This is a genomic window from uncultured Aquimarina sp. (genome assembly GCF_947492405.1).
Classification (GTDB): Bacteria; Bacteroidota; Bacteroidia; order Flavobacteriales; family Flavobacteriaceae; genus Aquimarina.
This window is the reverse complement of record NZ_CANLMP010000005.1, coordinates 115344-346029: the sequence shown is the minus strand read 5'-3', so window position 1 is coordinate 346029 and position 230686 is coordinate 115344. Positions and strand designations below refer to the sequence as shown.

Annotated in this window: 132 protein-coding genes (2 of these 132 only partly in view); 90 read left to right on the top strand and 42 right to left on the bottom strand. The window is 33.6% G+C overall.

Annotated features, from left to right (window positions below; genetic code table 11):
* Both Q0829_RS18830 and Q0829_RS18825 read right to left on the bottom strand, forming a co-directional pair.
* Nucleotides 1–1729 carry the 5' portion of a TonB-dependent receptor gene (locus tag Q0829_RS18830; protein WP_298546009.1) on the bottom strand. 1415 nt of this gene lie to the left of the window's left edge, so 1729 of the gene's 3144 nt are visible here — the first part of the coding sequence; its start codon is at nucleotides 1727–1729; its stop codon lies off the left edge, out of view.
* Nucleotides 1730–2058: 329 nt separating this feature from the next.
* On the bottom strand, nucleotides 2059–2772 hold the full coding sequence (locus Q0829_RS18825; RefSeq protein ID WP_298546008.1) for a FadR/GntR family transcriptional regulator: 714 nt from the start codon (nucleotides 2770–2772) through the stop codon (nucleotides 2059–2061).
* Between the two features lie 858 nt (nucleotides 2773–3630).
* Between Q0829_RS18825 and Q0829_RS18820 the strand changes: the two genes are divergently transcribed.
* The 12 genes from Q0829_RS18820 to Q0829_RS18765 all read left to right on the top strand — a co-directional run bounded on the left by Q0829_RS18820 (nucleotide 3631) and on the right by Q0829_RS18765 (nucleotide 15932).
* On the top strand, nucleotides 3631–4272 hold the full coding sequence (locus tag Q0829_RS18820; protein ID WP_298546007.1) for a GNAT family N-acetyltransferase: 642 nt from the start codon (nucleotides 3631–3633) through the stop codon (nucleotides 4270–4272).
* Complete coding sequence (locus Q0829_RS18815; protein WP_298546006.1) at nucleotides 4260–5450, top strand: argininosuccinate synthase domain-containing protein; 1191 nt, start codon at nucleotides 4260–4262, stop codon at nucleotides 5448–5450. Before Q0829_RS18820 ends, Q0829_RS18815 begins: the two co-directional genes overlap by 13 nt.
* Nucleotides 5447–6424 carry an N-acetyl-gamma-glutamyl-phosphate reductase gene (gene argC / locus Q0829_RS18810; RefSeq protein WP_298546005.1) on the top strand — a complete coding sequence of 326 codons (978 nt, stop codon included), beginning with the start codon at nucleotides 5447–5449 and terminating at the stop codon, nucleotides 6422–6424. The genes Q0829_RS18815 and argC overlap by 4 nt, the downstream gene beginning before the upstream one ends.
* Nucleotides 6425–6519: 95 nt before the next feature.
* The gene (proC, locus tag Q0829_RS18805) at nucleotides 6520–7314 is read left to right on the top strand and encodes a pyrroline-5-carboxylate reductase (RefSeq protein ID WP_298546003.1); all 795 of its coding nucleotides are present in this window, start codon (nucleotides 6520–6522) and stop codon (nucleotides 7312–7314) included.
* An 81-nt stretch (nucleotides 7315–7395) separates the two neighbouring features.
* The gene (locus Q0829_RS18800) at nucleotides 7396–8535 is read left to right on the top strand and encodes an aminotransferase class III-fold pyridoxal phosphate-dependent enzyme (RefSeq protein ID WP_298546001.1); all 1140 of its coding nucleotides are present in this window, start codon (nucleotides 7396–7398) and stop codon (nucleotides 8533–8535) included.
* A 2-nt stretch (nucleotides 8536–8537) separates the two neighbouring features.
* Nucleotides 8538–9734: a glutamate-5-semialdehyde dehydrogenase gene (locus tag Q0829_RS18795; RefSeq protein WP_298546000.1), complete on the top strand. Its 1197-nt coding sequence runs from the start codon at nucleotides 8538–8540 to the stop codon at nucleotides 9732–9734.
* Nucleotides 9712–10506, top strand: a complete 795-nt coding sequence (proB, locus tag Q0829_RS18790; protein WP_298545998.1) for a glutamate 5-kinase — start codon at nucleotides 9712–9714, stop codon at nucleotides 10504–10506. Before Q0829_RS18795 ends, proB begins: the two co-directional genes overlap by 23 nt.
* Complete coding sequence (locus Q0829_RS18785; RefSeq protein WP_298545996.1) at nucleotides 10499–11443, top strand: N-acetylornithine carbamoyltransferase; 945 nt, start codon at nucleotides 10499–10501, stop codon at nucleotides 11441–11443. The genes proB and Q0829_RS18785 overlap by 8 nt, the downstream gene beginning before the upstream one ends.
* A gap of 3 nt (nucleotides 11444–11446) precedes the next feature.
* Nucleotides 11447–12232 carry an acetylglutamate kinase gene (gene argB, locus Q0829_RS18780; RefSeq protein ID WP_298545994.1) on the top strand — a complete coding sequence of 262 codons (786 nt, stop codon included), beginning with the start codon at nucleotides 11447–11449 and terminating at the stop codon, nucleotides 12230–12232.
* A 2-nt stretch (nucleotides 12233–12234) separates the two neighbouring features.
* Nucleotides 12235–13299: a M20 family metallo-hydrolase gene (locus tag Q0829_RS18775; RefSeq protein WP_298545993.1), complete on the top strand. Its 1065-nt coding sequence runs from the start codon at nucleotides 12235–12237 to the stop codon at nucleotides 13297–13299.
* Between the two features lie 92 nt (nucleotides 13300–13391).
* On the top strand, nucleotides 13392–14669 hold the full coding sequence (argH, locus tag Q0829_RS18770) for an argininosuccinate lyase (protein WP_298545992.1): 1278 nt from the start codon (nucleotides 13392–13394) through the stop codon (nucleotides 14667–14669).
* A 381-nt stretch (nucleotides 14670–15050) separates the two neighbouring features.
* Nucleotides 15051–15932 (top strand): carbohydrate kinase, encoded by an 882-nt coding sequence (locus Q0829_RS18765; protein ID WP_298545990.1) that lies wholly within the window; start codon nucleotides 15051–15053, stop codon nucleotides 15930–15932.
* On the opposite strand, the gene Q0829_RS18760 is transcribed toward Q0829_RS18765, so the two are convergent.
* Complete coding sequence (locus tag Q0829_RS18760; RefSeq protein ID WP_298545989.1) at nucleotides 15933–16727, bottom strand: DUF1080 domain-containing protein; 795 nt, start codon at nucleotides 16725–16727, stop codon at nucleotides 15933–15935. It lies immediately after the preceding gene.
* A gap of 562 nt (nucleotides 16728–17289) precedes the next feature.
* Here Q0829_RS18760 and Q0829_RS18755 point away from each other — a divergent pair.
* The 4 genes from Q0829_RS18755 (at nucleotide 17290) to Q0829_RS18740 (ending at nucleotide 28126) form a co-directional block, all read left to right on the top strand.
* Nucleotides 17290–18192 (top strand): phage tail protein, encoded by a 903-nt coding sequence (locus Q0829_RS18755; RefSeq protein WP_298545988.1) that lies wholly within the window; start codon nucleotides 17290–17292, stop codon nucleotides 18190–18192.
* A gap of 12 nt (nucleotides 18193–18204) precedes the next feature.
* The gene (locus Q0829_RS18750) at nucleotides 18205–26748 is read left to right on the top strand and encodes a LamG-like jellyroll fold domain-containing protein (RefSeq protein WP_298545987.1); all 8544 of its coding nucleotides are present in this window, start codon (nucleotides 18205–18207) and stop codon (nucleotides 26746–26748) included.
* Between the two features lie 68 nt (nucleotides 26749–26816).
* A complete protein-coding gene (locus Q0829_RS18745) occupies nucleotides 26817–27731 on the top strand; it encodes a hypothetical protein (RefSeq protein WP_298545985.1) in 915 nt (304 codons plus the stop codon).
* Between the two features lie 2 nt (nucleotides 27732–27733).
* Nucleotides 27734–28126, top strand: a complete 393-nt coding sequence (locus Q0829_RS18740) for a hypothetical protein (protein WP_298545984.1) — start codon at nucleotides 27734–27736, stop codon at nucleotides 28124–28126.
* Nucleotides 28127–28252: 126 nt separating this feature from the next.
* Here the strand turns inward: Q0829_RS18740 and Q0829_RS18735 are convergent, their stop codons facing one another.
* From Q0829_RS18735 to Q0829_RS18705, 7 genes are all read right to left on the bottom strand, one after another.
* On the bottom strand, nucleotides 28253–28954 hold the full coding sequence (locus Q0829_RS18735) for a hypothetical protein (protein ID WP_298545982.1): 702 nt from the start codon (nucleotides 28952–28954) through the stop codon (nucleotides 28253–28255).
* A gap of 85 nt (nucleotides 28955–29039) precedes the next feature.
* Nucleotides 29040–30101: a sugar phosphate isomerase/epimerase gene (locus Q0829_RS18730; protein WP_298545981.1), complete on the bottom strand. Its 1062-nt coding sequence runs from the start codon at nucleotides 30099–30101 to the stop codon at nucleotides 29040–29042.
* Between the two features lie 97 nt (nucleotides 30102–30198).
* Nucleotides 30199–31344: a Gfo/Idh/MocA family oxidoreductase gene (locus tag Q0829_RS18725; protein ID WP_298545980.1), complete on the bottom strand. Its 1146-nt coding sequence runs from the start codon at nucleotides 31342–31344 to the stop codon at nucleotides 30199–30201.
* Between the two features lies 1 nt (nucleotide 31345).
* Nucleotides 31346–32578, bottom strand: a complete 1233-nt coding sequence (locus tag Q0829_RS18720) for a nucleoside permease (protein WP_298545979.1) — start codon at nucleotides 32576–32578, stop codon at nucleotides 31346–31348.
* A 13-nt stretch (nucleotides 32579–32591) separates the two neighbouring features.
* The gene (locus tag Q0829_RS18715) at nucleotides 32592–33581 is read right to left on the bottom strand and encodes a sugar phosphate isomerase/epimerase family protein (protein ID WP_298545978.1); all 990 of its coding nucleotides are present in this window, start codon (nucleotides 33579–33581) and stop codon (nucleotides 32592–32594) included.
* A gap of 25 nt (nucleotides 33582–33606) precedes the next feature.
* Nucleotides 33607–34245: a gluconate 2-dehydrogenase subunit 3 family protein gene (locus Q0829_RS18710; protein ID WP_298545976.1), complete on the bottom strand. Its 639-nt coding sequence runs from the start codon at nucleotides 34243–34245 to the stop codon at nucleotides 33607–33609.
* A 10-nt stretch (nucleotides 34246–34255) separates the two neighbouring features.
* On the bottom strand, nucleotides 34256–35947 hold the full coding sequence (locus Q0829_RS18705; protein ID WP_298545974.1) for a GMC family oxidoreductase: 1692 nt from the start codon (nucleotides 35945–35947) through the stop codon (nucleotides 34256–34258).
* 315 nt (nucleotides 35948–36262) lie between these two features.
* On the opposite strand from Q0829_RS18705, the gene Q0829_RS18700 reads away from it, so the two are divergent.
* Nucleotides 36263–37153 carry a TIM barrel protein gene (locus Q0829_RS18700; RefSeq protein WP_298545972.1) on the top strand — a complete coding sequence of 297 codons (891 nt, stop codon included), beginning with the start codon at nucleotides 36263–36265 and terminating at the stop codon, nucleotides 37151–37153.
* 87 nt (nucleotides 37154–37240) lie between these two features.
* Here the strand turns inward: Q0829_RS18700 and Q0829_RS18695 are convergent, their stop codons facing one another.
* Nucleotides 37241–37597 (bottom strand): hypothetical protein, encoded by a 357-nt coding sequence (locus tag Q0829_RS18695; RefSeq protein WP_298545970.1) that lies wholly within the window; start codon nucleotides 37595–37597, stop codon nucleotides 37241–37243.
* Nucleotides 37598–37926: 329 nt separating this feature from the next.
* Here Q0829_RS18695 and Q0829_RS18690 point away from each other — a divergent pair, with 329 nt between their 5' ends.
* Nucleotides 37927–38097: a hypothetical protein gene (locus Q0829_RS18690; protein ID WP_298545968.1), complete on the top strand. Its 171-nt coding sequence runs from the start codon at nucleotides 37927–37929 to the stop codon at nucleotides 38095–38097.
* A gap of 240 nt (nucleotides 38098–38337) precedes the next feature.
* Here Q0829_RS18690 and Q0829_RS18685 read toward each other — a convergent pair whose 3' ends face one another.
* Genes Q0829_RS18685 through Q0829_RS18675 form a run of 3 tightly spaced genes read right to left on the bottom strand, consistent with a single transcriptional unit; the run spans nucleotide 38338 to nucleotide 41861 of the window.
* Nucleotides 38338–39879, bottom strand: a complete 1542-nt coding sequence (locus tag Q0829_RS18685) for an acyl-CoA carboxylase subunit beta (protein WP_298311480.1) — start codon at nucleotides 39877–39879, stop codon at nucleotides 38338–38340.
* 3 nt (nucleotides 39880–39882) lie between these two features.
* Nucleotides 39883–41325: an acetyl-CoA carboxylase biotin carboxylase subunit gene (gene accC, locus Q0829_RS18680; RefSeq protein ID WP_298545966.1), complete on the bottom strand. Its 1443-nt coding sequence runs from the start codon at nucleotides 41323–41325 to the stop codon at nucleotides 39883–39885.
* A gap of 50 nt (nucleotides 41326–41375) precedes the next feature.
* The gene (locus tag Q0829_RS18675) at nucleotides 41376–41861 is read right to left on the bottom strand and encodes an acetyl-CoA carboxylase biotin carboxyl carrier protein subunit (protein WP_298545964.1); all 486 of its coding nucleotides are present in this window, start codon (nucleotides 41859–41861) and stop codon (nucleotides 41376–41378) included.
* A gap of 291 nt (nucleotides 41862–42152) precedes the next feature.
* Here Q0829_RS18675 and Q0829_RS18670 point away from each other — a divergent pair, with 291 nt between their 5' ends.
* The 8 genes from Q0829_RS18670 to Q0829_RS18635 all read left to right on the top strand — a co-directional run bounded on the left by Q0829_RS18670 (nucleotide 42153) and on the right by Q0829_RS18635 (nucleotide 74937).
* Nucleotides 42153–45431: a T9SS type A sorting domain-containing protein gene (locus Q0829_RS18670; RefSeq protein WP_298545963.1), complete on the top strand. Its 3279-nt coding sequence runs from the start codon at nucleotides 42153–42155 to the stop codon at nucleotides 45429–45431.
* Nucleotides 45432–45721: 290 nt separating this feature from the next.
* On the top strand, nucleotides 45722–47362 hold the full coding sequence (locus tag Q0829_RS18665; RefSeq protein ID WP_298545961.1) for a tetratricopeptide repeat protein: 1641 nt from the start codon (nucleotides 45722–45724) through the stop codon (nucleotides 47360–47362).
* Nucleotides 47363–47709: 347 nt separating this feature from the next.
* On the top strand, nucleotides 47710–53793 hold the full coding sequence (locus tag Q0829_RS18660; RefSeq protein ID WP_298545959.1) for a BspA family leucine-rich repeat surface protein: 6084 nt from the start codon (nucleotides 47710–47712) through the stop codon (nucleotides 53791–53793).
* A 159-nt stretch (nucleotides 53794–53952) separates the two neighbouring features.
* A complete protein-coding gene (locus Q0829_RS18655; protein ID WP_298545957.1) occupies nucleotides 53953–62352 on the top strand; it encodes a BspA family leucine-rich repeat surface protein in 8400 nt (2799 codons plus the stop codon).
* Between the two features lie 426 nt (nucleotides 62353–62778).
* Entirely contained in the window at nucleotides 62779–64449 is a 1671-nt protein-coding gene (locus Q0829_RS18650; protein ID WP_298545955.1) for a tetratricopeptide repeat protein, read from the top strand.
* Between the two features lie 145 nt (nucleotides 64450–64594).
* Nucleotides 64595–66325, top strand: a complete 1731-nt coding sequence (locus Q0829_RS18645; protein ID WP_298545953.1) for a hypothetical protein — start codon at nucleotides 64595–64597, stop codon at nucleotides 66323–66325.
* 668 nt (nucleotides 66326–66993) lie between these two features.
* A complete protein-coding gene (locus Q0829_RS18640) occupies nucleotides 66994–67248 on the top strand; it encodes a hypothetical protein (RefSeq protein ID WP_298545951.1) in 255 nt (84 codons plus the stop codon).
* Between the two features lie 93 nt (nucleotides 67249–67341).
* Nucleotides 67342–74937, top strand: a complete 7596-nt coding sequence (locus tag Q0829_RS18635) for an immunoglobulin-like domain-containing protein (protein WP_298545949.1) — start codon at nucleotides 67342–67344, stop codon at nucleotides 74935–74937.
* A gap of 125 nt (nucleotides 74938–75062) precedes the next feature.
* On the opposite strand, the gene Q0829_RS18630 is transcribed toward Q0829_RS18635, so the two are convergent.
* Nucleotides 75063–76724 carry a tetratricopeptide repeat protein gene (locus Q0829_RS18630; RefSeq protein ID WP_298545948.1) on the bottom strand — a complete coding sequence of 554 codons (1662 nt, stop codon included), beginning with the start codon at nucleotides 76722–76724 and terminating at the stop codon, nucleotides 75063–75065.
* 208 nt (nucleotides 76725–76932) lie between these two features.
* On the opposite strand from Q0829_RS18630, the gene Q0829_RS18625 reads away from it, so the two are divergent.
* From Q0829_RS18625 to Q0829_RS18590, 8 genes are all read left to right on the top strand, one after another.
* Nucleotides 76933–84402: a LamG-like jellyroll fold domain-containing protein gene (locus tag Q0829_RS18625; RefSeq protein ID WP_298545947.1), complete on the top strand. Its 7470-nt coding sequence runs from the start codon at nucleotides 76933–76935 to the stop codon at nucleotides 84400–84402.
* A gap of 166 nt (nucleotides 84403–84568) precedes the next feature.
* Complete coding sequence (locus Q0829_RS18620) at nucleotides 84569–86236, top strand: tetratricopeptide repeat protein (protein ID WP_298545945.1); 1668 nt, start codon at nucleotides 84569–84571, stop codon at nucleotides 86234–86236.
* Between the two features lie 77 nt (nucleotides 86237–86313).
* Nucleotides 86314–87078 (top strand): hypothetical protein, encoded by a 765-nt coding sequence (locus Q0829_RS18615; protein ID WP_298545944.1) that lies wholly within the window; start codon nucleotides 86314–86316, stop codon nucleotides 87076–87078.
* 150 nt (nucleotides 87079–87228) lie between these two features.
* Entirely contained in the window at nucleotides 87229–90141 is a 2913-nt protein-coding gene (locus Q0829_RS18610) for a T9SS type A sorting domain-containing protein (protein WP_298545943.1), read from the top strand.
* A 256-nt stretch (nucleotides 90142–90397) separates the two neighbouring features.
* Nucleotides 90398–96340: an immunoglobulin-like domain-containing protein gene (locus tag Q0829_RS18605; RefSeq protein ID WP_298545942.1), complete on the top strand. Its 5943-nt coding sequence runs from the start codon at nucleotides 90398–90400 to the stop codon at nucleotides 96338–96340.
* Nucleotides 96341–96418: 78 nt separating this feature from the next.
* A complete protein-coding gene (locus tag Q0829_RS18600) occupies nucleotides 96419–102622 on the top strand; it encodes an immunoglobulin-like domain-containing protein (protein WP_298545941.1) in 6204 nt (2067 codons plus the stop codon).
* A gap of 175 nt (nucleotides 102623–102797) precedes the next feature.
* Nucleotides 102798–103397, top strand: coding sequence for a LysE family transporter (locus tag Q0829_RS18595; RefSeq protein ID WP_298545939.1), 600 nt, complete (start codon nucleotides 102798–102800; stop codon nucleotides 103395–103397).
* Nucleotides 103398–103454: 57 nt separating this feature from the next.
* Entirely contained in the window at nucleotides 103455–103955 is a 501-nt protein-coding gene (locus tag Q0829_RS18590; RefSeq protein WP_298545937.1) for a DUF1761 domain-containing protein, read from the top strand.
* A gap of 49 nt (nucleotides 103956–104004) precedes the next feature.
* Here the strand turns inward: Q0829_RS18590 and Q0829_RS18585 are convergent, their stop codons facing one another.
* A complete protein-coding gene (locus tag Q0829_RS18585) occupies nucleotides 104005–105018 on the bottom strand; it encodes a metal-dependent hydrolase (protein WP_298545935.1) in 1014 nt (337 codons plus the stop codon).
* Between the two features lie 3 nt (nucleotides 105019–105021).
* On the bottom strand, nucleotides 105022–106209 hold the full coding sequence (locus tag Q0829_RS18580; protein WP_298545933.1) for a hypothetical protein: 1188 nt from the start codon (nucleotides 106207–106209) through the stop codon (nucleotides 105022–105024).
* Nucleotides 106210–106475: 266 nt separating this feature from the next.
* Between Q0829_RS18580 and Q0829_RS18575 the strand changes: the two genes are divergently transcribed.
* The 6 genes from Q0829_RS18575 to Q0829_RS18550 all read left to right on the top strand — a co-directional run bounded on the left by Q0829_RS18575 (nucleotide 106476) and on the right by Q0829_RS18550 (nucleotide 113050).
* On the top strand, nucleotides 106476–106904 hold the full coding sequence (locus Q0829_RS18575; RefSeq protein WP_298545931.1) for a response regulator: 429 nt from the start codon (nucleotides 106476–106478) through the stop codon (nucleotides 106902–106904).
* 42 nt (nucleotides 106905–106946) lie between these two features.
* The gene (locus tag Q0829_RS18570; RefSeq protein WP_298545930.1) at nucleotides 106947–107348 is read left to right on the top strand and encodes a response regulator; all 402 of its coding nucleotides are present in this window, start codon (nucleotides 106947–106949) and stop codon (nucleotides 107346–107348) included.
* 186 nt (nucleotides 107349–107534) lie between these two features.
* Complete coding sequence (locus Q0829_RS18565) at nucleotides 107535–107942, top strand: response regulator (RefSeq protein WP_298545929.1); 408 nt, start codon at nucleotides 107535–107537, stop codon at nucleotides 107940–107942.
* 12 nt (nucleotides 107943–107954) lie between these two features.
* Entirely contained in the window at nucleotides 107955–108365 is a 411-nt protein-coding gene (locus Q0829_RS18560) for a response regulator (protein WP_298545927.1), read from the top strand.
* A gap of 132 nt (nucleotides 108366–108497) precedes the next feature.
* Entirely contained in the window at nucleotides 108498–111215 is a 2718-nt protein-coding gene (locus tag Q0829_RS18555) for a TonB-dependent receptor (RefSeq protein WP_298545925.1), read from the top strand.
* Nucleotides 111216–111280: 65 nt separating this feature from the next.
* Nucleotides 111281–113050, top strand: coding sequence for a YfiR/HmsC family protein (locus tag Q0829_RS18550; protein WP_298545923.1), 1770 nt, complete (start codon nucleotides 111281–111283; stop codon nucleotides 113048–113050).
* 67 nt (nucleotides 113051–113117) lie between these two features.
* Here Q0829_RS18550 and Q0829_RS18545 read toward each other — a convergent pair whose 3' ends face one another.
* Entirely contained in the window at nucleotides 113118–113339 is a 222-nt protein-coding gene (locus Q0829_RS18545; protein ID WP_118457027.1) for a hypothetical protein, read from the bottom strand.
* Nucleotides 113340–113865: 526 nt separating this feature from the next.
* On the opposite strand from Q0829_RS18545, the gene Q0829_RS18540 reads away from it, so the two are divergent.
* A complete protein-coding gene (locus Q0829_RS18540; RefSeq protein ID WP_298545922.1) occupies nucleotides 113866–114384 on the top strand; it encodes a DinB family protein in 519 nt (172 codons plus the stop codon).
* A 433-nt stretch (nucleotides 114385–114817) separates the two neighbouring features.
* On the opposite strand, the gene Q0829_RS18535 is transcribed toward Q0829_RS18540, so the two are convergent.
* The 4 genes from Q0829_RS18535 to Q0829_RS18520 form a co-directional block, all read right to left on the bottom strand.
* Nucleotides 114818–115393, bottom strand: coding sequence for a uracil-DNA glycosylase family protein (locus Q0829_RS18535; protein WP_298545921.1), 576 nt, complete (start codon nucleotides 115391–115393; stop codon nucleotides 114818–114820).
* A gap of 153 nt (nucleotides 115394–115546) precedes the next feature.
* On the bottom strand, nucleotides 115547–116020 hold the full coding sequence (locus tag Q0829_RS18530) for a YHS domain-containing (seleno)protein (protein ID WP_298545920.1): 474 nt from the start codon (nucleotides 116018–116020) through the stop codon (nucleotides 115547–115549).
* A gap of 16 nt (nucleotides 116021–116036) precedes the next feature.
* Nucleotides 116037–116387: a hypothetical protein gene (locus Q0829_RS18525; RefSeq protein ID WP_298545918.1), complete on the bottom strand. Its 351-nt coding sequence runs from the start codon at nucleotides 116385–116387 to the stop codon at nucleotides 116037–116039.
* 90 nt (nucleotides 116388–116477) lie between these two features.
* Nucleotides 116478–117530: an AraC family transcriptional regulator gene (locus tag Q0829_RS18520; protein WP_298545916.1), complete on the bottom strand. Its 1053-nt coding sequence runs from the start codon at nucleotides 117528–117530 to the stop codon at nucleotides 116478–116480.
* 517 nt (nucleotides 117531–118047) lie between these two features.
* On the opposite strand from Q0829_RS18520, the gene Q0829_RS18515 reads away from it, so the two are divergent.
* The 27 genes from Q0829_RS18515 to Q0829_RS18385 all read left to right on the top strand — a co-directional run bounded on the left by Q0829_RS18515 (nucleotide 118048) and on the right by Q0829_RS18385 (nucleotide 148209).
* Nucleotides 118048–119688 (top strand): TldD/PmbA family protein, encoded by a 1641-nt coding sequence (locus Q0829_RS18515; protein WP_298545914.1) that lies wholly within the window; start codon nucleotides 118048–118050, stop codon nucleotides 119686–119688.
* A gap of 30 nt (nucleotides 119689–119718) precedes the next feature.
* A complete protein-coding gene (locus Q0829_RS18510) occupies nucleotides 119719–121035 on the top strand; it encodes a TldD/PmbA family protein (RefSeq protein ID WP_298545913.1) in 1317 nt (438 codons plus the stop codon).
* A gap of 187 nt (nucleotides 121036–121222) precedes the next feature.
* Complete coding sequence (locus Q0829_RS18505) at nucleotides 121223–121843, top strand: DUF4159 domain-containing protein (RefSeq protein ID WP_298545911.1); 621 nt, start codon at nucleotides 121223–121225, stop codon at nucleotides 121841–121843.
* Between the two features lie 203 nt (nucleotides 121844–122046).
* Nucleotides 122047–123048: a MoxR family ATPase gene (locus Q0829_RS18500; RefSeq protein ID WP_298545910.1), complete on the top strand. Its 1002-nt coding sequence runs from the start codon at nucleotides 122047–122049 to the stop codon at nucleotides 123046–123048.
* An 18-nt stretch (nucleotides 123049–123066) separates the two neighbouring features.
* A complete protein-coding gene (locus Q0829_RS18495; protein ID WP_298545908.1) occupies nucleotides 123067–123963 on the top strand; it encodes a DUF58 domain-containing protein in 897 nt (298 codons plus the stop codon).
* 1 nt (nucleotide 123964) lies between these two features.
* Complete coding sequence (locus Q0829_RS18490) at nucleotides 123965–125263, top strand: BatA domain-containing protein (RefSeq protein WP_298545907.1); 1299 nt, start codon at nucleotides 123965–123967, stop codon at nucleotides 125261–125263.
* Nucleotides 125263–127482 (top strand): tryptophan-rich sensory protein, encoded by a 2220-nt coding sequence (locus tag Q0829_RS18485; protein WP_298545905.1) that lies wholly within the window; start codon nucleotides 125263–125265, stop codon nucleotides 127480–127482. The genes Q0829_RS18490 and Q0829_RS18485 overlap by 1 nt, the downstream gene beginning before the upstream one ends.
* A complete protein-coding gene (locus tag Q0829_RS18480; protein ID WP_298545904.1) occupies nucleotides 127475–129235 on the top strand; it encodes a hypothetical protein in 1761 nt (586 codons plus the stop codon). Before Q0829_RS18485 ends, Q0829_RS18480 begins: the two co-directional genes overlap by 8 nt.
* Nucleotides 129236–129613: 378 nt before the next feature.
* On the top strand, nucleotides 129614–130267 hold the full coding sequence (locus Q0829_RS18475; RefSeq protein ID WP_298545902.1) for a hypothetical protein: 654 nt from the start codon (nucleotides 129614–129616) through the stop codon (nucleotides 130265–130267).
* Between the two features lie 187 nt (nucleotides 130268–130454).
* A complete protein-coding gene (locus Q0829_RS18470) occupies nucleotides 130455–131267 on the top strand; it encodes a serine protease (protein WP_298545901.1) in 813 nt (270 codons plus the stop codon).
* Nucleotides 131268–131440: 173 nt separating this feature from the next.
* Nucleotides 131441–133492 (top strand): type VI secretion system tube protein TssD, encoded by a 2052-nt coding sequence (gene tssD / locus Q0829_RS18465; protein ID WP_298545900.1) that lies wholly within the window; start codon nucleotides 131441–131443, stop codon nucleotides 133490–133492.
* 2 nt (nucleotides 133493–133494) lie between these two features.
* Complete coding sequence (locus Q0829_RS18460; protein WP_298545898.1) at nucleotides 133495–134070, top strand: hypothetical protein; 576 nt, start codon at nucleotides 133495–133497, stop codon at nucleotides 134068–134070.
* Between the two features lie 136 nt (nucleotides 134071–134206).
* A complete protein-coding gene (locus tag Q0829_RS18455; protein WP_298545897.1) occupies nucleotides 134207–134350 on the top strand; it encodes a hypothetical protein in 144 nt (47 codons plus the stop codon).
* Nucleotides 134347–134892 carry a hypothetical protein gene (locus Q0829_RS18450; RefSeq protein ID WP_298545896.1) on the top strand — a complete coding sequence of 182 codons (546 nt, stop codon included), beginning with the start codon at nucleotides 134347–134349 and terminating at the stop codon, nucleotides 134890–134892. The genes Q0829_RS18455 and Q0829_RS18450 overlap by 4 nt, the downstream gene beginning before the upstream one ends.
* A 205-nt stretch (nucleotides 134893–135097) precedes the next feature.
* Nucleotides 135098–135622, top strand: coding sequence for a hypothetical protein (locus Q0829_RS18445; protein ID WP_298545895.1), 525 nt, complete (start codon nucleotides 135098–135100; stop codon nucleotides 135620–135622).
* On the top strand, nucleotides 135619–136128 hold the full coding sequence (locus Q0829_RS18440; protein ID WP_298545893.1) for a hypothetical protein: 510 nt from the start codon (nucleotides 135619–135621) through the stop codon (nucleotides 136126–136128). The genes Q0829_RS18445 and Q0829_RS18440 overlap by 4 nt, the downstream gene beginning before the upstream one ends.
* Nucleotides 136129–136443: 315 nt before the next feature.
* The gene (locus tag Q0829_RS18435) at nucleotides 136444–137007 is read left to right on the top strand and encodes a porin family protein (protein WP_298545892.1); all 564 of its coding nucleotides are present in this window, start codon (nucleotides 136444–136446) and stop codon (nucleotides 137005–137007) included.
* Nucleotides 137008–137251: 244 nt separating this feature from the next.
* On the top strand, nucleotides 137252–138298 hold the full coding sequence (locus tag Q0829_RS18430) for an alpha/beta hydrolase (RefSeq protein ID WP_298545891.1): 1047 nt from the start codon (nucleotides 137252–137254) through the stop codon (nucleotides 138296–138298).
* A gap of 286 nt (nucleotides 138299–138584) precedes the next feature.
* Nucleotides 138585–139031 (top strand): hypothetical protein, encoded by a 447-nt coding sequence (locus tag Q0829_RS18425; RefSeq protein ID WP_298545890.1) that lies wholly within the window; start codon nucleotides 138585–138587, stop codon nucleotides 139029–139031.
* A 668-nt stretch (nucleotides 139032–139699) separates the two neighbouring features.
* Entirely contained in the window at nucleotides 139700–140413 is a 714-nt protein-coding gene (locus Q0829_RS18420) for a hypothetical protein (RefSeq protein ID WP_298545889.1), read from the top strand.
* A gap of 114 nt (nucleotides 140414–140527) precedes the next feature.
* Nucleotides 140528–141271 (top strand): hypothetical protein, encoded by a 744-nt coding sequence (locus tag Q0829_RS18415; protein ID WP_298545887.1) that lies wholly within the window; start codon nucleotides 140528–140530, stop codon nucleotides 141269–141271.
* Nucleotides 141272–141465: 194 nt separating this feature from the next.
* Entirely contained in the window at nucleotides 141466–141870 is a 405-nt protein-coding gene (locus Q0829_RS18410) for a hypothetical protein (protein ID WP_298545885.1), read from the top strand.
* A gap of 72 nt (nucleotides 141871–141942) precedes the next feature.
* Nucleotides 141943–142293, top strand: coding sequence for a hypothetical protein (locus Q0829_RS18405; RefSeq protein WP_298545883.1), 351 nt, complete (start codon nucleotides 141943–141945; stop codon nucleotides 142291–142293).
* A 298-nt stretch (nucleotides 142294–142591) separates the two neighbouring features.
* Nucleotides 142592–145789 carry an AsmA-like C-terminal region-containing protein gene (locus Q0829_RS18400; protein ID WP_298545881.1) on the top strand — a complete coding sequence of 1066 codons (3198 nt, stop codon included), beginning with the start codon at nucleotides 142592–142594 and terminating at the stop codon, nucleotides 145787–145789.
* A 278-nt stretch (nucleotides 145790–146067) separates the two neighbouring features.
* Nucleotides 146068–146841 (top strand): YHYH protein, encoded by a 774-nt coding sequence (locus Q0829_RS18395; RefSeq protein WP_298545879.1) that lies wholly within the window; start codon nucleotides 146068–146070, stop codon nucleotides 146839–146841.
* Between the two features lie 101 nt (nucleotides 146842–146942).
* Complete coding sequence (locus tag Q0829_RS18390; RefSeq protein ID WP_298545877.1) at nucleotides 146943–147563, top strand: hypothetical protein; 621 nt, start codon at nucleotides 146943–146945, stop codon at nucleotides 147561–147563.
* Between the two features lie 148 nt (nucleotides 147564–147711).
* Nucleotides 147712–148209 carry a GTP-binding protein gene (locus tag Q0829_RS18385; protein ID WP_298545876.1) on the top strand — a complete coding sequence of 166 codons (498 nt, stop codon included), beginning with the start codon at nucleotides 147712–147714 and terminating at the stop codon, nucleotides 148207–148209.
* A gap of 17 nt (nucleotides 148210–148226) precedes the next feature.
* Here Q0829_RS18385 and Q0829_RS18380 read toward each other — a convergent pair whose 3' ends face one another.
* Together Q0829_RS18380 and Q0829_RS18375 are read right to left on the bottom strand one after the other, a co-directional pair.
* Nucleotides 148227–148988, bottom strand: a complete 762-nt coding sequence (locus Q0829_RS18380) for a LytTR family DNA-binding domain-containing protein (RefSeq protein ID WP_298545874.1) — start codon at nucleotides 148986–148988, stop codon at nucleotides 148227–148229.
* A 5-nt stretch (nucleotides 148989–148993) separates the two neighbouring features.
* A complete protein-coding gene (locus tag Q0829_RS18375; RefSeq protein WP_298545872.1) occupies nucleotides 148994–150037 on the bottom strand; it encodes a histidine kinase in 1044 nt (347 codons plus the stop codon).
* Nucleotides 150038–150452: 415 nt separating this feature from the next.
* On the opposite strand from Q0829_RS18375, the gene Q0829_RS18370 reads away from it, so the two are divergent.
* From Q0829_RS18370 to Q0829_RS18355, 4 genes are all read left to right on the top strand, one after another.
* On the top strand, nucleotides 150453–151328 hold the full coding sequence (locus Q0829_RS18370) for an ABC transporter ATP-binding protein (protein ID WP_298545871.1): 876 nt from the start codon (nucleotides 150453–150455) through the stop codon (nucleotides 151326–151328).
* Between the two features lie 23 nt (nucleotides 151329–151351).
* The gene (locus Q0829_RS18365) at nucleotides 151352–152851 is read left to right on the top strand and encodes a S41 family peptidase (RefSeq protein ID WP_298545869.1); all 1500 of its coding nucleotides are present in this window, start codon (nucleotides 151352–151354) and stop codon (nucleotides 152849–152851) included.
* A gap of 30 nt (nucleotides 152852–152881) precedes the next feature.
* Nucleotides 152882–156373 carry a M1 family aminopeptidase gene (locus Q0829_RS18360; protein WP_298545867.1) on the top strand — a complete coding sequence of 1164 codons (3492 nt, stop codon included), beginning with the start codon at nucleotides 152882–152884 and terminating at the stop codon, nucleotides 156371–156373.
* Between the two features lie 558 nt (nucleotides 156374–156931).
* Nucleotides 156932–158149 carry a S8 family serine peptidase gene (locus Q0829_RS18355; RefSeq protein ID WP_298545866.1) on the top strand — a complete coding sequence of 406 codons (1218 nt, stop codon included), beginning with the start codon at nucleotides 156932–156934 and terminating at the stop codon, nucleotides 158147–158149.
* Between the two features lie 147 nt (nucleotides 158150–158296).
* Here Q0829_RS18355 and Q0829_RS18350 read toward each other — a convergent pair whose 3' ends face one another.
* The 15 genes from Q0829_RS18350 to Q0829_RS18280 form a co-directional block, all read right to left on the bottom strand.
* Complete coding sequence (locus Q0829_RS18350; protein ID WP_298545865.1) at nucleotides 158297–159718, bottom strand: TolC family protein; 1422 nt, start codon at nucleotides 159716–159718, stop codon at nucleotides 158297–158299.
* An 11-nt stretch (nucleotides 159719–159729) separates the two neighbouring features.
* Nucleotides 159730–160398, bottom strand: a complete 669-nt coding sequence (locus Q0829_RS18345) for an ABC transporter ATP-binding protein (RefSeq protein WP_298545864.1) — start codon at nucleotides 160396–160398, stop codon at nucleotides 159730–159732.
* 35 nt (nucleotides 160399–160433) lie between these two features.
* Entirely contained in the window at nucleotides 160434–161177 is a 744-nt protein-coding gene (locus Q0829_RS18340; protein ID WP_298545863.1) for a DUF2807 domain-containing protein, read from the bottom strand.
* A gap of 28 nt (nucleotides 161178–161205) precedes the next feature.
* A complete protein-coding gene (locus Q0829_RS18335; RefSeq protein WP_298545861.1) occupies nucleotides 161206–163560 on the bottom strand; it encodes an ABC transporter permease in 2355 nt (784 codons plus the stop codon).
* A gap of 159 nt (nucleotides 163561–163719) precedes the next feature.
* Nucleotides 163720–166104: an ABC transporter permease gene (locus Q0829_RS18330; RefSeq protein ID WP_298545860.1), complete on the bottom strand. Its 2385-nt coding sequence runs from the start codon at nucleotides 166102–166104 to the stop codon at nucleotides 163720–163722.
* Nucleotides 166105–166131: 27 nt separating this feature from the next.
* Nucleotides 166132–168549 (bottom strand): FtsX-like permease family protein, encoded by a 2418-nt coding sequence (locus Q0829_RS18325; RefSeq protein ID WP_298545859.1) that lies wholly within the window; start codon nucleotides 168547–168549, stop codon nucleotides 166132–166134.
* 72 nt (nucleotides 168550–168621) lie between these two features.
* Complete coding sequence (locus Q0829_RS18320) at nucleotides 168622–171051, bottom strand: ABC transporter permease (RefSeq protein WP_298545858.1); 2430 nt, start codon at nucleotides 171049–171051, stop codon at nucleotides 168622–168624.
* A gap of 70 nt (nucleotides 171052–171121) precedes the next feature.
* On the bottom strand, nucleotides 171122–173548 hold the full coding sequence (locus Q0829_RS18315; protein WP_298545857.1) for an ABC transporter permease: 2427 nt from the start codon (nucleotides 173546–173548) through the stop codon (nucleotides 171122–171124).
* A gap of 25 nt (nucleotides 173549–173573) precedes the next feature.
* Nucleotides 173574–175955 (bottom strand): ABC transporter permease, encoded by a 2382-nt coding sequence (locus Q0829_RS18310; RefSeq protein ID WP_298545855.1) that lies wholly within the window; start codon nucleotides 175953–175955, stop codon nucleotides 173574–173576.
* A gap of 55 nt (nucleotides 175956–176010) precedes the next feature.
* Nucleotides 176011–178416, bottom strand: a complete 2406-nt coding sequence (locus Q0829_RS18305) for an ABC transporter permease (RefSeq protein ID WP_298545854.1) — start codon at nucleotides 178414–178416, stop codon at nucleotides 176011–176013.
* A 53-nt stretch (nucleotides 178417–178469) separates the two neighbouring features.
* Nucleotides 178470–180854, bottom strand: a complete 2385-nt coding sequence (locus Q0829_RS18300; RefSeq protein ID WP_298545853.1) for an ABC transporter permease — start codon at nucleotides 180852–180854, stop codon at nucleotides 178470–178472.
* 36 nt (nucleotides 180855–180890) lie between these two features.
* Nucleotides 180891–183290, bottom strand: coding sequence for an ABC transporter permease (locus Q0829_RS18295; RefSeq protein ID WP_298545851.1), 2400 nt, complete (start codon nucleotides 183288–183290; stop codon nucleotides 180891–180893).
* 59 nt (nucleotides 183291–183349) lie between these two features.
* The gene (locus tag Q0829_RS18290; RefSeq protein WP_298545850.1) at nucleotides 183350–184027 is read right to left on the bottom strand and encodes an ABC transporter ATP-binding protein; all 678 of its coding nucleotides are present in this window, start codon (nucleotides 184025–184027) and stop codon (nucleotides 183350–183352) included.
* Nucleotides 184028–184073: 46 nt separating this feature from the next.
* Entirely contained in the window at nucleotides 184074–185324 is a 1251-nt protein-coding gene (locus tag Q0829_RS18285; protein WP_298545849.1) for an efflux RND transporter periplasmic adaptor subunit, read from the bottom strand.
* Nucleotides 185325–185360: 36 nt separating this feature from the next.
* Nucleotides 185361–185591: a hypothetical protein gene (locus Q0829_RS18280; protein ID WP_298545848.1), complete on the bottom strand. Its 231-nt coding sequence runs from the start codon at nucleotides 185589–185591 to the stop codon at nucleotides 185361–185363.
* Between the two features lie 232 nt (nucleotides 185592–185823).
* On the opposite strand from Q0829_RS18280, the gene Q0829_RS18275 reads away from it, so the two are divergent.
* From Q0829_RS18275 to Q0829_RS18265, 3 genes are read left to right on the top strand one after another with little or no spacing between them, the layout of a single operon-like run.
* A complete protein-coding gene (locus Q0829_RS18275) occupies nucleotides 185824–187170 on the top strand; it encodes a sigma-54 dependent transcriptional regulator (protein WP_298545847.1) in 1347 nt (448 codons plus the stop codon).
* Complete coding sequence (locus Q0829_RS18270) at nucleotides 187160–188503, top strand: HAMP domain-containing sensor histidine kinase (RefSeq protein WP_298545846.1); 1344 nt, start codon at nucleotides 187160–187162, stop codon at nucleotides 188501–188503. Before Q0829_RS18275 ends, Q0829_RS18270 begins: the two co-directional genes overlap by 11 nt.
* 23 nt (nucleotides 188504–188526) lie before the next feature.
* Nucleotides 188527–189150 carry a DUF1295 domain-containing protein gene (locus Q0829_RS18265; RefSeq protein WP_298545845.1) on the top strand — a complete coding sequence of 208 codons (624 nt, stop codon included), beginning with the start codon at nucleotides 188527–188529 and terminating at the stop codon, nucleotides 189148–189150.
* Between the two features lie 17 nt (nucleotides 189151–189167).
* Here the strand turns inward: Q0829_RS18265 and Q0829_RS18260 are convergent, their stop codons facing one another.
* On the bottom strand, nucleotides 189168–190097 hold the full coding sequence (locus Q0829_RS18260) for an AraC family transcriptional regulator (protein WP_298545844.1): 930 nt from the start codon (nucleotides 190095–190097) through the stop codon (nucleotides 189168–189170).
* A 284-nt stretch (nucleotides 190098–190381) separates the two neighbouring features.
* Between Q0829_RS18260 and Q0829_RS18255 the strand changes: the two genes are divergently transcribed.
* The 4 genes from Q0829_RS18255 (at nucleotide 190382) to Q0829_RS18240 (ending at nucleotide 216756) form a co-directional block, all read left to right on the top strand.
* Entirely contained in the window at nucleotides 190382–191137 is a 756-nt protein-coding gene (locus tag Q0829_RS18255; protein WP_298545843.1) for a LytTR family DNA-binding domain-containing protein, read from the top strand.
* Between the two features lie 124 nt (nucleotides 191138–191261).
* The gene (locus Q0829_RS18250; protein ID WP_298545842.1) at nucleotides 191262–197570 is read left to right on the top strand and encodes a hypothetical protein; all 6309 of its coding nucleotides are present in this window, start codon (nucleotides 191262–191264) and stop codon (nucleotides 197568–197570) included.
* A gap of 129 nt (nucleotides 197571–197699) precedes the next feature.
* The gene (locus Q0829_RS18245) at nucleotides 197700–206624 is read left to right on the top strand and encodes a hypothetical protein (protein ID WP_298545840.1); all 8925 of its coding nucleotides are present in this window, start codon (nucleotides 197700–197702) and stop codon (nucleotides 206622–206624) included.
* 49 nt (nucleotides 206625–206673) lie between these two features.
* A complete protein-coding gene (locus Q0829_RS18240; protein ID WP_298545838.1) occupies nucleotides 206674–216756 on the top strand; it encodes an RHS repeat-associated core domain-containing protein in 10083 nt (3360 codons plus the stop codon).
* A gap of 386 nt (nucleotides 216757–217142) precedes the next feature.
* Here the strand turns inward: Q0829_RS18240 and Q0829_RS18235 are convergent, their stop codons facing one another.
* Entirely contained in the window at nucleotides 217143–218087 is a 945-nt protein-coding gene (locus Q0829_RS18235; RefSeq protein ID WP_298545836.1) for an RHS repeat-associated core domain-containing protein, read from the bottom strand.
* Nucleotides 218088–218756: 669 nt separating this feature from the next.
* Here Q0829_RS18235 and Q0829_RS18230 point away from each other — a divergent pair.
* The 6 genes from Q0829_RS18230 (at nucleotide 218757) to Q0829_RS18205 (ending at nucleotide 223632) form a co-directional block, all read left to right on the top strand.
* Nucleotides 218757–219047: a hypothetical protein gene (locus tag Q0829_RS18230; protein WP_298545835.1), complete on the top strand. Its 291-nt coding sequence runs from the start codon at nucleotides 218757–218759 to the stop codon at nucleotides 219045–219047.
* 12 nt (nucleotides 219048–219059) lie between these two features.
* Nucleotides 219060–219794, top strand: a complete 735-nt coding sequence (locus Q0829_RS18225; RefSeq protein ID WP_298545834.1) for a tyrosine-type recombinase/integrase — start codon at nucleotides 219060–219062, stop codon at nucleotides 219792–219794.
* A 234-nt stretch (nucleotides 219795–220028) separates the two neighbouring features.
* Nucleotides 220029–221420 carry a hypothetical protein gene (locus Q0829_RS18220; protein WP_298545832.1) on the top strand — a complete coding sequence of 464 codons (1392 nt, stop codon included), beginning with the start codon at nucleotides 220029–220031 and terminating at the stop codon, nucleotides 221418–221420.
* A 29-nt stretch (nucleotides 221421–221449) separates the two neighbouring features.
* Nucleotides 221450–221983 (top strand): hypothetical protein, encoded by a 534-nt coding sequence (locus Q0829_RS18215; RefSeq protein WP_298545831.1) that lies wholly within the window; start codon nucleotides 221450–221452, stop codon nucleotides 221981–221983.
* A 36-nt stretch (nucleotides 221984–222019) separates the two neighbouring features.
* On the top strand, nucleotides 222020–222616 hold the full coding sequence (locus Q0829_RS18210) for a hypothetical protein (RefSeq protein ID WP_298545829.1): 597 nt from the start codon (nucleotides 222020–222022) through the stop codon (nucleotides 222614–222616).
* A 101-nt stretch (nucleotides 222617–222717) separates the two neighbouring features.
* Entirely contained in the window at nucleotides 222718–223632 is a 915-nt protein-coding gene (locus tag Q0829_RS18205) for a helix-turn-helix transcriptional regulator (RefSeq protein ID WP_298545828.1), read from the top strand.
* Between the two features lie 93 nt (nucleotides 223633–223725).
* On the opposite strand, the gene Q0829_RS18200 is transcribed toward Q0829_RS18205, so the two are convergent.
* Nucleotides 223726–225753: a sensor histidine kinase gene (locus Q0829_RS18200; protein ID WP_298545826.1), complete on the bottom strand. Its 2028-nt coding sequence runs from the start codon at nucleotides 225751–225753 to the stop codon at nucleotides 223726–223728.
* 146 nt (nucleotides 225754–225899) lie between these two features.
* Here Q0829_RS18200 and Q0829_RS18195 point away from each other — a divergent pair, with 146 nt between their 5' ends.
* The 5 genes from Q0829_RS18195 to Q0829_RS18175 all read left to right on the top strand — a co-directional run.
* On the top strand, nucleotides 225900–226760 hold the full coding sequence (locus Q0829_RS18195; RefSeq protein ID WP_298545825.1) for a hypothetical protein: 861 nt from the start codon (nucleotides 225900–225902) through the stop codon (nucleotides 226758–226760).
* Nucleotides 226761–226773: 13 nt separating this feature from the next.
* Complete coding sequence (locus Q0829_RS18190) at nucleotides 226774–229011, top strand: NAD(P)-binding protein (RefSeq protein WP_298545824.1); 2238 nt, start codon at nucleotides 226774–226776, stop codon at nucleotides 229009–229011.
* A 456-nt stretch (nucleotides 229012–229467) separates the two neighbouring features.
* A complete protein-coding gene (locus Q0829_RS18185; RefSeq protein WP_298545822.1) occupies nucleotides 229468–230166 on the top strand; it encodes an isochorismatase family protein in 699 nt (232 codons plus the stop codon).
* Between the two features lie 9 nt (nucleotides 230167–230175).
* A complete protein-coding gene (locus Q0829_RS18180; RefSeq protein WP_298545821.1) occupies nucleotides 230176–230424 on the top strand; it encodes a DUF2798 domain-containing protein in 249 nt (82 codons plus the stop codon).
* A gap of 23 nt (nucleotides 230425–230447) precedes the next feature.
* A protein-coding gene (locus Q0829_RS18175) for an alpha/beta hydrolase (RefSeq protein ID WP_298545819.1) crosses the window boundary here: on the top strand, nucleotides 230448–230686 show its beginning. 628 nt of this gene lie beyond the right edge of the window; only the first 239 of its 867 coding nucleotides appear in the window; its start codon is at nucleotides 230448–230450; its stop codon lies beyond the right edge, outside the window.

The following is a 230686-nucleotide window of genomic DNA, read 5'->3' as shown; positions in this document are numbered from 1 at the left end:
GAGTTGTGATTTCTTCGTCAGCAAAACTAAACGCGCTTATATTTGTAAGACGTTCTGCTGTGTTTTCATAGGTGATACCCGCTAATAATCCAAGATCATGTCCATTGAAATTTCGATTATAGTTTAAGGTATTTTCGTTAATATATTTAACGGTTAGTTGATCGGCTAAAAGACCTTCTGTTTCACCATTACGATCTCCAGCTGATCCAAAAAATTCTTCAGCGGTGCGATATCTTACGTAGCCTCCGAGTGAAGATCTTAGAGTAAGTCCTTTAGCGATTTTCCACTTTACAGATCCATTCGCTAATAATCTATATTCAAAACGATTTCTTCTACTAGCTTCTTGTCTGGAGATTGGATTGAAATTTCTTGAAGACCAAAGATTTTCTAAATTACCGGTGTTTCTTACTTCTCCCGTGTTGAGATCAACAAAATCAAAGTTTAGGTTTGTAAAATGTTGTGCGTGCGCAAAACTTCCTACGGGTTCACCTGTTAAATCTGAAGTGTATTGATTGTGTCTAACAGGAATCCACGTTTCATACCTACCAACATCCGTAAAATTAATAGAAGATCTTCTCGTAAGAGTATAGGACGGATTTATTTTTAAATCAAAGCTTAGTCTATCTGTCAATTTAGACTTGAGTCTTGCTGATACATTTAGTCTTTCTAGATCGTTATCTTTTCTTAGACCTTCATCAATGATATAATTAGCAGAGACTAAATAATTAGATCTATTTCCTCCACCATATATATTCAATTGATAATTCTCAATTCTTGCCGCATTTCTTAGTGCTTCTTCTTGCCAATCTGTAGGTCCGCCAATATTTTGGGCAATTGTTCTTTTTCCAATTTCTCTACCAGTAAAATTTATAAGTGTTGGTTCTCTACCTTCTTGCTGTGCATTAAAATTTTCAACCAATTGATCTCTTTGTCTGTCTAAATCAGAAAACTCTATAGCGTCTAATAGATCAATTTTTCTAGCAGCCTGTTTAAAACCAGTTAACGTTTTGAATTCGTAAGATGTTTTTTCTGCTTTACCTTGTTTCGTTGTAACCAAAATAACACCGTTTGCTCCTCTTGATCCGTAGATTGCGGTAGAACTGGCGTCTTTTAGAACTTCAATGGATTCAATGGTACTTGGATTGATAAATTGAAGACCATCATCAAAAGGAAATCCATCTACTACAACAAGTGGGGCAGAACTAAGACTTATAGATCCAATACCTCTTACTATTATTTCTGGCTCATCACCAACATTACCAGTAGTATTTCTAATCTGAACTCCCGCAATTTTACCTTTGATGCTATTAGAAACATCAGAATATGGTAATTCATCTAGATTGGTGTTCTCTAGTTTTGATACAGAAGCAGTTAAACTGGATTTCTTCTGAACTCCATAACCGATAACAACAACTTGCTCAAGTTCTGAAGCTTCTTCTTCCAGAGCAATATCAAGTCTCGTTTGGTTATCTATTGGAACGGTTATTGTTTTCTTACCGGTAAAGGAAAATGAAACAACATCTCCTTTATTTACTTTAAGCTGGTAATATCCATCAAAGTCCGTGGTTGTCCCAGCGTTTGATCCTAATATCAGTACATTAACACCTGGTATTGGAATTCCGTCTTCTAGGGAAGTAACAGTTCCTTCTAACGTTATGCCATCTTGAGCAAGCACTGTACAATGATATAGAACAATCAGTACGATTGTTATAATCTTTTTTAAATACATAAGTAATTATTTTTTTGTTTTAGAATGCTTTAGTTTAAATCACTAATAGGTTCATTTTCGATTTAAAAGCAAAACTTGATTTTAATAGTTACTTATTCTCAAACAAAGTTTCAAAAAAACAATAAATCGAAGTACGTTTATGTATTTTTCTTATATTTGTTATAATCTATCTATAAGTAATTATAGTATAAAATTTTACTTTTTAAACTAAGTGAATTTTCGAAAATCAAGGGATTAGTGTGGTAGCTGTCCCTTTTTTTGTTTCTTTTCTTTTATGTTACATATTCGATTGGTATTAGAATTATTTCCCTTGTTGTTTATTAGTATTCTTAATCATAACAAAATTTATATAAATCTTTAAAGTGTTCTTCAAGTTTCGCAACTGCTCTATCTGGATCTTTGTCAATTATAGCATCAATTATTGCTTGATGTTCTTTTATTAATAAATGATTTTCGTCTTTGTTACATACTTTATTAGCTACAAAACGAGTAATGATTTCTGGTGTAATTACTAACATTAATGAGTTGATCACACTATTACCACTCGCCTCAGATAGTTTAAGGTGGAACATTAAATCTTCCTCTACAGCATTTAAACCATTTATTGCTTTTTCACTATAAGCTTCATGTGCTGCTTGTATTTGACGTAAATGTTCATCTGACCTTCTTGTTGCTGCTAACCTAACAGCATTTGTCTCCAGTATTAATCTTGTTTCTACCAAGGATTTAAAATCAGGTTCTTGTAATTGTAAAATATCGGTCATCATTCCATTAAGAGCGGTTACACCTATATTAGATACTCTTGTCCCACTTTGAGGGTATTTTTTAACCAATCCATAAAATTCTAACCTTTGTATAGCTTGACGTAATTGATTACGACTTACTCCTAGCTTTTCAGCCAAAATTCTTTCAGCTGGAAGCTTATCACCAGGTTCAAGTTGCTTAGAAATAATTAATTCCCTAATTTTAGAAATAATTATTTCTTCGGAACCCTTTTTTAGATTGGATATAACATCTATTTCATTTTCTATTTTAATACTCATATACTGGGTTTGATTTTAACTGGTTGACCAATCTGGTTAACCAAAAGTATTGTTTTTTTTTATTTTCACAAAATTTATATGTTAAAAAGATTAAGAAAGTTCAAAAAAGTGATATTTTTTTAATCAAATATATATCCTCAAAGCTTTTCGTATTGTGAAAAGTATGAGTGAGATGTATACTTTTTAATCATTAATTCGATATTTTATGAATGATTTTGCTTCTTTTTTCACCTAATTATTCCTTTTACCTCTAAAAATAACAAAAAAAGTGTTATCAGATATAGGTTGTTTAGATAACTACTAATTATAAAAATGTAATTTTTAATGTAGTTTGTTTATGATTTTTATTAAAATTTAGTTTAGTTTTTACGAAAACAATAATTATATAAGATTGTTAGTTTTAATTTATATAGGGAAACTTTTTTTATGTAATTTTGTGTCATCTAGTTAACGAAAGGGGCTACGGCCGACGATTTAGAGTTACTATTATGAAAACGGCAAATTTTATTTTTACAGAAGTTAAAGTTCAATTCTTGAACAAATTAGTTGATACCAATATATCTGCACGCCGCTTTCGTCGCCCCTTGGGGGTTTAAACTTATTCTGAAGTAGGTGCGTCCTGCTTCCCTAAAAATATTCCATTTTTCGATTTAGTTACATTTCTTTTCAGGAATACATCTTTATATATTGATTTTTAATGTAACCAAGCTCGAATCTTTCTAGGAATTATCCATTTAAATTTTAATCATTCCAACTTTTTGATAAACTAAATTCATGCATAATGAATTGTAGTATAATATCAAAAGTGCGGCATAACGAATCACATCGGACCTTAGATAGGGTAACAGAAATGAACTGATGAAACAGATAGAAATCGTAATAGCTACAAAAGACCATCTTGCATACGCTAGAGAAATATGCGAGGTTATATCAGACTCGGCAAAGGTAAGAGGAACTGGAATAGCTAAACGTACTCCAGAATATATAAAGACTAAGATTAGAAACGGAAATGCAATTATCGCATTATGTCAAGATAAGTTTGCCGGGTTCTGTTACATCGAAGTTTGGGGGCATGAAAAATACGTAGCACATTCTGGTCTCATTGTACATCCGGATTACAGAAATCAAGGATTAGCAAAAAAAATAAAGGAGTTTACATTTAATTATTCCTTGAAAAAATATCCTCTTTCTAAAGTTTTCGGAATTACAACGGGATTAGCAGTAATGAAGATAAACTCGGATTTGGGGTATAAGCCGGTTACTTTTTCAGAACTGACTGATGATCCTAAGTTTTGGGCAGGATGCAAAACCTGCACCAATTATGATATCCTAACTGCCAAAGATCATAAAATGTGTCTATGTACAGGAATGTTGTACAATCCAGCGAGTGAAGTAAGAAAAAAGGAAAAATGGTATAACAAAAAAGTATTAAAAAGATTAAAAAAAATAAAACAAACAATGCTAACAAGCAATAAACAATTGTTGTTATGGAAAAAGTAGTAGTCGCATATAGTGGAGGTTTAGATACTTCATATTGTGTTAAATATCTCATTCATGAAATGAATCTTGAAGTTCATACGATATTGGTAAATACTGGAGGATTTTCTGATGAAGAATTAGAGCTTACAGAAAAAAGAGCATACGAATTAGGAAGCACTTCTCATGTCAATAAAACTATATTAAATGAATTTTATCAAAAAGCAATTAAGTATTTGATTTTTGGTAATGTTCTAAAAAATAATACATATCCATTATCAGTAAGTGCAGAAAGAATCTTTCAGGCAATCGAGGTGATTAATTATGCAAAGAAAGTTGGAGCAAAATATATCGCACACGGAAGTACTGGTGCAGGAAATGATCAGATTAGATTTGATGTTATTTTTCAAACCTTGGCTCCTGAAATCGAAATTATTACTCCGATAAGGGATTTAAAATTATCTCGACAGGCAGAAGTAGAGTTTCTTAAAAAACACGGAGTAGATTATAGTTGGGAAAAAGCCCAGTATTCTATAAATAAAGGAATTTGGGGTACTAGTGTAGGAGGAAAAGAAACGCTGACATCTCATAATGCATTACCAGAAAATGCGTACCCAAGCCAGCTTCAAAAAGAGAAAGAAGAAACTATCACACTGAATTTCAAAAAAGGTGAATTAGTTGGATTAGACGGAATAAAAGATACACCGGTTAAGAACATTCAGAAATTGGAAGAATTGGCAAGCGCATTTGCTATTGGTAGAGATATTCATGTTGGTGATACTATTATAGGAATAAAAGGAAGAGTAGGGTTTGAGGCAGCAGCGCCATTGGTAATTATTAAAGCGCATCATTTATTAGAGAAACATGTGTTGACTAAGTGGCAACAATACTGGAAAGAACAATTAGCGAATTGGTATGGCATGTTATTGCATGAAGGTAATTACCTGGATCCTGTGATGAGAAATATTGAGGTATTTCTTGACGATTCTCAGAAATCAGTAACAGGTGATGTTACTGTAAAGCTAAAACCATATCATTTTACACTAGAAGGAATCGAATCAGAATTTGATATGATGAAATCGGATTTTGGACAATACGGTGAGATGAATAACTCATGGACATCTGATGATGCTAAAGGGTTTATCAAAATCTACGGAAATGCAAATAAGATATATCATAATGTAAATCCAAGCGAATCATGATCAAAGTCGGAATAATAGGAGGATCAGGATATACAGCAGGAGAATTGCTGAGGTTATTAGTGAATCATCCAAAAGTTGAACTAGATTTTGTATACAGTACTACCAATGCAGGCGTTCCGATTAGTAAGCAACATGTAGATTTATTAGGAGAAATAGACCTATCGTTTACTGATACAATTAATTCAGATGTAGATGTATTATTTCTATGTCTTGGGCATGGTAGATCAAGAGCATTTCTTGAGGAACATACTTTTTCTGATACAACTAAGATCATAGATTTGGGTAACGATTTCAGATTAGAAAATGATCAAAATTTCTTAGGAAGAGATTTTGTTTATGGCTTACCTGAATTACAAAAAGAAAAGATTCAATCAGCTCAGAATATCGCCAATCCAGGATGTTTTGCCACAGCAATCCAATTAGGTTTACTGCCGTTGGCTTCTGAAGGTGAATTAACAGATACTGTACATGTAAACGCAACCACAGGAAGTACTGGAGCTGGAGTAATGCCTGGAGGAACTACCCATTTTAGTTGGAGAGATAATAATTTCTCTAGCTATAAAGTATTTACACATCAACATCTGGGTGAAATCAATCAGAGTATTAAACAATTACAAAATAATTTTGAAGCTCCTATTTTCTTCATACCTAACAGAGGGAACTTCAGTAAAGGTATTTATGCTACGATGTATACTAAATATAATAGGTCAGAAAAAGATGCCAAAGAATTGTACAGTTCCTTCTATAAAGATGCAAAATTTACAATAGTATCAGATTCTGAAATTCACTTGAAACAAGTAGTGAATACCAATAAATGTATTCTTCATGTTAGTAAAAAAGACGGAATGTTATTAGTCACTTCAGTGATCGATAATTTGATAAAAGGAGCTTCTGGTCAAGCCATTCATAATATGAATTTGATGTTTGGATTAGAAGAAAAAACAGGATTAGAATTAAAAGCAAGCGCATTTTAAATGCTAAAAGTGTCACACTGAGCTTGTCGAAGTGTAGTAAAAAATGTCTAAAATTGAGTCTTCGACAGGCTCAGACTGACAAAATAGAATAAAAAATGAATAAAATAACAATCATAGGAGGAGGTAACTTAGGCAAGTCCATAATATCTGGATTGGCTGATAGTGAGCTGTTTGAAGCAAAAAATATAACAGTAGTAGATAAGTCAAAATATAACTTAAAAGAAGTTGAAGAAAAATTAGGAGTAGCCACATCTCAAGATATTCTAGCATCTATAAAAGATGTGAAATGGGTAATTCTATGTGTGCAGCCAAGACAATTAGATGCTGTTTTGCAAGAGATCAAAGATGTAGTTACCGACGATCAAATATTAATTTCTACCGTTACAGGAACCTCAATTGCAGAAATTAATGAAGTAGTGCCTAACAATAAAGTCGTACGAGTAATGCCAAATACAGGAGCTGCAAAAAAACTGTCCATGACATGTATTTCAGCTAATGACGATGTAAAAGAAGAATTGTCTACAGTGAAAAAAATGTTCGATACCATTGGAGAAACTTTAGTAATTGAAGAAAGATTGATGCAAGCGGCTACCGTTTTAGGGGCAAGTGGGATAGCTTTCTTTTTAAGATTTCTTAGAGCTATGATTCAAGGAGGAATTCAAATGGGATTTCATCCTCACGAAGCTCAGATTATTGCGGTGCAAACTGCTATTGGAGCGGCAACTCTGGTTGCAGAAAACGGAACGCACCCAGAACGCGAGATTGATAAAGTAACCACACCACAAGGCTGTACGATTGAAGGTTTAAATGAAATGGAACACCAAGGGTTAAGTTCATCTGTAATAAAAGGAGTAATGGCTTCTTATGAAAAAATTAATACGATAAAGTAAGAGTTAAAGAGAATAGAAAATAGAGCATAGACTTTTTATCTATTTTCTCTTCTCTTTATTCTCTGTCCTAAAAAGAAAAATATGAAACTATTTGATGTATATCCATTGTATAATGTAGAGCCTGTAAATGCTTATGACAGTATTGTAGTTGATAAGAATGGGGTTGAGTATTTAGACCTATACGGAGGTCATGCCGTAATATCTGTTGGCCATGGGCATCCACATTATGTAAAAAGGTTAAAAGAGCAGATAGAAAAAATAGGTTTTTATTCTAATGCTGTTCAAAATAGTCTGCAATCTGAGTTAGCGTCTAAGCTAGGAGAATTATCAGGATATGATGAATACCAGCTATTTTTATGTAATTCTGGAGCAGAAGCAAACGAAAATGCACTAAAACTAGCTTCGTTTTATACTGGTAAATCTAGAGTTATTGCATTTCAGAATGGTTTTCATGGTAGAACTTCGGCGGCAGTTGCCGCTACAGATAATGCTAAGATTAATTCGCCCTTAAATATGCAGCAAAACGTCACCTTTTTGCCATTAAATGACTTGGACTTAGTAGAAGCCGAGTTAGAAAAAGGTGATGTTTGTGCTGTAATTATTGAACCGATTCAGGGTGTTGGTGGTTTGGATGAAGGAACTACTAACTTTTTTAAGGGTTTAGAAAAATTGTGTAAATCAAATAATGTCGTCTTAATTCTAGATGAAGTACAATCTGGATTTGGAAGAACAGGAAAATTCTTTGCACATCAATATCATGGGATTACACCAGATATTATTTCTATAGCTAAAGGTATGGGTAATGGTTTTCCAATAGGTGGAATTATGATAGCACCACATATTGAACCGAGTTATGGGATGTTGGGTACAACCTTTGGAGGAAATCACCTGGCTTGTATAGCGGCTTTATCAGTATTGGAAATATTGGAAATGGAGAATTTGATTGATAATGCAAAACTAACAGGAGATTATTTTACATCTCAGGCAATTCGACTTCCTGGAGTAAAGAAAGTGAAAGGAAAGGGATTGATGCTAGGAATAGAATTTGATTTTGAAGTAAGTGAGCTTCGAAAAAAACTAATTTATGATGAACATATTTTTACAGGAGGTGCTATGAACAAAAAGTTGTTACGAATACTTCCACCATTGACGATAGGTAAGTCAGAAATAGATCAATTCATTAAAGCATTGCACAAGGTTTTAGTACCAGAAAAGATATAAACATGAACCATATACTAAATATATCACAAAGAAACTCAATATTGCAAAGGATGACAGTATTGGTAGATCAACATAGAGATGCTATACTAGAAGCAAATCTAAAAGATCTTGAATCGTATTCGGGAGAGGATTTGGCAATGAAGGATCGACTAAAAGTTGATCATCATAAAATAGAAGCCATGATTGCAGCTCTTGAACAGTTGGCTTGTCAGGAAGATCCAATTGGTGTAGAACGTTTTCGATTTACACATGATAATGGTATGCAGGTATATAATAAAACTGCTTCTTTTGGTACTGTCTTAATTATCTATGAATCAAGACCAGATGTTACCATAGAAGCAGCTGGAATTGCTTTCAAATCCGGAAATAAAATTTTACTAAAAGGAGGTAAAGAATCTCTAAATTCTAATCTCGAAATAGTAAAACTTTGGCATCAGGCACTTAATGAGAATAATATTTCAACAGATTGGGTAGAGTATCTAAAATATAACAGAACAGAGACACAGGCATTTTTAGAAAAACCAACCCAGAATATTGATCTTATCGTTCCCAGAGGAGGAGAAAGGTTGATCGCGTTTGTAAAACAACACGCTACTTGTCCTGTTATCGTGAGTGGAAGAGGGAATAACTTTGTGTATGTACATAACGAAGCAGATCGAGCTTTGGCTTTGGATAATATTATTAATGGGAAAACAGATAAAATTTCTGCTTGTAATGCTGTAGATAAGGTTTTAATAGATAAAAATCTTCCCAATAAGGAGGACTTTGTAAGAAATCTAATCACAACACTCAAAAATTTTAATGTAGAAATATTAGGAGATACTTCATTGTCTAAATACGTAGATGTAAACCCGATTTCTGATAACGATATTTGGCAGGAAGAATTTTTAGATTATAAAATTGTTATCGGAGAAACCGAGAATGCTCCAGAAGCAATTTCTAAGATAAATAAATATAGTGGAGGACATTCTGCAGCTATTATTACCAGAAATCAAAAGGAAGCAGAGATTTTCATGTCATCTGTAGATTGTGCAGCAGTATATCACAATGCATCTACTAGATTCACTGATGGTTTTCAGTTAGGTTTAGGAGGAGAGTTAGCTATAAGCACAGATAAATTACACCAAAGAGGCCCAATCGGTTTGCAGCATTTGGTAACGAATAAATGGTATATACATGGAGATGGACAGATCAGGTAAAAAGAGAATTGTACTGAAGATAGGGTCTAATGTCTTAACTAAAGAAACGGATCATATCTCCAGAGGTAAGATAGAAGATATAGGTAAACAGATTGTTGCTTTACAAGACCTTTATGAATTTGTGATTGTAAGTTCTGGAGCTATCGCTGTGGCGAAACAATTTGTAAATCTGGAAAGTAATGGTAAGGAAATAAATGTAAAACAAGCGTTGGCATCCATCGGACAACCACATTTAATGAGGATTTTTCAGGAGAGTTTTAGAGATTTAGGATTGCTTACATCGCAATGTTTATTATCGTATTCTGATTTTGAAAGAGAACAATCCAAAAAGAATATTGTGAATACAATTAACGTATTAGTAGCAAATAACTATATACCTATTATCAATGAAAATGATACCGTGGCAACTGATGAAATCCAATTTGGAGATAATGATAAGTTAGCTGCTTTAACAGCCTGTTTGCTGGAAGCTGATTTATTAGTAATTGCAACTAACACCAACGGTATTTGTACTAAAGAGTCTGTAGAGAATAGTACATATGAGACCATTAATGAAGTGGATGATATTGATTCGTTGACTAATGAAATTGTTTCCTCTGTTTCAACACATGGAACAGGAGGAATGACATCTAAAGTACAAGCAGCAAGTATAGCGCAAAATTCAGCTATAGAAACCTGGATTGTTAATGGTCTGGAAGATAATTTTATGGTAAATGCGATTGATAAAAAAGTTCCTTTTACTAAAATAGTTAAAGCAGTATATAATGAATAATTACTTCTCAATAAAAGATATAGATTCACTGGATAATTGGGTGAATGAAGCGATTGAACTAAAGAAAACTCCTTTGTCTAATAAGATGTTAGGCGTGGATAAAACTATAGGTTTATTATTTTTTAATCCTAGTCTTCGTACTCGATTAAGCACCCAAAAAGCTGCTTTAAACCTTGGCATGAATGTGATCGTAATGAATTTTACTGGTGAAGGTTGGTCTTTAGAATATGGAGATGGAACGGTAATGGATCAAGGTAATTCTGAACATGTAAAAGAGGCAGCCCAAGTAGTTTCGCAGTACTGTGATGTATTGGCAATCAGAGCATTTGCAAAACTAGAGAATAGAGAAGAGGATTATGAAGAAAAAGTGATGAAAAGCTTTATCAAATATGCCAGTATTCCTGTAATTAATATGGAAAGTGCTACTGGTCATCCTTTACAAGCATTAACAGACGCAATTACGATAACAGAACATAAACCAACATATAGACCAAAGATTGTATTATCATGGGCACCGCATCCGAAAGCCTTACCACAGGCAGTTGCGAATTCTTTTGTAGAAATTGCGCAACAAATGGAAGCAGATTTTGTAATTACCCACCCTGTGGGATTTGAGTTAGCCAGTCAGATTACTAATGAGGTGCCCATTGATTACAATCAGGAACATGCATTGAAAGATGCGGATTTTGTGTATGTAAAGAACTGGAGTTCATATAATGATTATGGAAAATCATCTCAAGATCAACATTGGAAAATTACCGAAGAGAAAATGAAATTAACTAATAATGCAAAATTTATGCATTGTTTACCGGTAAGAAGAAACGTGGTGGTTGATGATACGGTTATTGATAGTGAAAATTCTATAGTAATCGAACAGGCTAATAACAGAACCTATGCAGCTCAATTGGTATTAAAGAAAATTTTAGAAAAAAGTTGAGTTATGGAACAAAAACAAAAGTTATTGGTAGCTAAGATTGGAGGAAACATCATCGAAGATGAAAAAGCCTTAGATTCTTTTCTAAAAGATTTCTCTAAAACAGAAGGGCCAAAAATCCTGATTCACGGAGGTGGTAAATCTGCCACGAAATTGGCTTCAAAACTAGGTGTTAAGACTGAAATGATCGATGGAAGAAGAATTACTTCAGCAGAGAATCTGGAAATTGTAGTAATGACATATGCAGGTTTATTGAATAAGACTATTGTCGCTGGTTTGCAAAAATATCATTGTAATGCCCTTGGATTAACCGGGGCTGATGCGAACCTAGTGGTAGCAGATAAAAGACCTGTACAGTTTGTTGATTATGGATATGTTGGAGACGTAACTAAGGTGAATAGTAAAACGTTACAGGGTTTTTTGGAATTAGGAATAACTCCAGTTTTTTGTGCTGTAACACATGACGCTAATGGTCAATTGTTTAATACCAATGCGGATACGATTGCTTCAGAAATTGCTTCTGCCATGGGAACATATTATGATGTGTCTCTCTTTTATTGTTTTGAATTAAAAGGAGTTTTAGAGAACATAGAAGATAAAGACTCTGTAATTGAACATATTGATTTAGATAAGTATTCTGAATTAAGAGATGCTGAGATTATTGCAGATGGAATGTTGCCTAAACTACAGAACTGTTTTGATGCATTACATAAAAATGTGAGTAAAGTACATATTGCAAATGCTGATTTTATAAAGGATAACACTACTAAACATACAACTTTGAGTTTGTAACAATGATACAAGAATTAACAAATAATGCTATTGAGCTTTTGCATAAGCTGATCGAAACACAGTCTTTTTCTTCAGAAGAAGAGGGAACTGCTACCTTAATTGAAAATTGGTTTGATCAATATAATATTCCTTTTGAAAGAGAGAATAATAACATTTGGGCATACAACAAATATTTTGATGAAAGTAAACCTACTGTATTATTGAACTCTCATCATGATACTGTAAAGCCAAATGGTAATTATACCAATGACCCGTTAAATGCATTTGTAGAAGATGGCAAATTATACGGATTAGGAAGCAATGATGCTGGAGGATGTTTAGTCTCTTTAATTGCCACATTTACATATTTCTATAACAAAGAGAACTTGAATTATAATTTTGTAATAGCAGCTTCCGCAGAAGAGGAGAGTAGTGGCCCATTAGGTTTAAAAAGTATTCTGAAGTATCTAAAAAATGTAAAGTTCGCCGTTGTTGGTGAACCAACTTTGATGCAATTAGCGATTGCCGAGAAAGGATTGTTAGTATTGGATGTATCTGTAAGCGGAACTGCAAGTCATGCTGCACATCCTAATGATGATAATGCAATTTATAATACACTGAATGTAATTGAATGGTTTAGAGATTACAAATTTGAAAAAAGTTCAGAGACTTTAGGCGATGTAAAAATGACAGTTACACAAATACATGCAGGTAATCAGCATAATGTAGTCCCTTCTCCATGTCATCTGGTAGTAGATATTAGAGTAAATGACAAGTATAAAAATGAAAAGGTTTTAGCCATAGTTAAAAAGGCGATGCCAAAGAATGTGGAAGTAAAACCAAGATCATTGCATTTAGGGTCTTCATCCATACCAAAAGATCACCCTATCGTGAAATCAGGAATTGCTTTGGGCAGAAGTACCTATGGCTCACCGACACTCTCTGATCAATCAGTATTGAGTTGTCCGTCGTTAAAATTAGGACCAGGAGATTCTACCAGATCACATTCTGCGGATGAGTTTATATATGTAGAGGAGATTAAAGAAGGAGTGGAATTATATATTAAAATTTTAGAAGGAATAGTATAGTAAATATGTCACACTGAGCTTGTCGAAGTGTGAATGATATAAAGGCTTCGACAAGCTCAGCCTGACAATAATAAATGATATAAATAAAGAAGATGAAACTTTGGGATAAGGGATTACCAACAGATCAAAAAATAGATATGTTTACCGTGGGTAATGATAGACAACTAGATTTGGTAATTGCCAAATATGATGTGCAGGCAACATTAGCTCATGCTAAAATGTTACATATTATAGAATTACTTTCTGATCAGGAAATTAAAGCTATTGAAAAAGAACTGGAGATATTAGCAGAACAGATTGAAAACGGAACTTTTGTAATCGAAGATCAGTTTGAAGATGTACATTCTAAAATAGAGTTCGAACTCACAAAAAAGGTAGGAGATGCTGGAAAGAAAATTCACACGGCTAGATCCAGAAATGATCAAGTGCTAGTAGCAATACATTTATACCTGAAAGATGAGCTGTTAAACATTAAATCGCAGGTTAAAGAATTGTCAGAGAGCTTATTAAGTTCTGCAGAAAAATATAAAGAAGTATTATTGCCAGGCTATACGCACCTTCAGATTGCGATGCCGTCATCATTTGGATTATGGTTTTCTGCATACGCAGAGAGTTTTGTAGATGATCTGTATTTCGTGAATGCTGCTTTAAAAGTGGTAGATCAGAATCCATTAGGCAGTGCTGCGGGATACGGAAGCTCATTTCCTATTGATAGAGAATTTACAACCAAAGAATTAAGTTTTGAAACCTTAAAATATAATGTAGTAGCTGCACAGATGAGTAGAGGGAAATCAGAAAAATCCACTGCTTTTGCCATGAGTAGTGTGGCAGGAACACTTTCTAAGTTAGCCATGGATGTATGCTTATATATGAGTCAGAATTTTGATTTTATGAGCATTCCATCAGAATTAACTACAGGTTCTAGTATCATGCCACATAAAAAGAATCCAGATGTATTTGAACTAATAAGAGGAAAATGTAATAAAATTCAGGCATTGCCTTATGAATTAAGCCTGTTGACTAACAATTTACCAAGTGGTTATCATAGAGATTTACAATTGCTTAAAGAAGGTATTGTTCCAGCAATTCAGGACCTAAAGGCCTGTTTAGAAATGGGAATCTACGCTTTAAAAAGTGTTACGGTGAATGAGACTATCCTGAGTGACTCTAAATATGATTATTTGTTTAGTGTGGATACATTAAATGAATTAGTAATGAAAGGAATGTCTTTTAGGGATGCGTATGTGAAAATTGGATTAGATATCGAAAACGGAAACTATAAACCTGAAAAAAACACGAAACATAGTCATATCGGTAGTATTAACAATTTGTGTTTAGATAAGATTAAAGAGAAATTAAATTCAGTTTAAAAACAATATCATTTTGTCATTCCAGCCTTTCGACAAGCTCAAGATAAACTTTAGGCTGGAATCCATTTTAAATAAAAAATTATAAAACATTGAAGAAAAGTTGAAGTTGTTAATTGAGTGTAAGTTGAATGAAGCCGATTTTTAAAAGCGAAGCGAATTAAAAAGAGATAGCTGAATTCAATCCCGAACTTGTTTCGGGATCTTGATAGCTGTAAATAAGAATTTGAAGATAAGTTGAAGTCGTTAATTGAGTGTAAGTTGAGTTAGTTTAATTTTTTTGGCTTCAACCTAGACCCTCATCGGAGTAGTTAACCGGTGAGGGTTGTTTTTTAGGTAATTAAAATTTAATAATTGATTATCTTAGATGAAATTTAGAAAACCATGAGAATAAGCTGTTTTGGAGAAGTGCTTTGGGATATATTTCCACACCATAAAAAAGTTGGAGGTGCTCCACTTAACGTTGCTTTACGATTGAAAACAATGGGGATGGATTCTTCAATTATTACTAGAGTAGGTGTAGATGATTTAGGGCATGATCTTATCACATATATAGATAAGCAAGGGTTGTCTTCGGAAACAATACAGAAAGATTATCAACATCATACAGGAGAAGTGTTAGTGAGTTTGGATAGTCAAGGCACGGCCTCTTATGAAATAAGTCGTCCTGTTGCCTGGGATTTTATTGATAATACGGAAAAAGCTCTTATGGATGTAAAAACATCCGACGCTATTATTTATGGTAGTTTGGCAGCTAGAAATGAAGTTTCCAGAAACACACTATTCGAATTACTTGATGAAGCTAAATTCAAGATTTTGGATGTAAATCTTCGTCCACCACATTACGATTCAGAATTACTTTCTCAATTAATGAAAAGAGCAGATTTTATTAAGTTAAACGATGAAGAACTCGATGAGATCTGCAATCATTTTAGCATTAAAGAAGCTACACTGCACGAGCAGATAGAAGCAATAGCAAATCATACAAATACAGATCAAATTTGTGTTACCAAAGGAGGAAAAGGCGCCACATTATTTTATGAAGGATCTTTGTGTCATAATAATGGATACAAGATTGAAGTAGTAGATACAGTAGGAGCTGGAGACTCTTTTTTGGCAACTTTAATTTCTAAGTTACTACAGGACAGTGAACCCCAATTAGCCTTAGATTTTGCTTGTGCAATAGGAGCGATGGTTGCGGGAAGTGAAGGCGCAAACCCTGTTTTTGAGGATAAAGAGATACAAGATTTTATTTCTAAGCAATAATTAATCCAATTCTCTTACCCAAATATTTCTGTAATGTACAGGATTGCTATGATCTTGCAATTTTATCGGCCCTTTACCATGAGGTTCGTTTTTAGGAGGTCCGATATATTCAGTACTTCCCAGAATTTCTACATGATCTTGTACAAGTATACCATTATGAATCACTGTAAAAGATCCCGATTTGGTCTTTTTGCCAGCTTGATCAAATTCTGGTGCGTGAAAGATAATGTCATATGTCTGCCATTGATCGTTAGGTTTGGTAGCATTTACCAGCGGAATATGTTGTTTATAAATAGAAGTGGCTTGTCCATTAGCATAGGTGCGATTTTGATAGCTATCCAGTATTTGTACTTCATATTTGTTCTGAAAGAAAACCCCGCTATTTCCTCTACCTTGTCCTTCTCCTTCAACAACATCAGGAGCTTTCCATTCTAAATGTAATTGAACACTTCCAAAGTTTTCTTTAGTTTGTATATCACCGGTTCCAGGTTCTATAGTCATTGTGTTATCAGAATTAATATTCCACGATGCAAGAACAGCATCTTTAGTTGAGATCCATTGATCTAAATCATTTCCATTAAAAAGTATGATTGCATCCGAGGGGACATTATTTTCATTAAAAGAGATAGCTTTAGGTTCCGGATCCCAAACCTCGGTCTCTTTTGGATCTGTGATTTCTTTTTTAGGTGAAGAAGTAATTTCTTCTTTATTATTTTCTTCTTGAATTGGTTTAGTTATGTCCTCTTTGCAGGCAATGATAATAAGAGCTAATAAAAGGTATATGAGTTTCTTCATTATAATGGTTTTAATTCGCCAGATCGATTCCAACGATCTAACAATTTTTGTGTGATATGTAAATATACAGAAATAAGGAAATCTGGATTATGTTTAAAAACTAAAAGTTTATGATGTTTTTTTTAAAAGTATAGTATACCAAAAACACTTTTTTTATTTCTAAATACATAAACATCAGGAAAAATATTAACTACCTGATATACTGTATTTTATATTTATTTTCATCCTCTGGTAATCCAAAATAATTGAGTTGTCCGGTTTTTGTCCGGTAGAATTTAGGTTGTTTTTAACAGTTTTTCGATTATTTCGCCTCGAATTAATAATGACAAAAATTCCCTTATGAAACTACATTACATTTTCACAACTAAATCAAAAAAATCTATTCATTATATATTCTCTATGAATAATAAATAATGAACTCAATCCAGAGTTCATTTCAAAACAGTTAACATTTTTTCACACCATATTTATAATCATAACGACACAAAAAATGTGTCGTGTGTATACAATATCAAACAAACACCAATACTAATTTTTATACAAAACTTCTAAAACACTAACCATGAAATCAAAACTATCTTTTTTACTATTTTTTGCATTATTTGTAACAACCATAACCTTTGCGCAATCATCAGCCACTACAGCTGGTATTGCAGTACAAGGAATTGCAAGAGATGGTAATAACACTGCCAGAGCAAATGCCACAATTACTTTAACATTTTATATATATCATTTGGTTGCTTCATCTGAAGTTCAAATATCAAGTGAAAGTAAGACATTACAAACAGATGCCTTTGGCGTGTTTTCACATGTGATTGATCCTACGGCAGAGAACAACCCTAATTTTGCCAATTATCAGGCATTTCTTAGAATAAGTGAGGGTAATACCATCATCTCTGATGAGAAATTAAAACATGTACCCTATGCGATAGCAGCTAATAACGGAGTGCCAACAGGGTCTATTATGCCTTTTGTAGGTACTAAAATCCCGGCTGGTTGGGCACTGTGTGATGGTCAAAACCTGACATCAATTACAGGATCAGAAGCTTTAATAACACTTTTAGGAACCAATAATGCACCAAACCTTCAGGGAATGTTTTTACGAGGAACAGGAATAAGCCCGGTTAACAATCAATCAGGACCGCAATTAAACCAGACACAGCAAGATGCTTTTGAAGAACATTCGCACGCAAGCGGATCCTTAGTAAATTCTATAGCAGGAGAACATGATCACAATACAAGTAGTGATGGAGGGTTTAATAAAGTGTTACTGGACAATGGAAACCATACAAGTAATGGAACTGACGGATCGGATGCTACAGGATCTGAACCAAATTTACTGCTTTCGGCTACAATTGCAGACGATGGTGCTCATAACCATAATATTACCGGATCTACTGCCACCATTGGAGGTACTGAGACACGTCCAGTAAACTATGGAGTTAACTATATCATTAAATTATAAGGAGATATAGTTATGAAAAAATATGTAGTAATAGGCCTTTGGCTCCTGGCAACAGGGCTTTGGGCACAGAACGAGGATGGAGCAAAGATTGCTCCCGTTTCTCAAGCCATACAGGCTAATAATTATACGATACAAGTGGGATTACCATACCTGGCGCAGGATATGAATAGTACCGAACGTAAAACAGAACCTGCAGATATCCGTTTTCCATGGGAAGTATTATACTTATTCAACACCTTTGCTGAGGAATCTTTTGACGTTTCCAAAGGATATTTTGGGGATAAAGTATTAATCGAATGGAATCTCAGAAATAATTTCGATTTAGTGAGCACCATAGATCTGTACCGAAGAGAATATACGGATGATGGCACTGAAATCTATGAACAAATAAGTAGTATTTCTCCTGAAGAAACTTCCTATGAAGATAAATATGTAGAAGGAGGCGTTTTATACGAATATAAAGTAGTAGCAGAAGGTGTTAGCCAAACCGAAGAACGTTATGCAACCTTTATTACAGGTATTGGATATAGAAATCCAACCGCTGTAGTAACTGGTAATATTAGTTATGAAGGAGGAAGCCCTGTAAAAGATGTAACGATAAGAGCAAAATCTGATGGAGGAGCTATAAATACAGGTAGCCTTTTACGTATTCCGAGTACCGGAGATGTAAAAATAAAAGAGCTGAATAACCCTATTACTACAGCGGCAACACTTCAGGCATGGGTACGACCAGAAACTGCTTTTACAACAGATTCAGACCCTTCAATTCGATTGTTTAGACTTACGAATTTAGATTTTACTCATATCGATATCACTTTAAATCTAAAGGCACTTTCGAATACGTTGGTGGTAAACATTGGAGGAAGTGAATATCAATTGCAAAATTTCTATCCGTCAGGAGAATTAGATGATAGAGGTGATGATGAGTTGGTTCCTGTAACAGATTTCAATAACGAATTTGTTCATTTCTCTATCGTGATGAATGATAATGAAGTTCCGTTGTTATATATAAACGGTAGAGTAATTAATGAAGAATATCAGGTTGAGGTTAATGCGCGTTTAGATGAATTGAACGATAATTATGCAGGACCTTATATGAATGTTACCGTTCCTGCGCAAACCAATGAATTAAGTCTTGGTGGAGTTGCATCCGAATGGGATGATATCAATATTGGAAGTGGAAAGACTGTTGATGTTGATGAAGTTAGAATTTGGAACGAAGCGATTGATCCTTTAAATATCAGAACAGATTACAGAAGATACATCAGCGGAAATGACTCCAGGTTAGTTGTCTATTTAAGTGCTAACGAAAATGCTGGGGCTTATGCCTATGATATCTCTAGAAAGGGGTTTAGCTACAACAAAAATCACGGTGAATTATGGAATGCAGATACCAATGAAGCAGATAAAGCATTATGGATAAGTGGTGCTGGTAACATTCCTACTTCTGATCAATTAGGGATTTTGGGAGTTAGTGATGAAAACGGTAATTATGAAATTACAGCAATCCCTTATTCAGGAACAGGAGAATCATTTACGATCACTCCGCTATATGGTCAACATCAATTCGAACCTAGTCAACAATTAGTCTTTTTAGGACAAGGTTCTGAAGTAGTAAACAAAATTGATTTTGTTGATATTTCTTCCTTTAGCTTTAAAGGAAAAGTATTATTTGATTCCAGAGAAGTTTTCTCATCCTTTGTGGATGTAAATGGAGGAGGTTTTAGCGGATTAACAGATGGTGATGAATATATTAGCGGACCGGGAATACTGGATGAAGGCTATAATTATTATCAAAAAGGTTCAGAAAAATACAGTAAAGGAGAATATTGGTATAATGATAATGGCACCACTGATGATGATACAGACGATTATTTGGAGCGTTACGCCAGAATAGCGTCAGAAGGAGTTAGTATCTATGTAGATGGAAATATTGTACTAGATGAGAATAATACACCTGTAACTTCGGACAGCGAAGGTAATTTTGATGTGAGTGTTCCGATAGGAAATCACTACATCACATTAAAAAAGGATGGTCATGAGTTTAACTACAATGGTAGGTTCCCAGCAGAAACAGGAACATTTCAGGAATTCTTTGAAGATGCTAATGAGCAAGTTGTTTTTGTGGATAATACCAAAGTTACCCTGGTTGGTAAGGTGGTTGGTGGTGCTGTTGAAGCTCAGAAATCCATTGGTTTTGGACAAGATGGTACATTCGAAACAACAATTACGGATGGCGAAGGCGAAGATCAAACCGTTACCATTAGTGCTAAAAATAATATCGGTAAAGCCGAAATTATTTTAGGGTATGCACCTATAGGAGGAAATGTAACTCCATATACCAGGACTATTTTTAATACTAATAATGAAACTGGTGAATATCGTATAGATATGCTACCACTTAATTATGAAATTAATCAAACGACTGGCTTAAAAATCGTTAATAATGCTGCCATTAATTTGTTAGACGCTAATGAGGCTGTAAATATTTCTGATATCCCAGAAATGACGATTCCAGAATATACCTATGAGGACGGAAGTATTGAAGAAGGTACGCCATACCATTATGAAAAAAGTTTCACCTATCGTTCAGTTCCGGTACTTAGAGTCACTGAACAAACCTCTGATGATATCGTCACCATTGATGATGTTGATATTAGTACAGAAGGTTTTGAATATCCGGTATATACTCAGTTTGGAAACTATCAAATCACGCTTAATAGTTTCGAGCGCTATATCAACTATGACGATATAGAAATAGAAGATTTGGTACCAGTAATTGATGGAGAATTGGTTGTAACTAATAACCTTGCTTTAGAAGGATCTGAAACCATTACAACCGATGCTACTGATGCAAGTACAATACATTATACTTTTGTAGGAGGTTTACCAGCAATCACACCACCTTTTACCAATACATTAGATATAATATACCGAATAAATGGGGTAGATTATCCTGCCGAGAATTATATTTCTGAAGGAATCATCCTTGGAGGGCAATCCGATGGAAGCCAAACTTTTATAACCGCTGCGCCAGATACTCCGGATATTATTCTCCGCGATCCACCTGGATCCAATAGTTATGCCTCGATTGAAGAGGGCGAAACGATTTCTTTTACTTCCAAGACTGATTTAGCAAGTACCTTGGGAGGATCTTTAAATCTTAATTTGAAGTTAGGAGTTATATTCGAAACAGGAGGAGGTTTAGCAGGTCCTGTTATCAAAAGTCAAACTACGGATAATATTGAAACTGGGATTGAACTATCCAGAACATCTACCGATGGAGAACGGTTAACAAAGACCTATAAGTTTACCAAAAAAATATCCACTAGCCGTAATAAAGAGTTTGTGGGAGCAGAAGGAGACTTGTATATAGGTGAATCTAAAAATTACTTCTATGGTTCCTATGATGATGTGCAAACATCAACTGCTGTGATTGGAGCTTCACCATCTTATGAACTTACCAATACGAATGGAGAAAGTATTTTCATAAGTAAGCAAAAGGCCATGTATTTCGTAGAAGAACCTACAGAAACATTCTTTATCTACTCTCAGAAATATATTCTGGAAAGTTTAATACCTGAACTGGAATTGATTATTAGTAATATTGATAACGGAATTATTAGTGAAGGTGATCTAGGAGTTTTGACAAGAGGCGAGTATATAGAGCAGATCAGGTTATGGAGAAGCGTTATTCAAGAAAATGAAAGAAGTAAATATCTGGTTAAAAATGATAGAGCTTCGTACCAAAATTCACTAACTACAGTTATCGATGGTTTTGTAAATGAAGTCAAAGATGCACTGGAAGATAGTGACTTAACTGCACAGCAGGATGATATCCTAACCGATCAGTTAGAAGAATCTGAACGAACACGAGAGCTAATAGAAAATGAGTTCGAAGAAAACATCTCGTTTGATGCTGGTGTAGGAACTTTTTCAAAAAGCGTAAAAACCACTACGGTTAATTCAAAATTGACCAAGGTGAATCTGGATATTGAGGAAACTCTGGCTGGAGAGTTTGGTTTCCAATTAAATGGAATGGGGTTAATAACAAAGATAAAAACCTTCTTTGAACAAGATATTAATTCTACTTTACTGGAAACAGAAACATCTACTTTAAACATTAGTTATACCTTAAAGGACGATGATCCTGCTAATTTGTTGAGTGTAGATGTGGTAAATCTTTTTGACGGAAATGGTCCTGTTTTTAGTACTATTGGAGGTGTTACTTCATGTCCTTATGAAGGACCAGAACTTTCACATTTCTATAATAATACTATTTACGATTCTGATGCTCCTGAAATTTTACCATTGGCAGATGATCAAAGAGAAGAATTAAGTTATGCTACCGTAAAAGCAGAAAATCCACTAATTAGTGTAGAAGTAGCGAGTGTCACAAATATACCAGAAGATCAAAAAGCAGAGTTTGTATTAAAACTGGAAAACAGAAGCGATCAGAACAGTGATGCTGCCAGTTTCAATTATTTCACACTGCGTATAGATAATACAACCAATCCAAACAACGCGTTAATTAATATAACGCAAAATGGTACTGTAGTATATGTTCCTTATGGAGAACCGGTATATTATACTATGACTCTTGGGAAATCGGTGTCTGATATATATGAATATAAAGACATTCGTGTAATCTTAGAATCACGTTGCGATCAGGTGAATATATTTGACGATGTATTGGTATCTGCAGAATTTGTACCGTCCTGTTCAGAAGTAACAGTGGATGCTCCTCTGGATAACTGGGTTTATAATATAGATACTGCTTATAATCTGGACGGTTCCACAAATCCATTAGCTATTGATTTAACTGGATTTAATACATCTTTTAATAGCTTTAAGAAGATTGATCTGGAATATCGTTTAGCAACCTCACCAACCTGGACGCGCGTACAAACATATTATACAACTCAGGAATTCTATGATGAGGCCGTAGCAACTAATGAAACAGAAATTTCTTTAATTAATGATTCTTCCTTGTCCTTTGAATTAGATATTGCCGGATTGCAATTACAGGATGGTGAATATGAAATCAGGGCACGAAGCAGCTGTACAAATGATACGGAATTTATTTCAGAAGTGATCACCGGTACAGTCGATCTAAATGCACCAGAGCGTTTTGGAACACCATTACCCACAGATGGTATATTGTCTGCAGGAGAAGACTTAAAAGTAAGTTTTAACGAAGCTATCTTTTATAATACAGCTGTTAGTAATATCGAGATCAAAGGAGAAACCAATCAATTACCGATTAATAATAATGTTTCTTTATATTTTGAAGGAGCGGATAACACAGCCATTATAGAAAACCCGAGCATCGTTTCAGGTGATTTTACTATGGAATTTTGGATGAATAATAGTACCAATTCATCAACCGCCAAAATAGTAGATCAGGCTGGTGGTATTCAGATAGGATTAGATAATGGACAAATCTACTTTACAATAGGCAATATTACGGCCTCAGGTGGTATAGTAACAGATAATTTGTTCCATCATTACACTTTTACTCATAAGAACAGTACTGGAGAGATCAGTATTTATGAAGATGATAGAGAAGTAGCCGGAAATACAGGAAGTATTGATTTGCAGTTTTCTAATAATGAAGCACTGGTTGTTGGAGGAAATACCTTTATTGGTAATATCCACGATCTTCGCATATGGAATAAAGCCATAAGTTTAGAAAATGCATATGCTACCAGATTTGATAAGCTTCAAGGAAACGAAGCAAGTCTTGTTGGATATTGGCCTATGAACGAAGGTAGAGGAGAGATTGCTAATGATATAGCCAGGTTTAAACACGCAAGCGTAAATGCTTCCTGGGATATCAAACCTAAAGGAAACTCATATGAGTTTGCAAACGGACAATCATTGGCTTTGGATAATGTAGATTTTGTGCAATTGACAGATGAGATGGACGCAACTATATCCTTCTGGATCAAAACAGATACTGCGCAAGAAGCTACTTTGTTTTCTAACGGTAAAGGAGATGGATCTGATATTATTCAATCGAATGGTTTTGCCAATAAATGGGCAATTAATATGTCTGCTTCGGGATTACTAACGTTCGAGAATGAAGGTGTTTCTTATCCATTAACCACAGAAAGTGTTGTGGATAACTCCTGGCATCATATCACCTTGTTGTTTAACCGTATTGGATCGTTAAGAACATACGTTGATGCAGCATTAGTTTCTTCTAATCCAATGTCGGATATCAGTGGGTTTTCTGGAAACAAGATATGGTTGGGTGCCAGAGGAAGTGTAGATCTTGCAGGAACCGAAACGGTTGATCGTGAATTTACTGGAAAGATTGATGAATTCCGTTTATGGAATACGTTGAGAAATGAAGAACAAATAGATCGTGATCGTTATAATGAAGTTGATTTCGAAAGTATCGGACTGTTAGTATATGCAAGAATGAATGCTCCGGATCCTGAAACGGGTAATGGACCAAGGTACTACCATGCCTACAACAATCAAACAATCATTCCGAGTAATGCTGTGCTTTCTGAAGGAACGGTTAACTATTCTGATGATGTTCCTGCAATTAAGCCGGAAAGAGAATTAATTAAATTCCAGGTAAATCGTGTAATTAATGACGATGAAATGATTCTGGAACCTGTAGTAACCGATTGGGCTTCATTAGAAGGACAAATATTAGATATTACAGTGCATCGTATGTTTGATAGTGCCAATAATATGCAGCAATCTCCTATTACATGGACTGCATTTGTAAACCGAAATGAAGTAAGTTGGTATGCAGAAGGATATAATGAAATAGTTGATATCATTAAAGATAGTAACGAATCCTCTTCTTTTGAGATCACCATACTCAATAAAGGAGGAAATGATCAGCCTTTCTCGATTACTAATGTTCCAAATTGGCTATCACTAAGTGATGATTCAGGAACGATTGCTCCAGATAGCAGCATCGTTATTACTGCTACTATTGATGACGTATTAACGCCGGGAGATTACTTGGAAGATTTATACCTGCAAACTGATTATGGATTTGATCAAAAACTTCAATTAGCTGTAAAAGTACTGGCAGAAGAACCGGACTGGGACATCAACCCTAATGATTTTGAATATAGTATGAATGTCATCGGAAAAGTGAAGATTGACGGAGCTTTTTCTGAAGATACTTATGATAAAATTGCAGCATTTTCTGATGGAGAAGTTAGAGGATCAGCAAATCTGGTGTATGACCCTTCTTACCAGGAGTATTTTGCATACCTATCCATTTATAGCAATGATGTGTATGGAGAAGAGATCAAATTTAGTATTTGGGATGCCTCACAAGGGAAAATTCTGGACGCGGTTATAGATGCTAATTCTTCTATTACATTTCAGGAAAATGAAGTGATCGGATCTATAGGTATGCCTGTTATTTTTGAAAATACTGATGAGGTAGTTCAGGAAATTAAAATGAATGATGGATGGACCTGGATATCCTTAAATGTAAATGATACCAATTTCTCAGATATTAATGCTCTAACTGGAGGTATGAATCTGGAAACCTCCGATAGAATGTTGAGTCATTCACCATCATTATTGGAGACATTCTATAAAGATGAATCTATACCTGCCAATAGTACTTGGTCAGGAACCATAAGTGCTAACGGAGGATTGTCTGTAGATAAGATGTATAAAATACATGTGGCAAACGAACAATCCTTAAGTATCAAAGGAAATCCTGTTGATATTGATACTTGGAGTTTCCCTGTAAAGCAAAATTGGAATTGGCTGCCTTATCCTATAGGATCCAATCAAACTGTAAACGAGGCATTGGCATATTTTAATGCGAATGACGGAGATGTTATCAAATCTCAAAACTTGTTTGCTATTTATGATCCGGTAAATGGTTGGAAAGGAACCTTAGAGTATTTAGAAGCTGGAGTAGGGTATATGATTAAATCAGGAGAGAATCAGGAATTTACATATCCTTCCTATCTAGGGAAATCATCTTCCAGAGAACAATCTGAAGAAATAAATACTGCAGAGATATTAACTGGATTTGCGCAATATGCTCAGAATATGAATGCAGTGGTGTTATTACCAGAAGGATATGATCAGTTGTTTGTTTATGATGCTAACGGTTCTTTAAAAGGAATAGCTAGTCATCAAATGGTAGGTGATAAAAAATTGAGTTTTATTACGATCTACGGAGAATCATCTGAAGCATTACAATTTTATATTGGAGATGGGATCCAGCAAAAAGTAACGACCAAAAGCTTCAGTTTTATAAATAATGGAGTGATGGGTACCATTGCAGAACCCGTTATTCTCGAAGAGTTCACTGATGATATTACGATTTTCCCAAATCCGTTTGAGAATAATCTGACGATTACCATAAACGCTTCTCAAGATCAAAAAGCAATAGTAAGGTTGTATACTATAACAGGTCAGCTAATTTTTATAGAAGACATGACTATGGTATCTGGGATCAATACCAGAAACATCAAACCCGATATTGCTTCAGGAACATATTTTATGCAAATAGAAATGGGTGATACAAGTATTACAAGAAAAATCCTGAAAAAGTAACATAAAACCACATGTAGCGCTCTTAAGTTAATTAAGAGCACTACATGTACTATAAAATTATAGACAAGATGAAAAAAATAATTTTTAATACGATAATCCTGGGATTATTGGGAGTTAATATGTTTGGTCAATCACCTGCATGGACGGTCAATGAAAATGATTTTCAATACACCATGTCATTTGTTGCTTTTTTAAACATAGACGGACAAAATCTGGAAAGCACTAATGATAAGGTAGCAGCATTTGTAAATGGTGAATGCCGTGGAGTGACAAACCTAACTTATGTTGATAGTCAGGATGGTTATTATGCGTTTTTAACAGTTTTTTCTAATGAAAATAGTGAAACAATAAACCTAAAGATTTATAATTCTGTGACCAATACTATTGTAGAAGTACCGGAAACACAGCAATTCGAAATTAACAATCACTATGGAGATTTGTTTCAGACATTTAGTATAGCAAGTCCACAACTTAATAATCAAGCCGAAATAGTAGATTTTGGTTTTAAAGATATTGAGGTAATCGATACAATTTTTGATGGAAGTGAACTTACGATTTACATTGATAGTGCTATAGACAGAACAACGCTGAATGCTACTTTTGACCTAAGTGCAGGAGCGGAGTTATTTATCAATACGACACAACAACTTTCCGTTGAGAATACACTGGATTTTAGTAATCCAGTACAATTCGAAGTACGTTCAGAGGATCGTTCAGTTTTAAAATCGTGGAAAGTTCATGTTAAATCCGGTTCAGGGAATGTTATCTACTATAAAAAAGATGCCGTTTGTTATGCAGGAGGTGCTATTAAAGTTGTATTTCCTATAAATAATAAAGAGGTAGTTTTATTGAAAGAGGGTGTTATTGTGGCTGCTTCTGCAATAAGTGGAGGAGAAACCATATTTGATAATCTGGAAATAGGATTATATACCATAAAAGTTGATGGTAATATCAAAGAAATAGAAATAAACCAAAAAAGCTAATCATGAATACTAAATTATATATAACCATTATAGCAATTATGATATTATTTTATAATTGTTCTAATGATGATTCGAGTTTCTCTACCGTAGTGCCATTAGCAATAAGTTTTATACATGAGAATGGTGATTTGATTTCAGAAAACGACTGTGTTAATCCAAACGAAAAGTATTCTGTAATGATCAAAGTAAATACATTAGGTAGTGGAAGTTTTATTCCTACCGAAGTACCTTATACCATTAATGGAGTTTTGTACAATATGACCTTTATTAGTGGAGATGATCAAATTAACCCTATTGATTTAGTCGAAGGTGAGAACATTGTTCAATTAGCAGAAAGTGGTATAACCAGTAAGGTTTCTGTGATAACACAAGATGATTTTGAATTGGTAGAGTAAGATTCTAATTACAAACTGATACGTATAAACCTGATAATTTTATTGTCAGGTTTATATTGTATTAAAGAAAAAAGGTGAAAAATAAATAAGATAGTTTTATAATTATTTTTCAATCTCAAAATGTGTTTAATTATGAGTAACACGAGTTTCCGTAAATTCTAAAGTTATTTCAGATAAAAACAATACAAATAATGCATGCTTATCCGGATTCCGAATACTTTGCGCAAATGACATTGCATTAAAAACATTCCAATTAGTTATATAGATATCATTTGAGTAGGCAGGAGCATTCGGGTTCCGAAAAGATCTTGGGTTAGTGAAACCAAGTATGGCATGGCATAATTCATGGATTACAATACGTAATCTATTACTATAAGAAGTAGTGAAAAATGGATCATACAAAACCACGTAGGACCTTTCATCTTCCGATTGCCTTCTATGACTATGAGTACCTATGCTTTCAGCATATGCATTTCCAGAAAGTGGTGCTCTTACAAAATCATCTCCGTCTATTGCGCTAGCAGATCTATGGACTTCATAATGAGAGGCATGCCTATTTAATCGTTGTAGATTTCTATGAATCAATGTAAAATGTTGATCATAATTAGATATATGAGTATATGCTCTGGTATGACTGGAATTAGAAAGAAAAGATGCAAATAAGGCATTTTCCACCAACTGTCTTTGATTACCGGGTAATATGCGACCCGGAGTTATAAAATCATGGAACATATAATAGGCTCTCCTAATCAATCGTATAGCTCCATGATGTGCTTCTCTAACCTGCGTAAATTCAGCATTAGAAAAATCTGAAATTGTAATACTCATACTAAGTTTTAATTTTTAAAATCATATACTTTGTACCTGAAAATTTAGGTAGTAGCTGGATTAAAGATATAAAATTCAGACAAGACTAAGAGTTGTCAAAACCCAAAATTTTCCGAAGCTTTTCTTTATCAATGTCAGCTCCTGCAAAATCATCAAAGGCTTTTTCGGTGGCTTCAATGATATGATTACGGATAAAAGAAGCACCTTCTCGTGCACCTTGCTCTGGGGATTTGATACAGCATTCCCATTCCATAACTGCCCAAACATCACATCCATACTGAGTAAGTTTAGAGAAAATTGTTTTAAAATCAATTTGTCCATCTCCAGGAGAACGATAACGTCCAGCTCGATCTATCCAATCACTATATCCGCCAAAAACTCCTTTTTTTCCGGTAGGGTTAAACTCTGAGTCTTTTACATGAAATGCTTTTATAAATTCGTGATAATGATCTATATACTCCAGGTAATCCAGTTGTTGTAATACAAAATGACTAGGGTCATATAAGATATTGACTCTTTTATGATTTCCAGTGGCTTCCAGAAAGCGTTCAAATGTGACTCCATCATGTAGATCTTCACCAGGGTGGATTTCATAACATACATCTACACCTTGTTCATCAAAATGATTAAGAATGGGTAACCAGCGTTTAGCCAATTCTTCAAACCCCATTTCTACTAATCCCGCAGGGCGTTGTGGCCATGGATGCATGGTATGCCACAACAACGCTCCTGAAAATGTACCATGTGCTTTGATCCCTAGTCGATTACTTGCAGTTGCTGCATTTTTAACCTGATTTACTGCCCATGCTGTTCTTTTCTTAGGATTGTTTTTACAATCATCAGGTGCAAAGTTGTCAAACATCAAATCATATGCAGGATGAACCGCTACCAATTGTCCTTGCAGATGAGAGGAAAGTTCTGTAATCTCTAATCCATAATCAGCGATTTTACCTTTCAATTCATCACAATAGGTTTGACTTTCTGCTGCTTTATCCAGATTGATCAATCGGGTTTCCCAGGTTGGTATTTGTATCCCTTTATAGCCCAAATCAGAAGCCCATTTGCATAATCCATCTAATGAATTAAAAGGTTCTTTATCATCCATAAATTGGGCTAGAAATACTGCAGGGCCTTTTATTGTTTTCATTTGGTTAGTTTTTATCGGTCACATTGAGCGGAGTCGAAATGTGATATGATTTCTAATCTCTCGACTCCGCTCGAGAAGACAGAAACTAAATTTTAATTTACACTCTAGTCCAACTTGCGTTATTTTTACTGCTTTCTACAGCTGCATATATAAATTTCATTCCTCTCACACCATCTGTTACCGTTGGAAAATCTGGATTGTTTGAAAATGATTTCCCACTTTTTACAGTTAATAGTTCCTTTGCAAAGCTTCTATAAATAGTTGCAAAACCTTCCAGGTACCCTTCAGGATGTCCTGCAGGGATTCTGACGTATTCTGAAGATTCAGAATAGGTTCCATTTCCTCCAGGTGTATATATTTGTTTAGGTTGATCCAGCCATTTTACAATAAGTTGGTTTGGATTTTCCTGATTCCATGTAAGACTGCCTTTGGTACCATAGATTTTAACTCCTAAGTTGTTTTCTTCTCCTGTGGCAATTTGCGAAAATGACATGATCCCTTTGGCTCCGTTTTCAAAACGTAACAAAATATTTCCATCATCATCCAGGCTGCGTCCATCTCCAAAAGCCGTAAGATCTGCAGCTATTGTTTCAATTTGGATTCCGGTAATGTATTCTATTAAATTTTCTGCGTGTGTACCGATATCACCTAGTGCACCACCAATTCCAGAGCGTTTCGGATCTACTCTCCAAGCTGCTTGTTTTTGACCTGTTTTTTCTACCGAAGTAGAGAGCCATCCTTGAAGATAGTGTGCATTGATTTTTCTGATCGCTCCCAGATCTCCCTTGGCAATCATAGCTTTTGCCTGTTTTACCATAGGATATCCTGTATAGTTATGGGTTAAGGCAAATACTTTTCCAGAGGATTGCACGATTTTCTCTAGTTCGATAGCTTCATCTAATGTAAGAGAAAGTGGTTTATCACAAATCACATGAAACCCGTGTTCTAGCGCCATTTTGGCTGGAGGAAAATGCATGTGATTGGGAGTAACGATAGCCACAAAATCCATACGTTCTTCTTCAGGAAGTTTGGATTCTTCAGTAATCATTTCCTCAAAACTACCATATGCTCTATTGTCTGGTATACCTAGCTCCTTTGCCGAAGCACTACTTTTTTCTTTACTGGATGAAAATGCTCCACAAACGAGCGCTATCATTCCATCAATGCTGGCAGCCTTGCGATGCACATCACCAATAAAAGATCCGGTACCGCCACCAACCATTCCCATTTTAAGTCGGGTCATATTAACTGTCTTTATATTCTATTTTTTCATTTTTAAAGAAGATCGCAAATAAAATCATAACTGCCGCTGCAAAAATTGCAGGAAATATCCATATGCTATTCCAGTTATGTTGTCCTTCTCCTAATACGTTTGCATCTGTAATTTTTCCGGCAACATAAAATCCAACTAACATTCCTAAACCATAGGTGGCCAAAGTAATGAGTCCCTGAGCAGCACTTTTGAATTTTTCTCCTGCTTTAGAATCGGTATAAATCTGTCCGGATACGAAAAAGAAATCATAACAAATGCCATGTAATGCGATACCTGTGATCAGCATGAAAGCTAACTCTCCTGAATTTCCGTAGGCAAATAATAAGTATCTAATTGCCCAAGCTAGCATTCCTACTAATATAGTTTTTTTAAACCCAAATCTCTTAAAGAAAAAAGGTAGGAGTAGCATAAAGACAACTTCCGATATTTGGCCAATGGTCATTTTTGCTGCAGGGTTAGCAACACCTATTTCCCCTAAAAACTGTCCGGCGTGTTGATAATAAAAAGCAAGCGGAATACAAATTAGAATTGAAGCAATAAAAAACATTAGAAAATTTTTATCTTTTAGAAGTTTTATCGCATCCAATCCCAAAATATCTGATATGGTTACTTTTTGATCTTTACTAACTTTAGGAGGTGTCTTGGGCAAAGTAAAACTAAATATTCCTAATACTGCGGAAGCTATAGCAGTCATTAAGAAAGTGTTTTTTAACATTCCAGATGCTACTCCCTCAGCAGAATCCCAATGAAAAGCATAACTAATAACTAATCCTGCAACAATCCATCCAATGGTTCCAAAAACTCGTACAAAAGAAAACTGTTTTGCTGGATCATTCATCTGATTAAAAGATACAGAGTTTACCAGTGCTAATGTAGGCATATACGCAATCATATATCCTAATACATAAGGATAGAAGACTGAAAAATCAGTAGCATTTGCCATTTGATACATCAATAAAGCTCCAATAAGATGTAGTATCCCTAGGATACGTTCTGCATTAAAAAATCTATCGGCAATCAATCCAATAATAAAAGGAGCTATGATTGCTCCCCAGGATTGGGTAGAATATGCCATGGCAATTTCTCCTCCGCTAGTTTTTAATGAATTTGGTAAATAGATACCCATGGTTACAAACCAGCCACCCCAAATGAAAAATTCTAAGAACATCATTAAGGATAACTGAAACTGAATGAATTTCTTCATAATAGATAATTGGTTAGTTTAGTTGTTTGGAAAGGTTGGTCAATAAATCTCTTGTTGCAATAATTCCTTCAATTTCACCTAATCGTTCTCCTTCATATTCTACTCCTATATATCCTTGATATCCGGATTTTTTTACGATATCTAACATCTTTTTATAATCAATAGTTGTTTCATTTCCTTCTGTATCAAAATCATAGGATTTAGCGCTCACCCCTTTAGCAAATGGCATCAGTTCTTCTATCCCTTGATATTTCGGGTATTCTTTGATACATTTAGCACCCCATCGTTCACCGCCTTCACGTTCTAAACAGAAATTACCAAAATCAGGTAACGTACCGCAATTTGGTTTATTAACATTTTTCATCACTTTTGCAAGTAAAGCCGCATCAGAAGATAAGTATCCGTGATTTTCTACAATTACATTAATACTTTTAGTAGCGGCATATTCGGATAGTTTAGTCAACCCATCAGTGGCAACTTCTACCCATTTTTCGGGATCATTTGTTCCGAATAGATTTACTCGTATAGAGTGGCATCCTAAAAATTGTGCTGCATCTACCCATTTTTTATGATTTTCTACGGTTTGATTTCTTTCTTTTTCGTCGATAACTGCTAAGTCACCTTCACCATCTACCATGATTAATAGGTTCTGTACATTGTGTTTTTGGCTTTCTATTTTTAATGTATCTAAAAGTTGTTGTAATGCTTTACTGGGATCTTTTGTGTCTTTATAGGTATATAGTTGACTTACATATTCAACTCCAGTGAACCCTAGCTCTTTTGCTTTTTTAGCAAAATCTATAGGATCTAATTTACCAGATTGTATTTCTTTATGTAGTGACCATTGCGCCAATGATAATTCGAAATAAGGTTCTGATGCTACAGGTTGTTCAATTATCTTTTCTTCTTTCTGTTCAATTGTTGTAGTATTTTCCTTTGTGTTATTCTTACAGGAACTAATAATTGATAAACAGATAAGCCCTTTAAAGATGGTTTTGTACATAATTTTAAGTTTAGTTAAGTGGTTTTTATAAAGCCCAGTCTTTTCCTCCGGTTAGGTTTTGAACAGAATCACAACCAATATATTCTCCAGGAACTGGTAAATAGTTAAGCACATTTTCGGCAATTTCTTTTGATGTTTTAAAACCATAAATAGCTATGTCTCTTACAGAAGAAAGAAATACAAAAGATTTTACTTCCTGAGAAACTTTTTCTAAATCTTCTGGAGTTTTTACTTCAGACATTTCTTCCCAATATGTTTTTTGTGTTTCTTTAGGAAGCTTTAGATATCTAGATAGCAATGCATCATATTCTTCTACAGTAATATCATCAACACTTTTTTCTTCATTGACCCCCAGTTCCTTTAAAATAATTCCTGCTCCGTGTTTGAACATTTGTATTTCTTCAATATCATCAATACCGTTATTAACAAATTTATCTATAAACATAGGTACATGCAACGATTTTGCGCCTGGAATATCAGTTTCTGGAATAATAAGATCAACAATTTGTTCTAAAGCTTTCCCTTCATCTATTGATAAAAGTTCTGGTGTCCAGTCCAGTATATATTCTTTTTGACAGCTTTGTAATAGACTAAGTATTGCGGGAGTAGCTGCAATGTATCCTGCTGATAATCCTATGTTTTTTAATGCTTCTCTTCTGTTCATAGTACTAAGATTAAGCGTTTTTTTGTAGTTGTTTTGCGGCATGATCTGCGGCTCTGGCTGTAAAAGCCATATAAGTGAGAGATGGGTTAACACAACTCGCCGAAGTCATAAAAGATCCATCAGTAACATATACATTAGGTACTGCATGAATTTGATTATTACCATTAAGTACAGAAGTGTTAGGATCCTTACCCATTCTGGCAGTACCCATTTCGTGAATTCCTAAACCAGGTGCTCCAATATCATCCCAAGGCTGAACATCGGTAAAACCGGCTTCTGTTAACATGTTCATAGCTTCCTGGATCATATCTTTACGCATTTCTAATTCATTTTCTTTAAATTCAGCGTCAAAAGTTACAGTCGGTAGACCCCATTCATCCAGTTGATCATAATCCAGTGTCATTTTGTTTTCATGATAAGGTAAACATTCTCCAAATCCCAAAAGACCCATTCTCCATCCTCCCGGTTCTAGAATCTTTTCTTTTAATTCTGCTCCATATCCTAGTTCTGCAATAGTTTCTTCCCAGTTAGAGCGACTAGCACCACCTTGATATCCATATCCACGTTTGAAGTTCTTCTGATCTGTTTCACCTCCTATATTTCTAAAACGGGGAATGTAAATTCCATTGGGTCTGCGGCCTTTATAAAACTTATCCTTAAATCCTCCATATTTTCCCGTTGCTCCTGCTTTAAAATGATGGTCCATAATGTTATGACCTAGCTCGCCAGAATCATTTCCCATTCCATTAGGAAAACGTTCTGATTTAGACTGCATTAATATACTTGTAGAAGCGATTGCGGAAGCACATAAGAATATCACTTTAGCAGTGAATTGTGTTCTTTCTTTAGTTAAGGTATCAATTACTTCTACTCCAGTAGCTTTTCCTGTTTTGTCATTATATAATACCCGATGAACAATAGAATTAGGTCTAAGTGTCATATTACCTGTTCTTTCTGCAGCCGGAAGCGTAGAGGAATTACTACTAAAATAGGCTCCAAAAGGACAACCTCGCATACAACGATTACGATATTGACAATTCATTCTCCCCTCGAAGGTTTTAGTTCCAGTGATATGTGCCGTTCTTCCTATTGTGAGAAGACGATCTTTATAATTCCTAGCTATATTCTTTTTTAAATGATCTTCTACACAGTTTAATTCCATTGGCGGTAGAAATTGCCCATCAGGTAACTGATCTAAACCTAGCTTTTCTCCACTAACACCGATAAATTCTTCTACTTTATCATACCATGGAGCAATATCTTTGTATCGTACAGGCCAATCCACGGCAATTCCTTCTTTTTTATTGGCTTCAAAATCAAAATCACATAATCTATAACTTTGTCTACCCCACATCAAAGATCGCCCACCTACGTGATATCCTCTGATCCAATCAAACCGTTTCGTCTCATTATAAGGATGTTTTAAGTCATTAACAAAGAAATGGCGATGTGCTTTATCGGTCACATAACCGGTACGATGTTGTTTAGGTTGCTCGGCAATCTCTTTTCGAGAAGGTTCACCTTTCAAATCATAATCCCACGGGTCATCATTAGCTGTGGTATAGTCATCAATATGAGTAACCATTCTTCCACGTTCTAATACTAATGTTTTGAGCCCTTTTTCACAAAGCTCTTTAGCAGCCCAGCCACCACTGATTCCCGTTCCTACAACAATTGCGTCATATTGAGGTTCTTGTTCCATATGTGTTAATGTTTACAGACAATTTATAGCAAATAAGGACGAGAAAATCCCTCGTCTTAATCTATTAATTAATAAAACTATTTCTAGTAGGCTTTTACGAGGCTACTAGTAAGTTCTGATAGTAGTTTTGTTTGTCTGTTTTCTTCTTGTTCTGGAAGAAAAGGTATTGTAGCTAAAACTTGTTATGATTTATAGCTGTAGAATTTGTAATTATTAAATTCTGGTTCTAATATAAGAAGTTTGTTTGTGTTTTAACAATACAATTAACAAATCATTAATTAAATTAGTGATTCATTAAAAAATAACTAGAGAGTCATGTCAAATGTAAATCGAAGAAAAGCTATTAAAAATTTATCTTTAGGTATAGGTGCTATAGGTTTTGGAAGTACGATGATGGCTAAATCCGTATCCCAAAGTATTTCAAATTCATTGCAGAATAATTTAAAGGAAAATATTAATCATTCTGTTTGTAGATGGTGTTATCAAAATATTCCTTTAGAAGAGTTTGCAAAAAAATCAAAAGATATTGGAATTAAAGCAATAGACCTTTTGAAACCTGATGAGTGGGAAATTGTTACTAAACAAGGACTTGATTGTTCTTTGGCAACAGATACTTTTGCTAGTATTACAAATGGATTTAATGATCTAAAAAATCACTCAGAATTACAAATTAAATATCAAAACTTAATTTCTCAAGCATCTAATTCTGGAATAAAGCAGGTAATTGTTTTTTCGGGTAATCGTAATGGTATTTCTGATGAAGAAGGTTGGGAAAACTGTGCTAAAGGATTAGCACCTTTGGTAAAACATGCCGAGAAGAATAATGTTGTTTTGATTATGGAGTTGCTAAATAGTAAAGTCGATCATAAAGATTATCAATGTGATCGTACTCCTTGGGGAGTGTCTCTAGTAGATAAAATAGGTTCTCCCAATTTTAAATTGTTATATGATATTTATCATATGCAAATTATGGAAGGTGATATTATTGCTACAATCAACAAATACAAAGAGTATATAGCGCATTATCACACAGGTGGAGTCCCTGGAAGGCATGAGATTAATCATACTCAAGAATTGAATTATCCCGCTATAATGAAAGCTATTGTAGCAAATGGATATACTGGATATGTAGCTCAGGAATTTATTCCAACTTACGAAAACAGTTTAGATGCATTAAAAGAAGGTGTTATGATATGTGATGTCTAAATTGCTTTATCAATATAATTAAAATCAAAGACGATTTTTTACTTTTAGTCCCCTCGAGGCGAAGCTAAGACAGACAATGCTTTTAAGTTACGAAATCATCGTTTTCATATCCTGAATCACATTAATATTATGCCTTAAAAAGGCAAAAAGGATGAATAAAATAATGATCGCTACAGTAAAACCTAGCAAGTTACCATTCTTACTACTTGAGACTTTTTTAGATGTTTTCAAATAAGCTTTAGAGAGCTTTTTAGTGTATTTAGACACAAGAGCAAAAGCTGGAGCAAAAATCAATACTACAATAAGCATATCGATCAGTACCAAAAGATATCCTTGTTCGTGAATATGCTTTTTTACATATTTAATTACAAATTCATTGATAAGAGCCGCGCAAAGCACAGCAATTGCATAGATTGCAAATTTGGTAAGTTGTCTTTTATTCATTGGGGGGCACTAATTTTATAAACATTGTATGCAGTTCACAATATACTAAAAAGCTTTAATTATAAGAATGCCTATTTACTAATATAAACGGACTCGATTGTTGTTATGATAAAACGCATTGCGATAATGCCTTATTTTTTATCCGCGTTAAACATATTAAAATGCACTACTAAAGTAACGTTAATTAACAATGTTGCTAGGGGAATTTTCAACTTTGACATATATATTAGAGCTTACTGCTGATATAGTATTATCTATAAAGCGAAGACATAATCTTTGAATGTCTTTAAATGATCAAGGACCATATTATTTTAATTAAATTAACTCTTATGAAAAACCTAAAAGAAATCGGAGCAGTATTAAAAAAATCAGACCTTAAATCAATTAATGGCGGGATGCATTCGGGCGACAGATTCGTGTGTGTTGAAAATTTCCCTTTTACATATGAAGTTCGAGAAGGAGAATTATGCGATGATGGGAGTGTACCTCTATGTCCATAAACTATAAAGTAGTTATTTCTAAATATGAAGGCTTAAAAAAAAAATAGTGTAGTTTGTCTTCTAAGACAAGCAAAATATTGAAGTTTTTAATTTAGAAATTTCTAGACATTATACAACCCAGATATATAGTTCTTATATCTGGGTTTTGTGTATAGTTTTAAGTTATTGCTTTTGCATTTCAGAAACGAAATGAGTTGTATCTTAATATCAAAAAAACCTTAAATGTTTTGATGAACCCTATTATAATGGAATATTACCATGTTTACGCTTAGGGCGATCGATTGTTTTATTTTCTAACATACTAAATCCTTTGATGAGTTTTCTTCGTGTATCTTCTGGTAAGATTACTTCATCAATAAAGCCACGCTGTGCAGCTCGATATGGATTGGCAAATTTATCTGCGTACTCACCTTCTTTTTCAGCGAGTTTGGCAGCAGGATCGTCAGCAGCTTTAATTTCTTTTCTAAAGATTATTTCACTAGCACCTTTAGCTCCCATAACTGCAATTTCTGCTGTAGGCCACGCAAAATTAAGATCCGCTCCAATGTGTTTAGAGTTCATTACATCATAAGCACCACCATATGCTTTACGGGTAATCACGGTTACTTTTGGCACTGTAGCTTCGCTCAAGGCATATAATAATTTAGCACCATGAACGATTATACCATTCCATTCCTGATCTGTACCAGGTAAGAATCCAGGAACATCCACTAATACTAATAATGGAATATTGAAACAGTCACAAAAACGTGTAAAACGTGCTGCTTTTTTAGAACTATTTACGTCTAATACTCCTGCTAAGAACATAGGTTGATTGGCGACAATACCAACACTTCTTCCTCCGAGTCTTGCAAAACCTACGATGATATTCTCTGCGTAGTTTTTATGAATTTCATAAAACGAATCTTCATCGATAATCCCACCGATTACCTCATGCATGTCATACGGTTTGTTGGGGTTATCAGGAATGATATCCGAAAGAATATCTCTTTTCTCATCTGTTAAGGAATAAGAGATATTTTTAGGAGTTTCTTGGTTGTTTTGAGGCAGGTAGCTTAATAATTTTTTCACATCTTCCAAACATTCTATATCATTAGATGAAGTGATATGAGCAACTCCCGATTTAGATGAATGTGTGCTAGCACCTCCTAATTCTTCTGATGTTACTTCTTCATTAGTAACGGTTTTAACGACATTAGGTCCGGTTACAAACATATAGCTAGTATCTTCTACCATAATAGTAAAATCAGTTATAGCAGGAGAATACACAGCTCCACCGGCACAAGGTCCCATAATAGCAGAAATTTGGGGAATAACACCAGATGCTTGAACATTTTTATGAAAAATATCTGCATATCCACCTAATGATCTCACGCCTTCCTGGATTCTGGCGCCACCAGAGTCATTTAGTCCAATAATAGGAGCGCCAACGTTAACAGCAAGATCCATTACTTTACATATTTTTTCTGCGTGCGTTTCTGATAAAGCTCCTCCGAAAACAGTGAAATCCTGCGCGAAAACATACACTAACCGTCCATTAACGGTTCCGTAACCTGTTACCACTCCATCTCCATAATAAATTTCTTTCTCCATTCCGAAGTCGGTCGTTCTATGGGTAACCAGAATGCCTATTTCTTCAAAAGATCCTTCATCCAGAAAATAGGCCACCCGCTCTCGAGCAGTTAACTTTTTCTTTTGATGTTGTTTTTCAATGCGCTGTTCACCACCACCTAAATGCGCTTGATCGATTTTTTCTTGTAGCGTTTTTATTTTTGGATTCATATATTAGTGCGTTGGTATTCTTAGTGTTTGTTGATCTTCTTGATATTGTTTTAATGCAATTAATGCAGCTATTCTGGCTTCTGTTTCCATTTCGGATTTTAATACCTCAGGAGTGTAATATTTTTTTACAAAATGCGTATCAAAATTACCGGATCTAAATGCTTCGTGTTTACATACATATTTTCCAAATGGCAAAGTCGTTTGTACACCTTCTACAATATATTCATCAATTGCTTTGATCATCAATTGGATAGCTTCTTCACGAGTTTTTCCATAGGTTATTAATTTAGATAACATCGGATCATAATAGATAGGAATATCCATTCCTTCTTCAAAACCATTATCTACTCGAATCCCTTCTCCAATAGGAATTCTGTATGTATCTAAGTGGCCAACACTTGGTAAAAAATCATTCAATGGATCTTCTGCATACACTCTTAATTCTAGTGCATGTCCTTTAATATCTAGATCTTCTTGCTTTATCGAAAGTTCTTCGCCTCTAGCTACTTTAATTTGGAGTTCTACCAAATCAGTTCCCGTAATCAATTCAGTTACTGGGTGTTCTACTTGTAGACGTGTATTCATTTCCAGGAAGTAGAAATTATGATTTTCATCTAATAAAAACTCTACTGTTCCTGCACCAACATAATCACAAGCTTTTGCAACTTTAACCGCTGCTTCACCCATCTCCGTTCTTAATGTTGGAGTTAAAACCGCAGAAGGAGCTTCTTCTACTACTTTTTGATGTCTTCTTTGTACGCTGCATTCTCTTTCAAATAGATGAATCACATTACCGTGGGTATCTGCCATTACCTGAATCTCAATATGTCTCGGAGAGCCGACATATTTTTCAATAAATACAGAGCCATCTCCAAAAGCCGAAATAGCTTCACTAATGGCACGTTGCATCTGAGATGCTAAGTCACTTTCTTTTTCTACTACACGCATTCCTTTTCCACCACCACCCGCGGATGCTTTAATCAAAATAGGGAAACCAATTTCCTTAGCAATTTTTTTCGCTTTAATAACATCGGTTATCGCTTCATCAATACCAGGAACCATAGGGATATCATAAGCTTTTACAGCTTCTTTGGCTGCTAATTTGCTTCCCATCACCTTAATCGCTTTTGATTTTGGTCCAATGAATATGAGGTTGTTCTTTTCTACTTCCTCTGCAAAGTCTGCATTTTCACTTAAGAAACCATAGCCAGGATGTATAGCATCTACATGTAATTCTTTAGCAACTTCAATGATTTTGGAACCTAATAAATAAGATTCACTAGAAGGAGCTTCACCTACACAGACTGCTTCATCTGCAAATTTTACGTGCGGAGCATTTCTGTCTACTATTGAATAAATAGCAACGGTTTTAATCCCCATTTTGCGAGCCGTTTGCATAACTCTAATGGCAATTTCTCCTCTATTGGCAACTAATATTTTTTTCATAGTGTACTAGAACTTATGATATATCTTTTGATTTTATCTGGGGTAAGATTTTATTCGAATTCGATTAGTAATTTCCCTTTATCTACAGCATCTCCTTTTGCAACATCAATAGATTTAATGATTCCCTCTCTTGGAGAAGTAATGATGTTTTCCATTTTCATAGCTTCTAGGACCAATAAGTAATCATCTTCTTTTACTGTTTGACCTACTGCTACCTGAATATCTATAATGAGTCCAGGCATTGGAGATTTAATAGAATTTACTTGTTTAGAAGCACCAATAGAAAAACCCATCTCCGAAATCATCATATCCAACGGGTTCGATATAGCTACTTCATAAGTATTAGAATTTACTTTTACCGTGTATTTCTTATTGTTGAAATCAGATTTTAAAATCTCCGAACGATAAGTTTGACTCTCATTAATGATATGGAATTTTGAATCAGAAGTTTTAACAATATCAGTTGTAGAAATGTCATTCTCGGATAGTATAGCTTCGAAATCTTTATTAACTTTTACTTTATAATGTACGCTCATAAATAGATCCTTCAATTGATGGATAAATATAAGTATTAATATTTATCACAGGTATTTCTTGTGAAATTTTTAAAAGTTGTTTGATAAATGAGGTGTTTTCTAAGAAAATAGAAAAATGGAATCTATAATTATGAGTTTGATTGCTTTTCTCTTTTAGATGTACCTATATCATTAGTTTAGTTACATAATCCCCAAAAAAAATCAATCTTGCAACCTTTTTGCAACCCCCTCTAACACTATTTTTCTAAGCTGTTATTATAATTTTGTTGCCATAATTAAAAACCCCTTACTATGAAAAGACTTTTACTTATCGCAACAATTTGTTTTTTATGCGCAATACAATCACAAGCACAGACCAATAATCAAGTTAGTGGAGCAAGTATAATCCCCGAGGAAGATGTTGGTACTCGTACTCCTGCACCCTATGATCGAAGTGAATCATATACTCCGGGTTCGCAAATAAACTCAGGGGATTGGAATCTTATTTCTGGTCCGGGAGCTGGTGGATACTTAACTTCTGGTTATAGAAATATATTGATTGGAGGTTTGGCAGGAGCAAGTCTAGATAATGGTGATCATGACAATACCATTATAGGGGTGTTTGCTGCAGACCAAACAACAAATAGTTATGATAATGTCTATATAGGTAACTCTGTAGCCCGATATAACATAGGTAACGATAATGTGGTTATTGGGACAGAGGCAGGTAAAGATCTAACAGGAGGTTCTGACAACACGATTATAGGTGAAGAGGCGGGTTGGAAACTTACAGAAGGTGATCGTAATGTATTTATAGGAGAAGATGCGGGTAGAAATACTACTACCGGATCTGATAATGTATTTATAGGAAGACAAGCAGGGTATTTTAATATTGCAGCATCAGGAAATACGTTTGTCGGAGGGAGAGCTCCGGGTAATGTCTATACCGAATTAGCGCTTATTGATGCTTCTTATGATATATATTATCGTAATGCTTCTAGTGGAGAAACTAATACTACAGGGATTGGAAATACTTTTTTGGGTGCAGGATCAGGTCTTGATAATACCGCAGGTGGTGCCAATACTTTTTTAGGGTTTGCTGCTGGAGCAAATAACGACAATGCTCATGGAAACACTTTTGTCGGTTATGGAGCAGGTTATGATAATAATAGAGTAGGAGGAACTAATGATGCAAACAGAAATACATATTTAGGAGCTACTGCAGGGGGAATAAATCGATTTGGTTCAGACAATGTAGGGATAGGATGGCATGCAGATTTTGCGGAAGTCGGGTCATCTGGAAGTACAAGAAATGAACGGAATGTATTTATGGGAAGTTCGGTAAATATACAAGGAACAGAGAAGGTAGTGATAGGACATGAGGCGGAATCTACAGGAAGAAATACAGGAGCTATCGTAATTGGAGCGTTTAGCAAAGTGAATCAAGATTACGCTATAGCACTAGGACATAATGTGAATGTAACGACCAGAAATACCATGGCATTAGGCGGTAATACGACAACCAATAGAGTAAGTGTGGGTATTGGTACGGTAGCAGCGAATCAGAATGCATCTTTAGAGTTAGCAGATACGGATAAGGGTTTTTTAATAAACAGACTTACTACCGCTCAGCGTATTACTATGGAAACCGCTGCGGCAAGCGGCAATCCATTAACTACTACAGATGCTGGCTTACTAGTATACGATACAGATTTATCGTCTATTTTTATATGGAATGGAGCGGGATGGATAAATTCTACTCAAGATGTTGACACAGATACTGACGACCAAACCATTGACGTTTTTCAATTAGATAATAATGCTCTTGAATTATCGTTACAAGATGATGCTGAAGAAACTAAAACTGTAGATTTATCGGGATTTTTGGATAATACGGATGCACAAGCATTATCATTAGCAACGAATACGCTAAGTATTTCTGGTAATGTATCTACGGTTGATCTTTCTGGCTATTTGGATAATACAGATGAGCAGGATTTAACACTAACCGATAATACATTGAATTTAACCAATGATGCCACTTCAGTAGATTTATCTGGGTTTTTGGATAATACGGATGCACAAGCATTATCATTAGCAACGAATACACTAAGTATTTCTGGTAATGTATCTACGGTTGATCTTTCCGGTTATTTGGATAACACGGATGCTCAGGATTTAACACTAACCGATAATACATTGAATTTAACCAATGATACAACTTCTGTAGATTTATCTGGGTTTTTGGATAATACGGATGCACAAGCATTATCATTAGCAACGAATACACTAAGTATTTCTGGTAATGCATCTACGGTTGATCTTTCAGATTATTTGGATAATACCGATAATCAAGATTTGAACTTATCCAATAATACCTTGAGTTTGAGCAATGATGCAACTTCTGTAGATTTATCGGGATTTTTGGATAATACAGATGCACAAGCATTGTCATTAGCAACCAATACATTAAGTATTTCTGGTAATGCGTCTACGGTTGATCTTTCAGATTATTTGGATAATACAGATGAGCAGGATTTAACACTAACCGATAATACCTTGAGTTTAAGCAATGATGCGACTTCTGTAGATTTATCTGGATTTTTGGATAACACGGATGCACAAGCATTATCCTTAACAACGAATACGCTAAGTATTTCTGGTAATGCATCGACTATTGATCTTTCTGGTTATTTAGATAATACCGATAATCAAGATTTGAGCTTATCAAATAATACCTTAAGTTTAAGCAATGATGCAACTTCTGTAGATTTGTCTGGATTTTTGGATAATACGGATAGTCAGCAATTAAGTTTAAATGATACAGATCTAATAATTTCTGGAGGAAATTCAGTGGATTTATCTGCGCTACAAGATGGAACAGGAACTGATAACCAAACGTTAAATTTAAATAATGCTACCTTAAGTATTAGTAATGGTAATACAGTAGATCTTTCTTCATTACAAGATGGAATGGGAACTGACAGCCAGACATTAAATTTGAATGATGCTACTTTGAGTATTAGTAATGGAAATACAGTTGATCTTTCTTCATTGCAAGATGGAACCGGAACCGATAGTCAAACCTTAAATTTAACCGATACAACCTTAAGTATCAGTAATGGTAATACAGTTGATTTTTCTGCATTTGTAAATACGGATGGGCAAGATTTGACTTCAGCTAGTTTAAGTGGCACAGATCTTACTATAGAAATTCAAAATGGAGCTTCAGTAACTGTAGATTTATCTCCATTACTAACAGATTTAGAAACTAGGTTAAGTAATTTGGAACAAACCTTAGGAATTAGTAATGTGGAAGGAAGAGCAAATCAAAAAGCGATATTATACCAAAATATTCCTAATCCTTTTGATGCTACTTCGTCCATTAAATATTATATCCCAACGAATGTAAGCAGGGCTTCTATAGTGTTCAGTAATACTAGTGGACAAGTTATTTCTACAATTGAGATTGGAGAAGTAGGAGAAGGAGAATTGCATATCAATAGTGATGGACTTGCTTCAGGTACATATTTTTATACTTTATTCACTGATAACAAAAAAGTAGATACTCGAAGAATGGTAATTAATTAAGAAAAGATATTTATGACACCTTGATGAGGCCGTCTGAAAAGTATTGTATTCCTGTCAAACTGAGCCTGTCGAAGTTTTTAATGTCTTGATTTTCAAAATGTCTTCGACAAGCTCAGACTGACAATCCAGAATTTCTAATACTTTTCAGACAGCCTCATTTTTTATGAAAGAATTAAAAGAGGGGTTGCAAAAAGGTGTTAAGAGGGTTTCTTAGGGTTGTAAAAAAATATCTTGTATTTTTGATATCTAATAAACCTTTTGTTATACACTTTTAAAACCTCATACTCCTTTTGAAACTATTATATCCTATTATTCTTGTTTCTCTTTTTACGATTCAAAGCTATGCGCAGTCCAACGATAGTGCAGCAAATCAATTAAAAGATAAGATCGAAAATGCGACTACGGATTCTACTCGAATTCATTTTCAAATAGACTTGGCAAAACAATTAATCAAATCTAATGTAGATACTACAAGGATAATTATTAATGATGTGTTATATACCATCAAAGGTAAAGAAGGAAATTACTATCAAAGTCGCAAAGCAGAAGCATTAAATTATCTGGGTATATTGGATAGTAAACAAAGCTATGTAGAAAATGCACTTAGCAATTACCTAGAAGCACTTGATATAAACCAAGGAGTAAAGGATTCTGTGGGTATTGGATTAACGTTTCACAATCTCGGAATGTTTTATAGACGTCAAAAGGAGTATAGGAAAGCAAAACAGTATTTAAAGAAAGCAATAGTCGTTAAGGGAAAATTGAAAGATGTTGAAGATTTAGCATTATCTCATCATATGCTAGCACTCACTTACTATAACAATGAGCAGATGGATTCTGCGAGACATCATATATCTGTAGTTAAAGGGATGTCGAGTTCGGGTGTTCGTAAATCAAAAGCTAACGGCACTTTAGCAGCAATATTTTTTAAAGAGAAAAAATTTGACAAATCTATTAATATATATAAAGAAAATATTAAAATTTCTAAAGATATTAACGATCAAAACGAGTTGAGTATTAGTTATTTAAATGTGGCGGTGTTGTATAACGCACTAAAGGAGTACGATAAAGCTGTTCCATATCTGGATAGTGCAATTATTGTTGCTAAAGAATTAAAACATAAAGAATTATTGCTTAAGCAGTATTATAGTAGAAGTAATCTTAATGAAACAAGAAAGGAGTATCAAAAAGCCTTAGAAGATTATAAAATCTATAAAATGTATAATGATTCTATTAACGATACGGAAAAAGTGAAGAGGATCACTGAATTAGAATTGAATTACAAATTTGATAAAGAAAAGCAGGCAAGTGAATTAAGGTTGGAAAATGAAACATCCAAGAAGCAATTGTACTTATTACTTTTTGTAATTGCTACTATTATGGGAGGAATTATTTTTTGGCTGACGCGTAAAAATGCAAAGCATCGCCTAGAGTTATCTCAGAATAGATTGCAAAAAGAACAATTAGAGAAGGTACGAGCGGAACTCACCTTAGTAACTAAAGAAAAGGAGTTAAAGAGAGTTGTTGTAGAAGGATCTTTGCGTCAGGAGATTTTAAATAAAACATTGGGAGAAATAAAAGATATTATCGGACTTGAAAATGAAAAAGAACGTAAAGTAGCTTTGCAATCACTTTCGGCTTCTTTGCTTTCAGAAGAAGTGACTAAAAAGGCTACTTCAGAAATACAATCCTATTTAGATAAGGTAAGTCTTGATTTTAAATTGATTTTGGATTCGAATTTCTCACAACTTAGCGAAAAAGAAAAAGAACTTCTTTATTTGATGACTTTGGAACTGAATGCTACAAAGATTAGTAAACTCCAAAGCAGCACAGTTTCTGCAATTAAATCTACACGATCGCGAATTCGTAAAAAGATTGGAGTAGGTTCTAAAACGGATATTATCGAGTTTATAAAGAATTCAGAAGCATAAACAATAAAGGGTGTAATTTTACTGTATCAATATTAAGCAGACGTAGAATGCATTGGTTTTTAATAATATTCTTCCTCTTATCGAGTATTTTTATGGTATAACGTAATGAAACTATAAAAATAGCCTGCCCGCCTCTGGAGGGTATCGAGATGTTATGTAACCTAAGCTTAGTAAAAATAATTTTTTATTGATTGCGTGAGAAAAGCTGTAGATTGGTTAAAGCTTAAAATTTTCACCTTGCAACCCCTTTGCAACCCCTTAATCCTTTGCAACCCTTAAAATCCTGTTAATTTTGCACTCGATTTTAAGAATATATTATCAACTCTTTTTCTAAAAAAGCCCCTTATATGAAACACTTTTACATTACACTATTTTTTATTGTTAGTTTTTTTACTGCCGGATTTGCCCAAAATGAATTCATTACTACCTGGCAAACCACAACAGCTAATGAGAGCATTACCATTCCCACAACAGGTGATGGATACGATTACATAGTAGACTGGGGCGATGGAACAACAACTACTTTAGAAACAGGAAACGCTACGCATCAATACACTCAAGCAGGGGCGTATGAGGTTAAAATTATAGGCGATTTCCCAAGAATTTATTTTAATAATACAGGAGATAAAGACAAAATTTTAGCCGTGAATCAATGGGGTGCACAACAATGGACTTCTATGGAAAATGCATTTTATGGATGTTCTAATTTGGTATTAGACGCTACAGATACACCAATACTATCACAAGCAAATAACGTATCTAGGATGTTTAACAGTGCTATTTCTTTGGTAGATACACAAGATGTAATGAACACATGGGATGTAAGTACCATCACAACTATGGAGAGAATGTTTGCCGATGCTGATATGTTTAATGAAAATATTGCGTCTTGGAACGTTGGAAATGTTCAAAACTTCTCAGTGATGTTCGGTGGAGCGGATAATTTTAATCAAAATGTAAATGATTGGAATATAGGAGAGTTTGTAACAGGAACGTTAAATATAGATTTTATGTTTCTTTCAACAAATTCTTTTAATCAACCATTAAATAATTGGGATGTGAGTAAAATTGGTAGGTTTGACTTTACATTTTCTTTTGCAGCTAAATTCAATCAAGACCTATCAGATTGGGATATCAGTAATGTCAATTCAATGCTTGGTATGTTGGATCAATCAGGGATGTCTATAGAAAATTATGAGGCTACTTTAAAAGGTTGGGCAACAGATACTAGTGGAAATGTAAGTGACGGTATTGATGATATTCCTACGGGTGTTAGACTTGGTGCTATAAAATTGAAATACTGTGCCGTTGAAGAAGGTAGAAATATATTAACCAATACACTTAATAATTGGAACATTATTGGAGATGTTTTAGACTGTGGTTTTGACGAAGGTTTTATTACCACTTGGAAAACGACAGCCGCAGATGAAACTATTGTGATTCCCACCAGAGAAGATGGATATAACTATAGTGTTGCTTGGGGAGATGGTACAGAAGATACCAGTATAACAGGAGATGCTTCTCACACATTTACAACACCAGGAACATATACCGTAAAAATCAAAGGAGATTTTCCAAGGATATATATTAATGGAAATTCTGCAGCCAGAGATAAAATTATCTCTGTAGATCAATGGGGGACACAACAGTGGACTTCTATGGAAAGTGCATTCAGACGTTGTTCGCTATTGGTTATTAATGCTACAGATGCCCCAGATTTAAGCTTGGCAAAAAGTATGAAAAAAATGTTTGAAATGACTTCTTCTTTGGTAGATCATGGAGGTAATATCGGAAATTGGGATGTGAGTACCATTGAAAATATGGAAGAGGTATTTGATAGTTCAAATTTTAATGAAAATATAAGTACCTGGAATGTATCTGCGGTAAAAGATTTTTCCTCTATGTTTTTTAGAAATACATCCTTCAACCAAAATCTTGATTCTTGGAATACAAGTGCGGGTGAAGTGTTTAGTGCAATGTTTCAAGATGCCACAGCATTTAATGGAGCAATTGGTAGTTGGAATACTGAACAAGCCAGAAGTTTGTCAACAATGTTTAATGGTGCTACTGTATTCAATCAAGACATTAGTGCCTGGGATGTTAAAAATGTAGGGAATATAAACAGTGCTTTCAATGGTGCTACGGCTTTTGATCAAGACTTAGGAAGCTGGGATATCAGTTCGCTTGTGGAAAATACGAATTCTATACAGCATATGTTTAGTAACTCAGGGATGTCCACAGAAAATTATGATAATACCCTAATCGGTTGGGCACGATTAGATGCGGGTGAAACCAAAATCCCTGTAGGAGTTAGTTTTGATGCAGAAAACGTTTCGTATTGTTTAGGAGAAGCTGCTAGAACTGTATTAACAAGTGCGCCCTATAATTGGATCATCACCGATGGAGGAAAGATTTGTCCGGAGGATGCCTTTATCACTTCATGGTTGTTAGAAGATAACGATGATATTACGATTAGAACCACTAGTGGATATAATTATAACTATACTATTGATTGGGGAGATGGAACTGTAGATTACAATGTAACAACAGATATTTCACATAATTATACCACAGCAGGAACGTATGAGGTGTCAATTACAGGTGAGTTCCCAAGATTTACGTTGTTTTTTAGATTTGGTAAGACGTTAAGAACTAAAATTCAAACCATTGAACAATGGGGAAATATACAATGGCGTAGTTTTAGAGATTCCTTCAATGATTGTGAAAATTTAAAACTAAACGCGGATGATACCCCAGATTTATCTCAAGTTACCGAGTTATCCAGGATGTTTGAGGGGTGTACCAACTTTGAAGACTTGAAAGATAGGATGGGATCTTGGGATATGTCTACAATAGAAAGTATTGAGAGTATGTTTGCTGGCTGTAGTATTTTTAATGAAGATATCAGTGCATGGACATTTACCAATTTGTTAAGCACAGATGCTGCTTTTGAAGAAGCAATAACATTTAATCAGAATATTTCTAGCTGGAATATGGTTACAGTAATTGATATGGAAAATATGTTTTATAATGCTGCTGCTTTCAACCAACCTGTTGGTAATTGGACGTTGGGAATGGTGGAAGATATGAAAAGTATGTTTGCTGGGGCTACTAACTTTAATCAGGATGTAAGTAGTTGGGATTTTAGTCAAGTTCAGGAGATAGACGAACTTTTTTCAGGAGCATCTTCGTTTGACCAAGATCTATCCAGTTGGGATATTTCGAGTGTTACTGATATGACAGGGATATTTACAGGTACAGCCATGTCTCAGGAAAATTATGATAACACCTTGATTGGTTGGGCCACCTTAGAAGCTGGAGAAACACAAATTCCTGCGGATTTAACGTTGGATGCAGATGTAGCACATTGTTCTGGAGTCAATGCGGTAAGTACATTGACCAGCTCACTTTATAATTGGATGATTAATGATGGAGGTAATAGTTGTGATTTTACGGATGCCTTTATTACTGCCTGGGAAACTACCACAGATAATGAAAGTATTACTATTCCTACTACCGGAGCTGGATACAACTACGCTGTTGATTGGGGTGATGGAACTATTGAGGTTGCCATAACTGGTGATGCAACGCATAGCTATGCTACAGCCGGTACTTATCAAGTAAAAATAACTGGAACATTTCCAAGTATCTATTTTAATAATTCGGGTGACAAAGATAAAATCCTTGCGATAGAACAATGGGGAACACAGCAATGGCAATCTATGGAAGCTGCATTTTTTGGATGTCCACAATTGGTATTAAATGCCACTGATGTTCCAGACCTTAGTTTAGTTACTAGTTTATTCCAAACATTCCAAGATACTACTTCTTTTATCGATAATGGAGGGGAAATAAGTAATTGGGATACGAGTACTATAGAATTCTTATCTAGAACATTTAAAGGTTCAGCTTTTAATGAAAATATTAATAATTGGGATGTTAGCAAAGTAAAAAGTGCTATTGAAGTATTTCAAAATGCTACACTTTTTAATCAACCACTTAATAATTGGGAATTTACTTCTGCAACATTATTGAGAAATATGTTTAATGGTGCTAGTTCTTTCGATCAGGATTTAGGAAATTGGGATCTTAGCAATATAAATAGTACAATAGGAATTTTGGGCTTATTGAGTAATTCAGGGATGTCTACTAGCAATTATGATGCTACCTTAATTGGATGGGCAACTTTAGATGCCGGAGAAACAGAAATACCAACAGGTGTAAGGTTGGGGGCAACAGGAATAACCTATTGTTTAGGAGAAGCTGCTAGAAATACATTAACAAGTGCTCCTTATAATTGGATTATTACCGATGGAGGATTAGGATGTGATGGTACAGAGGCTTTTATTACCACTTGGACTGTCGCAGATGGAGGTCAAATTATGATTCCTAATTTCTCAATGTTTATTGCACATAATTATAACGTAGATTGGGGTGATGGGACTTTCAGTACTGCAAATACCTCTTCAACTTCGCATACTTACGTTTCTGGTGGTACCTATACAGTTAGCATAACAGGAAATATGCCAACCATATTTTTTGGTACTGCAAGTGATACCACAAAAGAAAGTTTACAAACTATAGAACAATGGGGGAATCAGAAATGGGAATATTTAAGTGCTGGATTTGCAGGATGTGTTAATTTGAAGCTGAATGCCGATGATACTCCTGATTTATCAGAAGTCTCAAGTAAAGAAATTAGTTCTATGTTTAGCGGTTGTACTAATTTCGAAGATCTAAAAGATAACATTGAAAACTGGGATATGTCTCAGATTGAGGATATATCATTTATGTTTTTTAATTGCGCTGTTTTTAATGAGGATATTAGTACATGGTCATTTGATAATCTAATAGATACAACAAATACATTCTCCAATGCTTTATCTTTTAATCAAGATATCTCTAATTGGGATATGTCAAATCTTGAAAGAGGGATTGACATGTTTAAAGGAGCTTCATCTTTTAACCAGAACCTTGCTGGTTGGGATCTGAGCAGTCTAGTAAATGATTTAGAAGAAATCTTTGTAGGAACAGCCTTGTCTCAAGAAAATTATGATAATACGCTAATTGGCTGGGCAACTTTAGAAGCCGGTGAAACTCAAATTCCTATTGGTAACGAATTTAGTGCTGATGCTACTTATTGCTTAGGAGAAGCGGCAAGAGATACTTTAACTGGTACAACTTATAATTGGATCATCAATGATGGAGGACTAGGATGTGTTGACCCAGTAATTACATTATTAGGAGATAACCCTCAAATTATTGAAATAGGTAATTCCTATAACGAACAAGGAGCTGAAGTAACCTATGGAGCCACAGTAACTATTAATGCTTCATCAGTAAATACAAATCAGTTGGGTAGTTATACAGTTACTTATGATGCTATTAATACAGTATCAGGAGCCACCGCAACACAAGTAACCAGAATGGTTGAGGTTGTGGATACGACAGCACCAGTAATTACGTTAAACGGACCAAATCCACAAGTAATAGAATTAGGAGCTGGATATTCAGAATTAGGAGCGATGACAGATGATGGTTCTGCGGTGAGTATGGATACTTCAGAATTTATGGATGCAGTAGGCAGTTATACGATTTATTATGATGCTACAGATGTTAATGGTAATGCTGCAGTTCAGATAACTCGTACGGTTAATGTAGTAGATACTGCAAGTCCAACCGTTGTATGCCAAAATATAACTGTACAACTAGATGATACAGGTAATGTAAGTATTACAGCGGAGATGATTGATAATGGTTCTTCAGATCTTTCAGGTATTGCATCACTTACAATCGATATTACGGATTTTGATTGTACCAATATTGGAGATAATGTAGTGGTCTTAACCGTTATAGATGCCAATGGAAATAGTGATATGTGTATGGCAATAATTACCGTAATTGATACGATAGATCCTGAATTCGATGCAGCTACAGTACCTACAGATATGGAGGTAATCTTTGATACTGGAGATATGTATACATTAACTGATTTTACGGATGGAGTAGTAGTTACGGATAATTGTGATTCGAATAGAACTGCATTCGCTACTACGATTACTCAAAGTCCGGTAGCAGGCACTTTATTAGCAGAAGGAGATCATTTGATTACGCTTACGGCTACCGATGATAATGCAAACGAACAAACTACTACCTTTACTATTACGGTTACTGATGCTATTTTAAGTGTTGGGGAAAACACAGAAGAGGTATTTACACTATATCCTAATCCTACTACAGATCAAATTTGGATTGCAGGATTACATGGAGAAGCACAAGTAACACTTTCTGATATCAATGGTCGCGTATTACGAACTATAAAGATTAAAAATGATCAATCTGTTTCTATAGCAGATTTATCAGAAGGCGTGTATTTGATAAAAATTGAACAAGATGATGTATATCAAACCACACGATTGATAAAGAATTAGAATACTACATAGTTGATTGCAAAGAAGATGTGCTATGAAATTAAGGGGTTGCAACCCTTTTGCAACCCCTAAAACCTTTGCAACCCTTAAAATCCTGTTAATTTTGCACTCGATTTTAAGCATGTATTATCAACTCTTTTTTCTAAAAAAGCCCCTTATATGAAACACTTTTACATTACACTATTTTTTATTGTTAGTTTTTTTACTGCTGGATTTGCCCAAAATGAATTTATTACTACCTGGGAAACTACAACCGCAGATGAAAGCATTACCATACCCACTACCGGAGCTGGATATAATTATTCAGTAGACTGGGGAGATGGAACTATAGAAACTGGTTTTATTGGTGATGCTACGCATGAGTATACAGATGCAGATACGCATACTGTAAAAATATCAGGTGATTTCCCTAGAATTTACTTTAATAATTCAGGCGATAAAGACAAAATTCTAACAGTTGAGCAATGGGGAAATATTGCTTGGAACTCTTTTGTTGACGCATTCTATGGCTGTTCTAATTTAGATATCATTGCAATAGATGCTCCAGATCTTAGTAATGTGACTTCGGTAGCAAGAATGTTTAGCGGGTGTGCTACTTTGGGAACATCGTCTACACTCGATTTTTCAAATTGGGATACCAGTGGAGTGCTTTTGTTTGGGAGTATGTTTAGAAATGCATCCAATTTCAATAGTGTATCCATAACTAACTGGGATGTAGGAAAGGCTACAGCTTTTGTACTAATGTTTAATAATGCGATAACATTTAATCAAGATATCAGTAATTGGAATATAGGAGAAAATGTTACCGGAACTATTAATTTGGGAAGTATGTTGTTAAACGCCAAAAATTTTGATCAAAATTTAGGTACTTGGAATCTAGAGAAAGTAACAAATATTAACAATATGCTAAGTAATACTGGACTTTCTATCGTTAATTATGATGCAACATTAATTGGTTGGGCGGAAGACGTTAATACACCAAGTGGATTAAGTTTAGGAGCATCTAATCTCACCTATTGTTTTGGAGCAGACGCTAGAAATACACTAACCGATCCTACTGGATTAAATTGGAGCATTACTGATAATGGTGCTGCTGCTTGTGATTTAACAGATTTTTTTATTACCACTTGGGAAACTACTGCGAATAATGAAAGTATTACCATTCCCACAACAGGTGATGGATACGATTACATAGTAGACTGGGGCGATGGAACAACAATTACTTTAGAAACAGGAAACGCTACCCATCAATACGCTCAAGCAGGTTTATATACAGTAAAAATTACAGGTGATTTTCCAAGAATTTACTTTAATAATTCAGGAGATAAAGACAAGATTTTAGAAGTGAATCAATGGGGAAACATCGCATGGACAAATTTTACTGATGCATTTTTTGGATGTACTAATCTAGATGTCATTGCAATAGATGCTCCTGACTTAAGTAATGTCCAATACCTGACAAGAATATTCAATCAATGTACTCGCTTAGGAACCTCTGAAACTTTAGATTTTTCAAATTGGGATACTAGTGGCATTGTAGATTTTGCAAGTGCTTTCAAAAATGCAATTTCATTCAACAGCGAAACCATAAAAAATTGGGATGTAGGTAATGTTGTAAATTTTGTACAAGTGTTTTCAAGAGCAACCTCCTTTAACCAAGATATGAGTAATTGGAATATTGGAGAAAATAATAACGGCACTATTAACATGGCATTGATGTTTAATAACGCCACCAATTTCAATCAATCCTTGGGCAATTGGGATATCAGCAAAGTGACCAACATAGCAGGACTGTTAAACAACTCTGGATTATCACAACAAAATTATGATGCAACACTATTGGGTTGGGCAACAGATGTAAGTGGAGATTTGAGCGACGGAATTGATGATATACCAACAGGGATTGATTTAGGAGCAAGTGGTTTAACTTATTGTTTAGGAGAATCAGCAAGAACTACGTTGACTGATATTGGTGGGTTAAATTGGAGTATCTCTGATGCCGGACTAGACTGTGGTTTTGAAGAAGGTTTTATAACCACTTGGCAAACTACAGAAGCAGATGAAACTATTGTAATTCCAACCACAGGAGATGGTTATAATTACAGCATTTCATGGGGCGATGGCGAGCAAGATGATGCCATTACAGGCAATGCAACACACACTTATGCAACACCAGGCACTTATACCGTAAAAATTAAGGGCGATTTTCCAAGAATTTATTTCAGAAACTCTGGTTATGAAGAAAAAATTCAAACTATTGAGCAATGGGGAACGCAAGAATGGACCAGCATGAATGGTGCGTTTTACGGATGTTCTAATTTAGTATTAGAAGCTACAGATACACCAACATTAACAAGTGCAACAGATTTAGGGTACATGTTTTATGGAAATACTGCTTTAGTAGATACGCAAGATGTCATGAATACTTGGGATGTTAGCACGATAACTAGTATGTTTTACATGTTTAATGAGGCAACAACATTCAATGAAAATATAGCCAATTGGGACGTTGGAAACGTGTATAATTTTAATTACATGTTTAATAAAGCAACAAATTTCAATCAAAATATAGAAAGTTGGAACATAGGAGAGTTTGTCCCAGATCTTATTGCAATGGGCTTTATGTTTTCTGAATGTACTGCTTTCAATCAACCCTTAAACAATTGGGACATGAGTAAAGTTGCTGCTATATCTGGGATGTTTAGATCAGCAACTAGTTTCAATCAGCCGCTAGATAATTGGGATGTAAGTAATGTACAAAATATGGTGTTTACCTTTGCAAACGCTAGTAAATTCAATCAAAATTTGGAGCGTTGGGATATTAGTAATGTAACGGACATATCTCTTATGTTAAGCTATTCAGGGTTATCTACTGAAAATTATGATGCTACTTTAAAAGGTTGGACAACATTAGATGAAGGAGAAGCTACAATCCCTGTTAACATAGGATTTGCAGATGATGGATTAACCTATTGTGCAGCAGCTTATGAAAGAAATGAGTTAAATACGACATACCAGTGGATTTTTAGAGGAAATGCAGAAAGAGTTTGCGAAAATGAATCCGCTTTTGTAACCACATGGTCAGTAGCAGATGGAGACTTGAGTATTGAAATTCCAACTACAGGAGATGGATATTTTTACACCGTAGATTGGGGAGATGGTAGTTCAGATACTGGCCAAGCAGCGAATACTTCCCATACCTATGCAACCTCAGGAACTTATACGGTAACCATTACAGGGTCTTTCCCTAGAATATATTTCAACAATTTAGGAGACAAAGATAAAATTGTAGCCATAAATCAATGGGGAACACAACAATGGACTTCTATGGAATCAGCATTTTATGGTTGTACCAATTTAATTGTTGATGCAAGTGATACTCCAGATTTTGCCAACTTGACGAGTCTAAGAGCGATGTTCAGAGATAATACAAACTTAGTAGATGTACAGGGAACTATTGCTAACTGGGACGTAAGAACAATTGTTGATCTTGGGCAAATGTTTATGAATACAGACAAGTTTAATACAACTTTAAATTCTTGGATTTTCATAGCAGCAGAAGATCTCTCTGAAATGTTTCGTGGAGCCAAGATGTTCAATCAAGGTATCGGGTTTCCATATTTTGCAAAAACTTTCGAAGGAATGTTTAGAGATGCTATTGCATTTAATCAACCCATATATTGGAGCACACCCGAGGTAATTATATTGAAAGATATGTTCAACGGTGCTACCAGTTTCGATCAGAATTTAGGACTCTTCAAAATACAGTCTGTAACAGACATGACTGGAATGTTTAGTAATGCAGGATTATCTACTCAGAATTACGATCAAACACTTTCGGGTTGGTTTTTAAGTGATTTACGTCCAAATGATATCACCTTTGATGCTGGAAATAGCCAATATTGTTTGGCAGGAGATATTATAGAGCAATTAACCAATACGTATGGATGGCAAATTACAGATGGTGGTGCGGGTTGTGATGAAAACGACGTATTTGTCATGACATGGGATCTTAGTACAGAGAGAAGGTTTGATATGCCAACTTCTGGAGATGGATACGATTATACTATTCACTTATCAACTGGGGATATTTTTCATGTAACCACTAACGGATTGGGAATAGGCCGTAATGAAAATCTCGGAATGTTAACAGTTCGCATTTACGGAGATTTTCCAAGATTTGACTTTGATAAACAATTTGTTAATAAAGAAAAATTAGTCGCTATAGAACAATGGGGAAGCCTTCAGCTTTTAGAAGCAGATGGTGCTTTTGATGGTTGTTCGAACTTAGTGTTGAATGCTGATGATGTCCCAGATTTATCTCAATTATCTAGCACAGCAGCGATGTTTAGAGGATGTACAAGTTTAGTGGATTCAAAAGATACAATGAAGGACTGGGATATGAGTACCATTGAAAATACAAGCGCTATGTTTGCAAGCTGTAGCTTATTTAATGAAGCAATTGGAAATTGGACCATGGATAGTGTAGATGATATGGAAGGTATGTTCCAATTAGCATCAGCATTCAACCAAGATATTGGGAACTGGAATGTAAGTAATGTAGCTAATTTTGAAGATTTGTTTTTAGGAGCTACTGACTTTAACCAATCCTTAGCAAACTGGGATATCAGTGCAGCTACCGATATGGATGATATGCTGGTAAATTCAGGAATGTCTCAAGAAAGTTATGATGCAACTTTAATAGGTTGGGCAACTTTGGAAGCTAGCGAAACTCAAATTCCGACCAATTTCACCTTAGATGCTTCTGCAACCTATTGTTTAGCAGAAGATGCAAGAAATACGTTGACAGGTACAACCTATAATTGGATAATTAATGACGGAGGAAAATTTTGTACAAACGAAGCTTTTATTACCACTTGGTCAGTGGAAGCTAATGAAATGATTACCATTCCAGTCGATACAGGTTTAACCTATAATTATACTATAGATTGGGGAGATGGTACGCTAATTAGAAACCAAACAAGCGAAGTATCACACACCTATGCAGATGCTGGAACCTATACCGTTTCTATTATTGGTGAATTTCCTGCAATTAGTTTTAATAGGGCTACAGGAGCTATAAGAGATAGATTACAAACTGTAGAACAATGGGGTACTCAACAATGGGTAACTATGCAAGGTGCTTTTGAATTTTGTAAAAATCTAAAATTAAATGCCGATGATGTTCCAGATTTATCTCAGGTTAATGATATGGGAGATATGTTTTCTGGGTGTATTAGTTTTGAAGATTTAAAAGACAATATAGGAAGTTGGGATATGTCTACCATCACAAATATTGCATACATGTTTACAGAATGTGCTGATTTTAATGAAGACATCAGTGGATGGACATTTAATAACCTTGAATATACTTTTGTAGCATTTGAAGGAAACCAAAAATTTAATCAAGATATTTCTAATTGGGATATGTCAAAGGTTAAAGATATGTCCTATATGTTTGAAGACGCGGTTTCATTTAATCAACCTATTGGAAAATGGACACTCGGTTCAGTAGAATCTATGGAAGGCTTATTCCATGGAGCCACAACTTTTAATCAAGAGCTATCGAATTGGAATTTTAGCCAAGTTCAAGATGTAGGAGATTTATTTTACGAAGCTACAGCCTTTAATCAAGACCTATCAAATTGGGATATTTCTAGTGTGTCAAATATGTCTAGAATGTTTACCAATTCAGGAATGACCCAAGAAAACTATGACAAAACATTAATTGGTTGGGCAACTTTAGAAGATGGCGAAAGTCAAATTCCAACGGATTTGACTTTAGATGCTGATACAACCTATTGTTTAGCCGAAGCCGCACACGATACCTTAACAAGTGATACTTATAATTGGATAATTAATGATGGAGGAAAATTTTGTACCGATGAAGCATTTATTACTACTTGGTTAGTTACTGATGGAGATGAAGTAATAATACCTATTTTCGGTTCATACACGTATAATTACAATATAGATTGGGGTGATGGAACTGTTGAGTATGGACTTACAGCTCAAGCATCACATATCTACACAACTGAAGGTACTTATGAGGTTAAAATTACAGGAGAATTTCCTGCATTATTTTTCCACGAAAGTGGTTCAAGGTTAAAATTACAAACTATTGAGCAATGGGGTACGCAACAATGGCGTAGGTTAATCAATGGGTTTTCAACCTGCGTGAATTTGAAGTTAAATGCCGATGATGTGCCAGATTTATCTTTAATAGATTCTACTGGCTCAATGTTCGAAGGTTGTACCAATTTTGAAGATTTAAAAGATCAAATCGGGAATTGGGATATGTCTAACATTACTTTAATTTCAAGGATGTTCAATGAATGTTCGATTTTTAATGAAAATATTTCAGATTGGACATTTACAAAACTTACTAGAGCAGTTTATACCTTTAGAAATGCAACTAGTTTTAATCAAGATATTTCTAATTGGGATATGTCTCAAGTAGATGATATGGAAGGTATGTTTTTGCGTGCAAAAGCTTTTAATCAACCTATTGGTAATTGGACATTAAATGAAGTTGGATATATGACAAGCTTTCTTGAAGAAGCAAGTTCATTTAATCAAGATTTGAGTAATTGGAATATGAGTGATGTTTATGATATTAGATACATGTTTTACGCAGCTTCATCATTCAATCAAGATTTATCAAGTTGGGATATTAGTAATGTAGAAGGTTTCGATGATTTCTTTACAGGCTCAGGAATGACCCAAGAAAATTATGACAAAACATTAATAGGTTGGGCAACATTACATACTGGTGAATCAGAAATCCCTACTAATTTAACTTTAAATTCTGATGTTACCTATTGTTTAGCAGAAGCAGCAAGAGATACTTTAACAGGTTCGTTGTATAACTGGATCATCAATGATGGAGGACAAGGATGTGTAGCTCCCGTGATTACTTTAGTAGGAGATAATCCACAAGTAATAGAAAAAGGAGATACGTATACAGAATTAGGCGCTGAGGTAACTTATGGAGCTACATTAACAATCAATGCAACATCTGTGGATACAGATCGGGTAGGTAGCTATACGGTTACTTATGATGCTACAAATACAGTATCAGGCGCAACCGCAACACAAGTTAATAGAATGGTTGAGGTTGTAGATACTACAGCACCTGTAATTACCTTAAACGGACCAAATCCACAAATCATAGAACTAGGAGATCCATATATAGAGTTGGGAGCTAATACTGATGATGGATCAGCCGTGGTAATTAATGCCTCTGCTTTTATAGATGCCATAGGAAGCTATAATGTTACTTATAATGCTATGGATGCTTCCGGAAACAATGCCGTAGAAGTAATCAGAACAGTAAATGTAGTAGATACGACTGCTCCAGTAATCACCTTAACAGGAGCGAATCCGCAGACTATAGAGTTGGGTGCTGGATATTCAGAATTAGGAGCTACTACCGATGATGGATCTGCTTTATTGATTAATGCCTCTGCTTTTGTAGATGCAATAGGAAGTTACAGTATCACTTATAATGCTATGGATGCTTCAGGAAACAATGCCATAGAAGTAATCAGAACGGTGGATGTAGTAGATACAACGGCTCCGGTAATTACGTTAAACGGAGCAAATCCGCAGACCATTGAATTAGGAGCTGGATATACTGAATTGGGAGCGACTACGGATGATGGATCTTCTGTGAGTATTAATGCTTCCGATTTTGTCGATGCAGTAGGCAGTTATACGATCTATTATAATGCTACGGATGCTTCAGGAAACGCTGCTGTTCAAGTGACTCGTACTGTGAATGTAGTAGATACCACAAATCCAACAGTTGTATGTCAAAATATTACAATACAATTGGATGATTCTGGAAATGCAAGTATTACAGCGGCGATGATTAATAACGGTTCTTCAGATCTTTCAGGTATTGCATCACTTACAATCGATATTACGGATTTTGATTGTACCAATATTGGAGACAATGTAGTGGTCTTAACCGTTACAGATTCCAATGGAAATAGTGATATGTGTATGGCTACCGTTACAGTTGAAGATATGATAGCTCCAGAGTTTGATATGACTACGGTACCAACGGATATGGAGGTAATCTTTGATACTGGAGATATGTACACATTAACTGATTTTACTGATGGAGTAGTAGTTACCGATAACTGTGATACAAATAGAGCAGCTTTCGCAACTACGATTACTCAAAGTCCGGTAGCAGGTACATTATTAGGAGCTGGTGATCACGTGATTACCTTAACCGCAACTGATGATAATGCAAATGAACAAGTAGAGACTTTTACTATTACGGTTACTGATGCTATTTTAAGTGTTGGGGAAAACACAGAAGAGGTATTTACACTGTATCCTAATCCAGCGAAACAACAGTTTCAGGTTTCAGGATTCTCAGGAGAAGCAGAGCTATTTATCTATGATGTTAATGGGCGTAGTTTACTTATAGAAAAGGTAGATACTGGTCAATCTATATCAATTCAGGAGTTACCAAATGGGGTATACTTTGTAAAAATCGCTATAGGAAATACCTATAAGACGATTAGATTAATGAAAAACCAATAGATAGAACCCTTTATTTTTTTGCAAGAAAATCAGTACTACGAAGTTAAGGGGTCGTAGATACATGAGGTTGCAAGACTGAACCACTCAGTTTACTGGGTGGTTTTTTTATTAGTGAAACTCTATTTTGAAAAGTTGCATAGCAATGCATTCAAAATAGATAGTTGAACTAATCCCGCTTTTTCAGCGGGATCTCAGGCCCGTCTGCCGAGCCGGGTAGATCTAATACCTCGGAGCTTGCTTCGGAACTGGAAAAACTATTTTCTGTTGAATACCTTGTATGCCTGCATCGACGTAGTTTAGTATACCGGTTCTAATGTAAAAGTACCTGTGTTTTATTAGAGTATTTTTAAGTCAGAAATAGTATTAGTTATCTACATATCAGTATTTGTTTAAAAATAAATACCTTTATGTATATTCGTTTTTAGAATGAAATTAGACAGGTTGTTTATTTATATAGTGTGTTTTGTTACCTGGGTTTCCTTGGCTCAGGAAAAAGATACTACGCTGGTTGCTCTTGAAAAAAAGTTACAAATAGCTACTACTGATTCTTTAAAGATCGAGGCATTGTTAAACCTGGGAGTATATCAATTACGAAGAGATTTTAATAAAGTCGAAAGCTATACCAATGAAATCCTTGATATTTTTGAAAAAGAAAATTTAAGGTATGATATAAACTTACAACGTGCTGAAGTTTTTCAGCAATTGGGAATTCTAAACCGTAAAAGATCCAAATATTCTAAGGCATTAAAACATTATCTGGATGCGAAAAAGATCTTTTTGGCATATGAAGATTCACTAAATCTATCTTCTAACTACCATAACATAGGAAATGTATATAAATATCAGGAAGAATACAGAAAATCGATCCATGTTTTTAAAAAGGCGATTGCTATTAATGAGAAATTAGATATTCCCAAAAAGATTGGAGATAATTATAATGCGCTAGGAAGCTCGTACAGAAGAATTAATAAAGTCGACTCAGCTGCCTATTATTATGAAAAGGCACATCGAAAATATAAGGAAGCTGGATATCAAGAAGGAGTATACAGAGTAATTTCTAATGAAGCACAAATTCTTAGTCGACAAAAGAAATATTCGGAAGCGTTATCATTACAACTCCAATATTTAGAGTTTGTAGAAAAAACAGGGATCAAAGAAGCCATCGCTACTGCGCATTATAACCTTGCCCAAACCTATAATTATTTAGAACAGTTCACTAAGGCGATATATCACGTTGATCGATCTATACTCATCGCAAAAAAAGAAAAAATAGGAAGACGGTTGGCAGTATCCTACAAAAGAAAAAGTCTTTCTTATTTTAAGATGAAACAATTCGAAGAAGCTTTAGAATACTATAGAAAATATGCTAAAGCTAACGATAGTGTGTTTAACCTGCAAAAAGCAAAGGAAATCAGGGAGATTGAACTTCAGTACGAATTTGAACAACAAAAGCTGAAAGATAGTATTCAATTTGTAGAAGAAAAGAAACGAATTTCTACAGAAGCCGAAAATCAAGAATTAAAGAAAAAATGGTATTTCACTCTTTTTTTGATCACACTAATACTAACCACCGGAATTATGTATTATGGAGTACAATATTTTAGGAAAGTAAGAAAGCAAAATCAACTTAGGCAAACAAAATTAACTTCGCAAATTGAAGAGTTACATACCGAAGTTTCTCTTAAAAAAGAGGAGGTAACTGATTTGATGAAAGAAACGTTGGTACATCTTCGAACAAAAGAAAAGTTAGCTAACGATCTTAGTAAACTGTCCGACCAGGAAGAAGGAATTTCTTTAAAAAGTATTATCGCAGAACTCAAAGCGGATAAATTGGAAGATGCTAAATTGATCTTACTTAAAAAAAATATTGAAACACTGAATTATGAATTTCTTAGAAATTTAAAAATCAAGCACCCCTCACTTACGAAGACAGATATAGAGATTTGCTCTTTTATTAAATTAGGATTATCTAGAAAAGAGATCTCTAATTTGCGAAAAACAAGCTTGGATGCTATTAAGTCTACTCGATATCGATTAAAAAGCAAATTAAACCTTACTTCAAAAGATTCATTAGATAAATACATTCGTTCGCTTTAAACTTTGTTTCTTCTTAATAAATTAGCAATTGTTTTTGAAATGTAAAATTTAGTAAAGAGAAAAAAACATTGTTATAGAGATGAAGTTTTCTTATATTAAGATAATTCATTTAATTTTAAAGGATCTTAATAGTCCCCTATAGCATATGCAGAAACTTATCTGTTTTTTTCTGATATTTTTTTCCTTGAATTCTTTTTCTCAAGAGATTGATTCGACATTAGTAAGAATAAAAGAAGCAATAAAAAAGTCGGATAACGATTCGATTAAAATAGTTAACTACTTAAGGTTAAATAAATATTATCATGTTCGTGATTTAAATAAAGCCGATTCTCTTTTGAGTGAGATTTTAGTAATGCTAGATACGGTTCAATATGATTCTAGAAAACATCGAGGTCAAATATTTAGTAGAAGAGGAATTATTTCACGGATAAGAAGTAATTATCCAGAATCATTGCGCAATTATAATAAAGCGAAAGATATTTACGAAGAAATAAAAGATACATCTAAATTAATAACGATTAACACTAATATCGGTAATTTATATGATTATCAATACGATTATGTAAATGGGGCTAAATATTTTAAAAAATCGATAGAGATAAATACGAAACCTTTTAAAAAACAATTGGGCGTTAGCTATAGATTGCTTGCAGGCAATTATAATTATAGAGATAAAAGGGACTCAGCTTTTTACTATTTAAAGAAAGCAAGAATGATTTTTAAAGATATCAACGCTGATATTGAATATTTCGCATCTAATATTCAGTTTATTAGATATTCTTTAGAAGATTTGAATGAAATGTATTCTTTAGAAAATTTGGATGGAAGATATAGCTTAGAAGCTATAAACGGGAACCATTCTTATGACGATTTGGTTAAAATAGCCAATGAGACCACGAGTTTTTTTAAGAAAGAGGGGCACAAACACTATTTAAGTGAAAGTTATTATGATTTGGCAAATATTCATTTTGAGTTTAAGAAGTATTTTTTAGCTAAAAAATATGCTGATACAACGATAAATTATGCTCATCAAATTGAGAAGAAACACTTAGAGTCGAAGACTTATGAACTAAGAAGTCAGATACATGAGAAATTAGGGAAGCTTGGTAATGCTTTAAGAGACTACAAGAAATACGAGAAAACTCAAAATGAAATTTATACAGATAAGAAGTCAAAAGAGATAAGAGAGATAGAGATTGCTAATGAGTTTGCAAAAAAGAAAATGAAGGATAGTATTCTCTTTGTTAAACAGAAGGAGATCTTGGTTTTGGAAAAAGATAAAGCTTTAGCTCAAAATAAATTTATTGGTTTATTAAGCTTTATCGGTTTGTTTATTACATTCTTTATCATAAGAGCTCTTAGAAAAAAATGGTTAAAAGAACGTAAGTTAGGAAAGCAGTTTGAAAGAAAATTAAAACAGAGTGATGAGAAAATTTCTGTTTTAAGTTCTGACAAAGAGAAATTAACAGAAGAAGTAAATGAGCTCTTAACCGAAACGGTAATACAATTGAACACCAAAGGAAAGTTAGCCGAAAATTTGGCCAAATTATCACAAGAAGAAGAAGGTGTTACACTTAAAGGTATTATTGCAGATTTAAAAGCAGATAAATTAGAAGACTCAAAAATATTAGTTCTTAAAAAGAACATTGAAACGCTGAATTATGATTTCTTAAAAAACTTAAAAAGCCTCCATGCTAATCTTACAAAAACGGATATCGAAATTTGTTCTTTTATAAAAATTGGTCTTTCAAGAAAAGAAATTTCTAATTTAAGAAATACAAGTCTTGATGCTATAAAATCAACCAGATTTAGACTAAAAAAGAAACTAAATCTGACCCAAAACGATTCTCTAGATGAGTATATTCGCTCACTTTAGACTAACATTTTATTGCATTAATTTTATTTCTAAAGTTTAATTAAGATTTGTAAAAATACTTTAAACCCTTTGTAAAACAAGGGGTTTTGATTTGTGCACCCTTTTTTGCACCCCTCAATTTCTTTCGTAATTCAAATTTCATTAGTTATTTAGCGGCATCAATCTTTTAATAACTATGTTTTATTTTTTTAAAGAATTTTCCCGGATTATAAAAGCAAAGAATGATAATGATAGAAGCATTCAGGAGATAATAGCTGCTAAAACGGAACTAGAAAATAAATTAAAAGTATTAGAAAGTATAGAAAAAGAGCTTAAACAAATAGAAAATAGATCATTATAAAACATACACCCAAATCCAAATCAACACATTACAAATGTGATATGCTGATAATAAACCTAAAAACCCCCCTTATGCCTATGAAGACAAATTTCATAAACAACAAAAAGAGGAATATTAATAGAATAAAAAGTACGTTTCAAGTCGTACTTAAAGATCAAAGTATTCTGTTTCTTACTACTTAACCGTTAGGAAGAACCTTCACATTATTTATCTATTAACATCTCAAGAATCATAGTTTTTTGAAAACTATGTGATACTGGATTCATCAAAATATAATTTGATGAAATGGGAAATTACTGTAAAAAATTAAAATCTAAAATTTTTAAAAATGTTTAAAACTATATTCTCCAAAAGAAAATCAAGGATCGTAAAGTATCAGTCTAAAACATTGAAAAACAAGTCTCAGGACGTTCAGTTGTTATTCGAGATTATATCAGAACAACAACAGATTATTAAAGAGCTATTTAAGCAAAGTAAAAAACAAGGATTTCAAAATAAATTATTAAAGTCACGAGCAAATTTTGATGCTTTTGATATAGAACAGCTTAAAGAACTATTTCTGGCGGATACCCATACTGCATAGATGATTAGTTATTAAAACACAATTTCAATTATAGAAATACCTACAATTTTACAAAGAATGAAAAAGGAAAAAAATAGATACAAATTGATACATATGAAAAGAAAACTACTTTTAATACTAACCTTATTGGTTACTTATGGTTATGCCCAAACAGAATGTCCTCTTGATGAAAGTAAATTTTCTGGGACTGTTACTATTTCGGGTATTGGCGCTAGTGAGACAAAAGCTAGTGATGCAACATCCAATCATAGATTTGGTGAACGTGTAGCTATTGATGGTAATATTGCGGCAGTAGCTTCGCGTAGCAATGGTGCGGCTGCAGGAAAAGTATATGTTTTTATAAATGACGGATCTGGAAATTGGTCACAACAAACTATTTTGACAGCGAGTGATGGATTTGCAGGAGATAATTTTGGATCTGCCGTAGCCATAGAAGGAAATTATTTGGTTGTAGGAGCTCGCTCTCAGTTAAATGTTGGAGGAGTAGATACAGGAGCAGCGTACTTATTTGAATATAATGGCGTGAGTACCTGGACAGAAGTAGCAGTTTTTGAACCTAGTGATGGCAGCTCAGGCGATCGTTTTGGGGAATCAGCTTCTATAGAAGGTAATTTAATCCTGATTGGAGCTAGAAATGGTTGTACTGGTGGTTGTGCCTATATTTATGAAAATGATGGTACCAATACCTTTACCTACACAGAAACAAAATTAGAGCCACAGGTGCAATCGAACTATGACGGTGCTCGATTTGGGTATGATGTTTTAGTAAATGATGGGCGCGCCTATGTTGGAGGACCACAAGATTATTCTTCTGTAGGTAATTTTGCAGCTGGATCCGTACAGATATGGGATCAAGAAAATGATGGTTCGTGGACTAGAACTCATAGATTACGAGGTACAGAAACTTCAGAATATTTTGGTAGTGGTATAAGTGTGCAAGGAGATTACTTAGCTATTGGTGCTTATAATTATGAAGTTTCTTCAACACCTGAAGCTGATCAAGGAAGAGTATATGTGTATAAGGTAGATGGTAATGGAGATTACTTAGATGCAAATAGGGTTATGATCCAAAATGATGATAAAGATAGTTATAACGATCAGCGTTTTGGTACCGATGTAGCTTTAGAAGATGGTTTTTTATATGTGGGAACTTTTGGAAATGGTGCTAGTAATACGGATGCAGTATATATGTTTAAAGATGATGGTACGAATAACTGGACACAAATAAGTAAAATAACTTCGGATGCTGGCTGGGATGAATTTTCCAATAGAGCTGTTGCGGTATCTTTTCCAACCTTGTTAATAGGTCAAAATGAAGGAGATAGCCCATCTAATTCGGGTTCTGTGTATTTTGTACAACTAAACAATGATGTACAACCAGTTGCTTCAGTTACAGAAACTATTGAAGCGAGTCCTTCACAAAGTAATGGAGCTATCAAGGTGATTTTTAGTGATGAAGCTACTGAAACCCAAATAAAATTTAGTGTCGATGGAGGAGCTACGTATCCTTATGTGTTTGATGATACATTAGGTAGCGGTGAGATCACCAATCTCGCAGCAAACACCTATGATGTGTGGGTTGCTTTTGATGAAACATCCTGTCCAATTAATCTAGGAAATGTTACGGTAAATGAAATTCGTTATACGGCTATTCCTGATGCTAATTTTGAAGCTGAATTGGAATCCTTAGGATATGATGATATTTCTGGAGATAATCAAGTACCTACTGCCTTAATAGAGGTAGTTACTAACTTAGATGTAAGCAATCAATCTATTGCAGACTTAACGGGTATTCAAGATTTTACAGCATTGGTATCTTTGAACTGTGAAGACAATTCACTTACAAACTTAGATGTTAGTAATAATATTAATCTTCAAACATTAATTTTTGATAATAATAATGTATCTGCTTTAACCTTAGGAGTAAATACAAATTTAGATAGTATCGAAGGAAGATATAATCAATTAACCACTATAGATTTAAGTCAGAATCCTAATTTAACATTTATAAACTTAAGAGATAATTTATTTACGACTGTAGATGTATCCAGTAACCCACTTTTAGAAACCATAAACCTAAGAGGTTGTACTAATTTAATAAGTATAGATATAAGTAGTAACCCTAATGCTAAGTTTTTATATTTTCAAGATACAGCTTTAATGGGGTTAGATGTCTCGCAGAATACATTGTTAGAAGTTATAGTTGTTGAAAGAGTTAATTTTAATGCTATAGATGTTTCTAATTTATCTGTATTGCGACAATTAAGAATTGCTGATAATAGTTTTACAGCCTTAGATGTATCTAACAATCCTTTATTAGAACGATTAGAGTGCGAAAATAACAATCTAAGCTATTTGAACATTAAAAATGGAAACAATACAATTATACCGAATGCAGATTTTATAGCTACAGGTAATCCATTATTAACGTGTATTTTAGTAGATAATGCTTCATGGAGTACAACGAATTGGACCAACAAAGATGGTACGGCTAGTTTTAGTGATGCAGACTATTGTCGTTATACAGCAATACCAGATGCTAACTTTGAAGCTGCTTTAGAGGCTTTAGGATATGATGATATTTCTGGAGACGGACAAGTTCCAACGGCTTTAATTGAAGGAGTAACTTCTTTGAATGTGAATAGTCAATCAATTTCAGATGTAACAGGAATCCAAGATTTTATAGCATTAACTTCACTAGTTTGTATTTCTAATAACTTAACTAGTATTGATCTATCAAGTAATACCCAGTTAACTGACTTAAATGTGTCGAGAAATGATCTTACGTCTATAGATATTTCTAACAATGTTTCTTTGAAAAGTTTTTTAGCTTTTGAAACGGATTTAAGCTCGATTGATTTTACGAATAACAGTTTATTAGAGAAGATTGATTTAAATCGAGTAGCTACATTAACAGCTATTGATGTAAGTAATCTTTCAAATCTAAAAAATTTAATACTTTACAGAACAGGTATTACCAGTATAGATGTATCCAATAATCCACAATTAGATGAGTTGAGACTGGATTATACAGATCTTACTAGTTTAGATGTATCCAATAATCTACTGCTTACGAATTTAAAAACGAATGCTTCTTTAATTACCTCTTTAGATTTAACCTTAAATGTTGGGTTAACACGTTTAGAAGCTTTTGATGGCGATCTTGAGCATTTAAATGTTAAAAACGGAAACAATACCAACATTACTTTTTTTGATATAAAAAATAATCCATCATTAGATTGTGTGTTGGTTGATGATGCTTCTTATAGTAATACAAACTGGATAAATATCGGTGCTACCACAAGTTTTACTGATACTAACTATTGTCGATATACATCGATTCTTGATGCTATTTTTGAAGCTAGATTAGAAGCATTAGGATATGATGATATTTCTGGTGATGGTCAAGTGCCTACTGCTTTAATTGAAGTGGTAACGAGTCTAAATGTAAATGATCTAGGCATCAACGATTTAACAGGTATCGATGATTTTACAGCATTAGTAACGTTGAACTGTAGAGGAAATAATTTGTCTACTTTGGATATTAGTCAAAATATCTTATTAGAGACATTAGCAGCAAATAACAACGATTTACCTTCTATCGATGTATCCAATAATACTGCGTTAAAAAGTATAAATCTAGGAGCTAATAATCTTACTACACTAGATATATCAAACAATACAGCTTTACAAATTTTGAGCTTACAAGTAAATAGTGGATTAACCAGTATAGATATTAGTAACAACGTTCTTTTAGAACAATTAAGAACCTACAGTACAAATATCGCTTCGTTAGATCTTAGTACGCATCCTAATCTAGAGATACTGCAAGCATACAACTCGGCACTTACTGCAATGGATGTATCCAACAATCCTGTTTTAGAAGAACTTCGTGTAAATGGTACTAGTGTTACGGAGTTGGATTTGAGTAACAATCCTAATATTAAAAGTTTACGTGTAAATGATACAGGTATCCAAACATTAGATTTAAGTAACCAAATTGCATTGCAAAACCTATTTGCATATGATACTAACCTAAGCTACTTAAATGTAAAAAATGGAAACAATACCAATGTAGGTACATTTAGAGTGGAAAGCAATCCAAATTTATCTTGTATTATAGTAGACGATGCTACATACAGTACCACAAATTGGTCGGATATTGACAATATAGCTAGTTTTACTGATGCGGATTACTGTAGATACACTGCGATTCCAGATCCAGTTTTTGAAGCAAGATTAGAAGCATTAGGGTATGATGATATTTCGGGAGATGGACAAGTACCAACAGCACTAATAGAAGGAGTAACCTATTTGTATGTTCCTGCTAATGGTGTGGCTGACTTAACGGGTATAGAAGATTTTTTAGCCCTTGAGAGATTGATTTGCTCTGGTAACAATCTATCAGCATTAGATCTTTCTACCAATACCCTGTTGGAAGAAGTTGATGTATCCAATAATGATATTACCTCAATTGATATTTCAAATTCTCCGGTATTAGAAGAATTAAACTTAAGAGAAAACAAACTTAATTCGATCGATGTAACAAACAACATTGCACTTTTAGATTTAGATTTATCAGGAAGTGACATTACAAATTTAGATATCTCTAATAATACATTATTAACGCATTTAAATGTGGATAATAATGATATGACTCTACTGGATGTATCCAATACTATTAATTTAAAAGTTTTAGAAATATCAGGTTTAAATATTACAACCTTAGATCTAAGTAACAATACGCTTTTAGAAGAACTGATTTGTTCATATACCACTTTAATACAATTAGATGTAAGTACTAATATCGCTTTGACTTATTTGGAGTGTGAAGAATCAAATCAATTAACTTCTTTGGACTTAAGTACATTACCATTGCTCGATGAGGTTATTTTAAATGACAATGCTTTATTGAATGCATTGAATATTAAAAATGGAAATAATACCAGTTTATCAACTTTTGATGCGACTGGTAACCCAAATTTAACATGTATTTTGGTAGATGATGCAGCTTATAGTACCACTAATTGGACTAGTATTGACCTAACCGCCAGTTTTAGTGATACTTATTGTAATTACACAGCGATTCCTGATGCCATTTTTGAAGCTGAATTAGAAGCCTTAGGATATGATGACATTTCGGGAGATGGTCAAGTTCCTACAGCTTTGATCGAAGTTGTTACCATACTTAATGTAAACAATAAAGGGATTACGGATCTAACAGGAATTGAGGACTTTGTAGCACTTACAAGTCTAACAGTTTCAGACAATAACTTAGGTACAATTGATGTAAGCAATAATATAAATTTAAAAACGCTGGATTGTCAGTTTGCAGGACTTTCTGCTCTGGATGTATCTTCTAACACTGTCTTAGAAAATTTATATGCTAACGGAAACTCAATTTCGAGTATAGATGTAACTAACAATGTTAATTTAGTACAATTAGGAATGTATGACAATGATCTTACCTTAATAGATGTAAGTAATAATATAGCACTTACTGTAATTGATCTTTTTGGAAATCAACTTACTGCGATTGATGTAAGCAATAACCTCTTATTAAGAAACCTCTTATTAGAGAGCAATAATTTAACAAGCTTGGATGTAAGTGCCAATACCGCTCTTAAAAACTTTACTTGTAACAGTAATGCATTAACATCACTTAATATTCAAAGTGGTGCAAATACCAATATCAATAGTTTTAATGTAACCAATAACCCGAATTTATATTGTGTATTGGTGGATGATCAGGCATATAGTATTACTAATTGGACCAATATTGATGTACAAACTAATTTTGCAACAGACTGTAGTGTTACGCCAATGATTACTTTAAATGGAGCAAACCCACAAACTATAGAATTAGGGGTTGGATATACGGAACTAGGAGCAACCGCAGATGATGGATCTTCGGTGAGTATTGATATTTCAGAATTTATGGATGCTGTAGGAAGTTATACGATTTATTATGATGCTACCAATGCTTTAGGTAATGCTGCAGTTCAGTTAACCCGTACTGTAAATGTAGTGGATACCACAGCACCAGTAATTACTTTGATAGGAGATAATCCACAAACCATAGAATTAGGAGCTGGATATTCAGAATTGGGAGCAACAACAGATGATGGTACTGAGATAACTATAGATGCTTCAGAATTTATGGATGCAGTAGGAAGTTATACTATTTATTATGACGCTACAGATGCTGCTAGTAATGCTGCAGTTCAGTTAACCCGTACTGTAAATGTAGTGGATACCACAGCACCAGTAATTACTTTGATAGGAGATAATCCACAAACCATAGAATTAGGAGCTGGATATTCAGAATTGGGAGCAACAACAGATGATGGTACTGAGATAACTATAGATGCTTCAGAATTTATGGATGCAGTAGGAAGTTATACTATTTATTATGACGCTACAGATGCTGCTAGTAATGCTGCAGTTCAAATAACACGTACTATAAATGTAGTGGATACCACAGCTCCAATAATTACGTTAAATGGAGCGAATCCACAAACTATAGAATTAGGAGCTGGATATATGGAATTAGGAGCAACCACAGATGATGGATCTTCGATAAGTATCGATGCTTCAGAATTTATGAATGCGGTAGGAAGTTATACGATTCGATACAATGCTATTGATGCATCGAGTAATGTTGCAGTAGAGGTTACTCGTACTGTAAATGTAGTAGATACCACAGCTCCAATAATTATGTTAAATGGAGCAAATCCACAAACTATAGAATTAGGAGCTGGATATACTGAGTTAGGAGCGACTACGGATGATGGATCTTCAGTGAGTATTGATACTTCAGAATTTATGGATGTAGTAGGAAGTTATACTATTTATTATGACGCTACAGATGTTGCTGGTAATGCTGCAGTTCAGGTAACTCGTACGGTTAATGTGGTCGATACTACCAACCCAACAGTTGTATGTCAAAATATTACCGTGCAGTTAGATGATTCTGGAAATGTAAGTATTACTGCTGCGATGATTGATAACGGTTCTGCCGATATTTCAGGGATCACATCACTTACATTAGATATTACAGATTTTGATTGTGCTACTATTGGAGATAATGTAGTTGTCTTAACCGTTACAGATACTAATGGAAATAGTGATATGTGTATGGCTACAGTTACAATTGAAGATAGGATAGATCCAGAGTTTGATATGGCTACTGTGCCAACGGATATGAATGTTACTTTCGATACAGGAGATATGTATACATTGGCAGATTTTACAAGTGGAGTAGTAGTTACAGATAATTGTGATACCAATAGAAGTGGATTCGCTACAACGATTACTCAAACTCCTGCAGCAGGTACTTTATTAGGGGCTGGTGATCATGTGATTATCCTTACGGCTACAGATGATAATGCAAATGAACAAACTACAACTTTTACCATTACGGTTACTGATGATATTTTAAGTGTTGGGGAAAACACAGGCGAGGTATTTACACTCTATCCTAACCCAGCGAAACAACAGTTTCAGGTTTCAGGATTCTCAGGAGAAGCAGTTTTATCCATCTATGATGTTCATGGACGTAGTTTACTTATAGAAAAGGTAGATGCTGGTCAATCTATATCTATTCAGGAGTTACCAAATGGGGCATACTTTGTGAAAATCGCTATAGGAAACACCTATGAGACGATTAGATTAATAAAAAATGAATAGATAGAACTCTTTATTTTTTGCAAAAGGTCAGTGCTACGAAGTTAAGGGGTCGTAGATACATGAGGTTGCAAGATAAAACCACTCAAGAAATTGAGTGGTTTTTTAAATATGGATAAAGAATTTTATTATACCAATTCCATAATGGCTTGCTCCAGTTCTTGTTCTCGATGTAACCCCATTTTCTTTCGAATACGGTGTCTGGAGGCTTTAATAGATCCCATGGTGACATTACGAATAACCATAATTTCTTTAAGACTCAGATTCATGCGCATCAAAGCACATATTTCCCTTTCAGACTTGGTAAGATCAGGATATAATTCTCTGAGTTTTTGGTTAAATACCTCATCTAGCTGCTCAATATTATCGCCAATAGAATCAAATTTACTTTCTGTACTAATCTGTGCATTAAGATCACTAATCAAAGACTGAAAATCCGAAACATCGACCGCATCTGCGTGTTGTTTTACTTTTTTAAGCTTAGAAAGGAACTCTTGCTTAAACTGCAACCGCATTTTATTATCTGCTACCAACTGCTTAGCCTGATATGTAGTGTGTTTTAATTTCTCATCCAATAACTCTTTCTCAAGCTGCTCTTTTTTGAAACGTTCTTTATTCAGTTTTCTTCGATTGTTTACAAAGATCAATAAGGCGATAATTCCTGCCGAGACTAAAAGCAACAAAGTAATATAAAGTCGATTCGTGGCTTGTTGCGCTTCATTTTTTAATTTGAGTTCACTTTTCTCGTTTGCAAATTGTAGGCTATCTGCTAGTTTTTCCTTCTGAAATTGATAATTCAATTCCAGTGCAGTGATCTTTTTAGCATTTTTGACATTAAAAATCGAATCGTAGTAATATTTGTGAGTTTTGTAAAAGCCAAGTGCATTTTTATAATTACCCATCTGCTCATAAATATGACTTCGTAATTGATAAATAATAGGAAATTTAGAGGTGTTACCTTGTTTTTTAACATAATCCAGCGCTTCATCCATATAGGACAGAGCTTCCTGATATTTTCCTAAATCCGAATGAATTTTGGCAAGGTGCATTAATGTATTAGAAAGGAAGTTATAATCTTTTGTTGATTTAAAAATATCAACAGTTTCTTCATATAAAGCAATAGCTTTTTCATACTTGCCTGAGGTATAATAGATAGTTGCTATATTATCATTGGACTTTGCTTTATCTTTAAGTGTTGGGGCATAATTTTTAGATAATTGATAGTAATGCATAGCAGAATCATTCTGCTTGGTATAATAATATATGACTCCCAGCATATTATAGGTGCGGGCTAATTGAGAACTATCTACATGTCGTTCCTGTATAGCTATAGATTTTAAAAAATAATTTTTTGACTTGTCATATTCTTTTTGATATCTAAAGATCATAGCGATGCTATGATAACTCTTGGCAATTTCAAAAGAATTTTGCAATTTTTCCCTGATTTTTAAAGCCTGTAGCCTGAAATCCAGAGAGTTTTTATAATTGGTTTGTCTGGATTCATATTTTCCCAATACATCCAAAATTCGTGCTTTTTGTTTTAAAAAGTGAGCAGAAGGATTCGCTATGCTATCAATAAGTTGTAGGGTTTCGTTCATCAAATCCCTTCCTTGATCTATGCTATATTGCTCGACCACTTTGGTAAGTTCGAAAAGGTATTGAACTTTTAGAGAATCATTAGCTGCATCGTTGACCTTTTGTCTTAATTCAATTTCCAGACTGTCCTGTTGCTCTTGACTTAATATGATAAGGGAAGAGAGTAAAAAAAAGATTAGGAAAAAGGCTTTCATGATAGGTAAGGGGATTTATATATGTATTACAAATATAACGATATACGAAGAGAAATAGAGTGATTTCGGGATATCTATTTTCTTTGAAAACCCTTGTGAATAAAGAGATGAAACTTTTTGTAACCATAAAAAAAGCATAAATGCGAAAACAGAGTTGTACCATTGTGCTTTATTTCGTTAACAAAAATTTAACCTAAATAAACCCCTTATGAAAAAACTACTACTCTTATTTTCCGTGGTGTTTTATGCGATAGGATTCACCTCTTATGAATTAGCTGCCAAGACACCCGTTAAACCCTCCTCAGCATTATTTACACCACAGATTAGTATTGCTGGTCCTGATATGATGACAGTGATTGCCAATGGCGATACGACTCCTGACATGCTAGATGGGACATTGTATTTTGAAATAGGAACAGGTAACTCTCTAATGACACCTTTTAGCATCCAAAACAGTGGTACCAGTGATTTAAATATTTCGGATATCACAATTACCGGAACCAATGCTTCAGATTTTGTGCTCAATGATATGTGGCCAACCACAGTGTTAGCTGGGTCAACAGAGTCCTTTGAAGTAAGTTTTGCACCGCAATCTGCTGGAGTAAAAAACGCAATAGTAACCATCACCAGTGATGATCCTAATAATGGGACTTATACATTTGCCATACAAGGAACCGCTTTTGAAGGTGCTACAGGATTACATTTTGATGGTGTGGATGATAATATCACTTTTAATAGTGGTAATTATAGCCTGAACGACAATTTTACAATCGAGTTTTGGATGAACCCCGAGATTTCAGGAACAGACGAACATTTTATACTGGATAATACAAGTGGTAGTTCAGGGTATAGTTTGCGTATCGATATAACGCAGCAATTAAATTTTACTTTTTTTACTGCTAGTGGTGTTAAAAATTTAAGTACATCAACTATCGTAAACAATCAATGGCAACATGTCGCCATTGTTTATAATGATTCTGGTTATTCAATTTTTATTGATGGTATGCTGGATAATTCATTAGCTCTTTCTGAAGCTATTGTAGATAGTAGTAATAATCTCACTATGGGAAGTGCTTTTGGTGGTGGAGAATATTATGCAGGTGCTATAGATGAATTACGAGTGTGGGATGTAGCATTGTCTAGTTGTAGAATTTCAGATCAATCTAGTTGTCAACTAACGGGAAGTGAAAGCGATCTGTTGGCTTATTATAATTTTAATAGTGGAGAAGTTAATGGAAATAACTTTCCGATATACAGTATACTAGATCCCAATCATACAATTACTTCTGGTATTCCTCCACAAGGAACGTTGAACAATTTTGGGTTAACAGGTACTACTTCTAACTGGATAGACACTACTGCGAATGGAATTTTAGGAACATGTAATACATATTCAGAAGCTATCATTGGGATTGCTTCAAATAGTAACGCTATCAATAATGGGGACACTACAGTAAGTTCAAGTAATAAAACCTCTTTTGGAAATGTAGAATTTGGCCAGGCAGAACCTGCTGATTATACGATTAGTAATAGAGGTAGCGCTACACTAAATATTTCTAATATTATCATCGATGGAGCATCTGATTTTACCATTATAGAATCACCAACAACAGTAGCTGCAGGAGCTTCAGAAAATTTACGTATCCTTTTTACACCAGCTTCTATTGGAACCAAAAATGCCACAGTACGTATCTTAAATGATGACTGTGATGATGCTACTTTTGAGTTTGCTATAGAAGGAACTGGTTTTACACCTGCCACCGGACTGAGTTTTGATGGAACAGATGATCATATTAGTGTTAATCATAATAGTTCATTCAACACAAACACATTTACAATAGAGACATACTTTAAAACATCGTCTTCTTCAGCTGGACAGTCGATTATTGCAAAATATGATGCAACAGGGATTAATGGGTTTTCAATGAATTTAAATAATTCAGGGAGGTTATTATTTGAGTATGCAGTACCAAATAGTGAAACAACTAGTTTATCTAATGCTTCTGGATTGAATGATGATAACTGGCACCATGTTGCTTTAGCATTTGGAAATGGAAAGGTAACATTTTATATCGATGGTGTGTTAGATAATGAAATTACGTTTAGTAATATTCCAGAAACTCCAACAAATACAGAATCACTTTACATAGGGTATTCTGAATTTAATAACGTTTATTTTAATGGAGAAATAGATGAAGTGCGTTATTGGTCTAGAACACTATGTTTAGATGAAATTAATGCACAACGTGGTTGTGAATTAGCAGGAAATGAATCAGGGTTAGTAGTGTATTACAATCTAAATCAAGGTAAGGTTAATACTAGCAATGTGACTGAAACTACTGCTAATGATGAAACATCAAACAATTTAGATGGTACATTAACCAATTTTAATTTAACAGGTAGTACTTCTAACTGGATAGATACTACTGCAAATGGTATTTCCGGAAACTGCTCAGTTGCTTTTCCGGAAATTAATGTACAAGGAAATGGTAACGATATTCTTAATGGTGATGCAACTCCTGATTCTAGTGATAATACCGATGCAGGAAACGTTTTGGTTGGTAATTCTGCCGAGATGAACTTTTTTGTGCGTAACACGGATGGTTCTGGTGCTTTACATATAGATGGTGTTATACTTACGGGCGATACTGATGATTTTACCATTACGCAAAATCCTAGTAATAACGGAATACCAGCAACTGAATCTGCTTCATTAAAGATCAATTTTACACCAACATCTGGTGGTACAAAAACGGCTACGGTAATTATTAGTAGTGATGATTGTGATGAACCTGAATATACTTTTACCATACAGGGAACAGGAATCCCTCTTGGTACTGGTTTAGATTTTGACGGTGCTAATGATTTAGTAACAATTTCACACAATGCTTCTCAGAATAATTTGAATTTCTCCGTAGATTTTTGGATCAAAACTACTGATGGATTAGGAGGAGTCATCAATAAGTTTACCCCAGATGGAAACAGTGGATGGCGTATTAACCTGGATGGAGGAAGAATTGAGTTCTATTATTATGCGAGTGCTTCCAATTATGTTACAAGGTTATTGAGCCCTGCAACTTCGGTCAATGATGGTAACTGGCATCACGTAGCGGTTACGCTCAACTCTGGAAACGCAAGATGTTATATCGATGGAGTATTAGCAAGATCAACCGGATGGAACGGAACTGCTACAGCTACCACGACCACAGCAGATATACAACTAGGATATGCAGCAGCAGATGCTCCTAGTGGTGATACAGGAGGATATTTTGATGGGCAGTTAGACGAGCTACGTATCTGGACTAAAACATTGAGTGAATTCGAAGTTGGTCAATTAAATGGATGTACAACAGATATGTCACAAACCAGTTTAGTGGTTAGTTATGATTTTAACGAAGGTATTGCAGCTGCTGATAATAGCGGGCTAACAACATTAGCAGATGGTTCAGGAAACAACTACAACGGAACACTTACTAACTTTGCTTTAACCGGAGCTACCAGTAACTGGATTGATGCAGCTGACAACAATGTTTCAGGTAGTTGTGATTGCGTTGTTACAGGTGGCGTTACATTGACTACGCAAGCCGAAGTAGACAATTTTGTAACGGCAACTCTCGGATCTTGTGGAATTATCGAAGGAGATGTAACGATTAACGGAACTATTACAGATGTATCTGGATTCTCCAATCTTCATACTATTTCAGGAGATTTGCACCTGGAAGGGAACATTGTAGATGATCTTTCTGGATTTAATTCACTAACCACCATTGGAGGAAATTTCACTTTAAAAGATATGACCAATACGACTTCTATAAGCGATTTTTCTAATATTACAAGTCTTGGAGGAAATTTTGAAGTTAACAATCTCGATCAATTAACAGAAATTTCAATTTTTGATCAAATAGCTGCTATTTCAAGTATAACGATTACCGGTAATTCAATGTTATCGACAATTACTTTTGATGAATTGCAAACGATGAGCTCAAGTTTTGTCATAACATTTAATGGGGCACTAGGCACTATTTCAGTTCCAAAATTAACTGATGTAAATGGTGAATTTAGAATGAATAATAATAGCGCTGCAATGATGAGTCTTAGTTTACCCCTTCTTGAAAGCACAGGGAATTTCAGAATTAATGATATGAATGGTCTACAATCCATAAATGCTCCAGAATTACTAACGGTTACAGGTAGTTTTAATGTTGGTAGTTGTGCTGCTTTAACTACCCTTACGATTCCAAAACTAACAAGTATAGATAATAATACTTCCATTGACAATTGTACACAACTTACTACAATAAATACAACGTCCTTATCAACGGTTAGTGGTGATTTTAGTATGGATGATTTGGCAATAAGTAGTTTGAGTTTCCTTCAAAATGTAACAAGTATTGGTGGTGGACTTTTAATAAGAGATATGGTTAATTTGAGTACTCTTCAAGGACTTGATGAACTAACAACTTTAGGAAGTTTTAGTGTAAACGATTGTGATTTATTAACTAGTCTAGAAGGATTCCCAAAATTAGGGATTACTTCTATAAACTTATTAAACATTGCTGAAAATGAATTGATCACAACATTCGATAATTCTTTCTTAGAATCATTAACTTCTATTGTTACTTTAGGAATTAGTTTTAATGGGAATCTGGTAGAAATTGATGCCTTACAAAATGTAGTTTCTCTCACAGGAGGAAGTGATTCAACCATTAGAAATAATAATAGTTTACAAAGTATCAATCTCTATGCACTAAGAAATGTAAATTCTAATTTGATTATTCAGAATCAAGAGCTAGGTATTTCCAATCTATGTGGTTTGTATAATTACGTTACGGTCGGAGATGGTAATACAACCTTATCCTTTGTAGGTGCTAATTCAGCGGATTGGGACAGTGTACAAGACATTATTGATAATTGCGAAACTCCTGTTATTACCTTAATTGGTGATAATCCACAGACCATAGAATTAGGAGCTGGATATTCAGAATTAGGAGCAAGTACTAGTGATGGTAGTTCTGTAGTAATCGATTCCAGCGAATTCGTGGATGCCATAGGAAGTTATACAATTACTTATAATGCAGTTGGTATTTCAGGAAATAATGCTATTGAAGTTACTCGTACAGTAAATGTAGTAGATACCACAGCACCAGTAATTACTTTGGAAGGAGATAATCCACAAGCCATTGAATTGAGAGCCGGATATACTGAGTTAGGTTCAACCACAGATGATGGATCTTCGGTGAGTATTGATACTTCAGAATTCATGGATGCAGTAGGAAGTTATACGATCTATTATGACGCTACAGATGCTGCTGGTAATGACGCAGTTCAAGTGACTCGTACGGTGAATGTAGTAGATACCACTGCGCCAGTAATTACTTTGGATGGAGCAAATCCACAGACTATAGAATTAGGAGCTGGATATACTGAGTTAGGAGCAATCACAGATGATGGTACTTCAGTAAGTATTGATACTTCAGAATTCATGGATGTAGTAGGTAGTTATACCATCTATTATAATGCTACAGATACTGCTGGTAATGACGCAATTCAAGTGACTCGTACGGTGAATGTAGTAGATACCACTGCGCCGGTGATTACTTTGGAAGGAGCAAATCCGCAGACTATAGAATTAGGAGCTGGATATACTGAGTTAGGAGCAATCACAGATGATGGTACTTCAGTAAGTATTGATACTTCAGAATTTATGGATGTAGTAGGTAGCTATACGATCTATTATGATGCTACAGATGCTGCTGGTAATAACGCAGTTCAAGTGACTCGTACAGTAAATGTAGTAGATACCACAGCGCCAGTAATTACTTTGGATGGAGCAAATCCACAGACTATAGAATTAGGAGCTGGATATACTGAGTTAGGAGCAATCACAGATGATGGTACTTCAGTAAATATTGATACTTCAGAATTCATGGATACAGTAGGTAGCTATACGATCTATTATGACGCTACAGATGCTGCTGGTAATGCAGCAGTTCAAGTGACTCGTACGGTGAATGTAGTAGATACCACAGCACCAGTAATTACTTTGGATGGAGCAAATCCACAGACTATAGAATTAGGAGCTGGATATACTGAGTTAGGAGCAACAACAGATGATGGTACTTCAGTGAGTATTGATACTTCAGAATTTATGGATGTGGTAGGAAGTTATACGATCTATTATGACGCTATTGATGCTTCCGGTAATGCTGCTGTTCAGGTGACTCGTACAGTAAATGTAGAAGATACCACAGCGCCAGTAATTACTTTGGATGGAGCAAATCCACAGACTATAGCATTGGGAGTTGGATATACTGAGTTAGGAGCAATCACAGATGATGGTACTTCAGTAAGTATTGATACTTCAGAATTCATAGATGCAATAGGTAATTATACCATCTATTATGATGCTACAGATGCTTCTGGTAATGCAGCAGTTCAAGTGACTCGTACAGTAAATGTAGTAGATACCACAGCGCCAGTAATTACTTTGGATGGAGCAAATCCACAGACTATAGAATTAGGAGCTGGATATACTGAGTTAGGAGCAATCACAGATGATGGTACTTCAGTGAGTATTGATACTTCAGAATTTATGGATGTGGTAGGAAGTTATACGATCTATTATGACGCTACTGATGCTTCCGATAATGCTGCTGTTCAGGTGACTCGTACAGTAAATGTAGAAGATACCACAGCACCAGTAATTACTTTGGATGGAGCAAATCCGCAGACTATAGCATTGGGAGCTGGATATACCGAGTTTGGAGCAACTACAGATGATGGTACTTCAGTAAGTATTGATACTTCAGAATTTATGGATGCAATAGGCAGTTATACCATTTATTATAATGCCACAGATGTTTCAGGGAATGCTGCAGTTCAGGTGACTCGTACGGTTAATGTAGTAGATACCACAAATCCAATAGCAGTGTGTCAGAATATTACAGTACAATTGGATGCTACAGGTAATGTAAGTATTGCTGCAGCCATGATTGATAACGGTTCTTCTGATCTTTCAGGCATGGTATCGCTTGCTTTAGATATTACAGATTTTGATTGTACCAATATTGGAGATAATATGGTTGTGCTTATGGTTACAGATACTGATGGAAATAGTGATATGTGTATGGCTACCGTTACGGTGGAAGATACCATAGCTCCAGAGTTTGATATGACTACCGTGCCTACGGATATGGAAGTACCTTTTGATACGGGTGATATGTATACCCTTGCAGATTTTACAAATGGAGTGGTCGTTACGGATAATTGTGATACGAATAGAGCTGCTTTGGCTACTACGATTACTCAAACTCCTACAGCAGGTACTTTATTAGGGGCTGGTGATCATGTGATTATCCTTACGGCTACAGATGATCATGCAAATGAACAAACTACAACTTTTACCATAACGGTTATTGATGATATTTTAAGTGTCGGGGAAAACAAAGAAGAGGTATTTACACTCTATCCTAATCCAGCGAAACAACAGTTTCAGGTTTCAGGATTCTCAGGAGAAGCAGTTTTATCCATCTATGATGTTCATGGACGTAGTTTACTTATAGAAAAGGTAGATGCTGGTCAATCTATATCTATTCAGGAGTTACCAAATGGAGTATATTTTGTAAAGATTGCTATAGGAACCACCTATAAAACCATTCAATTGATGAAAAACGAATAGATAGAACTCTTTATTTTTTGCAAGAAAATCAGTGCTACGAAGTTAAGGGGTCGTAGATGAGATTGCAAGATAAAACCACTCAAAAAATTGAGTGGTTTTTATGCTTATATATGGTTATGTATTTGTTATAGGATTCTAATTATAACTTTTAGTAAGTTTGTAAATAATGAAAAAATATACAACCCCATTCTTACTGTTGTTTTCTTTTTTACTCTTCTCTCAAGAAAAGGATACTATCTTGACCCGTCTGCAAAAAGAGGTTAGAGAAGCCATTGTTGATACTACAAAAGTAAAAACGATGTTGCAACTCGGAGAGTACCAATTAAACAGAGATTTTGATAAAGCAGAAGGACATTTTATCAAGGCTTTAGACTTAATTAAACATAAGAAAGAAGACTATTACGTGCCCTTTCGTGCAGCATTGTACGTGCAGATGGGAGTGGTAAATCGAAGAAAAGCAAACTATCCAGAAGCTATTGAATATTACTTAAAGGCAATGAAATATTATGAGCAATTAAAGGACTCTTCTGGTGTTGGCGATGTATATCACAATATGGCTATGGTATACCGTTATCAAAAAGAGCACAGAAAAGCTATTGAACATTTTAAGAGCTCTATTTCATTAAAACAACTCGTTCGAGATTCTGTTGGCTTGGGAATGGTATATAATATGTTAGGAGTTTCCTATCGGCAGAATAAACAATTGGACTCTGCATTGATATGTTATAATAAAGCAAAAGCACTATTTACGTCTGTTAACAATCAAGATAATATATATCGTGTCAATAATAATATGGGGGTATTGTACCAGAGCCTTCAAGAATATGATAAAGCCCTTAAGATACAATTTGAAAATTTAGATCGTTGCAGGCGTTTAGGAAAAAAGCTTTCTATGTGCGTAACGCATTATAATATTTCGTCGGTGTACAAAGGAAAAAAAGAGTGGAAACAGTCCTTAAAACATTCAGATTCTTCATTACAAATAGCTCTTGAAGAAGGTTTTGAAGAAAGAGCATCAGTAGCCTATCGAAGAAAAAGTTTTGTCAATGCTAAAATGGGAGATTTTGAAGATGCTTATGAAAACTACCGTAAGTTTAATAGAGCATCGGATAAGATTTTCAATTTAGAAAATGAAAAAAAAATTCAAGCGCTTGAGTTGAACTACGAATTTCAAAAAGAAAAACAAACCGATAGCCTACAGTTTGTGCAAGAAAAAAGAGAAGTAGAGTTAATTGCTATATCAGAAGCATCAAAAAAGAAATTGTATTTCGCATTATTACTAGTTACACTTGTTGGAGGTAGTGTTATTGGATATCTCATACGACGCAATTATCAACAGCGTTCTAAACTTGCTAAAGCAACTTATGAGAGTGAGAAAAAGATATTAGACCAGGAAATTATAACTAAAGAAAAAGATATTAAAAGATTGATTGCGGATAATAGTATGCGCCTGGCTTTTAAAGAAGAATTATTGGATACGATAAAAAATGAAGTAACCTCTCAGGATCCGAAAAACATAAAACAATCTTTAAACTCCCTTACCACTCAATTACGATTGCAAATTGAAACCGAAAGTAGGCTATCTGATCTTCAGGAAAAGATTGATCAGGTAAATACAGATTTTGACAAGATACTCCAGCAATCATATCCTGAATTAACCAAAGGAGAAAGAGAAGTATGTGCCTTATTACGTCTCAATTTATCAATTAAGGAGATTATGACTATTCGTAATGTATCAGTAGATTCTGTCAAATCTATGCGACGTCGTATCCGTAAGAAAATGAATGTGCCTTCAGAAATCGAGCTCGAAAAGTTCATTCGGGAATTAGTTTAGCTAGAAATATTGTTTTCTTGCTGCACCCGTCTAAATATTTTAACTTTAATCGTCATTGCCAATAGCTTTAGGAGAAAGTGCTCTACTACTTACTTTCTGCTTATAGTATAGCGCACTTATCTCCAGAACTTTTCAAGATGACACCTTTTGACACCACTACTTTCTTGGCAGAGCCTATAGTTGTAATTAATATTACGGACTCTAACCTTAGAACCTGCAATATGATTAAGCTATTAAACAGTTATATGATAGCATATATATTCTTTTTAAACACCGAAATAGTAACTTCCGCAGTTGTTATTTTGAGTATTATAATTATTACATTTTTTATCAGGAAGAATGTATACGATCGTTCAAAAATCAACCGAATCACCAAAGAAAAAAATAGATTAATAGAGAGGCTTACAATAAAGGAAGAACAAATAAAAAGTTTGATGGCAGATAACAGTATGCGCTTAACATTTAAAGAAGAGTGGTTGGCAAAATTAAAAAATGATGTAATGGTTACTGCCGATGCTAAAGAACTAAGAGAATCACTGAATTCTTTGATAGCGCAACTAAGACTTCAGATTGATACAGAAAATAAGTTAGCAGGACTTCAGGAAAAGATAGATTATCATAATATTAGTTTTGATACAACACTTAAGAAAATGTACCCTGATTTAACAAAGGGAGAACGAGAAGTATGTGCACTACTTCGTTTAAATCTTTCTATTAAAGAAATAATGATCATTCGCAATGTAACAGCAGATTCTGTAAAATCAATGCGCAGACGTATTAGAAAGAAGATGAATCTTTCTCAGGAGATAGAACTAGAAAGTTTTATTCAACAATTAGTCTGATATAGAAATACACTACTGTTTTTAACGTATGCGAACTTATTAGTTTTGTTAAAAATAAAAAATGACACCTTTTGACACCAGTAAAATTGGGTGTCCCTAACAAGTTTCTAATAGTTTTGTCAAGAAATAAACCTTTAAAAGCCCCTTATTATGAGAAAACTATTACCCTTCTTTTTAGCAGTTTTTTTAGTACCCTTTAATGATATGATTGCTCAGACTGGCAATCAAATTTCTGGAGCAGCAATTACTCCTAATCAATCAAATACAAGCAATACACCTTTTCCCTATGATGGTACAACAACATTTACTCCGGGATCATCACTGACTACTGGAGATTGGAATCTTATTCTTGGACCTGGTGCGGGTGCTTCCTTAATTTCTGACTCGAGAAATGTTTTAATAGGAGGTATGGCAGGTGCTAAGCTTACCGATCGAGATAATATCGTTATTGGAACATTTGCCGCTGATCAGACTGAGGGAAATTTTGACAATGTATATATAGGAAATTATGTCGCTAGATATGCTACAGGTAATGATAATGTGGTAATTGGTCATCGCGCAGGGCAGGTTTTAACAACTGGGTTTGATAATGTAATAATAGGAGAACAAGCAGGATTTAGATTAACCGAAGGAAGAGATAATGTACTTATAGGGGAAGATGCAGGATATGAATTGACTACTGGTAATGATAATTGTTTTATAGGAAGTAATGCGGGGTTAAACACTACAACAGCTAGCGGCAATACTTTTGTTGGTGGAGAAGGTGATAGTAATATTCCAAGTACACTCGGGAATGGCAGTGATTATGATTTTGTACTTCTTTCGGACGGAGCTGGAGAGCGAAATAGAACGGGTGCAGCCAACACCTTCGTAGGTTCGGGTGCTGGTATGGACAATGTTGATGGTTTTGCCAATACTTTCCTTGGATATGCAGCTGGAGCTAATAATCAACATGCTGATGGTAATACATTTCTTGGATATGGAGCAGGTTGGGATAATAATCGTACTAATGAGCGCAATAATGCTAATAGAAATACTTATATCGGTGTAATGACTGGAGGTACTAATAGGGAAGGCTCCGATAATATAGGTGTGGGATGGAAAGCAGATTTTTCTGGGAATGGTGTTTTTGGATCTTCTGATAATCGTAATCAGCGAAATATCTTTTTAGGTAATTCTGTTTCAGTATTCGGAGATGATCAAGTAATTATTGGGCATCAAGCTAGATCCACCGGTAATAAAGGATCAATTACTATTGGTTCTCAAAGCAGCACGGGAAATTCATACTCTGCTGCGATAGGATATGATGTAGATGTAGTTAATGCAAATACCATGGCATTGGGTGGTGATCAGATTACAAATCGAATGAGCGTAGGTATTGGTACCGTAACTGCGCACGCAAATGCATCTTTAGAATTAGCGGATACTGATAAAGGTTTTTTGATAAATCGTTTAACAACCGCAGAACGAACAGCCATGGAAACTGCAGCAGCAAACGGAAATGCAATAGGAGCTACTGAAGCGGGCATGATGGTATATGATACTGATCTGTCAGCTTTGTTTTTATGGAATGGTACGCAATGGGTCAATTCTACCATAGATACTGATACCGATGATCAAACTATTGATGAATTTCAGTTAAATGGTAATGATTTAGAATTATCCTTACAAGATGATTCTGAAGCTACTAAAGCGGTAGATCTTTCAAAATATTTAGACAATACAGACACACAAAGAATTGACACGCTAATGCTTAGTAGAAATAAAATGATGATATCTCTAGAGAATGATAATGAAAAATTTAAAGAGATTGATTTATCATGGTTCTTACAGGCATTAAGTTTGTCCTCGAATATATTGAGTATTTCGGGGAATCTATCTACGGTTGATTTGTCCGGCTATTTAGATAATACCGATTCGCAGGATTTAGAACTGTCGGGTAATACTTTAAGTTTAACTAATGATAATACTATAGTGGATTTATCGAGTTATTTAGACAATACTGATAGTCAAGAATTATCATTTTTAACAAATACATTAAGTCTTTCAGGAGGTACAAACACTATAGATTTATCAAGTTATTTGGATAATACCGATTCGCAGGATTTAGAACTGTCGGGTAATACCTTAAGTTTAACTAATGATAATACTGTAGTGGATTTATCTGGGTATTTAGACAATACTGATAGTCAGGAATTGTCATTTTTAGCTAACACATTAAGTCTTTCAGGAGGTACAAACACTGTTGATTTATCAGATTATTTAGATAATACGGATGCACAGGATTTAGACTTGTCTGGTAATACATTAAGTTTAACAAATGATGGAACGACCGTAGACCTTACTGGTTATTTAGATAATACGGATATGCAAGATTTAGAGCTGTCAAACAATATACTAAGTCTTACTAATGATGGTACTAGTGTAGATTTATCGCATTATTTGGATAATACAGATGCTCAAACCCTTACATTAAGCAATGGTAATCTAACCATTTCTGGAGGTAATAGTCTCGATATTTCTTCTCTTCAAGATGGAACGGGAACAGATAGTCAAACGCTCGACTTAATAGATGATACATTAAGTATTAGTAACGGTAACTCAGTGGATTTTTCTCCTTATATCAATACAGATGGTCAAGATTTAACTTCAGCTAATTTGGTTGATACAAATCTTACAATCGAGATAGAGAATGGTGCTTCGGTAACCGTGGATCTATCTCCTTTATTAACGGATTTAAGTAATAGATTAGCGGTATTAGAGCAAACCTTAGGTGTCCCAGAAAACAACTTGGGAAAGGCAGAGACAGCTATTTTATATCAAAACATTCCTAATCCATTTAATGGAACATCATCTATAAAATACTACGTACCTAATCACGTATCGAGTGCGGCTATTGTATTTAGCAATACAAGTGGTCAAGTTATGTCTAATGTAGCTATAGAAAATGTAGGAGACGGAGAATTGAATATTAATAGCGATGGACTTTCTGCAGGAACATATTTCTATACTTTGTATGTAGAAGGGAGAAAAATAGATACCAAAAAAATGGTGATTGAGTAGACATGAAAATAAGATACTTAATTCTAATAGTGAGCCTGAAAATAAACTAGATCCTCACAGCTTTCGAAGAAAGCCGTCTTCTTTTATCACAGTGAGAGCCACGCGAACGCTAAGATTACTCAAAGTTTTCGAAGAATACGTACTAACTACTAAAAACGAAGCGTATTAATTAATGACACCTTTTGACACCGTTAAAATTATCTTAAAATCAGCATTTTACATTATTATTGCAACGATTTCTAATAAACCCCTTAATATGAAAAGAATATTACTTTATTTCACTTTAGTATTCTCTAGCTTTTATTCTTATGGTCAGTACACGGCCATTCCTGATACTAACTTTGAAGCTGCACTGCTAGCCTATGATGACGTCCCTAATGATAACCAGATCCTAACGGCTAATATTGTTACGCTAACCACATTAGATGTTTCTAATAGTAATATTACAGACTTGACAGGTATTCAAGATTTTGTTGCCTTAGAGTCACTCTTTGTGCACGACAATAACATTTCGACGATAGATCTTAGTAATCTAGTAAACCTTACTACATTTAGAATTACCCGAAACCAATTAACAACATTAGACTTAAGCAATCAGCCAGCGCTGCAAACCCTTATTGCGGATAATAATGATATTGAAACACTACAAATTAATTCTGCAGTACTGAGATATCTTCAGGTATTTGGAAATAATCTAACAGACATAGATTTAAGTAGCTTTTCTCAATTAGAACAACTATTTATAGGAGAAAATGAACTAACAAGTCTCGATGTTGGTAATAACACTTCATTGTTTAGAGTAGAGTTTTCTGGAAACCAACTAAGAACGATTGATGTTACCGTGTTGCCGGGATTAAGATTTTTTAACGGATCTAATAATGACTTAGTCTTTGCTAATATAAAAAACGGAAATAACCCAGCGATAGAGGATCTTCAGTTACAGAATAATGCTAATTTACATTGTATCCAGGTAGATAATGCTACTGATGCATATGCTGGATTAGGAAACTATGCAGGATGGCAAATAGATGGTGCTACTTCTTCCTATGCAGATCAATGCCTTACAAGGGTACCCGATGATAATTTTGAACAAGCCTTAATAGATGCCGGATACGATACTACTGGTTTAGATAATTTTGTGCCTACGGCTAATATAGCAAGTGTAGTAAGCTTTAATGCGGGTACTGGAGGAGCATTATATAATAAAGGAATTACAGATCTTACGGGTATCGAAGATTTTACGTCGTTAATACAACTATGGAGTGACGGTAATCCTTTAGTGAGTATAGATCTGAGTAAAAATACTGCTCTAAATACAATGGCACTTATAGGCACAGCGTTAACAGATCTGGATCTTAGCGGAAATACACAATTAATTTTCGCAGTTGTTAGAGATAATAATCAATTAACAAGTATAAACCTTAGTGCTAATACATTGCTTACAAACTTAACTATTAGGAATAACTTATTATCTGATATAGATCTAAGCACCAATACAGCATTGACAAAATTGAATATTAACAATAGCTCATTATCAAGTATAGATCTTAGTGCTAATGTTAGATTAGACAGAATATTCATTAAAGATACTCCATTATCAAGTTTAGATCTTAATACGAATACAGCATTAGCAAATTTAGAACTCGATGCTACGGCACTTACAAGTATTGACCTGAGTACAAATACAGCACTTAGTCAGTTAATAGTAAATAACAGCTCGCTTACGAGCCTAGATCTTAGTGCTAATACAGTATTAGACTATCTAGAATGTACCAACAATTTATTGTCTAATTTAGATTTAAGTAATAATGTGCTCTTAGAAGAATTGTATTTATCAGATAATGAATTAACCAGTATCGACCTAAGTACCAATACGGCATTGAACTATTTGTATTGTAATGATAATGAATTAACAAGTTTAGACCTTAACTCTAATACAAATCTTATGGAGTTAGAAGTCAAAAATAATCAACTTACTTTTCTAAATCTAAAAAATGGGACTAATGAGACGGCTGATCTTGATTACTTTAGAGCTACTGGAAACCCTAATCTAAGTTGTATTGAGGTAGATAATGTAACTGCTGCAAATGCAGGAATTGGTAGTTATAATGATTGGATAAAGGATGTTACGGCTTCGTATTCCGAATCTTGTAGGACCTATGTGCCCGATGATAATTTTGAACAAGCCTTGATAGATCTTGGTTATGACTCTGGCCCCTTGGATGATTATGTGCCCACAGCCAATATTGCCGGAGTAACAGAGCTAAGTGTACGTTATGATAATATAGTAGATCTTACCGGTATTCAGGATTTTGTATCGTTAACCACATTACGTTGCGATAATAATGATATTACCAGTCTAGATCTAAGTAAAAATACTGCGTTAATAGATTTAAGATGTCATGATAATCCATTAGGAACTTTAGATCTGAGTGCTAATACATTGCTAACTAGAGTAGATGCGTTTCGTGCAGAATTGACCAATATTAATCTTACTGGACTTACACAATTATCTATTTTAAAAGTTAGTGAAAACTTATTTTCAAGTATAGATTTGAGTACAAATACAAGGTTGACAGAATTAACTATTTCAGAAAATAATGCACTTACTAGTATAGATTTAAGTAGTAATACAGAATTGATAAAGCTATTTGCATTTGAGTGTCAATTAGGAAGCTTAGATCTAAGTGCCAATACCAAAATAGAAGTAATTAATGTTGAAGATAATCTGTTAACCGTGCTTGATATAAGTGCAAACGCAGTGCTAGAAAGTTTAGATATAGAAGATAATCAACTTACAAGTATTGACCTTACCGCAAATACGGCTTTAAGACTTTTATGGTGTGATAATAACCAATTGACTAGTTTGGACTTGAGTACCAATACCAATATTACAAGATTAGAATGTGAAAACAATAAACTTACTTCTCTTAATGTAAAAAATGGAAGTAGTGCCAGTATAAGCACACTTCGTTCAACGTCAAATTTTGATCTTAATTGTATTGAAGTTGATGATCCTAATGCGGCAACTACAGGAACTGGAAATTATACGAACTGGTTAAAAGATGATAGTACTGCCTATGCTGATGGTTGTGTGCCATTTACTTATGTGCCTGATGATAATTTTGAGCAGGCTTTGATCGATTTAACTCTTGATGATGTATTGGATAATTTTGTGGTAACTTCTAATATTTCAGGAGTGACTTCTTTAGATTTGAATACCCAATCTATTGCAGATCTTACTGGTATCGAAGATTTTGCTGCCTTAACTACTATTAATGTAAATGATAACCAGCTTACCCGATTAGATTTGAAACTTAATACAGCTTTAGCTTCTATTCAGGCCAATAACAATCAATTACAGTTTTTTTCTGTAAAGAACGGAAATAATACTAATGTTACTACCTTTTCTGCTACAGGTAATGCAGATTTATTATGTATCGAAGTAGATGATGAAACCGCAAGTTATTTAAGCACCTGGCAAAAAGATACGGCAGCTTCATTTGGTACGGTTTGTACAGCTTGTGTAGTTGATGGAACCAGAATAGAGTCGAAAGCCGAATTTGACCAGTTTATTGCATTATTAGGGACTTGTAACACAGTTAATGGAGATCTAACTATTAGAAATGCAAATGATATTACAGATATATCCGTTTTATCTGGTATCGAGGTAATTAATGGAAAATTATTTATCGGGGATAATGAGTTAATTACAAGTTTAGATGGATTAGAGAATTTGAAGACAGTGACTGATGGGATCAATTTATCTCGTAACGATGTACTTAATAATATTTCTGCCCTTTCCGGAATTGCAAATCCTACTGTGAGTATTACAATATCTGGGAATACAGTCTTAACAGATATCACCACAGTCCTTGATTTTACAGTTACAGAATTAATATTTATAAATGAACAAACATTGGCGCATGATTTGATATTTCCTAATGTAACTACCTTAAGTGGAACAAACACGGGTAATAGTGCAGGTCCAGGGTCTCTAAATTTTAGAGAAATAGGGGCTACTTCAATTAGTTTCCCAAACCTTACGACTATTGAGCACTTTTTCTCTTTTAGAGAGGTAGATGTCGGTTCAGTATCATTTCCTTTATTAACAAATGTCGGAAGATCATTTACAATTGATGGTACTCAAAATACTACAGCGTTTAACTTTAATGCATTACAAACTGTGGATGGTTTTACCTTGGATGAAACCAGTGTAACAGATCTTTCTTCGTTTGCTGCTTTAACCTCTGTAGGGACTTATTTATCTATTAACAATAACCCAAATTTAATAAGTCTGGATGCTCTTAGTAATATTGCATCTACTTCTGGGATTTATTTATATATTAGAAATAACGATGCTTTAACCAGTTTAGAAGGATTAGGTTTTATTACCGGAGCTGTTGAGACCATTACGATTGAAGATAACCTCGTGCTGACTAATATTGATGCTTTAGAAGGTGTAACAACAACAGAGCGTTTTAGTATTACTGATAATGCTCAACTCACCAACATAGATGGGTTGAGAAATATTACCGAGACTACTGAGACGGAAACAGCTTCATATCTGCAATCTACTATATCCGGTAATGCTATTACATCTTTGAATCTAACTAGTTTACGATCAGTAGGAAACCAGTTAAATATTGTTGAAACAGGAGTTACGAACTTCTGTGGATTGTATAGCTATGTTGCGGATGGTGATGGGCAAACAACTCTTAATCTTACCGGCAGCGCGTTTACCATAGCGGATATTTTGAATTGTGAAAATGTTGCTCCAGTCATTACCTTACTAGGAGATAACCCACAGACTATTGAATTAGGCTCTGGCTATACAGAACTAGGTGCTATTACCGATGATGGAAGTACCATTATAATTAATGCTACTGACTTTATAGATGCTGTTGGAAACTATACCATCACATACAATGCAACTAACGTTTCGGGAATGGCATCTGCCGTTGAGGTGATTAGAATCGTAAATGTAGTTGATACTACTGCGCCTGTGATTACGCTAGTTGGAGATAATCCGCAGACCATAGAACTAGGATCAGGTTATACCGAGTTAGGAGCCACTACTGATGATGGGTCTAATGTGATGATCAATGCTACTGATTTTGTAGATGCTTTAGGGAGTTATACAATTACGTACAATGCTACTGACGCTTCGGGTAATTCGGCCATTGAAGTAACACGAACTGTAAATGTAGTGGATACTATGGATCCTGTGATTACATTAGTTGGAAATAATCCGCAGACCATAGAACTAGGATCAGGTTATACTGAGTTAGGAGCCACTACTGATGATGGTTCTAACGTGATGATCGATGCTACTAATTTTGTGGATGCTGTAGGGAACTATACCATTACCTATAATGCTGCAGATGCTTCGGGAAATATGGCAGTTCAGGCGACGAGATCAGTCAACGTTGTGGATACTACGAATCCAACTGTAATTTGTCAAAATATTACCGCACAATTGAATGATACAGGAAATGTAATGATTACCGCTTCTCAGATAGATAATGGTAGCACGGATATCTCTGGTATTGTATCATTTAACTTAGATATTACAGCGTTTGATTGTGCTAATATAGGTGATAACACCGTCTTACTAACAGTTACAGATGCTAACGGGAATAGTAACTTTTGTACGGCTACAGTAACGATAGAAGATTCTATAGATCCTGTGTTTGATGTAGCAACGTTACCTGGAGATATAGAAGTACCTTTTGATACAGGAAATATGTACACACTGGCAGATTTTACGGTTGGTGTCACAGCAACTGATAATTGTGATACAAACAGATCCGTTTTGATCACTACGATTACTCAAAATCCTTTACCAGGTACTTTATTAGGTGCAGGAGATCATGTCATTACACTCACTGTTGAGGACGCTGACAATAATATACAAACAGAAACTTTTATGATTACAGTTAATGGAGTATTAAACATAGAAGATAATGTTATTGCTAACTTAGTTATATATCCTAATCCAGTGCAAAACGAATTTACAATTTCAGGATTATCAACAAAAGTAGATGTAAAGTTACTAAATATAGCAGGAAAACTCATTAAGAGCATTCAAGATTATACATCAAGACCAATCAATGTTCAGCATTTAGAAACTGGCGTTTATTTTATAAGATTAACTTCAGGAGATGCGACAAAAACTGTCAAATTAATTAAGGAATAAATAAAGAGTTTATGGAGTTTTCTAGAATTAGGAAACCTCTATATACTAATAACCTAAATCTATAAGTCCCTTATAATTATGAAACACTTTTACCTACTTATTTTTGCAATATTTATAGGGCCGCAGGTTAACTCACAAACGCTGGTAACTAAAAGGTTTACGCCCTCATCTCCAGTTACTGTAGATGGTTGCGGTACGTATTGTACGATACCAGGATTAGATCCAGTAACCTTTACTGAAGCAGATTTCCCTGGTATAAGTCCTCAAGTTACTCGAGTGACTGTTGCTATTACTTGGTTAAAAACAGCTGGTACTTGTGCCGATCCAACTAATGGAGATGCATTTCATAATGAATCAAATTTTAGAATTGATAGTCCTTCAACACAAGTGGTACTTGCTAGCCCCGGAACTTGGTCTGGAAATGCATCAATAAGTGATGTGGTAACAACAATATTTACTCAAAGCGTATCTAACGTACCTTCAGGAACCCCAACTCTTGGACAATATTTACCCAACGGAGGAAACTTAAACGATTTTAATGACAAGAGTGCTTTGGGAGATTGGAGTTTAAGACCAGGTGATACTGTGGGCCGTGAGCCAATGTGCATTTCTTCTTACACAGTTAAAGTTACAGCTATAAATGATAATATTGATCCAGCAATAACAGTATGTGCTCCAACACCTGTTGATGCTTGTCTTGGTGATACGGTTCCGGATTTAACTGGAAGTGTCACTGCAACAGATAATGTAACAACTGCTCCTGTGATAACACAGTCACCTGTAGCAGGGACGCCATTAAGTATAGGAACAACAACAATAACATTAACGGCTACGGACGCCGCAGGGAATACTGGTACTTGTACTGTAGACCAAACATTAAATGATATTACAGCACCAACTGTAACTGTAACTACGACAGCTACTGAGTGCGATGTCAATAATGGCGCATTAAATTTTTCATTTTTTGACGTGCCAGCAGGAGATACAGTACATTTTAGTATTAACAATGGAGTTTCCTATGATTATTCTTTTAATGCTAGTGTAATATTTGGGAGTGCTAACAACCTTGCAGCAGGAGATTATGATGTAAGGGTTCGTTATAGTAATGCAGATTGCTCATTGAGTTTAGGACGATTTACTATTGATGCACTTGTACCATCATCAGCTTTCATTATAGGGAGTACAGATGAAACTATTTGCGGTATTGATGACGGAAGCATTTCATTTAATTTAATTGACAATCCGGCATATGGTATGGTGGAAATAAGTTTAAACGGAGGTACGAGCTACGATTATATCTTTAATGATAATGCAGGTAATGCTACAATCAATGATTTACCTCCTGGAGATTATACAATCTGGTCACGCTGGGTAGGTGATTCTTGTGGGAAATCGATCGGTACTGTAACTATAGCTGGAGCTCCTGGGATTGTAACTACATTATCTAAAATAGATGCCAGTACTGGTCAGGATGATGGTAGAATTTTTGTCTCGTTTACCGATGATCCAAATCAAACTCAAATTAAGATTAGTATTGATGATGGAGTTACCTATCCATATACCTTTGATGACACTACTGGCAATGCAGAATTATCTGGTTTGGGAGCAAATACATATAATGTATGGGCTAGTTATGGCAATGACACTTGTTTTACAAGTCAAGGAAGTGTGACTATTGCAGAAATAGCGTATACAAGTGTTCCAGACACAAATTTTGAAACTGCTTTAGATGATTTAATGTATGATAATTACTTAGGCGATAATAAAGTGCCTACTTCATTAATCAATTCGGTTACTAGTCTTAATGTAGCTTCAGAAAATATCACTGATCTTACAGGAATAGAAAGTTTTGATGCCTTACAAACTCTTAATATTAGTAATAATAGTTTAAGTGATATAGATGTAAGCACATTATCCAATCTTACTGATTTAGATATTAGCGGTAATAGCATGGAAACAGCTGTGATTTCAGGAAACACAGACTTGAGATCATTTGTAGCTAGAAATGCGGGCTTAACCTCAATGGATTTTTCATCTAATACGTTATTAAGAGAAATCGATATCAACGGAAACAGTTTGACTTCATTGGATTTTACTTTAAATACAGGATTAGAGACCTTAGATGTAGCTTCTAATCAATTAACGCATTTAGATGTTAAAATAGCATCTTATGAAGACATTACTTCTTTTGATGCAAGAAGTAATCCAGGCCTTACTTGTATTAAGGTAGAAAATTCCACATATTCTACAGCTAATTGGACAAATATAGATATACAAACCAGTTATAGCGAATATTGTGAGTACACTGCAATTCCAGATGCTAATTTTGAAGCGGAACTAGAATTACAAGGATATGATAATATTTCTAATGACGGGCAAGTACCTACTGAATTAATTAGCACTTTGACTACTTTGAATATACCATCAAAAAATATTTCTGATCTTACTGGGATAGAAGATTTTGTGGCATTAACAACCTTAACTACTACAGGAAATCCTTTAAATACTATTGACCTAAGTGAAAATATAGCATTAGAAAGTATATCACTACAGCAAACTAAACTTACAAATGTAGATCTAAGTGCCAATACAAAATTAAGATCGATAACAATTACAGATGATCAACTCACAACTATAGATCTTACTGCAAATGTAGTTTTAGAAACTTTACATGTAAATAGTGCATTAGAGGAGTTAGATGTTAGTAAAAATGTAACACTTACTATCCTTACGCTAGATGCAGTTCCTATTACAAGTTTAAATCTAATAGCTAATACGGGTTTAACTTCCTTAACTATTAATGATAGTGATCAATTAACGTCTTTAGACCTTAGTACAAATACTGCTTTAGAATATTTAAAAATCGAAAATAATCTACTACTTACTAGTATAGATTTAAGCACTAATGTTAATCTTGAATATGTATATACAAACAACAGTTCCCTTACATCTCTAGATTTAAATGCCAATCCTTTAGTAAAAGAAATAGAAGCTACTAATAGTCGACTTATATATGTTGGTGTTAAAAATGGCGAAAATAGTTCAACTTTAGAACTACTTAAGGTTACAGGTAATGTAGATTTAGGTTGTGTTGAAGTTGATGATGCTGCAGCTGCCAATTCGGGAACAGGTAATTATGGGAACTGGACTAAAGATGTTACAACACCATATTCAGAAGCGTGCCTTACTAATGTGCCCGATGATAATTTTGAACAAGCATTAAAAAGTTTAAACTACGATGATGTTTTGGACAATACTGTTCTTACTAGGGTTATCAAAGATATTACAACACTTGATGTTAGTAATAAAGACATTGTTGACCCAACAGGAATAGAAGATTTTGTAGGACTAGTAAGCCTTAATATGAAAAGAAATTCAATAATATCCATTGATTTAAGTAATTTATTGGATCTACAAGATTTAAATCTTCAAAGAAACGTTGAGATGACTACCTTAAATCTTGATAATTTATTAAAGCTAAGAAGTTTGATTTCAGATTTTAATAATATTTCTGAATTAACATTGGTATCGCCAGCGCTAATTTCCCTTCAAGTTTTTGGTAATGAATTAACCACATTGGATGTTACAAAATTTACGGAGTTACAAAATTTATATTGTGCTAATAATCAAATTACCGAATTAGATATAACGCAAAACACAAAATTGGAAATACTTAGTTGTAGTAGAAACTCTATTGAATCTCTAGATCTTTCGGGTTCACTACTATTAACAGAAGTTATTGCAAATGACAACGGCCTATTGGTATTGAATTTAAAAAATGGCAATAATAACAGTATTACTACTTTAAGTATTCAAGACAATTCTGGACTTACTTGTGTTAGTGTAGATGATCCAGTAGCTGCCAATGCTGGAACTGGAGTTTATGCCAGTTGGGTAAAAGATGCTTCTGCAAGCTATAATGAAGATTGTACACAACCTGTAATCACATTAATAGGAGAAAATCCTCAAACTATTGAATTAGGTGACGGATATACAGAATTAGGAGCAGCAGTAGACGATGGTTCTATGTTGGTAATCAATGATATTGCGTTTATGGATGTCGTAGGAGACTATACTATTACATATAATGCCACAAATGTAATTGGAAACCCTGCAGTAGAAGTAACAAGAATAGTTAGTGTAATTGACACTACAAACCCAATAGCAATTTGTCAGAATATAAATATTTCTTTGAATCTTTCCGGAACTGCAACTATTACAGGGACACAAGTAGACGATGGTTCTAATGACCTTTCAGGAATAGCATCTTTAGCAGTAAGTCCATCAAGTTTTACGACTAGTGATGTAGGTGCTAACACCGTTACTTTAACCGTTACTGATACTAACGGGAATAGTGAAACATGTACAAGTACTGTTACCGTTGTAGACACTATAGCACCTACAATGGCTTGTCAAGACATTACAGTGCAATTAGACGCAACAGGAAATGTTAGTATTACCGCATCTCAAGTTGATGGTGGTACTTTTGATGCCTCTGGTATTGCATCTTTACATATTGATATCACAGATTTTGATCACACAAATATTGGTGAGAATATGGTAACATTAACGGCCATTGATAATAATGGAAACACTGATACATGCATAGCGATTGTCACTGTAGAAGATAATGTACCTCCAGTAATCACATTAACCGGAGATAATCCTCAGGTTATAGAATTAGGAGACGGATATACAGAATTAGGAGCAATGACGGATGACGGGTCCAATGTTGTGATCGATGCTACTAATTTTGTTGATGCTGTAGGAAATTATACAATTTATTATGACGCTACGGATGCTTCAGGAAATATGGCAGTTCAAGTTACCAGAATGGTGAATATTGTTGATACTACTGCACCAGTGATTATATTAGTTGGTGATAATCCACAAACCATAGAATTAGGATCAGGTTATACCGAGTTAAGAGCCACTACTGATGATGGGTCTAATGTGATGATCAATGCTACTGATTTTGTAGATGCTGTGGGGAGTTATACAATCTATTATGACGCTACTGATGCCTCAGGAAATATGGCAGATCAAGTCACCAGAGTGGTAAATGTTGTAGATACTACTGCGCCAGTGATTACACTAGGTGGAGATAATCCACAGACGATTGAATTAGGGACTGGCTATACCGAATTAGGAGCTACCACCGATGATGGTAGTGATGCTATAATTGATATGTCTGATTTTGTAGATGCTTTAGGGAGTTATACAATTACGTACAATGCTACTGATGCTTCGGGTAATTCGGCCATTGAAGTAACACGAACTGTTAATGTGGTGGACACTATGGCTCCTGTCATTACTTTGATTGGAGACAATCCGCAGATCATAGAACTAGGATCAGGTTATACCGAGTTAGGAGCCACTACTGATGATGATTCTAACGTGATGATCGATGCTACTGATTTTGTAGATGCTGTAGGGAATTATACTATCACCTATAATGCAACAGATACTTCGGGAAATATGGCAGTTCAGGCGACGAGATCAGTCACTGTTGTGGATACTACGAATCCAACCGTAATTTGTCAAAATATTATCGCGCAACTTGATGATACAGGAAATGTAATGATTACAGCTGCTCAGATAGATAATGGTAGCACGGATATCTCTGGTATTGTATCATTTAACTTAGATATTACAGCGTTTGATTGTGCTAATATAGGTGATAATACTGTCTCACTAACAGTTACAGATGCTAACGGGAATAGTAACTTTTGTACAGCTACAGTAATGATAGAAGATTCTATAGATCCTGTGTTTGATGTAGCAACGTTACCTGGAGATATACAAGTACCTTTTGATACAGGAAATATGTACACACTGGCAGATTTTACGGTTGGAGTCACAGCAACTGATAATTGTGATACAAACAGATCTGTTTTGACCACCACGATTACTCAAAATCCTTTACCGGGTACTTTATTAGGTGCAGGAGATCATACAATCACACTTTCTATAGAAGATGGAAATAGCAATGTAACCACCGCAACATTTACAATTACGGTAAACGGCGTGTTAAGTATAGCTGAAAATACCAAAGATCGATTCACTTTATATCCTAACCCTAGTAAAGACCTATTTAGAATTTCTGGATTAAGTAATGAGGCTCGATTAATTATTCGGGATATTAATGGTCGTAATTTAAAAGAAATAGAAATAATAAAAGATCAACCTGTATCTATATTAGATTTACCTAAAGGGGTTTATTTTATTACAATAAATCAAGATAATTCTTTCGAAACTTTAAGGTTGGTAAAGAAAGAATAGATATGCTTTTGTTCTTGTAAAAGGTGCTCTACGAAGTTAAGGGGTCGTAGATACATGAAGTTGCAAGATAAAACCACTTAGTTTACTGGGTGGTTTTTTTATTATCAAAAAGAGGTTATAAAACAACAGTGATTATATATATATTTACAAAAGCTATAATTATTATTCATTGTAAATGTCATTTATAGAAGGCTTTGGTATTGGAGTAGCGATGATCATATTCGTTGGTCCGGTATTTTTTTTATTACTTAACAGTAGTTTTCAATATGGAATAAAAGCAGGAATATCGGTTGCTATTGGCATTATAGTAAGTGATGTTATCTGTGTTGCATTATGTTATTATGGACTTTCTTCTTTTATGACTGCAACACAAAATCAATTTTGGATCGGTATTATTGGAAGTTGTATTCTTTTTGTATTGGGAATTAATTATCTGTTTAAGAAGGCAATACTTACCAAGGATTTATCTGTAGTTTCTAAAAAATGGAGCACATTTTTTATAAAAGGCTTTAGTGTAAATTTTTTTAATCCTTTCGTGTTTGTTGTTTGGATTGGAGTATTTAAATATGGGCAACAAAAATATGAAGATACTACATCGGTTTCAATGTTTTTGATAGCGGTTTTAGCAGGTATTTTAACTACAGATTTGTTAAAGGTATTTCTTTCAGAAAAACTTAAAAAATTCATCTCAGAGTATAGATTAAGTATTTTTTTCAAAGTTACCGGAGTCGTATTATTAATCTTCTCTTTTCGTCTAGCATATTTAGTTTGGTAGCATCTGATGAAATTGATTTTCGTTATATTTGAGAAACAACTTTAAATACTAACTAATATGGAATTCAATTTTTTAATTGTTGTAGCGGCAGCATTTATCCCTATGGTATTGGGATTTATCTGGTATAATCCAAAAGTTTTTGGAACAGCATGGATGAATGCATGCGGATTTACTGCAGAAGATTTAAAAGGCGGTAATATGACGATAATATTTATTGTTTCATTTATTCTAAGTCTTATGTTAGCTTCTTCTCTTCCAACTATGGTGATACATCAAAATGGTTTTTTTCAAACCTTGATGAATGAACCAGATTTAGCAAAGGAAGGTACCGAGGTCTATCAGTATACTCAGGATTTTATGAATAAGTACGGAACTAACTTTAGAACATTTAAACACGGGGCTTTACATGGAGCTATGGCTGGAATATTTTTTGTTTTGCCTGTATTGGGAACTAACGCTTTATTCGAAAGAAAAGGAGCTAAATATATATTAGTAAATGTTGGTTATTGGATTGTATGCCTAGCACTAATGGGAGGCGTAATTTGTGAATTCACCTAATATATTTTGCTAATCATAAAAAAAGGGTTCGATATTTCGAACCCTTTTTTTATGATTTATCTCCAAATACTCTTGCAAAAAGTTTTTTAAGCATTGGAGTAGCATCCTCTACCACGCGTTCTCGTTCTTTAGCCTGTAAATTACCATTTTCATCATAATATAACTCATAACTAAATACGAAACGATTAGCATCTGCACCCATTCCTAATTGACCAAATCTTAGATCATTAAAATAAGTTTTATCATCATCCTTTTCTACAGTATACCAGCCCTCTGTTAATTTAATAAGACGCGGAATTAAAGGATTGTTTTTTAAATCTTCTAATAAATGATGATTCTTAGGAAACTCAGCAAAGTCAATGATATCCGGTTCATCAAGAAATGAATAATAACCGATAAGAAATGAATCTTTAGTTTCTATATTGGCGGTCCATAAAATACTATTAAGTGGAGTAGGGCGCGTTTGTATATTTTCGTATTGTAAGTGTTGATTCTCCAGGTTAACTATGAAATTAGCTTTTGCACCTTGTTGTAAAAAAAGAGTGATTAATAAATATGTAGAACTAAAATATAATCCAAGATTATTAAATTTTCGCCTTTTGGAATGTGTTCTTTTATAAAACATAGCTATAATAAGAAGTATCAAAAAAGGAACCGTATATAATGGATCCACAACAAAAATGTTATTGAAAGCTACTTTGTAGTCCAAAGGCCAGAATAACTGTGTACCCCAAGTCGTAAACGCATCTAGAATTGGATGAGTTAAGAGTCCTAGAAACATCAGTTTAGTCCAATCTTTCCAATCAGCTTCTTTATTTTTATATAGTTTAGCAATCAACCATCCTAGAATAGGAGCCATAAGTATACTAAACAGTATCGAATGCGAAAATCCCCTGTGTAATTCATTCGCAGTGACATTATCAAAAAATAATTTAGCGATTACATCAAGGTCAGGAATCGTTCCCGCAATAGCACCCCATAGAATAGCCTTATTACCGACTTTTTTTCCTATTACAGCTTCGCCTACTGCAGCACCAAGTACAATTTGAGTTAATGAATCCATAGACTAACCTAATTGAAGTTTAAACGGATTTCGAACTTCATAATCGCTTGGAGAAATAAATTCTACCAAAGGTTTTAATAGTTTATTAGAAATAGAGTTTCCATGGCGAACGTATAATTTCATTTCGACTGGCTTGGCGCCGACACAACTTTTAATAATCTCTGCCGTTCTACCCAAACGTAGTTCCTTAACGTTCTTTTCAATCGCTAAATCAACATAATCATATAACATTCTTTGATAAATATTATGTGATTTGTTATAGGTATAATCGATTCCGATATGATTTGCCTCTACAACATTGTTTAGAATAAAAGAGGTGGTAAAGCCAACCAGCTTATTATCTAGAAAATATGCCTTAAAAATAAATAAATTTTGAATTCTTTTTTTTAGATTTCTAAATGTGATAGCATCTAATTTTCCTATTTTAAAATCAGCTTTATCCAATACGGATAGATACAGTTTGTCAATTGCATCTTTATAATTATCTATATCTTCAGCAGTAAAGTCTTGGACTAGTATATCAGAAGATTTTTTGAAAACTTTTTTCGCTCTGGTTCTAAACTTTGTCTTCATACTACCTAAGTAATCCTCAAAATTATTCCAGTTCGGGTGTAATGGTAACACCATATTTACATCGATCCTAAATTCTCTGAATTTCTGATCTTTAATATAATCACTTTTATCAAAAGACGTCGGCCAGAATTCTTTTAGTAAAATAAAAGAAGGTTTATCAGACCTTTCCGTTTTTCTGATTTCTCGTAATGCATCAGATAAGTTTTCAAAAGCTTCCTTTGCACTAATCTTATCAGAGTACAAAAAACCATGTTCTCCACAAGAAAATAGGTTCCCACAAACCAATACTCTAACATCCATACTTTTCATGAAAGTATTTTTGATAGCATCGCTTATTCTGCAAGGAAATTCCTGAAATTTCAGATCTTCTGTGTTAAATGTAATAAGCTGGGTCACGGCAATACTGACCGGTTCGTTTTGATCATAAAACACGATATATCTAAATCCTATAGTTTCTGATAGCGTATTCTCTAGCGTATTAAGATAATCTAATGTAAGAAAAAGATTATTTTCAGTATTTATGCTATTCCAGTCATCAGATGGAATAGCATTAGTATTTTTAAATATTGAATAATGTAATGTGGTGGCTCTGCACCTGTTTTTTATTTTGTCAAGCATAAATCCCTTACAAATGTTATTGACAAATAACTGTCTGAATTGAATCAAAAATACATTTATTTTTAATAGAAGTCTGTTAAACGATTCTCAATTTTGAAAGTGAAGTTTTTTTGATGCTTTATTTCCGTAATTTAGATACGGTAAAACATTTAATGTTATTTGGTCGTTTAAATTAGGTTTTTGAACGAAAAGTGTTCTGGAAAGTCTGGTTTTATGATGTATATGTCAAATAAGTTTAGTTCTTTTGAATGTAATTGGAAAATTTTATGGGGAAATCAGTCACTTGTGTTCTGCTAATCGATGATGATAAGGCTACAAATTTCTTTAATGAAAGAGTAGTAACCAAACACAATAGTTTTGATAATATAAATACAGTGCAGAGTGGGAAAGCTGCACTAGAATATTTGACTAATGTAAAAAACCAAACAGCAATGAAACCAGATCTTATTTTTCTGGATATCAATATGCCAGCCATGAATGGATGGGAGTTTCTGATAGAATTTGCTAAATTGGATAAAAGAACCACAGAGGGAATTAAAGTAATTTTGTTGTCCACATCTTCTAATCCTGATGATGTTAATGAATCAATAAAAAATCACTCTGTAGATGATTTTATAAATAAACCGTTATCGTTAGATTTACTAGATAACGTTATTGAAAAACATTTTTCGAAAAGTAAAGTTAGTAGTTTGTAAGATTACTAGTGTGTACTAGTTTAATAAAGTATATTTTTTAAAATGGCTAGGTTAAAACGTTTTCTTCTTGTTGATGATAGTAATTCGACTAATTTTTTTAATAAAACCATTATCCAAAAAGCAGACTGTGTAGAGGAAGTACTTATAGCCACTAACGGCAGTAGCGCCTTGCAACATCTACAATCTGATACAATTCCTGAAATAATATTTTTAGATTTAAATATGCCTGTGATGAATGGCTGGGAATTTCTAGAACATCATAATCAATTATCAGCTACTGATAAAAACTCAAAAATCGTAGTGATGATAGGTGCTAAATTAAGTGAAGAAGAAGAAAAAACTCTAAAATCCTTTCCTCAAGTGACCGAATTTAGAGAAAAGATGTTATCCAAAGAAATTGTTTTAGAAATAGTATCTAAATATTTCGACGAATCCTTAAATTAAAAATTAAGTAACCCTTTTGTTTAACTTTTATGCTTTAAAAAGGTGTAAAAACTACCATTTTTATAAACAAAACACACTTTATCGGTTTTTTTTGCGTTTAACCGTAAAGTAAGTAGCTAAAATCGTATCGTATTATTACTTTTTTATTGTTATGTATTTTTTTTGGTGCACCAACAAGAATATATTATGAATAATTTAGTTAACTGCGTTTTGTTAATAGACGACGATAGACCTACAAACTTTTATAATAGTATGGTATTATCGAAACATAGAAATTTTACCAACATACAAGTAAAACAAAGCGGAGAAGCTGCTTTAAAATATTTACTAAATGTAGAAAAAGGAATTGAATTAAAACCAAATTTGATTTTTTTGGATCTTAATATGCCAGCTATGAATGGTTGGGAATTTTTGATAGAATACTCAAAGTTAAACCGCGCAGTTATTAGAAACATTAAAGTAATAATATTAACCACTTCTTCTGATGTTAAAGACATAGAAAACTCTAAGGCTAATTATTTGGTAAATGACCTTATTAATAAACCATTATCATTCCCATTGTTAAATAATGTAATAGAAAAGCACTTTTTTTAAAAACCCTTTTATATGAAAACAATAACAAAAGTACTTTTAGTAGATGATAGTGAGGCCACTATTTTTTTTAATAAAATAATACTTTCAAAAACAGGCTATATCGATGAAGTAATAGTAGCTAAAAATGGTTTGGAAGCACTAGAAATTATTAAGTCTGGAGTTATACCGGAAATAATATTTTTAGATATTAATATGCCCGTAATGAATGGTTGGGAGTTTTTATCTGAATTTCAGAAACTAGAAAATGTATTTAAAAAAACGAATATTTTTTTAATGCTTGGTACAGAATTACTAGAAGAAGATAAGGCAATAGTAAATTCAATTCCCGAGATTAAAGGTTTTAAAGGAAAAATGCTTTCTAGAGTGATTATAGATACTATAGTGATGGAGTATTTTAATGAAGAATTAACTTTAATAGAATAAATCAAATTCTCTGATTTATTTAGAAAAGAATACCTCTTTTAAGAAAATTTTTGATTTTTTATTAATTATCTTGCTAAGATAATTTAAGCGCACACGCATTTTTAATAGGAAATAAATTTAAAATTACCCCTTATGGTTAGATTGGAGTTTACATCCTGTATCGCCTATGTATTATTTTTTTGTTTTTGTCAAATAGTTTCATCTCAGTCTAGAGCTATAATTTCAGGTAATGTTTCTGATCAATTTGGTAACTTACCCGGTGCAAGAGTTAGTATCGAAGGGACTGATCAAAAGACTACCACAGATGTAAATGGTAATTATACTTTTAATGTAGATGAAGGAGAGTATGTAATTACTGCTGGATTTGTGATGTATAATTCAGTTTCGAAAACAACATCAGTTAAGGTGGGGGAAACTGCTGAGGTAGATTTTATATTGGAAACGGGATTTTCTATGGATCAACCAATTTCTCTTGGTTCCAGAGCAAAACCTAGATCTCTTCTTAAAACAACTGCTCCGGTAGATATCATTTCTCCACAAGAGATTACGAATTCTTCACAAATTGAATTAAGTCATATTTTGCATTACTTAGTTCCTTCATTTCATTCTACTCATCAGACCATTGCAGACGGTACAGATCATATAGATCCAGCCACACTTAGGGGATTAGGTCCTGATCAAGTATTAGTTTTAGTCAATGGAAAAAGAAGGCATAATAGTTCTTTACTTAATGTAAACGGAACAGTAGGTAGAGGTACTGTTGGTACGGATTTTAATGCCATACCAATTGCTTCTATAGAGCGTATCGAGATATTACGAGATGGTGCAACTTCGCAATACGGGTCTGATGCCATTGCAGGTGTAATCAATATAATACTAAAGAAACAAACAGAAGTTATTAGTATAGATAATAGAGTAGGTATTACTACAGAAGGTGATGGGTTTACTACATATTCTGCTGCTAATTTTGGATTAAAAATAGGAAAAGAAGGATACATAAATGTAACCGCAGAATATAGAGATAGAGAATCAGTAAATAGAGCAGGAGATTATACAGGAACGGTTTATACAGATGATTTAGCAGAAGATGAACAATTGATTCAAGAGAATAATTTCTTTAACCAGACAGGATATTCCGGACGAAGAGTTATGGAAATCGGAAGTGCCGAAACCCAAAACCTTGCATTAGCCTTTAATGGAGAAATTAAAATGTCGGATAGTGCAACCTTTTACCTTCAAGGAGGAAGAAATTATAGAGAGGGTGTGGCAGCTGGTTTTTATCGTTTTCCAAAAAATCAGGATAGAGTTGTGCCAGAATTATTTCCCAATGGTTTCTCCCCTCAAATATTAACGGATATTCAGGATGATGTCGTTGCAGGTGGAATTAAAGGAATTAAAAATGGATGGAATGTAGATTTTAGCCATTCTATCGGTATTAATAGCTTAGATTATACAGTTAACAATTCTAATAATGCTTCATTAGGTATAGCTTCTCCCAGAACTTTTTATGCAGGTGGTTTTGAATATCAGCAGAATACAACCAATTTGGATATTTCTAAAAATTTTGATTGGCTTAATGGTGTGAACATAGCATTTGGAGCTGAACTCAGAGTAGAAAACTACCAGATCATAGCTGGTGAAGAGGCTTCATTTATAAATGGAGGTAGCACATATTTTAATGAGTTGGGAGAAGAATTGCCTAGAGCAGCTGGAGCCCAGGTTTTTCCTGGTTTTCAACCAGAAAATGAGTTAAATCGTTTTAGAACTAATAGTTCAGCGTATTTAGATATAGAAACTAATGTATCAGAAAAATTATTAATAAAAGCCGCAGGGCGATACGAAGCCTATAATGATTTTGGTGGCCAGGCTATCTGGAAACTATCTAGTAGATATAGAATTAATGATCTGATTAGTGTTCGTGCCGGATTCTCGACAGGTTTTAGGGCACCATCACTTCATCAGGTATTCTTTCAGAATATAAGTACGCAGTTTATAAATGGAGAAAGTCTTCGGGTTGGAACTTTTAATAACGAAAGTGCAGTTACGACTGGTTCAGAAGGTTTTGGAATAGAAAAATTAAAGCCAGAACTATCAAAGCACTTTAGCGCAGGAGTCAGTGGAAAGCTAAATGAAAATTTTACATTTACATTTGATTATTATTCAATCCATATAGATGATAGAATTGTACTTTCTGGTAGATTTGCAGAAGGATACGAAACGATTTTAGAACCTTTTGGTGTGGGAGCGGCACAGTTTTTTACAAACGCCATTGATTCCAGAACATCAGGAGCTGATATAGGTCTAGTATATAAAACCACTATTGGTACAGGCAAATTAGACGCAACTTTAGGAGCTAATATTACAAATACTAAGGTTAAAGGTCGTATTAAAGTTTCTCCTTCTCTTGTAGGACAAGAAGATGTATTGTTTAATAGAGAAGAGATTGCTCGTGTAGAATCTGCACAGCCTAATTATAAAGTAAATTCTTTAGTATCTTATGAATTTGATAAATTTCGTTTACAGATGGTAAATACACTATTTGGAGAAGTACAATTTATTCATCCAGACGATGGAGATCAAGCTAATTGGGTATTAAATGAATTTACAGGAACAATCGAATCTCGTGATCAAACCTTTTCTCCTAAGTTTACTACAGATTTGGCGATTTCATATCAGATTAATGATTATGTGAAATGTACTTTAGGAGGGAATAATATTTTTAATGTATTCCCTGATGAGCATAGACATTCTGCAAATACTAGTAACGGTAATTTTATCTATAGTAGAAGAGTTCAGCAATTCGGAGTAAATGGAGCTAATTATTATCTTCGATTATTGTTACGATTATGATTAAACATTATTACAAAACTTCACATAAACCATGTTGTAAGTCGTATATTTCAATTACGTTACTTATGCTTTCTGCTTTGTTTAGTTTAGGAAATGTTTGGAGTCAAGATACCAGTTCTGAAGAGGTAAAAAGAGTTCAGCGGGCAATATTTATTTATAATTTTGCTCAACAAGTAGGATGGCCTAATATAGATCAGGCGAGTACTTTTAAAATTGGAGTTTTGGGTCCCGATCGAACAATTATAGACCTGAAATCAATGGCTCAAAAACGTAATATTTCTGGTAAGCCTGTAGAAATTATTCGTTTTCAGTTTGTAAAAAATATTAAGGATATACACTTACTATATGTTAACAATAAATATAATTACGATGTTAATTATATTCTAAGTAAAATTTCAGAAAAAAACATTCTACTCGTAACCGAAGATTATAACTTTAATGCCTCTATGGTTAATATGGTTAACGTAGGTAATTCATTCGAGTATGAAATCAACGAAGATAGAATTAAGAGTGAAGGTTTTGTAATAGCACCTTCATTAAAACAGTATGCAATAACTTCTGCTCAGAAATGGATAGACCTGTTTAAATCCACAGAAGATTCCTTAGAAAAAGCATTGGACGAAAATGAAGAACAAAAAGCAGCTATTAAAGATAGGGAAGAGCGAATTAAACAACAGGAAGAAAAGATACTTAATCAAGAAAAAGCAATAGATACTATAAAAGAGAGTATCAGTGAGCGAAATAAATGGATAGAAGAATTATCAAGCGAAAGTAAAATTCAGGAAAAGAAATATGAAGAAAAACTGCTGATAGAAAAAGAATTAGAAAAGAACATTCAGGAACAGCTAACATTTATTAAAATCCAGGAAGAAAAGATTAAAGTTAGCTCAGAAGAAATCAAAAAGCAACAGGAATTCTTAGATCAGCAAAATGATCAAATTAGACAACAGGAAACAATACTAGGACAGCAGCGTTCAGAAATTGAGGATCAAAAAACGATTAATTGGTCTTTGATAGCTTTGATAGTATTAGTGTTGACTGTAGGGTTCTTTATTTATAGAAATTATCTAAATAAAAAGAGACTTAACTCAGAATTAAAAGAAAAAAATAAAGAGATATACGACCAATCATTAATATTAGAATCTAAAAATAAAGAGTTAGAACAATTTGCATATATAGCAAGTCATGATTTGCAAGAACCGTTAAATACGATATCGAGTTTTATAGGATTGATAGCAGAAGATTATGGGGACAGTTTTGATGAAGTAGGAAAAGAAAGTCTAAAGTTCATTAAAGACGCCAGCATACGAATGAAAAAACTTATTGATTCATTGTTAGAATACTCCAGATTAGGAAGGACCAAAGATTTTTCTGATGTAAACATGAATAAAATCTTAAATGAATTAAAGGCAGATTTTAAAAACATACTGGAAAGAACAAAGGCAAAAATACAGGCTGATAACCTGCCTACTGTAAAAGGCAATCCAATTGAGTTACGATTATTATTACAAAATCTGGTGAGCAACGGAATTAAATTTACCAATGAAAATACGATCCCAGAAATTTATGTCGATGCGGTTCAGAAAAACAGAACAGATGACGAATCCAAAAAGTATTGGGAGTTCTCTATAAAGGATAATGGAATAGGAATCCCCGAAATTCATAAAAATAGAATATTCGATATCTTCCAAAGATTGCATTCCAGAGAGAAATATCAGGGTACAGGAATCGGTTTAGCACACTGTAAGAAAATTGTGGAATCACACAGTGGCGAAATCTGGTTAGAATCAGAAGAAGGAAAAGGAACAACCTTTTACTTTACGATTCCTGAATAAAAGAAACGAATATGTTTTTGATGTTTAATAAATAAACAGTATTCTGCTTATCTATTAGTAAACTTTTTTAAACTTCAGGTCTACCCTTTAGCCTTTTTTCGATTTTTTGTTTTTTAGCAGTAATGATCTTCATCATTTCCATGATTTCAGGATCCTTATTTTGTTTGTAGATTTCATTAAGACTCAAAACTAGGTCTTTTGCTTCTCTAGATGCTTCAACTCTATCACTAGTGGACATATTGCTCATACTTCTACTCTCAAACTCACGTGCTTTCTCCATTAATTCCATAACTCAATATTTATTATAAACGTAAAAATGTTTGATTAAAACTACAAATACTTTAAATTAAGATGAAACTATTTAATAGTTATTTAAACACTTTTGCGGTAAATATAAAAAAAAAATTAACATTTAACTCCGCTAATCTATGACATAAGTTGATAGAAACATAAATGTTCGTTATACTCATTTTCAGCAAACAGAAATTTTCCTGCTAAATGTTATGATTACATCAGTTTTTTAACGAATTAAATGCATTATTTTTTAATCTGTTAATCTTTTTTACGAAAAAGAAATCCAATAGGAATAACTAAGAAAATAAAAAAATACCAACCGGTAATTATCCCAATTATCATTACAATGGCTGCAACTAAAAAAATCGTTAACTGTGTTTTACTGAATCTTGACATTTCTATATAAAAATATACTAAAAAATATAAAAAAATAATAGCACTGGAATCTCGGTTATCTTAAAACTGGACTACAACTCAATTCATAAGAAGTAATAATATTGTGTACACTAAATATATAAGAAATGAAAATTACTGATTTGGATACGAAGGAGTATGACAAATATTACGGACGATATATTAATAAGTTGTCGATAGAATTAGAACTTATAAATGGTTTTAAACAAGGGATGAAAAATGTTGTTCAATTTTTTGAGGCTATTCCTGATACAAAAACATTGTATCGTTATGAAGATAAAAAATGGAGCATAAAGGAAATCCTTCAGCATCTTATTGATACAGAAAGGATTTTTATGTATAGATGTTTTCGGATCGCCAGAAAAGATACCACTTCTTTAGCAGGATTTGATCAAAATATCTATATAGAACCTTCCGGAGCAAATCATAAATCAATGGATTCTTTGTTAAGCGAGTTTAAGATAGTTCGACAAAGTTCTATTTCACTTCTAGAAAGTATAACTGAAGATGATTTGACATGTATTGGTAATGCTAACGGAGGTAATATGTCTGCTAGAGCAGCAGCTTTTACTATTATTGGCCACGATATCTGGCATATGGATATTATAAAAGAAAGGTATTTATAAAAAGATTATGTTTACCTGTTGTGCATTTATAATTTGTTTTTTACTAAAACCCGTCTATTCGAGGCTTGAGATAAAATTTTATCTAGCGTAGGAATTTGTCGTTCCAAAGCGGTGCTTTGAAAAAACCGCCTTTTCTTTTGTTTCGTTTTCTGTCTGCATCCGACGAGTGTAGCGAGAGGAATGCACCGCAAAGAAAATGAAAAAGGATGAATTAGAGATTGTTTTTAAACACAGGATAAACAGTTAATTATAAAATACGTCCAATGGTAGTGTCCGCATTAGTCTGATGTATCGAGAATAGGATTGTTGGTAAAAAGCTATTCTCGATAGCTCTATTGAGCTTGTCGAAGTACATTTTATCTCCATTTTATTGTGTTAAAATCGAATTGACGCTTTTATAGCCTTTCTCTTAATACACAATGGACTACATTCATTACTCTTTAAGAATAGATTGAACACTATGTTGTAACTGCGGAATGACTTCTTTTTTAAACCATTCATTTTTTGCTTGCCAAATGTTGTTTCTTGGAGATGGATGTGGCAAAACAAAATGATTTGGTAGATATTCGTTATAGTTTTTTACAGTATCTGTAAGAGTACGCTTTAATCGATCTCCTAGATAATATTTTTGAGCATAGGTACCGATTAATAAGATAAGCTCTACATCTTTTATTTTATCCAATAATTTTTGATGCCATAAGGGAGCGCATGCTTTTGTTGGAGGTAAATCTCCAGATTTACCTTTTCCTGGATAGCAAAATCCCATAGGTATAAGAGCAATTATTTCTGGATTATAAAAAGTTTCTTTATTAATCCCCATCCAAGCTCTTAAGTTTTCGCCGCTTTTATCATCCCAGGGAATTCCCGACATATGCACAACACTTCCAGGAGCTTGTCCTATGATGATAATTTTACTATTAACACCAGCAGAAACAATAGGCCTGGGGCCTAATGCTAATTGAGCAGCACATTCATCACATTTCGAAATCAAAGACAATAAAGCTTCCATAAAAATTATTCAAGTTTAAAAAGATTAAATTATGAAATAATATAATCCCAATCACATATATTTAGTTGTTATTAAAAATAACACCTTAACGAAGCGCTAAGGTGTTACAAAAAAAGAGCTAAAGATTACTAACGAACCTTTAATCTATTATGTTTAATTATACGTATTCTTAAGTTTTCCCCAATTGCTATTTGCTTTAGAGACTAGTGATTTATGGTTGTTTTCTGCTAACCATAATTGTTGCGCATCTAACTCGATATTGTATAAGAAAAGAAAGTATTTTCCGTCTTTTACTACAAATTTATTAGGATCAGGTCTAAACTTTGCACCTGCATATATTCCAAAAGCACAAAACCCTCCATACTGCGGCATATACTTTTTTGGATTCTTATCGAATGTAGTTTTTTGCTCTTTAGAAGTAAAATAATAAACCACTTTTTCATGTTCTGATTTATATGCTTTAGTACCTCTTTGTGCAATACCTAGGTCTAAATAAGATACAGGACTGTACCCTTGTAATGCAATGTTGCTATTATCTATGTTGTTTGCTTTTTTATCTTGCGCAGAAATTGTAGCAGTAAATAACACTGCAATTAGTACTATTTTTATTGTTTTTAAAGTTCTCATTGTATATTGTTTGTTTTTAAGCGTTAAAATATTCTTCTTGTATAACCTTACCTTCATTATTCCAAACTCGTCGGATGATTTCATGCCAATAAATAGAACTATTATCAGCCATATCAAAATCAAAAGTGAATTCTGATGCAGAGACATTACCATCTACTATAGTATGATGAAGTGTAATGCCGTTCACTTTTTTAATAGAATTAGCAAAACCTTCCATTTTCTCTACCATTTGTGCTTTATCATTAGTAGTGACATTATTGTAATCTGAAGTTGTTGCGTTTTGTGCAAAAAATTGTTTTACAGCATCTACTATTGCTCCTTTGGCAACGATGCTATCCATTTCTGTAGCTAATGCTTTAATATCCATTGTTGTATTATTTAAAGATTAATAAATATTGTTTGTAATTACACTACAAATTTCTGGATATGTCAGTAAAAAAAGCCTACAAAAAAGGAGCTAGTTATTGTACTTTTTATTTTTAAACTGTGAAGGAGATTCACCTGTATAATGCTTAAAGAAATTAGAAAAGTGATTAGGTTCTTCAAAACCTAGTTGTAACGAGATGTCTTTAATACTTAGATCCTGATCTAGCATAGATTTAGAAGTACCAATCATTTCATGTCGAATAAGTTTCCCCAATGAAGTCTGCATCTTGTCCTTTACTTTTTTAGAAAGCGTTTTAGCAGATAGATTCATTTTAGAAGCATAAAAATCTATATTTCTTTCTTGGGTATGGTATAGTTTAAGCAATTCCATAATGTGTTGAGAAAACTGATCTCTATTATGATAATCAAAGTCTTTCCTAAATTGAATAGGATTCTTGCCAACACTATTAGAAAAAACCCTATTAAAATAAGCAGGATCATTATATCCCAAATCGTAAGATATTTCCTTTATACTCTTATCTGTAAAAGCAATTTCTTTTTTACTTTCTAGTAATTTTTTGTTAGATAGTAAGGATTTAACAGAAACACCTACTTTGCTTTTTATCAGGGATTGAATGTTATATCCTTTCTCATTTACATATGCAGTAATATCCTGAGTACTAATATTGCTAGAATATTGTTCGTCTATAACTTCTTTAGTATCAAAAATGATTTGATATTCCTCTTTGTTTGCTTTAAATGGATTTTGCAAATACCATTGCTCTGTAGAAGTATCTATAATAGTATTCAGTTCAATATTTGAGTTGAATTGATGTATGATTTCGTGAAAATTATTGGATTTTTCAAAGTCAATATACCCTAAAGAGATAAGATGTTTAAAGAGTACCCTGAATTCTTTATTTCTAAAAATTGTTTCATTCGGGAATTCCATTTTGAGTACAAAAAAATCATCAGATAAGAATTTAATGTATTGCCCTTTTTCCAGGTAAATAGCTTTATCCTTCCAGTCAAAATAGTTCTTAAAATCTACCTGAATACCACCATTACCAGATATGATCTGATACAATGTGTATTGGTTAATGAAGTACACTTTATTTATTTGCGGAGTAAATTTAACAACCATTGTTAATACGTATATAAGTATAGTCGAATTATTGGTAAGAAATTACATTGCATAAGAGTATTCTTTGGAGTCAAAATAGTTTCTTATAGAAAAGCTACTCTTTCAATAATGTTAATACTACCTTCTTGAAGATGTTTTTTGAATATTTAATAAAGAAAAGTCAGAAACTTTAACAAAAATTTATACAAGTGCTTTTTTAATGCTTTTTTGGTGCATTTTTATGTGATTTATTAAGAATTATGCAATTGAATAATTGATTTTAATGTATTGTATTTCAGTATTTTATGAAATTGGTGCTACGATGGTTCTTTTGCGGAATCCTACACTTAAAATCTAGTGATGAAGATTCATGGGGATATGGTACTTTGATTTAATTTTTCTACTTTTAAAGCTAACGAAAGTTAGTCTTATAACAAAGCTTTAAGATATGGTCAAGTATCATAGATACTAAAAGAATTCTTATAAGATAAAATTCATCATACTTATTTTAATATTCACTCAATCAAAAAAGAGGTTTATGAAACGTAGAGATTTTATTCAATACACGGGATTAGGAGCAGGCGCTTTGATGATGCCTTCACTACTCCTCGGAAATGATATTCCCGCAGAGGCATTGCTTAATCCGGGAATGGATATTGCCATAAAGAAAAGAATGGCAGACGTAGCACTTAATACTGCAAAATCACTGGGAGCAAGCTATGCTGATGCTCGAATTGGTAGGTATTTAAACCAATATGTGTTTACCAGAGAAGACAAAGTGCAAAACGTAGTAAATACCGAATCATTTGGTATCGGAATTCGGGTAATTGTTAATGGAACCTGGGGATTTGCATCTACCAATAGTGTTACCGAAGATGGAATTAAGAAAGCTACAGATCAAGCAGTAGCAATAGCAAAAGCGAATTCAAAAATTCAAAAAGAAGAAGTAAAACTAGCTCCTGTAAAATCACATGGAGAAGTTAGCTGGAAAACTCCGATCAAAAAGGATTTTAAAGATGTTCCGGTTTCAGAAAAGGTAGATTTATTGTTATCTGCAAATGCTGCAGCCTTAGAGAATGGAGCAAATTATGTAAACTCTGGACTTTTTATGGTTAATGAGCAGAAGTATTTTGCTTCAACTGATGGATCTTATATCGATCAGGATGTACATCGTATCTGGCCGACATTTACAGTGACTGCTATTGATAAAGGTACAGGTAAATTTAAATCGCGCCAAGCGATGAGTGCTCCAATGGGAATGGGGTATGAGTATATGGATGGATTAGCTTCAGAAAAACTAAAAGGTCCTGAAGGTCTTAATCTATATCGCAAAAGTTATGATATCGTAGAGGATGCAACACTTGCTGCTAAACAAGCTAAAGCAAGATTGACAGCAAAATCTGTAGAAGCAGGTAAATACGATTTAGTATTAGAACCAAATCATTTAGGACTTACCATTCACGAATCTGTTGGACATCCATTAGAATTAGACAGAGTATTGGGATATGAAGCTAATTATGCAGGAACAAGTTTTGCAACATTAGATAAATGGAAGACCAAAAACTTCAAATATGGTAGTGATATCGTAAATCTTGTAGCCGATAAAACCCAAGTTGGCTCCTTAGGAGCTGTAGGATATGATGATGAGGGAGTAAAAACAAAAAAATGGGATTTAGTTCGAAATGGTGTACTAACCAATTATCAGGCAATAAGAGATCAGGTTCATATGATCGATCAAAACGAGTCTCACGGATGCTGCTATTCTCAGAGTTGGAACGATGTACAGTTCCAGCGTATGCCTAACGTTTCCTTAGAACCGGGAAAAGAGAAATACTCTATAGATGATATGATCAAGGACGTAGAAAAAGGAATCTACATAGCAGGTAGAGGTTCCTATTCTATTGATCAACAACGATATAATTTCCAGTTTGGTGGAACAGTGTTTTATGAAATCAAAAACGGAAAAATTGTAGGTATGCTAGATGATGTGGCATATCAATCTAATACACAAGAATTTTGGAATTCTTGTGCTAAGATATGTGACAAAGATGACTATCGAATGTTCGGGTCATTCTTTGATGGTAAAGGACAGCCTTCGCAAATAAGTGCTGTATCTCACGGAAGTTCTACCACACGCTTTAATGGTGTGAATGTGATCAACACAGGTAGAAAAATTTAAATCACAGTCTTATTACAAATAAAAAATATCATGGCAATATATTCTAAAGAAGAAGCAAAGCAGATTATGGAGAAAGCGATGAGCTTTTCTACTGCAGATGCTTGTGAAATAAATTTAAGCGGAAGCGAAAGTGGTAATATCCGTTATGCTAGAAATACGGTATCTACGGCTGGACATAGATCAAATCAAACCTTGGTAGTGCAATCTAATTTTGGAAAGAAATCTGGTACAGCTACTATTGATGAATTTGATGATGAATCTTTAAAGAAGGTTGTTAAGAGAGCTGAAGAATTAGCAAAACTTTCTCCAGAGAATCCAGAATTTATGGAACCTCTTGGGCCACAAACATATGATAAATCTATTACCTATACAGAAGCTACAGCAAAGATAACACCAGAGTATCGTGCAGAAGTAGCAAATAGTAGTATCGAACCAGCTGCGGCCAAGAACGTTACTGCGGCAGGATTCTTTAACGACTCTGCCGGTTTTAGTGCAATGATGAACTCTAGTGGTTTGTTTGCATATAATCAATCTACCAATGCTAGTTTTACTGTCACCATGCGTAGTAATGATGGTACAGGATCTGGTTGGGTAACAAGAGATTATAACGATATCAGTAAATTTGATGCCGTAGAAGCTTCTAAAGTTGCAATAGATAAGGCAGTAATGTCTAAAGAAGCAAAGGCAATCGAGCCTGGTAAATACACAGTAATTTTGGAACCAGCAGCTTCAGTTGGTTTATTAGGTAATATGGCGTTTGCATTTAATGCCCGTACTGCTGATGAAGGACGTAGTTTTATGTCCAAAGAAGGTGGAGGTACTAAAATGGGCGAGAAGATTGTAGACGAACGTGTAAATATTTGGTCGGATCCTCTTAATCCAGAAGTGCCAACCGGTACATGGAACGGATCTGGACAACCGCTGAAAAAGACAAGTTGGATAGAAAATGGAGTCGTAAAAAACTTAGCATATAGTCGTTATTGGGCAGAGAAAAAAGGAGTAGATCCTGTGCCTTTTCCTAATGGATTTATTATGCAAGGTGGCGATGCTTCATTAGAGGATCTTATTAAAGGAACTAAAAAAGGTATTCTAGTTACTCGATTATGGTACATAAGAACCGTAGATCCTCAAACCTTGTTATATACAGGACTTACCAGAGATGGAACTTTCTATATTGAAAACGGAAAAATAAAACATCCAGTAAAGAATTTCAGATTTAACGAAAGCCCGATCATTATGCTTAATAATCTCGAAACTCTAGGTAAGCAGGTCCGAATAGATGGTAATCTAGTACCTTATATGAAAATAAGGGACTTTACTTTTACCAGTTTGTCAGACGCAGTATAATCAGAAATCATTTACTATAACCCGTCACATTGGGCGGAGTCGAAATGTAGTAGTCAGTTACTACATTTTGACTCCGCTCGAAATGACAGGAGCGTTTATTATATTAAGATAATACTAATTAACGTTCCTTTTAGATCATCTTCGCAAATTATGATCTTAATTGCTGTTTCATCTAGTTAATTTTATATTGAGTAATAAATTTTTCTTTACGAGATTACAATATGAGTCTGGAGATTGGGATGTGGATCAAAGAATGCCTTCTAATCTATTAAACTCACTTGTAGAGTACACGACCCTAAAAGTGGACACTCAGGAGAGAATTATTCCTTTGAGTAGTGACGAGATTTTCAAAAGTCCATTTTGTTATATTTCTGGTCATAAATTGGTACAGTTTACCAAAAAAGAAAGAGAAAACTTTAAGAAGTATGTTAATAATGGTGGTTTTGTGTTTGCAGATGATTGTAATCACGATATTGATGGATTATTCTCTAAATCATTTGTGCGTCAAATGGAAGACATTTTTGGACCACAAGCATTAAAAAAGATTCCGAATACTCATGAAATTTATAAAATATTCTTTGAATTTGAGGATGGCCCTCCAACCACTTCTCAAGAGCTGAATGGATGGGGAGATGATATCGTACACGACTATTTAAAGGCAATTAAAGTTAATGGAAGGATCGGTGTTTTGTTTAGTAACAAAGATTATGGTTGTGAGTGGGATTATGATTTTAGAAATAAACGATGGTATAAAATAGACAATACCAGATTTGGTGTTAACATTGTAATGTATGCGTTAACATCATAGATGGTTCTGGTTTACAAAAGTGTTGCTTATTGTAAAATGTTTCATTTAATTCATGGATAACGGTTTATCCAATCCTAAATCCTTTCCAAAGGAAAGGACTTTTAGCTACCTTCCTTTTGGGAAGGGCTGGAGATGAGATTAAATACGAATCCGTTAAGATTACCAACACTAATTTAAACCAGAGCATAAAAGATAGTACTTATATGGACAGAGAGTTAGTAAATATAGAAGAAGAAGTAACTATTCTTACTGAGAAACTTCAGAAGTTACGAAAAGAGATCGGTAAGGTCATTACAGGGCAAGAAGAAACGGTAGAGCAATTATTAATTACTTTTCTCGCAGGTGGACATGCATTGTTAGAAGGAGTTCCAGGTTTGGCAAAAACATTAATGATTAGAACGCTGGCACAAGCTATTGATCTTAAATTTAAGAGAATACAATTTACACCAGATTTAATGCCATCGGATATTATTGGTACCGAAATATTAGAAGAAGATTATAGCACAGGAAAGAAATTTTTTAAGTTTAATAAAGGCCCTATTTTTTCTAATATCATCTTGGCAGATGAGATCAATCGTACACCACCAAAAACACAGGCAGCTTTGCTAGAAGCCATGCAGGAGTTTGAGGTTACCTATTCCGGAAAAACATATGAGTTAGACAGGCCATTTTTTATACTTGCCACACAAAATCCTATCGAGCAATCTGGAACATTTGCACTTCCGGAAGCACAACAAGATCGTTTTTTATTATATATCAAAATAGGGTATCCAAGCGAATCAGAAGAGACTACGATTCTGAAGAATACCACAGGTGTTAAGAAAGAAACCTTGAACAAAGTAATTTCTGGAGAAGATATTATCAGATTACAACAGTTAGTAAGAGAAGTTCCTATAAGTGATGATCTGATTACGTATGTAAGTAAGGTGATTAGAGCTACTAGACCAGAATCAACAACGAATCCCTATGTAAAAGAATGGGTCAATTGGGGAGCAGGACCACGAGCTGGTCAAGCAATGATATTAACAGCCAAGGCAAGAGCATTAGCACAAGGAAGATTATCAGTGACATTAGATGATTTACATCATGTGGCAATACCTGTCTTGCGTCATAGAGTGATTGTGAATTTTAGAGCAGAATCAGAAGGTATCACTTCTGATGATGTTACGCGTCATCTATTAAAAGCCATTGAGGTAGGGAAGTAAGACCATAGAACAAATCAAGTGAGACAAGATTATCATCAATTATTAAAACCTGAACTTATTAAAACCGTATCAGGATTATCACTCATTGCGCGTGTAATTGTTGATGGATATTTGTCTGGACTAAATAATAGTCGCAATGTAGGTTCTGGAATGGAATTTACGCAATTTCGTAATTATGAACCAGGTGACGATTTACGATTACTCGATTGGAAAATGCTAGCCCGATCCGGTAGATATTATATCAAGCAATCCGAGATAGAAACCAATATTTCAATAAAGTTTATTTTGGATGCCAGTAAATCCATGCTTCATAAAGAAGATGAACTTTCTAAAATGGATTATGCCAGAATCTTAATAGCTTCTTTAGGATACTTATCCCAAAATCAAGGAGATGCGATAGGTCTTTTTGCATTAAACGAACAGCTGTTGTATAACCTATATCCTAAAATCCAGAAACAACACTATAATCGTTTTTTATTAGAGCTAACCAATATAGAAAATAAAGGGAAATGGCCCGAAAACCCAAATGCCTCCAAAAGTCTTCAAGATCGCAATCACAAAGAACTCATATTTTTTGTAACAGATCTGTATGAACATAACGAAGAGCTAACATCTTTTGTCAAAAGACTAAAAACTCCAAAAAATGAGGTAGTGGTATTACATCTTATGGGTAAGAATGAGTTAGAGTTTGATTACAAAGGTACTGTAACATTCGAAGACTTAGAAACAGGAGCAAAACTCAAAATAGATGCAAAAACCGCTAAAAAAGAATATCTCATCGCACTAGAAGAGATGATCAAGAATACTAAAAATACGCTCTTAGCCAATGATATCAGTTATCATTTGTTCCAATTACAAGAACATATAGGAGAGGCATTACAGGTATTCCTGAAGAAACGAAACAAACTAATCTGATATGTTTTTCCTAAACCCTACATATCTCTGGGCATTATTAGGACTTCTGGTTCCTTTAGCGATACATCTGTGGAGTAAAAAAGAAGGAAAAACAATAAAAGTAGGGAGCACTAAATTACTGAGTGAATCAGATTCAAAACAATCCAGAAGTATTCAGCTAAATGAACTTTTTCTACTATTAGTTAGAATGCTATTAATCGGTGTTTTGGTCTTACTACTAGCCGGATTTCAGATTAAAAAGAAAGCGGCTACCATACCAATAACCTATATAATAGAGCCTTCATTACTGGATGATGATAGAATACAAACGATCATAGATACAATAGATACAGGAGAATCACTAAGACTTTTGGAATCTGGATTTCCTGAGTTGGATACTGATCAGACAGCTATAGAAAATAAAAAGACTCCTAATTATTGGCAGTTAGCCAAAGAAATGGAAACGTTACAAACCGATAGTATTGTCGTTTTTACGAAAGCATTCATAAACGGAATCAAAGGTAGAAGACCAGATACGAACCAAAATATTGCTTGGATATCTTTGGACTCAAAAGTTTCGTCTGAAAAAGCACTCAAAACCATCAAGAAAAAAGATTCTTTGCAAGTCCTATCTATGATTAGTGATCAAGATCAGTTGTCTTTTAAGAAAGCATTTATTGCTACCGATGATAAGAGACTACAGTTTAATACTACAAATGATAGTGTGATGTTTCCGTTAAACGGAAAAGAAGAAAGCGTAATTCTTACTTCAGAATTGCCAACCAAAGTAGTATTGTTTTACGAAGATAGCCTAGCTACTCAAAAAACATACATAGAAGCATCGCTAAATGCGATATCAAAGTACTTGAATAAACAAATTGATATAGAAATCGTTCAGGATGTAGAAGGCCTAGATACTGATACTTTCGATCTGGTAGTTTGGTTATCTGCAAATCCAGTTCCAAAAACGGCTACAAAAGTATTAACATACCAACCAGATGATCTCGCCAATAACATTATTGAAGCAGGACCTTCCAATAGGATTTTTTATCTTACAGAAGCGCTTACTACAGAGAATAGTATCGATAGAAACATATCCGAACAACTGCTAAAACTTTTTGATTTTCATAAAGATATCGAAACCGAAATTAATGAGTATGATAAAAGAACGATCGATATATCAGAACTGCAGCCTGTAGCGACAAATCTAGTAACGGGTAAAAAACAATTTAAACTTTTTGATGTATCAAAATGGTTATGGTTGTTATTGGGAGCATTGTTAGTGATGGAACGTAGTGTAGCAAAATTCAGAAAACAATAATGAGATCAGGACATGACATATTGGTTGGATTTAGAAGGCGATGGCGACTGATGCTTTGGCTGGAGATCACATTATATGCTTTGGGACCTGCAATGCTCATGTATTTTGCGTTTTCTAATATATTATGGACGATACTAACCCTGCTTTTGGTTGGCAGTATTGCAGCAATTGTCATAAAACCGTGGAAAAAGAGTTTAGAAAATATTGCCAGCTATATAGATCTTCATCTTGATGCTACAGAATATAGTACCGGTCTTTTGTTAGTACCACAAGAAAAGTTGTCTGGCTTAGCCAGAATACAGCAAAATAGAGTAACAACCAGACTTGTCGAAAAACTAAAAACCATTAAACCTCCTCATCATTTGAATAGAGGAATTGTTTTAGTTAGTTCTTGCGTATTAATTGGTCTAGCACTACACAAATATAACGTGTTTGGCACTTTACGAAAGTCACAACAACCTAAAGCAACTCAGGAAACAATTGTTTTTAAACTAACAGATACGACTTCGACAATAATACAACCACCTAGGTTAATAGATCAGCAACTAATAATTGAATATCCCAACTACACACAGATTCCTTCCTTAGAGACTTCTACAATGGATATTAAAGCAGTAGAAGGATCCAGAGTTTCCTGGAAAATACAATTCGACCAAGAAATCAAAAGCGTAACGATGGAAAGCATGGGAAATAGCTATCCTATGAAATTAATTGATGGAATATATACAGGAGCATCCACACTCACCAGTGCAGGTTTTTATAATTTTAAATTTACCGACCTACAAGACCGATCCTATGTTTCCGAATTGTACGCTATTGAGGTGATCAAAGACAAGAGTCCTTCTGTAGAAATTAAAGGAATAAAACAGTTCACTTCGTATGAGTATAATCAAAGTAAAAAAGTATCCTTTACTACAGGGATTACCGACGACTTTGGGATTGAAGACGCTTATATCATTGCTACAGTGAGTAAAGGCTCTGGAGAATCCGTAAAGTTCAGAGAAGAAAAGCTAAATTTCACGAATAAAGTGTCGGTAGGAAGTAAGAATATGAATTTGTCAAAAAAGATCGATCTGGATCAAATGAATATGGAACCAGGAGACGAATTGTATTTTTATGTAGAAGCGTTGGATCGTAAACGTCCGAAACCTAATGTATCCAGAAGCGAAACCTTTTTTGCCGTGATTAAGGATACAGTTTCTGATGCTTTTGCGGTAGAAGGAACCATGGGAGTAGATCTGATGCCGGATTATTTTAGAAGCCAACGTCAGTTGATTATAGACACCGAAAAATTACTAAAAGATAAGCCCAAACTGTCCACAAAGGATTATAAATTTAAGAGTAATGAATTAGGTTTTGACCAGAAAGTATTACGGCTGAAATATGCCGAATTTATGGGAGATGAATCAGAATTCGGAGGTACTGCAGAGGGAGATGTTGAATCTCCAGAACATGAGGACGAAGATCATCACGAAGAAGGACACGAAGAAGAAGATCCGTTAGCAAAATATACCCATAAGCACGATAGCGAAAATGAACACAATCTGGTAGAAGAAGAAAAAAAGGAAGACCCTTTAGAAGAATACCTGCATAATCACGAAGACCCAGAAGAATCTACACTGTTTACACAATCGCTAAAAAGTAAGTTACGACAGGCGCTTAATGAAATGTGGGATGCAGAATTATATTTAAGACTCTACACACCAGAAAAATCATTGCCGTATCAATACAGGGCGCTAAAACTGATTCAGGAAATAAAAAACAGTGCCCGTATCTATGTGCACCGTATCGGTTTTGATCCTCCACCCATTAAAGAAGATAAAAGACTCACTGGAGAAATCGATGAGGTATCAGGATACCGAAAAACGGAAACTTTAGAGCAAGAAGATGCATATCCTTCTATACGTGTAACTTTGGCAAGACTGGAACAATTAATTTCTGAAAAAGGAAGTATTACCGAAGAAGATAAACTGCTTTTCGGTCAAGCCGGAAATGAATTAGCGGAAAAAGCGATTGAAGACCCTGGACGATATCTGGAAACATTGCAACAATTAAAATGGATTTCTGAAGACGTCACCATACCATCAGAAGCACTGGAGAAATTACAAAAAGGATTGTTTTTGGCACTTCCGGAGTTACAACCTAATGCGGTGAAACAGCAACAACAAGCAAGCGAAATCAACGAATTACTATTAAAAGAGCTCGAAATCAATGATTGAGGATATCACTTTTTTACATAGTAATTGGATACCCTATATAAGCATTAGTGCCATAGTGGTATGGTTAGTTTTTGTTTGGAAAGAAGGATCTCATTTCGGGAAACGCAAGTTCTGGATCAATATCACAGTTGCACTGTTTGCCATTATTTCACTTTCTATTATTGCATTGAAACCAGCCTTGCCCATACTTGGCAAAAACACCAAAGTAATAGTGCTTACCAATGGTTATGATACCAAACAACTAGATAGTTTAAAAAAAGCTCATAAACGAATACAAACCTTTCCGTATAAAGCGAATCAACCCATTTTTAGAAATATACAGACATCAGACACTGTTTTTGTATTGGGAGAAGGAGTAGCCCCTTTTGATTTTTGGCAATTAGAGGATCATAAAGTACACTATATCGCCAGTGATATCCCTGCTGGAGTGGTAAGATTCCATTATGATCATAGTAGGGTGGTAGGAGAGCAGTTACAGTTAGAAGGGGTATATAACAATCCAACAAAAGGAAATCGATTGATTCTGGAAGGTCCCGGAGGAAATTCATTGGATTCTATTACGTTGTTATCGGATACAGAAACTTCATTTCGACTATCGACGGAATTAAAAGCAATGGGCAACTATGTCTTTTCATTGGTAGAGAAAGATTCTTTAGGTACAATACGTTCTCGTGATCCCATTCCTGTGAGGGTGATGGATCGAACCCATTTGAAAATCTTAATCGTAAACGGTTTTCCAACCTTTGAAACCAAATACCTAAAGAACTATTTGGCAGAAATGGGTCATGAGGTATTGGTAAAAAGTCGCATCACCAGAGGAAAGTATAAGTTCGAATATTTTAATACGGATAGAATACCAATAGGTGCTCTTTCTGAAAAAAATCTGGCACCTTTTGATTTGGTGATACTCGATGCTACTACAGTAAAAAATGTAGGACAGCCTTCTCGAACAGCGCTGGAGAATGCTATTAGAGAAAAAGGGGTAGGCCTTTTTATCCAACGGGATGAAGACTTTTTTCGATCCGGAAAAAGCATTGCAACTTTTGATTTTGGTAGAGAAAAAAGTACGGAGACAAGCCTGATTGATTCACCAAAAATTACAATAGGAAAGTATCCTTTTATCTTTAAAGATCAATTTCAGCTACAAGCGATACATAAAAATGATACTGAAAACATAATATCCGCCTATAAACATCTGGGAAAAGGGAAAGTAAGTACGACAGTGTTAGAAAGCACCTATGAACTATTATTGAATGGCAAAACAACCGAGTACCAACAACTATGGTCAGAAATTATAAGTGCTATTGGTAAAAAAGAAAGTGCTACCGTGAGTTGGGATGAAAACAATATCCTGGGGATTAAAGACCAATCTTATGAGTTTATACTAAGAACTTCTATTCCTGAACCAGAAGTAACAACGGATGAAGATTATCGCATTGCACTACGCAATGATATCGATATCTCCAATCTATGGTTTGGTATAACCTATCCTAAGAAATTAGGCTGGAACAGAGTATCTGTTGCACAAGACACCACGGCTGTTTTCGATTATTTTGTAACGGATACCACCACATGGAAATCAAAATCTGGATATGATAAAATCATGAAAAATAAGCGATTCTTTGATAGAGTTTCTAAGAATAATACCAAACAAATCTCACCTTTAGCACCCATAAATCCGATTGGATTCTATATTTTCTTTCTATTGTGTATCGGATATTTATGGTTAACTCCTAAGTTGGGGAAAGAGTAAAAACCCTAAGAAAATTTACGTCAGTCAGAGTGATTTTCGGTAGAAAATTGTATCGAAGACAAGTGAGTTTTCTTACATCGAGAATAGGGTTTTAATCAAAACGTATCAATTCTACTTAAGAAAACTTACTTGTCACACTGACTTTGCCCAATTACTGTCACCTCGAGCGGAGTCGAGAGACCAGCTAAAACATAAAAGAACCCATATTATTTTTGTAATACGGGGAGTTTTCCGTTATTTTTAAGCTTATAATAAATCCAGATGCGGTAGCAAACGATTATAAATGTTTGTAATTAGTTACAAACGGTAATAAACATAATAGTAACTATACTCGCATGTTGTGCAATATTAACTCAAATCTCAAAATTAAATTTTCAATTGGAATTAATTATAATCAGCCCAAAAGAGGAAAACAAATATGTAAAAAAACTCTTGGAAAAAATTGATTCAGAATTTCTGCCAGAACAAGTTCCAGTTAAAATTGAGGAATATTCTGAGAAATTGAATTGCTTTAAAAATGTTGATCGAAAAGTTGAATTAGATGGAGGAAAACCACATTATGGTTGGGTTATTTATCAAACCAGTATATTGTGCGAAGCTGAAAGACATGCGGTCTGGGAAAATGATGAAGAAGAATTAATTGACATTACACCAAGGGATATTGATTTTGAGCAAGTGATGTTTGTTTCAGATAATAATTTTGAATACCATGGTCAAATAATTGATAACTACAGAGTAAACATTACCAACAATAAAATTGTTGACCATTTCATCAAAGTATGCGAAACATTAAGCGATTTTTACTCACTTGGAAAGAGAAAAAATGATTCGGAATTAGAAATCGACCCTCAAATTGCAAATACTATATACCAATATGAGGATTTAAAAGTACAGTTAGAACTATATATTGCAAAAGGTAGTACTTTTAGAAGTAAATGCATATGTGGTGGAAGAAAAAATTACAAGAATTGTTGTGGTGGAACTTTACTTGAACGGATTAATAATGATGCCAAGCGAATAATGAAAAAATAATAACATTGCACAACACGATATATGTGATCATAGCAGCAAAGTGATCAATCGAATGGTTGTTGTATTTTTGGTAAGGCGCAATGCTTGCAAAAAGGAAAAAGTAGCAACCAATGCGCAGAAAAATCGAAAAGCTAGGTAACATTTTGCCCTGCTACGACACATATATTAAACGTTAACTGTAATAACTATGAAAGCAATATCAGCATATTTTAATGGATCAATTTCTGGTGTAAGCAAAGATTCAAACGCAATAGTTCCGCTAGTCTCCGAAGATAAAAAGACTAATAAATTGTTTTTTATTGGCACATCGTTCTATATATCAGGTAATGGAATACTACTAACTGCAAAGCATTGTATATTTAATAAAAAAGACGAGGTATATGACAATTTAGGAGTAATCCATTTTTTACCTAACAATCAATATATATTAAGACCAATAAGAAAAACAACATATGCGAACGAATATGACGTTGCTTACTTATTACCTGAAGAAATATTAGATAAAGAAAAAAATATTGTTCCTAGTCCTTCACTAATTCTTACGGATCGATTTCCAGAACTAAACGAACAGCTTGGAACTTTTGGTTACCCTGATACTCAAACAATCCCGCAACCTGAATCGATTAAAATGGATTTTATTTCTGATTTTTATTTAGGAAAATATGTTGAATTTCATAAAAATGGTATCGGATTATTAAAAAACTCTTGTTTTCAAACAACAATTAAAATGAAGAGCGGATCAAGTGGAGGACCAGTCTTTAACAAAAATGGTACTGTAATTGGTATTTGTTCTACAGGATATGATGTCACAGACGGAGGTGATGACATATCATTTGCGACTCCGTTATTGCCAACTTTCAGTTTAAGTCTTGAAGATGATAATGGCAATAAGAAAACAATAAATGAACTTATTGAAGAGAAAATTATATCATTTAAAAAAACAGTTAACACTGTATATAAAATCATAGCCCCCCTACCGCTAGTTTGCAACTTGTGGTAACTTCGAGTAAAAATATATAATAACTATAAAATTTTGCCTATTATGTTCATTTTATATAGTCTAACAAAGGTTTATGATGCACACTAATGACAGCTTGGGCTGTATTCATATGTTCTAAGCCATAGCCAACCAGAACGAGAAAATGTTTATTTTTATAATCCAAATAACCAAAAATGAGCTTCAAAGCTACCCTCTTTATTTTTGACAAAGAATATCCTTTATTAGATGCAGATTATCAATTTAATCAAAACGTAGACTATTCTAATCGTCCAAATAGTAGGGTGTTTGGGGGCAAAATTAATGCTTCTTTACAAGCAACATCAGACGAATCAGGAATTTATGGAGCTGTTATTTCTCCTGACGAAAAAATAAAAGGACATATTCGTTTCTTTAAACGCGATGGCCTACAAAAAGAATTTGATCTTAAATTCGCTAATGCATATATAGTACTAGTTACAACTCATTACAGTAGCGACGGAAAAGCCAACCTGGTATTGGATATACAAATTAGCGCACTAATCATGGAAATCAGAAATTCTATTTATGAATCTCCGGTAAATCCCAATAATCCTTTTTCTCAAGAAGTAATTCCTGTAACAACTAGAGAGGAAAAAGAAGAAGAAACACCTGTAATCAAAGAAGCCTTTTGGCTATCAGAGGGCAATAGCCAGCTTTCGCAATCCAATGGACTCAATACTGATGTGTACTATGGACAAAAAGTAAAACTAAAAATTATCACTCAGCATACTCCTGATAATGAAAATGTAGAGGTAATAGTCAAAGCAAAAACAGCAGACGGATATATCGACATAGAAGATGACACAGGTGCATTGCAACAAACACTTACGGTTAAAGGAAACGAAGCCATCTCCGATCCCATATATCTAAACCCCAACTGGTACAATGAAGAGATCGAAAACTATAATTATCAATCTCATCAAACAGAAATTAATAAAGATGAGGCATTAACTCTTGTTTTTGATGCCAAATTAGACAGTGGTGATGAGAAAGAAGCATTGCCAGAAAACGATACTCATAAATTGAAACCAATTACCTATCGCAGAAACTATGAGGAATTGATAGGCTTGTTCAATACCAATAACAGCGGAGAAAAAGATAAACAACAGAACTATGAAAACAAATTCATAGATGGCAACTCTAAAATTAAAAGTATTGTTGATGAGTTTATAGAAAAAGTAATTACACAAGACATTACAATTTCTGAAATAAAATCTCTTGTCAATGAAAAAGCGAAAGCACTTTGGGAAGCTGCCGTAAAACAAGTGCAGGGAGGAAATCTGGATGATAGACCTTTATATTGGGCAAGGAACAAAATGGAAACTTGGCTCAAACGCAATCCTTTATTTAAAGACCAAATTGACTTTGATACATCCATTATTAAAAAAGGAACGGAACTTGATACTATTATTACATTATTTGAAGAAAAAAGCCGGAATTATACAGGGATTGATTTTTCTAATGCAGGAAATAAGAAAAAGGTGTTAATAACTGGGTTTGATCCTTTTCTACTTAATAGTTTTGACCACAAATATAAAAATGGGTTCAACATTTTACAATCTAACCCTTCAGGATGTGTTGCTTTAAGTTTAGGAAACGAAAATATTGAAAATACTTTTATACAAACCCTAATAGTTCCTGTACGATATACAGATTTTGATGACAGCCAAGAAAATAATAAAGGGCAAGGGAAAGGAATCATTGAAAAGTATATTGAAAAATTAATTGATGAAGTCGATATGATAGTTACTATCAGCCAATATTTAAAAGGTCAAAACGTAATTGATATGTTTAGTACAATAAGAAGAGGAGGGTTTAATGACAATAAAGATTTTACAAGAGAAAATCAATCTAAGGCAATAGTTTCGAATGATGAATGGATAAAAACCACCTTACCAGTTGCGTTTTCAAATATACCACTCGTTAAAATGAATTGGAGATTTAATAATATAAACCATTCTGAAAACACATTTCCTCAAAAAAATCAAATGCTAATAGAAGGTTCTGGAGGTGATTATTTATCAAATGAAATATTTTATCGTGTAGCAAAATTACGTAAAGATAAAAGGCCAAATTTACCAACAGGACATTTCCACATTGAAAAACTACAAGATGAGAGAATAAATGAAGATTTCTCAAATGCAAAAATATCAATATTATTAGAGCTAATAAAAAAATCATTAAAAGAAGGAATAAAATTCATATAATTATGAAAAGGATAATTATTTATTGTTTAATTCTCTTAATAACTAGTAGTTGCAAGGCACAATCAACGGTTATTGATTTAGACAGCAAAGATTTAATAGTTTTTGAATTTAACTATAAAGTTGAGTTAGCAAAATTCTATACAAAAGTATATAACGAAGACGGCACATTTAAAAAGGAAATAGAATCCTCAGAAAATAAAGAAGTTTACAATAAACAAAAAACTATAATTATTACTCAAGAATGGCAGGGATATGGATCACGTTATTTCGACAAAAAATATTTATTCATTAGAAATCAAGATACAATGGCTATTTCTTGTAATTGTGGTCAAGAGGCTAATTTTTACTTTAAAGATATTTCATTTCAAAAAGGACATTATGAATTACAATTTGAACAACCAAAACTTACTATTAAAGGTTCTGAATTAGCGGATAAAAATCTTAATAAGTTAATTTTAAAAAACGCCTATATAAGAGAAGGAAATAGTACAGTAATTAAACAAGCCCCATTCAAAAAATTAGACTTTTACGAGATATCTTTAAACGACAATGGAGTAACCCTAAAACAAATAAACTAGTAATAACAAAAACATTTTGAAACTATAATTTGGTACAAATAAAGTAAAAACACAAATTTTTGATCAGGTAATAGAATATGATCAAAACTCTACAAAAAATATGGGTTCTGGGAGTAATTATCTTTCAAATGAAGTAATGTATAGAACTACGAAATTTAGAGATCTTAAAGGTAATTCGAAACCTGTTGGTCATTTTCATATTAAAGATCTCAAAAGTATTTCAAAATCAGAAATAATTAAAAATGTAACCATAGAAATTATCAAAAGAATTGCCATATGAAAGGATATCTCATAATTTTCTGTTTATGTTTCTGTTTTGTATCTAGTATATTTTCACAACCTACAGGAGAGGAACGATCTGTTAATTTAAAATTACATTTTCTTAACTGTGATAAAGATAAGATTCAATTTAAAAAAGTTAATACTAAGTTCATTTCTCTAGACAACGAGCATGAAGTAGAAATGTATCTACAGGGTTATAGCTATGAACTTATAAAAAATAAAGAAAATGATGATTTTAAAGAAATCATGAAGAAAGATTCTATACTACCAATTGATATCTTACATAAAAAAAACGATGTCATTAAAATTTCTTATTATTCTGCATTACATAGGGTAGGCACCGAAGAAAAAAAGCCATATAATGATGTAATTGTTATGTTTAAATATAAAAAAAGATTAATGAAAATTACCTTGAAATTATATAATAGCAAGGGACTTTTTGACGGCGGGAGTGATGTTGTAATTTCTATCCCTTTCAAAAAAGGGACTTACAAAATAACTGATCCTAAAAACCCAGATCTTATCAAAGTTAAGAACTAATTCAAGATTATTTATCCAATGAAATATTCTATCGTGTAGCTAAACTTAGAAAAGACAATAAGCCTACTTTACCAACCGGACATTTTCATATAGCAAAACTTCAAAGTTCAGGAGACAACTATTCTAATATAGAAACCAAAAAACTATTTGGAATAGTAAGAGAATCTCTTGAAAGAGGTATTAAAGGAATTAAATAAACAGAAAGATGAAGCATACTATTCTAACTTTTATCATTTCACTTTTATTAGTAAACTGCAAGGCTCAAGATGTTAAAGAATTTGATAAAGAGAGTACTTTTGTTGCTATTAAAATGGATTCAGAAATAGAAGAAATTAAATGCAAAAGTTGTCAGTTGTTTTTTTATAAGAATGTTTTTTTTATTTACACATCATTTAGTGGAGATTTGCCAGCTTCTAAATTTCAAATCGAAATAAAATCAAAAAGCAATGACTCTTTGAATATTGAAATGATATTACCAAAATATAAAAATCTTTATTTTGACATCCTACCATTTAAAAATGGAGATCATTATCTAGGAGTTGGCGGTAAAGAGTTTAACAAAAATAACTTTAAATCAATCAAGCTAGAATACTTACTGGGGGTTCTAAAAAAGAATAAGGTTGAAAAACTTGGAGATTATGAACTCGTTGATTTGGAACAAATTTTACTGAAAGAATACAATGTAATTAATCTAAGTACTGTGGGTGTTGAATATAAACCTAAAAAATGAGCAAAATAATTTTCCGTTTATGCTTCTATTTTGCTTTCACATCTTGTGGTGCTCAAAATCAAACTATTTTTGACTTAAAAAAAAATGATGTAATAGCTTTTAGTTTCCTTGAAAATGGAATAAAGTTGGTCGAATCTTCCCATAATCAAGAAGTTTATAACAGTAATCAATTAATTGTTTTAAAAAGAAGATGGGCGAATATTGGTAAAAACTATTTTGAAAAGCAGTTCATATTTATTAAAGAATTAGATACAATGAAAATTTCCTGTAACTGTGGTCAAGAAAAAAACTTATATTTTACGGATATAAAATTTGAAAAAGGAGAGATTGAAATTCAATTACCTTCAAATTTAAATTTAGAAAAAGCAAAAAATATTTTTTCGGACAAAAAACTGAACAATACTAATGTGATCAATAGCTACAATATTAAGAATAAGGGGCAGAAAGATACTTTTGTTGATTTACCTTTTAAAGAACTAGAATTCTTGGTAATTAGCAAAAATTAAAGATTACAAAAAACAATTCCCTCAGCCCCGCTACCTCTAGTCTCCGCCTGAGACGGACAAGTGTCACTAGTGGCGACTTCGACTAAGAATATATAACATATATAACAGCCATAGACTTATGAGTATTATGGTTGTTTTTTAACTTAGACATACGGATTTAAGGTAAAAACTAACTACAGCAGGTGCCTTTAGAAAGCTTAAAAAACGTCCTGATTCGTAAAATTTCTTCGTTTCAATACTTCTCTATCTCAAAATTAACTTTTTGTTTTCTTTCGAAATCTACTTTTACACGAATAAATCAAAAAACATAAATTCATGAAAAAAGTAGTATTAATAACTGTTTTAACAGTTTTAGGATTATTGAATGTTAATGCACAAGACTTTAACTTAGGAGTAAAAGGAGGTCTTAATTTCGCAACACTTACAGAAGGGAATAACGCTGAAATTGGCTGGACAACAGATTTTAATCTGGGAGTTATGGCTGAAATTAAAATTTCAGACAAATTATCTTTGCAACCAGAATTAATGTATTCCGGACAAGGATATGGTTCAGATGTGGATTCTGAGGGTATTATAGCACTCAACTATTTGAATGTTCCATTAATTGCAAAGTACTATGTGACCAAAGGATTGAGTCTAGAAGCAGGACCTCAAATTGGTTTTTTACTTTCTACTAAAGGAGGTACCAATACGAATAAAGATCTATTTAAAACAACAGATTTTGGAGTGAATTTTGGTTTAGGTTATAAACTTGATAACGGGCTCTATTTTAGCGCAAGATATAATCTTGGACTAACTGATATCAATAATATAGATGGTATTTCAGGTAAAAATAAAAATGGAGTATTTCAGTTATCAATTGGTTATTTTATTTTCTGAAACTTGATACCCCTGTTACCGCTAGTCTATGCCCGAGGCGGACAAGTGCGGCTAGTAGCGAATTCGATGTCTAACATAGGTTTATGACACACAATAGTTGCAAACCAGCGACAGTTATAGGTAATTCTTTCCATAACTGTAACATTATTAAAATATAGGTATCCTTACTTAGGAAACCTTCTAAAGGTTAAATCATTAGTTATATCTAAAGATTGGAGGCAAATTGAAAAGTGTTACTAGAAAAATGAGAAAAATAGTCATCATAACAATTCTGTTCCTGATTGTGATCAGTTCGCCTGCACAAAGCAAAAAACAAATTTTAGATTTTAAGTTTGAGGGGGTAACCTTAAACGGTGTATTAAATCTTCCGAAAGATCAAAAACCTAAGGGAATAGTGTTAATCATTCATGGATCAGGAAAAACGAATGCCGTTGCGCAAGAATGGTATTTGGATATAAGAGAAACAATCGTAAAAACTGGATATGCCACGTATATGTGGGATAAGATGGGATGTGGAAAAAGTGGTGGCACCTTCAATTATAATCAATCCGTTTATAACAGCGCATCCGAAGCTATTGCAGCTATCCATATGCTTAAAGAAAAGCAAATATCAGGAGCTAATAATATTGGTTTATATGGAGGTAGCAGGGCAGGTTGGATAAATCCAATTATCATAAACGAATACAAAGATATTGCATTTTGGATTTCGGTAAGTGGTGTAGATGATAAAGAAAACTTTGGCTACCTTCTAAGAGAAAATTTAAGAATTGAAGGACTGCCTAAAGATTCCATTACTGTAATTGTTGATCAATGGTTAAAAGGAATCAAAATAGCTCACTCTGGCGGAAGTTTCGAAACCTATATGAATGCTACCCAAGAACTCCAAAACAATGCGTTTTGGTTACGATTTGTTCAAGAGAATATGGGAGAGATGAATAAAGAGGCATATGTTGGTTTTCAAGTACTTCTTATGAAAGAAGAGCTCGATGAAGAAACAGGTTTGCCAGTTTATATCCAAGATTTTGATGAGATCTTATCGAATGTAAAAATTCCGGTTCTAGCATTATTTGGAGAAACTGATATGAATGTAGATTGGAAAAAAACCAAATTATTATATGAAAACACAATGGGAAAAAATACAGACTTGATCATAAAATCATTCCCAAATTGTAATCATAATATTTTCGAATGCCAGACTGGAGGGTTTTATGAGTTCCAAGACAACAAACTACCTTACAAAAGATGCGATGGTTTTCTTGATGCTATTGAAGATTGGTTACATAAAAGATAATATGTTACCGCTAGTCTCCGCCCGAAACGGACAAATATGACTAGTGGCGATACCGAACAAAATATGTAAAAGATTTATAAGATTTTTTTATAAATTTATGTGTCTAAAATTGCAAGTTAGACTAGTTGTAAACTAGCGTTAGCAGGTAAAGAATGAAAACGAATAATTACCATCTCTAAGAGATCTTATTGAAAGAGAGCGCATGAAAAAACATGGCTGCTTTTAGCAATTTTAACGCAACCATACAGCTTTTTTTACATCTTAATAATATAAAATCTATAAAATCATGACTTCATCACTCAAACCACTTGTAGCGGTACTATTGCTACTTTTAACAATGGCTCAAATATCTTGTAATGATAACGATAATGAAAATGATGATGATTCTAATTCAGATTGTGAAAATACAGTCTGTACTTTAGAATTTAGAAACATTATAGTATCCGTAAAAGATCAAAATCAAAATCCTGTTGCTTTAGATTCTTTTGAAGTAATCAATATCCAAAATGGGACAGACATGACGATATCACTTTCTTCATCTGAGATCGTGTCATCAACACAACTAGGACAATACCCCTTAGTAAATGACAATAGTCTAGGTGTAAACCAAGAACGACAAATTCGATTTAAAGGGTTCATCAATAACCAGGAAGTTATTAGCAGTACTTATACCGTTAGTACCGATTGTTGTCATATCAGTCTGGATTCTGGAGATTTAGAACTTACTTTTTAAAATAAAAATAAGGTTAGTCTGTTACTCTTGGGATACTATAAGAAAGTAGATAAAAGAGTAATGAATCTTGTTTGACAGGATTGTTTTTATGTTGTCTAGTATAGGTTTGTGTTACAAACTAGTAGCTGCAATGTGGCTTTCTAAAAAATAAACTGTTTAATAGAAGAAAATACTGCGATAGTAACCAAAAAGATTCTTTATTGAGTCTTTTTGGTTTTTTTATGAATATAATTCACTTGCACTCGAATAAAAAAGATTCGGTTTTGAGTAAAAAACACTCAAGTTTGAGCAAAAAACATTCAAAATCGAATGAAAAACACTCAAAATTGAGTAAAAAATACTCAAAGTTGAATTTAATTCACTTGATGAGACGGTAAGATCCCGATCTAATTTCTACACGCCCGTCGGATTGAGTAATTTTTCGGAATGATAATGGAGAAAAGTTGTACCAGCTCTCCGAAGAATGAACAAAAAAAAGAAAATACCGTGCGAATAGCCCGTCTGCCTCAGGCAGATCTATTGTCGTACAATATATTCTAGTATTTTTGATAAGGCGCAATGCTTGTTGAAAGTGAAAACTAGCAATCACTGCACAGTTTTTGTCGAAAACAGGGTAACATTCTACTCTGTTATGACACACATATTAAACATTATGTATAATTTCTAAAATGAGAGAATTAAAAAACATATTTTGTGATAAAACTAGTGATTTGCCTACTCTAGAAGTTATTAAAGAAGAGTTGAAAAATAATGACCGAATAAGAATAGATTATAATTCTAAATTTAAATTCCGGTTTCTAAAAAACTTAAAAAAGTATATTAAAAATATTAATCAAAATCTCAATGTTGAAATTCACAAAGGAGAATTTAAAGATTTGAAATTTTATAATATCTATAGCTTGTTTTCTGATTTAGAAGTTGATAAAAACTCTAAAGAATTAGAAGAAGCTATTAAAAATTACAGGTTAACGTCTGAAAAACTCATAAAGGAATTCGAAGAAAAATATGAATACAGTTTTGTAGATTCAAAAAAATCATTTCGAGAAATAAAGAAAACATTAGAACTTGATAAAAATAAATTATCAAAAAATTGGAGATATGATTTCCACGGAGGAGATATATGTTTTTCTAATTCTAAAACAGGACAAGTTGTAGATATAAATTTAAAATTTGACGGGTATTATGGTGTATTAGACTTATGGTTCTTTCAGTATTATATGGAAACAACAAAAGAATTTAAATTATTAAGCCATAATTATAAAGACAATACTCCAAAATTGATTCAAGCACTTAATTTGCTTAAAGAAAAAGGAAAAGTTAAAACAATTAAATCAGAATTATTTGATTCGGATAAGCTGATTTGGAATAAAAAAATCACATAACACTATTTATAGCAGATATACCAACTGAGGGAAGCAAATCCAACATACGAGAGACGTTGCACGCAAACACCAAAAAATAATAAAATATTTAATAAAAAAGATAAAATAAACAAATTGATTACAAAAAAAACAAAAACAATTCTTTGTATTCCTGGGGTTTGGAATAATAGAGAGGATATAGTAACTTCTATTGCGAAAGAGAATTTAAACGAATTTATTTTTGCTGGTTTGGTTTTATTGAACCTGAAAACTAATAAAGGATTCGAATTGGAAATTTGCGAAAGAGACGAAAGAATGAAAACCTCTTTTAAATATGCAGGAATGACAAATCAACTATCTGAAGAATATTTAAGTGAAATAGACGAACACAAATTTGTTATTTATTTATCTGGCGAAACCGGAAATTTGGAAAGCGCCAAAGAAATTGCAGAGGCGGGAAAAGCTATTTTAAAATCTGGTGGAATTGGAATTAAAGTTGAATCTACAGGTAAAGCTTTTAATAAAGAGCACTGGATCGATTTATTAACTGATTATGAAGAATCCAATCTTTATGAAATGTTTGTATTAGATTCCATAGCAAATAAAAAAGGAGACATTTATTCTTGTGGAATGCATAATTTAGGATTAAAGGATACGATAATTGTTGGAGAAGACTTTAACAATGCCATTATATTAATGAAATCGTTTAATTATTTCGTTTTAATAGACAACCCTGAACTTAAGGAAAATCAAACATTCTCTCCAAGTCATGAATGGCCAAGTTTTAGAATCACAGAAGAAAAGAACCAACCAAATAAGGAACACGAACTATTTGAAAATAAGTTTGGAATGTGGAAATTAGAACAAGCCAACGGCTAACAATGTTTATAATTAATAATGGAGCATGTACTAACTTTAATATGGCAGATTTGTTTTTTCGCAGAAGCTTTTTCTTATTTTTATCCTAACAGACTAAAAAAACTGCTCAACTTTTACTTTTGCTGGCTTGAAATTCCCTGAATTCTTCCACTGCACTGGTCATAGCCGAGACTTTATAACACATTTGATAAAAAATGAAAATTCCGAATTACATATTGATATTAATTTTGTTTGGTGTCTTTTCTTCATTTCAAGGATCTGAATCAAAGTCATCGGATTTTTTATTCCAAAAATGGGTTTATAAAGATTATCAAAATGAGAATCTGGTTTATGAAAGTAAACGTAAATTCAAAAAAGACAAATCAGGATTCGAATTTATATCAAACGGAACTATTATTCGTAAACAAAATTCGGGTTGGTGTGGAACTCCTCCAATAGATTATGAAATAGTATCTGGAACTTGGAAAAATATTTCTGACTCTGTACTTGAAATTAAATATAAATATTGGGGTGGATTGGCAAAAGACACTCTGAAAATTGTTGAATTGACTAAATCCAAACTGATTTTAAAACCAATTTATACTCTCAAAAAAGAATAAAAAGCATGTTACAATGATAACTTCAATCCTAGTATAACTAGATATTATTAAACATTAGCAATCATATAAAAAATGAAAAAACTTGAAACCGAAAAGATGATCCACTTTCTTTACCGGATGTCAATGTATGTAGGTGATGTAACAAGAGATAATATTGTTTCCTTTATGCATGGGGCTGATTTCGGTAAATGGAGTGAACCACATTGGACGAAATTGCTAAATGAATTTATATTAATCGAATATAAAATTGAAGGACGAGCCATGGGTTGGTCCTATCAAGTCGAATTGTTAAGTAAACGAGAAGGAATTGAATGGACTGAAGGATTTAAAAAACTGATGCTAGAGATGATTAATAAATCAGATCAAATAAAATTTACTAAAAAAATGCAGGACTGGATCAGCAAGTTAGAGAAGGGGAATTAAATCCAATAACCAAGCAAAGGTTATTTTATATGTTGGTTAGAATAGGTTTGTGGTGAATACCAATTGTAAATTATTAGCAACGGAGGGTTTAGATCTAATTTTTAATTCCATCCATTCCCAATAGTTTCTGATAACTATAACTAATAAAGGCACGACACTATAGCATTTATTTAGTTAAAACATCTAACCCATATAATATGGTTAACCCAAAGATTAAATCGTATCCTACATACTATTTAATCATACGAATTCGTTACTTTTAAGGTCAAAGATCTTTTCTAACCTAAAGAAACCTACTGTGAAGATTAAAAAATTCTGGAAACGAATTTTATTAGGGCTAATCTTAGTTCCAATATTGGTAATAGGAAGTCTAATGCTTTATATTCAGAGCAATCAATCTGAGATTATCAAAGGAGAGATCGCAAAACTAAACAAAGAACACAAAGGTCTTATTAGTGTGGGAGAAAGTGAATTGTCTCTTTTTAGCAATTTCCCATACATTTCTATAAAAGTATATGATGTAAAAATTTTAGAAACTAAAGAAGATAATGCATCCGTTATCATGGATGTAAAAGACATATACATAGGTTTTAACTTATGGGATATGGTAAAAGGAGATTATGATATTCAGTCTTTAGTAATAGAAGAAGGTGTTTTTAATATTGTGATTCACGAAAATAATACAACGAATATTCAAAACTCTTTAGCCAGCACTTCTGAAACAGAAACTCCATCCACTAATATTCATCTAAAAAAAATTAGATTTAAAAGTCTGGATATCCACACCTTAGATGAAGCTACAAATACAGATGTCGAAAAATTTATGTATGCTGGTACAGGTGGTTTTAGCCAAAAAGATAGTGTAATCGCGGGGCATATAGATACCCATTTTGAATTAAACGTCATTAAAGATGGGGATACTACCTTTATTCATAATAAACATTTTGAAGTACATACGGATGTAATATTTAATAAATATACAGGCATTCTGGACATACAACCTTCTGGTATTGTTATGGAGAATGGTGATTTTGAGTTAGAAGGCTCTATAGATACCAAGAATGATGTAGATCTAGACCTTGCTATAAAAGGAACAAAACCAAATTTTGATATGCTGATTGCTTTTGCTCCAACAGATGTCATTCCAGTATTAGAGAAATACAGAAATGCTGGTGAAATCTATTTTAATGCCAATATCCAAGGACCTGCGAATAAAGGAAACAGACCTTTTATTAAAGCTAGTTTTGGAGCCGGAAAAGCCTTTTTGGAAAATACCAAAAGAGCAAAAAAGATAGATAATATGGGGTTTAATGGTCATTTTACGAATGGAAAAAATAGGGATGCAAGTACCATGGAATTTTCGTTAACAGATATGACGGCATCTTTGGAAAAAGGAGAATTTGCAGGTTCTATTTTTGTGAAAAATTTTGAATCTCCAGAAGTGAATATGCAAATAAACTCGAATTTTAATCTCGATTTTATTGCAGAGTTTTTTGAGCTAGAGCAAGTACAGGAAACCTCTGGAGAGGTTTCACTAAAAATGAATTTTCACGATATTATAGATATTGACGAGCCTGAAAAAGCATTAGAAAAACTAAATCAAGCATATTTCACAGAATTGATTATAAAAGATTTAAGTTTAGTCGCTAAAGAACTTCCTGCTCCCTTGCACGATCTGAATGTGCATTTAGTCATGAATGGTAAGGAAGCAACCCTGAACCAGTTTGAAATGTTGATGGGAAATTCTGATCTATCTGTAAGTGGCTTTCTTTCGGACTTACCGGCTATTGTGCATCATACGAATATTCCGGTAGATGTTCACTTAGATATTGCATCTAAATATTTAGATGTTGCGGAATTAACGAGTTTTTCAAAACAAGACACGATTAAAACTGGTTTTGATGAGCAAATAAAAGAGCTGAGTTTGGGGCTTTCTTTTAAAGCTTCCGCGAAAGATTTTACAGAGTCTAAGTATTTACCGAAGGGTGAATTTTTTATCGATAGTTTATATGCAGATCTAAAGCATTATCCTCATAAACTTCATGATTTCCATGCGGATGTGTTGATCGATGATAAAGATTTAGAAATCGTAGATTTTACAGGATATATAGATGATAGTGATTTTCATTTGGACGGGCTTATACATGAGTATGCTTTTTGGATGCAACCCAAACTTAATGGAGATGTGGATTTAGATATTAATCTTACTTCTAATAAGTTAAGACTAGAAGATGTCTTTTCGTATAAAGGAGAAAATTATGTCCCAAAAGAGTACCGACACGAAACCTTTGATGATTTGGCATTGCATGTAGCATCTAGTATGCATTATAAAGATTCGGCGTTACATTCTATAGATCTTGCTTTAGACAAGTTAGATACAAAAATGAAATTACATCCGCTTCGTTTTCACGATTTTAAAGGAAATATCCATTATGAAGACGAGCATATTGTTATAAAAGATTTTCATGGAGAAATAGGAACCACCAATTTTAATTTTGATTTAAACTATTATTTAGGAGATGATCAACAGATAAAGAAAAGAGATAATTATTTCGCGCTAAAGGCAAATTATATTGACTTTGATGCACTTTTTAAGTTTGATCTAAGCCCGTCGAAACCAACAGAGACCGTTACTTCAAAAACGGAAGATGTAAAAGAACATGCAGAAGCTTTTAACGTATATGAGTTACCATTTACAGACATGCAATTTAAGGTAGATGTCGCTCATTTTATATACCATAGAATAGATCTTCAAAATATCAAAGCAGATTTAAGGACAACGCCAAATCATTATATTTATGTTGATACCTTAGATATGGATGCAGCAGGAGGAAATATTCGATTAAATGGATATTTTAATGGTAGCGATCCAGAACATATCTATATGCAGCCGGATTTGGTTATGAATAATGTTGATTTAGATAAATTACTGTTCAAATTCGAAAATTTTGGGCAGGACCATCTCGTTTCAGAGAATTTACAAGGTAAACTCACCTCTAGAATTAAAGGTAAGATTAGAGTATATCCGGATATGGTGCCTGATCTGGATCAATCTACTTTAGAAATGGATGTAAAGGTATTAAACGGAAGATTAAAAAATTATGATCCCATGTTGGCGCTTTCGGATTATATGGGAGATAAAAACTTACAAAATATTCGGTTTGATACTTTACAAAATAATCTGGATATAAATAAAGGAAAGATTACTATTCCAGCTATGAGGATCGAGTCTACTTTGGGACATATGGAATTGTCCGGTACCCATGATAACAATCAAAATATTGATTATTATATACGTATTCCTTGGAAAACTGTAAAAAAAGCTTCTTGGCAGAAATTGTTTGGAAACAAGAAAGATACTACTGCTATTACTGAGGAGCAAGAAGACGAGATTGTAGAAGTAGATCCTAACAAAAAAATAAAGTATCTTAATCTAAAGATCAAAGGGAATATAGATGACTACAAGATTTCATTAGGTAAGAAAAAAGAAAAGTAATCGCTAATTTCTAAAATTTTATTGGAGGATATAAAATGGTTAATGATTCTAAAAATTTAGCCATCTATGATGATGAAAAATAAAGGTTTTTCAGAAGAATACTCGATGAGACGATATAGTTTCGAGGTTTAATTCCAATGCACTCGTCGGATCATTTTCTATATTTCAAATCCATTAACACTAATACAGTTATTAAATTCTAAATCTAGATTAAACCTTTTTTAAATAGTTAAGTCTAAGTATAGCACACACTTATGTCTAAATTTAAACTTAATAACATGAAAAGCTCAAAATTCACAGGTTTACTCATTTTAGTTACTATTATTTTTATTTCATCTTGTAAAGATGATTCTAATGATACAGGCGATCCATCTACGGAAGCCAGCACCCCCTTATCCGCATTTGATGAATTCAATCCTGACGCGGTCACTGTTTCTTTTGATGGTGATGAAATTACCATTGAATCTAATGGTTCGCCTAATCACACATCTCCGTACTGGGAGGAAACGAATCCTCTATATATTGAACCGGTCGTGGCCACTCGCTTGACTCCTGGTCGTATTGGTGGCGATCGCAGTTATTCGGTTACTGTTCCTTCTGCACCAGAAATAGCTGCTACAAGCACAGCGACAGGACTAGGTCCTATTGGTATTTCTGTAACAGGAGTCCCTATTTTTAATGATCAAGAAGGAAACAATAACCCAATAGAAGAAATGATTGTAGAAACATTTGATTATGCAGGAGCTCACAATGGACCTTCAGGTTATCATTACCATGTAGAGTCTTCTGATGTTCCAGAAAACACAACACTTTCTCATGATGATGAAAAATTGGTAGGAATCCTGGCAGATGGTTTTTTAATTTATGGAAGAAGAGAAATAGATGGTTCTTATCCTACGGATTTAGATGAATCAGGAGGGCATTTTGGAGCAACACAACATAGTGATGGAGAAGAGTTTTATCATTATCATATCATTAATGAATTTTATTTAGGGAGTATCATAGCCCTTTTTGCTGTTGATTTGCAAGGCACTCCTAATAGCATTATGTAGGTACTATATGAGATGATTAATTAAAAAGAAATTACCATTCGCATTTTCTAATGAAAGGTGGTTTGTTTTTTAAGTGAATTATTGAAATTAAAATCACTATAATGAAAAAAATATTTTGGACATTTTTGTTTGTGTGTGTGCTATTGATTAGTTGTTCTGAACAAAAAGAAAAACCATTAATAAATGATACTGCAAATCCATTCTTAGAGATACCGGAAACAATAGTAGAAAAATCAGCGTTGCACTATGATCGTAAAACATCAGTATGGACTTTAAACGGTCAGCCTTATTCTGGATTCGCTGTAAGTTATTATCCGGATACTAATTTGAAAGAAAAATTTGGAATCTTACACGGGAGAAAGCAAAACAAGTTTTTGCAATGGTATCCTGATGGGCATTTAAAAAATAGTACGAGTTATCATAAAGGAAAATTACAAGGAGAGAAAAAAATATGGGCTTCAGATTCAGCACATATTCTAATTGCTAAACTCAATTACCATAAAGGTAAACCACATGGAGAACAAAAGAAATGGTATCCCACGGGTGAGCTTTTCAAAAAGTTACATATGAACAAAGGAAAAGAAGAAGGCATACAGCAGGCATTTAGAAAAAATGGTGCTTTATATGCAAATTATGAAGCACGGAATGGTAGAATTTTTGGATTAAAAAAAGCGGCTCTTTGTTATAGTCTAAAAGATGAAAAAGTTCGATACAAAAAGTGATATTGACAAGCATGTAATTTGCCGAATTTCAAAAATAAAATTTAAATTAGTTAAGATTTAGAATAATTTATGTGTGAATTTTAAAAACTGATAAAAGTCAGTAATAAAGAGTTAGGAAAATACTAACATTGATGTTTAACTCTTATTCATGGAGATTGCAAAAGACATTGTGTTGCGACCACGATTTTTTCTGGATTTGGATGTTCCATCAGAAAAAGCCTTAGAAGCTTTTGAACAAAAAAGTAAAAGCTGCAAGGATTTTAAAATAAGCCGAATCGATCATCATGTATTTATACGTATTCCGAAGAAAGATCAACACTTTTGGTCTCCACAATTGCATTTAGAAATTTATGATGTAGATGATCAATCAAAACTCAAAGGACTTTTTGGACCCAGTCCAACAGTCTGGACCTTTTTTATGTTTGCGCATTTTATTGTAGCTACTGCATTTATAGGAGCTGGCATTTGGATGTATGTCAATATGAGTTTAGGAGATGATTACTTTTATGCTATCATTGCAATGATCTTATTTTTTATCATCTGGTTTGTATTGTATTTTGCAGGACGATTAGGCAGAGAAGTTGGTAAAAAAGAAATGTATGCGTTGTATGGATTCATGCAGGGTACATTGAATAGTATTAAGTAGTTATAATTTTAAGCTACTTACTGATGTAACCAGTTTTTAAATTCGAATGCTTTACTGTTAGAAGTGTATAGTGTTGTTTCAGTGTTGTTTAAAGTTATTCTTAATCTATTTTTGATATGCTGATTGTATTTAATAATGTTATTTCTGTTAATTATTTCACTTCTATTGATCTTAAAAAAAGTGTTTTTATCAATCTCATTTTCTATATGTTTTAGAGAATTATTAATAATATGTTTATTATCATTTTTATCTATTGCCAAAACAAAATCTCCTTGTGCTTGAAAATACATTATTTCAGCAACCTTTAATAGAAATACACCATCTCTCTTTTTTATAGAAAATGTAGACTTATATTGTTTTTTTTCGAGCTCAAGTAGATATTTTAATTGGTCGAATACATTCGTAGAAATAGCTTCTTTTTTAGTTTTACAAAGTAGTAAAAACTTATTCCAGGCGGCATTAAATGATTCGATAGTATATGGTTTTAGTAAATAAGCAATGCCGTTGGTGTTAAAAGCGTTTACGTAAAAAGTATTATAAGCAGTACAGAATATAATGGGACAATCCGGTTGTATAGCATCATATACCATAAAAACATTACCATCTAATAATTCTATATCAGAAAAAATTATATCTAATGAAGGTGTCGTTTTTAAAAAATCAATAGCCTCTACAATACTTCTTTTCCAGGTAATAGTAGCTGGACTTGTAACCGATTTGATAGTGTCAATTAACTTCTCTCCGGCTCGTTGCTCATCTTCTAATATAAGAATGTCCATAGTTTTTAAGATAAATTTTTGATTAAGGGCAAGGTAACAGTAAACATATCCGAATTGATAATAGATACTTCTTTACTGCTTAAAATCTGATACCTGGATTTTAGATTTTCTAATCCAGTTCCTAAGCTATGCTTCACATCCATTTTAAGGTTTTTTTTATGACTAACAGAGATTTTATTTTGATCAATTTCGATAGTAATAATTAGCGGATTTTTAATAGATCCTTGATTGTGTTTTACAGCATTTTCTATAAGACTCTGTAATGTAGCTGGCGGAATTAAGTAATCTTTCAGATGTATAGGTGTATCTTTTTTAATGAATTGATATGATACTCCATAGCGTTCTTTTAAGAGGTAAATATAGTCATCAATAAAATTCCATTCTTCACATAGATTTACAATATCTTTTTCTGATGTAGTTAATATGTAACGATACATATTAGATAGTTTATGTAAGTATTCTTTTGCCTGCTTAGGGTTTCTATCTATTAAATCATCTAAGGTGTTTAAATTATTGAATAAGAAATGAGGGTTCACCTGAGATTTAAAAAAAGCAAGCTCCATTTCAGTCTTTTCCGCTTTTAGTTTATCTATAAGCGTATTATTAAGAATCCAATCTCTGGTGAAACGATATGCAAAAGAAAACTGAAGACACAAAAAAATTGGATTTAACCTTCCAAAAATAACATTATCATAGCTGCTAAATTCTTTTATAAACGCTAAGTAAAAAGAAGTATCAATACCATTAGAAATCATATAGATAAGAATTCTAAAACACTCAATTAGAATAATAATAATCGTGGTTATAAGTATATACTGCACCCACTTTCTTTTTTTTAAATATTTGGGTATTAACCAGGATGTATTAAAATAGAAGAATGTAGGAAAGAGCAGTATTGCAAATTGTGATACCGTTCCTGGTCTAAGACTTCTATCAAACCAATTGTTTGTCCAAACAGCATTTATGGTGGCAAAATAAAATACCCAGAATACTATATGAAAGTAAACTTCCTTGTTTCTAAATATCTTTCTGATTTTCGAATTGCTCATATAACAATCTGGTTATGTTGTGATTATTAGACGATTCTCTTTACGATTTGTAACAGTTAATGATGATTTTACGAAGTCTTAATCTCCCAGTTTAAATGGTATTTCGCCCAGTTCAACGGAATCTTTATAAATCCTTGTAACAATTGATGATTTGACACGTGTAATAGATAATGAAGAAAGCTATTATCAACATTCTGTTTTGTTTATCTATTATGATTATAAACGTACTAGTAGAGCTATATCCTATAGGTAAATTGTATACAAAGTATTATACGTGTAAGGTAAATATTGAGACAGTAGTTGATCGTATTCAGCTTTCTAAAAAGATTCCTTTTTTAGAAACAATTCCTAAAGAAAACTTTCAGAAAGTGAAGAAATTTCAAACCGAATTTTGTAACCAATATAGATTAAAACGATGAGCTTACTTATAAAAAATGTAACAAAAACCTATCCTAATGGAGTAGTGGCTATTGATAACCTACATCTAGAAATAAGTAAAGGTATGTTTGGATTGCTAGGACCTAATGGCGCAGGAAAATCATCATTAATGAGGACTATAGCGACACTACAAACTCCAGATTCTGGTTCAATAGTATTTAATGATTTCAATATTTTGGATCACCCTATGAAACTAAGGAAGTTATTAGGGTATTTACCACAATCTTTTGGAGTATATCAAAAAGTATCCGCAGAGAAACTACTAGATTATTTTGCCATATTAAAAGGAGTTGCTTCTAAAAAGGACAGAAACTTAATTATACAAAGAGTATTAGAACTCACGAACCTTTATGATGTTCGAAAAAAGTATGTAAGCGGATATTCTGGAGGCATGAAACAACGGTTTGGGATTGCTCAATTATTATTAAACAATCCAAAACTAATTATAGTAGATGAACCTACAGCCGGATTGGATCCTGCAGAACGTAATAGATTTTTAAATGTACTTAGAGAAGTAGGAGCAGAAAACACAGTGATTTTTTCTACACACATAGTAGAAGATGTAAAAGAATTATGTACAGATATGGCAATTATGAATGGCGGTCAGATTCTTCAAAAAACAATTCCTTCTGAAGCTACTAATGCTATTAAAAACCAAATCTGGACGATGACTATTGATAAAAAGTATTTACTAAGTATGCAAGAGAAATATACTGTTTTATCATCTAGTTATAACGAAGATAATTCCATACGAATTAGAGTTCATTCGTTAGAGAAACCTACAGCAGAGTTTGAAAGCGTTTTCCCCAATTTAGAAGATGTGTATTTCATAGCATTAAAAGAAACTTCTTAATAGAAAACCTATAAATCAGCATTATGAATTTCAAAACATTCCTTTTTTTAATACTACTAAACCTTGTATCCGATTTTTCATTTTCACAGGATAAGACACTGGTAAAGAACGAATACATTTCAATAGAAAAATTATATGAAGATATAGATATTCTTAAAAATAACCTGGAATCTATTCATGCAGGTTTATATAATTATACTACGAAAGATGAGATGGATAGAGCATTTGAAAATGTAAAATCTCAAATTAAGACACCATTAACTTCAATTGAGTTTTATAGAAGGATAGTCTCTTTGCATAGGTATATCAAGAATGGGCATACGATTATAATCCCTTCTGAAGATTTTGATCAGACTACAGCCACTACAAAACCTATACTGCCGATAGATGTATATTGGGATAAGGAGTTCCTTTATGTACTAAGAAATAATTCTAATGATAGAAGAACAATACCTATTGGAGTAAGAATAGATACTATAAATGGTCGAAATGCTTCAGAACTTTTTCTTGAAATGGCAAGTTTGTGGACTAGAGATGGGAATAATACCACCTTTCCAGAAGGAATAACACAAAGAGCCTTTGCTGGCTTTTATATAAATTTCATAGGATCACCTAAAAACTATGAGCTGGTTTATACAGATGATTCGGGTAATTCTCATAAAACTAATATAAAAGCTTTGACAACTCCTGAAATTGATAAAAATAGGTTAGAACGGTATGGAGATATAAGGTATTATTGGACAAAAGATGATGGAGATGCCATTACACTTGATATTAAAGGAAACATTGCCATTCTACGAATTAAAACCTGTGCGAATTCCGATATTAGAAAATTTGGATCGTCGATTAAAGGAATTTTGAACAGATTCTTTCGTAAAATAATAGATAATAAGATAGGTCATTTAATAATCGACCTGAGAGATAATGGAGGAGGAGATGAAATTATATCAAGAGAACTGTTTCGGAATATATCACAAAAACCATTCGTATTATTTGATGATTCGTATCTGATAACAAATAGAATTGAAAATAAAAAATTATATAAAGAAAACGTAGCTGGGATGAATACGTTTGCTAAAATAGGTTTATATAAAGGTGATGATGGTTATTATAGACAAAACAAGTTTGGTCGTTTTGTTTTTCGCTCTAGTGCTAAATTTAAAGAGCATAAACCCTATAAGAAAAGGTATAGTGGTAAAATATATACCTTAACCAATGCCTATACCTTTTCTGCAGCTGGAGAGATGGCTTCTTCAATGAAAACAAATACAGATAGTCTTTTTATAGGAGAAGAACCTGGTGGAAATTCAGCACAAGTTGTTGCAGGAGAAACATTCACACTCGTTTTACCGAATTCAAAAAATAGAGTTATAATTCCTGTAGTCAATCAAATTATTCACACAACAGCAACTCCAAGAGATAGAGGAATACTGCCGGATTATGTAATAAGAAATAGCATTAGTGATATGATTAATGGGCGAGATGCTGTATTGGAGTATACCTATAAGCTTATAAGAGATTGAATTGGATTTTAATTTTAAAAAGGAAACATCATGTTCAAACATATTTTTTTATATGAATTAAAATATTGGATTAAAAAACCTGTGCTATATGTGTATTTGTTTGTATTCTCTGGATTGGCATTTATAGCAATTGCAGGTACCGGAGGCTTATTTGATCCTCCATTAGCTACAAAAGCAACTAGATTGATCAATTCACCTTTCGAAATTAATTATCTACTTCAGTATTTTAATAAATTACTGTTATTCTTATTGCCTGCTATCATCGGAGCAACTGTTTATAAAGATTTTAAGGGCAATACGCATAGCGTACTATATAGCTTTCCTATTAAAAAGAAAGACTACATATTGGGTAAGTTTTTAAGTTCATTTACATTGGTTTTTGGAATTGCAATAACAATAACTGCTGTTATGATACTAACAGAGCACCTACCAGGTCTAGACCATAACAAAATGGGTGATTTTCGTTTAGTGGGATATCTGCAAGCTTTTTTACTGTATACAATTCCTAATTTGTTTTTCTATGGAGCTATTGTTTTTGCAGTAGTAGTATATTTTAGAAATATATATGCAGGGTTTGTTGTTATTCTAGTACTATTTTTACTCCAAAATATTACTCAAAACCTGTTTCAGGGTGTTGCTATAGCATTATTAGATCCTTTAGGACAGAATGCGGTAGGTTACGAGACACAATATTGGACCCTGGATGATAAAAATTTTAAACTAATACCCGTGCTAGGTGTTGTATTATATAACAGGTTGGTATGGTTTGTTTTGACTGCTATAATTGTTGGTTATATATATATAAAGTTTACACTAACAGAACATCCGAGGACCACACTTTTTAAAAAGAAAACAGAAAAACGTCAGGCTAAAAAAAGTATTGGAGGTAGTATCAATATTCGATTGCCTAAAGTATCCTATAAGTTTTCTAATACACAACAACTAAAAAATAGTTGGTTATTATCAGTAGTTAATTTTCAGAGCATCGTAAAAAGCTGGATGTTTTACATCATTATTGCTTTCGGAATTTTAGCGGTTTTATTTTCCATAACTAAAGTGACTAATAACAGTGAGATGACAATTTTGCCAGTAACCAATGTGGTGTTAACGATCCCCGCATTTTTCTTTACTACGATCATTATGCTGCTTACCTTTATTTATAGTGGTATGCTTATTCATAAAGATCAGGTATCTAATATAAATCAATTGATAGATGCTACGCCTATACCTAATTTTACGTTGTTATTATCAAAAATTATCGCAATTATAAAAATGCAGGCATTATTGCTTTTTATAATGATGCTTTCCGGAGTAGTCGTTCAGATATATAATAACTATTATAATTTAGAAATTGGGTTGTATGTTTTTGATTTATTTATTGTCAAATTTAGTGGGTTAATTATTTGGGCACTTGCTTCAGTTTTTATTCATACGCTTGTAAGAAATACCTACTTAGGAATTTTTATACTACTTATAGGATGGTTTGGTGTATCTGGATTAAAACAGATAGGGGTGGATTCTTTTCTAATACTCTTTAATTTTTCGGAACCAATGCCATATTCAGATATGAATGCATATGGTTATCAATTAATACCTTATTTTTTAATAAAGGGATACTGGCTTCTTTTTGGGATACTTATGGTAATTGCATCCTATTTATTGTGGATTCGGGGAATGCATGAATCTATTAAAGAACGCTTGTCTTTTATGAAAACAAGATTTAATGAACGTATTAAGATAATAGGAGGACTGTTTCTAATTGGATTTGTAGTACTAGGATTTACTATGTATAAACAAGAAAATCGACAAACAGAATTATCAACAAAAGAACAAGACAAAGTTTTTAGTGAATTCGAAAAAAGTTTTTCTAAATATGCAAGTATAGTTAATCAACCAAAAGTTACCAATATTAGTCTAAACATAGACATTTTTCCGGAAACCAATATTTTAGAGGTACAGGGAGACTATACTTTAGTTAATAAATCACAGCAAGTAATTGATACGATCTTGTTGAAAACAGGTTTTAACGAAACAACTTCTTTTACATTGGATACAGCCACAGAGATTATTGATCAGGATCCTTATGTGAAATTCTTAGTAATAAAATTAGTAGAAGGATTACAACCCAATGATAGTATACAATTAAATTTTATACTGAAAAGTAAACCGAACACACTTTTTAAGAATAATTCTAATGTATTAGATAATGGAACATTATTCAAGAATAATATTTTTCCCAGATTAGGGTATTTCTTACAGGGAGATAAAAAACATCCAAGTGATACTACATCAAAACAAACACATTATTATTCGCAGGATTCAGATTTTATTAGTTTAAAAACGATCATAAGTACTTCTCAGGATCAAACAGCCATTGCTCCTGGATATTTAAAGCGAGCATGGAAGAAAAATAAAAGGAGTTATTTTGAGTACCAGACAGATACTAAAATCAAAAATTCATTAAGTTTTAGTTCCGGTATTTTCGAAATCGAAAAAGAGCGTTATAAAAATGTAGATTTAGAAATTTATCATCATAAAGATCATATATACAACCTTTCTAAAATGAAAGAAGGTCTAAAAGCTGCATTGGATTATAATACGCTCTATTTTGGTCCTTATCAATTTACCGAAGCTAGAATTATAGAATTTCCAATTACAGAAGGAACCTATGCTTCTGTAATGGCTAATAGTATTCCTACTTCAGAAATGCGTTTTATAGCGAATAGCTCAGATGAAACTATTGATATCTCATTTTATACAATTGCTCATGAATTAACACATCAGTGGTGGGCAAATCAAGTGGTTCCTGCAAATGCTTTAGGAGCAATCATGCTAAGCGAAAGTATTACAGAATATATATCCCTGAATATTTTTGAAGAGTATTATGGAGTAGAAAAGAAGCTTGATTTTCTAAAAATGCAACACGGTCGATATATTAAGGGGAGAACCTCTGAAACAACTATAGAACCACCACTGTATCTGGTAAGAAGTGGTCAGCAATATCTGGCATATGGTAAAGGAACAATAGCGTTTAATACACTAAGTCATTATCTGAGTAAAGAAAAGACACATGTGATTCTAAAAGATTTCTTTGATCAATATAAAAACAAAGAAACTCCGTATCCAACATCCATAGAACTGGTAGAAAACATTAGAAAAACGACTCCCGATTCATTGAAATATATGGTAAAAGACCTTTTTGAAACTGTTACGTTTTATGATACTAAAGTAGATAATGTAAAAGTACTATCTAACCAAAAAGACAATTTTAAAGTCGAGGTTGACTTTATAATTTCGAAACATAGAGATAGGTCAGAAGATGTTCCTGTCAATTTGGAGGATTATATAGAGATTGGATTTTATAATGAGAATGAAGAGTTAATTTCTTTAGAAGTACTTAAAATATCGCAAAAATCGAATCAGATCATTTTCTATTTAAAAGAAAAACCATATAAAGTAGTTATTGATCCTAACTATTTATTGATAGAGAAAGATATTGATAATAATTCTTTTACATTATAATTAATTCTAGAGATTGGTTTCTGCATTGTCTAAGTTATTTTTACTAGTTATAGATGTTATAAAATTAGGCACACCGTTATTAAAATGGATTTCATTAACACGAAATGCCATCTTAATTTTAAGTTTTGCTATTTAAATTATAATAATTATATGATTTGCATCAAATTTATGGGTGTATATCTTTTAGATTTAGTCTTAATAAATTTTATTTTTTTGCTAAATCATAGTTAATTTAGTGTTAAACGTGATTAATTTAAGTTTAATTTTTAGGAGTTAATTCCCCTCTTATTTTTTCGTGTTTTTAGATCTTCCTTTTTAATTTAAATCCCTGGTTTTCAATAATGCAACACCGTTGCGTTATTGAAAACCAAGATTATATTTTGTATTGTAAAAGCTGAGTAATTAAATTATAACCTTTTGATTGTTATGTCTTTACCGTATTTTCTGATTATCATTAATCTCTACTTTTAGCGTTCTAATTTTAAACGATCGAATTTTATTAGAGCTCAACATTTTAATTTAAAACTAAAATTAAACGTTAACACAAAATTAAAAATCATGAAAACTAGACTAAGAATTTTAAGCACAGTAACTATATTTTCTTTTCTCTTTTACAGTTGCGAAAAAGATGGAGAAGTGATTACAGATTTAGAATCAGAAATAGATACTGAAGAAACTATAGGAGCCGATCAGGCTGTACCTGGAGAGTATATAGTAATTTATACAGAAGATGAATCTATTTCTGGTAAAAATGCAGAAATGAAAAGTAAATCGATACAAACATTATCTAAATATGCAATAGCAGAGGATAATATAAAACAAACTTATAGTAATGCTATTCAGGGATTTGCGGTTAAAAACTTATCAGAAAAGCAAGCTGAACTGCTTAGAAATGATCCTGAAGTAGCTTATATAGAGCCAAATTATATTCAAAAGTTGGATATTAAAATAGGAGAACCTGTGAGTACGCTGCCTGCAACGGTTCAAAATAAAGCAGTAACTAATGATTCTCAACTTCCTAATGGAGAATTTCTTCCTTGGGGAGTAAACCGAGTAGGTAGAGCAGATGGCGCAGGAAGAACTTGCTGGATAGTAGATAGTGGTATTGCACCGCATAGTGATTTAAACATAGACACTGGTCGAAGTAGAAGTTTTGTTGGCGGGTCTTGGCAAGATCAAAATGGACATGGAACTCACGTAGCAGGAACGGTTGCCGCAAAAAATAATGGTTCTGGAGTTATTGGTGTAGCATATGGAGCAACGGTAGTTTCTATTAGAGTTTTAAACGCTGCCGGGAGTGGCGCTACTGATGGAATTCTTGCAGGTATAGACTATGTTGCGGATAATGCTAGTAGTGGAGATACTTGGAACTATAGTGTTGGGTTTCGTAATCGATTTACATCTCAAGCAATTGATGATACGTTTAGAAATTTAGAAAATACTACTTATGGTGCTATGGCAGCAGGTAATAGTAATGATGATACTCAATTTTATTCACCACAAAGGTTACAAACTAGTAACTCTTGGTGTGTTGGTAATATGACTAATGTAGATGCTCCTGCATCTGGTTCTAATTTCGGCGAAAGTGTAGATCGTTGGGCTCCGGGTACGGCAGTATGGTCTACTTGGTTAAATGGTCAGTTTAACAATATCTCAGGTACTTCTATGGCATCACCACACGTAGCAGGTATATTATTATTAAGAGGAAACAGCACTGCAACAGATGGATCTGTAAGCAAAGGAGGATATACAGCTCCGATAGCTACCTTAAATTAAAAATAAACAATTTTGAATTTGTTAGAGGCTGAGTACTTTCAGCCTCTTTTTTGTTTTTTGCCGATATTATAATAACAGGAGATGTTTTTTCGCTCTAATGTGTAGAATTTTATCCGGTCTTCTGATGAGACAAAATCGTTTTAATCTTTACAAAGTGTTACCACGATAAAATTCTAATATTTTAACTCGTAATAAATATTCATACTTAGCGTTCGTAAGATTGGTTTCTGCATTATCTAAGTTATTTTTACTAGTGATATAAGCTATAAAGTTAGACACACCACTATTAAAACGGATTTCATTAACCCGATATGATTCTTTAAAAGCAGTTACTTGATTTTGTAGACTTTCATAACGCTCATATGCAGCTTCCATATCAAAATGAACCTGGGCAATTGCATTTTTAACCTGTTGTGCTGTTCGCTCGAGTTCTATAAGAGATTCTTCAGCTTTTATCTTTTCTATAGCTACATTGTTTTTTGCTCTAAATCCATTGAATAAAGGAATATTCACAGCTACTCCAACAACTGTATTTAAATTATTATCAAACTGGTCTAAATACTCAATTTTTTCTCCTCTAAACTGTGTTTCATTTGTAAAAACAGAAACCTCTTGACTATTAACTGTTACAAAATCGCCTGTTTCCACAATATTAGAACCTATTTCGGTAAATGTTTCAGCAACACTAGAATAATTAGTGTTTACTTGTCCAAAGAAGGAAATTTCGGGTATATATTGTGCTTTAGCAACACTGATCCCTCTTTTTGCAGCTTTTGCTCTTAATTCTTTAGCCTTAAAAGTTGCTAAGTTTTGCATGGCCTCATTAAAAACATCTTCTGATGAAAGTGCATATTTTTCGAAATCTAGTAAAATAGATGCATTATCTATCAAAATATCCCCTGGTAAGTTCATTAATCTTGCAAGGCTTATTTTAGCATTATTTAGATCGCTTTCTGCAGTTAGGATATTTGTTTCATCGATGGTTTTCTGTCCTTTTATATCTGCATAATCTGCAGGATTTCCAACTTCTTCATTGTACAGATCTTCTTGTTGTTTTAATTGCTTATTGGTTGCTATTAATCTTGTTTTGGCTAAAGCTAATACATCTTTTCTATTTAAAACTTGTAGATACGCTAAGGTTACATTTAATATCAATGTTTGTTTAGCTTCTTCTATTTCCATTTCAGAAGCTTGTTTGTTAAGTCGTTGTTGACGTACTGTGTTTAAGAGTCGAAAACCATTAAATATGGTAGCATCCAGGTTCAGTCGCGCATTAGAAAATGTTAATTCTTGATTTATGAAATCATTGGTAAATGGATCAATACTTCTTCCATTATTTACACCAATATTATAATTACCATTCAGTGTTGGTAGGATGTTTGCTTTAGATTGATTATAGTTTACTCGGGCTGTATTTGCACTCAAAGTAGTGGATTTTAAATCCAGATTATTTTCTAAAGCGATATCGATACATTGTTCCAGAGAGTACCTTTCTGTGTCTTTTCTTTGTGTAAATCCAACGAATTGTAAAAGAAAAGCACTGATATAAATAATTGATTTCAGTGACATGTTATTTTAGATTATTCAGAGACGATTTGTCCGTCTAAAAGATTAATAATTTTCGAACCATAAGAAGCGTTATTCTCAGAGTGAGTAGCTTGTATTATCGTTACTCCCTCTTTGTTTAATTCAGAAAACAACTCCATAATTTCGGTACTCTGTTTAGAATTTAGATTTCCTGTAGGCTCATCCGCTAGAATCAACTTTGGTCTGGTAATTAATGCTCTGGCTATACCTACTAACTGTTGTTGTCCACCACTTAGTTGTGAAGGAAATAAATCTTTTTTACCTACAATATTAAAACGATCTAATATATCTGCTACCAGAGCTTTTCGTTCAGAAGATTTTACGTTTTTATAGAGTAGGGGAGTTTCGATGTTTTCATATACGGTTAACTCATCGATAAGGTGATATGCCTGAAACACAAAACCAATATACTCCTTATAAAGTTTAGACCGTTGCTTTTCTTTCATAGTATGAACAGCTTCATCTAAAAAGATATAACTACCGTCAGTAAAATTGTCGAGCATACCGATGCAGTTCAATAATGTAGATTTACCGGATCCAGATGGTCCCATAAGAGATATAAACTCTCCTTCGTTAACATTTAGGTTGATACTATCTAGTAATGCTATTTTCTTACTTCCTGAGTTTACTGTTCTGGAAGCATTTGTAAGTTGTAAGATCATATTTTTTTGATGAATGGTTATAGCGTTAAATATTATTATTGAATTTCTGATATTTTTACTTCTCCTAGGTTTAAACCTTTACTGATACTTGCATCACCTTTATAATAAAGTCTTGCTTCTCCAAAAGCTGTAAGTTTGATATTATTAGATGCGTTTATTTTGAATTCAGCTTCTCCAAAAGCTTTTAATTTTGTGTTTTTATTATCAACACCAAGCAGATTTGTAAGGCTTTCTCCGAAGGCTGTAATTTTTTGATTTTCGATGATTCCATCTTTTACTTCTAAAGTACTTTCGCCAAAAATGTCTACGTCCAGATTCTCAAAATTCACTTCATTAAATACTACTTGTGACTCCCCAAAAATATTTAAATCAAAAGTTTCTGTAGTGATTTTGCTTTTGCATAACATAGCCTGTTCTCCACGTATAGAAAGTTCTTTAAGTTGTTTATACCCAATAGTAACTGTTAATACTTTTCCTTTATAAATAGGGACTTTTCTTTTGATTCCATTGATAACTACTGTTTCAGTCTTGGTAGTTTCTTTAGCATCATCCAGATAGATACGAAGTACATTTTTTTTAACAACGATGTTTATTTTATCTTCTGGTTCTGTACTTTCTTCGATGGTTACAGATTCTTCATTGCTTTCTACAAAAGTTGCTTGTATATGCGGACTTATAATTACTTTTTCGAAAGGACTTACACTCTTCTTTGTTTGTGCGATTCCTAATTGCGTAACAGTTAATGCTATTAATGTTAGAAAATATTTTAGATGTTTCATGATGAATGTTTTTAATTGTGAGTATGTATTATTCAGTTTTTAGACTATTTATTGGATTAGCAATTGCAGCTTTAATGGCTTGAAAACTTACAGTAGCTAGAGCAATTATGATGGCTACAAATCCAGCAATTACGAAAACGAACCAATTGATTTCGATTCTATATGCGTAATCTTGTAACCAGTTACTCATGACAGTCCAAGCTAACGGAATAGCTAATAAAATCGCAAGGCATACTAGCTTTAAAAAATCTTTGGATAGTAGTTTTACAATTCCAGTTACGCTTGCACCTAATACTTTTCTTACGCCAATTTCTTTGCTACGCTGCTCTGCAGTATAGGCTGCCAGGCCAAAAAGTCCCAGGCAAGAAATCAAGATGGCTAGTAGCGCAAATATTTGAGACAATTTACCAACTAGCTGCTCACTTTTAAATACAGCATTAAAAGCTTCATCTACAAACGTATATTCAAAAGGAAAAGCAGGATTGTTTTTTTTCATTACTTTTTCAATAAAAGAAAGCATATCATTCAAGGCTACGCCAGATTTCGTTTTTATATAAAAATATCGTGCATAGTTATGGTTATTAAAAAACATAACTGGATCACTTGAGCCATACATATCACCATATTGATAATCTTCTGTAATGCCAATAACGTTATACACATCATCACCTCCTGTTATCGTTTTTCCGATAGGAGAACCATCACCCATAAGTTTAGCGAAGGATTGAGTTATTATTACATTAGTGCTGTCCAGTTGTTGATTTTTCTTAAAGCCTCTTCCTTCTATAAGCTCTATTCCTGTAGTCTTAAAAAAATCCGAATTCACATGTCTATATGAAATTAAGACATCTTCAGTATCTGTTCCTCCTTCCCATTGTAAGCCAGACCCATTATTTCCAGCAGATAGAATTTGAGAATTACTTAACGCCACTCCATCTACTATTCCGGTATTCTTTAAGTCTTGTTCGAAGACATTAAATTTTTCTATAATATTACCAGTCGCACGCATTCTAATTAAATGATCTTTGTTATATCCTAAATCTCTGTTTTTTACGTGTTGGATCTGTTGATATACAAGTATGGTACAAATAATGAAAACAATAGAAATTGTGAATTGCCCTACTACTAATCCTTTTCTTATAAAAGAAGCAGAACCACTTGTAGCTTTGATACCTTTTAAAACTTCTACCGGTTTAAATGAGGATAAATAGAAGGCAGGATATAATCCAGCAAAAACTCCGCAAATAACAGTTATGGTAAATAAGATTCCAATATGCGTAGGATTAGAGATACCTAATATTAACTCTTTTTCGATCAGAATGTTGAATTGCGGTAATATTAATAACAAAAATAGTATACTAACTACAGCTGCAAAAAAAGCCATCATAAGTGATTCGATAACAAACTGGATCATTAATCGCGGGCGACTAGATCCTATTGCCTTTCTTACACCAACTTCGTTTGCTCTTTTTTCGCTTCTAGCGGTGGATAAATTCATAAAGTTGATACAAGCTATAAGCAATATTATTAATGCAATTATAGAAAAGAGACGTACAAATATGATTTTTCCTCCAACTTTTTTTCCTCCTTCGAACTTGGACCTTAAATGCCAATCTTTTATCGTATGTAAAAAGGCATAGGCGTCACTATCAGTGTTTTTTATAGGTAGTATTTCTCGAACTTTTTTATCTACTTCTGAAAAATTCGCTTCCGGAGATAGTTCAACAAAAGTGTCCGAAAAATTACTTCCATACGTTGTCATCCACTCAGCACCATCTCGATATCTTTCGAAAGGAGCAACCCAATCAAAAGGGAATGATACATTTTTTGGAAGATTTTCAATAACACCTGTAACAAGGTAGGTATCTTGGTTATTTACATTAATTGTTTTTCCAAATGCTTTCGTATTTTCTCCGAAAAGTTGTTCTGCTGTTTCTTGGGTGATAACGATTGCTTCTGGATTATCAAATGCCTTATCTCTATCTCCTTCAATAAATTTCAAACTAAAAATTTCTAAAAAATCTGCATCCGCATATCTTCCTCTTTTATTGATAGCATTATCGCTAACAGTAAAAAGACGTTCTTCTGAACTAGAACGAGTAGCTCTAATAACACCTGGTATCTCATCTTTCATTGCTTGTGCTAGCGGACCTGGTGTAGAGTAAAATGTGCGCCATTCTCCTTCATAATTCTGATTAGTCGGTAGGTAATAGATCTGATCTTGTTTCGCAAAAGAGTCATTAAAACTTACTTCATCTTCTACCCAAAGAAAAATTAAACTAGCACAAGTGATGCCCATAGCCAAGCCAAAAATATTTAGAAAACTATAGCCCTTGTTCTTAAGTAAACTACGAAAAGCGATTTTTATATAATTAAAGATCATACTGTTAGTTTTTGATTGTTACCATTACTATAGTGAAGATAATGCCAAAAACATAAAGCTCTGAAAAACAATTATTTATGTTTATTTGCAAAAATAAAAGTGTTCGATTTTGATACACTACTTTTTCAAAATCGAACACTTTGAAAATAAATGATTGATTTATTCTGTTTTCAAGCTTTTGATTGGATTAGCCGTTGCTGCTTTAATTGCTTGATAACCTATGGTGAGTAATGTGATGATCAGTAATACACCAATAGCTACTGCGAATATCCACCAACTTATTTCTGTATGATATGCATAATTCTGTAACCATTTATTCATAAAATACCAAGCAATAGGTGAAGCTATAGCACCAGCTAATAGAATTAGTTTTAAAAAGTCTTGTAGTACGATCGCTAAAATATCTTTTACTTTTCCTCCTAGAATTTTTCTAATACTTATTTCTCTTGTTTTGCGTGCTAAAAAGAAAGAAATTAGTCCATATAATCCTAAACAACTAATAAAAATGGCTAAACCTGAAAATAGTTTTGTCATAGATAAAAAACGTTGCTCTTCTTTATATTGCGACGCTACTCTTTCATCTAAAAAACTATATTTATAGACAAATTTTGGGAAGACCTCTTTCCATCGATTTTCAATTGCTTGTAATTGAGTATTTATATCTTGCCCATCCATTTTCACAGCTAATTCATTGTATGCACTTTTTTCTGGAGCTATAAAAACAGGACCAATACCATTTTGGAAATTTTGATCGTGAAAATTAGATATTACTCCAACGATAGTTGCTTTAATGGAACCTCTATTAGCTTCTAAACTTTTTCCTACAAGTTCTTCATAAGAAGAAAGTCCTAGCTTTTCTGCAAACTTTTGATTGACTACAACTTCCGTAATAGAATCAGAACTGAAAAAATTACGTCCTGCTATTAATTTCAAATTAAAAGTATTTAGGTAATCTTTATCTGCAAGTTTAGCAGAGATCGAAAATTCTTCGTATTGTGGTCTATTATGGTACCGTATACTGGTACCCCAGTCATTATATGCGGCTCCAGGGCTTGATAAACATGCTGTGGTACTTGATACTCCCGGTATTTGATTCAATCTGTCCTTTAATCCTTTTAGTTTTATCAACTCTATTTGTTCAGGGATTTCTAACATTACCATAGCTTCTTTGTCAAAACCTAAATCAGAAGTAATAGCATAATTAATTTGCTTACTAATTACTATAGTAGCAACAATAAGCATAATAGAAATTCCAAATTGAGCGGTCACCAGGACTTTTCGAGTAAGTTTTCCCCCTGTATCATTCTGAGTAAGTTTTCCTTTTAATGCTAATGTAGGTAAAATTCTAGCCATAAGAATACCAGGATAACTTCCCGCTAAAAAGGAAACAATTATTAAAAGTAATGTAGCAAAACCGAATACTTTAAACGTCCACAGCGATTGTATCGTAAGCTGTAGCTGAAACAACTCGTTAAACTTGGGTAATACCATTATAGCTATTGCTAACCCCAATAGTAAAGCAAAAAAACTGATTAAAAATGTCTCTAATATGAATTGCCAAAACAAATTGTTTTTGCTTACCCCTAATACTTTTCGGACACCAATTTCTTTGGATCTAGAAAATGCTTGGGCTGTAGAAATATTAATAAAGTTGATACAAGCAATAATGATTAGAAACATCCCAACTAAAGAAAAAATCCAAAGAAGATTTGCATTAATTCCTCCATATTTATGATCAAAATGGACATCAGACATTTTCTGAAGTTTATATCTATGCACGTTTTTACTTTCTGGACGATACTTAGAAACCAAAGGAATCAATGTTTTTTCGATATGAGCGATATCCTGATTTGGCCTTAGTAATGCATAACATTGAAGACTACTTGTTATACCTCCCCAAGTTTTACTATAAGCAAAAGAACTGTAATTTTTGAGACTCTCGTAAGAAACAAAAATGTTTCCTCGCACCGTAGAATTAATCGGTATATCTTTAAGTAGGCCTATAACTTGGATGGTTTCTTTGTTTTCTAAAACAAATGTTTGTCCAAGAGGGGATTGATCACCAAACATTCTCTTAGCAAAATCTTTAGTTACATATGCTACATTAGGTTCTGTAAGGTCTCGATTACCAAGTGATTTTATTAGTGAAAAATTAAGTATCTGAAAAAAATCAGGTTCTGCAAAAACAATATCTTCTAATAAGCGATTATTAGCGTTATTATCTACTCCATCTATCTGCCAATCTTGTCGAATAAAAATGTTAGCTACTTTTTCCGCATAATTGAAATCGGATTTAAATACTTCTGCAAAACCAGGAGGAACACTAGGTTCATACTCTATCTCATCCTGATGCTCTTCGGTTACCACTCTGTAAATTCTATCTTCAATATGATGAAAATTATCAAATTGAAGATGATAATTCGCGTATAGAAAGATTAAAATAGAACATCCAAATCCCAATGCTAATCCTAAAATATTTATGAAGGAAAATACTTTTCGTTTCTGTAAATTTCTCCAAGCTATTTTTATGTAACTCCTGATCATAATGGTTCGTTATTAGATGATTGATTTTTATTCTGTTTTAAGACTTTTTACAGGGTTTGCAGTTGCAGTTTTTACTGTTTGGAACGATATTGTAAGTAAAGCAATCAATAAAACAATACCTCCGGCTCCAAGAAATAGTAATATATTTAGATCGATGCGATATATATAGTTTTGTAGCCACTTGTTCATCATCCACCATGCAATAGGTGTAGCAATTAAAAAGGCGATGGAAACTAATTTTAAAAAGTCTTTGGTAAGAAGCAATGTGATTGTTGTAATACTTGCTCCAACGATTTTACGAATGCCTATTTCCTTTTTTCGTTTAGCAACAATAAGCAATGTCATAGCAAAAAGGCCAATACAACTTAGAATGATTGCTAATAAAGAACCACTACTGATCATAGATATCATATCACGTTCTTTTTTCAGAGTTCTATCAACATTTTCATTTAAGAAGGAAGCTTGAAAATCTGCATTAGGCTCGATATCCGCCCAGGCATTTTTTACAATATCATAAGATGCTTCTAGGTTTTGAGGAGCAACTTTTACATATACATTTCTCAAATTCCAATTAGGTAGCGCGAACAGAGACATTGGTGCAATATTTCTATCCAGATCCTGAAAATTAAAATCTTTAATAATTCCTACCACAGAAAAGGATTTATCATCTATGTTTAACTGAGAATTTAGTATCTCGTCTTCATTTAGTTGTCTTGCCATGGATTCATTGATAATTACTGATAAACTATCACTCGCCAGATTTTTTCTGAAAGATCTACCTTCTAGTAATTGTAAGTCCAAAGTTTTGATATAATCTGAATCAACGACAAGCATATGCGTTTCAACTCCGATACCCTTATGATCAAACCCTAAAACACTTGTTGATTTGGATCCATCTTTACCTAAACCTAAAATATTATTGGATGCAGATACGTTTAAAATATTTGTTTGATCTTTTAAAGCATTTCGCAATAGTTGTAATGCCTGTTGATCATTTCGTTTTCCGTTTAGAGGAAAAGCAATTACCTGTTCTTTATTATACCCTAAATCCTTGGTACGCAAGAATTGTACTTGTTCCCAAACGACAAGGGTTCCACATATCAGTATTGTAGCAATTCCAAATTGAGCGACTATTAGACCATTTCGCAAATAGTTTTTTCCATTGGAATTTAATTTACCTTTTAAGCTTTGTATTGTATTCAAACGACTCATTAATATAGCAGGGTATCCACCCGCTATAAGCGTTATGCCGATTATGATTACTATTAAAAATAGTATTGATAACGGATCTAATAGGATAGCAAAGGTTGCTTTGGTTTTAAATAATACTTTAAAATGAGGTAACAGAAGTATAGTAGTTAAAACACCCAGAATAATAGAAATTATAAAAACCAGAGTACTTTCTCCCCAAAATTGAAAAAACAATTGCCTTTTATTGGCTCCAAGAGTTTTTCGCATACCAATTTCTCGTAATCTCTGATCACTTTTGGCAACACTCATATTCACAAAGTTTATGCAGGCTATTAATAGAATTAGTAGGGCAATACCTAACACGATATAAGGCATTTTTCGATTTACCTTAGCAGTACCTTTATTAAAATTGGTGAACTTTTTATCTAAAAATGACAATAATTTTATTTGTATAAATTCACCATTTACATTTGGTTGGATACCATCCCTTTTTGCACTTTCAATAGCATCTTTATAATGAAGCTTTGTGAAGCTTTTAGTGCTGTTTTCAAATTGCTCAGGTGTAATCCCTTTAGCTAATTTCATATAGACTTCGTGATTTTCAACATCCCAACGGCCAACAGTTCTGTTATATGCGTGTTGTCCTTGACTTTTAAAATTTAATACGATATCAAACCCTATGGAACTATTGTCAGGAAAGTCTTCAATAAGTGCACTAATAGTAAATGGGACTTGCTTACCATCTCTAAGAATTGTTACCGTTTGTCCTATTGGATTTTTATCACCAAATATTCGATTAGCAGTAAATTCGGTAATGGCAATAGAAGATTCTAATGTAATGGGATTTTGAGTATCACCTTTAATGATAGGAAAACTAAAGATATCAAAAAAGTCAGGATCTACAAAAGCACCACTCATTCTCAATTCCTTATCCTCATAGCTTAACAATAAATTTGCACTATTACGACGTGTTATTTTCTCGACTCCGGCTATTTCTTTTTGTAAAGTCCCTGCAAAAGGTTCTGATTTGGAAATATTGGCTTCTGTACCATTGGGTGTACTATCTTCGGAGTATACCATGTAGATTTGATCTCCATTTTCGTGAAAATGATCAAATGATAGTTCGAAAATAGCATATATAGTTAATAATAAGGCAGCTCCAAACGCTAGGGTTAGTCCTACAATATTGAAGGATGTGAAGATTCTATTCTTCTGTAAATTTCTCCAAGCTATTTTTATATAATTCCTGATCATAATTATTTGTTTTTTGATTTGCCTAAGACAAGCAGATTGATTCATACTGAAACAAGTTCAGTACTAGTTGTTTTATTCTGATTTTAAACTATCAATAGGATTTACTAATCCCGCTTTAATTGTATGATAACTTATAGTAAGTAATGTTATTAAAATTGCCAGTGAACCACTTAATGCAAATACTTCCCAGGAAATAGAAATTCGATATGCATAATCCTGAAGCCAATTGTCCATAATAAAATAAGACAACGGTATCGCTATGATTATTGATATGACTACTAAAATTAAAAAATGAGTTGTAAGTAGTTTAAAAAGATTTTTTATAGAAGCTCCTAAAACTTTTCGTATGCTTAACTCTTTTTTACGTTGTTCTACTAAAAAAGCTGATAGCGCGAACAAACCTAAACAAGCTACAAAAATAGATAATAGCGCAAAACTTACGATCAACTGTCTCATATGCTTTATGTTAGAATACATTCTAGCGTATGATTCATCCATAAATGTGTATCTGAAATCAAGGTTAGGTACAAAAGTTTTCCATTTATTTTCTATCATAGCAAGCATTCCTGATATATTTTCAGTATTTACTTTTATAGAAGTTATTGTTGTGTCATCACCATAGAACATAGCTAAGGATCCTACTTGTTGATGTAAGGATTCAAAATTAAAATCTTCTACCACTCCAACAATAGTATATGTCCTATTACCTCGAAGCATTTTTTTACCGATAGGCTCCTCCATTCCAAATTTTTCAGCTAGTGTTTGATTAATTATTACGGATTCGTTTTCTGTAGCTCGATTTTTACTAAAGTTTCTTCCTGAGGCTAGTTGCATTCCAAAAGTATCCAAATAATTTTCGTCTACAACCCAGGCTTGAGATGGTACGCCTTCTGCATTCAGAACTTCTTTATTGTAAAAAGTATTACCATTACGTTTTGTTTCTTTTATAGGTAGATAATCACTATTACTGACATTTTCAACCCCTTGAATTTGTTTCATTTCGTTTGCAAACGTAGTAAGACGATCCCCCAACATATTTACTCCGTGAATTTGAAGGACTTGTTCTTTTTTATATCCTATTTCTTTATTCAAGATGAAATCCATTTGATTGTTAATAATAAGGGTACTCACTATTAATACAATGGAAATAGTAAACTGAAATACCACCAAACTACTTCTTAAACTAGAAGATTTAGAACCTTTGCTAATTTTCCCTTTTAATACATTAATTGGGGTGAATTTAGAGAGGTAAAAAGCGGGATAAATACCAGCAAAAATTCCCACGAATAATGTTGCTAAGAATATAGTAGGTATAAAGAACCAAGTACTCCAAGGTAGTGTTAGTGTTTTACCGGAAATTGTATTGAAAAGGGATAACCCCAGTATCGCTAGTAAAATACCTAAACCAAACGCAAATATTGTAATAACAATAGATTCTATTAAAAACTGTAGAATGAGTTTTTTTCTACCAGAGCCTATTACTTTTCTAAGACCTACTTCTTTTGCCCTATTTGCTGATTTTGCCGTTGATAGATTAATAAAATTAATACAAGCTATTAATAAAATAAAAAGTGCAATAGCCCCAAGAATCCATACAAAACGAATATCTCCATGTGTTTTTCCATCACGAATACCTTTAGAGCGAAGATGTATATCAGCAAGTGGTTGTAAATCTAGATGAGAAGTACGTAAAATACGTTCGATCTTATGGTATCCATCATTTTTATATGCAGCTAATATGTAATTGTTTAGAATTACCTGAGTCATTCTATCTTCAAATATAGCAAGGTCCGTATCAGGTTTTAGTTGTATAAAGTTGAAATAATTGTTTTGAGTCCATCGTGTTTGCTCTCCTTCTCCAAATTCTACTCCTTTTAGTGTTAATAAGAATTTATAGTCAAAGTTAGATGCTTTAGGGAAATCTTTATACACTCCCGATATTTTATAAGGATTAGCTGTATCTCCGTTTAGATACATAACTTGACCAATGGCACTTTTGTTTTTAAAAAACTTCTTTGCTTTGCTTTCAGCAATTATAATTGTTAATGGTGTGGTAAGTGCAGAAGAGGCTTCTCCTTCAATCATTTCTAAGTCAAAAATATCAACAATCGCTTGATCAGCATACGCAAAATGTTCTTCGTGATATTGCGCTGGGGCTTCGTTGAGACTTATTTCATTGCTTCCTGCTCCATACATTAATTCATTATCCAGTATTCTTCCTGCATTTTCTACTTCTTCAAATTCACGATTAATAGTACTTGCCATAAGCGCGGAGTGATGAGCTCCCCAACCTTCTACACCATCAACCTTAGCAAAATGGGTTAATCGATATACATTATCTCTATTAGGTATTTGTGTATCATAACTAGTTTCATCTGCAATAAATAATGTTATTAATAAACAAGCAGCAACACCAATGCTTAACCCAACAATATTTATAGTGCTAAAGACCTTATTTCTTAAAAGACTCCTCCAAGCTATTTTTATATAATTCCTTATCATAACGTTCGTTTTTATCCACCAGAGACGGATGAGTTGATTGATACTGAAAACAAGTTCAGTATTTGTTAATTTATTCTGTTCTCAATGAGTTTACAGGATTGGCAGTAGCAGCTTTAATAGCTTGTATACTAACAGTCAAAAAAGTAATACTCATTGTGATAACACCAGCTATTAGAAAAACCCACCAGCTTATTGAGATTCGATATGTAAAGTCTTGTAACCAATTTTCCATTGCGTAATATGCTATTGGTGTAGCAATAAATAAGGCAATAATAATCAATATAAAGAAGTCTTTAGTAAGCATTTTCATTACGGTACTTACACTCGCTCCAAGTACTTTTCGGATTCCAATTTCTTTCTTTTTTTGTTCAGCCATAAACGAAATAAGTCCAAATAGACCAAGGCAACTAATAAGAATTGCCAGTGTTGTAAAAGCAACGGAAATGTTAGCTAATCGTTTTTCTTCTGCAATTAATTTTTCAGTTTCTTTATCTACAAAATTGTATACAAATGGTGTGGTTTTATTAACTTTTTTCCAGGCAAGTTGTAATTGACTAAGAATATTTTCGAAATCAGCAGTTTCTGTTTTGATTAATAACCAATCTAAGCTATCATCTACATACATAAGTAAAGGTTCAATTTCTTCTTTAAGAGAAGCAAAATGAAAGTCTTCTGTCACCCCAATGATTTCAACAGTCGAAACATCTCCTCCTGTAGAGAAAAGAATTTTTTGACCAATAGCATCGTCTAACTTGATATTGAAAGCGTCAATAGTTGCTTTATTTACTAGGACTTGGGTTGTATCTTGCTTTTTTATTGCCCGACCCTTTAAAAGTTTGGTTTTTGTAGTTTTTAAATAATCCGCCTGAATACCATTTACTTTTACTAATTTCGGTTTGGTAGGATCACTACCCGGCAAATATGCACCAACATCACCACGTAACGTTTGTGATGGAAAAATGTTACAACCAGATACTGACTTTACACCAGAAATCTTACCCATACTTGTTTTTAATGTTTCATATTGGGTAAAAGCTTCTTGTGTGCCCAAACGTACAGCTATTAGATTATCACTTTCATATCCCATATCTTTTTGTTGGGCAAATTTTACCTGTTCAGTGATAATATAAACAGTAGCGATTAATCCAATAGATATTACAAACTGAAAAACAACTAATCCCTTACGTAACAGAGTTCCTCCTGAATTTGTAGATATGGACCCTTTTAGCACTCGTGTGGGTTTGATGGAAGACAAGACTAATGCTGGATAAATACCTGCAATAAAACCTGTAACAATACCTATAACTAAAAGTATGGATAGGATACGTAAGTCAAAAATTGCTGTATAATTTATATTCCCTTGTGTTAACTGGTTTACTAATGGTAATAAAAATCCAGTTAAAGGAATGCTTACTACCGTTGCCAATAATGAAAGTAAAACAGATTCACCAAGAAATTGGCCAATTAATGATTTTTTATCCGCACCTATGGTTTTTCGAACTCCAATCTCTTTAGCACGTTTATTAGCTCTGGCAGTACTAAGATTTATAAAGTTAATGCAAGCTACTAGTTGAATAAATAATGCTAGTGTGATTAATAAATATAAATACTTAATATCTGATACCGGACCAATTTGCCTCGATATACCTTTAGAATGTAAATGAATATCACTTACTTTTTGAAGAATAAGCTCTTTTTTAAAATTTAATTTAGCAAAATCTTTTGCTCCACGAGCATTCAGAAAGGCTGGAAGTTTTTCCTGAACTAAAGACGCATTATCTGATGAGTTTAATTTTACATAAGTATAAATAAAATTTTGAGTTGCAAAATTTTGTACAGTTCTAACGAATTCACCCAAACCAGGTGTATTCATCGTAACTAAATAATTTGGGTTTAGATGTGATTTTTTTGGGTTACTATCATCAAAAACACCAGTGATGGTAAGTGATAATTGTTGTTCACCACTACCAGAAATGATCGTTTTATTTAGCGCAGGTACATCACCAAATAACTTTTTTGCCAATGTAGAAGATAAAACGACTGTATTGGGTTGAGTTAATGCTGTATCTGGATTTCCCTCAAGAAAATTAAATGTAAAAACATTAAATATAGTGGCATCTGCTAAATAACCTCTTGGTTCATAAAAGCCATCATTACTATCACTAGGACGAATTAGATCTTCAGTTCCTTCTCCCATATAAACTAATCGTGTAGCTTCTATAACTTCAGGAAAGTCTTCTTTCATAGCAAAACCTATTGGCGGACCACTTGATGCTGCATTGAACTGTATAGAACTTGGATCATCTATTATAGTTCTAACCCGATACAAAGTATCAGCGTTTTCGTGATGATCATCATATCCTAATTGTGCAAATACATATAACAATATACTTAAGCAACATATGGTACCAGCAGTTAATCCTAAAAGATTAATTATAGTTTGTAGTTTGTTTTTTTTAAGACTTCTCCACGCTATTTTAAAATAATTCCTAATCATGATTGTTTGTTTTTTGATTGATGATCTATTCTGTTCTTAATGCCTTCACAGGGTTTGATAAGGAAGCTTTTACTGCGTGAAAACTAACGGTTAATACTGCGATTAATATAGCAGAACCCCCTGAAAAAAGGAACATCCACCATTGTATGTCGATTCTGAAAGCAAAGCCTTGTAACCAATTGTACATAACGTACCAAGCAATAGGAGAGGCGATAGTAAAAGCAATCATTACCAATTTCAAGAAATCCTTGGATAAAAGATTTACAATTTCTGATACAGAAGCACCAATTACTTTTCTAATTCCAATTTCTCGTCTTCGTTGTAATGTGCTGTATGCCGCAAGTCCTAGTAATCCTAAGCATGAGATTAATATAGCTAAGCTAGCGAAGTATAAAAATAAGTTGCCAAATCGTTCTTCATTTTCATATTGTTCATTAAATGAGTCGTCTAGGAAGAAGTAATCAAATGGTTGCTCAGGTAAAAAGGATCCCCATAGTTTTTCAATTTCGCTAATAGTTTCTTTTATATTATTAGGAGCTAATTTAACTGTAATTAGATCATTTCTGTTTTGCTCCATTCGCATTGTGAGAGGTCCAATATTATCGTGTAAAGAATTGAAATGAAAATTCTTAATAACGCCTATTACTTGACCTTCGCGACCCCATTGTTTAAATCTTGCACCAATAGCGTTTTGCGGATCATTATATCCTAAAAGTTTCACTGCTTCTTCATTAATAATCATTGCTTGTGTAGAATCAGAAGCAAAATCTTTAGAAAAAGGTCTTCCTGCTATTATCTTAAGATCAAATTGAGGGATATATTCGTGATCTATAAAATAGAGATCTAAGTTCGCAATTTGAAGATCACCTACTTTATTTTCTATTTCAGAATACGCGGATGAATTCCCTCCTCCGGGAACACTAGACCCTAAACTTGTTGATTTGACTCCAGGAATTTTATCAATAGCATGTTTTAGTGCTAATTGTGATTTAGAAGATTCAGCCTCAAGAATTAGTAAACGATCTTTATTGAATCCTAATTCCTGGTTTTGCATATATTTCATTTGATTATAGATAATAATGGTACCAGTTATAAGAATAATCGAAATGGTAAATTGCACAATCACTAAGCTTTTTCTAAGAAGAACGCCTTTGCCACCGGTAGAAAAATTACCTTTTAATACTTGTATAGGTTTAAAAGATGATAGAACTATTGAAGGGTAAATTCCAGCAAAAAGACCTATTGCTAAAGAAATACCTAATAGTTTAACAATATTACCATAGTTAGAAAAAAGGCCTTCACTGATTACTTTTCCAGCAATCTCATTAAAAAATGGTAAGGTTATAACGGTTAGTAAGGTTGTTATTAAAAAGGCTAATAAACAGGTTATAATGGATTCTCCAATAAATTGTAATGATAATTGTTGTTTTTCTGCTCCCATTACTTTTCTAATTCCTACTTCTTTAGCTCTTTCTACAGAACGGGCAGTTGTAAGATTAATAAAATTAATAGACGCAATAAGAAGAATAAAAATGGCAATGATAGAGAATATATAAACATTAGTCATACTACCCCCTCCAGTTCCACCTCTAGTAGATTCTAGGTATAAACTTTTTAGAGGTTCTAAGTTTAGCGTAACAAACATTTTACTCTGTTTCATAAACGCTCCACTATGTTTTTCTAAGAATGCAGGAAACTTGGCAGCAAGTTGATCAGGGTTAGTGTTAGAATTAACTAAGATATAAGCTGCAGCGTCATAACTTCCCCATCTAGTATCTAATTCTTTATCTAAGTGCTGTGTAAAAGTTGTTAGTGATAATATTATATCGGCTTTAATATGAGAGTTCTCTGGGAAATCTTTCATAACTCCAGTTACCGTAGAGTTATATCCTTCTTCAGTTATTTTTAATGATTTACCAATAGGGTTTTGATCGCCAAAGTATTTTTTAGCAGTAGTCTCTGATAATACAATACTAAATTGCTTTTTTAATACTTCTTTTGGATTTCCTTGAAGTAGTTCGAAATCAAAAACAGAGAAAAAACTAGAATCAGCAGCAATAGCATTTGTTTCTTTAAATTTTAGATCGTCTTTGCGAACAATCATATTTAAATCATTAATTCTTACCGCAGAAATTATTTCGGGAAAATCCTTTTCTAGATTAGGAGGGACTGCCCAGGCAGTTATATTAGCTTCTATATTATCAGAAGGAGTTTTAATATCAGCAACTACTCTGTATATATCTTCTGTTTTGCTATGAAAGTTATCGTAGCTTAGTTCGAAACTAACATATAATAACATTAGAAAACTAGCGGTCATCCCTATGGATAACCCTGTAATATTGATAAATGTAAAACCTCTTCTTCTCCAAAGGTTTCTCCAAGCTATTTTAAAATAATTCCTGATCATGATTGTTGGTTTACTATTCGTTTTTGATTTGTTTAGAGTGTAAGGATTGAATTGTTTATTCTGTTCGTAAAGAATCTACAGGATTTGCTGTTACTGATTTTATGGCCTGTATGCTAATCGTAATGATAGTTATGATAATTGCTCCAGAGCCCGCTATTAAAAATATATTCCAGGAGATGTCTGTTCTATAAGAGAATTTTTGCAGCCATTCATTCATAAAATAATAAGCTATTGGCGCTGATATGAATAGCGCAATAATTACTAGTTTGATAAAATCTTTAGAAAGTAATATCCATAGATTAGCAAGAGAAGCTCCAAGAATTTTTCTAACACCTATTTCTTTTGTTCGTTGTTCTGCTACAAAGGAGGCAAGTCCAAATAAACCTAAAAGACTTATAAATATGGCTAATATGGTAAAAACTTTTGCTAAACTAGCGATACGTTCTTCTGCTCTGAACTTTTTAGCGTATTCCTGATCTATGAATTGATAGTCGAATGGTACATTAGGAAAATTGGTTTTAAATACGCCTTCAACAATTTCCAAATTATCGCTAATACTGTTCTCCGGATTCAACCGTAGATTATAAAAGGAAATATTACCAAATCTATCAAAGGCATACATAGATTGTTTTACGGGACTATATGGTGACTGCATAATAATATCATCGATAACACCAATAATTTTAAGCGGTGGCATCGGGTTAGGATCATCAATATCAGAGTCACGTATCAATTTTCCTATTGGATTTTTAATACCCATATATTCTACTGCTGTTTTATTAAGAATCACACCTAAAGAATCCGTGGGAAAATCTCTGGAAAAGCCACGCCCAGCTATTATTTTTGCGCCCAAGGTTTCGACAAATTCATAGGATACATCGGTATATGCCAAATCTTCTTGAAAACCTACCGGTTTACCTTCCCAGGTATAACCACCTCTATTGGACCAAACATCTGTAGTAGGGCTGCTTGTCGTAGCCATTTCTATAGCTCCTCCAGAAGCTATAAATTGATTTCGCATGATATCTGCTTTCCCACTAAATTCGCTACTCATAACCGGTATTTGAATCAAGCCTTCTTTGTCATAACCCGTTGGTCTTTCTTTGCTGTACTGAATTTGGTTCATTACAATGAGTGTCCCTATAATAAGCGCAATAGACACTGTAAACTGAGTAACTACTAATACTTTTCTTGGAAGTGCTGCAAAACGACCAACTCTAAAAGTGCCTTTTAAGACGGTAACAGGATTGAAGGATGATAAATACAATGCGGGATAACTTCCAGACAAGAATGCGGTTACAAAAATGAATACTAAGGATACAAGCCAAAATAGCGTATTTGTCCACGGAAAAACAATGACTTTACTTGCTAAATTGTTAAAACCATCTAGACTTAATAACACAATTCCGATTGCTATTAAAAATGCCACAAATACAACTAGGAATGATTCACTTAGAAATTGAAATATAAGCTGACCTCTTTGTGAACCTATAGATTTTCTTATGCCAACTTCTATAGCTCGCTTTTCTGAACGAGCTGTACTTAAATTAACAAAATTGATACAAGCCAATAATAAGATAAAGATACCGATGATACCGAATAACCAAACATTTTCAATACGCCCACCACTTTGAATACCATTCTCAAAATCACTTCTTAAGTACCAGTCTTTCATAGGAAATAAGAAGATTTGTGGATTAAATTCTGCTTCTCCAGGCGAAGCCTTTTTTTTAACATCAATGATTTTAGAAGTAACCGCCTCCATAGTTGTATTATCATTGATCTGCACAAACATCTGAAAAGAATTGTTTCCCCAGGCTGTTTTTGCTCTCTCTAACCAAGGTTGTGTAGTTATATAATATTTCCACGGGATGAGATAATCCATTTCATTAAACGAATTATTATCAGGAATATCTTCATAGATTGCGGTGATAATTAAGTCATCCTGATTATTTACTTTTACGATTTTACCCACAGCAGCATCTGTTCCAAATAACGTTTTGGCAGAAGATTCAGATAGCATTATGGAATTCTTCTCTTTTAAACCATCTCTTACACCCTCTATAATTTTTAAATTTAGCATCTCTGGAGCACCTTCTTGCATGGCATTTCCACGTCTGTAAATATTAGTTTCTCCAAAACGAATATATCTTGGTTGTTCCCAGGAGGACATGATGATATGCTTAAAATTATCTTTATAGCCTTCTCTAAGCGCAAACTCCAATGGTCTTGGTATCGCAGGTCCTGTATCTATAATGTTATTCGCAGATTCATGCTGAAATACCTGAGCGATAGTTGTGTTATTTTCGAAATAATTGCCATAACTAAGTTCATCATATATCCACAAACCGATTAGTATGGTGGCTGCCATACCAATTGCTAGTCCTGATATATTTATGAACGAATAGATCTTGTTTTTTAACAAGTTTCTTAATGCGATTTTAAAATAATTCCTAATCATAACAGTTCATTTTTTGATCCGCCAGAGGCGAAAGGATTGATTTGATTGATGATTTATTCGGTTCTTAAGGAATTTATAGGATTAGCTACAGCCGATTTAATAGCTCGTAATCCTAGTGTAAATGAGGTGATGAATAAAGCTATAAAAGCAGCCAAGCCAAACATCCACCACTTAATTGATATACTATAGGCAAAACCATCTAGCCACGAATTCATAGCATACCACGCAATAGGGAATGCAATAAGAGCAGCAATACCTACTAAAATGACATAATCTTTAGATAATAAGAATACAATTTTAGTCACTCCAGCACCTAATACTTTGCGAACACCAATTTCTTTCACTCTCCTTTTTGCTGAAAAAGAAATGAGCCCGAAAAGCCCTAAACACGAAATAAAAATTGCAAGAATTGCAGTAATACTTACGGATTTAAGAATTCCTTCAATTAATAAATATTGACCGCTAACTTTATCTGTTAATCTGGATTGTATATATCTTTTTCTAGAAGGGATATTCTCAAAAGCAGTAGAAATGATGTTTTCAATACTAGTTTCATGACCTTCTTGTACACTTACTGTTAAAAACCTATGTTGCTCTAATGTTTTACGATCTCTATAAATATGAACCAATGGTTCAACAGCATTTTGTAAGTCTTGATAGTGGAAGTCTTTAACAACACCTACAATGGGCTGTCCTATCCCATTTCCTCCTTTAAAATTAAGTGTTTTGCCTTCAATTGTTTTCCAACCAAATGCTTTTAAAGCGGCCTCATTTATAATGACCGGGTATTCGTCAGCCTGATCAATATTTTGGTTAAAATTACGCCCTTCTACGATTGGAATTTCTAATGTTTTAAAATAAGACTGGTCTGCATACGATCTTCGTATCCGAACATCCGTATCGTTTGTCGGATCATAATAGTTCGTATAGTTAAAATAATAGTCTGATGGTATTGCCTGGCTTGTTGAAACACTCTTTACATAAGGATTGGACTCTAATTCATTTAAAAGTGCATTAAATTTTGATTGTGCAATATCTAATTTTTTATAATCCAAATCTATATTTCCAACTAAAACATTATTACGTTCAAAGCCCAAATCTGCATTTTTCATAAAGCCAATCTGCTTATTGAGTATAATTGCAATGCTTATACATAAAATTGCAATTGTAAATTGAAGAATAATAAATGAGTTGCGTAATAAGAAGTTGCTTTTTACCTGTTGCACTTTTCCTTTAATACCTAAAGTAACAGGGATTTTTACAAAGCGAAGACTTGGTAAAATAGAAACCATCAAAGTTGCTAAAATCCCAATCACAATAATCCCTAAAACTACAGGGTAATCTTTAAAAATATCAAAGGAAATTCTACCAAATTCAGGACCAAACGTATCATTTAACCTAGGAAGGTTTACAGTAAAAAAAAGAAATGCTGATAAAAGAATGGATACAAAAACAAGAATCCCGTTTTCTATACAATATTGAATAATGATCCCTTTTTTATCACTTCCTAATACTTTACGTACTGCAATTGTTTTAGTGCGTCCCAACATGGTAGAAGTGTTGAGATTAAGAAAATTAACCAATATAATTAGTAGAATAAAAAAGGAAGCAGCAATAGAACTAGAGATAATAATATCGACAATGGGAATAGCATCTGTTCTCATATCACCGAATGGCATCACCTTCATTTCTGCAATTGTATTCATATCGATACGATTTTCTTTCATCAATCGAGTTACACTATTCTTAAGTTGCGTAAGATCGCTATCCGGTCTTAACCTATAATAAGTTGGGGAAAAACTATTTCCCCAATGGGTCTGTGCAATAAAGGAAGGATTTGTTTTAAGTAATGTATTAGGAAGTAATACACCTAACCGAAAAGCAGAATAGGGGCTAATCGGCTCAAAAACTCCGGTAACTTTCAAGTTAAGCGTATCTGATCCAATTATGGTCTTCCCAACGGGATTTATATCACCAAAAATTTGTTTACTTACTTTATCTGTTAGTACAATAGAATATTTTTCTTTTAAAGCTGTTATTTTATTCCCATACTTCAAAGGAAGGTCAAATACTTCAAAAAATTCAGGGTCTGCATAATCGGTTCTATTTTGAAAATCTTTTTCTTCAAATGTTAACCACATATTGTTCCAACTGTGTAAATGTGTTCCTGCAATTACGTCCGGCGAGCTATTCAACACATTATCCAGCAATGGATAGGGCATTTCGGAATAATCATTACCATCTTTTAAAACAGTTTTTGTATAAAAAATATTCTCTTTATCAGGTATAGGACTATCGGCAGTATAGTAGGCATATACCGAGAATAATAATGTTAGAACACTTGAAATCCCAACGCTCAAACCAATGAGGTTTAAAAGGGAAAGGGTTTTGTTCTTTAGTAGATTTCTTATTGATATTTTAAAATAATTCCTGATCATGATTGTAGTTTTACCGTTCGTTTTTTGATTGATGATTTATTCTGTTCGTAAAGAATCTACAGGATTCGCGGTTACAGATTTTATAGCCTGTACACTTATCGTAATAATAGTTATGATAAGTGCTCCGCAACCAGCAATTAAAAATATGTTCCACGAAATATCGGTTCTATAAGAAAATTTCTGTAACCACTGACTCATAAAATAGTAAGCAATAGGACCTGCTATAAAAAGTGCAATAATTACTAGTTTGATAAAATCTTTAGAAAGTAGCATCCACAAATTAGCTAAAGAAGCTCCAAGGATTTTTCGCACGCCTATTTCCTTAGTACGTTGCTCTGCTACAAAAGAAGCAAGTCCAAATAAACCTAAAAGACTTATAAATATGGCTAGCATAGTAAACACTTTTGCTAAACTGGCAATACGTTCTTCTGCTCTAAATTTTTTGGCATATTCCTGATCTACAAATTGATAATCAAATGGAAGGTTTGGAAAATTCTTTTTAAAAGTTTCCTCTACTAGTACTAGACTATTACTTACACTTTTTGCCGGGTGTAATCGTAGATTATAAAAGCTTGCATTCTGGTTTTTATCAAAAACATACATTGCCTGTTTTATGGGGCTATAAGGAGACTGAACAATCATATCCTTAATTATTCCAACAATTTTAAGTGGGTCATCAGGGTTTTCAGTGTCAGTATCTCTAATATATTTACCAATTGGATCCTTTAATCCCATATATTTTACAGCAGTTTCATTAAGAATTACAGCATTAGAATCACTCGCAAATTCTCTAGAAAAACCTCTACCCGCAATTAGTTCGATATCCAATGTTTTAGTAAATTCATAGGATACAGAGGTATATGCTAAATCTTCCTGAAAACCTTCTGGTTTACCATCCCAAGTATATCCACTTCTGTTTGACCAAACATTTGTAGTTGGACTACTAGTAGTTGCCATTTCTATAGCAGCACCAGAGGCGATAAATTGATTACGCATAAGATCAGCTTTACCCATGAATTCATCACTCATTACCGGGATTTGTATTAACCCTTCTTTATTATATCCTACAGGTCTGTCTTTACTATGTTGTATTTGATTCATTACTACGAGTGTACCTATAATAAGAGCTATAGATACTGTAAACTGTGTAACTACCAATATTTTTCTGGGAACTGCTGCAAAACGACCTGCTTTAAAAGTTCCTTTTAAAACTGAAACAGGATTGAAAGAAGATAAATACAGAGCAGGGTAACTACCCGCTAGAAACGAAGTTAAAATGATAAATACCAGAGATACTCCCCAAAACTGAAGACTTAACCACGGAAAAACAATTTCTTTACTAGCTAAATTATTAAAAGCGTTTAAGAATAATAAAACTATAACAAGTGCTAAAACAAAAGAGAAAACAACAACCAAAAATGATTCGCTTAGAAATTGAAAAATGAGTTGCCCTCTTTTAGAACCAATAGATTTTCTTATACCAACTTCCGTAGCACGTTTTTCTGAACGGGCAGTGCTTAAATTTACAAAGTTAATACAGGCTAATAGTAATACGAATAAGCCAATAATACCAAATAACCAAACATTTTCAATACGCCCACCTGTTTGAACTCCGTTTTCAAAATTAGAACGTAAATGCCAATCCTTCATAGGTAATAAAAATAACTGAGGATTGAATTGTGCAGTTTCTTCATTAGCTTTTTTCTTAGCATCTTTTATTTTGGAGGTAACAATATCCATAGTGGTATTGTCATTGATTTGCACAAAAAGTTGAAACGAATTGTTTCCCCAGGCGTCTGCGGATCTTGTTATCCATTCTTGCGTGGTTATATAATGTTTCCAAGGGATAATATAATTAGTTTCATCAAAAGCATTATTAACTGGTATATCTTCATATATAGCAGTTACTATTAAATCATCTGTGTTATTTACTTTTATAATTTTACCTAGCGGATTTTCTTTAGCGAACAGTGTTTCTGCGGTGGATTTAGAAAGCATGATTGAGTTCTTTTCTTTTAATCCATATTTTTCACCTTGAAGAATCTTTAGATTTAATACATCTGGAGCAGGTTCTTGCATAAAATTACCGTCTCTATAAATGCTTTTTTCACCATACCTTAAATATCTAGGTTGCGTCCAGGAAGACATCATGATATACTTAAAATTATCATTGTAATTTTCGCGTAACTCAAACTCTAGAGGTCTTGGAATTGCAGGTCCTGTGCCTATTTTACCATTAAATGTTTGACTTTGAAAAACTTGTGCAATTGTTGCCTTGTTTTCAAAGTAATTGTTATAACTCAATTCATCCGTAATCCATAATCCTATCATTATAGTTACAGCCATACCAAGAGCAAGACCAGAAATATTAATAAAAGAATAGATTCTATTTTTAAGAAGGTTTCTAAATGCTATTTTGATGTAATTCCTAAACATAATTATTGATTTGCTGATTCGATTTTGATTGATTATAGATTGATGAATAACCTCTGCTATTATGTTAATATGTTTTCTGTCACTTTTTGCCCATCTAACATTCGGATAATTCGGTGACTGTATTTAGCATCGTGCTCACTGTGCGTTACCATAATGATGGTGGTTCCTGCTTCATTAAGTTCAATTAATAAATCCATCACTTCATTTCCATTGGTACTATCTAAATTTCCTGTAGGTTCATCGGCAAGAATAAGCTTAGGATTATTAACTACTGCTCTAGCTACGGCAACTCGCTGTTGTTGTCCACCGGATAATTGTTGTGGGAAATGATTACGACGGTGCATGATTTGCATTTTTTCAAGCACTTCTTCTACACGTTTTTTGCGTTCTGCAGGTTTAACACCGGTATATATCAAGGGTAATTCTACGTTTTCGAAAACAGTAAGCTCATCGATTAGATTAAAACTCTGAAAAACAAATCCTACATTATGTTTACGTAAGTCTGATCGTTTACGTTCTTTATAACCGGCAACTTCTTCGCCATTAAATTTGAAACTTCCCCCATCAGGATCATCCAGCAATCCTAAAATGTTTAGTAAAGTTGACTTGCCACAACCAGAAGGCCCCATGATTGCTACAAACTCTCCTTCTTTTACGCTAAAAGATAGTTTGTTTAATGCTATGGTTTGTACCTCTTCTGTTCTATAAAATTTTTCTAAGTCTGTTATTTGTATCATTACATTCGATTATTTAATCCGCCTGAGGCGGACAGATTGATTTCTTTTACTTTAATATTAATTCTTCTGTGTCTCCAAAACTGTCATAACTAGATGTTACTACTTGATCACCTGGTAATAATCCTTCGATAACTTCATAATATTCTGTGTTTTGGCTTCCTAAACGGATATTTACTTTATACGCACTGCTTCCGCCATCACTTACTTTAAAAATCCAATTACCACCTGTTTTCTGAAAAAATCCACCTTTAGGAATAAGCAGCGCTTGCTTTTCTGCACTTAAGGCGACACGAATTTGTAGGTTCTGTCCTCTACGAATTCCTTCAGGGACATCGCTTTCGAATTGCATATCCACCTGAAAACGTCCATTGGTAACTTGTGTAAATACTTTTTTGATGATTAGTGTATAGGTTTTGTTATTAAAAGTAAAGGTTCCTTTTTGACCATTATAAATTCTGGAAATATAGTGTTCATCAATATCTACGCGCACTTTGAATCCACTTAAAACATCAATTTGTCCCAGACGTTCTCCTTTGTTTTTTGATTGTCCAATTTCTGCATCCAATGATGTTAGTTGGCCATCTACAGGAGCACGAACGACAAGATCACCTACTTTTTTACGCATTAATTCTAATGCACTTTGTGTTCTTGCATATGAACTTTGAGCTTGGCTAAGTTCTTGTTTTGTAGCAGAAGAATCCTGACTCAATACTTGTTTAGCCAATTGCATACGCTGTCTTTGATAGTTATAATCGTTTTCAGAAGATTCATATTCCTGACGACCAACTGCTCCTTTATCATATAATTTTTTATTAAGTTCATAAAGACGTTTAGCTTCAATAAGACTATTTTCTACATCTGTGAATTGATTTCGTCTGTTAATAGTATTTTGACGAGCAGCGTTTTGAGAGATTTGCATCTGGGTTAATAAATTGTATACTGATGTTTCCTGATTGATTAGGCTTAATTCCAGATCAGTATTAGATAATCTTAGAATTGGCTCTCCTTTTTTCATAATAGCACCATCTTCTACAAACTTTTCTTCAACTCTACCACCTTCCAGAGCATCTAGATAAATAGTAGTGATAGGTAATACAATTCCATTTACTGGGATATTTTCCTGAAACACGTCTTTCTTAATGGTATTGATAGCAATACGCTCTTTTTCTACGTTTAATTTAGAACCCCCAGAAGACTGTATGAATACAAAGAGTATCAATGCTAATATTGCTAAACCACCTATCGTCATTGCGATACGGGATTTTGAGAATTTCTTTTTTTGAATTGGAACGTCCATGTTTGGCTTTTTGATTATTGATGCTAATTAGTTGATTTAGTTTGTTTTGTTTTTAGAGCTTGAAAATTCAAGTACATTATCGTACAGTACATTATTTCGATCGATAATGACTATAGAAGTATTGGGAAGCTTCACTTCTTTTAGTACTGTAGTTGAAGAGTTTTTAGCTGCGGAATCCTCTTGTTTTATTGGATTTGATTCGCTAATGTCTTGCCCGTAAAAAAAAGTTACTAGAGTTATGATTAGAATTAAAATTAATTTGCTCATTATATTATGAATTATCTCGTTATGCTTTTAATCTTATTTTTGTACATCAATTACATAGTCAAGATAATGCCAAAAACATAAGTCACTGTTTTTCAATGGATAATGTTTTTTTGTGTAAATAAAAGTGTACGATTTCGATACACTTTGTGTTCGAAAACGGTACATCTAAAGATCTGTAATATTTTGTTTTCTAATTTTTATATGCTGAATATAATATTGTAATATTGTATCAATGGTATTAAAGGAAGCTACAATATTAGTTATAGATGATGATGTAGATGTACTAACTGCATTACGTCTTTTATTAAAACCTTTGGTTAGAGAGGTTGTTATAGAAAAGAATCCCAGCAATATAGGTTCACAAATAGAGCAGAAAAAATTTGATATTATTATTCTGGATATGAATTTTAATGGTCTGGTTAATACGGGTAATGAAGGGATCTTCTGGTTGAATAAAATAAAGGAAAAAAAGCCCGGTACTGATGTCATTTTGATTACGGCTTATGCCGATATTGATTTGGCAATTCGTGCATTAAAGGAAGGAGCTTCTGATTTTTTAGTGAAGCCATGGAAGAATGAAAAGATCATAAACACGATTACTACTTTATTACAATCTAAAAAATCTAAGGATTCAAAAAATAATGTTACTCAACCAGGAACGAATACAATTATAGGAGAAAGTGATGCGATTAAGGATGTGTTTTTAAAACTAAAAAAAGTGGCTCCTACTGATGCTAATGTTCTAATTCTTGGTGAAAATGGTACAGGAAAAGATTTAATAGCAAGAGCACTACACGACAATTCTAACAGAAAGGATAAGCCTTTTGTAAAAGTAGATGTAGGCGCATTGACTTCATCACTTTTTGAGAGTGAATTGTTTGGTTATAAAAAGGGAGCTTTTACAGATGCTAAAGAAGATAGAGTAGGGCGATTCGAAGCTGCTAACGGAGGAACTTTGTTTTTAGATGAAATAGGCAATATTACTTTAGGACAACAAGTACGTTTATTAACAGTTTTGCAGAACAGGTTGGTTACTCCATTAGGATCTAATGAAGCGATTTCTATTGATATTAGACTAATTTGTGCAACTAATATTGAACCACAAGTTTTAGCGGATGAACAAAAGTTCAGGAAGGACTTAATTTATAGAATTAATACAGTAGATATTATGATGCCTCCATTACGAGATAGAGGAACAGATATTACGCTGCTGGCAAAGCATTTTATTAATATTTATGCGGATAAATATAATAAAAGTACGTTCTCATTAGATTCAGGTTTTATTTCTAAATTGAAAAAACATGATTTTCCTGGTAATGTAAGAGAATTACAATATGTCCTAGAGCGCGCTGTAATTATGACTGATGGTAATGTATTAAAACCAGAAGATTTAGTTTTTTCTTCTATAGAAAGACAAACTACTAAAACTTCTGCTGTAACAATGAATTTAGATAGTATAGAAAAAAATGCAATTCTTACCGTTCTAGAAAAAAATAAAGGAAATGTTTCGAAATCTGCAAAAGAACTAGGAATTACTAGAGCAGCATTATACCGAAGGTTAGATAAGTATGAACTATAACGGTTACATTTTTAGACTATTCATAAGGATTCTAATTTTGGTTTCCTTGATACTAGGTTTGGTGTATGCTATTGTTAAGGACTATACAAGTATCGCTGCAGGTATTACATTTATAATCTTATATATTGGATATACTACTTATAATTTTGTCAAACGTCGTTTTGTCGTTATGGATGATTTCTTTGAAGCGGTTAAGTATCGAGATTTTTCCAGATGGTTTCCTGAGGATAGAGGCCCTAGGGATATAAGATTTCTTTATAAAGGCTTTAATGAAGTGAATCGTACTATCAAAGATATAAACTCTCAAAATGAAGCACAATATGTATATCTTCAGAAGATACTGGAGATGGTAGATATTGGTATTATTGCTTATAATCTCGAAACAGGAGATGTGTTATGGTCCAACGATTCATTTAGAGAGACATTAGATTTTCCTTCATTTAAGAATATTCGCTTTGTAGAAAAAAGAAAACCTGATTTGTACGACGCCGTTTTTGAAACCTATCATAAAGAGCCGAACTCAATTTCGATAGCCGTTCAGAATGAAAAGATAAAGGTATTAATTTCTGATACAGTTTTTCAGGTTAAGGATGATCCGTTTAAACTTATCGTTTTACAAAATATTGATGATACATTAAACAAAAATGAGTCGGAAGCCTGGAAAAAATTACTAAGTGTAATGACTCATGAAATTATGAATTCTATTGCACCAATTTCTTCTCTGGCAGATACTTTACAATCACATTTGCAGCTTACTTTAGATAACCCTAAAGAGTATCCATTGGAATTAGAAGATGTGAATTCAGGCGTAAAAACTATAAAAAATAGGAGTGAAGGTTTATTGAAATTCGCTAAAACCTATCGTAGTCTCAACAAAGTAACACATCTAAATCTAGAGAAAAAGAAGATTGCTGAACTTTTTGATAATATACAATTGCTAATGCAACCTTCTTTGGATGTAAAAAATATTACTATTGATTTTAAAGTAGTACCTCCAAAATTAGAATTGAATATTGATAGCTATTTAATCGAACAAGTTTTGATTAATCTGATCTTAAATGCTGTAGATGCTTGTAAGCATAAAGCTAATCCAGAAATACGAGTAATTGCTGAACAGAAACCGAATAGAAATATTGTAATTAAAGTATACGATAATGGTTCTGGAATTCCACAAGATATTATGGAGAGTATTTTTATTCCGTTTTTTACTAGTAAAACGACAGGTAGCGGTATCGGACTAAGTCTTTGTAAACAGATTATGTTACTCCATAAAGGTAAAATTCTGGTAAGTAGTAAAGAAACAGAAGGTACCGTGTTTAGTTTAGTTTTTTAGAATACCATGTAAATTAAAGGAAAATGAAAAGCACACGAGCTTTATATATAAATATTCATAAATTGTTAATTATTCCTTTAGTTCTGGGGTTGATGTTTTTATATGATAATTTCTCTATAGAAGCTTATATGTATTTGGCTCTTCATGGAACCTATTCAATCTTATGGTTTCTAAAGTATTATTGGTTCAGAGATGAAGGTTTCAAAGCTCAGATTCCTGTACTAGAAGGTTTTTTTTCTGTTTTTGTAGTGATGCTGGGCTATTATGTAGCTCCATTTATATTGATTAGTCAACATGTGAAAGCTTCACCATTTTTTATATCAATAGTCTTATTTTTTTATATTATAGGGATCTTCTTTCATTTTGTGAGTGATATACAGAAATACTATACATTAAAATATAAGAAAGGGTTAATTATGGAAGGAATGTTTAGCAGAACTAGAAACCCTAACTATTTCGGAGAAATAATTATGTATCTTTCTCTTGCTCTGTTTTCAAAACATTGGCTGCCATTTGTAATTATTCTAGGTTTTACTTTTTTCGTATTTCTTAAGATAATGAAACAAAAAGATGTTTTTCTTTCCCAATTTCCGGAATTCGAAGCATACAAAAAAAGAAGCTGGTTATTGTTTCCTAAATTTTTTTAATCTTAAAACAGGGGAAATTAAATGGAGTAGATTAATTTAGAAGGTGTAATACCATATGTTTTCTTAAAAAGTTTACTAAAAGTAGGAAGATCTGGGAATTGTAATGTATCTGATATTTCCGAAATAGTCATTTTTCCAGAATTTATTAGTTGTTTTGCTTTTTGCATGCGCAAACGATTCAGATATTGATGTGGTGTTTGTTGATATATCGCTTTAAATGAACTATATAAATGATATTCAGAAAGTCCCGATATTAGTGATAGTTCTTCGATATCAATATTTTTACTTTGATAAGAATCGTGTAAATAATCATGTGCGACTAATGTCCTTTTAAAAACTTCTCTTTTAGTACCTTCTTTTTTACCCTTTATAAGTTTAATTCGTTTATGATAATTAGACTGTTCCTGGTATAATACTCCCAAAAGTTCTAAAACTATTTCATTAGGCTCCAACAACTCATAATCTTCACTATTACTTATTTTAAGTAGATTTTTCATGAATTTTCCAGTCTCAGAATAGGAAGCTTTATAGGTGTTTTCTATAAATAAATCATCGTAGTTTGAAACCTCAAACGGAGCCTCAAGTAGTTTTGTTTCCTTAGTATGTATACAATGACTGAATTTAGAGATCAACTTTTCTGATAGAACAAAGCTTAGAACGTCGATTCTTTCTTCTTCTTTACATAAGAACTCCCAATCAGTATTAGGATTAATAATAGTAAAGTGGCCTTTTTTAAGCTTAGAAGATCTTTCTTTGGTTACCAAATTCATAGGGCTTAGCGAATTAGAATATACCAGGCTTAATGAGTTTTGTTGTCTTGCGTAAGAATACGGTAAAAATGTATTAAACCGCATCAGATAATTTTTGTCTTTGGCCAATGGATTATGATCCTCTCTTCTGCTCTTACTAAAGTGATTATAGTATCGATCAAGATATTTTGAAGACATATTTTAGGGGTAAAAATCTAATGACAAATGTACTGAAAATTATATAAATAGTGTTTTTTGAGAAACTCATCAGTTTTTGACAACCTTATGTTTTTACATATCTAATATTTTTGCAGCCTTAACATCGTAATAATGATATAATACTAATGTTACGAGTATAGTTGGTTTACCGGATAACTGTGGGGTATCTGTTATCCGGTATCATTCTAAACTGAGTGATATAAAATAAAAAAGCAGGATGATATGAATATAATTTTAGTCCCAGTTCTATTTAAATAATCAGTATGGAAATTTGTGCTATAGTTATAGATGATGAGAAAAAAAACAGGCAATTATTAACAATTGCACTGCAGGAGTATTGTCCTCAGGTTTTAGAAATTTATGAAGCAGAAGATTTGTTGTCAGGTGTTGCTATGATAAAAAAATATCAACCTCAGATCGTATTCCTAGATATTGAAATGCCTGAGCATTCTGGATTACAAATCCTTAATTTTATAGATGAAAAGGATTTAACTTTTGAGATTGTTTTTACAACAGCTTATCGTGAATATGGGATAGAAGCATTTCAATTTTCGGCAATAGATTATTTATTAAAACCATTACGTCCCCAACTCATAAAAGAAGCTGTTACTAAGGCTGAAAAAGTAATCGGTAAAAAACAAATCTATAAACGTTTACAGGAGCCTCCTACAATCTTTAGAAACAATAAATTTAACAAAGTAGCACTACCTGTTGCTGATGGTATACTTTTTTTAGACTTAGATGATATTATTTGTTTTAAAGCAGATGGGATGTATACTAAAGTATATTCGATATCTGAAGGCGAACTTTTGATTAGTAAACCATTAAAGCACTTTAATGATATGATGATAGAAAGATCTAACTTCTATAAGCCTCATAGATCTTTTATAATTAATATTAACCATATAAAACAGTACATCAAGACAGATGGAGGCTACATACTGATGGATAATAATATGACAGTTTCTATTTCCAAAGAAAAAAGAGAAGAGTTTTTAAAATTAACTACTCAATGTTAATTGCTTTATAAGCCCAAATCCAACTTTCAGAAATACAGAGCAAGCTATTAGAAGTTCATTGTTAAAAAGAACTTCAGTAAGAATTCTATTTGTATAAATTTTTAAATACCAAGCATCACCCAAAATGATTCAAAACATTCGAACCAGTAAAGTATCAAAAGTAGTAGCCTGTTATTTGGCTGTACAACTTGTTGTACAAACATTACAACCATTGCAGTTATATGCTTTGACTAGTGGACCAAGCCAACCAGAATTTAATTCATTTACACCAATATCTACATCTGATATGGTGAATCTTACCTCAGGGGATTTTAATTACAATATTCCTATTATGGATGTAGGAGGGTATCCATTAAACCTGGCGTATGATTCTGGGATTACCATGGATCAGGAAGCGTCTTGGGTAGGATTAGGATGGAATCTTAATGTTGGGCAAATTGCCCGACAAGTACGTGGTTTGCCCGATGATTTTAAAGGAGATCCGATGCGCTATGAAAATGATATGAAGAAGAATGTAACCGTAGGTACAAATTTTAAATTATCATTTGATTTTTTCGGAAATGAAGTTACGATTAATAAAGGAACAAAGGATGAAAGTACTACAAGACCTGGAGAGATAGGATTTGGATTAGGTGTACAGTATAATAGTTATGAGGGGATTACTTTTAAACCATCCTTAGGGATGAGTTATGACCTTAATGACAATATCAAACTAGGTGTGGATTTTTCTCCTACTGCGGCAAACGGAGTTTCTATTGATCCGTCTGTGAGTCTTTCCAAACAAATGGAAGGAAAAAAAGACGATTATATGGGTACGGGTTCTATTGGAGCAAGCTTAAATTCCAGAATGGGATTACAATCCTTTAGTTTGTCTGCCTCCACAAATAGGTATACGGGAGAAGTAAAGAAAAATGGAGCGAAGGAAACAGTTGGAGGTAGTTTAGGAAACTCATATTCTTTTAATAATCATCAAGTATTTACCCCAAGTAAAAGAGCCGGTTTAAAAAATGAGAGTTTTAGTTTTAGAGCAGCCCTAGGTTCATCTATTATGGGTGCCAATACCCAGGGACAGATCGATGGTTATGGATCCTATCAGGAAATAAGAGATTCAGAAAAGGATAAAGTAGTAGCCGGTTTTGGGTATGAACATACGGAAGCAGCTGGCGAAAATGATGTTTTAGATTTTAATAGAGAAAAAGATAGAAGTTTTAGTAAGCATACTACCGTTTTACCAATTACAAATTACACATATGATGTCTATGCTATTCAGGGACAGGGGCTACAAGGTAGTTTTAGACCTTTCAGAAGTCAGGTGGGATATGTATATGATGCTAAAATCGAAGATGAAGGAGGCGGAGGTAGTTTAGGAGCTCAGTTTGGAGGTGGTAACGCATTTTATGCAGGTTTAGATATTAACGTTTCTAATTCTGAGGGTAGTACCGGAATTTGGAATAGAAATAATTTTGTCTTACCGCAATTTTCTGAAAAATCTACCGATGACAATTCAATTGACTATGAATCGGTTTATTTTAAAACTTCAGGATCGTTAGATGTAGATGATAATCTTTCATTATTTACTGAAGATGTTCACGAAAACAAACCTGTTAAAATTGGTTTGGGAGGAAAGAAATATGGTAGAACGACTACGTCAAATTTTGATGTAACTCAGTATTCAAGAAGTGGGAGCTCGGTAGCGGATAAATCAGTACCTATCACCTCAAAAATTAAGCGTACAAAAAGAAGTAAACGAAATCAGGTTATCCAAAAAATAACCAATGAAGAAGCAAAATTGGATCCTTTTGTACAGTCTAGAGGAAGCGATGTGGATGCAAAAGACCACCATACGGTTGGAGTCAAAATTTTGCAACCCAATGGGAGTACGTATATTTTTGGACAGGCAGCATATAATACGAAAAAAGTAGAAGCCACATTTGACGTTTCGGGTAGGGATGATTTCAACTGTGCAACTGGTTTGGTTGGATACAATAGTGCTAATTTAAAGGATAACGGAGCCTATAAATTCGTAAACGGAAGAAAGATAAAAAAGAGTGATTACTTTTTTAATCGAATTACAACCCCTTCATATGCACATACCTATTTGTTAAGCAGTGTAATTTCTGCAGATTATGAAGATGTAAGTTTAGATGGTCCTACAGATGATGACCTGGGTTCCTATACTAAATTTCATTACACCACAAGCGATGCCAATTATAAGTGGAGAGTCCCATTTGAAGAAAATAAGGTTACTTATAATGAGGGACTAAAATCTAATCCATATGATCAAAAAGGAAACTATATATATGGTGAAAAGGAGTTGGTATATATAAAGAAAATTGAAACTAAGACCCATATTGCGGTTTTTCGCCTTTCTGATAGAAAAGATGGAGCCGGAGTAATGAATGAAGCTGGAGGTCTGGGTAATAATTCAATGCAAAAATTGGATCGAGTTGATTTATATTCCAAACCGGAATATAAGAAATTTGAGGCTCTGCTGGAAGATGATGACCCAACCAATGACCCTGCTTTATCTGTAGTATCCCCAATCAAATCAGCTCATTTTGAATATGAATATTCTTTGTGTAAAGGAATTAAAAATAACAATGGTGAATTTTACGACGGAAATCAGGATACCATTGATGATAATTTTGGAGGGAAACTAACCCTAAAGAAAGTCTATTTTACATATAGAGAATCTAGCATGGGTAAATACACACCTTACGTATTTAATTATGATAGTTTTAATCCGGATTATAATTTGAAATCCTATGATATTTGGGGAAATTATAAGCCGGTAGCTTCAGATTGGGTTGAAAAAAATGAAAATGGAAATCTTATTTTAAATCCTAAATCCGGTGCCTATTGTAATGCAAAGAATGATCCTATTACGTCTCCAGAATTTGCTTTTGTGCAGCAAAACGATAAGGAATTACAAGATGCTTTTGCTGCTGCCTGGACATTAACTTCTGTTGATTTGCCGTCAGGTGGTAAGTTAGAAATAGAAACTGAAGCGGATGATTATCAGTATGTACAGGACCGTAGAGCAATGCAAATGTTCAAAGTTGTAGGTGTTGGGAATAATCCTGTTCCTTCATCTATACCTGAGCTAAGTAATAATATCCTGTATGATAAAAATGATCACACAAGTTTCTTATACCTAAAATTAGAGAATGAAGATGATGTAATATCTAGAGCGGAGTTTATAGAAAAGTATTTAGGGAACACTAATAAGTCCATTTACTTCAAGTTTTTACTGAATATGGTGAAGAACACTAATTCTCAATTTGATTATGTATCCGGCTATGCAGACATCAATTATGAATCAAATAGTGGGATCAACGTTTTCAAAAAAGATGGTAACCGAGTTTATGCATCATTACAGCTTAAAAAATTACCAAGAGAAGGAGGTTGGATAAAAAGTGACAAAGAAGTGAATCCTATTACCAAAGCGGGATGGTTTTTTGGTAGGACTTATATGAATAAAATTGTGTATAGCACTGGTGGAGATGCTTTCAATGATGATTTCGAATCTATCGTGGGCGCCCTAGTAGATGATCTAGGGGAAATAGCTTCAATATTTAAAGGCCCTAACAAAAAATTGCAATCCAAAAAGAACTCAATAGAGTTTGTACCTGAGAAGTCTTGGGTACGTTTACAAAATCCTAATAAGAGAAAATTAGGAGGAGGAATTAGGGTAAAGAAAATTCAACTACGTGACCAGTGGGGGAATATGACTAATAACCCTGGTGACCCTATTTATGATCAGTTTTATGGACAAGAGTATAACTATGATGACGAAAATGGTTTTTCCAGTGGAGTTGCAACTTTTGAACCTAATAGTAGCAAAGAAAATCCTTTTGTAGAACCTTTTTATGATGATCAGGGAGGTACTTATAAGGAAAAGAGATTAGCTCCAAAAGAATTTAATTATGTAGAAAAACCAATAGGAGAATCATTCTATCCATATGCTACAGTTACTTATGGTCGCGTTATAGTTAAAAATCTGGATCGTACAAGAATAGATGGCGATACTGAGGTTACCTTGAATAGAAATGCCACCGGTAAAATCGTGAATACGTTTTATACTTCTAAAAACTTTCCAACGATTAGTAGGTTTACCAATATAAATAAATTCACAGATATTAAAAAAGGAGCACTTACCATACTGACCAAAAAGTTAGATGATAGAAATCATTTAACTCTTTCTCAGGGATTTGTGGTGGAAACTAATGATATGAATGGTAAACTTTGGAAACAAGAGATCTTCGCAGAGAATCAGGAAGATCCAATATCCGGGAAAGAATATATATATAGTACGCAATCCACATTTAATGAGTATGGTAAAAACGAGTTGAATAACTATTTACCTACGATATCCAAAGATGGTAAAGTTACGGATAGTAAAATCATCGGTTTGCAGTATGATGTGATTAATGATTTTAGAGAGAATAGAACCGAATTAGATTTTATAGGAGTAAACGCGAATTTGACTGGTTTCTTTGCGGCGATTATACCTGCAATTGTACCCGTACCGTTACCGGTTTCGTCTTATCAGGAAGATATATTACGAACAGCAGTTACTACCAAAGTAATTCATAGAACCGGGATTCTTGTTAAAGAAAAATCATTTGACCTTAGTGCAGTGGTGTCTACCAAAAATTTAGCTTGGGATGCAGAAACCGGACAAGTATTGTTAACTCAAACAATAAATGAATACGATGACCAATATTACAGCTTTAATTTTCCTGCACATTGGCATTATGATACAATGGGGTTAGCTTCAAAAAACATCGGAATGGAAGGAACTCTGATGCCAGGTTCTGATAATAAACATTTTCAAATTTTAGGGTACAATGCTAATGAGTACTTGACCAAAGGAGATGAATTATTAGTTAAAGGTATTGAACAAACAACAGACCTACTCGGAAACAAATTATGGGTAGTTGGATTTAATGCTTTAGGAAACGGAGTGTTACTAATGAATGCTAAAGGGAAGGTTGTAGACAAAGATTTCATGAACAATATCAGCGGAGGTACAATTTCCTTTAAACTTGTAAGATCCGGTTATAGGAATCTGCAATCGGCTAGTATGGCTTCTGTAATGTTAATGAAAAACCCGCTTCGGGATGATGCGGGTAATCTTCAAGATATTACAGAAAATACCTTTACAGTTCCTGAAAATAGTGAATTAGCAGGCGATTTTAGAATTATAAATTCGAGCGCAATAGCCTATGGAGATTTATGGAAACCTCAGTGCGAATGTAATTTACCTATACAAAGCAAAACGATTAGTAATGATGAGGCTGTTGCTGAAGCACAAATGACAAGTTTAGGTTTTAATCCTTACCTATATAACGTAAAAGGAGAATGGCGAGCAAAATCATCTTACGCCTATCTAACTTCAAGAAGAGCAAATGAGAATGCTTCCCCAAGAGTTGAAGGGTTTTATCAGGATTTTAGACCTTTTTATACATTAAGAAATGGAGAATGGCATAAATCTGCAACCATCGAGCAAGATTGGACATTTGCCAGTGAGGTATCTCAATATAGTCCGTACGGTGTAGAACTAGAAAACAGGGATGCTTTAGATAGACACTCATCAGCACAGTTTGGTTACAACTACACCTTACCTACGGCTGTGACTTCTAATAGCCAATATCGAGAAATGGGAGTAGACAATTTCGAGGATTATATGTATAAAGGTAACGGAACCGATAATTCTGAAGATGTAGTATCTACAGAAGGGCATTTTGATTTCCGTGAGGTAGCGAATGCAGATGGCGCAGAAGGGATAAAAATTTCGGATCAACTTTCTCACACAGGTAAAAACAGTTTACGCGTACCGGACGGTAAAGAAGCCAGTCTTCATAAAGTATTGGTGCCACAACCAGCAAAAGAGCAGGATTACGACGGAGATGGATTGATAGGCGATGCAGATAAATGTCCATATACACCTAACAGATATAATAATGGAGATTATGATAACGATGGTATTGGAGATGCCTGTGATGATGATGCAACTCCGTTTATAGCAGGAGAAATAGATAAACCTGATAACATAATTAACAATGGATATGGGTGTTATGGAAAAGTGGCAAATTTTGATATACAGGGAGTACCTAATGGAACTTTAGATTATGCAGTCATCATCGAAAATGCAGGAAACAATGGTTGGTCAGCTCATATTGGAGATCAGAATGTAGGTTTACTTCCATTACTAAATTCTAATACCCACAGGGGTTCTATCAATCTGGATGTTACAGGAAGGTATCGTATTAAGTTCTCTGTAAATGCTATGAATAAAAAAAGAGGTTTTTGGAATGATAGTAATGTGGTGCAAGTGAAGTTTTTGCTATTGGATACACAAGGAAAACCTATAGAAGATAGTAGACAAATTACTGTAGAGGTGATATCAGATAAAGCCAAATGCCCGTAAACAAGAAAAACAAACCAACAACTTAATTCATTACTAAGAAAAATTTAGGATTCGATGAATGAACCAAAACCTTGAGTAATATGGGTATTTGGACAGTTTTATTAGGATTCTGAACTAATAGTCAGACATATGAAAATATATACGTACAAGATCAAGTATTTTTTTACACTGATATTATTATGGGTATCAGTAGTATCTTTTGCACAAGTATCACAAGCAGAACGTGACGCATTGATCGATTTGTATAATGCAACGGATGGTCCTAATTGGAGAAATACACTAGCTGGGGATAGAGCTTGGCAAATTAATGATCCCAATAGTGATGTAAGTACTTGGTATGGGGTTAAGGTTTTAGAGGGAAGAATAAGTGAGATAGATCTTCAGCTGAATAACTTAACTGGTAGTTTAACTTCATCTATTGGTATTTTTACCAGTTTGAAGCAATTGAAATTATCGTTGAATCAGATAACAGGAATTATTCCTGAAGAAATAGGAAACCTAGTTTCATTAGAAGGATTAGGCATAACTCATAATCAATTATCGGGTTCTATACCACTACAACTAGGTAATCTTAAATCCTTAGTTGGGCTTCATTTACACCATAATCAATTAGTAGGAACAATTCCTGGTTCTTTAGGAAATTTACCAGTTTTGAAGGCATTGTATTTAAATAATAACAATCTTACAGGGAGTATTCCTGTTGAGCTTTCAAAATTAATATTGCTGAATAGTTTGAGTCTTTCGTTTAATCAATTGACAGGAGTCATACCTGTAGAATTTACTCAGTTATCTTCATTAAATATTGTATACTTAAATAATAATCAACTCTCTGGAAAAGTACCTGACTTTACAACTCAGTTTAATAGTCTTATTCCATTTTTTCATATAAATGACAATACATTTAAATTCTCTGATTTTGAAACAGAATTTATTACATATATTAATAAATTAGGGGATAATTTTATCTACTTTCCCCAATCCAAAGTAGATACAGAAGAAACAGTATCAGTTACAGAAGGAGGAACTATCACGCTAACCAGTGATGTGCTGACCAGTAATAATAACAACTACCAATGGTATAAAAAGATAAACGGAACGCTAATCCCAATTACTGGAGCTACCAGTAAAGATTTTACTATTAATGGAGTAACTGAAGCCGATGCAGGAGAATATATTTTTAAAGCAACCAATAGCGTTGTAACCAATCTTGAACTAGAAAGAAATCCAATTACCCTTACTGTAACTCCCGGTATCGATTGTGTATCCGCTGCAGAACGACAGGCATTGGTTGATCTATATAATGCAACCAATGGTGACAACTGGACAAATACTATAGCAGTTAATCAACCTTGGCTAGTAAATGATCCCAATTCTTCGGTTTGTGATTGGTATGGTATTGTAGTTGGTGATGGTAAAGTAACACAAATTAATTTGCCTGTTAATAATTTATCCGGTTCTATTCCAAGTTCAATCAATAAGCTTACGGGCTTGCGCGCCATTTATTTAGGATCCAATGATTTTAGTGGTAGTACATTACCAGTTGAAATGGGGCAGCTTACAGAACTTCGTTCAATCAGAATCAATAATTGTAAGTTCGAAGGAGACTTCCCGGTTCAGCTTACCGGCTTAACAGAGCTAATAATCCTTAGGGCAGAAAAAAACAATTTCACGGGACCTTTGCCTCCAGAAATTGGTCAATTAAAAAAATTACAAGTTTTAGACTTACATCAAAATCAACTTTCCGGAGAAATACCAACGGAAATTGGGGAAATGATAAACTTGACGTATTTACGATTGTTTTCTAATCAACTAACCGGACAACTACCATCTTCGTTAGGAGATTTGATCAATCTGGGGACCTTGACTCTTGGTGGAAACCCGTTTGCGAGTACATTACCAAAAGAATTAGGACAGTTAAAAAAACTTGCATTTCTAAGCTTAAACAATTGTGGGCTTTATGGAGAAATCCCGCCTGAAATAAGTGGTATGATGAGTCTTAGGACTATGAGTATGTATAACAATCGGTTTACAGGTAGTATTCCAAGGTCTTTTGAACAATTAAATAACTTAGAGAATATAGCACTACAAGGAAATGAACTTTCAGGAAGTATTCCTGAAGAACTAGGATTAGTTCAAGGTTTAAAAACTATTGTTCTATACAGTAATCAACTTACTGGAAATATTCCTGTGTCATTAGGTCAACTATCAAATCTTACTACCTTACGTTTGGAGGCGAATCAATTATCAGGCAGTATCCCGGCTTCATTTGTGCAATTATCAAACCTGAAACGTCTTAATCTTCATAGTAACAATCTTGAAGGGAAATTAGATTCAGGTTTAGCAGAATTGGTAAGTCTAGAAAATTTCACGATATACAATAACAAGTTTATCTTTTCAGATTTTGAAACAGAATTCAGTCAATATGATAGCAGATTAGGAACCAATTTTAGGTATAACCCGCAGGCCGATGTAGATATGGAAGAAACCCTGTCCGTTATTGAGGGAGGTTCTATTACACTAACCAGTAATGTATTGACCAGTGATAATAACAACTACCAATGGTTCAAAAATGATATAGCTATAGAAGCAGCCTCCAAAAAAGATTTAGTGATTTCTAATGCTACATCATCAAATACTGGAGAATATATTTTTAGAGCAACCAATAGTATAGTAAGAGACCTTGAACTGAAAAGAAATCCAATTACCCTTACCGTAACTCCCAGTAACGATTGCGTATCTGCTTTAGAACGTCAGGCATTAATAGATTTTTATGTTGCAACGAATGGTGACAATTGGGCAAATACAGTAGCAGGTAATCAACCTTGGTTAATCAATGACCCTAATTCTTCGGTGTGCGATTGGTATGGGGTAAATGTGAGTGAAGGAAAAGTGGTAGACCTTATATTGTCATCCAATGATCTATCTGGAGCAATACCTGCTACCATTGAAAATCTGTCTGGATTAAAGAGAATAATGCTGGATAGAAATCAATTAACTGGTTCGATTCCTGAAACCATAAGTAATTTAAGTCAATTAAATGATATTAGGTTGTTTACAAATCAATTGGAAGGGAGTATTCCTGAGATGATAGGTAATCTCACCTTATTAAATCGATTCGATGTAAGATATAATCAGTTAGGGGGTAATCTTCCCATAACGTTTTGGGAGTTGACTAATTTAGAGTATTGCTTACTGCATAATAACCAATTTACAGGCCCTATACCTAGAGAGGTTGAAAACCTAAATAAGCTTATAACTTTTGATATCAATACGAACCAGTTTTCTGGTGAATTACCAAAAGAACTTGGCAACTTATTGTCACTAGAACTTTTTAGAGCTTACAAGAATCAATTTAATGGGGCGATTCCTATGGAAATTGGGCTGTTAAAGGCTTTAAAGGATTTAAATATTAGAGATAACCAATTAACCGGTCCAATTCCTGAACAATTAGCAACTATTCCTAACTTAGAAGTGTTGTCTCTATCTGGTAACCAATTGACTGGTGGGGTAATAAAACCTGCACTAGGTCAGCTTTCTAAATTAAGAGTATTAAATTTAGGGGATAATCAATTGACAGGTACGATTCCTACAGAATTAGGTGAGTTGATTGAGCTTACACATCTTCAACTATATAAGAACCAATTAGAAGGTTCTATACCGAAAGAAATCACGAATTTAGAAGCACTTAGAGAATTATATCTTTATCAAAATTATTTTGAAGGAAAAATTCCAGACTTTACGCAAAACCTGGCACTTACTACTTTATTAATTAGACAAAATAAATTTATTTTCTCGGATTTTGAAAATGAGTTTAAGGCTTATAACGATACATTAGGTGATAAATTTAGTTATGCACCTCAGGAAGAGGTGGATGAAATTGAAACGATTACTGGTAATCCAGGAGAAAGAATTGTTTTATCGACAAGGTTGTTTAGTGACAATAATAATTATCAATGGTATAAAGATGGGGTTACGATTACAGGAGCGACGAGTAGAGAGTTTAGTATAGAAAACCCTAGTGATGCTGATGCCGGTGTTTATCACTTTTTAGCAACCAATACTGTTGTTACCAATTTAGAGCTGAAAAGAAATCCTATTACCGTAACTATAAGTGCAGGTAGTCTGTGTAATGTTTCCGCAGAAGAGCGTCAGGCATTAATTGATTTCTACATGGCTACAGATGGGGATAATTGGATCAATACCCGTCAAAACAACCAACCTTGGTTAATCAATGATCCTAATTCTTTAGTTTGTGATTGGTTTGGAGTTGTTGTGGTAGATGGAAAAGTAAAAGAATTAGATCTTGAGGCAAATAATCTGGTTGGAAGCATTCCGGAAGTTATCACTCAATTAGGGACCCTGGAAATTCTAAAATTACCAAAGAATAAACTTTCGGGCAATATTCCTGCAGTAATAGGTCAAATGACATCTTTAGTCACGCTTCGATTAAATCAAAATCAATTAACAGGAGCTGTTCCTCCAGAATTAGGTCAGTTAATAAATTTAACGGGACTTCAACTGTATCAGAATCAATTAACCGGTACAATTCCGGTTGAATTATTCGGGTTAGAAAGCATACTGTACCTAAGTCTTTCTCGCAATCAGTTAACCGGAACTATTCCTAGAGAATTTGGTCAATTAAAGACAATGCAGCAATTGCACCTGGCTTATAATCAACTAAATGGCCCTATACCAGAAGAGCTATATACTTTGGACAGATTAGCTTACCTTTATTTGGATCACAATTCTTTAACAGGAAACATTCCTGTTCCTCAAGTTGGTCAATTGCCAAAATTAGTAAGATTGTGGTTTAATAGCAACAAGTTAAACGGTACAGTGCCCGGACAGTTTGGCCAATTGCCTAGGCTGGATCAATTATGGTTAGATGTGAACGAATTAAGTGGTACAATTCCTCCAGAACTGGGGCAAGCACAAAGAATTACTTCTTTGAAGTTAAATACCAATCAATTAACCGGTGATATCCCAAAGGAGTTAACACAGCTCTCAACCGTAAAGGTGTTATATCTATTTGATAACCAGTTAACAGGGGCAATTCATTCGGAGTTTGGTGATATGACAGCGCTTACTTATTTTGATATAAGTAAAAACCAGTTAAGCGGAAGTATTCCTGCTACATTTGGTAATTTAAAAAATACTAAGTTTATCAATATAAGTGTAAATAAGCTAACTGGTACAATCCCTTCCGAAATAGGACAATCAGATATGGCGCTTCAATATTTTAGTGCTAATGACAACGATTTAGAAGGAAGTATTCCTACTTCATTTATGAACCTGGATAAATTGATCAGACTTAATGTAGGAAGAAACCAATTAAGTGGAAAAATTCCTGATCTTTCAGGTATCACTCCACTTACCGCCTTATATATTCAATATAACGAGTTTATTTTTTCAGATTTTGAAAAAGAGTTTGTAAAATATAAAACACAACTAGAAACGTTTCAGTATTCACCTCAGGCCAAAGTAGATGAGGAAGAAACTAGGTCTGTTTCCATAGGAGAAGGACCTATTACCTTGATTAGTAATCAACTTACAAGTGAGAATAATAGCTATCAATGGTATAAAAAGGTAGATGAAACAGTGACTCCAATTGCCGATGCTACAAGCAAAGATTTTACCTTAGCAGAAGTAAAAGAAGAAGATGCTGGTGATTATTACTTTTTAGTAACAAATACTGTGGTTACGGAATTAGAGTTAGAAAGAAATCCTATTACATTGACTATCAATGCTGGCAATCCGTGTAATGTTTCTGCAGAAGAGCGTCAGGCACTAATCGATTTCTATCTAGCTACCGATGGGGATAATTGGAAAAACACCCTTGAAGGTAATAAGCCTTGGTTAATTAATGATCCTAATAGTTCAGTTTGTGACTGGTTTGGTGTAACCGTAATTGACGGGAGCATAACTGTTTTAAATTTACCTTCAAATAACTTAGTTGGTAATATATCACCGAAGTTAGAAGTATTATTAAACTTAGAAAATCTTACACTAAGAAGTAATCAACTTACAGGTAGTATTCCTGTGGAGTTAGAAAACTTAATAAAACTAAAAAGAATAGATATAGGATCTAATAAGTTGATCGGTACGATTCCAATTGAGTTATTTCTAAAACTAAAGTCCCTAACTTACCTCAGTCTTAGAAACAATAAATTAATAGGTGAAATCCCTCCAGAAATAGAAGAATTAGATAAGTTAGGGACTTTACTTTTAAATGGTAATCAATTATCGGGTACTATTCCAGCAACAATAGGGAAATTAGTTAAATTAAGAGATTTATATCTTAATGATAACCAGCTTACAGGAAGTGTACCTGCAGAATTGGGACTTCTTAAAGACGTATTGGGTAATCTTGCATTATCAAACAATCAGTTGTCGGGTGCTATACCTCCGGAAATAGGTGACTTGTCAAAGCTTGTAACATTATTTCTTAATCAGAATGAGTTAACAGGAATAATTCCGCAGACATTTGATCAATTAGGGTCATTACAAATCTTAAATCTTTCTAACAATTTATTAAGTGGGAGAGTACCTGATCTAACAAGCTTACCATTGAGAACAACACCAGTAGGGGGTGGAAGTTTTGCTATACAAAATAACAAATTTATCTTCTCTGATTTTGAAGTAGAATTTGATGTATATTCTCCAAAGTTAGGGAATAATTTTCAGTATTCGCCTCAAGCAAAAGTAGATATTGAGGAAACTAAAATAGCAGTATTAGGAGATCTTGTCAAACTTACCAGCAACCAACTAACTAGCGATAATAATAGCTATCAATGGTATAAAAAGGTAGGTGAAACAGTGACTCCAATTGCTGACGCCACAAGTAAAGATTTTACTATAGCAGAAGTAAAGGAAGAAGATGCAGGAGAATATTACTTTTTAGCAACGAATAGTGTGGTTACAGGATTAGAATTAGAAAGAAATCCAATAACGCTAGAGGTTTCCGGTGCATTAGGAGAAATGATACAGTATTTTTGTTCTAGTGAATACCCTATTTATGAATATCCTAAGGTGAAAGATATCATTTCTCCTATTTTGGGAGAAGTGGATTGGTATACGGAACAATTCGGTGGAGATCTTTTAAATAATCAGGATCCCCTTGGTGAATATACTTTGTATTGGGCAGATAACGGATTTGAAGCAAGGATTTCTGTTGAGGTTATCTTGGATGAAGGAGCACCTAATATTCCGGATTATCAAATGTTTAGTAGAGATGCCAACGCAACCATTGCGGATTTAGAAGCAGAAGATCTATCTATTACCTGGTTCGCAACTGCATCAGGTCAGCAAGAATTATCAATTACCGAACCATTAGTTAATGCCACTGTTTATTATGCCAGTCTTAACGGTAATTCTTGTAGAACAGCTGTATTTGCGTTTGTTGGAACCTTACCCCCGGATGGTGACGGATGGCAATATTTTTGTTTAACCCAGCAGGCTAGGGTTTCCGATCTTGATTTACAAGGAACGGATCTAAAATGGTATACTTCAGAAACCGGTGATGAAACCTATGATAATAATGATTTATTAGTAGATGGAAATGTCTATTATGCTTCACAAAATGACGGCGTTGAAGAAAGCCCATCTAGAAAAAGAGTCATTGTATCTATGTACGATACTCCGGCGCCGGTTGGAAAGTCTTTACAGGTAGTAGCTACAAATGATCAAGCTTATGTTTCGGATTTGACAGCTTCCGGATCCAATATTAAATGGTATGATCGCCCTGAAGGTGGAAATTTACTGAAAGAGACTACAATAATAGAAGATGGTAAAACCTACTATGCTTCTCAGACCAGAGGTATTTGTGAAAGTATTTCCCGTTTGGAAGTAACTGTCCAAATTATCCCTAAAGAACAACCGCAATTAGTAGACTGTATCAAGTTTAGACCGGATCCTGGTAAAAAGTATATAGTAAGTGCTTGGGTACGAGAAGATGCCGTAAAGGCAGAACCAACTGAAGTGATATATTTTAATAATAATTCTGTAGGTAATAGCGATGTTAGTAAGTTATTTGTGGATTTATTAAATGATCTTTTAGGTAAAGTCATGCGTCAGGAAGGAGTTCCTGAAGTATACGAACCGGATCCGGAGCAACGCAAGTATGATCCGTTGGTACCTTTTCTAAAGGAAAAATCATCCGATAATTTTGCCATCTACTACTTAGAGAACATAAAAGACGAATATGGCTTAACCGTTGGTTTTTCATTCTACTTAGATCCGGATAAAAAAACACGATTTGTATTTAAAACACCGTACGTGCGTAGGGCAAATAGCTATATGGGATATAGATATCCATTAATTGTGAATGGAAGCGATCAAAATAGTGATGATTTTGTGAAGATTACATTTACTACTGCAAAACCTTGTGGTACAGATATCTGTGTTTTTTATGATCTAGAAGTGAAGATTACCAGTAATAATATTGTAAACAATACAAGTTTTACGGAGAAAAATAAGCTGAATTACGAAGAGTATAATTATAATTTTGCTTACCAAAATAGTGTGAAACCTATAGCGGAAACTCAACTTACTACAGGTATCAAATCTCAATTACAACGCTTCAGATATGTTCCTAATCCGGATTATCAAGCAATCGAATATGAAAATGCTTTGCTAAAAATATCTTTTGAGAATAATAAAGATGGAGGAGAAGCAATCCCTGCTAACGAAAAAAACCTTTTTTTCAAACCCCTAGGTCCAGTTATTAAAGGATGGCAAAGGGTAGCAGCTCAATTTGATATTCCTGAAAAGGCCACGGATATGTTTGTTTCCTTGAAAAACAACAATGATAATGGAATTTACGCCTATTTCGATGATATCCGTATATATCCATTTAATGGAAATATGAAAAGCTACGTATACGATCCTGTAACGCAAAGACTCATGGCCGAGTTGGATGAAAATAACTATGCAACCTTTTATGAATACGATAAAGAAGGTGGGTTAGTGCGCGTAAAGAAAGAGACAGAAGAAGGTGTATATACGATTCAAGAAACCCGATCAGGAACCTACAAGAAAACTTCAAATCCACAATAATTATCACGTCGATTTAACGAGACCGATATAAAATATCAATAATACTTCTATGAAGACAAAGTTTATGACAAAAGTCACAGTTTTAATATGTTTATCCGCATTGTGGTTCGTGCAACTTGGTTATGCACAGCAAACCGATTTCGAAATAAATAGATTAAGTCATTCCGATATTGATAACCTAGTGGGTACGACTAATCTATATGATACCGAAGACCCGGAGAGAGCGTTAACAGATGTAGTATCATTAGATCCGCATACTGTATTAAAACTAGAAACAGATAGTGATATAGCGCCTTATTTATCATTTAAATATGCTATCGAGGTAACTGTATATCCGTATGATAAAAATAAAATTGAGGGAGCTCCGTATTCAATGACCCTAGAGGTTGTGAACAATGCAACTACGGGTGGCGAATTTGTTGATAAAGTCGTACATAAAATAAAAAATTCATATGGAGCAAGAGTAGTTTTGGTGAGCAAAACTATTTTAAATCTGGATGATAATTCCAGTATTGTTGATACTCCACAAAATGTTTCGATGTCATTACAATTTCAGGCAGAGCGATACTATGCTTTATTAGACGAATCACCAATTATTTTAGCAACAATTAATAGTGATCCTATAGATAATGTTCAGGAAAGTCTGGAACTAGATTGGGGATCTATCAAAGGAGCTATAGATTACGAAGTAGAATGGAGTTGGGTAGATCGTTTTACGCATACGGTAGGTGCTAATGATTTAACTGCAGATCAAATTTCGTTAACGCAAAGAGAGTTTGAATTAAACAGTTCAGCCATACAAACCACTCAAACAACGTATAAAATACCGCTGATTCATGATAAGGGATTTTTGATTTACAGAGTTCGTGCGGTAGGAAGATATGTGGATCATGAAGATCATGTGAATAGAAGATATTATGGAAAATGGAGTAACGGAACAACAAATAAAACAACGGTAGCCAGCTGGAGACCGGACTTTATCGAAACTACAGGTCATGAACAACAAAAAAACTGGCAGTTTCAGGCATCTTACGCGGAAGAAGGAAAGAAAAAAGAAATTGTAAGTTATTTTGATGGGACATTACGTAATAGACAAACTGTTACTAAACTTAATAGTGATGATCATGCGATTGTTGGAGAAGTTATCTATGATAATCAAGGTAGGCCAGCAGTTCAAGTGCTTCCGGCACCTACGAACAATAACGTCATAAAGTATTATAAGGATTTTACCAAAAGTGACGGAGCTCAACAACCTTCAATTTATACACATAATGACTTTGATTGGGATGCTCCCGGAGAGGAAGGAAAAGGAAAGGTAGAAACAAAACCTATGTCTAACTTAGAGGGAACTTCAAAATATTACTCAAAAAATAATGATGTCGAAAGCCCCTATAGGGATAGGGTTCCGGATGCAGAAAAGTATCCTCTTTCACAGATTGAATATACTTCGGATAATACCGGAAGGGTGAGAAGACAAGGAGGAGTTGGTAAGGACTTTAAACTGGGTTCTGGTCATGAAATGAAATATTTTTATGAAAAACCGGATCAGGAACAGTTAAATAGGTTGTTCGGATATAAGGTGGGTGACGCTTTGCATTATAAGAAAAATACAACCATTGATCCTAACGGCCAGGTAAGTGTTGCGTATATAGATCCTCACGGTAGAACTATTGCTACTGCTTTGATCGGAGAAACTCCTGATAATCTCAATGGATTAGATGACGAAATAGATGCAGAGGGAGAATTACATAAAAGGGTTACAAATAATCTGTTGTATACCGTTGCAGAAGAAGATAAGAACGAAGATTATTTTGATTTTAGCGCACCGCTGATCGTAGTTTCTGAAGAGGGAACTGATTATCAATTCAATTATAGCCTTACAAATACAAACACTTTTCAACCTGATTATTGTGATACTCCAGGATATGGTTTTGTATATGATCTGGAAATATCACTTAAAGACGAACTTGGCAATGATAAGTTCGAACCTATAAAAGAAAAAATTGGTGCCAAAGGAAATGCTACCAGTATAACCTTCGAGAAAGAAATAAACAATGTAAAGCTATACACTGGCTCTTATACCATATCAAAAAAGATAACGATAGATCCACAGGTATTGGCAACATATGCCGATGAGTATATTGCATTTATTCAAGATCCGACGAATGAAGGATGTTACATAAACCCTGAAGATTTTGCTCCAAAAGCGCAATTAACGGATTGTTTTACATCTTGTGAAGATTGTGTAACCAGTCTGGGCTTGCAAGAAACATATATTGTGGATCAACTCATCGCATATTTTAACAACGATTCTTTTGTTGCAGATGGAGTTGATGGAGGATATATTACTGTTTCCTGGACGGACAAACCAGATGATATTAATGGGGATCAATCCATTGTTTCCTCTGCGGTAACTGGATTAATAAAACGTTACGATAGAGAATGGGAGTTATTAAAAGAAGCATGTCAGGAACCTTGTAATATACTTTTAGATAGTTGTGAATTAGAAAAAAGTTTATTGATATCCGATATCTCACCAAAAGGACAATACGGAAGTACGGATGCCGGAAGCTCTCTTAGTGTTTTTAATGATAATAATCGATTAGGAAAACCTAATGTGGTAGAAAGTTGGAGAAATCCAGTTACTCCATATGTGGATGAATCAGGAGTGCAATCTAAAATTCGTGTTACCATTCGTACAACTTGGCCAACTGTAATATCTACACCGTCGATCAAAAAAGATGCTGATATATTTACGGATATTGATGAAAATGGGGAGTACAGATGGGTAAAACCAGAATCATTACGAAATTTAAATGATTTTCTAGATAATTGGCAGGTATCTTGGGCGAATTCATTATTACCGTATCATCCGGAATATGCATATTTAGAGTATGCTTCAGAAATATGTTTACAAACGAACGCTGTTAATGTTTTAAATCCAGAAACGGAAGCCTTCACTAGCAAGCAGGTTAACCCTACAGAATATGATTCTTATTTAGATACTGTAAATACCTATGCAGAAGCATCATCTTTGCTTTCAGGTAACGGAACCGGAATTTTTATAAATGATCCTTTCTTTAAAAGTAAGCATTCCCTGGAAACCAGTGTAATATTTGGTTTACGAAAAGGGGTGATGCAAACAGCAATTTCGCAGCAATATGAAACCGCAAAAAATGGAGATGGAACTGGTATACCTATGTTAGAATTTGCCTATCGAAATGTGGTTTGCAATGGACTTACAGCTTGTTCAGAAAGTTATACCGGGTTGCCTTCAATCAATAGTCTTCCCAAACCATTCAAGGATGAAATATGGCAAAGCTATAAGAATTACTACCTTAGTTTAAAGCAAAAAATAAAATATACGTTCCAAAGTATATACGCAAAACAAAAAGGTTCGATAAATTACTGTATTGGAGTAGGAGAAAAAGGTGCTGCATCTATGGTGTTGCGTAATTACCCAGAGTTTGCAGCTATTTATAATGTCGAGAGTACTATTTCAGAATTACAGTATTGTGATCGTAATATCGCCAATTTATACAATGCTAAACAAAAAAGGTTCTTACCTGTAGACGTGAGTTATGATTCAGGTGTTGATGAAGTAGATGCTATCGATGAGTTAGAGGATAGAGGAGATTTTGCTACTTATGCACAAACCGGAAAGTGTCCATTGATTTTTGATATGGAAATGTTTTTGAATGGTTTTGCTACTGAAAAGAATGATGTAGGAGTTTCTAAAGCTTTGGAAGGAACACGTAATTATAATAGCAGATATCTTGTTCCATCTTTATTCAAAGCATTTGGAGGTACCTTAGGAGAAGGTGATGCCATATCATTTAACGGGGTAGTAGATGGAAGTTCCTTGAATATCGGGATGAATATTAATAATGATTCTGCCTATATTCCATGCCAAAATCCGATTACCCTAACATTGCCACAAAACAATTGGAATCCAAGCGATACCTGGGAAAATTACAACCCCGGAACGGCTGATGCGACTACAGACTGGGAAATTTTAGGTTTTAGCAATTTATATTATGAACAAAATATTTCTAATACTGAAGCGGATATCTACGGATTCAAGGTGATTGCTCAGGTAAGATCCGGTTCAAGACGATTCGAAGCCATTTTTACCGGAACCACCTGTGCCGCTGTCGGAGAATGTGGTTTAAAAAATGATGGTATAGGTGATGTATTAGATGATACCAATGGTGGTTTATACGATGATTGTAATAAAAAATACTTGTTTAGGGATGCATTAAAATCACTATTGAATGATCTTATAGATAACAATGAGGTAAATAACAGTTTCTTTAACATTTCTGGACTTACTAGTTACAAAGATGGTTATCTACCAGAATTTTTAGGGACAACAGAAATTAATAAGATTAGATGGGAAGCGAATCAAAGCCAATATCAAATCCGATCCAATCAAGGAACTCATGTTTCTTTAGAATTATCTGAATCACTTGCTACATTGGGAATACGAGATATTACCGGAATTTATATCGAAAAACGACCTGTATCCAACAATGCATTCGTAGCAGATATAAAAATCTATTACTACACAACTGATGGAGTATATCAAAATGTAACGGGAACAATTACCCAAGATGGCACTAAGCTACTAGATTTTAGTTGTTGTAACTATATTGAAGGAGATGATGGGGGTGGAAATGGAGATGAATTCTTTTGTGGAAATGACACTTCTTTTAAACCACAGTTTGCATTTCATTTTAAAAATCTAATGAATGCATTATTGGCCAGAGGAGAGTTTTATAGTAATAATATTCCTTTATCTACATATCCAGAATACAATACTTTTCTACAGAAATATTTTACAAGATATAATACATACACTTGTGATCAGAATGGTTGCTCTTATTTAGATTTCACCAATGCATCTAATGTGATATGGGACGGATCTGGTCTTGTTGAAAACTTTGGTGATCGTGGTTTTGTTATAAGATATCAAGGAAGTTATGACTATATGTTATTTAATTTAGATACTTCGTTCTCAGGAATTCCTGAAACATTAAAAAATATTGCTTCTATTGATTTAATTAATTTTTATGATGGGACTAATACGAACTCAAATGCAAGTTTAATATATACCACAATAGATGGAGAAACAATTACCCAAAATGATACTAGTTTTGTGTATTGGTTAAATTCTTTAGGAGATGATGCTTTCACTGATCCGCTATACTTTGGTTGTGATCTTAGTGTAGACTTTGATCAAACTCTTGACTGTAATCAGGAGCAATCGTTAAAGCCTAAGTTTGCGTATCATTATAAGAATTTGATGAATGAACTACTCAATAAAGGAGCTTTTTATTCAGATAGCGGTACTTCTTTAGAAAATATTACCAATTATAATGTATTTATTCAAGATTATCTTACAAAAAATTATTTGCATGAGAATGTTCTTAACGCTCCGGATTTTGGAAATACCAATAGTATTTCCTGGGGGACAGAGATTTTTGCGGTAAATGGTAAAAGCTATGGAAGATTTGAGTTAGAAGAAAATAATTTCCCAGATAATAGGTTTACGATTAGTGTTACAGGAGAAGAAGACGAATTATCAGTATTAGAAAATTTAAATACTATTTTGTCGATTGATTTTGATGTGTTTCCGCAGTCGGGATCTGACAAATTCGGTAGTGTTACTTTTATGTCTAATTCTGGAAGAACGATTACTCAAAAAGCAGAGTTCTATTTTCGAGGTTTAGATGATTTTAGTGAATCGGGATATAGCTATTTTGATCCATATTTTGGTTGTGATCTTAATAATAATGGATCTTCTGATGGTGATGATATATCTGGTGTTTTTGGTACGGATTGTACCAATGCAACATTACAAGCTAAATTCTCAACAGATTTTAAAAATTTGATGAACGCCTTATTAACGGATGGCAAATTCTTTGATGCTGAAGTTCCATTGTCTAATTACAGTGAATTTTTTACACCGTTTTTGCAAGAATTCATTGATAGACATTACAGCTACGTCTGCAGATCTTATGGGGCTGAATATCCAGAGGATTGCGCTGCCGTCGACTTTTACGACCTTAACAAATTAACGTGGGATGGTTCGGGAGCGCTGCTAGATCCATCAGCTTATTGGGTAGATAGAAGACTAAAAATTAAACATGCAGATAGCTCATTAGATATGATGTTTTATTGGGATGCTGATATGTCAAAAATTATTCAGGTTAATGATATTATTTTTCCGGATACAGGAACGAATCAACCAAACCTGGTATATCAGGACGATAGTAATTCTATTGTGAATTTGCCACTACATTTTGACATCCGTTTACCGGGTAGAGGAACGTGGAGTATGAGTTTTTTCTGTTCTTATTTTGAAACAGATACATTTGGAGCTGTTACTCAAAAATCTATTGCTAATCTCGCAAAGAGCCAACAGGTATTTCAAGTAGCTTCAGGTGATGAGGAAGAGGATGCTGCTGGCTGTACGACCTGCATTCCACAACCGGTAGAACCTGTAAGTTGTTCTGAAAAATATGAAGAGTTTTTAACCTTTTTACAACTAGATGACACACGTTATTCTACGCGTATCCAGGATTACGAAATCCCGGATTTCTTTACAGAAGAATTTTTCTGCGGACTTAATTTTGCATACCTGGTAGATGCATATATCTATTACAATACAAAATTGGATATTCGTGATACTGATGACAATAATTTCCTGGAAATTGAAGCTTTTGGTAGTACCGAGTTAAATTATGGCTTTAATAAAATAAACGAGGTGATCGATGACTATTTTAAAGCCGGAGCAAATACGAATGGCGATAATCCGTGGCGTACTTTTGTCAATGAAACATATCTTGTGGATAATCAAGTATGTCCGCCGGCACCATTAAACCCCAGGATTGTTATAGAAATCGAGATCGATGAGGAAAATGAACCGGATCCATGTAAGGAGTTTAATTTATCTGTTAAAGAAACTTATCAGGCAGATGCTTACAATAAGTATTTGGCAGAACTTAGAGCAAACTTTATTAGGGATTATAGGATAAAAGCATATCAAACGACAAATGAAATATTTAGGAAGACGTATGCGGATAAAGAATATCATTATACACTGTATTATTATGATCAATCCGGTAATCTGATCCAAACAGTTCCACCGGAAGGAGTAGATCGTTTAGATGGTACTGCGGATAATGAGATCAATAATATCAGGAAAAACCAACCAAATTATGCAGCTGGTGATATTACAGTTGGGGATCTTACCAAAAAAGTATTGCCAACGCATGACTTGGAAACACGTTATAAATACAACTCCTTAAACCAATTGATTTGGCAAAAAACACCGGATGGAGGAGTTACTAAGTTTGCTTATGATCAATTAGGCAGAATTACAGCTTCACAAAATGCCAAGCAAAAAAGAGTAAAAGAAGATGGCACAGTACAGTTTAGTTATTCTCTGTATGATGATTTAGGAAGAATCATAGAAGGCGGTGAAATTTCGTTACCATCAGCTGTATACAGCATTACCGAAAAAGGGGAATTACTTAAAAATGGAGCAAGAAAAGATAAATTTGATGTGGAGGATCGTAATGACTTAAGAGAAGTTACTTTAAGTAAATATGATATAAGTGATGCCGATGGTCCTGAGAACTTTTTAACAGATTACGCGGCTTATAACAGTCGTAACCGTGTAACCAGTACCCGATATTTCGAGAATTATAGTCAGAACACAGCGACTACAGCCTATGACAATGCTTGTTTTTATAATTATGATGTACATGGGAATGTTAAGGAATTGGTCATGATCATTCCTGCGATGGCTGTCAATGACCCTAAGCAAGGTATAAAACATGTATTGTATGATTATGATTTAATCAGTGGAAAGGTAAACCAGGTTACCTATCAAAAAGGAGATCCGGATCAATTTATACATCGTTACACCTATGATGATGATAATCGTATTACTGCTGTAGAAACATCCTCTGATGGCATTCTATGGGAACAGGATGCTACGTATGAGTATTACGCACACGGCCCCTTAGCGAGAATGGTAATTGGAGATAAAAAAGTGCAAGGCCTGGATTATGCCTATACCTTACAAGGTTGGTTGAAAGGGGTAAATTCAGAAAGCCTAAACCCAACGGCGGATATGGGGCAAGATGGAATTGCAGGATCCAAAATAACGAAAGATGTATTTGGGTATTCACTGTCTTATTTTAACGGAGATTATAAATCTATTGGGAATACTGCGACTAATTCTTTTGTTCATAGCAATACGAGTACATTACAATCAGATCAGAATCTGTATAATGGTAATATCAAACAGATGGTGACCAGTATTACCGATACAGATGAAACTCCGTTGGCACCACAGATCAATCATTATGAGTACGATCAATTGCAACGTATCAAGGCGATGCAGGGATATGATCAAAATAAGACAGCAAACTATAGTAGTAACTATAGCTATGATCGCAATGGTAATTTGCAGACGTTAAACAGAACTACGGTTGATAAAAAAGGTAGAACTCAGGAAATGGATCAATTATCTTATGTATACAAGATGATTGCAGATCCCGAAACCGGAGAACAAAAACGATCGAACCAATTAGATCACGTAAATGATGCCATCAATGGTAGTAGGTTTAAAGATTTAAAGGATCAAAAGGAGAACAACTATACCTATGATGAGATTGGACAATTAATTAGGGATAAGCAAGAAGGATTAACCATCGATTGGCGTGTAGATGGTAAGGTGAGCAAAGTGACCAAAGATGATGGTACGATTATCAAATTTGGATACGATGGTATGGGGAACCGTATTTCTAAAACGGAAACGATTGACAATATCGCTACTACTACCTATTATCTAAGAGATACCCATGGCAATGTACTAAGCACCTACAAAGGTGTAGAGAACACCAGCCAGGATACAAAAACGCTGGCCCTTACAGAACAACATATCTACGGTAGTAGCAGATTGGGATTACAAGAATCAGGTTTAGATCTATTAGCCGAAACCCAAACAACTAACAACCCACAACTGGCAACTAACATTGTTGGAGACAAACGTTTTGAGCTAAGTAATCACTTAGGAAATGTATTAAATGTAATTACAGATCGTAAACTATTGGATGATGATCTAACCACCTTTAAAGCGGATGTAGTTGCCTATAATGATTACTATCCTTTCGGGATGCTATTCCCAAATCGTCATGGAAGTAGTAATGAGTACCGATATGGCTTCCAGGGACAAGAACTCGACAATGAAATTAAAGGCGAAGGAAACTCAGTAAACTATAAGTATAGGATGCACGACCCAAGAGTAGGAAGATTCTTTGCAGTAGATCCATTGGCTAATAAATATCCTCATTATTCTCCATATGTTTTTAGCGGAAACAGAGTAATTGATGCTATAGAACTTGAGGGATTAGAACCAGAGAACAAGATTGTAGGATGGAGGAAATTCACTAAAATTGAATCTAGACTTTCTTTTGGTCTGCAGGGAGAGATTAATTCGATTATAAGTATAGGTGGGAGTGTAATTGATTTTGATTTATTTAATGTAGGGATGATTAAATATGAAGGAGAAGAGTATTACAGTAGGACTGATGATTTTTATACTATTTTTGATGAATTCATTTATCATCAATCCTTTGATTTTAGTTTCTTGGGGAATGGAGTTGAAGGGGAATATAAGTACAAGTTAGATAGGAAGCTTTCAGAATCATTCATAGTTCGTAATGAATATGAATATTCTGATGCAGGTGTAATTGATGATGGTAAGGAAGTAATCGGAGGAGGTATGACTAAAATAGGTGCTGCTGCATTGATTGGTGGAGAAGCAAAGATTTCTGAGGGATATGTATATGGTGAATGGGATGAAAAGGATGCGCAATACGTATATGCAAATAGGGAAGATATACCTAGTCTTAATGCTCTCCTTGAAGGAAAAGTTCACACCGTTCATATTGGAGCATATAGTATAGAAGATAATGCTATTAAACGTCAAAAGAAATACGGAGGTAAAATTATTAAAAATGAAAATTTATACAAGGTATATAAAGAGTTTGACAATAATCAAGAAGCTATTGATTTTTATTATAGTATTGAAGATGGTGATGCTGTTATTAAATAATATGAGATAGCTCGTAAATGTTCCTTAAACTCTTGCTAGCACCCGAATCCTTTCGGGTGCCGGGTAGGATAGGTTGATTCAGGTTAGAATAAAAAAGATCGCTTAGTCTTATTTTGTTTATTTTTATACTCTATGAGTAGAAAGTACAAACCTGCCTGCCTTTTTTGGTAGGTTTCATAACAAATCAGGCTTGTATTTTGTGAGTTTTGCCATTTTGTATTGGATAGATGTATTCCCCAGCTACCAGACAGCTCGGATTTCAAATCCGAGCTGTCTGGTAATATTGAACTATTTTCAAATTATAAACCTAGTAAATTGAGCATTAGATTAAAGAGATCAGGTGAATGTATTATATACAAGACAATGATTTTTGCCTTATCTGATTTCTATTTGTTTTCATTATTACTATTACTCGAATTTTTCTCGGTAATAGTTTTGATAGCTTTTTCAGTATCTTTTAAGGCCTTATAATAGTTTTTAGCTAATACAACTTCATCAAAATCTGGATGCTCATTTTCGTGACCCATTTTTTCAGCTTCTTTTTCATGATCATCAACCCATCGTTTTCCTTTGTGAGAAACAGCATCTTGAATAGTATGAAGAGCTACTCCAAGTCTTTTCTTATCTTGGATTGATAATTTTTCTATATCCTTTCCTTTAAAGGAATCTATGACTTCATATGCTCCTACAATTGTTATACTACAATTATCTTTGTCAATAAATGTTCCACCATACAAAGATCGCTTTATTGCAGTTTCCTCATCAATTTCTTCCCAATATGTTCTCATAGCATGAATGGAAACCGAGGCTACCAATTCATCGCTTTGAGATTCTTTTGTAGCATCATATCCTCCATGACCGTCCTGATACAAAAGGTCATCCAGTTCCTGTGTGGTTGCTCCTCTCATACCACCATAAACTCCCAAATTATATAACAAAATACCAGCTGTTGGATGGTCTGCATAAGTTGATGCAAAATGAGCTATTTGTCTAGCAGTTTTCCTTTTTATTCCAGCTTTAATTAATGCTTTTTTAGTCATATGATAATGCCTCCAAACTGTAAATCCACCGTCTTGATCAATTGCTACAACTGGAGTATTTGAGGCAAAATTATAATGGCTTACATCCGAAAAGTTTTTAGCTAGAGGATCCAATGCAAAGAATCTACCTACTCTTGGGTCGTGCATTCTATATTTATAATTTACAGAGTTTCCCTCACCCTTAATCTCATCATCTTTTTCCATTCCATTGAATCCATATCGGTAGTTAGAAGAATTCCCGTTACGACTAGGTAACAGCATCCCGAAAGGATAGTATTTTATTATTCGCAAGTAATTGTATCCTAGTTGTATATAAAAGTAGGAAAGAAATTGAATTCTACATTATTACGTAAAAAATGATGATTTTATAGGGTGTTTTTTGAGGTCCAAAAGATTATGTGTTTATGCTTCGACAAGAGGTATGAAACTGAGATATTATTTAACGTAATGATAATTAAATGTTTGTTTTTCGTCTCATCGGGTGTTTTTGTGAAATGATAGTGGAACAAAAATGTATCGAGATGTAAACAAAGCTAAAGACTTTAATGTGCTTCGATACCCTCCATAGGTGGGTAGGCTAATTTTTCTCCATTTCATTCCGAAAAATCACTCAGCCAGACGCATACATCCACGTCAATTCACACACTGGATTAATTTTTTAGTGGATTTCTCAAAACTGAGGGAATTTTTTTATTCCGGGTTACTCAGGTAAATATGTATTGTCTCTTGTTTATGGATGTTTTATTTAGATAAACAGATCTTAACAACCCAAATCCTATATTCACCAAGTAAAAAAGTGTATTCAAAAGATATAAGAATCTACATACTAAGATTTTCAGATTTTTGTAATATGAAATAAGCCATAATAATTAGGTTGATATCCACCAATTTGATTAAATGGCGATTCCCTGCCTGTAGCAGGCGGGCATCTGACCGATAAAAAACAATAATAACTAGCAGATGAAAAAGACGACGCCGATACTACCACTTTTTAAACAATTTATCCGTGATTCTGAAACCGGGAAACGCCTAAAGAAAAACGGAGAACGCATCACCAAAGGAACCATTGATAATTATCGATTTGTGCTACATAATCTTGTAGAGTTTACCACAAAGACAGATTTTGATCTACGAATTGCGGACGCTTCTAAGCTGACAAAACGAGAGCATACTTCTGAGAAAAACTATTGGAAGAAGTTCTACCGTAAGTTTACAGACTTTATGTATAAAAAAGGTTGCTATGATAATTAAGTAGGAGCCAATATGAAGCAAATCCGTACATTTTTTAATTATCTAAAAAACGAAAGAAACTTTGATACCGGTGATTTTCATAAATTATTTTATGTTAGAAAAGAAGAAGTGGATATCTTGGTATTATCGCCAGAACAATTAAAATTTTTAATTCACGATACTACATTCGAAACCAGTTTGACCAAAACTGAGCGACGTATCAAAGATATTTTTGTTTTTGGATGTACTACGGGATTACGTTTTTCTGATATATTTCTGATCACCAACAAAAACTTTGAAGTACAAAACGGGGATTATTATTTAAAATTAAAAAGTAAGAAAACCAAAACCTATACCTCGGTGAAGTTGCCTTCGTATGCGGTACAGATATATCTAAAATATAAACGCAGAAGTACTAAGTTTGCTATTTTTGAGGCGATTACCTTATTTAATTTTAATAAAACCTTGAAACGAATCGGTGAAAAAGCCAACTTTGATACACCGATAGAGGTTTCCAGAGAAAAACTTGGTAAAGTATCTAAAACAGCTGCGAAATCTTCAGAAAGGTTTTATGATAAAATGAGCAGTCATATGATGCGTCGTACTGCGATTACTACCATGCTTATATTAGGGATGCCAGAACATCTGGTTCGTAATATTAGTGGTCATACTGGAAATAGCAGTTCTTTTTATCGATATGTACATTTTGCGCAATCGTATATAGACAAGGAGATTGATAAGGTTCATAGCAGGTTAGAGGCGTATTAAAAAATTAGTACCATACCTCTTAATTAAAAACAGTAGCATTTTACTTTAATAATAGTAATACTGGTTCAGCAATTATATGAATTTTGATTATTGGTAAACATATAGTTTTACAAGACATCATTTATCAAGCTATCAGTCTCAGGCGGATTATAAAAACGAACAATAAGATAACAAAATTAAAAAATAGAGGGTAATAAAATGTTAGTTTTTGACACTAATAAGAAAACACAAATAATGACAAACTGGAATAAACGTATTGTAATTTTTAAAGTTCTTTTAATTACAATAATATCTCACGTAAAAGGACAGGATGGAGTAATCAATATTAATTTTGAAGAGTCAACTAAAAGGGTGTTGTATCAGTACGATATTGCAGAAAGTGGCGATGTTATTGCTTTGCATGGGATTAGAACATTATCAAAAGATAAGCAAGATGCACGTATAGTGAGATTTTCTAATGATTTTGATACCATCTTCAATAATACAATCGAAAGTAATGCATTTTCTAAATTGATTGTGTCATCAGATGCCAATTACTTCTTATATCACAGAAATGTGTATGATCGTACAGGAAAAAAGTATAAGCCTTATGATTTTAAACGAGAATTCGAAACAGGTAATGTCGATCCTTTTATTAATTTTTTTGCGAGCAAGTATGATGTAAGTATTGGAAACAATAAAAACGAAAAAAAAGGATTTAAAGATAAGTTCATCACCTCTGAATTTTACTTGTTTACAAGAGATAATGAAACACTTGAGGATAATGAAATGAAACTGAATTTCCCTGATTTGCCTTATACAGAAGAAGTAATGTTGGTGGAATATAAAAAACATACAGATGATAGATTCTATTTAGCATATAAAGACTTATCCGAAGATAAAAAAAGGGATAGGTATAATATACTCGCATTTAACTATGATGGAACTTTAACCTATGACAAAAGTTTAGAGTTTACATTAGATAATAATATGTTTTTTAACTCATCAAATAATGGTTCCGGAGGATTTTTGGGAGCTGGTAATTTTATAGATAATCTTAGATATCCTAAAGAAACCATCCAGCAAGCTACTGCAGGAAATGTCTATATAGATACTGATAATAAAGCCTTTTATATGTACGGTTTATATTCTGATAAGGATAATTTTTATCACAATAGACCTAAGGGTTTCTTTCTTTTTAAATATGATTTTGATGGTAATTTGATTTGGAAAGTACAAAAAGATGTAGAAAATAAAGAATTTATGGATTCTAGAAAAGGGATCGACCTTAACATAGATTTGTTTAATATGATATCAGATATAGGAGTGGGAATTAATATCGATGGTATGCTATTTACTTTTAAAATAGATCCGGAAAATGGAACAATCGGAGACAGTGTTATACAATATTATTACAGAAAACAAAAACAAGATTATAACAAGAAGTTAATGCTATCTAGCGATACACAATTTGCAATGTTGTTTAATGATAAGGTAAAATCGTATTTAGAAACTAAAAAAGGGATAAAGCATAAAGAAATTATAACCACAAAAGTTATCGATGGTAAAGGATTTTACCTAATAGAAGAAGAAGATCATTTCCGCAGAGGAAGAGAGAATGTAAAGATTGTAAAATTTGATTTTTAAGTATTAATAAATATTTATAAAAAAACTACATGAAGAAAATAATAGTCTTACTGGGAATCACAGGAATACTTATGGCTTTTTCAGGATGTCAATCCGATGATAATAATTCTGGTCAAGCAGACTTTTTTATAGAAGGAACTGTAGATGACGAAAAGGTGTATACTGATTATTTAAGACCAGGAACTATGGAAACATATTTTACGGAGAGCAACCGTTTTACATTTCAAAGAAAAATTTCTGAAGAAAATCAGATTATATGGTTTATGTCTTTAGATGATCTGGATCTGGATAATGTAACGTTTCCAATTACCTTAAGATATTTTGAGAACAATGGTGATCCATTTCTGGATTTTTCCTATATTAATGATAATGAAGATGAGAGAAGTTCCTATAGAGTAGATAATATCGATACCCAACGATTTAGTGTAACTTTAACCAATTGGTCTAATGATATTCTATCTGGTACTTTCTCAGGAGAATTGATCTCAGATATAGATACGGATGCATTTATTAAGGTTACTAATGGATCTTTTAGAATAAAACTTTCGAGAGTTAGTTTATAATAAGTAAATTTATATGATATCGTAAACATGAGATTCATGCACAAACATTTTCTATATTATCTTGCTGTAGCAATGCTATTATTTTCTTTTGGATCTTGCCAAAAAGAACAAGAAAAGCCTAGAACAGAAATAGAAGAACGACTTTTTAACCTAGAGCAATCCGGATGGAAATCCAGATCTATTTCTCATTTCTTTTCGGATATCGAATACAATGCTACTTTAGTACCAATTCAGTATTATATTCTAAAGAATGGAGGAAGTCAGAACCTTAATAGTGTTGACTCCATATACCAAGAGTATAAAAATGAAAGAGTCGTAGAGGTAAAGTTCCAACAAGAAAAAGAAGATGATCTTTTAAAAGATATGTATACCAACCGATCGTATGAAGATGCCGTTAAATATATGGCATTTACTATACAAAAAGATTTTAAAGCAGTAACCCAATCTGGGGATACAATAGCTTGTGCCGGAGTAACGTTCGAGCGTAATTTTAAAGTAGCTCCTTTTAAACGATTATTAATAAATTTTGGTGGAATTCCCGAAAATGAGACAATCCAGTTGATATATGATGATCAATTGTTTGGAAATGGATTAATGAAATTTAATTTTAAAGAAATACCAATACAGCTTTAAAAAAAAAGTTAAAATTAAGTTAATATTGTTATATTTGCATTTTGTAGTCAGGTGTTTATACTTTTTGTTAAGCATTTATCACTTAGAAGTTTACCCCAAATATGCAGGAATACAAGAACGAATATTATAACCATTTTTCTAAGAAAAGAGATCCAATCCCTCCACAATTTAATCGAGAAGAAAATTTCATGATGCGTTTTAGGACGCAGCTACCTTATTATGGATATAATGAAAACAGTCTTACTATTATCTATTTTAAAGAAGGTGTGGGAGATCTTATCATGAGGGATAAAAAAGTAAAAGTAGACGGTAATAAGTTTGTCGTTTCTAATCCAAGTTATGGTTGGGAGTATTTTAATAAAAGTGAAGACTATATTGATGTATTGAGTTTTGCAATATCTGATGATCTTATTGCTAAGTTTAATTTCTTTGCTTTTGCTTCAGAAGATCAACTACTAAATGTTCCTTTGGATAAAATAGAGCAAAAATCTTTTTTTATAGAGAAGATATATAATGCAGATCACTATCCTTCTGGCCGATTGTTAAAATCTATCCACCAAAAGAGTTGTACTGATATCTATGAATTCTTGAATCCCGCAGAACTTACTATGGAAGTTTTGCAAGCTGTTTATAAGGATCAATTTAGAGCATATTTAATGGCAGAAAAAATAAAGGGAACAAAAAGCTCAACAAAAATTGAAGTCTTGAAACGACTGCTAGTGGCTTATGAATATATCCATGATAATATAGAACAAAAGATAACGATAGAAGATCTATCTTTTGTTTCTGCACTTTCTGAATACCACTTATATAATTCTTTTAAGAAGGTATTTGGCAAAACTCCACATCAATACATACTTAACTTAAAAATGGATCGAGCGAAGCAGTATTTATCAATTGGAAATCTTAGCATTTCTGGAGTGGCAGATATTCTTAGTTTTCCTGATTTAGCCTCTTTTAGTAAATTATTTAAAAAAACCTATGGTTCTAGTCCAAAGGAATTTTGTATAAACTAAGGGTAAAGGATTGTTCTGCCAAAAGTTTGAGAGCATAATCAACTCTAAGTTCATTTAGATACAGACTAAATGTTTATACCTGGCGTGTTAACTTTAATTCCCCCTTGATTCACCTTTAGAGTCAAAAGTGATAATAAATTTGGTTCCGATACCTAATTGACTTTCACAATCAATTTCGCCATTCATGGCTTCTACATATTTTTTTACGATGGATAATCCTAATCCTATAGATGATTCACCAGCTGTAGGCTGTGCACTTAGTTTTTGGAACCTTCCGAATAATTTCTTCTGATCTTCCTCACTAATACCAGGCCCATTATCTTCCACTACAATTTTTGTTTTTCCTTTATAAGATGTTACGTGTAATATTACGTTATTTTCTTTTTCAGAAAATTTGATTGCATTAGAAAGTAAGTTTTCTAAAACCTGTATAAAGTAGTTTTTATCCACTTCGACAAAATGATTTCCTTCTTCAATCTTCACTAATAATTTAATGTTTTTTTCTGTAGCAGTGAGATGAAAATTTTGAACTACATAGGGAACTAGCTCATTCAGATTAATAATCTCATTTATTAATTTGACTTCATTTTTCTCCAAGGCATGGGTGTCTAGTATACGACTTATCATTTGTGTCAAGCGATCAACAGAATTGTTAATTTCATTTAAATAGGTTTCTTGATCTTCAGTTACATCCATAGCTGGTATATCGAGCAACCATATTAATCCTTTCATTTGATGTAGAGGAGTTCTAAGATCATGAGCAACCAAATTTACCAACATATCTTTTTCCTTATTCAGAATGATGAGCGTATCGTTTTGTTTAGCTACTTCTGCGGTTCGTTCTTTCACCTTTTCTTCTAATATTATATTTTGCTCTTGAATTAATCTTTCATTTTCTTTGGATGATATTAGAGCAGCCAATTGCGCATCTTCTTTTTGTTTTTTATACATATTAATCCGATCACCTAGAGCAAAGGAAAGTAGTAATACTTCTAGAGCTGAACCGATCTGCATTGCATTTAAATAGCTCATTACAAAAGTTAGGTTCAATGATTCTAATATTGCAAAACAGATACCAATAATAAGAGCTCCCCAAGCGAATAAATAATAGACAGCAGGACGAAATCCTTTTAATTTGAATCGAATACCCAAAATAAGAAAATACACTGCCATAATAAGAAGTCCACCTTGAGCTAACTTCAGACCTTCTATTTTATAACCTAGTATTACAAATAGGCATACTAAAAAACCTATAACCAGAAACACTATAGAACCTTTATGCAAGAGTGGATCAGATTTTTTGGTATTCAGAAATTTTCGAGTAAATAAAGTTGCAGTAATCATAGTCAATCCTGAACTAACTACTACTAATTGATTAAGAAAAGGCGTATCCGGCCAAAAATATTCAAAGAAATAACCAAATACAGAGGCCATAAACCAAGTAATACTAAATACATAGGCAATGTAATAGAGATATATTCTCTCCCTAGTTGAAAAATATAAAAAGAGATTATATAGGAAGATCAAGAGCATAAAACCAAAATAGATTCCCTGAAGAAAATCTAAATCATGCTCATATGCTACAAAGTTAGAAAGTGTTCCTACTCTAAGAAGAAAAAACAACGGCTGATCACTCTTTACTCTAAGATAAAAAGTACGTGTTACATCCTTATCAAAATCAAGAGCAAATAAATAATTGCCTACTTCAATCTCTCTAGTATCGAATGGCAAGTCATCACCAGTATGTCGGGTAGAAATTAGTCTGTTTTCTTCATCAAATTCATAAAGAGATATAGCATCAATGTAAGCTGACCCAACATTCAGGAAAAAATTACCAGCTGTTGTTTTAGTGATTTTAAATTTTAACCAGAAAGCTGAAGCTGTACTGGAAAAATTTATAGTTTCTTGTGAATATGGTTTAAACTGTTTTTCTTGGTTGTTATTTATGATTTCTTCGATGGTTAATCCAAGAGAAACATCCTCTAAATAATACGTTTGTTTTCCAATATCCACTAGTTCTATACTATCATTCAGGGGAATTGTTGTCTGACCAGATGCAGAAAGAGTTGACAACCATATAATTGATAATAACCCTAAAAAATATTTGAAATTAGTTGCCATTCTTAATGCTTAGTATTTTAAAAAAAAACTTTTTACATAATAAGTAAATTTATGAAATATAAGTGTAGGATTCCCTAAAAATATTTATTGCATATAACATTTTAACTCGTAAATTTAGGAGCAATATATAAAACCTAACCACTATTATGAACCAACTTAAAACGCTCGAGATAAAAGCTAAAGAAATTGTGCTTTCTGTCTCTGATAACCCTCAAGGACGCTATAAACTTCGATATGAATTCTATCAAAAATATGGAGATCCTTTTATTGAAGGAAAAGAAGGATTAGGAAATTCTGAATTAGCATTTATTGACTGGGAAATAAAAAGAGGGACACTTAATTCCATAAACGGACAACCAGCCGGAAGTTCTTGGTGGAGAGAAGTAAATAGTCATTTTTTATATGTAGCGACACTTGCTCAATTGATTAAAGAATCTGGAGAGACTTTTCAAAACCTGCCAGTTCCAGTGAATTTCTGGCTTAATTATATCAATTCACCCAATGAAACTTCATGGTATCGTGCGCATAATTCTAGTATCATTTCTGGATATCAAGTAGCTGATTCACTAGCCTATAAAGAAACTATTTATGAGCAATATTTTATGAATATAGTACTATATCGATTACTATATGCGCAGTCGATGGTAGAGGGCGTAAGTTTTGGAATCTTAGGTAAAATATTTGCCAATCCAAGAGGATTTGCTGTTTCTATGATAACAGATATAGAAGCGTTTTATCCAAGTAATTATCCATTATCAAAAGAAGACATTAAGTACATCACTCATCATGCACATAATTTTATGGGATTGGTAGAAGATGTTTTTGATAAACTATTAATTGTACCACATTTGAACGAGTTATATGCCGAAGCTGCTATATGGAATAACGCTCCAATAGTGAATAAGTTTATCAATAATAATAAACCTATTTATCCAATTAGTCAAAGTAAACTTAGCACAGCACACTTCAATAAAAATTTAATAATTAAAAAAATTCCAATTTCTTAAAACCAATAAACCAATGCAAAATAAACAAGAACACAAAAAGAAAATAGCAATACTGGGTAGTGGTATGTCGTCTCTTACATCCGCCTATGAACTTAGTTCCTATGAAAATTGGCAAGATCATTATGATATAACCATTTATCAAATGGGGTGGAGACTAGGAGGGAAAACTGCTACCGGGAGAGGACCAAACGAAAGGATTCAAGAACACGGGATTCATATCGCTCAAGGATGGTACGAAAATGCATTTCGACTAATTCAAGACTCTTACAGCGAATGCGAAAAACATAATTTAATGCCTAATAGTCCTTTTAAATCTTGGGAAGATGCTTTTGATCGAGAGGATACAACATTACTTACTCATTTTGATCCTAAGACAAATCGATGGATTAAAAAGAATATTATTTTTCCGTCTAACGATTATATACCTGGTCAGGGTGGACCACTGCCTTTTTCAGCAATTGTTCAAAAAGCAGTAGGATTGATTTCTGAAATTTTATTTGGAACAGACCCTAATAAAGAGAGTCTTATGAATTTAGCTTCTGAATCTGCCAAAGAAGTTAAACCTCCAGAACATCATCCGCTGTGGGCAAGTTTCAAATCTAAATTTGAAGGATTTATAAAAGATAAAATTTTTAAACATGAAGGTGAAAAGTTACTGAATTATGTGTCCGAATTAGTTCAGAATCTAACCAGTGGTGATCACGAGCATTCACAAAGAAAAGATCATCATTCTTTGATCAAAGAACTACTCGATGTGCTTTCTAAATGGATTACTAAACTCATTGATTCCATTGCAAATCATGATGAATATTTCTATTGGCTAGCTGTATTTGTAGAATTCGGACTTGTTAATATGAAAGGAACATTTGAAGATGTATATAATTCAGAAACTCACGAACTAGACTATGAGCGTATTAATGATTTGGATTACCGAGCATGGCTCAAAAACCATGGAGCAAGTGAACGATTATTGAGTTCTGCTATGGTTAGGTTTTTATATACCGGTACATTTCACAATCTAACAGGAACTGATCAGCAAGGTAGTCTAGCGGCTGGAGTTGGACTTCATTTTCTAACAAATTCAGCAGGTTACAAAGGGTCTTTTGTATGGAAGTTTAAAGCAGGAACGGCTGATACCATGATCACTCCAATTTATTTAACACTTAAAAATAGAGGTGTAAAATTTAAGTTTTTCCATAAAGTAGAACAGGTGCACTATTCGGATTCTGGAGAAATAGAAAAAGTGTCTATGGCCGAACAGGTTACATTAAAGAATGGCACATACAATCCTACGTACCCTTTCAAAGGCTTGGATGTATGGCCAGGAGAGCCTCTTTATGATCAGATAGACGATCAACAAGCTAAAATGCTTAAGGAAGGCAAATATGATCTGGAAGAAGCTTGGTGCGGTTGGAAAAATGTAAGGGAACTTGCTTTAGAAAAAGGGAAAGATTTTGACTACGTAATTTTAGGAATTCCTATTGATGTTTTAGGTGGAGATGAAGGTATCTGTAAGGAGATTATAGCTAATAATACAGCATGGAATAAGATGTATAATCACGTAAAAAGTATTCCTACCATGTCTATGCAATTATGGATTAAGCCTACATTAAAAGAGCTGGGGATGAATTTACCAGATTGGGGTTTTCCAGAAGGATCATTACCCAACTTAGTAACGTATGCTGATCCTCAATATTCATTTATAGATATGTCTCAGGTAATGCCATATGAAGACTGGAATAATGATAAACCTGGCGTATTGATATACTATACAGGATCATTCTTAGATCCTGAAAATATACCTCCATATTCGGATCATAATTATCCTCACGAACAATTAGAGCGCATTATGCGTGTTTCAGAACAATGGCTAAAAGATAAAATGGGCTGGTTTTTTCCGAATGCCACTACACTGGAGTATCCTGAAGGAATGAAGTTAGATGTAATTCATGATTTTTCAAAGGCCGCCAAAACTGACTATGGCAGACTTAAAACCCAGTTTTTTCGTGCTAATGTAAATCCTACGGATAGGTACACCTTATCACTCCCAGGTTCTAATAAATACCGTCTTAAAGCTAGTGAATCTGGTTTTGATAATCTTATAATCACCGGAGATTGGATCAATTTTGGTGTTAACGTAGGGTATTATGAAGGCGCCATAGTAGCAGGTCTTCAGGCGGGACAAGTGATGAGAAGTAAACTTGGATTGCCATCAGAAACAGCGATTTTTAGTGGAGTAAAATTGAAGTAGTAGAATATAAGTTTTACTTTTTTGAAATATATATTAAAAAAAGAGGGGCTAGTTTCCCTCTTTTTTTACTAATAGTAATTTTACTTCCCGATACAATATGTAGTGTATTACTAATAAATAAAGGGTGGGGAGAGTAAGAGGTTAAATCAAAGTACTAGATAATATTTTCTTTTAATATGGATTTTTAGACTTTGATTTTGTAATAAAATGTAGTTAGAATGATATTGTATATTCATACAAGAGCAGTAAATACTATGGTAAGTATTGAGATAGCAACTAAAAGAATTCAACCTCTCCACTAATTCTTCCAATTAATTAAAAGATTATTAATCCTTTTCATGTATTAGTTATTAGAACTGAAATAATTGAAACTATTGATGGAATAAGTGCCATTCATTAGTTGGAATATGATTGAAATTTGACATGTCATAATGTTAATACTTAAATCATATTGTAATGAAAAAAACAAATCACGTAGGGTTAAGTTTATTCGTAATAATTATTCTAAGCACGATATTTTACTCATTTGCCATTTCGAAATCAGAAAGTTCTGATCCTTATACCGAGAAATTGTCTCCTGATAATGCCGCTTTTGTAATGGTAGATTTTTTAACAGGTTTCGATCCAGGTCTGAGAACCATTGAGAAAAGCACATTTGTCAATAATGCTACAGCATTAGCTAAATTGACAGAAATTTTTGATATGCCCACGATAGTACTTGGAGAAGAAGGAGGTTTTAGAGGCAATTTCTATCCTCTGGTAAGAGAACATTTAAGCAAAGGAATCAGAGTAGAACGTCACACACCTAGTGCTTGGGATGAACCTAAATTTCGAGAGGAAATAAAGAAAATAGGGAAGAAGAAAATTATCCTAGGAGGTATATCATTAGATATCTGTACACAGTTACTCACCTTAGATCTTTTGAAAAATGGATATCAAGTATATGTAGTAGTTGATGCTTCTGGTAGTGATCAAAAATTAGTAGAACATGCGGCAATGCTTAGAATGACACAAGCAGGCGCCACCATGGTATCCTGGGGAACATTGGCTTCTGAATTAATGGGAGATTGGCAAACTCCTCAGGGAGAGGCTATAGGTAAATTGTATCAGGAGCATAGTGCTTGGGGCGGTTTTTATCAGGCGTATAAAGATTAACTGATGATGATGTCAAATAGAAAAAAACTTTCGTCAAAGTTTTATATGCCCATTTTTATGTTACTAATGACCTTGTTTATTGGTTTAAGTCTATCTGGAATTATGCTTTGGATGAATGAAGGAAGCATCGAAGGTTTCTTCTTTATATGGATAAGTAATTTTTTCAAGACTTGGATTGTAGTTATTCCGATCGTGATAATAACACTTCCGGTAGTAACAAGAATAACTAAATATGTAGCAAACTCCCCAAAAAATTAGTAGACTAAACAAAAAAATAGACTATGAAATTTAAAGATTTTGAACAACATAAATTATTTGTAAATAACACTAGAATTCATCTTAGAAAAGCCGGGAATGGAACACCAATTTTGTTGGTACACGGCTGGTTGGGGACATCCTATACTTGGCGAAAAATAGCTCCGAAATTAGTGGAAGATGGATATACGGTGATTTGTCCAGATATGCGAGGTTATGGTGATAGCGATAAACCTTTGAGTGGTTATGATGGATTAAATTTAGT

What these genes read in the sequence shown, in the direction of transcription:
- Q0829_RS18825 (WP_298546008.1), bottom strand. Translation starts at nt 2,772, where the DNA reads ATGAGTATTAAAATAGAAAATGAAATAGATGTTATATCCAATCTAAAA.
- Q0829_RS18820 (WP_298546007.1), top strand. Translation starts at nt 3,631, where the DNA reads ATGAAACAGATAGAAATCGTAATAGCTACAAAAGACCATCTTGCATAC.
- Q0829_RS18815 (WP_298546006.1), top strand. Translation starts at nt 4,260, where the DNA reads ATGGAAAAAGTAGTAGTCGCATATAGTGGAGGTTTAGATACTTCATAT.
- argC (WP_298546005.1), top strand. Translation starts at nt 5,447, where the DNA reads ATGATCAAAGTCGGAATAATAGGAGGATCAGGATATACAGCAGGAGAA.
- proC (WP_298546003.1), top strand. Translation starts at nt 6,520, where the DNA reads ATGAATAAAATAACAATCATAGGAGGAGGTAACTTAGGCAAGTCCATA.
- Q0829_RS18800 (WP_298546001.1), top strand. Translation starts at nt 7,396, where the DNA reads ATGAAACTATTTGATGTATATCCATTGTATAATGTAGAGCCTGTAAAT.
- Q0829_RS18795 (WP_298546000.1), top strand. Translation starts at nt 8,538, where the DNA reads ATGAACCATATACTAAATATATCACAAAGAAACTCAATATTGCAAAGG.
- proB (WP_298545998.1), top strand. Translation starts at nt 9,712, where the DNA reads ATGGAGATGGACAGATCAGGTAAAAAGAGAATTGTACTGAAGATAGGG.
- Q0829_RS18785 (WP_298545996.1), top strand. Translation starts at nt 10,499, where the DNA reads ATGAATAATTACTTCTCAATAAAAGATATAGATTCACTGGATAATTGG.
- argB (WP_298545994.1), top strand. Translation starts at nt 11,447, where the DNA reads ATGGAACAAAAACAAAAGTTATTGGTAGCTAAGATTGGAGGAAACATC.
- Q0829_RS18775 (WP_298545993.1), top strand. Translation starts at nt 12,235, where the DNA reads ATGATACAAGAATTAACAAATAATGCTATTGAGCTTTTGCATAAGCTG.
- argH (WP_298545992.1), top strand. Translation starts at nt 13,392, where the DNA reads ATGAAACTTTGGGATAAGGGATTACCAACAGATCAAAAAATAGATATG.
- Q0829_RS18765 (WP_298545990.1), top strand. Translation starts at nt 15,051, where the DNA reads ATGAGAATAAGCTGTTTTGGAGAAGTGCTTTGGGATATATTTCCACAC.
- Q0829_RS18760 (WP_298545989.1), bottom strand. Translation starts at nt 16,727, where the DNA reads ATGAAGAAACTCATATACCTTTTATTAGCTCTTATTATCATTGCCTGC.
- Q0829_RS18755 (WP_298545988.1), top strand. Translation starts at nt 17,290, where the DNA reads ATGAAATCAAAACTATCTTTTTTACTATTTTTTGCATTATTTGTAACA.
- Q0829_RS18750 (WP_298545987.1), top strand. Translation starts at nt 18,205, where the DNA reads ATGAAAAAATATGTAGTAATAGGCCTTTGGCTCCTGGCAACAGGGCTT.
- Q0829_RS18745 (WP_298545985.1), top strand. Translation starts at nt 26,817, where the DNA reads ATGAAAAAAATAATTTTTAATACGATAATCCTGGGATTATTGGGAGTT.
- Q0829_RS18740 (WP_298545984.1), top strand. Translation starts at nt 27,734, where the DNA reads ATGAATACTAAATTATATATAACCATTATAGCAATTATGATATTATTT.
- Q0829_RS18735 (WP_298545982.1), bottom strand. Translation starts at nt 28,954, where the DNA reads ATGAGTATTACAATTTCAGATTTTTCTAATGCTGAATTTACGCAGGTT.
- Q0829_RS18730 (WP_298545981.1), bottom strand. Translation starts at nt 30,101, where the DNA reads ATGAAAACAATAAAAGGCCCTGCAGTATTTCTAGCCCAATTTATGGAT.
- Q0829_RS18725 (WP_298545980.1), bottom strand. Translation starts at nt 31,344, where the DNA reads ATGACCCGACTTAAAATGGGAATGGTTGGTGGCGGTACCGGATCTTTT.
- Q0829_RS18720 (WP_298545979.1), bottom strand. Translation starts at nt 32,578, where the DNA reads ATGAAGAAATTCATTCAGTTTCAGTTATCCTTAATGATGTTCTTAGAA.
- Q0829_RS18715 (WP_298545978.1), bottom strand. Translation starts at nt 33,581, where the DNA reads ATGTACAAAACCATCTTTAAAGGGCTTATCTGTTTATCAATTATTAGT.
- Q0829_RS18710 (WP_298545976.1), bottom strand. Translation starts at nt 34,245, where the DNA reads ATGAACAGAAGAGAAGCATTAAAAAACATAGGATTATCAGCAGGATAC.
- Q0829_RS18705 (WP_298545974.1), bottom strand. Translation starts at nt 35,947, where the DNA reads ATGGAACAAGAACCTCAATATGACGCAATTGTTGTAGGAACGGGAATC.
- Q0829_RS18700 (WP_298545972.1), top strand. Translation starts at nt 36,263, where the DNA reads ATGTCAAATGTAAATCGAAGAAAAGCTATTAAAAATTTATCTTTAGGT.
- Q0829_RS18695 (WP_298545970.1), bottom strand. Translation starts at nt 37,597, where the DNA reads ATGAATAAAAGACAACTTACCAAATTTGCAATCTATGCAATTGCTGTG.
- Q0829_RS18690 (WP_298545968.1), top strand. Translation starts at nt 37,927, where the DNA reads ATGAAAAACCTAAAAGAAATCGGAGCAGTATTAAAAAAATCAGACCTT.
- Q0829_RS18685 (WP_298311480.1), bottom strand. Translation starts at nt 39,879, where the DNA reads ATGAATCCAAAAATAAAAACGCTACAAGAAAAAATCGATCAAGCGCAT.
- accC (WP_298545966.1), bottom strand. Translation starts at nt 41,325, where the DNA reads ATGAAAAAAATATTAGTTGCCAATAGAGGAGAAATTGCCATTAGAGTT.
- Q0829_RS18675 (WP_298545964.1), bottom strand. Translation starts at nt 41,861, where the DNA reads ATGAGCGTACATTATAAAGTAAAAGTTAATAAAGATTTCGAAGCTATA.
- Q0829_RS18670 (WP_298545963.1), top strand. Translation starts at nt 42,153, where the DNA reads ATGAAAAGACTTTTACTTATCGCAACAATTTGTTTTTTATGCGCAATA.
- Q0829_RS18660 (WP_298545959.1), top strand. Translation starts at nt 47,710, where the DNA reads ATGAAACACTTTTACATTACACTATTTTTTATTGTTAGTTTTTTTACT.
- Q0829_RS18655 (WP_298545957.1), top strand. Translation starts at nt 53,953, where the DNA reads ATGAAACACTTTTACATTACACTATTTTTTATTGTTAGTTTTTTTACT.
- Q0829_RS18650 (WP_298545955.1), top strand. Translation starts at nt 62,779, where the DNA reads ATGAAATTAGACAGGTTGTTTATTTATATAGTGTGTTTTGTTACCTGG.
- Q0829_RS18645 (WP_298545953.1), top strand. Translation starts at nt 64,595, where the DNA reads ATGCAGAAACTTATCTGTTTTTTTCTGATATTTTTTTCCTTGAATTCT.
- Q0829_RS18640 (WP_298545951.1), top strand. Translation starts at nt 66,994, where the DNA reads ATGTTTAAAACTATATTCTCCAAAAGAAAATCAAGGATCGTAAAGTAT.
- Q0829_RS18635 (WP_298545949.1), top strand. Translation starts at nt 67,342, where the DNA reads ATGAAAAGAAAACTACTTTTAATACTAACCTTATTGGTTACTTATGGT.
- Q0829_RS18630 (WP_298545948.1), bottom strand. Translation starts at nt 76,724, where the DNA reads ATGAAAGCCTTTTTCCTAATCTTTTTTTTACTCTCTTCCCTTATCATA.
- Q0829_RS18625 (WP_298545947.1), top strand. Translation starts at nt 76,933, where the DNA reads ATGAAAAAACTACTACTCTTATTTTCCGTGGTGTTTTATGCGATAGGA.
- Q0829_RS18620 (WP_298545945.1), top strand. Translation starts at nt 84,569, where the DNA reads ATGAAAAAATATACAACCCCATTCTTACTGTTGTTTTCTTTTTTACTC.
- Q0829_RS18610 (WP_298545943.1), top strand. Translation starts at nt 87,229, where the DNA reads ATGAGAAAACTATTACCCTTCTTTTTAGCAGTTTTTTTAGTACCCTTT.
- Q0829_RS18605 (WP_298545942.1), top strand. Translation starts at nt 90,398, where the DNA reads ATGAAAAGAATATTACTTTATTTCACTTTAGTATTCTCTAGCTTTTAT.
- Q0829_RS18600 (WP_298545941.1), top strand. Translation starts at nt 96,419, where the DNA reads ATGAAACACTTTTACCTACTTATTTTTGCAATATTTATAGGGCCGCAG.
- Q0829_RS18595 (WP_298545939.1), top strand. Translation starts at nt 102,798, where the DNA reads ATGTCATTTATAGAAGGCTTTGGTATTGGAGTAGCGATGATCATATTC.
- Q0829_RS18590 (WP_298545937.1), top strand. Translation starts at nt 103,455, where the DNA reads ATGGAATTCAATTTTTTAATTGTTGTAGCGGCAGCATTTATCCCTATG.
- Q0829_RS18585 (WP_298545935.1), bottom strand. Translation starts at nt 105,018, where the DNA reads ATGGATTCATTAACTCAAATTGTACTTGGTGCTGCAGTAGGCGAAGCT.
- Q0829_RS18580 (WP_298545933.1), bottom strand. Translation starts at nt 106,209, where the DNA reads ATGCTTGACAAAATAAAAAACAGGTGCAGAGCCACCACATTACATTAT.
- Q0829_RS18575 (WP_298545931.1), top strand. Translation starts at nt 106,476, where the DNA reads ATGGGGAAATCAGTCACTTGTGTTCTGCTAATCGATGATGATAAGGCT.
- Q0829_RS18570 (WP_298545930.1), top strand. Translation starts at nt 106,947, where the DNA reads ATGGCTAGGTTAAAACGTTTTCTTCTTGTTGATGATAGTAATTCGACT.
- Q0829_RS18565 (WP_298545929.1), top strand. Translation starts at nt 107,535, where the DNA reads ATGAATAATTTAGTTAACTGCGTTTTGTTAATAGACGACGATAGACCT.
- Q0829_RS18560 (WP_298545927.1), top strand. Translation starts at nt 107,955, where the DNA reads ATGAAAACAATAACAAAAGTACTTTTAGTAGATGATAGTGAGGCCACT.
- Q0829_RS18555 (WP_298545925.1), top strand. Translation starts at nt 108,498, where the DNA reads ATGGTTAGATTGGAGTTTACATCCTGTATCGCCTATGTATTATTTTTT.
- Q0829_RS18550 (WP_298545923.1), top strand. Translation starts at nt 111,281, where the DNA reads ATGCTTTCTGCTTTGTTTAGTTTAGGAAATGTTTGGAGTCAAGATACC.
- Q0829_RS18545 (WP_118457027.1), bottom strand. Translation starts at nt 113,339, where the DNA reads ATGGAATTAATGGAGAAAGCACGTGAGTTTGAGAGTAGAAGTATGAGC.
- Q0829_RS18540 (WP_298545922.1), top strand. Translation starts at nt 113,866, where the DNA reads ATGAAAATTACTGATTTGGATACGAAGGAGTATGACAAATATTACGGA.
- Q0829_RS18535 (WP_298545921.1), bottom strand. Translation starts at nt 115,393, where the DNA reads ATGGAAGCTTTATTGTCTTTGATTTCGAAATGTGATGAATGTGCTGCT.
- Q0829_RS18530 (WP_298545920.1), bottom strand. Translation starts at nt 116,020, where the DNA reads ATGAGAACTTTAAAAACAATAAAAATAGTACTAATTGCAGTGTTATTT.
- Q0829_RS18525 (WP_298545918.1), bottom strand. Translation starts at nt 116,387, where the DNA reads ATGGATATTAAAGCATTAGCTACAGAAATGGATAGCATCGTTGCCAAA.
- Q0829_RS18520 (WP_298545916.1), bottom strand. Translation starts at nt 117,530, where the DNA reads ATGGTTGTTAAATTTACTCCGCAAATAAATAAAGTGTACTTCATTAAC.
- Q0829_RS18515 (WP_298545914.1), top strand. Translation starts at nt 118,048, where the DNA reads ATGAAACGTAGAGATTTTATTCAATACACGGGATTAGGAGCAGGCGCT.
- Q0829_RS18510 (WP_298545913.1), top strand. Translation starts at nt 119,719, where the DNA reads ATGGCAATATATTCTAAAGAAGAAGCAAAGCAGATTATGGAGAAAGCG.
- Q0829_RS18500 (WP_298545910.1), top strand. Translation starts at nt 122,047, where the DNA reads ATGGACAGAGAGTTAGTAAATATAGAAGAAGAAGTAACTATTCTTACT.
- Q0829_RS18490 (WP_298545907.1), top strand. Translation starts at nt 123,965, where the DNA reads ATGTTTTTCCTAAACCCTACATATCTCTGGGCATTATTAGGACTTCTG.
- Q0829_RS18485 (WP_298545905.1), top strand. Translation starts at nt 125,263, where the DNA reads ATGAGATCAGGACATGACATATTGGTTGGATTTAGAAGGCGATGGCGA.
- Q0829_RS18480 (WP_298545904.1), top strand. Translation starts at nt 127,475, where the DNA reads ATGATTGAGGATATCACTTTTTTACATAGTAATTGGATACCCTATATA.
- Q0829_RS18470 (WP_298545901.1), top strand. Translation starts at nt 130,455, where the DNA reads ATGAAAGCAATATCAGCATATTTTAATGGATCAATTTCTGGTGTAAGC.
- tssD (WP_298545900.1), top strand. Translation starts at nt 131,441, where the DNA reads ATGAGCTTCAAAGCTACCCTCTTTATTTTTGACAAAGAATATCCTTTA.
- Q0829_RS18460 (WP_298545898.1), top strand. Translation starts at nt 133,495, where the DNA reads ATGAAAAGGATAATTATTTATTGTTTAATTCTCTTAATAACTAGTAGT.
- Q0829_RS18455 (WP_298545897.1), top strand. Translation starts at nt 134,207, where the DNA reads ATGTATAGAACTACGAAATTTAGAGATCTTAAAGGTAATTCGAAACCT.
- Q0829_RS18450 (WP_298545896.1), top strand. Translation starts at nt 134,347, where the DNA reads ATGAAAGGATATCTCATAATTTTCTGTTTATGTTTCTGTTTTGTATCT.
- Q0829_RS18445 (WP_298545895.1), top strand. Translation starts at nt 135,098, where the DNA reads ATGAAGCATACTATTCTAACTTTTATCATTTCACTTTTATTAGTAAAC.
- Q0829_RS18440 (WP_298545893.1), top strand. Translation starts at nt 135,619, where the DNA reads ATGAGCAAAATAATTTTCCGTTTATGCTTCTATTTTGCTTTCACATCT.
- Q0829_RS18435 (WP_298545892.1), top strand. Translation starts at nt 136,444, where the DNA reads ATGAAAAAAGTAGTATTAATAACTGTTTTAACAGTTTTAGGATTATTG.
- Q0829_RS18430 (WP_298545891.1), top strand. Translation starts at nt 137,252, where the DNA reads ATGAGAAAAATAGTCATCATAACAATTCTGTTCCTGATTGTGATCAGT.
- Q0829_RS18425 (WP_298545890.1), top strand. Translation starts at nt 138,585, where the DNA reads ATGACTTCATCACTCAAACCACTTGTAGCGGTACTATTGCTACTTTTA.
- Q0829_RS18420 (WP_298545889.1), top strand. Translation starts at nt 139,700, where the DNA reads ATGAGAGAATTAAAAAACATATTTTGTGATAAAACTAGTGATTTGCCT.
- Q0829_RS18410 (WP_298545885.1), top strand. Translation starts at nt 141,466, where the DNA reads ATGAAAATTCCGAATTACATATTGATATTAATTTTGTTTGGTGTCTTT.
- Q0829_RS18405 (WP_298545883.1), top strand. Translation starts at nt 141,943, where the DNA reads ATGAAAAAACTTGAAACCGAAAAGATGATCCACTTTCTTTACCGGATG.
- Q0829_RS18395 (WP_298545879.1), top strand. Translation starts at nt 146,068, where the DNA reads ATGAAAAGCTCAAAATTCACAGGTTTACTCATTTTAGTTACTATTATT.
- Q0829_RS18390 (WP_298545877.1), top strand. Translation starts at nt 146,943, where the DNA reads ATGAAAAAAATATTTTGGACATTTTTGTTTGTGTGTGTGCTATTGATT.
- Q0829_RS18385 (WP_298545876.1), top strand. Translation starts at nt 147,712, where the DNA reads ATGGAGATTGCAAAAGACATTGTGTTGCGACCACGATTTTTTCTGGAT.
- Q0829_RS18380 (WP_298545874.1), bottom strand. Translation starts at nt 148,988, where the DNA reads ATGGACATTCTTATATTAGAAGATGAGCAACGAGCCGGAGAGAAGTTA.
- Q0829_RS18375 (WP_298545872.1), bottom strand. Translation starts at nt 150,037, where the DNA reads ATGAGCAATTCGAAAATCAGAAAGATATTTAGAAACAAGGAAGTTTAC.
- Q0829_RS18370 (WP_298545871.1), top strand. Translation starts at nt 150,453, where the DNA reads ATGAGCTTACTTATAAAAAATGTAACAAAAACCTATCCTAATGGAGTA.
- Q0829_RS18365 (WP_298545869.1), top strand. Translation starts at nt 151,352, where the DNA reads ATGAATTTCAAAACATTCCTTTTTTTAATACTACTAAACCTTGTATCC.
- Q0829_RS18360 (WP_298545867.1), top strand. Translation starts at nt 152,882, where the DNA reads ATGTTCAAACATATTTTTTTATATGAATTAAAATATTGGATTAAAAAA.
- Q0829_RS18355 (WP_298545866.1), top strand. Translation starts at nt 156,932, where the DNA reads ATGAAAACTAGACTAAGAATTTTAAGCACAGTAACTATATTTTCTTTT.
- Q0829_RS18350 (WP_298545865.1), bottom strand. Translation starts at nt 159,718, where the DNA reads ATGTCACTGAAATCAATTATTTATATCAGTGCTTTTCTTTTACAATTC.
- Q0829_RS18345 (WP_298545864.1), bottom strand. Translation starts at nt 160,398, where the DNA reads ATGATCTTACAACTTACAAATGCTTCCAGAACAGTAAACTCAGGAAGT.
- Q0829_RS18340 (WP_298545863.1), bottom strand. Translation starts at nt 161,177, where the DNA reads ATGAAACATCTAAAATATTTTCTAACATTAATAGCATTAACTGTTACG.
- Q0829_RS18335 (WP_298545861.1), bottom strand. Translation starts at nt 163,560, where the DNA reads ATGATCTTTAATTATATAAAAATCGCTTTTCGTAGTTTACTTAAGAAC.
- Q0829_RS18330 (WP_298545860.1), bottom strand. Translation starts at nt 166,104, where the DNA reads ATGATCAGGAGTTACATAAAAATAGCTTGGAGAAATTTACAGAAACGA.
- Q0829_RS18325 (WP_298545859.1), bottom strand. Translation starts at nt 168,549, where the DNA reads ATGATCAGGAATTATATAAAAATAGCTTGGAGAAATTTACAGAAGAAT.
- Q0829_RS18320 (WP_298545858.1), bottom strand. Translation starts at nt 171,051, where the DNA reads ATGATAAGGAATTATATAAAAATAGCTTGGAGGAGTCTTTTAAGAAAT.
- Q0829_RS18315 (WP_298545857.1), bottom strand. Translation starts at nt 173,548, where the DNA reads ATGATTAGGAATTATTTTAAAATAGCGTGGAGAAGTCTTAAAAAAAAC.
- Q0829_RS18310 (WP_298545855.1), bottom strand. Translation starts at nt 175,955, where the DNA reads ATGATCAGGAATTATTTTAAAATAGCTTGGAGAAACCTTTGGAGAAGA.
- Q0829_RS18305 (WP_298545854.1), bottom strand. Translation starts at nt 178,416, where the DNA reads ATGATTAGGAATTATTTTAAAATCGCATTAAGAAACTTGTTAAAAAAC.
- Q0829_RS18300 (WP_298545853.1), bottom strand. Translation starts at nt 180,854, where the DNA reads ATGATCAGGAATTATTTTAAAATATCAATAAGAAATCTACTAAAGAAC.
- Q0829_RS18295 (WP_298545851.1), bottom strand. Translation starts at nt 183,290, where the DNA reads ATGTTTAGGAATTACATCAAAATAGCATTTAGAAACCTTCTTAAAAAT.
- Q0829_RS18290 (WP_298545850.1), bottom strand. Translation starts at nt 184,027, where the DNA reads ATGATACAAATAACAGACTTAGAAAAATTTTATAGAACAGAAGAGGTA.
- Q0829_RS18285 (WP_298545849.1), bottom strand. Translation starts at nt 185,324, where the DNA reads ATGGACGTTCCAATTCAAAAAAAGAAATTCTCAAAATCCCGTATCGCA.
- Q0829_RS18280 (WP_298545848.1), bottom strand. Translation starts at nt 185,591, where the DNA reads ATGAGCAAATTAATTTTAATTCTAATCATAACTCTAGTAACTTTTTTT.
- Q0829_RS18275 (WP_298545847.1), top strand. Translation starts at nt 185,824, where the DNA reads ATGGTATTAAAGGAAGCTACAATATTAGTTATAGATGATGATGTAGAT.
- Q0829_RS18270 (WP_298545846.1), top strand. Translation starts at nt 187,160, where the DNA reads ATGAACTATAACGGTTACATTTTTAGACTATTCATAAGGATTCTAATT.
- Q0829_RS18265 (WP_298545845.1), top strand. Translation starts at nt 188,527, where the DNA reads ATGAAAAGCACACGAGCTTTATATATAAATATTCATAAATTGTTAATT.
- Q0829_RS18260 (WP_298545844.1), bottom strand. Translation starts at nt 190,097, where the DNA reads ATGTCTTCAAAATATCTTGATCGATACTATAATCACTTTAGTAAGAGC.
- Q0829_RS18255 (WP_298545843.1), top strand. Translation starts at nt 190,382, where the DNA reads ATGGAAATTTGTGCTATAGTTATAGATGATGAGAAAAAAAACAGGCAA.
- Q0829_RS18250 (WP_298545842.1), top strand. Translation starts at nt 191,262, where the DNA reads ATGATTCAAAACATTCGAACCAGTAAAGTATCAAAAGTAGTAGCCTGT.
- Q0829_RS18245 (WP_298545840.1), top strand. Translation starts at nt 197,700, where the DNA reads ATGAAAATATATACGTACAAGATCAAGTATTTTTTTACACTGATATTA.
- Q0829_RS18240 (WP_298545838.1), top strand. Translation starts at nt 206,674, where the DNA reads ATGAAGACAAAGTTTATGACAAAAGTCACAGTTTTAATATGTTTATCC.
- Q0829_RS18230 (WP_298545835.1), top strand. Translation starts at nt 218,757, where the DNA reads ATGAAAAAGACGACGCCGATACTACCACTTTTTAAACAATTTATCCGT.
- Q0829_RS18225 (WP_298545834.1), top strand. Translation starts at nt 219,060, where the DNA reads ATGAAGCAAATCCGTACATTTTTTAATTATCTAAAAAACGAAAGAAAC.
- Q0829_RS18220 (WP_298545832.1), top strand. Translation starts at nt 220,029, where the DNA reads ATGACAAACTGGAATAAACGTATTGTAATTTTTAAAGTTCTTTTAATT.
- Q0829_RS18215 (WP_298545831.1), top strand. Translation starts at nt 221,450, where the DNA reads ATGAAGAAAATAATAGTCTTACTGGGAATCACAGGAATACTTATGGCT.
- Q0829_RS18210 (WP_298545829.1), top strand. Translation starts at nt 222,020, where the DNA reads ATGCACAAACATTTTCTATATTATCTTGCTGTAGCAATGCTATTATTT.
- Q0829_RS18205 (WP_298545828.1), top strand. Translation starts at nt 222,718, where the DNA reads ATGCAGGAATACAAGAACGAATATTATAACCATTTTTCTAAGAAAAGA.
- Q0829_RS18200 (WP_298545826.1), bottom strand. Translation starts at nt 225,753, where the DNA reads ATGGCAACTAATTTCAAATATTTTTTAGGGTTATTATCAATTATATGG.
- Q0829_RS18195 (WP_298545825.1), top strand. Translation starts at nt 225,900, where the DNA reads ATGAACCAACTTAAAACGCTCGAGATAAAAGCTAAAGAAATTGTGCTT.
- Q0829_RS18190 (WP_298545824.1), top strand. Translation starts at nt 226,774, where the DNA reads ATGCAAAATAAACAAGAACACAAAAAGAAAATAGCAATACTGGGTAGT.
- Q0829_RS18185 (WP_298545822.1), top strand. Translation starts at nt 229,468, where the DNA reads ATGAAAAAAACAAATCACGTAGGGTTAAGTTTATTCGTAATAATTATT.
- Q0829_RS18180 (WP_298545821.1), top strand. Translation starts at nt 230,176, where the DNA reads ATGTCAAATAGAAAAAAACTTTCGTCAAAGTTTTATATGCCCATTTTT.